We start from the raw sequence: 187400 nt of genomic DNA, 5'->3' as shown, positions 1-187400 counted from the left end.
AAATACCCCCCTTTTTCTATCATGATATAAAAAACTATACACAGCTTTATGCACAGGACAAAGTTAATGAAGGAACACGACTTATCCCCAGAACATAAAAACTGTGGATAACGTTATCCACAGGGGCTGATTTCTGTGTATAAAGTTATCCACAGGTTGTGTATAACTTGAAGAATCAATTTGTCTTACGTTCTTGTTATGCACAATTAGTGTATCAAATGAAATGAGGTCTGGCAATGCTTAGAACGATTTATCCACAAGTAAATCCACATATACACAGGCAGTTACCCACAGGCTGTGGACAGTGTGGATAAACTGTGGATAAGGTGTGTATAACTTTTCGAAAGAGGAAGCGTTCAGAAATAGTTATGCACAAAATGAAAAAAGTGGCGTTAAAAATTCTAAAAACAAACCTTGACGTTGATTTTAAAAAATACTATTGTAGACAAAGTGATGAGTTATCCACGGAAAGTGTGGATAGTGTGGATAAGTCTGTGGATAGTTTGAAAAAGGGATTGTTTGATTCGTTTTCCATTCCATCCGATCGACAAATCGTATCGTATGATATGAAACCGACTGGGGAATCCTATTTTCACGAATCCCGTCATTTTTTGCTGAAAATGCTTGTGATAATTCTTCTGAACTTTCATTGACAAGGTCACTTTTGCTTTATATAATGTACAAGACTGCCTTAAAGTAGAAAACGATGATTTTTATAGAGTAATTTTTAAAGGAGGTGCAGACTAATGAAACCAACTTTCAACCCAAACAACCGTAAGCGCAAAAAAGTTCACGGATTCCGTGCGCGCATGGCAACGAAGAGTGGCCGCCGGATCTTGGCTGCTCGCCGTCTTAAAGGCCGCAAAGCCTTGACTGTATAATCGAGCGATGATGAGATCACTTCTGGCGCTGCCTGAAGTGATCTTTTTTTTGTAGTTTTAAGGGATGTTCGTGCTTTTGTCACAAGACCCCTCTCGCAGAGCGGGTTTGTTCTATGATATGATGAAAGACGACGAATTTTCGTGATGACAGGATGGAGTGTGATCAAGGTGAAGAAGGAATACCGCGTCAAGAAAGACAAGGAGTTCCAAGCGGTGTTTACTCGGGGAGCCTCTGTCGCAAATCGGCAATTTGTCGTATATGCACTAAAGAAAGAGCAGCAAACTCACTTTCGGATTGGTTTATCGGTGAGTAAGAAAATCGGGAATGCCGTTGTCCGTAACCAGGTTAAACGGTATGTACGTGAAGCATGCCAGCTTCATGAAGCCTCGCTGGCCCCGAATTATGATTTTGTGATCATCGCACGCAATCCGGCTGCGAAGATGACTGCTCAAGAAGTTGCTGACAGTTTACGCCATGTCTTTAAACGATCCGGTGTATGGAAGCGACAGGTAAAATAAACGTGTAGTATATCCTGTTGATTTGTAGCGGCCACTCGCCTGCTTCTATATATAGATAGAACTTCGAGGACCGACCACGTGTAAACATTACTAGGAGGAATTATGAACAAGAGAACTAAGATTTGGCTGACTCTCGGATTGATGTCCGTACTCGCGGTCGTTCTATCCGGTTGTACACCTGGGACATACGGAACAGGTGAACCGATTACTGGTGACACAGAAGGCTTCTGGAAACATTACTTTGTTTGGCCGATGGCTTGGCTCATTCGTGAAATTTCGCATTTCTTTAATGGGGATTACGGAATCGGAATCATCGTCACGACGTTACTTGTTCGTCTCGTCATCTTGCCGTTGATGATCAAACAAACGAAAAGTATGGGTGGTATGCAAGTTATCCAGCCAGAAATGATGAAGCTTCGTGAGAAGTACAGTTCGAAAGATCAGGAAACACAGCAGAAACTGCAACAGGAAATGATGAAGCTGTACCAAGAGCACAATGTCAATCCGCTTGCCGGCTGTTTACCGATCTTGATTCAAATGCCGATTTTGATTGCTTTCTATAACGCAATCATCTATACACCGGCAATTTTCCAACACACGTTCCTCTGGTTCGATCTTGGAAAACCGGATCCGTATTTCATCTTACCGATTTTGTCTGCTATCTTTACGTACTTGCAGCAAAAACTCTCGATGGCTGGACAAGATGATAATCCACAGATGAAAATCATGTTGTATGTCTTCCCGATCATGATCTTCGTCATGGGTGTAACGTTACCATCAGCCTTGTCGCTGTACTGGGTCGTCGGTTACATCTTCTCGATCATCGTCACGATTGCAATCATGAAGCCGATGCGTGAGAAAATCAAAGCGCAGACGGAAGCAACGATTGCTTCAAAACGCGAACAAGAAGCGGCGAACGCTGCTCCTGCTCCGAAAAAACCGAAAAAGAAACGTTAACAATAAGTGAGAGCGATACTCCGTTTTACAGAGTGTCGCTCTTTTTCTTTTGCGCTATTTCGTGTATAGTTGTCACGTTATACCCATTTAAATAGTCCTGAACATTAAATATAGAAAAGATTGCAGAAAACGAGGTGTGAATAACTGATGATGGAATTTGATACGATAGCCGCCATTTCGACGCCGATGGGTGAAGGAGCGATTGCGATTGTCCGTTTGTCCGGTCCTAAAGCAGTCGAAACAGCCGATCGCGTCTACCGTGGTGCCAACCGGTTGAAGGAAGTCCCGACACATACGATTCATTATGGAAAACTGGTTGAACGGACGACAGAACAAGTCGTCGATGAAGTCATGGTCAGTGTCATGCGGGCACCGAAAACCTTTACGCGGGAAGATGTCGTCGAACTGAATTGTCACGGCGGAATCGTTGCCGTCAATCGGGTGCTCGAACTGATCCTCGAACAACCGGACGTTCGTCTCGCAGAACCGGGTGAATTCACGAAACGGGCTTTCCTGAACGGTCGGATTGACTTGTCCCAAGCAGAAGCCGTCATGGACTTGATCCGGGCGAAAACGGACCGGGCGATGACGGTCGCGGTTGGTCAAATCGAAGGACGCTTGTCAAAACTGGTCCAGGATTTACGGGAACAATTGTTGCAGACGATTGCTTCGATTGAAGTCAACATCGACTATCCGGAATATGATGCCGAAGAAATGACGCAGCAAATCGTCCAAAAAGATGCGGGTGAAGTTCGCCGTATTCTAACGGAACTGTTGTCGACGGCGCGACAGGGAAAAATCCTGCGCGAAGGCTTGTCGACCGCGATCATCGGACGTCCGAATGTCGGGAAATCGTCTTTGCTCAACACATTGGTGCAAGAAGCAAAAGCCATTGTCACGGATATTGCCGGGACGACACGGGATACGATTGAAGAATACGTCAATGTCCGCGGTGTCCCGCTGAAATTAATTGATACGGCCGGTATCCGGGAAACAGAAGATATCGTCGAGCGGATGGGTGTCGAAAAATCGCGGCAAGCATTAAACTCAGCCGACTTGATTTTACTCGTCTTAAACGGAAATGATGCATTGACGGAAGAGGACGTCTTATTATTCGAAGCAATTCGGGGGATGAACGCCATCATCATCGTCAATAAAAGTGATTTGACACAAGCGATCGATTTGACGCGTGTCAATGAACTGGCAGAGGGCCGTCCCGTCGTCACGACATCACTGCTCGAAGAAGCAGGTGTTACCGATCTTGAGGCAGCCATTGCCTCGCTCTTCTTTGAACAAGGGGTCGAGGGTCAGGACATGACGTACGTCTCGAATGCCCGTCACATTCAACTCATTAAACAGGCGAGTCAGATGATTGAAGATGCACTCGGTGCGGCAGAAGCGTCGATGCCGATTGACATGGTCCAGATCGACTTACGCCGGGCGTGGGATACACTCGGTGAAATTAATGGAGATACAGCGCAAGACAGTTTACTCGATAAATTGTTCTCGCAATTTTGTTTAGGGAAATAAACGTTGTCAGGTTGTTGATTTTTAAAAGGAGGAACCACAGTTATGGCTTATCAAGCAGGCGAATTCGATGTCATCGTCATCGGAGCCGGTCATGCAGGGATTGAAGCATCTCTTGCAGCCGCTCGTATGGGTTCAAAAACCGTCATGTTGACGATGAACCCCGACATGGTCGGATTCATGTATTGTAATCCGTCAATCGGCGGTCCGGCAAAAGGAATCGTCGTCCGGGAAATCGATGCCCTCGGCGGAGAAATGGCACGGGCGATCGACGCGACGTACATTCAAATGAAAATGCTTAACACCTCAAAAGGTCCTGCTGTTCGTGCACTTCGGGCACAGGCAGATAAATTCGAGTATCAAAACCGGATGAAAAAAGCGCTCGAAGACGAACCGAATCTGTTATTACGCCAAGCACTCGTCGAGCGGTTAATCATCGAAGACGATACGTGTGTCGGCGTCGTCACGAATACAGGAGCCGAGTACCGGGCAAAAGCGGTCATCATTACGACAGGCACATTCATGCGCGGGAAAATCATCATCGGTGAACTGTCTTATGAGAGTGGTCCGAACAACCAGATGCCGTCGGTCAACTTGTCGAAACATCTGGAAGAACTCGGCTTCGAGCTCGCCCGTTTCAAAACGGGTACACCACCCCGAATCGACGGGAAAACGATCGATTATTCGAAAACGGAAATCCAACCTGGAGATGAAGTGGCGTTGCCGTTCAGTCATGAAACGACACAAATGATCACGGAACAGATTCCATGCTGGTTGACGTATACAACGGAATATACCCATCAGTTGATCGATGCGAATCTTCACCGTTCCCCGATGTTTTCCGGGATGATCAAAGGAACGGGTCCGCGTTACTGCCCGTCGATTGAAGATAAAGTCGTCCGGTTCAGTGATAAACCGCGTCACCAGATCTTCCTTGAGCCGGAAGGGCGTGACACGGAAGAAGTTTACGTCCAAGGACTTTCAACGAGTCTGCCGGAAGACGTTCAACATGATATTTTACGGTCGATTCCGGGTCTTGAAAAATCAGAAATGATGCGTCCCGGTTATGCGATCGAATATGATGCGGTCGTTCCGACACAACTTTGGCCGACGCTTGAAACAAAACGGATTGCCGGACTATTCACGGCCGGACAAATCAACGGGACAAGCGGCTACGAAGAAGCAGCCGGACAAGGCATCATGGCCGGCATCAACGCGGCACTGAAAGTTCAGGAAAGAGATCCGCTCATTCTGTCGCGTTCACAAGGATACATCGGTGTCATGATCGATGATCTCGTCACAAAAGGAACGAACGAACCGTACCGTCTCTTGACGTCACGTGCCGAATACCGGTTATTGTTGCGTCATGACAATGCGGATTTACGTTTATCCGATATCGGACATGAGCTCGGACTGATCAACGAAACAAGACACGCGAAACTGGCCGAGAAAAAAGAAGAAATCAAGCGGGAAATGAAACGACTCAAAAAAGTCGTCATCAAAGCAACGAGTGAGGTCAATGAACGGTTGACGGAAATCGGTGTTTCTCCGTTAAAAGAGGCATTACATGCCATCACGTTACTGAAACGTCCGGAAATCACGTATGCGATGATTGCAGAAATGACACCGGCGCCGGTCGCTCTTTCTCCGGAAGCAGCGGAACAGGTCGAAATCCAGGTCAAATATGCGGGATACATCGACAAACAGCTCGATCAAGTCGAACGGATGATGCGGATGGAGAAAAAACGGATTCCGGAACGTCTCGATTACGATGTCATCAGTGGTCTTGCGATTGAAGCAAAACAAAAACTAAACCAAGTGCGTCCGCTCTCGATCGGACAGGCATCACGGATTTCAGGTGTCAATCCATCTGATATTTCGATTTTGCTTGTCTATATCGAACAAGGCCAATACGCATTGACTGCGGAGTGAAGAGAATGAATCAACAGCAATTCGTAACCGCATTAGCGGAGCAAGGACTCGAAGTCTCAGATCATCAATTGCAACAGTTCCGTAAGTATTATGAACTGCTTGTCGAATGGAATGAGAAAATGAATTTGACGGCCATCACGGATGAAGAAGGTGTTTATTTAAAACACTTTTATGATTCGATCACAGCCGCATTCTACTTTGACTTCACGGAAGTCGAAACCGTCTGTGACGTCGGTGCCGGTGCCGGTTTCCCGAGTCTGCCGATCAAAATCATGTTCCCGCATCTGAAAGTCACAATCATTGACTCACTCAATAAACGAATCGGGTTCTTGAACATGCTCGCAACAGAACTTGGACTTGAAGGCGTTGCCTTCCACCACGGACGTGCCGAAGAATTCGGGAAAAATAAACAGTTCCGGGAACATTTTGATGTCGTGACAGCGCGTGCCGTTGCCCGGATGTCGGTTCTTGCGGAATACTGTTTACCGCTTGCTAAAGTTGGCGGTCAATTCGTCGCTTTAAAAGCCGCGAAACTGGGTGAAGAACTGGAAGAAGGCGCGACAGCCTTGAAGGTATTGGGTGGAAATTTGCGGGAAAGTTTCCAATTCCAATTGCCAGGAGAAGAAAGTGAGCGTAATATCGTAATTGTCGATAAAAAACGATTAACACCCGGGAAATATCCGCGTAAAGCAGGTACACCGGCAAAAGATCCACTGGGTTAAACACCGTTTCACGTGAAACGATGACTGATGAAGGCGAGGTACACCAACGTGAAGAATGCAATTGCCAAACTGCTCGGTAAGGGAGGACAAACCGTTTCCCTAGAGCTGGATCCACAAGATACCGTCCGTGAGTTAAAGTTAACGGAATTGGTCGCCAACCAGTTCCAACCGCGGACTGTCTTTGACGGGGAACGGATTACCGAACTAGCGACCACGATTGAAGAACATGGTTTACTGCAACCGATTGTCGTCCGAAAACAAGGCGAAGGATATGAAATCATCGCCGGCGAACGCCGTTTTCGGGCTGTTCAATCGCTCGGATGGGAGACGATTCCCGCTATCATTAAACAGATGACAGACGAGACGACGGCTGCCCTCGCACTCATCGAAAATCTACAACGTGAAGAATTGACACCGATCGAAGAAGCCGAAGCATACGCGCGGTTGCTTGCCATGCAAGAAATCACACAGGAAGTGTTGGCGCGCAGACTCGGACGGAGCCAGTCGACGATTGCGAATAAGCTTCGTTTGCTTCGGTTACCGGAAACGGTTCGTGAAGCTCTGAAACAACGGAAAATCACGGAACGTCATGCGCGGGCCCTCCTGCCGTTAAAAGCAGCTGACTTACAGCTTCAGGTTTTGATTGAAATCATTGAACGGGAATGGAACGTCAAAGAGACGGAACAACGGGTTGAACGGTTGTTGACACCAAAAGTTCCTAAAAAACGTCATAAAAGTTTTGCCCGGGATACACGAATTGCATTGAACACGATTCGTGATTCCGTCGATATGATTGAACGGACCGGTTTGACGGTCGAAAAAGAAGAAGTGGATTGTGAAGAATATGTCGAGGTGCGGATCCGCATCGTGAAGGCACGTCCGTAAACTAGCGGTCGTGCCTTCCGCTACGTTTAGGAGAGATTAGCATGAATGAAATACCGATTGGAGCAATCCGGCCGAATCCGGGACAACCGCGGAAACAGTTCCACGAGAAAGCGTTGGCAGAACTCGCCAACTCCTTGACACGCCATGGAATGATTCAACCGATCGTCGTTCGTCCACGTGAGGGGTTTTACGAAATCATCGCCGGCGAACGACGTTATCAAGCTGCAAAACAAGCCGGATTTAATCGTGTCCCGGTCTTGATTATTGAAGCGAATGAAACCCGTGTCATGGAACTGGCATTGATCGAAAATATCCAACGTGCCGATTTGAGTGCGATTGAAGAAGCGATGGCGTACGCCGAGATGCTCGAAGAGTTTAACATCACACAGGCAGAGCTTGCGAACCGGGTCGGAAAAAGCCGTTCCCACATCACGAACAGTCTCCGTTTACTGCAGTTACCGGTCGAGGTCCAGCAAGCCGTCATGGAAGAACGGTTATCGATGGGACATGCACGGGCTTTATTGTCCTTAAAGCATCCACTGAAGATCGAACGGATGGCGGAACGTGTCATGCGTGAAAATTGGAATGTCCGGCGCCTCGAACAGGAGTTGCGTGAAAAAAAACAGGTGCGTCCGGCAGCCAAACAGTCAACGGAACTGGATTTCATCGAAGAAACGTTACGGGAACGGATTGGGGCGACTGTCCGCATTAAGATGACGAAACAAGCTGGAAAACTCGAAATTGATTTTACGGACGAGGACGATTTAAATCGAATTCTCGAACTGCTTTTACCTGAAGAAGATTAACAGCAAAGGATCCATTCCAGTATGGTACTTGGAATGGATCCTTTTTTTGAAACTTACAGGATAAAGGAAAGGAGAAACACTGCCCTTAAATTGAACGTGGTGTGAAGGAGATGGTCGTACGTGTTGTCTCAGCTGCTAATTTCGTATCGAGCAAGGCAAAACTATCAGCGACGAGTTCAGCCAACGCATAAACAAGATGGAGGCGTGTATTTTGAAGGATCATCATTTCCATAAAGCCACTGACATTGACGACAGCTTTAATATTAAAATCACCGACAGCCGGTAATTCTTTTTGGACACCGGCACCAGGAGCAAGCGGACCTTCCGAGAAGAAGACATGACCGACACTTGAAAGGCGGCCGAGACAGGCATCGATGGCGATGACGAGCGGACGGTAATGTGTCGTTTGAATCGAATGAATGGTTTCGGCCAGATTCAATGCATGGACCGGTTTGGCTAATGTCCCATAGACATGCATGTTCGCCGGTCGATTTTTTTCCAAAAAGGTTCCGACGAGCGGTCCGAGTGAGTCGCCGGTTGACCGGTCGGAACCGATACAGACAAGGACGACGGGACGGTTTTCCTTCATGGCATTGACCTGTTCATGTAATTGTTCCGCCAGTCGTTCCTTAGCGAATGGTTCCGTATATTCTAGAAAGAAAGAATAGGGCTTTTTTTCGTGAGAATGAAAACGGAAATTCATCTGGATCATCCTTTCTTCTCCTGATGTCAGCATCCTGGTGTCGTGGTGAGAGTGAAGGCGTTCTGTAATGATTTTCCTTTCCCGGTTTTTGTGAAAATCTAACGTCAAAATCGGTTCTTTGGTTGAAAGTCATTTAAAATCACGTATACTGTCGTAATAGAGAGAAGATAGAGAGAAGTCGAAAGGATGGAGAGAATGGCTACCAATAAAGACGTACAGGATTCAGTCGCCCAGGTTGACCGGATTCTAGACCAAGTCATGGACGCAGACATGTGGATCCGCTTTGGATTGAAGTTATTGATCGCCCTGATTATCATCGCCGGTTTTTATGTACTGATGCGTATTTTAACAGGTGCGGTTTCGCGATTATTTACGATTCGAAAAATCAATGAGCATGATTCATTGGCGCAACGCCAAAATGAAACGTTGTTGAAACTGCTCCAAAATGCTATCCGTTATGTTCTTGGAATCGTCATGCTCTTGACGGTCCTCAGTCAGTTCGGAATCAACATTACAGGTCTTGTCGCCAGTGCCGGTATCGCCGGTCTTGCCATTTCGTTTGGGGCAAAGAACCTGGTTCAGGATATCATTACCGGGGCCTTCATCATCTTTGAACGACAGTTTAAAGTCGGTGACTTCGTCCGTGTCGGTTTGATTGAAGGGGTCGTCACAGAACTCGGAATCCGGACGACGAAGTTAAAAGGATTGAATGGAGAAATCCACATCATTCCGAACGGACAAATCTTACAGGTGACGAACTTTTCCGTCGACAACAGTTTTGCTTTAGTCGATGTGCAAGTATCGTATGAAGAAGATTTGGAACGGGTCGAACAGGTCTTGCATCAAATTGCTAACACGACGACGGAAAAATATACCGACATGTTTATCGAGCCGATCCAAATGCTTGGCGTCCAGACACTTGGACCGTCAGAAGTCGTCTACCGCCTGATGGCAGAAGTGCCACCGATGCAACATTTCCAGGCCGGTCGTTTGATCCGGAAAGAACTCAAGCAGGGACTCGAACTGGAAGGAATTAAGATTCCGTATCCACGGATGGTCATGATGAATACAGAACAAGGGAATGGTGGTCAAGCCGATGATGCCAAAAACGTACAATCTTCATGATTATGTCGAAATGAAAAAACAACATCCTTGCGGAACGAACCGTTGGCAAATCATTCGTGTCGGGATGGACATCCGCATTAAATGTCAAGGATGCGGAGCGAGTATCCTGATGCCGCGCCGCGACTTCGATAAGCGTTTGAAAAAAGTCTTACCTGAATGAATACGAGCAAACCCCTGGCGACCGGAAAAGGTCTTCAGGGGTTTGTTGCTGTTCCTTTAATCAAATACAAGACTGCTTTAAACTACAGCAAAACGTACATGAAACAATCTTGTCTTAAAAAAAGAAGACACATCTCCTTGCTTAAAAAAATTGAACTATCTATAATTGTGAAAGATGTGCTGACGTGGTGTAATCATTCTACCCACTGCGGCCGCTAGCACGGATTTCCTAGGAAATACCGAAAAGGAGGAATTCCAAGTGGGATTAACAGCCGGAATCGTTGGCTTACCAAACGTAGGAAAATCAACACTTTTTAACGCAATTACACAAGCAGGCGTCGAGGCGGCGAACTATCCGTTCGCAACCATCGATCCAAACGTCGGTGTCGTCGAGGTGCCTGATGCACGTCTTCGTAAATTGACAGAACTCGTCAATCCGAAGAAAACAATCCCGACCGCATTCGAATTCACGGATATCGCCGGAATCGTCAAGGGAGCTTCAAAAGGAGAAGGGCTGGGAAACAAATTCTTAGCCAACATTCGTGAAGTCGACGCCATCTGTCAGGTAGTCCGCTGTTTCATCGACGAGAACATTACACACGTTTCAGGAAAAGTCTCACCAATCGATGATATCGAAACAATCAATCTTGAATTGATTCTTGCCGATCTCGAATTGGTCGAAAAACGAATCCAACGTGTCCAAAAACAAGTGAAGTCACGCGATAAAAATGCAGCGGGCGAACTGGAAGCACTTGAAATCGTCTTGGCGTTACTGGAAGACGAAAAACCGGCACGTCTTGCTGAGTTAAATGAAGATCAGGCAGCGATCGTCAAGCATTTCCAATTGTTGACGATGAAACCGATGCTTTATGTTGCAAACGTCGGTGAAGACGAAGTCGCGGACGCAGACAGCAATGAAAATGTGCGGTTAGTTCGTGAATTTGCAGCGAAAGAAGGCGCAGAAGTCATCATCATCTGTGCCCGGATCGAAGAAGAGATTGCTGAGCTTGAACCGGAAGAACGCCAAGAGTTCCTCGTTGACCTCGGAATCGAAGAATCCGGTCTGGATCAGTTGATTCACGCAGCGTACAACACGCTTGGTCTTGCGACGTACTTCACAGCCGGTGAAAAAGAAGTTCGTGCCTGGACGTTCAAAAAAGGCATGAAAGCACCACAATGTGCGGGTGTCATCCACTCGGACTTCGAACGCGGTTTCATTCGTGCGGAAGTTGTTGCTTACGAAGATTTAGCAGCTGCTGGAAACATGGCGACCGTGAAAGAACAAGGCCGTTACCGTTCTGAAGGGAAAGAATATGTCTTCCAAGACGGCGATGTCGTCACATTCCGCTTCAACGTTTAAGAGAAGCGAACGAATCGTTATTGCATAAACCAAAATACTTTGATAGTATTAACAAATGTGAGTAATGAATTATTGCTCCTTGCTCGATGAATCGAGCCGCCAGTCCAAGAGGAGGTGACAGATATGCGTAAATACGAAGTACTTTACATCATCCGTCCGGAAGTTGATGAGGAAGCACGAAAAGCTCTAGTTGAGCGTTTCAACAAAGTCCTCACTGACAACGGTGGTACAGTTGAAAAAACAACTGAAATGGGTAAACGTCGTTTTGCTTACGAAATCAATGATATGCGTGAAGGTTTCTACGTTCTTCTTAACGTGACTGCTGAACCAGCAGCTACAAAAGAACTTGACCGTCTCATGAAGATCAGTGACGATATCGTTCGCTTAATGATCACAAAAGACGAGAAATAAGCTGAAACAGGAGAGTGATTCTGATGATTAACCGCGTCGTTTTAGTCGGTCGGTTAACTCGTGACCCTGAAATGCGTTATACGCAGAGCGGGATTGCGGTAACGCGATTCACACTCGCTTGTGACCGTCCGTTTACAGGACAAGATGGGAAGCGAGAAGCTGACTTCATCGATTGCGTCGTTTGGCGCAAGCAGGCAGAGAACGTTGCTCAGTATTTGAAAAAAGGGAGCCTCGCAGGAGTTGAGGGTCGCCTTCAGATTAGTAGCTATGACGATAAAGATGGTCAACGTCGTTATCGTGCAGAAGTCGTCGCGGATAGTGTTCGATTCCTAGAATCACGCAATGCAAGCCGTTCTTCCGATAGTGATAGCTACTCTTCAAATTCAAATACAGGTGGAAACGGAAATGCTGCAGGATGGGGTTCACAGCAACAGCAGAACAACTCTTCCTCGCCAGCACCCGCTTCATCTTCATCGAATTCGGGCTTCGGCGCTGATCCGTTCAGCGGCGGCAGTTCGATCGATCTTTCAGACGACGACCTTCCATTCTAATGGGAACGTCGGACTGAAAAATTTACTCTAAAAAGGAGGTTAATCACATGGCACGTCGTCCAGGTGGAAAACGTCGTCGTAAAGTATGTTACTTCACGTCGAACCACATCACTCATATCGATTATAAAGACGTAGAACTTCTCAAACGTTTCATTTCGGAACGCGGTAAGATTCTTCCACGTCGTGTGACTGGTACTTCAGCGAAATACCAACGTCCACTTACAATCGCAATCAAACGTTCACGTCAAATGGCTTTAATTCCATACGTAGCTGACTGATTACGGTCCAGCGCTTTTCCTTTTCGAAGGAAAGGCGCTTTTTTTCGCTTCGCTTTCAACCGGTCCGCCTTTTCGGTTATAATATACAAGTTACCGAATTTTTCATACGAGTATATTTAGTATACAAGGAGGACGCGATGGGGTTAGGTCAGCAAGTATCACCTGAACGAGAACAGCGCTTTTTTCGCTTCGTTCCGTATCTATTAATCGTGGCTCTACTTTTTGTCATTGCCGTCGATCACCCAATCATCGCAGCGGTTGGAGCCGTCTTGACGACGGCACTGTTTGTCCTTCATCTTTTGGAGGAACGACGTGGTCGGAAGTCATGGGAAAGCTACGTCGCCGGTATATCGATCCAGGTCGAAGACACCGGTCAAGATGCTTTGACGAACATGCCAATTGGAATTTTACTTTATGATGAAGAAGCACGTGTTACCTGGTTCAATGATCCGATGCGTGAGATTTTTGAGGACCTTGCCATGGGACACGTTCTGACGGATCTTGATCCCTTATTCGTTGAAATGATTGGCGTCGATGAGGATCAGGCGACGCTTGAAATCGGCGAATCAGTTTATCGTGTCTTTTCAAACAGCGAAAACCGGACTTTCTATTTGTTCGATATGACAGAAGAAGCCCAGGTCGAACAGCAACTGGTCGATAATCAGACGGTCATCGGTGTCATTTATCTTGATAACTATGATGAGATGACACAAGGGATTGAAGATCAGCTTCGCAGTGAATTGAACAGCCGGGTCACCCAGTTGTTAAATCACTGGGCCGCGGATCACGGCACTTACATTAAACGGACCGCTTCCGACCGTTATTTCATTGTGACGACGGAAGAGAATTTACGGATTTTGGAACGATCGAAATTTACGATTCTTGATACCGTCCGGGAAGAAACAAGTCAACGTGGTGTTCAGCTGACATTGTCGATTGGTATCGGATGTGGCAGTGATCCGATTCCGGCGCTTGGATTGATGGCTCAATCGAGTCTCGATCTGGCATTAGGCCGCGGCGGTGATCAGGTCGTCATCAAGCGGGACGGGAAAGTTCGTTTTTATGGCGGGAAAACCAATCCGACAGAAAAACGGACACGTGTCCGGGCCCGCGTCATTGCCAACTCGTTGCGTGATTTAATGCAGGAGTCGAGCCGTGTCCTCATCATGGGGCACCGGAATCCGGATATGGATTCCCTGGGCGCCTCAATCGGGATTTTAAAACTCGCCGAGATGAACGATAAAGAAGCCCATATCGTTCTTCCGGAAGCTGAAATCGGACAAGGAATCCGGCGGATGATGAATGAAATCAGCCAGGAACCGAAACTCGAGACCCGTTTCGTGAATGCGTTCCAAGCAGATCAATTGATTGATGATCAGGCGCTCTTGATTATCGTCGATACCCACAAACCTTCCCTGGTTGTCGTACCGGCCTTGCTGGAGCGTTTTGAACGGATGGTCGTCATCGACCACCATCGACGGGGAGAAGACTTTATTGAAGAACCGGTTCTCGTTTATCTCGAACCGTATGCGTCATCGACATCAGAACTGGTCACAGAGCTGATCGAGTATCAGCCGACGAATCAGAAACTGGCAATGCTTGAAGCGACAGCCTTGCTTGCCGGAATCATCGTCGATACGAAAGGCTTTACGCTACGGACCGGTTCCCGGACGTTTGACGCCGCTTCCTATCTGCGTTCGCAAGGAGCGGATACGGTTTTGGTTCAGGAGTTCCTCAGTCAGGACCTTGAGACATACGTCGAACAATCGCATATCCTCGAGCGGACGGAAGTTTACGCCGCCGGGATGGCGATTGCGACGGCTGAGCCCGGCGTCATCCATGATCAGGTCCTGATCGCCCAAACGGCGGATCAGCTGCTATCGCTCCAAGGAATCCGCGCGGCGTTCGTCATCGCGGAATTGCAGGACGGCAGAACTGCCATCAGTGCCCGTTCACTCGGTGAAGTGAACGTCCAGCTGATTATGGAGACGCTTGGCGGCGGCGGTCATTTAACGAATGCTGCGACACAGATGACCGAGTCGGTCTTGACTGTCGCAACAGAATTACGAAAAGCGATTGACCATTATTTAGAAGATGAAACAAAAGGAGAGGAAACAGAATGAAAGTTATTTTCTTACAAGATGTAAAAGGCCAGGGTAAAACAGGAGACGTCAAAGACGTCGCTGACGCATATGCAAACAACGTGTTGTTCAAAAAGAAATTGGCACGTCCGGCAACAACCGGAAACCTTAAGCAGCATGAGGCACATGAGCGTAAAGCGGCAGAAGAAGCGAAACAAGTGTTACAGGACGCTCAAGCGTTAAAAGATAAGATTGAAAAAGAAACGATCATCGTCTCAACGAAAACAGGTGAAGGCGGTCGTGTCTTCGGATCCGTTACGAGCAAACAAATCGCGGATGAGTTGAAACAGATGGGTTACAAGATTGATAAACGTAAAATCGAACTCGAGCATCCGATCAAAACACTCGGTGTGACGAAAGTACCATTAAAATTGCACAATGAAGTCACAGCAACGTTAAATGTCCAGGTTAAAGAAGCGTGAGTAGAAAAGGGGACCGGTGATGAGTGATGTAATGCAAAATACGCCCCCCCAGAGCATTGAGGCGGAACAAGCCGTCCTTGGGGCGATCATGATCGATGCGGATCGACTGATCAGTGCGTCCGAACGATTATTGCCACAAGATTTTTATCGTGCGGCCCACCAACGCATTTTTGAAACGATGCTTGTGTTGTCGGATCGGGGAGAAGCAATCGACCTCGTGACCGTTACGGCGGAACTCAGTACGCTTGGTATCCTCGAGGAAGTCGGCGGATTGCCGTACCTCGGTGAACTGGCGGAAGGTGTTCCGACCGCCGCAAACATCAACTATTACGTCAATGTCGTTGATCAAAAGTCGACCTTGCGCCGGTTGATCCGGACCGCCAATGAAATCGTCACGGACGGTTACGAACGGCAAAACGAGGTCGACGTCCTGCTGAATGAAGCAGAACGGAAGATTCTCGAAGTCTCACAAGGAAAAGGCAGTGCCAGCTTCATTCCGATTTCGGACGTTTTGACGAGTGCGTATGCGACGATTGATAAGTTGCATAAACAAAGCGGCGAGACGACCGGGATTCCGACCGGCTTCCGTGATCTCGATAAAGTGACGGCCGGATTCCAGCGCAACGATTTAATCATCGTTGCCGCCCGTCCGTCTGTCGGGAAGACGGCCTTCGCCTTGAACATCTCACAAAACGTCGCGACCCGTGCCGATGAGAATGTCGCCATCTTCAGTCTTGAGATGGGAGCGGAGCAGCTTGTCATGCGGATGCTGTGTGCGGAAGGCAATGTCGACGCGCAGCGCCTCCGGACCGGACAGCTCGAAGATGAGGACTGGGGCAAGTTATCCCTCGCGATGAGCAGCTTATCCCAAGCCGGGATCTATATCGACGATACACCGGGTATTCGTGTCAACGATATCCGGGCGAAATGCCGCCGTCTGAAGCAGGAGCACGGTCTTGGAATGATCATGATTGATTATCTTCAACTGATTCAAGGAAACGGGCGTTCCAGCGATAACCGGCAACAGGAGGTCTCCGAGATCTCCCGGTCCTTGAAGTCGCTCGCCCGTGAACTCGAAGTCCCCGTCATTGCGTTATCGCAGCTGTCACGGGGCGTGGAAAGTCGGCAGGATAAACGGCCGATGATGTCCGATATCCGGGAATCGGGAGCAATCGAGCAGGATGCGGATATCGTTGCCTTCTTATACCGCGACGATTACTACAATAAAGAAACGGAAGATGCGAACACGATCGAAATCATTATCGCGAAACAGCGGAATGGTCCGACCGGTACCGTCAAACTCGCTTTCCGGAAAGAATTTAATAAGTTCGTGGATCTCGAACCGAATAATTCCTATGCACCACCCGCCTAAATGGCTTAAAAACGCTTCCGTCTTCTGAGACAGAAGCGTTTTTTTAATCGTTATGTTTGAATATCTTGAAGAGAAAGGAAAAAAACGAATTAAAACCGTCTTTTAAACGAACGAAAAAGAATTGTAACATTTAATTGTTCGGTATTTGGTTGACTTCTGTTTTTTTCCGCGTTACACTTAGTCGTGGTTTTGAATCGTACGTGGAGGTGGATGAGAATATGTCATCAGTAGTAGTAGTCGGAACACAATGGGGCGACGAAGGAAAAGGAAAGATTACCGATTTTCTTTCGAAAAAAGCCGATGTCGTTGCTCGTTATCAAGGTGGAGACAATGCCGGACATACAATCGTATTTAATAATGAGACGTATAAGTTACACTTGATTCCATCAGGAATTTTTTACTCAGACAAGAAATGTGTCATCGGGAACGGCCTTGTCGTCAATCCGAAATCGCTCGTCAAGGAATTGAAGTATCTGCACGATCGTGGTGTTTCAACGGATAACTTACTGATTTCGAATCGGGCGCATGTCATCTTGCCGTATCATCAGTTGCAAGATCAACTCGAAGAAGAAGCAAAAGGCGACGCGAAAGTCGGAACGACACTTAAAGGAATCGGACCGTGCTACATGGATAAAGCAGCACGAATCGGAATCCGGATGGCTGATTTACTCGACAAAGAAACATTCGCCGAAAAACTAAAAATCGTTCTTGATCAGAAAAACCGGATGTTCACGAAGATGTATGATGCGGAAGCGATTGCTTTCGATGATATCTTCGAAGAATACTACGCATACGGTCAAGAGTTTGCGAAATATGTCTGCGATACATCAGTCGTCGTCAACGACAGCCTCGATAAGGGCGAAAAAGTCCTCTTCGAAGGGGCACAAGGTGTCTTACTCGACCTTGACCACGGGACGTATCCATTCGTTACATCATCTAACGCATCAGCCGGCGGTGTCGCTTCAGGTGTTGGTGTCGGTCCAGCCCGGATCGATCACGTCGTTGGTGTCTGTAAAGCATACACGTCACGTGTTGGTGATGGTCCGTTCCCGACAGAGCTGTTTGACGAAATCGGTCATCACATCCGGGAAGTCGGTCGTGAATACGGAACAACGACAGGCCGTCCACGCCGTGTCGGCTGGTTCGATTCAGTCGTCGTCCGTCACTCACGCCGGACAAGCGGTTTGACAGATCTTTCATTGAACTCAATCGATGTCCTGACAGGTATCGAGACGCTTAAAATCTGTACGTCGTATGAGTTTAACGGCAAACAGATCGATGAGTATCCGGCAAGTTTCCGCGATCTCGAAGCATGTGTCCCGGTTTATGAAGAGCTACCGGGCTGGAAAGAAGACATTACGCACATCCGCAAGTTTGAGGATTTGCCGATCAATGCGCAGAACTACGTTAAACGGATTGCAGATTTGACGAACATCTCCCTCGTGACATTCTCAGTTGGACCGGGTCGTGAACAAACGGTCGTTCTCCGTGATTTGTACGAAGAAGCTTAATGGTTGAAAAGCGGCAGTTCCGGATTTGAAATCTGGAGTTGCTTTTTTTTATCTCTAATCAAGCGAAATCATTCACAAAATAAAGTGAACGAGCGTATACTAAAGGTAATGTTTCACGTGGAACGCACGATGTAAACGTATGATGAAGTCAACAGAGTGGCGTCGGGAGTTTCCGTCGCCACCTTTCTATATGCCTGAAAAACAGGTAAAATAGATTGAATAGAAATTATTAAGGGGGAACACCCAGTGACGGAACGTAAAATCCTCGTCGTCGATGACGAGCAACCGATTGCCGATATATTAAAATTTAAATTAGAAAAAGAAGGTTATAGTGTCGCCGTAGCAAATGATGGAGTGGAAGCACTCGAGAAAGTCGAAGAGTTTAAGCCCGATTTGATTTTGCTCGATATCATGTTGCCCTTGATGGATGGAATGGAAGTTTGCCGGGAAGTCCGGAAAACATCAAAAGTCCCGATCATCATGTTGACGGCAAAGGATTCTGAAATTGATACGGTCCTTGGCCTGGAGCTTGGTGCAAATGATTACGTGACGAAACCATTCAGCTCGCGCGAATTATTGGCAAGGGTGAAGGCACACTTACGAAACGTCAATACGGTCGAAGCGACACCGGCAAATGCAGGACCGGGTCCATTGAAAGTAGGAGAACTGTATATCGATACGAATTCTCATACCGTCACACGACAGGATCAAAAAATCGAACTGACACAACGTGAGTTTGAACTGTTGCATTACTTGGCGAAAAACATCGGTCAAGTCATGACGCGTGAACACCTGCTCCAAACCGTGTGGGGATATGATTACTTCGGTGACGTCCGGACCGTTGACGTCACTGTGCGCCGTCTGCGAGAAAAAGTCGAAGATAACCCGAGTACACCAATCTATATCATGACCCGCCGTGGTGTCGGCTATTATCTCCAAGACGGGGAGAATGAATAACGATGTTAAAAGGAACGAACTTCTTCAAATCGATCCAGTGGAAACTTGTCGTCATTTATGCGTTGTTGATCTTAGTCGCGATGCAAGTCATTGGGGTTTACTTCGTTCGTTCTCTTGAAAAACAGTACATTACGAACTTCTCAAAATCTGTTGAAGACCGGGCCGGACTTGTTGCGTACAATGTCGGGAAGGAATTCGATAAGACAGGCGATGATGAGGCCTCCAAACGGCAGTTGTCTGAATCTCTTGGACAACTGCTGTCTGAGTTTAGTAGTGGCTCGACGTCAAGGAACGATATTCTCGAAGTACAAATCATTGATCAGGACTCGATCATTCAAGCGACGTCCGACGAGGACAATCAGTCAGCGGTCGGACAACGGGCGACGAATTCACTGATTAAAAAAGCACAAGCTACGAGTTCCTCCCGTGTCGATACCGTCCTCGATCCGACGACGGAAGACAAGATTCGGATCTTTGCAGTCCCCGTTACCTCGGAACGGACAGGTGCAACGACCGGGATGATTTACGTCCGGGCTTCGATGGAGTCGATTTATTCTCAGATGCAGCAAGTCACACGCATCTTAGCAACGGGGACAGTGATTGCACTTGTCATCACCTCGATTCTCGGTGTCCTGTTATCAAGGACGATCACCCGTCCGATTTCGGATATGCGGCGCCAGGCAATCGAGATGCGGCGCGGGAACTTCTCACGGAAGGTTAAAGTCTATTCCGATGACGAAATTGGTCAGTTGGCACGTTCCTTTAATGAACTGACGGATGAATTACTCGAAGCGAACGCGACGACGGAAGCCGAAAGGCGGAAATTGACGAGTGTCCTTGAAAATATGACGGATGGTGTGATTGCGACGGACCGGACGCTACGTGTCATCCTGATGAACGACCAGGCGAAGGATATCGTCGGTGTCGATGAATCCGGTATCGTCGGGACGAATTTAAAGGATCTACTCGCGCTCGGAGACGACTTTATGATTCCGGAAGACGGCACGATGCCGCCCCGTTTGCTTGATTTTAGCAGCGAGGACGAACTGTTCCTTGTCCGGGCCTTCTTCTCACCGGTCAAAAAACACAGTGGACCGATTACCGGTATGATTATCGTCCTGCATGACGTCACGGAGCAGGAACAAGTCGAGCAGGACCGCCGTGAGTTCGTCGCGAACGTCAGTCATGAACTCCGGACACCGCTGACGACGATGCGGAGTTATCTCGAAGCCTTAGCGGAAGGTGCGTACCAGGATGAAGAACTGGCGCCACGGTTCCTGGAGACGACACAAAACGAAACGGAGCGGATGATCCGCCTCGTGACCGATCTGTTGCAACTGTCGAAAATGGACAGCAAGGAATACAAGATGAACAAAGTCCGGTTTGATTATATTCAATTCTTAAATGATATTCTCGATCGCCACGATATGACGAAACCGGAACGGATTCAGTTCCGCCGCAAGATCATGAAACGGAAAGTCTACATCCGCGGGGACCAGGATAAGTTGATTCAGGTCGCGGATAATATCTTAACGAACGCGATCAAGTATTCACCGGAAGGCGGTACGATCACCGTCCGGACGATGTTACGGGCGAAACGGATCGTCATCAGCATCAAAGACGAAGGAGTCGGGATTCCAAAAGCGAACCTGCAGAAAATCTTTGAACGCTTCTACCGGGTCGATAAAGCACGGGCACGGAAGATTGGCGGGACCGGACTCGGTCTTTCGATTGCCAAAGACGTCGTTTCGGCACACGGTGGTGACATTTGGGCAGAAAGCGAATGGGGACGCGGGACAACGATTTACTTTACGCTTCCATACGAGGTGATCGAAGAGGTGGATATCGGATGACGAAACAGCGACTGAAATCCATCGCTTTGATTCTTCTGGTCAGTGCCTCAATCGTGCAAACCGCCATGTTATGGACGTATCATCCGAGCAGCGAGTCGATTGAACAGGAACAGGTATCGTTTAATGAAATCGATACCTCAAAGACGGTCGAAGGAAATCAGCTGATTAATCCGGAGTTGGTCATCTATTCGAACGGTGAAAGTGCCTATCAGACCCAAATCATCGGTCGGACGATTCTGAACCGGATCGGTGCCTCGTTTGATGTCGGTGTCCTGGTTTTGACCGATAAGGCGTCAGATATTCCGGTCAGCAAACGGAGTGTCGAGATGATTTTCCCGACGCCGATCAGTTCAAAGATGCTCGAGGAGTTGCTCGGGGAAAAACAAATTGCGATGTCAGAGCCGATCAAACGGCTCTATCTGCTCGATTATGAAGGACCGATCCTTCGGCTGGAGTCGACGACGGGACGATTTAAGGATTTTAAATTAATCGGGGATGAGACGGTCTTAAAACGTCTATTCGCCTATGATAAGAAAAAACCGATGACGAAAGTCGAGCTCAAGGGCGGTGACTACACGTATGTCCCAAGCGGCGCGACGAAACTGGAAGAAGTATTCGTCTACGATGATGTTTCACAGGATCCGAAGCCGCTCAGCCGGATCGAGAGCGCGTTCTTTACGGAAAACTCGAACGTCCAACAAATCAAGAGCCGGGATGACCTGGACGTTTTGACGGACGGTGTCAGTGTTTCGACCTACGACCGGGATTATAATGCGTTCCGTTTTAATACATTGTCTCCGAACACCCAAACCTCGTCCGTCGATTACAGTACAATCGTCAGTTACATCAACATCCATGGCGGATGGCTCGATCCTGTGACACAACGCAGCGGTTTCCGCTATTACTTTGATCAGATGTCGAAAGCAGAAGAGGAACAGGCGGCGACGTTCCGATTGTATTTGAACCGATACCCGATTTTTGGTGAAACAGGACCGTTACTTGAACAACCGGACTTTGATCTCGCGACCATCAAAGTAACGTTCGAAGAAAATCAAATCCGTTCGCTCAGCCGCAGTATGATTCGGGCGGATCGGAAGCTGTTGCTCCGGGAAACGACATTGCCATCCATCGATCAGATCGAAAAGCAGCTTCAATCCGCTGATCTGCTGGATGAGATGTCCGCTATCCGGATGGGATATGAGATGACTTATGAAATTGAAACAAGTCGCTATGCCTTGTTTAAGCCAAATTGGTTCATCAAACGAAACGGGAAATGGACGACGGTCGATCAAGCTATCGGAAAAGAGGGGTAAGGATTCATGGATTGGAGTAAAGCAAAAACGTTACTGATTTTGACGTTCCTGATCCTGAACGCCTATCTTGCCGTTCAGTTGATGGACCGAATGATTGATCCCCGAATCGTCACGACGAATGCGGACGGGAAAACTGTTTTGAAAGAACGAAAAATTGATGAAAAGAAACTGCAGACGGTCTCGAAAGAAATTGGTTATTTGACGGCGGAAGTCGATACGAGTTCATTGGCTCCTAAACCAGGCTCTTCGATCCAAGATGCCGTCACATCCGTCAAAAATCAAATCGAGTGGTCGGTTCGTTTGACGAAGCCGTTCCCGCTCGAAGCGAAAGCAATGCGGGATTCGGCAACATCGTTTGTCCAATCGTCGGCTGCATACGGGACCGACTACACGTTTTGGAAGTATGACAGCAAACACAATGAGATGACATTTGTTCAGACGTATAAGGAACAGCCGTTATACTCGACGCCGCAACAGTCGCGAGAGGATGACGCGATGATAGGTCCGTCACTTCTCGTGCTTCAGTTGAACGAGCAAAAGGAAGTCGTCAGCTACAAACAACGTCACTTAAACAAAGTCGTCCGTCAGGCACAGGATGTCACGTTATTATCGGCGAGTGAGTCCGTCATTCAACTGTCGGAGCAGGGATTATTTCCCGCTTCGAAACGAATGACGAGCCAGAAACTCGGTTACTTCTGTCTCGTGACAGAAGGAACGAAATCGGTGCAGATTTTACCGCCGACGTGGCAGATCGAACTGAACGGAGAAGAACTGTATTTCGTCAACGCAATCGACGGCGGAGTCCAGACCATCGAACGGCTTGATACCGTTTCAGAGAAATGAGGAATGCACGATGAGCCTACACTACAGCGTCCTTGCCAGTGGCTCGACGGGGAATGCCCTCTATATCGAAAGTGAACAGACCCGCCTGCTCGTCGACGCCGGCCTGACCGGAAAAGCGATGCTCGCCCTGTTCGACCAGATTCACCGGTCGCCGGATCAGATTGACGGTTTGTTCGTCACCCATGAACATTCGGATCATATTAAAGGCGTCGGCATCATGGCGCGGAAGTACAACATCCCGCTTTATGCGAACGAAAAGACGTGGGCGGCGATGGAAGCAAAGATCGGCAAAATCGATCCGGCGCTGAAGTTCCTCTGGGAAGTCGGTGAGGTCAAACAGTTTGGCGACATCGAAGTCGAATCGTTTAACGTCAGCCATGACGCGGCCGACCCGATGTTCTTCCAGTTCGCCCATGAAGGAAAACGACTCGCCCACATCACCGATACGGGTTACGTCTCGGACCGGATGAAAGGCGTCATCCGCGGAGCAGATGCCTATATCTTTGAAGCGAACCATGATATCGGGATGCTTCAGATGGGGCATTACCCGTGGAGCGTTAAACGGCGGATCCTCGGTGATTACGGACACGTCTCGAACGAAGACGCGGCGATTGCGATGAGCGAAGTGCTCGACGACCGGACGAAACGGATCCACATGGCCCACCTGAGTAAGGACAACAACATGAAGGAACTCGCCCGGATGAGTGTCTCACAGACGCTCGCAAGCCGCGATGTCGACCTCAGCAAAATCCAGTTGCTCGACACGGATCCGGTCATTCCGACACCGCTTTTGAAGCTTTGATTATGGGAAATTACTGAATATGCTCAAAAGACCCCCACATTTGGCTAACTCGCCACGTGATGGGGGTATACTTGTGTAAAGAGAGTCTAGAAGGAGGCGTGTGTCGATGGATCGACCAGAAGAACCACGGAATGAATCAGATCAGCCTTACGCATCGACCGATGAGACGAGCGGCTTTCCGCCGCGGCGACCAAGTGAAGACGAGCCGGTCAGTCCTTATCGTGAACCATATGAAGAAGAACCGCAGGAACCAAAACGCCGCGGCGGCGGGAAGGCCTTTTTTGTTGGCCTGATCGGCGGGATCATCGGTGCTCTATTGATTGCCCTGATTGCCTGGCCGTTCGTACGTGACGAAATGACAAGTCCGACGCCGATCTCAAACGCGACGCCGGAACAAGCAGCGACGAAGGCGACGGAATCGGAAAACGATATCGTTAGTGCCGTCGGTCAGACGAAGGAAGCGGTCGTCAGTGTGACGAATCTGCAAAGTTCGTTCCAGGGTACCGATCAGGAGACCGGTGCCGGATCGGGTGTCATCTATAAAAAAGACGGCAACAAAGCGTACGTCGTCACGAACTATCACGTCGTCGAAGGTGCCAGCCGTCTGTCAGTCACATTGTCCGACGGAACAGCACTCGAAGCGAAAGTGCTCGGGGAAGATCCGACGTACGATTTAGCAGTTCTCTCGATTGATGCTTCAAAAGTGACACAAGTCGTCAAACTCGGAGATTCGGATACGTTACGTGCCGGGGAGACGGTTCTTGCGATCGGGAATCCGCTCGGAATCTTTGCGAACTCGGTCACACGTGGTGTCATCAGTGCCCAGGAGCGGACGGTGCCGGTTGATACGAACAAGGACGGGCAGCAGGACTTCAACACAGAAGTCATTCAGACCGATGCCGCAATCAATCCGGGTAACTCAGGCGGCGCGCTCATCAATACGTCCGGTCAATTGATCGGAATCAACTCGATGAAGATTGCCGAAGCAAGCGTTGAAGGGGTCGGTTTTGCGATTCCGATCAACGAAGCGTTGCCGATCATGCGTGACCTGGAACAAAACGGTGAAGTGATTCGCCCGCAACTCGGGATTCAGATCCGCGACGTTCAGGAGTTCCCGAGCGGTTTCCGGGAAGATCGTCTGAAGCTGCCGAGTGACGTCAACCGCGGGATTGTTGTCGTCGGTTTGACGAAAAACAGCGGAGCAGCAAAAGCAGGCATGAAAGAAAATGATGTCATCGTTGAGATCAACGGAAAAGACATCCGATCGTTTGCTGATTTAAAAAGTGTCCTTTATCGTGACGCCAAAGTCGGAGACAACGTCAAAGTGACGTTCTACCGGGGCGGCGAGAAGCAGACACTCGATGTCAAACTGTCGGCGCAAGCGGCGACGGTGCAATAACAGATTCAAATCAACTACTCGTATACGTGCGGGTAGTTTTTTTGTACATAGAAAAGGTGGTGGCTCCGGTGTTCATCGTGATTCGCTGTCACGCGCTTTCCTCAGGCGAGGAACAAGCCGCGGGCTTCTTGCCTGTCGGCGTCGATGCCCGGGTCTCGTTTTCCTCTGACAGCGCGGGCGAGCCGCGCTTTTTCCTGTAGGAGTCGCGTGCAGCGGATACGATGAAGGGATTAGTAGTGAGGGGCAAGACGATCAAGGAAGTAACTCCAAAGAGGAGGTGTGGATAACTTTTTTCAGTGAGGGAAGTCAATTTTTGTTATACTGGTAGCGGATAAATGTGGATAACTTAAAAGGAGGAAAAGGCCTGTGGATAAATATGTCTGTTTAGAACATGTCGAGTTAGCGCTCGACGAAGTAGTTGATGAAACGGAAGAATACCCGATTTTGGAAGAGGTGCCGGCAAAGAAAAACGTCACATGTGAGTACTGTGATCAGCCCGCGACATATCTTGTGTCAAGCAAAAAATAATTATCAACATGTGGACATGTGGATAACTCTGTGGATAACTCCTGAATTTTCTGTTAGAAAGCGAGAAAAATGATGCAAATTACCATTATTACGGTCGGAAAGCTGAAAGAGAAGTACTTGAAGCAAGGAATTGCCGAATATACAAAACGGCTCGGCGCGTATTGTTCGATTCAGGAAATCGAGGTGCCGGACGAAAAAGCACCGGAACAATTGAGTGACGCCGAGATGCAGCAAGTGAAGAAAAAAGAGGGCGAACGGATTTTAGCGAAGATCGGACCGGATGTTCATGTCTATGCACTTGCTATCGAAGGAAAGCAACGAACGAGCGAACAGTTTGCGACAGAACTCGACCGACTCGCGACGTACGGCAAAAGTAAAATCGCGTTTGTCATCGGTGGATCGCTCGGTCTCGCACCGGAAGTCGTGCAGCGGGCGAACGATACGATTTCCTTCTCGAAGATGACATTTCCCCATCAATTGATGAAGATGATTCTGTGTGAGCAGATTTACCGGGCATATCGGATTAATCGGAATGAGCCGTATCATAAGTAAAAATCAGGTCGCAAATCTTTAATATGGTTTGTGGCCTTATTTTTAAGTACGGAAATGTTTACATAGCCATCAATATAAATCGCAAGAAAAACATGGCTTATGATGCAACAGTAAATTAACTATTAAAGGAGTGATTGAAATGAAAGAAAAACGCAATAATACTAATGAAAGTTCAAAATTGCAGGAGGATAATGACCAAGAGGTTCTTACAGGAATGGAAATGTTTCTTCAAAGAGCCAAACTACCGAAAGCAAAAATAGCTGAGTTTGATGAAGTATTTAGAATGAAGTTAATGGCTACTCCAGAACTCGGAAAAGACATATTGAATTTTATCGTCAATCTCTCTGATCAGAATCAGAAAGTACATGATAAGGTGATTTCTGTTCATCAAACTACGATAGATCATTTGTTTAAAAGATTAGATAAAGAGCATATAACTGAAGAAGAAATCGGAATGATTTATGGGGAGCTACGATTTTTAACAGAACAGGTCGATAAAGCGAGAAAAGAGTGGAAAGATACTGTAGAAAAAATTGCTGCTGGCACTTTAATGTTAGTTACTAGTGCTTTTGGAACCTATATTGTTAATAAATTAAGTAATAAAGGTAAGAATTAAAGTACTGAACTTCAAAGACTTAAATGTCGAATTATCGTTAGATCAGAATTGAAAGGATTATATATTTGGATAAATTTGTATTGATAATAATGTAGTAATTCTGAATACTATATCTAAAAATGAGGAGTTTGCAAGATGCAAAAATTGGTTCTAAAAATGTTTACAGTTTTATTGATGATTGGTGTATTAGTCGTATGTGGCATTCTGTTCTTTAAACCGTCTATAATCTCTACCAGTAAAAGTTCTGATACCGCATTGGTAAAAGAACAATTAGTTGAGTTATCTGAATGGACTACTTTGAAATATGAGTACAGCAAGGTAATAATCAGTCGAAGCAGTAAAAATGTACCTTTGATTGATCTTAAATTAGCTGAAGCAATCAAGTTAATTGAATACGATGGTTATTTGAAAGCAGGTACAGACTTATCTAAGCTACAGCTGTCTTATAACGAGACAACAAAGCAATTATTAGTTAAGGTACCGAATTCAAAGATACTTGATAACGTAGCAGATACAGACACAGCAAAGGTAACGGATGTTAAAGGTGATCTATTTTCAGATTATCAATCGCAACAAATTTTTGATGATATCAACAAAGAAAAAAATAAAATTGAAAAGAAAAAAATCGAGCAAGGATTTTTAGAAGAGGCAGATGTAAGAATTCAAAAATTATTAACGTCTTTCCTCAAGAAAAATGGATATAGTAAAGTAACAATTGAATTTTATTAAATGAATTACACAAGACGATCATGTGTTAGATGATCGTCTTTTTTAAACGATGAATAGAAATAACGCAACAAGAGGAATCTCTTATTCATAATCAATAAGGTTAGTAGAAAATTTCTCATCCTTGGAGAAAATCCTTCGATGGTACAATCAGTCCTCCAGTATATTTTTGCTTTCAAAGAAGCATCTAGTACCATTCCCTGAGCGAGAAAAATTGCGCAACTTCAATATAATCTGTCTGCTTCAAAAGGAGAGTTGCCAATGAATGCCTCGAATGGACTCCACAAACTCTGGAGAGAAGAAATAGATAATTCGAAACTACCGGAGGTAATAAAAGGAGTAGTTTTCTCAGCAAAAAACTATTAAAAACAAAACAAACACTGTACTGGAGGTCGCTCATGAACTGGATTGAACTAAAAGAGGAATCAGAAATCAGGGAATTACTTGAGGACTTTGGTTATTTTCATGATGGCTGTTTGAAGGAGATGCATATGTGGACCGAAACGTATGTTGATGAGGGTCTGACGATGGCTGTTCCAAGCGAATTAGATACAAACGTCAAACTGTTATTTCAGCGCCAGTTTAAAAGCCCGTCCGCGATTGAATTATGGTTTGAAGGTGTAACAGGAATTCATATCCTTCCGACACCAGAAAATTTCGCCTCGATACTTTTTGAGGCTATCATTTTAAAACAGAACGATACTTATTACTGGTCAGATGATATTGATTTCGATCCGAGCACTATCGAACAGAACGTAAGCTGGATATCAGCTAAAAAACTTAGATGGAGAGAAAGAAATGATTGGATGGGAAAACAGCATCGATATGGGAGTAAGGAATAAAAATGAAGCACCTTTTGTTTTAGGATTTCATCAATTACATTTAGGTCATATTCAAAATCAATACTAAATAAAAAGTGCGCTTGAAAAAATAACCGGTGAGGTGAGAAGGCATCATGTCATGGAAACACCAGATGTATTTACATATTTATGCTCAGCATACCAATCATCAAGAATCCTTTATTGTTGGCAATAAACAAGCATTATTGAAATTAAGAGATCTGATCGATGAAGCGCTGGTTGAAACTACGGCTGCTGAAGGCGGCTTTTTCTCATCAGATGATGAAGGGTACGAAGTTTACATTGGTCTGGTCAAAAATCAGGAAGTGTTTCAGTCATTGGAAATGCCCTATACGGAGCAGTTTGGGGATCGGAATGATCAAAGACATTTTATCAATTTGAAAAATGATCCTAATGCACCTTATGATCCGATCATTCTTTTCAAAGAAACGAAGCCATCAGAAGAATGACGTGTATTCTTCTGCTTTTTTATATTCTTATTTCTTAACTAAAATGGACTTAATAGGTACAAATCATCAAATGATTGCCGTCGAGATCTTTAAGATTGAACCAGTGACCGTGTTCAATTTCTGTCGTCAATTCGATGCCTTTATTCTTCATATATGTATAAGATTGTTCGATATTGTTTGTATTAAAATGAAAAAGTGGCGTATTGAGAATGTTGTCTGGTGAAAAAATTTTGCTGTCTAACATGATGTCTACACCATTCATCGGAATGACGTACAGGTGACCAAACAAAATCTCACTGTCGGATGTAAGCCGAGCAGATCACAGTACCAATCTCGGGATTTTTCGATGTTACTGACGGGAATGAAGATGGTCCCGACCTGAGTTAAAATCGGATTCATAGGCAACCTCCTTATTTTGAAAGCACTATACCATCTAAGTAGTCCCGCTCATTTGAAAAATATTTGTTTGCGATCAAATCATTCGAAACTAGATATGTTCCGTGTAATTCGCCCCGCTTGATGCCGAAGTAACACGTATTTGGAGCTAGCAGACTGGTTTGTTTCTTGATGTTTTCCGGTGAGAGTTCAATCCAGTTCAATTCGTTTTCTGCAAGAGGAATGCGCGCCGCAAAAATGGAATGATCTTTGTGAATGGAGACAATCAAATCTTTGGTCTTTAGTTGCGCTGGATTGACATGGGCTAAAATCGGGTCAGCACACGTTGCAATAAATCCACCAATCGTAGTAGATTCAGATGCTTGAATGAATTCATAAATCATGACGTTGCCTCCTTATACATAATGGTCAATCTACCTTCTTTTTTTTTGTTAACATTGCTATAACTACACCAAAAGTGACCGTAATCAAACCGATAAAACCCTGTGGGATGTTCCCATACAACAACATGAAAATACCGGCACTGCTTATCGCTACACCTGATCCAATCAAAACTTCTCTCATACAGAACTCCCTTAAATAAATTATTTGATAAATAATTCTCATCATGAATCAAATATATTCGATAAATAGGAGCAACATCAATCGACGTATTTTTAATATTTAGTAACGAGTAAGTGAAAAACGTATAACGACCTGTAGATTATTTAGGATAGCGTATGTATTTTCGCTGCCCTTCAATTATTGGTTTATTTTCTTCTATCATTTTATTGTAATTCAAGGTGATCATGGTTTCAAAATCGTCATCTATGATAAGGTTCAGATTATCCATACTCTTACGCATTTTCCTAGGGTTACCACTAATTCCTTTAACGAATTTTTTAGATTGTCGATCAAGTTCCCTCCATTGTTTCGTTGTCTTTAAAAAAGAAGAAAAAGCATGTACTTCATCATTGTTATCGAGTAAGATTTTTAAATTTAAATATTGATAAAGTGTCAATAAATTTGCTGCTTCCTGTGTTTTAATAATGTCTTTCATAAAGATTTCCCGACGTATTAATACATCAGTCTCATAATATTGCTTATATTCAGTTACTAATGAAAATATTTTTTGTTGATTTTTCCAAAGCTCTGAAAATGCTTCTTTTCCAGTCAATACAGATAAATTAGAGTCATCAACAGGTATACTGAGCGGTTGTGTAAAATAGTTTGCATTAATTTTTAAAAAATCTTTGCCGATATCAAGTACATTATGATTTAAGTCGGCAAAAATCGACAAGTGTCTTTGAGCCTCTAGTGCCTCGTCGAGCTTTTCATCACCAATTGTCAAATATGCTGTTGCCACAGGAGCATTATTCTTAGTAAATCCAGCCATATAATAAGGCGTTCCATTTACCATCCAATAAACCGGATTAACAAACGCTCCCTCTGTCCATTTCTTATACTTTTTTACTTTTTTCATGAGCAGTTTAGTAACTGAATCATCCATTTCTATATCGCCTCCTTTGAATATTATTACCAAATAATAGCACTATCTAAACTATGGGTATGTGAATTCCGTGTTTAAGAAATGAGATAGTATTTTTAAAATATGTTGTAATAAAAAATCCCTTTATAAAGATAAGCAGATTCATTTAACTGCTCGTTTTATAAAGGGAGATATCAAAAGAATTATATTATTTTATACTTTTTATGTCCGTTCCAGCACTGTCGCGAGCATCCGGTGAACGACTTCGTGATCGCGGATATCATGCAGCTGATAATCCTTGCCGGGTAACGTGTAAACGTCGGTTGAGCCGACATATGAGATGGCGAGTTCGAGTTTGCCATCTTCCTGGCAGGTCGTCCGCAGTTCCAGTTCGCCGCTGATGACGCCGACTTCATTCGTCATCACACCATGCGTGGCGGTAAAAGTAGAGGTTTTCGTTTCCATCGAATCGACTCCTTCTTAGTATGTACAGGTGTTCAGCATCGTTTGCAGTGCTGTTTTTTCAGAGGATTGGAGACTTAAGCCCCAACGACTTTTCGTATTGATCCACATCTTCGAGTACGCACAGCTTGCGCCGGCACGGGTTGGTTTCCATGTCGATGGATCCTGGTCACCTTTTGAACGGTTCGAGCTTGCAGAGACGGCAATCAATTGCGGACCGTTGAGGTCGTTTGCGAATGCCTGACGTGTCGTTGTCGTCCAGCTGCTTGCACCCGAACGCCATGCTTCCGCGAGCGGCACGACATGATCGATGTCGAGATCGGACGGGTTCGTGAATGTCAGTCCATCATAATAACTGTACCATGAGCCGGACGTAACCGGACAGCTTCCGACGTAAGAATCCGCATCGCGTTTCAAGACGACTTGACGCGTATCACAACCGCTTCCTTGGCTGCTCCAATGTGGGAAGAGATCACGGGAGTAACCGGTCATCGTACTTTCGGTTTTGACTGTCAGTGCGTTGAGCTCAGATTGAGCCGTCGCTTTTGACGGGATGCCGGACGGGAGTGCGGAAACGGGTGAGAGATCGAACTGAAACGCAGTGAGAAACAAAACAAACGATACGGCGAGTAGCTTGATTTTCTGGAACATGAATTGCCTCCTCTTATGTAAGTATGATGAGAGAATCCTCTCAACTCACTCAGTATGCCACCGAATATTTTGGATAGGGTTAAAATAATGTAAACATTACAAAAGTTGAATACTTTTGATTAAAAATATTTTTTTAAAAATAAGACTAAAGTAATATAAAAAAGAAGTTACTTGGAAAAATTAAAATTGCGGAGACTTTCAACATAAAAAAATTCAACTCTTGTATAGTAAAGGGGTACCTCTGTTCGATTTGGACAGGAGGCACTCCTTTTTTAGGAGCCACGAGGAATTCAAACGCCAAGGAGCTGAAACGTTATCATGAACAAACAAGACATCAGTGATATCCGTCGCCATTTTAAGGTCGATTCGGAACTACTTAAAATCAACGAAATTTACAATGTATATATCCGCAAGGAAACGAGTGAAATCTTCTATGAAGAAAGCCGTCCGTTCGCCTTTCTCGAACTCGAACAACAGGAGCTGTTCCTAGCGAACTTCAAGAAAGTCCTGACCGGGAAACTCGACATCAAGTTGTTTGAAGTTAAGTTCCAGCAGCCGGAAGAAGGCGCGACCGGACATACGCAACAACTGTTGTACGAAGGACTCTACACGGAAGAGACGGAAGACTGGACGGAACAGATGCAACAAATTGCGCTGAAGATAGTCCAGGACGTGCAGTACGACAATGATATTGTCGTCACGTTCATCCGCGGACAGTACTACAAGACGACAAAACGGCAGGAAGACGAGACGGAGGTCAACAAAAACGATGAAGTTTATACGACTCCGTTCATTCTCAGCAGTCTCAATCAGACGGAACTGCCGAAACAATCGCTTGTCTTCGACTACGTCGATCTCGAGTTCAAGTCGAATCTGCTGATCAACCCGGTCATCAAACTTGCGTCACCAATCGGTGGCTTTTTATTCCCCTGCTTCACGGATAATGCGGCGGACGTCAACCGTGTCCTTTATACGGCAAGCAAGCCGAATAAACCGGACGTTTTGTTCATCGAAAACGTCCTGAACGGCGAACAAATCGTGACGGCAGAAGAAGACAAAGCGGTATTTGAAGAAATCGTCAAACTGGTCATCGGCGAATCAGTCGATTCAAAAACGCTTGCGGGTGTCTATGAGGAAGTCAATCATCTGCTCGTCGTTGAGGACGAAAAGGAAGACGAGCCGGAAGACATCCCGATGCTGGACGTCAAAGAAGTCGAACGGGTCTTAAAGGCGAGCGGAATCGAAGACGTCAGTACGGAACAGGTCGAACGGGCCTTCAAAACAGTCATCGATGATACGACATACGAAATGAAGGCGAGTAACATCGTCCCGAACTATGAAGCGAAATCAATTAAGATCAATACGAAAGTCGCGAACATCTCGGTCAGTGCGCAGGATTTGAAGTACATCAAGCAGGTCAATTACAACGGCAAACAATGTCTGCTGATCGAAGTCGAGGAAGATACCGTCATTGACGGCTTTACACTCGTTTCGGAAGAAAATATTTTAAGTTAAGTCAAAAAAGCCACTCGTTTCACGTCATTCCGACAAGGAAAACACGTGAAAGACAAGTGGCTTTTTTTGAATCATCCAGAATGATTGATTAATCGGATAAAGATGCGTATGATTGGTTTTGTAAGCGGTATCTTTTGAAGGAATGAGATATCCAGTATTTTTTTAATGATTTGCGAAAGCGGTTTCGATACTTATTTTTACAAATCAATGATTTCTTATAAGCAAGTGAATGATTCGGTTAAAGGAGGAAGAAGCATGGGACAGGATTATCAGCAATTGGTCGACCGGTTAGCGGAAAAAACAGCTTTTGAACTGCAGGGTGGCATCGAAGTCGTCATCAAGCCGGTACCGGACCGGACGGAAAGCGGAGTACTTGATCCGCGCGTCTTGGAAGTCATGTTGCAACAACAAGACAGTTCACCGGCCGGCCCTTTTTCACTCGAAGCAGCACGGGCCGGGATGGGGTGGGTCAATACCGATCTGACGACGACAGAAATCACGACGGAAGAAATCATGATTCCAAGTGTAGAACAACCGATTGCGGCGCGGATCTATCGTCCCCGGTCGACGGAATTGTTACCGGCAGTGGTCTACTTCCACGGCGGCGGCTTTTTCGGGGGGACGCTTGAACCGGTTGAACATCCGTGTCAGCTTTTAGCGGAACGGGCGAATGTCGTCGTCATTTCGATCGATTACCGGTTGGCACCGGAACATCCGTTTCCAGCCGGACTGAACGATTGTTTCACGGCCGTCAAATGGGTTTACGAACAGGCGGAAGAGCTCGGGATCAACCGTACACAACTGGCTGTTGCCGGCGACAGTGCCGGCGGGAACTTAGCGACGGTCTGTGCCCTGCTTGACCGCGAACAGCAGACCGAGATGATCCAGTACCAAGTCCTGCTCTATCCGGTCGTCAATCTCGCGGCTCTGCCGACGGATGATTTCAACTGGCGTCTTGACGCATACGAGATGAACGAGAATCGCGAGTTACTTGAAGGAATCGTCACAGCTCTGGAAGACTCGGATGGATTGTTGAACCGGTTGTACCTGCAAGGAACGACGGACGTACAGGATCCGCATGTGTCGCCGCTCTTCAGCGACAAGCTGGCCGGACTGCCGGACGCATTAATTATCACGGCGGAATATGATTATCTCCGTCTTGAAGGAGAAGCGTACGGACGAAAACTCGCGCGGGCCGGTGTCAAGACGAAGCGCATTCAATACAACGGGATGGACCATGCCTTTATCGAAAAGCTCGGGCAGTATCCGCAAGCGGAAGACTGCATCACGGAAATCGCGAACGGTCTGAAGAAACGGTTTGCTACTACACAATCAACAGGAGGATGAATCGATGACGACATATACATTAGATTGGAACGCCTATACGGCACTGGCCAGGCAAACGGTCGCAGAAGGAGCGGTCCTGCTGAAGAATGACAAGCAGACATTGCCGTTGCCTGCAGGAACGACAGTCTCGGTGTTCGGACGCAATCAGTTCAATTACTATAAAAGCGGAACGGGATCCGGCGGGATGGTTAACGTGTCGCACGTGACAAGTCCACTTGAAGCCCTGCAGCAACATCCGGATGTGACGGTCAATGCCTCGTTGACGGAAGTCTATGAAGCCTGGCTGAAAGATCATCCATTTGATAAAGGCGAAGGCTGGGCCGCTGAACCGTGGTCGCAGGAAGAAATGCCGGTCACGGATGAAGTCGTCGCAGACGCAGCGGCGCAATCGGACGTCGCGATCATCATGATTGGTCGGACAGCCGGTGAAGACCGCGATAACACAGCGGATCCGGGCAGTTATCTGCTGACGGACGTCGAGTTGACACTGATTGAGAAAGTCTCCGGAGCATTTTCGAAGACGGTTGTCCTGTTAAACGTCGGCAATGTCATCGACATGCAGTGGGCGCTTGATTTTAACCCGAGTGCAATCCTGTACGGATGGCAAGGCGGAATGGAAGGCGGCAACGCCTTGATCGATCTTTTGACGGGAGCAGTCACACCATCCGGAAAACTGCCGGATACGATTGTCCGTTCGCTCGATGACTATCCGTCGACGCCATACTTCGGTCATGAAGACCGGGCGATTTACAAAGAAGACATCTATGTCGGATACCGTTACTTCGAGACGTTTGCGAAAGACGACGTCCTCTATCCGTTCGGGTTTGGTTTATCCTATACGACGTTTGATGTCGTAACGGATACGGTCGACATGACGGAGCAACAAGTCACGTTAACGGTCACCGTCACGAACACAGGGACGTGTAGCGGGAAAGAAGTCGTCCAGGTGTATCTTGAAAAACCACAGGGACAACTGGGTAACCCGGCACGGGGACTCGTAGCCTTTACGAAGACGCAACAGCTCGAACCGGGGCAACAGGAGACGGCAACGTTGACGGTGCCTCTGACGGAATATGCAAGTTACGATGATGCCGGCGTGACCGGACATAAATCGTCTTACGTCATCGAAGCGGGTGTTTATCATCTGTACGCCGGAACGGACGTCCGGACAGCGGCGCATGTGGCAACACAAACGATTGAGACGTTACGTGTCGTTGAGACGTTAAGTGAAAACATGGCACCGGTCACGGCATTCGACCGGTTAAAGCCGCAACAGACAGAGACCGGATATGACGTGACGTATGAAGCGACACCACTTCGGACGATTGATCCGGAAGCCCGCCGTTTAGCCGAACGACCGGCAGCACGCACGTATTCGGACAACCAGGGACTGACCCTGAAGGATGTCTACGAAGAGAAGACGTCGCTCGACGTGTTCCTCGATCAGTTGATGGATGAGGATCTTGCGGCGATCGTCCGCGGTGAGGGAATGAATTCACCGCGTGTCACGCCGGGTACCGCGGCAGCATTCGGTGGTGTCACCGACCGGCTGACAGCGTTCGGGATTCCGGCAGCCTGCTGTGCTGACGGTCCGTCCGGCATCCGGATGGATATCGGAACGAAAGCCTTCTCACTGCCGAACGGAACGCTCGTCGCCTCGACGTTCAACGTAGATTTAGTCGCGGATTTATTTGAGATGACAGGGCTTGAACTCCGGAAAAACGGCATCGATACGTTGCTTGGACCAGGCATGAACATTCACCGCCATCCGCTCAACGGCCGCAACTTCGAATACTTCTCGGAAGATCCGCATTTGACGGGGATGATGGCTGTCGCCCAGCTCGACGGGATGCACCGGGTCGGCGTGACCGGAACGCTTAAGCATTTAAGTGCCAACAATCAGGAATTCCATCGTCATGATCTCGATTCGATCATCTCGGAACGGGCGTTACGGGAGATTTATCTGAAAGGATTTGAGCATGCCATCAAACAGGGACAAGCGTATGCGATCATGACGACATACGGTGCCGTCAACGGTCTGTGGACCGCCGGCTTGTATGATCAGAACACCCGGATTCTCCGAGACGAGTGGGGCTTTGACGGTGTCGTCATGACGGACTGGTGGGCGAAGATCAATACGGAAGAAACAGAAGCCAACCGGCAACAGACGGCGACGATGGTCCGTTCGCAAAACGATCTCTACATGGTCGTCGGAGAACCAGGGACGAATCCGTTTGAGGATGATACGCTGTCATCGCTTGCAGACGGGACGTTGACACGGGCGGAATTGTTACGGAGTGCGGCGAATATTTGTCAGTTCATCCTGCGGTCACCGGTCATGGAGCGGACGCTCGGTCAGGAATCGACGGTTGATGTCACCGGATTACCGGAAGAGGCAGATGAACTTAACGAACAAGCCGTAACGCATCAGCAACTCCAGAGCGGCGTTCCGATCGTGTTTGATGAACTCGACACGTCGACCGGAAGCAGCCACGTCTTTGCCGTGACGGCGGAAGAAACGGGGATGTACCACGTCACGTTTGAAGCCCGGTCGTATGCCGGGGAACTGGCACAGATGCCGGTGACGTTGTTTGCGAACAACATGCCGGTCGCAACGTTTACGTTTAACGGCACGAACGGCGAATGGGTGACGCAGACGAAAGATGTCTTCGTCTTTAATCCGCACAACTACTTCAAATTGTACTTTGCGCTTGGCGGGCTTGAGCTCAAAAACATCACCTTTACGTTAACGGAATCGTTCCATATGAAAAACGGGTAAACTAAACACCAGGCAGTCAGTTGCTGTCTGGTGTTTAACGCGTTTAAAAGGAGGACCCGATGCAATTCTCAAAAATGAAAAAGCAGATATTATCGTTCGTCGCACCACAGCTTCAGCAGCGTATAAATCTCTATGCGACAGTCGACCGTCGTTTTCACGATGGTGAAGCTCGAGTTTGGATGACGCTGGACGGAAAAACTTTTTTTAAGGCGGAGGATTTACGGTTTACATTAGAGTCAGATCGTCGTTATGAGTTGGCGAAGGCACGATTACCTGAAAAACCCGTCTGTTTTACACTGGATATCTTTCAATCGGATTGGTACAAGGCATCGAGTGAATTAAATGAGCAGATTGAACGTGAGTTGGAGGAAGAGGGATGGCATGCTAGTTACGACGTACAACAGGATTTGTTGCTGTATCCGACGCTCTCGATTGAAGAGGCGTTGACGCATCCCCATGCCTTCATCCGCGGCTTTGCGTTGCTCGATCGGCGCGTCGGGAAACGGCGCTTGGAACGAGTGACATGCGATACACCGTTTGAATTCACCTGTTTAAAGATTCGACTTGAAGCGGAATCCAACTAACGACAAAGAAGAGAGCAAGGCGCGATGCCTTGCTCTTTTGCATGTTCAATTCAAATCTTTAAATCGAAAACGAATTAACAGCGTGAATGCCTTCTTGTTCGACGAATTCGTCAAGCAAAGCACGGACATCGTCCGTTGAATTCGTATCCATCAGACGGGCGCGTAATTCGCTCGCCCCGCGGAAACCGCGAACATAAATCTTGAAGAAACGGCGGAGCGGTTTGAAAAGACGCGGTTCGAATTCAGATGAATACTGATCATGTAAGTCGAGTTGCAGACGCAACAGATTCAGTAATTCTTCGCTCGAATGGTCTTTCTTTTCAACTTCGAACGCGAACGGGTTATGGAAAATCCCGCGTCCGATCATGACACCGTCGACACCGTACTGCTCGACGAGTTCAAGACCGTGTTGACGGTCGTTGATGTCTCCGTTGATCGTCAAGAGTGTCTGTGGTGCCACTTCATCGCGGAGCTTCTTGATTTCCGGAATCAGTTCGAAATGGGCCGGGACCGCACTCATTTCTTTACGCGTCCGCAGGTGAATCGACAGGTTGGCGATGTCCTGTTCAAGAATGTGGCGTAACCAGTCATGCCATTCTTCGACTTTGGAATAACCGAGGCGTGTCTTGACGCTGACCGGCAGACCGCCGGCTTTCGCTGCTTGAATCAGTTCAGCGGCGACGTCGGGGCGGTTGATCAGTCCCGATCCCTTTCCGTTGACGGCGACGTTCTGAACCGGGCAACCCATGTTGATGTCGATTCCCTTAAAGCCCATTTCCGCCATCCCGATACTCATTTCACGGAAATATTCCGGTTTGTCGCCCCAAATATGGGCGACCATCGGCTGTTCATCTTCCGTGAACTCAAGGCGTCCGCGGACACTCTGTTTGCCTTTTGGATGACAGTAACTTTCCGTATTCGTAAATTCAGTGAAGAAGACATCCGGACGTGCCGCTTTCGCGACGACGTGACGGAAGACGACGTCCGTGACATCTTCCATTGGAGCAAGTACAAAAAATGGTCGTGGCAGGTCCTGCCAAAAGTTGTTTTTCATCGTATATAAAACCCTTTCCTTAAGGTAATTCGTTTTGCACAATTAAAATTTCATCAACTATACACTTTAAGCGTAATGAGGAAAAAGTGCAAGCAGATGGTTTAGGAAAGGGGCGGCACCGGATAATGAATCAAGGCGGTGGCCGGTGTGACTTGTCCGTTCGATTGTTTGTAGATGATATGCTTTGCCGACAACTCGGTCGGTGACTTCAGACCGGCAGCAGCGGTCAGATTATATAACCCTTCCCGGAGCGAGATGATGTAGTTCGTCACCCGGAAACTTTTTTCATCGACGATCAGCGCTTGTTGGAGTTTCGGATCGGTCGTCGCGACTCCGACCGGACAATGGTTCGTGTGACAGACTTGCGCCTGGATGCAACCGACGTTAAACATCAGACCGCGGGCGATGTTGACGAAATCGGCACCAAGCCCTAAAGCGACCGCAATCTTATCGGCACTGATCAGTTTGCCGGAAGCAAACAGTTTGATCCGGTCGCGGATGCCGTGAGCGACCAGCAACTGATGCAGATACGGCAGGGCCGATTTGAGCGGTAAACCGGCCGCATCCGCAAGTTCCTGGAACGACGCACCGGTTCCGCCTTCTCCGCCATCAATCGTAATGAAATCCGGATGTTTTCCGGACGTTTCCATGTAAGAGACGAGTTCATGCAGATCGTTTAGATTACCGACGACCAGTTTGATGCCGACCGGCTTTCCGCCGGTCTCCCGCAACAGTTCGACAAACGTCAGCATCTCTTCCGGTGTCTGGAATTCATTGAACCGGTTGGGACTGTCGATACTGACGCCGGCTTTGACGTTCCGGACGGACGCGATTTCAGCCGTGACTTTCTCGCCTTCGAGATGACCGCCCCGTGTTTTTGCACCCTGCGCCAGTTTTAGTTCGAAGGCTTTGATTTGCATCAGTTCACTTTTCTGTTTGAATTGTTCGAGCGAAAAAGAGCCGTCTTCCGTCCGGACACCAAATAGTCCCGGACCAATCTGGAAGATGATATCCACGTCACCTTTTAAGTGATAGTCGGACAGTCCGCCTTCACCGGTATTCATCCAGGTTCCCTGCGCCCGGCCGAGACCGATTGATAGTGCCGTAATCGCCCGGTCACCGAGCGCACCAAAACTCATCGCCGACTGACCGATTAGTCCGAAGACTTGAAACGGATGACGGCAGGTATGCTCCCCAATGATCGGAGCGTCAGCGGCAGGAAGTAAAAACGGTGCAATCTGTTTTTCGACCAAATGTTCTTTCCGGGTCAGGAGATTATCCTGATCGAGCTGATAGAGGTGAGTCGTAATTTTATGTTGGTTATCGATCCGCAGTTCCTGCCGGTTCGTCGGAAAAAGAGCATTTTGCAGATAAAAGCCGGCTGCTTCAAAATCACGTTCGGAACCAAATCCCATCGTTCGCGTATTATATTTACCGGCCAGCACAGCTGTTTTGTAATCGTTCCGGGAAAACGGTTTGTCTTCATTGTTATTTAAGAACAAATACTGGCGAAGTTCAGGACCCACTTTTTCAAGGATGTAACGGATTTTTCCGAGAACGGGAAAGTTTCGTAAGATGGAATGCTCCTGTTGTCTGTGATCGATATTCCACAGATAGAGTCCAAGCACCAATGGAACGAAGATGATGAGTGAAATCAATATCAGGATGATCGTTAAAATGATGGTATCAGTCGACATGGGAGTGCCTCCTTCAGGAGTATGAGCGGCGGGACGATGAAGAGGGAAAAACAAACACGTTAGTCGAATAAGGTAAAACAAGACTGTTCTATCCCGATACCACTTGCCAAAAGAATACAAACCTAACGGATCAGATGAATGAAAGGATGATTTCTTATGCATACACTGTACATGAAACAGAAAGTATTCAGTTTACGGGGACGGTTTTCGATTCAAGATCAGCAGGAACAGGACGTTTATCTTGTCGAAGGCAGCTTTATGAAGCTGCCGAAGACTTTTTCAATCTCGACGGTTGAGGGAGAGGAAGTCGCCGTCATCACCAAAAAAATGCTCAGCCTGTTACCGAAGTTTTTTATCGAAGTCGATGGTGAGACACTGACGATCGAAAAATCATTTACGTTCTTTAAAGACCGCTATACGATTGATGCGGCGGATCTTGAAATTGACGGAGACTGGTGGGATATGGACTTTGAAATCAAACGTCACGGCGAAGTTGTCGGAAGCGTCGAGAAAAAATGGTTTACGTTCGGAGACAGTTATGAAATTCGAGTCTTTGATCCGGATATTGAAAAGATTTTGATTGCGCTTGTCGTTGCCATTGACTGTGTCAAAGAAGATGAAGAATCCAGTTCGTCGTAAGAAAGCATTCAGGAGAGGAAACGGATATGAAACAGCTTTTGATGAAACAGTCGTTTGAATGGAACCGGCGATTTACGGTTGCGGATGAAACCGGACAGATCGCATATGAAGTAAGAGGACAGTTGTTCCAGATGCAGAAAAATTGGCAACTAGTGCACGAAGGATCCGAAGTCGGTCGGGTGACGAAACAGACGTTCAGTATGTTGCCCCACGTTCTGATTGAACTGGACGGGCACGTCGTTGCAACGATTCAAAAAACCGGATTTGTGATGTTTTCGAATTACCGGATTGACAGCCGGGAGTTGCATGTCGACATCAACTGGGCGACGATGACGTTCAGCGTCATGTATCAGGGAAATAAAATCGGGCAAGGCAAAAGACGGTGGGTCCGCTTCGGCAAACAATACGAATTGACACTGCTCGACGACACGGCAGAACAACTGTTTTTGAGTGTCGTCCTCGGCCTTGACCGGGTGAAAGCCGATAAGACGGTTTCGACGCTATTTTCAGATGACTGGACGAGGGGGAAGAAATAAATGGAACGATGGGATATTTATACGGCAGATCGCGTAAAAACAGGCCGGACCTGGCCGCGGGGGACGGAGTTAAAAGACGGCGATTACCATCTTGTTGTGCACGTCTGTCTGTTTAACGAACAAGGACAAATGTTGATTCAGCAACGCCAGCCGTTCAAAGAGGGCTGGTCGAACATGTGGGACCTCAGTGTCGGCGGAAGTGCGACGACTGGTGACACGAGTCAAATGGCTGCCGAGCGCGAATTGTTCGAGGAACTCGGACTATCGCTGTCATTCGAAGGACGGCGTCCACAGTTGACGGTGCCGTTTGAAGTCGGATTTGACGACTATTACTTAATTGAAACGGAAGTCGATTTGACGACCTTGACGTTACAGGAAGAAGAAGTCCAAACTGTCAAATGGGCGACGGAAGAGGAAATCATTACCGGGATTCGGAAAGGAGTCTTTATTTCCTATCATGAACCGTTGATTCGGTTGCTGTTCATCTTACGGCATCAATACGGTGCGCATCAGAAATAAAACATCCCCAGGTCGCAGGCGACACTGGGGATTGTTTGCAATCAGGCTGTTTTTTTCGAAGCCGGAACCGATTGTTTCGGTTTGGTTTCCGGTAAAAAGAGACTAAAGATCAGGTACGTCGAACAGCTGAGGAAAAAGACGACCATCGACGCCGTATAAGCCATCTGACCGAGCGTGTAACTCCAAATAATCGTAAAGATGGTTTGGGTTGCCTACGCAATCGCCCAGAACAGGCCGAACAAGACGGTGATCTTTTGTGGTGTCATACCCTTCATTTCGTGGGCCAGATTCATGAAAATCGGATACTGAATGTACATCGCGAACCCAGAGACGAAAGCAAAGATATACGAGACGAGCGGTGATATGTTGCCAAACGCAACCGTGACGATGAAGCTGCCGATCATCACGAAGCCGCTGATCAGAAGAATCGGTTTTCGCGGTATCCCGCGGCTGCCGATTTTCAGACCGACGAAGGTTCCGATAATACCGGCACCGGAGACCAGCAGATTAACGAGCGATCCGTTTAACTCAGTATACGTGTCAAACACCGGTTTGAGTCCGACGAGCGACAGGATGTAAAGTGTCAGGAAGCCGCCGAACGCGATCGCATACTTCCATAAGAAGCTGTCTTTAATCGCATCCCGGTAGCCGTAAGCCGTGACGACTTCGTTTTGATCGCTTGCCGTATTTAAGTCGAATTCTTCACTAAAAATCAACCAGGCGAGGAACAGAATCGCTGTCAAAGCAGCAAAAATCGTTAACGGCAGCTGCCAGTTGTTCGTGAATTGTGTCGCAAAAAACGTAAACAGTAACGAGACGACAAACGCACCGACATTATACGAGACGGTATTGAGCGCATTGATCCGCAGTTTTTCCGTCGGATCGCTGATGTAACGGGTGACGACCGGATTCATGTAGACAATGACCATCGAGCCGCCGTATAGGCCCAGTAGTTCGGCAGATAAATGGCGACGATGGACATCATCAGAAACAACAGGGCGAGCATCGGTGCTTTTTTAGGTCCCAGTTTCATCAAAATCAGTGCCGCCAAAATGTTCGCGAAGACGCGGGCCGTCGTGATTGAATAATTGACGAGTTGTGAAATCAACGGGTCAACGGTCCGGTCTCCGAAGAAATGAGCCGTGATTTGCGGGGTTAATGAGGAACCGGCGACCCAGTTCATGGCGAACGTCGCATAGGCGAACCAGAGGACGATCATCATGAAATAGCCTTTTTTTGTGGTAGACATAAAAATCCCTTCTTTTCTGAAGTTCCGCTTCATATATGAATCGAAAACTACTTAACTTTGTTATCAATTCATTCAATATAAAGCCGTTTCAAAGGGAAGTGAAATAGATAGTTCTTATGGTGAGTATAAGAAAATAGAATAAAAGAGCATCAATGAAAACTAATAAATTACATAATTAGTTAATAGTTTTGAATAATTTACCGATAAAGATATGCACAAATAATTTTGTTAGATAGGGGAAGTAAAGATGAGATTAGCTAAAGCGATTATAACGGGAGTGTTACTTGCAATTTTAGTTTTTGTTGTAAATGAAAATTTAGTAACAGCAAGTACTAAAAATTTAAAAGCAAGCGATGGGAAAAAATGTACGATCATCGGTACAAAAGGTAACGATACCTTAAAAGGTACTAACAAATCCGATGTAATCTGTGGTCTAGGCGGAAATGATAAAATTCACGGTCTCGGTGGAAATGACACAATTGATGGTGGAAGTGGTGATGATTCAATTATTGCAGGTTCCGGGAACGATACGCTATATGGCGGAACGGGAAATGATACGCTTGAAGGACATAGTGGATCAGACTATTTCAAAGGGAATGAAGGAAACGATACCGTTTCATACAGCGATAAGAAAAAAGATTTGAATATTAGCTTAAATAATAAAAAAGATGATGGAGAAAAAAATGAAAAGGATTTAATTAGTAGTGATATTGAAAACTTAACTGGAGGAAAAGGAAACGATAAAATCCAAGGGAACGATCGTAAAAATACGCTCGTTGGACTTGCTGGAAACGATAAAATCGAAGGTAACAAAGGGAATGACGAAATCATTGGAAAAGAAGGTAGCGATATTTTAAAAGGCAATCAAGGCGACGATCACATTGATGGAGGACAAGGTAGTAATACATGTTACTTGGATCAAGAAGATAGTGAGAGTTCAAGTTGCCAGTTGCTAAAAGATTTAGGTGATTTAGTGGTTCACGTAAAAGGAACTATTCATAACAGTGACTTGAAAGGTTGCTATTTTTTCATGAATAGTCCGATTGGTGAAGAGCCTGCTGCTTCCGGTCTAATTGATAAAAACGGTCATTTTGAATTCGATGCCTTTACAGGCAAATATCTTAACTGGCAGGTCGGCAAACTATTTGATAGTGGGTTTACAGAATACCCTGGAAAAAACCCAGATTGTGCGTCAAACGTCACTTTAGGTGGAAATATGTATAATCTTGAAATCGTAAAAAACATGCCTGAGTTTTCGATCACATTACCTGATGTTATTGAAGCAACAATTAGTGTGAAAAATGCTGCTGGAAAAAGAATAGCAGGATTGAATTCGAGTTATGTTAATGGTGGTCAACGTCAAATTCCTTCATCATGGGATAAGGATAGTTATTATAATTTATCAATTCCACCGTTCACAACACAGGCGAATCAAGACCAAAAAGTAAAAGTATTAGAAGGCGACGACTACGATATTCGATTAATCGGGAAGATTTACGGAATGAAAATCTCTAGAGAATTTGAAGGGAAATGGTCTGAAAAAGTTAATCTAGTCATCAAATGATTATAAAAAACAAGTAAGCGGATACAATGTATTTTGAAATTAATTCTTTAAAATTAATATCAAAATTAATTTGACAAACGCTGTCGAGATTACTAGAATTAGAAACAATTCATCGATGCAGCGACGCATCTGATAATCAAATAGAGAGAAAGCTATGATTGTCATGGGTCACACTATGGCAGGAGCAGCTTCTGGAGAGACCGTGTCGACACGGCGCCGAAGGGTTCACAATCTCAGGCAAACGGACAGAAGAGTAATCACATGCAGCGACGGGCATTCATAGAATGTCGCAGTGGCGTGTATGGATTATTCCTTTGATTTTGTTGAGATTGGACATTCGTCCAGTCTCTTTTTTCTTTTTCAGGACCGACAGAACGGTCTGAAGCGTAGAGAAACCATCACAAGGAGGAGTTCAGGTTTGGAACAGCAAGGATTAAAGCGGGATTTATCGAATCGTCATGTCCAATTGATTGCGATTGGTGGAACGATCGGAACAGGGTTGTTTTTAGGATCGGGGAAAGCGATTCAGCTGGCCGGTCCATCGATTGTATTTGCTTATCTGCTTGTCGGGATTGCGATTTTCTTCGTCATGCGGGCACTCGGAGAGTTACTGTTGTCAAAAGCCGGTTATCAGTCCCTGACGGATATCGCGGAAGATTATCTCGGACCGCGCGCCGCGTTCGTAACCGGCTGGACGTATTGGTTCTGCTGGATCATGACGGCGATGGCCGACGTGATCGCCGTTGGTGTTTACGTCAAATACTGGTTTGATATCCCACAATGGATTCCGGCCGTTATCGCCCTGTTGATCTTACTCGGCTTTAATCTCCTGACGGTCAAACTGTTCGGAGAACTCGAGTTTTGGTTCGCCTTGATCAAAGTCGTCACGATTTTAGCCTTGATCGGCGTCGGAATCGTCTTGCTCGTGATAGGCTTTAATACGGATGCAGGACCGGTCACGGTCAAGAACTTGTGGCAGCACGGCGGGATGTTCCCGAACGGTGTCACCGGATTCCTGTTGTCGTTCCAAATGGTCGTCTTCGCTTATGTCGGAGTGGAACTGGTCGGAGTCTCGGCCGCCGAAACGGCTGATCCGAAAAAGAACATTCCGTCCGCAATCAATAAAATTCCGTTACGGATTTTGTTCTTCTACGTCGGTGCCTTGCTTGTCCTCTTGATGATCAATCCATGGACCGGACTGAACGCAACGGAAAGTCCGTTCGTCAAGACGTTTAGTCTGATTGGGATTCCGGTCGCGGCCGGAATCATCAACTTCGTCGTTCTGACATCAGCCGCATCTGCTTGTAACAGCGGAATGTTCTCGACGAGCCGGATTCTCTATAATCTCGGGAATCAAAAACAGGCACCCCAATCATTTTCGAAGCTCAATAAAAATCATGTGCCGGCGAATGCGTTGTTCGTCTCGACGCTGGTCGTCTCGGGTGGGGCTCTGTTGAGTAAATTACTTCCGGGACAAGCGTTCAGCATCGTGACGACGATCAGTGCGATCTGTTTCATCTGGGTTTGGGGCGTTATTCTCGTCTGTCACTTGAAATACAAGAAGACACAGCCTGAATTGCATGCTGCGTCGACGTTCAAAGCGCCGTTGACACCATTCGTCAATTACCTTGTGCTCGGTCTGTTCACACTGATTTTAATCGTCATGCTCGTTGCGGACGAAACGCGTCCTGCGCTTCTCCTGACACCGGTCTGGTTCATTGGATTGTTTGTCCTGTATCAGCTGCGGACGAAAAAACATCAAAAAGCAGAACGTCACAGTGCGTAATGCATCAAAGAAATAAACAAAGACCCGATTCCCTGCCGAACAAGACAGGGAGCCGGGTCTTATTTTTTGATACGAGACTCAGCGGTGAAATGCGCCATCCGCCAACTGTTTTTTCAAGGCTGTTGCCTTTTTACGAATCGCCTGCTGATCGCTTTTATCCCGTTTTGCCCACTGCCGGTACATCATCGACATCCGTTGGTTACCGGCGAAACGTTCCTCGTGCCGGGCGATGAAGTCCCAGTATAAGGCGTTGAAGGGACAAGCATTGTCGCCAAGCGCATCCTTCTGGTTAAAGGGACAGTTCCCGCAGTAATCGCTCATCTTATGGATATAGTTCGCCGAGGCAATATACGGTTTCGTCGACAGGAGACCACCGTCGGCATGCAAGGCCATGCCAAGGACATTCGGCAGGACGACCCAATCATAGGCATCGATATACATTTCGTTGAACCAGTCTGCTGTCTGTTGCGGGGAAATCTCAAACAGATTAGCAAAGTTCCCGAGCACCATCAGCCGCTGGATGTGATGATTGTGCGCCGTTTCGATGACAGGTCGCAGCGACTCCGCGACACACGTCATCTTTGTTTCGCCATCCCAAAAGAAGTCCGGCAAGTCACGGTTGTGTTTGAGGACATTGACCTGTTCGTACCCCGGCATTTCACTTAAATAAACCGCCCGCATGTATTCGCGCCAACCGAGAATCTGCCGGATGAATCCTTCAACAGCGTTGAGCGGTGCGTCCTGCTCTTCCAGTGCGGCGGCCGCGGCTTTAATGACTTCGTCCGGTGACAGTAAGCCGATATTGATCGACGAGGAGAGCAGGGAGTGCGATAACGTATCTTCTCCCGTCAGCATCGCATCCTGATAAGTGCCGAACGTCTCAAGCCGTTCGTCGATAAACCGGGCGAGCGCGCGCTGTGCTTCCGCTCGGGTGACCGGCCAGTGGAACGTTTTAAGCTGACCCGGATGATCGGCAAACGACGTGTCGACTTTTTTCATGACGTCACGGGTAATCTGATCCGGTCGGAATCGGATCGGTGCTTTAAAATCAACGCCATCCTTCGCCGGTTTCCGATTCTCCGAATCAAACGACCACTTTCCGCCGAGCGGCTTATTCCCGTTCATCAATAAACGGCGGTCTTTGCGAAGTTGCCGGTAAAACCGATCCATCTTCCACGGTTTATCCCCAAGTAGTGCCACGGCTTCGTCCTGCGTCAATAAAAAGAGCGGGACGTCGGAACAGACGTCGACAGTGATTGATTTCGGGAGAGCATCCTGAAATTTTTGCATGACACGGCGCATCGGTTCGTCTGTGGTGGCTGTATAGAGGAGGTACGTCGGTTTGTACTGTTTCTGGTGCTGCTTCCAAGCATCGTCAAACGAGTCCGCTTCCCGGTAATCGACTTTAAATCCTTTGTCCCGGAGTTCTTCTGCGAAATGACGCATCGCCGAAAAGATCAGCACCAATTTTTGTTTATGATATGCCTTCCAGGTCGAGCGGGACGTTGCTTCGACATCAGGATGATATCTTCTTCTGGATCCGCTTCTGTCAGAAGCGGTAAGCTGTGACTGAGTTGATTGCCGAAAATCCAGCGCGTTGCCATGCACGTTCCTCCTTTTTCTTCTATAGGAGTATATAGCCCGTTTGCTGGAAAGTATGTCTTCGGATGTGTCCTATTACACTCGGAAGCCGATTTATTTTTAAGTGGAGACACCCAATATTTTAATTTATGAATGACCTGTGATAGGGTTATACTGGAAAGGTAAGTTGTCGTCATACGAGCGCTCTCAACTGGTATGACAGGTCCATAATATCAAACGGGGATAGGAAGGATATCATGAGCAGTATGCCTAAACAAACAGATGTTATTTTGATTGGTGCCGGAGTCATGAGCGCAACGTTAGGGGTCTTATTAAAAGAGCTTGCGCCGGACATGAAGATTAAAGTATTCGAGAAGTTAGCGAGTGCTGGGGAAGAAAGCTCAAATGAATGGAATAACGCGGGGACGGGTCACGCTGCACTTTGTGAACTGAACTATACGACGGAAAACGCCGACGGAACGATCGACATCAGCAAGGCCGTTAAGGTCAACGAACAGTTCCAACTGTCGCGCCAGTTCTGGTCGCACCTCGTCAAAGAACAAGTCTTGCCGAATCCAAAAGAATTCATAATGCCGATTCCACATATGAGTATGGTCGAAGGCGCGGAAAACGTCACGTTCCTGAAAAAACGATTGGAAGCGCTCTCAGCTAATCCGTTGTTTAAAGGGATGGAGTTTTCGGAAGATCCGGAACAGCTGAAGCAGTGGATTCCGTTAATCATGGAAGGCCGGACGTCACCGGAGCCGATTGCAGCAACTAAAATCGATTCGGGAACGGACGTCAATTTCGGAGCACTGACACGGATTATGTTTGATCATTTAAAACAACTTGATGTCGAGATCAACTACGGTCACGGTGTCGAAGACTTGAAACGGGTCGACGGCGGCTGGGAAGTCAAAGTCAAAAACGAACGCGACAACCGGATTGAACATCATACCGCGAAGTTCGTCTTTATCGGCGGCGGCGGCGGAAGCTTGCCGTTGCTTCAAAAAACAGGGATTCCGGAGTCGAAACAGATTGGCGGATTCCCGGTCAGCGGCTTGTTCCTCGTCTGTAAAAATCCAGAAATCGCCGAGCGTCATCATGCGAAAGTCTACGGGAAAGCGAAAGTCGGTGCACCGCCGATGTCTGTCCCGCACTTGGATACACGTTACATCGACGGTCAAAAGTCACTCTTGTTCGGACCGTTCGCCGGCTTCTCGCCGAAGTTCCTCAAAACCGGATCGAATCTCGATTTGATCACATCCGTCAAACCAAACAATGTGTTGACGATGCTGGCGGCAGGAGCAAAAGAGATGGGACTGACGAAGTACTTGATCGAGCAGGTCTTACTGTCGACGGAGCAGCGGATGAACGAACTGCGTGAGTTCATTCCGAACGCCAAAACGGAAGACTGGGATGTCGTCGTTGCCGGTCAACGGGTGCAGGTCATCAAAGATACACCACAAGGCAAGGGGACTCTCCAGTTCGGAACGGAAGTCGTCAGTGCGGCAGACGGTTCGGTCGCAGCGTTGCTCGGCGCGTCACCGGGTGCCTCAACAGCGGTGCCGGTCATGCTGGAAGTGCTAGCCAAGTGTTTCCCGGATCAACTGCCTGGTTGGGAAGCAAAAATCAAAGAAATGATTCCGTCGTACGGCACGTCACTCGTCGCGAATCCGGAACTCTTTGATCAAATCCACGCCGAAACAACCAAAACACTTGAATTAACGGAAGCACAACCGATTCGTTAAACACATCATAAGAAGCAAAAAAAGCCCCGTTCTCTTGAAGAGAGCGGGGTTGTTTGTGTGAAATCAGCCGCGTTGACGGAAGAAACGTGTTTTCTTTAGGGCAATCCCGACTGGAATCGCGACGAGAATTCCGACGACGTTTTGGATGAGGTTACCCGGAATTGAACCAACTGGAGCTGTCCAACTGCTGAAGGCAATTCCTTCATGGACAAAGTACACAGCGAGCATTACCGGAACCGATAAAATCATCCCGATTAGATTAAATTTGACGTTATTTCCGTTTCGTCCGCCCGACCATGCGATCCAACCGACGATTAAACCTTGAAGACCGCGTGCGATAAATGTTCCAGGGAACCAAATCATGAAGCCGGTCAGGATATCATAGAGTCCCATTCCAACTGCACCGGCAATCATTGCCGTCCGGGGTCCGAAGAGAATCGCAATCAAGAATAACATTGCTGTTCCAAGATGGACAAATCCGCCGTTTGGAGCAATCGGTAACTGGATTTTAACGAGCAGAGTTGTGATCAGAACAAGTGCAATCGACATTGAAGTGATGACGAGTTGCCGGGTACGAGTGCTTGAATACGGTGCTGCTTTTTGCATGTGTCAGACCTTCTTTATGATAGATTTTGAATACTCTCAATCTATCAGATTTCTGGACTAGCTAAAAGTATCAATTTCGACCAATTTATAGGGGTCAGTTTAAATCTGAATCTTTACTAATGAAAGTACAAACTTAAAAGGGGATTTTCCGTGACTTCTACGGGAAAAAGCGCGTTTACGCGCTGGTAGAGGCAGGTGAGACCCGGCTTTAAGACCTGTTGGTCGCCAAAGCCGCGGCTTGCGCCTCGCCCGAGAAAAGCACGGGAAAAATTCTCTTTTGTTGATGGAGATTCTGTTCATACTAGATTTTACAATCAAAAAACGCCTTGCCGAAGCAAGACGTTTTCATAATCAGTTACGAATCATATAATCGAAAGCACCGAGTGCTGCTGTAGCACCTGATCCCATCGAGATGATGATCTGTTTGTAAGCACTGTCCGTACAGTCGCCGGCTGCAAAGACACCCGGGATGTTCGTTGCGCCATGACGATCAACGAGGATTTCACCGAACTTGTTGCGTTCGATCGTTTCGCCGAGCCAGTCTGTGTTTGGCACAAGACCGATCTGGACGAAAACGCCTTCGAGCTCGACATGGTGCTCAGCACCTGTTTCGCGTTCGACATACGTGATGCCGTTCACTTTATCCGTACCCGTGATTTCCTTCGTCTGGGCGTTGGCAACGACCGTGACGTTCGGAAGACTCGCGAGACGGTCTTGTAAGACCGCGTCCGCTTTCAGTTCCGGTGCAAATTCAAGCACCGTCACATGTTTGACGAGACCGGCCAAATCAATCGCCGCTTCGACACCAGAATTCCCGCCGCCGATAACCGCAACGCGTTTTCCTTCGAAGAGTGGACCGTCACAGTGAGGACAGTACGCAACCCCTTTGTTCTTGAATTCAAGTTCGCCAGGCACACCGATGTTACGCCAGCGTGCTCCTGTTGAGAGGATCAGACTTTTCGTTTTCAAGACCGCACCGTTTTCAAGCTCCAGTTCCACGAGGTCTTTCTTCTCAAGACGTGTCGCCCGTTGAAGGTTCATGACATCGATCCCGTACTCTTTGACGTGTTCTTCAAGACTCGCCACGAGTTTCGGACCTTCCGTATACTTCATGCTGATGAAGTTCTCGATACTCATCGTATCCATGACCTGACCACCGAAGCGTTCCGCGACGATTCCCGTCCGGATTCCTTTACGTGCCGCGTAAATCGCAGCACTGGCACCGGCAGGACCGCCACCGACGACAAGAACGTCGTACGGGTCTTTGTCCGCAAAATCAGAAGCGTCGACACCTGTACCGAGTTTCGCGAGAATCTCTTCGAGGGACATCCGACCGTTTCCGAAGGCTTCGCCGTTGACGAAGACAGTCGGGACAGCCATGATTTCTTTTGCTTCGACTTCTTGTTTAAAGGCACCGCCGTCAATCATCGTGTGGCTGATATTCGGGTTCAGGACACTCATGACGTTTAGGGCTTGAACGACATCCGGACAGTTGTGGCAGCTGAGACTGATGTACGATTCGAAATGATACGTTTCTTTGATGCCTTTGATCTGTTCGATCAGTGCGGCGTCGACTTTCGGCGCGCGACCGCTGACTTGGAGTAACGCCAAGACGAGGGACGTGAACTCGTGACCGAGTGGAATCCCGGCAAACGTAATGCCGCTCTCTTCCCCGACACGGTTGACGCTGAAGCTTGGTGTCCGCGGCAAGGCCGCCTGTTCGATGCTGATTCGTGGTGACATGCTCGCGATTTCTTCGACGAGCTCGCTCATCTCAAGAGAAACGGAGTCTGTCCCGGCGCTTACCGCGAGGACAAGATCTCCTTCCAATAAATCGAGGTATTGAGCGAGTTGTGCTTTAATATCTGCTGCTAAAGCCATCTCAAATCCGCTCCTTAAATTTTTCCGACGAGATCAAGGCTCGGTGTAAGTGTTGCAGAACCTTCTTCCCATTTCGCTGGGCAAACTTCGCCTGGGTTGTTGCGTACATATTGTGCTGCTTTGATTTTGTTGACGAGTGTGCTTGCATCACGGCCGATTCCGCCTGCGTTGATTTCAACCGTTTGGATGACGCCGTCCGGATCGATGATGAACGTTCCGCGGTCAGCCAGTCCGTCTTGCTCGTTTAAGACTTCGAAGTTACGTGAGATGACGTGTGACGGGTCACCAATCATGACGTACTCGATTTTACCGATTGTTTCTGAAGTTTCGTGCCATGCTTTATGTGTAAAGTGCGTGTCTGTTGAAACCGAGTAAACTTCAACGTCAAGCGCTTTGAGTGTTGCATATTGGTTTTGAAGATCTTCGAGCTCAGTCGGGCAAACGAATGTAAAGTCTGCTGGGTAGAAACAAACGACACTCCATTTTCCACGAAGGTTGGCATCTGTAAGATCGACGAACTCTCCGTTGTGGAATGCTGATGCACTAAATGGTTTTACTTCACTTCCGATTAAAGACATGATAAAAATCCTCCTGTTGGGTTCTATTTAAGAATCTGTTCTAGTAGAAAGTAACAACTGTATCTATCACACTAGAATAATTCTAATCTAATACTAATTTCATATAGACGCTCAGTTTTGTCAAGACATAACCTGCAATTTCCTATTCTGATAAACAAAGTGTGAACAAAAAAAGAACTTCCATTTCCTTAAATGAAACAGGAAATGGAAGCTGTATAAGTTACTGCCAGTCCGTATGGAACGTTCCTTCGCGATCGGTCCGGGCATACGTATGGGCTCCGAAATAATCACGCTGGGCTTGCAGGATGTTCGCATTGGAGTTCGCCGTCCGGTAGCTGTCGTAATACGTCAGCGATGTGCTGAGACACGGAGCAGCGAGTCCGGATAATGAACTTTCAGCGACCACCTGACGCAGTGACGTTTGATAGTCCTGAACTTTGTCCGCGAAGTACGGTGCAAGCATTAAGTTCGCAAGCGACTCGTCTTTCGCAAACGCCTCACTGATGACATTGAGGAACTCGGCACGGATGATACAGCCGCCGCGGAAAATCAAAGCGATTTCCTCGAGGCGCAAGTTCCAGTCATACAGTTCGGATGATGTTCGGTACTGTGTGAAGCCTTGGGCGTAAGCCGCGATTTTCCCCATGTAGAGGGCTTGGCGGATCCGTTCGATCCAGACTTCTTTGTCGAGCGTCTCACGGGTTTCCGGTCCACCGAGGACGGTAGCAGCGGCGACACGTTCTTCTTTGACAGCCGAGAGATAGCGGGCGAAGAGGGCTTCCGTGATGATGGACGAAGCAATCCCGTTATCAATCGATTGCATGCTCGTCCATTTGCCTGTCCCTTTTTGACCGGCTTGGTCCAAGATGACATCGATCAACGGAAAACCGGTCTTATCATCTTTTTTGCGGAGAATATCGGCCGTAATCTCGATCAGATAACTTTTCAGCTCGCCTTCATTCCAAGATGCGAAGACATCCGCGATTTCTTCAACGTCAAGGCCGAGACGGACCCGGAGGAAACTGTACGCTTCCGCGATCAGCTGCATGTCGGCGTATTCGATCCCGTTATGGACCATCTTGACGAAATGACCGGCCCCTTTTGGTCCGATGTAGACGCAGCACGGCTCACCGTTCACTTTGGCGGCAATCTTCGTTAAAATCGGTGCGACTTGCTCGTACGCTTCTTTTGTTCCGCCCGGCATGATGGCAGGACCGGTCCGGGCACCGACTTCACCGCCGGAGACACCGACACCGATGTATTCGATTCCGTGTTGTTGCAACTGATCGAAGCGGCGTTCCGTATCATGGAAATGCGAATTCCCGCCATCCATGATGATGTCGCCTGTTTCGAGGTGCGGAATCAGCGACTCGATGACCGAATCAATGGCGCTTCCGGCCGTGACCATGACGAAAATTTTTCGTGGACGGGCAAGGGATTGGACAAAATCTGCCACCTCGTAATAAGGATGTAGCGACAATCCTTCGTTATGTGCCATTAAGTCGTCCGTTAAATCACGTGTGTAGTTATAGACAGCGACATCTTCCTGATGACTTGCCATGTTGAGGGCGATGTTGCGCCCCATGACGCCGAGTCCGATGACTCCGATTGAATGTAGCATAGTATACCGACTCCTTTTTTAGACGACGAGACTGAGCAGGAGAACGAATCCAAGTCCGAAGACGGAAATGATTGTCTCAAGCAAGGTCCATGTCGCGAAAGTTTCTTTCATCGTTAATCCGAAATATTCTTTAAACATCCAGAATCCGGCATCGTTGACGTGTGAAGCGATCAAACTGCCGGCTCCTGTCGCAAGGACGACAAGTGCGAGATTGACATCCGATTGACCGAGCAACGGAATGACGAGCCCGGCTGTCGTCAGTGAAGCGACGGTTGCCGAACCGAGTGAAATCCGTAAGATGGCGGCGATGATCCAGGCGAGTAAAATCGGTGATAATGTCGTATCTTCAAACATCTGAGCGACGAACTTACCAACACCGCCGTCAATCAGGACCTGCTTGAAGGCACCACCGCCGCCGATGATCAGTAGCATCATCCCGATTTGTGTGATGGCCGTCGTACAAGAATCCATGACGGTTTTGATCGGAATCTGACGTGCCAGTCCCATCGTGTAGATGGCGACGAGTAAGGAAATCAACATCGCTGTTGACGCGTTTCCGATGAATTGAACGGCAGATAAAACAGAGTTACTTTCCCAACCAAGCGTTTTTTGCAATAACGTTAAAATCGTTGCGATCGACATCAGGAGGACAGGCAGCATCGCTGTGAAAACACTGATCCCGAATCCTGGTGTCTCGTCTAAATTAAATTCTTTTTGTTCCCCGAGTGACGCAATGTTGCCGGTTTTTTTGAATGATTCCGGTACGATCCGTTTCGCGATTTTTGTAAAGATCGGACCGGCGATGATGACGGTCGGCACGGCCACGATAAAGCCGTATAAGAGAACTTGTCCCAGATCGGCCCCGTACTCCCCGGCGATGACGGTCGGCCCCGGGTGTGGCGGCAGGAAACCGTGAGTGACCGATAACGCAGCGACCATTGGAATTCCGAGATACAGGATCGAGACGCGCAACTGACGTGAGATGGCAAAGACGATTGGAATCAATAACACCAGTCCAACTTCAAAGAATAACGCGATCCCGATGATGAATGATGCGACGACGACAGCCCATTGGATATTCTTTTCCCCAAACTTCGCGACAAGCGTCATCGCGATTCGTTGCGCACCCCCTGCGTCGGCAATCAATTTTCCGAGCATGGCACCGAGCCCGAAGATCAAGGCGAGGTGACCAAGCGTTCCGCCGAGACCGGCTTCAATCGTCGTGACGATTTGATCAAGCGGCATTCCGAGCAGTAAAGCGACGACAAACGAGACGATGATTAACGAAACGAACGTATTTAATTTTAACCCCATAATTAAAACGAGTAACAGAACAATCCCGATGGCAACAATGACTAATGGCATGTGACTTCCCCCAAAAACGTTAAATTAAATTTCTTTTTGAATCAAACCCCGTTGATACGTAGCGATGCGTCGGTAATCGGTTTCGAGAACGCGCGCCAAACTGATGAAGATCGGTAACAACTGACGGTATTCGTGCATTGCTTCCTCATTCGGCACATGGCGATGTGTATCGCCGATCATATCTGCTGCCACCTCGAACGAATCGACTTCCCCTGTCGCATACAATCCGAGAATACAGGCCCCGAGACATGAACTTTCAAAACTTTCCGGAATGACGACTTCTGACTCGAAAATATCCGCCATCATTTGACGCCACACTTCAGAACGGGCGAACCCCCCGGTTGCCTGAATCCGTGTGACCGGACCATCCATACATTCGATTAACGCCAGGAAGACAGTGTACAAGTTATAAATGACACCTTCCAGGGCGGCCCGAATCATATGTTCCTTTTTGTGCGATAACGTCAAGCCGAAGAACGAACCGCTGACATCCGGGTTCCAAAGCGGAGCCCGTTCGCCCGACAGATACGGATGGAACAGTAAACCGTCTGATCCCGGACGGACGCGTTCGGCGATTTTCGTCAGGACGGCATATGGATCAATGCCAAGACGTTTCGCGGTCTCGACTTCCGCCGAGGCCAGTTCGTCACGAATCCAGCGTAAGACCATGCCACCGTTATTGACCGGTCCACCGATGACCCAATGGTTTTCGGTTAAGGCGTAACAGAAGATCCGGCCTTTTTCATCCGTTTGCGGACGGTCGATGATCGTCCGGATGGCGCCGCTCGTTCCAATCGTAATGGCGATTTCGCCTTTCCGGATCGCATTGACGCCGAGATTCGACAGGACGCCGTCGCTTGCCCCGATCAGAAACGGTGTTGCCGGATTCAAGCCGGTTTGTTTGGCGTAATCCGCTGACATGTCGGTAAAGGACGTCGTCGTCGAAACCGGTCGCGACAATTTGGTTGCATCAATGCCTGCGACCTGCAACGCTTCCGCATCCCAGTCAAGATCATGGATGTTGAATAAACCGGTCGCTGAAGCGAGTGAATGGTCGATGACGTATTGTCCAAACAGACGCTGGAAGACAAATTCCTTGATGCCGATGTATTTTTTCGTTCGCGCGGCAATGTCCGGATGTTCTTCGACGAGCCAGCAAATCTTACTGAGCGGCGACATCGGATGGACCGGAGTTCCGGTGCGGTGATAAATCGAGTAACCGTACTGTTCCTTGATTCGGTTCGACCAGACTTCGCTCCGGCTGTCAGCCCACGTGATGCAGGCGGTCAGCGGTTGATCGTGTTCATCCATCGCAATCAAGCTGTGCATCGCACTGCTGAAGGCGACGAACTTCGGTTGCTCCATCGGATGTTGTTTCGTCATCAACCGGATGCTTTCGAGCACGGCATGGAAAATTTCTTCCGGATCCTGTTCCGCCGTCGAACGATTCGGGGTATGCAGCGGATAACCGACATTCGTTTGTCCGACGACTTCCCCTTTTGTCGTAAAGAGTACGGCTTTGGTGCTCGTCGTCCCGATATCAATCCCTAACATGTGTTCAGTCATGTGGTTCGACTCCTTTCGTCATCAGTTGTTGCGATTTCCATAAATCCTCAACTTCTTGCACATCATCGAAGTTCTGATGGAGCGAAGCAATCATTCGTTTGCGGTCGCCGGTTTCGATTGCTTCGATGTAGAGTGCATGGTTCTCGAGAATTCGGTCAAAATCTTCGATGTCGTCTTCGATTCGTTGACGCATCGACAGCAGGATGAAGCTTTCCATGACAGGTTTGAGATTCTGCCACATCATGCTGACGTATCCGTGGTCAATCGACCGGATGATTGTTTCATGGAACAGAACATCCTGATATGAAAATTCATCTGCGTCTTTGTATTTGACGGCAATCTTCATCATTTCAAGCACCTTGCTTAGCTCCCGAACCAAATCCTGACGATTCATCTTAACAATCCGCTCGAAGACGAACGTCTCGATTAAAAGACGGACATCGTAAATTTCCTGGATGTCTTGTTTGGACAGTCCGACGACAACGGCGCCCATCCGTTCCAGCCGGATGATGCGTTCTGACGCCAACACCTTCAGGGCATCCCGGACAGGAGATCGGCTGACGGAAAAATCAGCGGCTAATTTGTTTTCAGATAAGACGGTACCGCTCTCAATCTTGCCGGAAATGATCCGCATGCGCAGTTCATGGGCGACACGATCACCGGCGGAGGCTTTTGATAACCATTTAATCGGGTATAAAAGATCGGACATAAAAAACACCCTCTTTGTCGAATAAGTATACTTGTATACAAGTAGTATAAACGAGGAAAACTAAAATGCAAGCGCTTTAATTAAATTGTCATCTTTATCAAAATTACGACTTTTCGATGTGATAGGCTAGAGAACGAAAGCGTAGAACAGATCGTAAGACATCAGTCAGATGGAGGGATAAAATGAAAATTTTAGTAGTTGGTGCCGGTGCCGTCGGTGGTTATTTCGGGGCACGATTGGCGGAAAAAGGGGAAGACGTCACATTTTTAGTTCGGGAGCAGCGATTACAGGAGTTAAAAACATCAGGACTCGAAATTAACAGTCTGCATGGTGATATCCATCTTACGCCACGTTTAATTGAAGCAGGGGCAGACGAGACCTTTGATGTGATTCTCTTGTCGACAAAAGCCTATCATTTGGAACAAGTGTTGCACGATATCGCACCTTTTGTTTCGGAACATACATATATCCTACCGCTCTTAAACGGCATGGCACATTTGAAACAGTTAGTGGACCGGTTTGGAGAACAGCATGTGTTGGGTGGACTCTGCTTTATTGAATCGACGCTTGATGCACAAGGACGTATCCTTCAGACGAGTCCGTCCCACCATCTGTTATTTGGTCCATTGCCGGGAACCCGGCCAGACCGTTTGGAAGAACTGAAGCAGCACCTAGAGGGGACACTAGCGCCGATTAAATACTCGGACTCGATTACCAGCGATATGTGGAATAAGTATCTGTTCATCACGACGTTTTCCGGTGTGACGTCGCTTTTCCGTTCAGCAATCGGTCCGATTCGTTCGCAGGAAGAAGGAATGATGATGATCCGCCGCCTGGCAACGGAAGCCAAAGAAGCGATGGAACGCCAAGGTGCTGTGTTCAGTGATGGGATTGAACAGATCCAACAGCAACAGATCGCACAAATGGATGAAACGATGAAGTCGTCCTTACAACGTGACATGGAGAAAGGTAATGAAGTCGAGTCAGCTCATTTGTTCGGCACACTTCTTTCGAAAGATGAAGCGACGCAAGTGATGTTGCCGGCGATTTATGCAAATCTCGAAATTTATCGTATGTCGAGAAAAGATGTTTAACTAATTGTTATATAGGGAAAGTTTGTTAGGTTATATTGAGCCTATATTTTTCATAATCCACAATAATGTGTAATTTTCAGCTATTCGTTGACTTGCTGAATTGCATTCAACTATCCTTGAAAAGACAAGATGGTTAAAAAAGCAAAATATATTTTATATTTTTTAAATGAAAACAGAAGTGAGAGGGGAATTATTTTACATGAAACGTATTATTATCCGTGCGGGTATGACACCGTTTGAACAGTTCGACGCAGAATATTTGATGAAGCATAACTCAATCGGAGGGAACGTCGGAAACCTGATTTATCAATACAGTATTTTCCGCACCTTGATGACAGAGGGCACGACGATCACACCGGATTACTACTACTATGAAGAAGAGCGTGCAGATGAAATCAATGCGAACTTCGATTTATATGTCATTCCACTCGCTGATGCATTCCGTAAAGAATTCGTCCCGACACTTCGTAAATATACAAAATTGATTAAAAAACTAAAGATTCCGGTCGTCGTCATCGGTGTCGGTTTACGCGCACCGTTTGAAGCGAATTTAAACGACGGTTTCTCATTTGATGAAGACGTTAAAGCGTTTGTCAGCGCAGTTCTTGAGCGCTCAAGCATGCTTGGACTTCGCGGCGAAATCACATCAAAATATTTGACGCGTCTTGGTTTCCGCGAAGGAATCGATCACAAAGTCATCGGTTGCCCATCGATGTATGCGTTTGGTCGTGATTTGAAAATTCGTGAAACGAATATCACAAAAGATTCAATGATCGGTGTCAACTCGTCACGTCTTGCACCGCAAAACGTCCTTAACTTCATCACACGCGGAATGGAAGAGTACCCGAACCACTACTTCATCCCGCAATGGATGAAAGAGTTGCGTTTGACGTACACAGGAACACATCCGATTGCTGACTTATCCGTCACGAACTATCCGGTCAAGATGTCGGATCCGACTTACATGAACGACCGTGTCCGCTTCTTCTTAAACGCGCAGACATGGATCGACTTCTTGAAAGAAGCTGACTTCAGCTTCGGAGCACGTCTTCACGGTAACATCACGGCAACACTTGCCGGAACGCCAAGTATTCTGATTCCGAAAGATGCACGGATGCGCGAATTAACGGATTATCACCAATTGACACACATTTGGGCAAATGACATCACAGACAGCACACGCTTGTCGGATGTGATTGAGTCGGCTGACTTCCAGAGTCCGACACGTGTTCAAGCACGTAACTTTGATAACTTCGTGGAATTCCTGAATACAAATGATCTAGAACACATCTACAAAGAAACGAACTATCCGGAGAACGTTCCGTTTGATCGTGAAATGGCCAAAGCAGAGTTGCTTCCGGTCGTTAAACCGATCACAGGAATCAGTATCGAAGAAGCTGTTTCACGTTTTGAATCATACTTCCCAGCAGAAGAACAAAAAATCGTGGCAGCTCAAAAACGCGATAAAGCGAAAATGGCTGAAAAAGATAAGAAAATCAAATCACTTCAAGGCAAGTTGAACAGTCAAACAAAAGAAATGAAGCATCAACAAGGCACATTGAACCGGAAAGCGGTTCGCATGGCATTGAAGACAGCTGATTTGTTTGCGAAGAAATAAGCGACAGACGTCTTATACCGTTTTGGTGTAAGGCGTTTTTTTTTACATGATAAATTCTGAATTGTGTTGACAATTCAAAACAGGGTTGGTACTGTTATGAAAAATTACATTCTTATCCAGAGAGGTGGAGGGACTGGCCCTTTGAAGCCTCAGCAACAGGTCGAAAGATACTGTGCTAATTCCTGCGGGTGTTGTACCCGATCGATAAGCTTCCTTTGATTGTCGACCGACGCACCCATGCATGTGGGTGCGTTTTTTTTTAGTTTAACGAGAAAAAGAGGAGTGTGGAGGAGCAATGAAAGAAGGAACGTTTCGGCGGAAAATGGAATCCCGGCATATCGTCATGTTGTCACTCGGAGGTGTCATCGGGACCGGATTATTTTTAAGTACAGGCTATACGCTCGAGCAGGCCGGTCGGGTCGGCACGATTTTATCTTACCTGGTCGGAGCGCTGGCGGTTTATCTGGTAATGCTTTGTCTAGGGGAGCTGGCGGTACATATGCCGGAGACGGGTGCCTTTCACAGCTACGCGACGAAATATATTGGATCCGGAACAGGCTATACCGTCGCCTGGCTTTACTGGCTGACTTGGACGGTCGCGCTCGGTTCGGAATTTACGGCAGCCGGTTTATTGATGCAACGCTGGTTTCCGGATGTTCCGGTCTGGCTGTTCAGTGCTTTATTCGTCGTCATGATTTTAGGCATCAATGTCTTGACGGTCCGCTTGTTCGCGGAAGTTGAATTTTGGTTTTCTGCCGTCAAGGTGCTGACGATTTTAGTGTTCATCGTCTTAGGAACAGCAGCAATCGTCGGATTCTTGCCCCTCGCGGACGGCTCACAAGCACCGCTTCTCGCTCCGTTGACGGAGGGGGGCCTGTTTCCGAACGGAGCGTTCGCGATCTTGATGACGATGCTTGCCGTTAACTTTGCCTATTCCGGAACAGAGTTAATCGGGATTGCAGCAGGTGAGGCGGTCGATCCGAAACGGACGGTTCCTCTCGCCATTCGAACAACAGTCTTCCGGCTCGTCTTATTTTTTGTCGGGACGATCATTGTTCTTGCGATTCTGTTACCAAATGATTCAAAAGGAGTGCTTGAAAGTCCATTCGTTGCTGTGTTTGAACGGATCGGTCTTCCGTTTGCAGCAGACATCATGAACTTCGTCATCCTGACCGCGATTTTGTCAGCAGCGAACTCGGGTCTGTACGCCGCATCACGGATGCTCTGGTCTTTATCCGATCAACGGATGATTACGCCGTACTTTTCTAAATTAAATGCGAGCGGAGTGCCGATACGTGCCGTTCTCTTCAGTATGCTCGGTGGTCTGCTTGCCCTGTTCTCCAGCGTCTATGCACCGGGTTCCGTCTACATTGCGCTTGTCTCGATCTCGGGACTGGCAGTCGTCGTTGTCTGGATGAGTATCAGCGCCTCACAGTTCATGTTCCGCAAGCGCTATCTGCAAGAGGGGCATGATCTAAACGATTTGGTTTACCGGACGCCCTGGTATCCGTTTGTACCGATTCTGTCGTTTTTAATGTGTTTGGCTTCATTGATCGGAATCGCCTTTGATCCGACGCAACGGGTCGCCCTCTATTTCGGGGTTCCGTTTATCGCGGTCTGTTACATCGTTCATCATCTGACAAAAACATCATGGAAACGGAGTGTGGAAGATGTCAAAGAACAACAATCCAGTTGAACGACTGTTAAAAGAAAAACCCTATATTTTATTGGACGGAGCACTGGCGACGGAACTTGAACGCCATGGGAGAAATCTCGATGATCCGCTTTGGTCGGCCCGTGTACTGCTTGAAGAACCGGAACAGATTCACCGCGTCCATGCGGATTATTTTAAAATCGGGGCGGATTGTGCCATCACGTCCAGCTACCAAGCGAGTGTCGCCGGCTTCAGCAGCCGGGGGATTAAAGAAGAGGAAGCGATTGAACTGATGAAACAAACGGTCTATCTGGCACAGCAGGCGCGTGCGGAAACCGGACCGGCAGCGGATCACGCTTTGATTGCGGGATCGATTGGTCCTTACGGTGCCTATCTTTCGGACGGATCCGAATACATCGGTCATTACGGAGTCGACGATGCGCAACTTGAAGCTTTCCACCGTCCTCGTCTGGAAGCGTTAATCGCGGCAGGTGCGGACGTGTTGGCATTTGAGACGATTCCCTCCTTGCAGGAAGCCGAAGTGCTGTTCCGGCTGCTCGAAGAATTTCCGGATCAGTCGGCCTGGCTTGCCTTTTCCCTGCGTGACGCAACACACATCAGTGAAGGAACATCGTTGAGTGAGTGTATCAAGGCATTAGGGGAGCACCCGCAACTGGCGGCAATCGGCGCGAACTGTTTTCCGGCATCGATTGCGACAGAGTTCATCACGACATTAAAACAACTGACCGATGTACCGATTATCGTCTATCCGAATTCCGGTGAGCAGTATGATCCGGTCAGTAAGACCTGGTCCGGTGAAGCAGTGTGTACGGCTTTCGAAGACATTGCTCCGGAATGGTATGCCGCAGGTGCCCGGTTGATCGGCGGATGTTGCCGTACGACACCCGAGCAGATTGAGCGGATTCAACAGAAGGTGACAATCGGTTAACCGGAAGTCATGTCTAATAAGGACAAAAAAAGAGAGCGGAATTTTGCATCCGTCCTCTTTTTAGACTGATATTTCGTATTTTCAGAAACTCACCGTTCCCGTAACGCTTGGTTGAACTGTTTCAGCAACCGACCGAACGATTCGGCATCTTCATCCGGCCAGTCATGTAATAACCGTTCGATGCTCGTTAAACGGGCTGTCCGGTAAATTTCGAGCTCTTGTTGACCGTAATCTGTGATGTTGTAAAAGAAGGCCCGGCCGTCTGTTGGGTCTTTTATTTTTTCGACTAATTTTTTCTGATCGAGCGCAGCCGCTTGTCGGCTGACGGTCGAGACGTCGAGTTGCAACTCACGGGCAAGGGTTTTGACACCGACTTGACCGGAGTCGGATAACTGGCGCAAGAGTAAATAGGAAGCACGGTCCAGGTTCCGATTATCGGCCGTTGCCGTCGTTAAACGACGAATAAGAATCGCCAGTTCCAGTTCAATTGTTTCCAGGGATTGATTCGACATATTGTCACCTCTCATTAGCATTCATTGCCCTCATCATTACGCACGGGCTGTCCTCTGTCAATCAAAGGCAGGCTTCTTGACAGGATTATAGTTGTATTATACAATCATAAATGTTATTTAATTGTATCTTGAAACTTGTTGTTATGAACTTATTTTAATTACAGCGTCTGATGAAGGAGAATTCTGATGAAAGCTTATCAATCGATGAAAGAAACCGTCATTACGGTCAATGAACAGGATACGATCCGGACGGTAGTAGAACGTTTTATCACATCCGGTATCAGTGGGGTTCCGGTCGTCAACGGAGAGCAGGAAGTCGTCGGCTACATCAGCGACGGCGATATCATGCGGGCCATCGGCAAACATAAAGACATCATTGTCGATACGTTTTTATATGTCGATGTCATCAAAGGCGATGATGAAAACTATGAAGAGCGCGTCCGTCACATCCTGACGCGTCCTGTCATGGACATGGCACGCCGGAAAGTCGTGACAGCGACGACAGAAACCGAGATGGAAGAAATTGCAGCGACACTCGGTTCAAAACGAATTAAAAAATTACCGATTCTAAAAGACGGCAAGCTCGTCGGAATCATCAGTCGCGGTGACGTCATCCGTCATTCGTTTAAACAGTTTATTTAAGAAAGAAGGATTTATATGGCTCTTGCGGAAAAAACAACGACACTTGCGCCTGAAACAGTTCTATCGGAAAGCAAACACGGTTTACTGCATCAACCGATTGCTGTTTGGGCGGTATTCTTTGCCAGTATCACGGCATTCATGGGAATGGGGCTCGTCAATCCGGTCCTACCGACGATTGCCGAAAACCTCGAAGCATCAAAAAGTGAAGTTACGCTACTATTTACAAGTTATAACGCCGTCATGGCATTTGCGATGCTGATTACCGGCGCGATTTCTTCACGGATTGGTCAAAAGGGGACATTGATGCTCGGGATTGCGGTTATCGCAACTGTTGCCGGTTTTGCGTCACAGGCCGACAGTATTTGGACACTTGTCGCGTTACGCGGCGGTTGGGGACTCGGAAATGCACTGTTCGTCGCGACAGCACTCGCAGCGATTGTTTCCCTTTCATCCGGTGGAACAGCGAAAGCGATCATCTTATATGAAGCGGCAGTCGGTCTCGGGATTTCAATCGGTCCACTGCTCGGTGGAACACTCGGTTCGATCACATGGCGCGCGCCTTTCATGGGTGTTGCGACGATCATGGTCATCGCGTTCCTCGTGTTGTTATTCCTGATGCCGAAACCGGTCGCAACAGCGACACCAGCGAAAAAGATTTCATTGATTGCACCGTTCCAGGCCATGAAACACCGGTCTTTACTGACACTTGGAATCGTTGCAGCCTTGTATAACGTCGGCTTCTTTACGATCATGGCCTATGCACCGTTCGTCATGAAATTACCGGCAAAAGGGCTCGGCTTCGTCTTTCTCGGTTGGGGGATGTTGCTTGCTCTGACATCCGTGTTAACAGCACCAAAATTAAAACAATGGCTCGGAACAATCAAAGCAATGGTACTGATGCTGCTCTTGTTCGCCGTCTTGTTGTTATTAATGGGGATCTTTACCGAAACACCAGCTGTCGTCATCGTCTGTGTTATTCTTGCCGGGGCAGTGCTCGGGAATAACAATACTTTGATTACGACGGCAGTGATGGATGCAGCACCGGTCGAACGTTCGACGGCATCCGCTGCATACAGTTTCTTACGTTTTCTCGGGGCAGCCATCGCGCCATTCATGGCCGGTAAATTGGCTGAAATCTATAACGCCAACTTGCCGTTTTATGTCGGTAGCGCGTTCGTCTTACTGTCTGTCGTCATCATCGGGGTCAATCTCAAACATATTCGTCATATCGACACAGCAGATAGTGGACATTGATTTAAACAGCAAACGTCCCTTCTTTCGCCAAATCAGCGGAAGAAGGGACGTTTTTTTAGTAGTCTCAGGGTTTTGGATACGTCGTTTCCAAAAAAGCGACGGAATGGATAATCAGTTCCCTTAAGACAAGCAGGTCGACATCTGCTAGTTTATTGATATAGACACAGCTTTTTCCGCTCTTATGTTTGCCGAGACGCACCAGGAACTGCTCGCGCTCCGGACCTGTTGCGAAATAGAGGCTGATGTTCGCTTTGCGGGGCGAGAATCCGACAAGAAATGAATCGCCTTCATGTCCGGAAGAATATCGATAATGATAGTGACTAAATCCGATCATCGTGTCCCCCCACATAACGGCAGGATACCCGGTCATCTCTTCAAAAATCTGTCGTAATTGTTCACAGTCTGTCCGTTTTGACAATGGCGTGATCGTATTCAAAAAGCCATCGACGCTTTGATCCGTCGGTAACGTCTTTTGCTGATTAGTCATAAGAAAACCCCTTTCGCGAGTGGGCGACAGTCATTTCGATTCGATACAAAACCATTCCCTGTCTGACAGGTATTCATTCAAAAAGAGGTGATTCTATTGAAACATATAATCTCGTTTGCAGGATATGATGAGACGATTGACTGGCACATCGTCGAAGTGAATCAAGCTTTGACTACATTGCAACTGGAAATATGGCATCAAGAAATCAAGCTGCATCAAATGACGTTATCCTTTTCGGAGTATGACCGATTTGCCCGCGAATTTCGGATCGTTCATGAACAGTTACCGGGAATCGTTTTTTTTGAAAAAGGTGATTTTACATTTGAGCTGATTTACGACCGGCTCGGTCATGTCCGGATCGAATGGTGTCTTGCCGGTGAACCGAAACATGTCCTGCCGTCTGATCAGAGTTATATTGGGCAAGCGCTCGCTTTGATTGGTGTCTATACTTAAAAAGGGGCTGACTCAAAAGTCATTCCCTACAAAGAAAAGGATGGCAGATTCTAATTCTGCCGCCCTTTTTTCATTTAAACAGGAATCACTCGTTTCACGCAACTCCTACAGGAAAAAGTGCATTTTTGCGCTGTCAGAGACAAACAAGACCCGCTTTCCTGTCTGAATCAGGCAGGGAAACTGGCTTGTGTCTCGCCTGAGGAAAGGGCGTGAAAAGATGAGAGATTCCTTTTTGAGTCGGCCTCTTTTCAGACATATGTTTTCAGGGCAAGACGCGTACACAACTCGATCGTTTCCGCATATTCCGACAGCGGAATCGACTCATCGATTTGATGCGCCAGCCGGAAATCGTGGAACGAAGCGACCGCAATCGGGAAGCTCCGGGCCGCCTGGCTGAACATCGCACCGTCCGTCCCGCCAGGAATTGCGACGCGCTGTGTCGGCTGCTGCCGGATTGATTCCATCGTGTCCGCGACAATCTGTAAGAACGGATCGTTCCGGTCCGTCTCACAGGAGGGGATGTCCTTGATGACCGTGACTTCCATCGAGAAGCTGTCGTCCTGTTGATGCAGCCGTTGATTGACTTCTTCGAGCGCTTGCAAGACCTGCTCCCGTCCAAAGCCCGGTATCGTCCGGATATCCATATAAAACGCAGCCCGGCTCGGAATGACGTTTGGTCCTTCACCGCCTGTGATTGACGTGATGGAAGCGACCACCGGACCAAGGTCCGGGTGACTGTGATCGGTGATTGTAAATCGGTCGGATTTCACTTCGCGGATGACCCGATATAAATCATCGATGGCATTTTTACCGAGTTGGGGCGAAGAGCTGTGAGCACTTTTTCCCGTACACGATACTTCAACACCGACGACACCTTTTTGGGCATAGCCGAGATAACCGCTCGTTGGTTCCGTGATCAAGAGGGCGTCTAAATCATCGGCGTCACCACGTTCCGTTAAATAGCGAGCTCCGGTCATGCCGTTTTCTTCATCCGATGTAATCAGCAACTTCAGACGATTCGGCAAGTCATCACGTTGATTTAATTCGATCATCATACTGACCATCGCCATCACACCGGACTTCATGTCAGAAGCACCGCGTCCGTAGATGCGTCCGTCTTCGATGGCACCGCCGAACGGATCTTTTGTCCATTCACTGATTTTAACCGGTACCGTATCGAGATGACCGGAGAAGCCAATTGTTTTCGGATGAACGGCAGCAGCACCGGCCTCGACCGTGGCGACAAGACAAATCCGTTTCGGAGAGACTTCAATCCAGTCTGTCTGGACACCATGAGAAGTCAGTAATTCATAGACATAGGTTGCGACGTTCTCTTCCCCGTCGTGTGGATTAGTGCTTGGAATTTGTAAACAGCGTTGCAAATAAGTAATCGGTTCTGTAAGCATAATTTCTCCTCCTTTACTGTCCTGTTCCCGTTTTCAGGTAGTTGCGTGAGGTGAACGAATGGCCAAAACATTTAAGCGCACCGAATTTCTTAGGCTCAAACCGTTTGAAAATGAACAAAAAAACACGATTCCTGAATCAGGAATCGTGCTGAACAGAAAACCCGTCACTTATTCCGCGTCTGTTTTCCATTTGTCGTCGATTAACATTTCACCCGGCCACGTATAGGCCATGATGCCGCCGTCAGCCGTGATGTCTTCACCCGTGACGTAAGAACTGTCATCTGACGCCAGGAACAGGGCAACCGTCGCCATCTCACGCGGTTTACCGAGACGCCCGAGTGGTGTGATCCACGCGTTAGCGTCGCGGAACTGTTTTCCTTGTTCTTCTTCTTTTCCGCCAACAAGCGTATCGATGAGCGGTGTTTCGATCGTTCCCGGTGAAAGCGAGTTGACGCGGATGCCATCGCGGGCATAATCAATTGCCATCGCCCGTGTGAAGTTGGCAATGCCGCCTTTTGCAGCATTGTAGCCGGAACGGTTCAAGTCGGCTGCACGTCCCGACATCGATGATGTATTGATGATCGATCCGCCGTTCTTCAGCATCAATGGAATGACGAATTTACTCGTTAAGAACGTTCCGCGTAAATCGACAGCGATGATTTGATCAAACAGTTCGATCGGGTATTCATGCACCTTTCCTCCCTGTTGATCAATCCCGGCATTGTTGAACAGGACATCAACCGTTCCGTATGTAGACTCTAGATGGTCGGCGAGTTGTTTGACGCTGTCGACTTGTGAGACATCGACATGAACGGCTTCGGCGTTTCCGCCGGCTTCCTTGATTTTCTCTACCGTCGCTTGTGCTTTTTCAAGCTCGACGTCCGCGCAGACGACTGTCGCACCCTGTTCGGCAAAGACGAGTGCCGTTGCCTGCCCGATTCCTGTGGCTGAGCCGGTAATGACGGCTACTTTGTTTTCAAGTCGTTTCATAAAAAATCTCCTCCTAAAAAAATAATGTCCGTTGTTGTGCTTCACCTTATGAAACATTCCCTGCGTCAATCGGACTAAACCCATCAAACTGTCTAACGTTTTGGAGGAACGGGAACAACTCAAACAGGAAAGCGCAACAGGAAGGGAATGAGAACGCTGACATCCGGACAGTTAAAACGGGCAAAAAAACTCTTAACCGAAGCCGTTCAGCATCAGATCGAGTTGAAGAATGGACGGATGAAAGAGGAACTGATTGAGGGAACGACGCCGGTCTTATGGTTTGGGAATGCGGCGAAAAAAAGCTGGCTGACGGTCGCGACGAATCCGTCCGCCGGACAGTTTTTAACCAAAGACGGTACTTTGCGTTTTGATTCGACGGGACCGTTCTTTTTACTTGAGCCGGACATGTCTTTGGAGACGTATCTGACCGACGACAACCTGGAACAAAGCATCCGTAAGTTTAATGACTACTTTAAACAAAAAGATGTCTACAAAACCTGGTTCGGAAAGGAGCAGGGTGGAAAACTGGAAGGATTCTTAAACGGACTGGGGGCGTCGCTGTACGATTCCTCTCTCCAGTCTGTCATCCATACCGATTTTTTCCCGCTTCCGACGAAACGGTACATGGGGACGATTTCGATGCGGCAGGAACTGGAGCAATCCGTTTTTGGACAAACCTTTTTCATGAAATTACTGCCGCTGTTTTCTTTGCACGGTATCATTTTACTCGGCCGGGAGCATACGGACCGGTTTCGGAAACTGGATTCAAGTACCGTCTGGGAAAATCCCTTCTCATTACCCGATTATCCGGATGCTATCGTTGAATTCGGGTATTCGGCTGGACTTGATTTGCCTGTCATCGGACTTCATTTTAAACCGGGCGAACAGTTCCTCGGTCTCGGCAGCCGTGTCGATGAAAATGGACGAAGTCATGGGACGTATGGCTCGACGAACGGGCTGCGGGAGATCGGAGAGCATGTCCGGAAAAAACTCGCTGAATTCTACCCGGTAGAGGATTGACAGTCGTTTTCATATCCGTAATAATGGAAATGAATTAGCACTCTATTGTATAGAGTGCTAAAAGTAAAAGGGGGTATCGAAAATGGAAACGAAACAATTTAAAGCCGAATCGAAACGATTGCTCCAAATGATGATTCATTCCATCTATACACACAAGGAAATCTTTTTACGTGAGTTGATTTCGAACGCCAGTGACGCCATCGATAAAATTTATTATAAAGCGTTGACGGACGAGACAATCACGTTCGACAAGGAAGCCTACAAAATTACGATTGAACCGAATAAAGAAACACGTCAACTGATTTTGCGCGATACGGGAATCGGGATGACAAAAGAAGAACTTGAAGAAAACCTCGGAACGATCGCGAAAAGCGGATCGCTCGCCTTTAAAGCGGAGAATGAATTAAAGGACGGCCATGACATCATCGGACAGTTCGGTGTTGGTTTCTATTCCGCCTTTATGGTCGCCGATACCGTTACGGTCGTGACGAAACCCTTTGGCAGTGATGTCGCCTACAAGTGGGAGTCACGCGGAGTCGACGGGTATACGATTGAAGAGGTCGAAAAAGAGACGGTCGGAACAGACATCACACTTCATATTAAAGCCAACGAAGAAGAAGAGAACTACGATGAATATTTAGAACCGTACCGCCTCCGGACCATCATCAAGAAATACTCCGACTTCATCCGCTATCCGATTGAGATGGCGGAGACGGAACAGCGTCCGGTCGACGGATCAGACGAAACTGAGTCCGTTACGGTCATGAAGACGGTCAACAGCATGGTGCCGATTTGGCGAAAAAACAAACGGGAGCTGACGGATGACGATTACCGCAACTTCTATCAGGAAAAACGATACGGATTTGACGCGCCGATCAAACACATTCATATCAGTGCTGACGGAGCCGTCCGTTATCAGTCCATTTTGTTCATTCCCGAGCAACCGTCGTTTGATTATTATTCAAAAGAGTTCGAAAAAGGACTCGAACTGTATGCGAACGGTGTCTTAATCATGGAAAAATGCAGCGATCTCTTACCGGATCACTTCAGCTTCGTCAAAGGAATGGTCGATTCGGAAGACTTATCGCTCAACATTTCGCGTGAAATGTTGCAACACGACCGTCAGTTGAAGTTGATTGCGAAGAATATTCAAAGCAAGATCAAGACGCAGCTCGAAGCCTTGTTGCGTGACGACCGCGAAAAATATGAGACGTTTTACCAAGCATTCGGCCGTCAATTAAAGTTCGGTATTTATAACGATTACGGGATGCAAAAGGACACGGTGAAAGACCTTGTTCTGTTCCATTCGGCTAAAGAGAAAAAATTAGTGACGCTTGCAGAGTATGTCGCCGCGATGCCGGAAGATCAAAAGTATATCTATTACGCGTCAGGCGAAAGCACGGACCGGTTGGATAAGTTGCCGCAATCAGAGCTCGTGAAAGATAAAGGCTTCGATATTCTGTACTTTACGGAAGAAATCGATGAGTTTGCCATTCAAATGCTTCTTAACTATGAAGGAAAAGAGTTTAAGTCTGTCACGAGCAGCGACCTCGGAATTGAACAGACGGAACAGGCGGAAACGACCGAGACACAAGCCGAGATGTTTAAAGCGATGCAGGAGGTACTGGCAGGACAAGTCAAAGAAGTCAAAGCCTCGACCCGCTTAAAATCACATCCGGTCTGCTTTGCAACGGATGGTGCAGTATCGATCGAGATGGAGAAAATCCTCAAAGCGATGCCGAACAACCAGGACGTCGCCGCCGTCAAAATCCTGGAATTAAATACATCACATGATGTGTTCCGGGCGATTGAATCAGCGTACGTTGAAGACCGTCCGAAATTTGAGCGGTACACGAAGTTGATGTATCAACAAGCATTATTGATGGAGGGACTACCAATCGAAGATCCGGTCGCGTTTGCGAACGAAGTCTGCGCATTAATGGTCTGAAATTAAAAAAAATCGTATAAAGAAAGCCGGACCCGATGAATTCATCAGGTCCGGCTTTTTGGATGGTGTGTTTACTGCATCTTACTCCGAACGTAGCTGCGACGGGACTTCGCCGCGTCGTGACAGGACGTTCAGCATGACGAGGAAAATCACGAAGGCGATCAGGGCACCGATGAAGCCGAATAGGGACGAACCGGTGACACCGAGTACGAGATATCCGACAGCCGACGTCACTGCACCAATCAAGGCATATGGCAACTGGGTCGTGACGTGATCAATATGATGCGAACCGGCACCGGTCGAACTGAGAATCGTCGTATCGGAAATCGGTGAACAATGGTCCCCGAAGACAGATCCGGCAAGAACAGCGGCAAGTGTTGGTAACAACAGACTTGGATCAACCGCCATGATCAAATCGGCTCCGATCGGTAACATGATTCCGAACGTCCCCCAACTCGTTCCGGTCGAGAATGCCATGATACTGGCAATCAAGAATAGAAGGAACGGCAGATAAGAAGCGGGAATCGATTTGCTGATGAAACTTGCGAGATAATCCCCGGTCTTCATGTCACCGATGACCGCGATGATCGTCCAGGCAAACAACAGAATAACGACAGCGGGCCACATCGATTTCATGCCCGCCCAGATACTGATGCGGTAATCACGTGCCGGAATTTTCCGACCGATCATCATCAGGAACGCAACGACTAAACTGATGATGACACCAGAAACAAGTGAGCGCGTCACGTCTGTTGCTTCAAAGGCGCCGATTAACGAAAAAGGCCGATCGTCAGCCGCAAGTGCCTGGGCACCTGTCCAAAGAAGGGCTGTGATGGTCGCAATGACTAACACGACGATTGGAACAACCAAGTCACGGACTTTACCGCCATCGTGTTCCTTGACTTCTTCTGCCATCCCCATTGGTGTCCCTTTGTTGGCGTCAAACAATTCACCTTGTAAGGCCCGCAACTCGTGCGTCCGCATCGGTCCAACGGCAATTCCCGTATAGGCGATGTAGAGTGTCAGTAACAAAGCGAAGATGGCGTAGAAGTTTAACGGCACAATCATCAGGAACGCACTGAACGCCGAGTAATCAGTGATTGAATGGGTCGTCAAGATTCCTGCGATAATCGAGATGATGAATGCACCCCAACTCGATAATGGACTGATGACACAGACCGGTGCAGCGGTGGAATCGATGATATACGCCAGTTTGGCGCGCGAGACACCGCGACGATCCGTTAACGGACGACTGACATTTCCGACGGCCAGACTGTTAAAGTAATCATCGATGAAAATCAAAATACCTAATCCGAAAGCGGCAAGCCTTGCACCACGTGCCGTCTTGACATGTGTCGTCGCCCATTCGCCGAAAGCACGGGCACCGCCGGATGTTTGTATCAGTGTAGACAAGACACCGAGTAACAGTAAGAAAACGAGTAATAAGACATTCCATTCATTTAACGCACCGTCTGCCCAAAACAGACTGAAGATGTTTTTTCCGAGATAAACAACGGTATCCACCGGATTGAAGCTGTGAAGCAGTAAGGCACCAATCAAAATGCCGACACCAAGTGAAATGACGACTTTTCGTGTGACAATTGCTAAAACGATGGCAACGATTGCCGGGACAAGCGCAACGATAGAATCTGAATAGTTGACCATTGTTGTGGTTCCTCCTCCTTTTTTAGAAGATGAGACCCGTTGCACAGAAAAAAGCAAGGGCACCGGCAACAAAGCCGACACCCTTGCTGGATGCGTCTTTCTTAGCCGAATTGGAGCGCTCCATACAACATGCGTATGGCAATCGAACGGGTCTTTCCCGATTCGACCAGCATGGTCACGTCTGACACGTGACGATACTTCGGCGGCATCACCTTTCTTTGATCGTCTTCGTTGTCATCCTCAGACCAAATACTCATCAACACCGCGCCTCTACCTCATCGATAGAATAGTCATATTCTTTTTATAGGAAAATCTTATCCTATTTCTTTTAAAAAATTAAGGCTGTTTGTTAAGTATCGAAGTAGGAAGTTAACTGCTTCATCAAATAGTCTTTATTTTCTTCAAACTGTCGCTTCCGGTGTCCATTTGCACCAGAAGGATGCGGGAAACCAAATAATACAGTATGTTTTTTAATTCGTCCCTGATGAAGCAATGTCCGGACAGTTGACTCGACGACACGTCCGAACGGGACCAAAATGACAGGGTGGGGTAACTGATTCAATTCCGCTGCGAAGTGCTCATACGCGTAATGTTGCAGCAACGGTGTTCGGTCAATCTTTGGTTGATGTCCCGTATAATTTTTGTCCCGGTAAAAAACAGGATGTCTCAGAATCGAAGTCGTGTGCAACAGATTCTGATTTGCATGAAATAAGGTGGCTGTTGAAGGAATATTCAGCAGACGATTTAATTCGAGTTCATCTAACATTATTGTCAAATTACGCCGCATGGGACCGGCGAAACTGGCACTGTATTTGACGATTTTCGATGCTTCTTCGATTGTTGCACCATGGTGGAAGGCATCAGCCGCTTCTTCATAAGCAATGCGCATTTGTTCAAATCCTGGTGTGATGCCAATGAAGACTATTTTGGCAGAGCGATTGATATATTCTCCGATTGGTGAGTAGTAAACGGATAATTCCTGTTCCTGTTGTAATAGGAAACCGTCTGTGAACAAGTCCTGGCGCGTCAAGGACCGATCAATCGGTAAGGCGCGGATGGCCTGTTCAAAAATCGATAATGAATTCAGCATGATAAGTCCTCTCTCTTTCTGTATTGGACCTATGATAACAAATAATGGTATTACATACAATTTAAACCCATATCAATATAGTGAGGGGTCTCTTAAGAATAAAAAAACCTTGCGACCAAATTGGAGGCAAGGCGGTTCTGACATGAATTATAAAGAAGTTCGTTCTTTGACAGAAGCCACTTCATACGTGATGATTTCACTTCCAAGCATTGGAGATTCTTCTTGTTTGCCGTCTGACGGTGCCGGACGCTTATGTGACTCTTTAAAATCATCACTGTTCCGCCATACTTCAAAATCCTTCATGTCTTCCCAGTACATGTTGACGTTCATTTCATCGTGTTCTTCGAGACCTTGTGTCAGTAAAACTTCGACACGAACAAATCCCTTCATCGAGTCAAGACCACTCGGACGGGTAAAGCGTGGTGCGAGTGCTGCTGCCATTCCTTTTTTGACTTTAATCCGATTCGTAACAACGATCATTGGATAGTCCCCCTTATAGAATGAAATGCTTACATCCATAGTATAGTACGATGAAACCAACAATGCTTGAAAGAAGGAATCAAATATGAATGAAAAAGAGTACGAAGAACGGCTACGCATCGAGACGATTGATATTCAGCATCTTTATAATGCATTCAGCCATTATAACCGGTACGAACCGACGCCTTATGCAGCGCTGGAGGAATTATGTGCCGTCTATCCCTTCGATTATACGGATACGGTCATTGATTTCGGCTGCGGAAAAGGACGGTTGAACTTTTATCTGCATGATCGGTTTGATTGTTCCGTCATCGGTGTTGAGATGAATGGACAATTTTATGAAGATGCCCTTATGAATCAAGCAACTTACATGAAAAAGATGAAGCGACGTCAAGGCAGCATCCGTTTTGAACATACGTATGCGGAAGCTTATCCGATTCCGGATGATGTCACGAAATGTTACTTTTTTAATCCGTTTTCCGTCCAAATTTTCATGAAGGTTGTCGATCAAATCTTAGCATCCGTTGAACGGCGTCCGCGTCCGCTCGATTTGATTTTGTATTACCCGGCAGACGAATACCGGTATTATTTAGAGCATCAGACGATTTTCGAACAGGTGGAAGAAGTCCGTCTGAAAGAACTTTTCCAAAAAAATCACGACGAACGATTCGTGATTTATCGGGTGGATTTGTCCCAAGAAGTACCAAAACGGGTATAAGGTACTAACGGCAATCACCAGAAAAGTGAGGCGATTCGGATGATTCATTTGCAACACGTGACGAAAGAATTTGCGCCGAAACGAGGTTTATTTGATGTCAGTTTTACGGTCGAACCGGGTATGGTGTTCGGCTTTATCGGACCGAACGGAGCCGGGAAATCAACGTCAATCCGGCAATTGATGGGCCTGATTCAAGCAGACTCCGGTCATGCGACCATCGGTGGATATGACTGTTGGAACCAATCACAGGAGGTAAAACGAATTGTCGGTTATTTACCGGGTGAGATTAATTTACCGGGTGATTTTACGGGTGAACAGGTCCTGCATTTGATGCAGCAACTCCATCAAAGCAAACCGGAACGTCAATCGGCGTTGCTGGAACAGTTTCCCTTCGAAACGAAAACGAAAATCCGGAAGATGTCGAAAGGGATGAAACAAAAGTTGGCATTAGTCGGCTGCTTCATGAAGGATGCCCCGGTCTATCTGCTTGACGAACCGACCAGTGGACTTGATCCCTTGATGCAGGAACGTTTTTTAAGCTTGATTGACAACGAACGGCAACGCGGGAAAGCCATTTTGATGAGTTCACATCATTTTCCGGAGATGGAAAAATCGTGTGACCGGGCCGCATTGATTAAAGAAGGACGAATCATCATCGAGTCGGATATCCATGAGCTGGTCCGTTCGAGCCGAAAACAGTACACGATTGAATTTGGTCTCGAAGCACATGCTGAACGGTTTGCACTTCAAATTGGAAGTCAACGCGTTCAAAATCATGTTTCCTTTTTCACAAGCAACGAACGGACGTTGAATCAAATCATCCGTTTTTTAACCGAATATGATGTCCGGGCGATTCAAACTTCGGCAGATGACTTAGAGCATGTCTTCTTACATTATTATAGTGAGCAGGAATCACCATGATGACGATCATTTGGTCTTTACTCAAGCATAACGGGAAGCCGATCACGGCCTATGCAGTCGGGACGAGTCTGTATTTATTGATGCTTGCCGCACTCTATCCGTCGATGATGAAGACGGGGTTGCTGGAAGCGAAGCTCCAGGCACTGCCACCGGAAGTTTTAAAAGCTTTCCAATACGATAAAGTGACCGGTTTTGATAACATTCTCGACTTACTCGGCGGAAATTATTACGGACTGATTTTTCAAATCATCGCGTCTTTATTTTTATTGTCACTTGCTGCGCGCTTACTGGCACGGCCAATTGATAACGGTGAACTGATTTTATACTTGGCTGCTCCGATTACACGTCACCAATATACGGCGTCGGCGATGATTGTGATGCTTCTCGCCAGTACATGCCTTGTGTTATGCAATACGTTCGTTTTATTGCTCGCTGACTGGTTTGTTTCAGGGGTTTCGATTGACGATATGACACTCGTCCGCTTTCAAGTGAATGCACTCTTCCTACTGTATGCCATCGGTGGGTTCACGTTGTGTATCGCCACCTTATTTGATGATGAACGACGCGCCTTTTCGATTGCCGGCAGTGTACTTGTGCTGTCGATTGTCCTGACGATCGGAGCCGGTCTCAGTGAAAAAACGGAGTGGATGCGTTACGGCTCGATTTTCAGCTTGTTCAACACACAACAATTATTAGAAGGAACCGAGCACTTCTTTTTACATCTCCTGCTGCTGGCGAGTATCAGCTTGTTATTCCATCTCGGTGCCTTTGTTAGTTTCCGGAAGCGCAGTTTGTCGATTTGACACAACTGGACCGGAATATAAGCCAAAGCGGACGTGGAAATTTACAGAAAGTGAACATTTAGGATTTGAACGTTGCGTAAGCGGCTGATTTTTACTAAGATAAAGGAATGTTATAGTTCTGGAAAAAGAAATGAGGTCTCTCTAATGAATAAACCGTCCATTTATGGATTAACACTTGAGCAGATGACTGAATGGTTGTCGCATCAAGGTCACAAACCGTTCCGAGCAAAACAAGTTTGGGATTGGTTGTATCGTAAACGTGTCACTACTTTCGCAGAAATGACGAATGTCAACAAGGATTGCCTTGAGTTGTTAGATCAGAGTTTTGCGATTAATTCGATGACAGAAGCCGTGAAACAGGAATCGGCAGATGGAACAATCAAGTTCCTCTTCAAATTATATGACGGCAGCTTGATCGAAACGGTCTTGATGCGTCATAAGTACGGTCTGTCTGTCTGTGTCACGACACAAGTCGGCTGTAACATCGGCTGTAGCTTCTGCGCAAGTGGCTTGATTAAGAAGAGCCGTGATCTCTCTGCTGGAGAAATCGTCGAGCAAATCATGAACGTTCAGCATCACCTCGATGCTGTCGGTAAAGAAGAGCGTGTCAGCCACGTCGTCGTCATGGGTATCGGTGAGCCGTTTGATAACTTCGACAACATGGTCGATTTCTTGAACGTCATCAAGGATCACAACGGTCTTGCGATCGGTGCGCGTCACATTACGGTTTCGACAAGTGGACTCGCAGATAAAATCTACAAATTCGCAGATTTAAAACTTCAAGTCAACCTGGCGATTTCATTACATGCGCCAAACAACGAACTCCGGACACAAATCATGAAAATCAACCGTGCGATTCCGCTCGAGAAATTGATGCCTGCCATCGATTACTACGTCAAGACGACGAACCGGAAAATCACGATTGAGTACATCCTTTTACGTGGTGTCAACGACCAGAAAGCCCAAGCAATCGAGCTTGCGAAATTGTTCGAAGACAAACGTCATTTGACGTATGTCAACTTGATTCCGTATAACCCGGTTGATGAGCACGGTCAATATCAACGCAGTACGTCAGAAGATATTTCAACGTTCTACGACACGTTGAAAAAGAACGGTCTCAACTGTGGTGTCCGTCTTGAACACGGTACGGATATCGATGCCGCATGTGGTCAGCTCCGCAGTAAACAAATCAAAAAAGATACAGTCGCAGCAAAATAAGCAAGTGGAGCTTCCTGTCACTCTGACGGGAAGCTCTTTTGACGTTCTGTTGAAAGTAGCGCATAATGAGAGGTCACGTCTGATTCATTCATCGAACCAACACATAAACTATAAAAATAAATGAGGTATTCTTATGTCTAAAAAACCATTCACTGATTTTCAGCTCAGTACACCGATTCTAGAAGCGATCGAACAGCTCGGCTACCATACACCGACCGATGTCCAACAAGCAGTTATTCCGGTCGCTTTGTCGGAAAAAGATATCATCGTCAAATCACGGACCGGCAGCGGGAAGACGGCATCGTTCGGGATTCCGCTCTGTGAGCTCGTCGAGTGGGAAGAAAACAAACCACAGGCGTTGATCTTGACACCGACGCGCGAACTGGCCCTGCAAGTCACGGAAGATGTCATGAACATCGGTCGTTATAAACGGATCAAAGCAACAGCCGTTTTCGGCAAACAGCCATTCCGGGGTCAAGTTGCAGAACTCAAGCAAAAAACACACATCGTCGTCGGAACGCCGGGACGTGTGCTCGATCACTTGGAGCGGGGCACGTTGTCGCTTGAAAAAGTGAAATATCTGGTGCTTGACGAGGCAGACGAGATGCTGAACATGGGCTTCCTCGATCAGGTCGATACGATTTTAAAACAATTGCCGAAACAGCGGACGACGATGCTGTTTTCGGCGACGTTCCCACAGGACATCCATCAGTTGAGTGACCGGTACATGCAGTCACCGAAGGAAGTCGAAATCCTGACGAAGGCAACGGAAATCGCAGAAATCGAACACAGTTATATTACGGTAACTGATAAGACAAAGTTTGCGGTCCTCAAAGATGTTACGGTCGTCGAAAATCCGGACCGGTGCATGATTTTCTGCCGGACGAAAGAACACGTCGATTTCGTCGCCCAAGGGTTGGCATCGATGGATTATCCGGTTGAAAAAATTCATGGCGGAATGGAACAGGATGAGCGTCTCGCCGTCATGAAAGCATTCCGGGCAGGTGAGTTCCGTTACCTCGTCGCGACAGACGTCGCAGCACGCGGGATCGATATTGAAAACATCACACACGTCATCCAGTACGACATGCCGGTCGAAAAAGAAAGTTATGTGCACCGGACAGGGCGGACGGGACGGGCAGGAGCACTCGGAAAAGCAATCAGTTTAGTGACCGAGTCCGATATGCGTCGTCTGCGTGAAGTCGAACAGTACCGCGGTGAGGCCATTGAAAGACGCCAAGCACCGACTGAAAAGGAACTGATTCGGACAGCGGATGCGTTTGAAGAGAAAATAACGACAGCTGACGTCCGGGCTTCGAAAACGGAACAGCTCAATGCCGACATCATGAAATTGTATTTTAACGGCGGGAAGAAAAAGAAACTGCGTGCCGTTGATTTCGTCGGAACGATTGCGAAAATCGAAGGCATGACCGCGCAAGATATCGGAATCATCACGATTCAGGATACCGTCACGTACGTGGAAATCCTGAACGGAAAAGGTCCGCTTGTCTTACGGGCGATGAAGACAACAAAAGTCAAAGGCAAACAGTTGAAAGTATACGAAGCGTTCAAAAAATAAATGGCAGCAGCCGTCTAAAGAGATATCACTCTCTTAAGACGGCTGTTTTTGTGTCAGGTGCTGTCCGAGATGAAGCCCGCTCGCAGCGGCTTGCGACAGCGAGTGTGTCACACCGGAGCAATCGCCGATTGCATACAATCCTCGGATATCCGTTTCAAAGACCGGAGACGTCGACAGTACCGGGGCATAAAATTTTCCGTCCATACCGTACAGTAACGTATCCGGAGAGAGTGGCGTCTCGAGGAGATGTTCAAGTCGGTCCAGAAATTCCAACAAGACCGTGATGTCGGTATCAGGCACTTCCTCGATCAGGTTTCCGGGTGTCGCTTCCAGGGTTGGTCTGACTTCACTTTCAGCGAGAGCATGTGGCTGTGTAGAGTGACCGGCACGCAAATCATCAAGCCGTTGCACGACAATCCGGTCCGTCCCTTGGTTGATGCGTCCGATGACGGAAGCGGCATAGTGATTCGCTTCTCCGAGTGTCGCAAAATAACGCGGTAAAAACAGCGTGAAGTTCAAGTTGGTCGTTCCGGACTCCTGTTCGCGAAAATTCTGACCGTCCGGCATGACGAGACCCTCCTGATGTTTGCGGATGATTCGTCCTTTCGGATTCATGCAGTACGTGACCGCCGTTCCGGCTGCTGACGCATAGGCCAGCTTCGTTTCGAATGTACCCTGTAACAGTGTGCGGAATGCCGTTTCCTCCATCTCAATCCGAATCCCCAGGTCGAGGCGTGTTTTGTTTTGAACGAGTCCAAGCGTCTGCAGTTGTTCCTGCATCCACTCCGTACCGGAACGTCCGGTCGCGAAGACAACACGTTGACTCGAAAATGTCTCGCGTTTAGTCGTAAGCAGAAACCCGTTATGTTGTTTCTCGATCGTTTCGACAAACGTCTCAAAACGAAAGGTAATCTGTTTCTGAAGAACGGCTTCGAGCCGTCTTAAAATACGTTCCGATAATCCGGTCCCGAGATGGCGGACCGTCGTTTCGATTGTTTCAAGACCGGCTGCTTTTGCCCGGGTTGCTAGCACAAAATTTGCCGTCGAATACGATTCGACTTCATCCGCGCCGTAACGACACAAGAGGGCATCGACCTGTTGCATCAGGTGGAGCGTTTTCTCCGTTCCTAGCTTCCCGGCGAGTTCGCCGCCGAATCCGGCAGAATAGTTGTATTTTCCTTCCGATTTTCCGAGTCCGCCAAAACCAAGATAGGTTTCTTGCAGTGTACGTTGGCCAAGCGGTTTTCCGGCATCAATCACTAAGACGGTCTGACCGTGTTCCATCAGTTCATGGGCCAAAAAGATGCCGGCGACGCCGGCACCGATAATCGTCACATCATACATCGTTTGACCAGCTCCTTTTTGTTAGTATACAAAAAAACCGGATTCCTGTTGAGGAATCCGGAACTCGAAAACGATTATTTCCAGTCTGTGATGTCGTTGATTGGTAGACGGACCGATGGGTAACCGGCGTCAACTGCTTTTCCGATTGAAAGGAGCATGACAGGGAGGTAACGGTCTTTATCCATACCGAATGCTTCCGCGATTTGGTCTTTTTCGTAGCCACCAATCGGGTTCGTGTCATAACCGTGTGCACGTGCCACAAGCATCAATTGCATTGAGACGAGACCTGAATCAATCAAGATGCTGTCACGAAGTGTATCTGTATCTTCCGGGCTGTAGAAGCCTTTGATGGCAGGGACTTGGCGGTCACGGACTTCTAGCGGCATCAAGCCTTTTTCAACAGCCATATCATAGATTGTATCGATGCTGTCGACTGCATTCATATCACCAAAGACCGCGATGACAGCAGATGATGTCTCGACTTGGACTTGATTGAATTTAGCGAGTGGAGCAAGCGTCGCTTTTCCTTCTGCACTGTCGATGACAAGGAAACGCCATGGTTGCATGTTGACAGAAGACGGAGCAAGTGTTGCTTCTTCAAGGATTTGTGTCATTTCTTCTTTTGAAATCTTGACGTTTGTGTCGTAGTTGCGGATTGAGCGGCGTCCTTTAACGATTTCCATAAAGTCTGTAGTTGTTTGAGTTGTCATAGTAATAATCTCCCTTTTTGTTTGTTCTCTATTTTTGGTTAATACGGGTACTACTTATTTCCAGTCTGCGATGTCGTTGATCGGCAGGCGAACCGACGGGTATCCTGTGTCGACTGCTTTTCCGATTGATAACAGCATAACTGGTACGTAACGGTCTTTTTCCATGCCAAACGCTTCAGCGATTTGATCTTTTTCGTAACCGCCGATTGGGTTCGTGTCGTAACCATGCGCCCGGGCAACGAGCATTAATTGCATCGAGACGAGACCTGAGTCGATCAAGATGCTGTCTTTGAGTGCGCTGGCCGGTACGCTTTCGTACATACCTTGAATCGCCGGTACTTGACGATCGCGGACTTCTTGCGGCATGAGTCCTTGTGCGACTGCTGTATCGTAGATATTTTCAAGTTGATCAATCGCCTTCATGTCACCGAAAACTGCGATGACAGCAGATGATGATTCAACTTGAACCTGGTTGAACTTAGCGAGTGGAGCAAGCGTCGCTTTCCCTTCTGCACTGTCGATGACGAGGAAACGCCATGGCTGCATGTTGACAGAAGACGGAGCGAGTGTCGCTTCTTCAAGGATCTGTGTCATTTCTTCTTTTGAAATCTTGACGTTTGTGTCGTAGTTACGGATCGAGCGGCGTCCTTTAACGATTTCCATGAAATCAGTCGTAGTTTGTGTAGTCATTTGAAAGTCTCCTTTTTAGTTAACGGTTGTTTTAGGTAAGGTGAGGGCATTTGTTTCAATACGTTGGATCATCTGTGCCAGCTGGTGTTGTTCGTCTGCCGTGAATCCTTCAAGCAGCTGTTCGAGGAATTCATCTTTTTGCTGACGTAACCGGGTAATCCGGGTCGCACCTTCTGGCGTCAGTGAAACGAGAATGACGCGGTTATCTGTTGCAGAACGGACCCGTTCAATCATCCCGTTCGTTTCGAGATGTTTTAAGTGTCGTGTTACCGCTGCATTATCAACGTTAACCCGTTGTTGCAACTCTTTTTGACTAATGGTCGCATCGACCTCGAGTTGGGCTAATAGGTCCATGCGGGTTTGGCTGAAGCCGTCCGTACAGAGGTCAAATTTTTGAGCAATCGTCTTATTGACAGAGACGAGTGCATAAATCAGTCGTCCTTTTTCAGTACAGGAAATACTCAAGTTCATCACATCCTTCCCTTCGTTCGAAAAATCCTTGACGTATCAAAGATTGATATGTAAACGAATATAACGTGTCTACTTTCATGACGCAACTAATATGCTTCATCCACAAAAAAAGATACCATTTCCTGTGAAATGGTATCGAGTCAGACGACTTAACTGATTTTTTGTTGTTTCCGGGGAATCGTTCCGGCATCAATCGCAGCAATCATCCGGCGGAAATGCCCCAACCAAAATTGAAGGAACGGGCCGATCAGGAAAATCGATAAGATCGTTCCGAAGAACACGGGTCCTCCAAGCAGCCAACCGATGCCGCAAGCGGTGATTTCCATGAATGTCCGCATCATCCGGATGGACGTACCGAACCGTTCAGCGAGCGTCAGTGTCAGTCCGTCCCGCGGCCCGGCACCGTACCCGACAGCAACATACAGCCCCGCTCCCATCCCGATGATGAAGATGCCGGCAATCAGCCAAAGCGTGTTCTGCCACAGGGAAGAAAATGAGGGCAGGAGACCTGAACCAAGAACAAGATTCATGAACACCCCGACGAAAATCGCGTTGACGAGTGTGCCGACCTGGGGTGTGATCCGGTCGAGCAAGTATTTGACGAACACCAATAACAATCCGACAAGAAGGATGATTGTCCCAACGGAAAACGGTGTTTTATTTTGAAGACCAAGGTGAAGAACGTCCCAGGTCGAGACGCCGAGTTGTGCCGTGATCATCATCGATGAACCGACAGCGAGTAAAAAAAGGCCAAATAAAAATAATGCCCATTTCAGGACAGAACGTAACAGCCAAGACGTGTGAATGGTCTGCTTCATGAATGGAAGACACCTCGTTTCAAAATCAAATTGATTCATTAACTGTACCATGTTTGATGGAGGAAACTAAAGGAAATCCGATATTTTCCATCCTGAGATGGAGGGAATCCGTCCTGCTTATCCGTATACTGATAAAAAAGGAGGTCAGTCGATGCGAAAAATCCGCCATTTGATCCGTTTTACATATCTTGAAGCCATCTGTTGTGTGTTCCCGGTCGCGATTTTCTTGGCGCTTGCGACATCCCGCTATCTACCGGCGGAACCGATTGCCCGTTATGATTTGCTCTTGATCTGGTGTCTCCTCGTTCAAATCGTTTTACTTATCACGCGTTATGAATCAAAGGAAGAGTTTAAATTGATTTTAATTTTCCATGCGATTGGACTTGGACTTGAGCTGTTTAAAGTCCAGGTCGGATCCTGGAGTTATCCGGAAGATGCCTTCAGCAAAGTATTTGGTGTTCCGCTTTATGCCGGCTTCATGTATGCGAGTGTCGCCAGTTACATCTGCCAGGCATTTCGCCGTTTTGATCTCCGCATTACACAGTTTCCCCGGCCGCTGTTTGCTTTAGCGACTGGTCTGCTCGTGTACGCTAACTTTTTTACCCATCATTGGTTGTTTGATTTTCGTTGGATTTTGATGGGGATTGTCGCTCTCATCTTTTATAAGTCCTGGGTCTATTTTCGTCTGGATGAGACTGTCTACCGGATGCCGCTCGTTCTTTCGTTTGGTCTGATTGCCTGGTTTATCTGGCTGGCGGAAAATATCGTGACCTTTTTTAAGGGTTGGGTGTATCCGAATCAGCAGGATGGATGGGAGCTGGTCGACTTCGGGAAATTATCGTCCTGGTTTTTACTTGTCATCATCACGATTTTGATTGTTTCCGTCGAAAAATACCGGCTCGGTGATCCGTCAATCGAAATCAAATCATAACCTTATCAAAAAAATAACCCGGTCTTTTTTTGACCAACCTACACGAAAGTCCCTTGCTATAGTTGAAAAAAAGCAAAGGGGTTGTTGAAGATGATGCAACAGATCGTGGAACGGGCGAAGACGTTAGTCGCCGGTAAAATGAAAGTAGTCGAAACGGTGGAAGAATGGGACCTCCTGCTCGAGGAAATCCGGGGAATCGATGAATGGGTGCAGATGTCGCGTTACTATACACCTTCTGAAAATTTGGACTTCACGTGGAGCAATCCAGAAGAAGACATATCAATCAAGCAACCTGTCGTTCCTCCTGTACAAATCACTCCTGTCATCGAACAACGTTACGCCTATACGTTCGTCCGTGAATTAAAAGGTGGTTCTTTACGGGAATGGCCGAACAGTCACATCTCGGAAACAGAGATCCGGCAATGGAATCTCGAACATGGAATGGAAATCCGGGTCCAAGTCGTACATCAGGACGTACGCCGGACGACACTTGAAGTGATGGATGTTGTCGCGACTGACCGGATGAAGCCACTGTCGGAACGAATCGTTTTTGAAAAATGTATCGTTAAAAACCACGGTATCATTGAATCGACGGTCGAAGGACCATTAAAGGATGAGACGGGTAAGTCTTTTTATTACGCCACACCGGTTGAAGACATGCGCTTTTTCCATCTGAAAGAAGGACAGCTCGTCGATCTCGTCATGTGGAAAGGTCGTCCGGAAACACTGACGATTGCCTGGAAATATGCGTTCCAATATCAAGAGCCGACGGTACAACTGTTGGAGACGTCAAACAATTCAACAGCACCAGTGCCACCATCAGTTGAAACAGCCAACGCCAGATCCATCGTCAAAAAGTCGGGACGCTATCTGAAGCAAATGAAACGAAAGCCGAAATTGAAACAAGAACGGAAAACGCGCCGGATTCGTGAAAAGAAATCCCAACCGTTGACACCACTCGTCACGACGTCCGTACCGGGGCAGCCCATCGACTTCGTGGATAAAAAACCACTTGATTTTGCACCGTTTGAAGGCATGCGGCTGGTCATCGTCGGCAATGAACAGCAAGCACCGGTCTACCGGACGTTTTTCGAAAAAACAGGAATCGAGCTGATTCATCTGTCGGGTGATGCCCAATCTGCGAAAAAGATTGCCAGTCTCGCGAAAAAGACCGATGCCATCGTCGTCGTCACAAGCCGGGTGTCCCATGCCGCTTCTGCACACGTCATCGCGCAGGCGAAGAAACATGATATTCCGTTTGCGATGGAACGGCTCGACGGACGACGTTCTTTGTATACGGCATGCCAGCGCCAACTTGAAAAAGCACGCTTAAATCAGTTAAAAACAGGAAAATCCTGAAAAAAGATGAAACTCCTCTCTTCATGAGCCGTAAATAAGGATAGAACTTATTTTGAGGAGGATCTCCATGATTAAAGAATTAAAATTATCCGCCCGTGAAGCGCTCAGTGGTCGCTGGGTCTTCATGGCACTTATGTTTTTACTGTTTCTCATCATTCAAAGTATTCCAACGATGTTTTCTTCTGATGCGAATGAAGATATTCAAGCGATTGATTTCATCGGTTTTTTACTGAACATTCTCTTGCTTCCACTTGCGATCGGTTGGACATGGCTTGCGATGTCTGTCGCTCGAAAAGAACAGGCAAAAATCGTTGATTTATTTGAGCCATACAAAATTTTCTTAAAGGCGGTCGGTCTTTCGATTGTCCAAAGTATTTTCCTTGGTTTATGGTTCTTACTATTTATCATCCCGGGTATCATCAAGTCATTTTCGTATCTAATGACGTTTTATATTTTACGAGATGAACCTTCAATCGGCATTTTGGATGCGATTACACGTTCGCGCCAAATGATGGACGGACATAAGATGGAAGCGTTCATGCTCGTCCTCTCATTCATTGGTTGGTTCCTGCTCGGATTGATTACCATCGGAATCGCTTTCCTATGGGTTGGCCCATACTTCAGCGTCACGCTTGCAAAATTCTATGACCGGATCCGCGGCGAAGAAGCACCCATCGAACAATCGACATTTGTTGCCCCATATTAAGACAATGAGGATGAGAGCCCGGCTCTCGTCCTTTTTTAATACTGTTATTAATTCCGATTGGAAAACAAGGTTTAATGGTTGCTTTACTCTGCTAAAAAGTGTACGATAATTCCAATAATTCTTATCAAGAGAAGTCGAGGGACTGGCCCGAAGACACTTCAGCAACCCCGCTAGCAGCGGAAGGTGCTACTTCCTAAAGGAATCTTTTCCTTTACAGATAAGAGCAGACATGATTAATCCGTCGCTCTTTTCGATTTTCGAGAAGAGCGACTTTTTTTTACAAGGGGGATATGACGGATGGAGTATGGATTTTGGTTACCGATTTTTGGCGGATGGTTACGGAATGTCGAAGACGAACAGATGCCGGCGACATTCGATTATGCGAAACAGGTCGCACAAACGGCTGAACAAATCGGGTTTTCAACGACCTTGATTGCGGAATTGAACTTAAATGACATCAAAGGACTTGAAGCACCAAGTCTTGAAGCCTGGACGACGGCAGCGGCGATTGCCGCGACGACGGAACGACTGGAAATCATGACAGCGGTCCGTCCGGGGTTCCATAATCCGGCGACGACCGCGAAGATGGCAGCAAACATCGATCAACTTAGCAACGGGCGCTTTACGTTAAACGTCGTCTCTGCCTGGTGGGAAGAAGAAGCGCGGCAATACAACGGGATCTTCACAGCTCACGACGAACGCTACGCGCGGACGGAAGAGTTTGTCACGATCATGAAAGGATTATGGGCAGATGCTTCGCCGTACAGCTTCGACGGGAACTACTATACGCTCGAGAAGACGCAACTGCATCCGAAGCCGGTTCAACGACCGGGCATCAAGTTGTACGCAGGCGGGGAAAGTGAAGCCGGCAAACAAACCATCGTCAATCATTGTGACGCTTATGTCATGCACGGCGGAACAGTGGAAGAAGTGTCCGTTAAGATTGAGGATATGAAGGCGCGCCGACAAGCGACAGGGCAACCGCCGCTTGAAAGTTTTGGATTGGCTGCTTATATCATCTGCCGCGATACGGAAGAAGAGGCTATTCAAGAATGGCAACGAATTACGGACGTCAAGGAAGACAGTGCCGGATACGCCGGGTACGACGACTTCGTCAGCAAATCACAACTCGAACAGCAGGTAAAACGGAACGATTATTCGGTCTCGAACCGCGGACTCCGTCCTGATTTGATTGGAACACCGGAACAGATTGCGGAACGGATTCTTGCGTTTGAGCAGGTGGGTGTCTCCTTATTATTACTTCAATTTTCACCACAACTGGAAGAAATGGAACGCTTCGCGCGCGACGTCATGCCGCTTGTCGAAGAAAAACGAAAGGTAGGTCAAATCAAATGACAAAAATTCATATCTTACACGAAAACCAGGAATGGACGGACCATTTAATTAAACGACTCGAGGAACTGGAGTTGCCGTATGAACAGTGGCATCTCGATGAAGGACAGGTCCCGCTTGATGAAGTCCCGCCAGAAGGCGTCTTCTACAGCCGGATGAGTGCATCGTCGCATACGCGCGGGCACCGCTACGCCCCGGAACTGACGGAAGGGGTACTCGCGTGGCTAGAGGAACACGACCGGACTGTCTTTAACGGAACCCGTGCCTTACGTCTTGAAGTGAGTAAAATCAATCAGTATACGGCCCTTCGAAAAGCCGGTATCCGGGTTCCGAAAACGACAGCTGCCGTCGGGCGTGATCAAATCGTCGAAGCGGCGAAAAACATCGGCGTGTCCTCGTTTATCACGAAACACAACCGTGCCGGAAAAGGACTCGGCGTTCAGTTGTTCCATTCGATCGAAGCACTTGAGACATATCTTGATGGACCAACGTTTGATGAACCGGTCGACGGGATCACACTGATTCAAGAATATATCCAGGCACCGGAACCGTACATCACGCGCTGTGAGTTCGTCGGCGGGAAGTTTGTTTATGCTGTCCAGGTCGACACGTCAGAAGGATTTGAACTGTGCCCGGCAGATGCCTGTGTCATTGACGACTTGTTCTGCCCGGTCGGTGAAGAGGCCCCACAAACACCGATGAAGTTTAAAGTCGTCGACGGATTTAATGATCCGATCATTCAAAAGTATGAAGCCTTCCTGCAAGCGAACCAGATCGCGGTCGCCGGCATCGAGTTCATCAAGGATGCGGATGGAACAATCTATACGTATGACGTCAATACGAATACGAATTACAATTCAGACGCGGAAGCAGCTGCCGGTAAGTTCGGCATGCTCGAACTGGCGAAGTTCCTCGGTGCGGCCCTTGAACGTCAGACTGTAAAATAATCATCACGGACCGATTAAAATAAGCCAAATACCCTGCATGTGTGTAGTCTGAAGTTAGAACTGCACACATCAGGGTATTTTTCAGTAAAAGGAGGTGTTGGGATGGTAACGTGGCATGAAGAAAAGAGACTGGATGTTCCAATCGAGGAAGCCTGGCATATCTTTGATCACGATCGGTTACAACGCCTGATTCCAGGTGTCGTCCAGCACGATGTGATCGAACGGAAACCGGGTGTCATCGGTTCGACATACCGGCAAACGTATATGCAGGGGAATCGCCTCGAGACATATATCGTGACGGATCTTGCCTATACAAATCAACCGGATTTCAAACAAAATACGATTGGATTTACGCTTGCCAAAATCTTTAAACTCGAGATGACCTTTACGTTGAAGCGGCTCGACGAAAAAAGTTGTCAGCTGATTTATACCGGGAAAAACGAAGGGGCGAATTTCGTCGGACGAAGCCTGCTGTCGCTTGGCGGCGAACGGGAAACGGAAAAAATCGTGCAAGGGTTACTCCGTCGTGTGGAAGAAGAGGCAAGTCAAATGCGTACATGATCAATAAAGGCATCTACTCGACTGGAGCAGATGCCTTTCGTTTGGTTTTACAAAAAAGAGTATGTCTTATCCTAAAGCTGTTAAAATTTTTGCGACTTGTCGATCGGCGGTCATCTCCGAAAGTAGCATCCATCTCACTCCGGTCAGAACTTGGTCTCCCTCCGGGCGCTCTGGATCATATCCCAAAATCGGTTCGCGTGAATCGATCTGTCTGACTAAAAAGCAGATCTCTTGTCCGTTTGCGTGAGTTTCTGAGTAAAGAGGTTTGATGATGCGGATGGCGAGATTCACTTCCTCTTGCACCTCCCGAATGACCGCTTGTTCGAAGGTTTCATGTTCCTCGAGACCCCCTCCGGGTAATGTCCAGAAACTTCAATCGTTTGTCTCAAGACGAAGCATCAAAATCCGACCGTTCTCAATTAAGGCTGCACAGGAACGATGGCGCAACGTTTTTCCTCCTCTGATGGGCATGATATCTGCAGTCTACAAAAAAGAGACCTCATCCGCTAGGACAGGTCTCTCGTTTCATTACTTAGTTCGTTGCATACAACGTTGATAATTGTTGTTGGACAGAGTCATTGTTGAGGTATTCATCATACGTCGTTTCTTTGTCGACGATACCGTTTGGTGTCAATTCGATGATCCGGTTTGCGATTGTTTCAACAAACTGATGGTCATGTGAGCTGAAGAGCATTGCGCCTTTATAAGCGATCAAGCCATCGTTGAGTGCTGTGATCGATTCGAGATCCAAGTGATTCGTCGGATCGTCGAGAACAAGAACGTTTGAGCCGCTGAGCATCGCTTTGGATAACATACAACGGACTTTCTCTCCCCCGGATAAAACAGACGCTTTTTTCATGACTTCTTCGCCTGAGAAGAGCATCCGGCCGAGGAAACCACGGAGGAACGTGTCGCTCTCATCGGCTGGTGAATACTGGCGTAACCAGTCGAGGATTGTTTTGTCCGATCCTTCGAAGAAAGCAGAGTTATCTTTTGGCAAGTACGATTGTGACGTCGTAACGCCCCACTTGAATGTGCCGCTGTCTGCTTCGATTTCACCCATGAGGATTTTAAAGAGTGTCGTGATGGCAATGTCATTTTGGCTGATAAAGACCACTTTATCCGTTTTGTTTAATGAGAAACGAACATTATCCAGTACTTTGACGCCATCGATTGTCTTCGAAATGCCATCAACAATCAACAAATCATTTCCGATTTCACGTTCCGGTGTGAAGCCGACGAACGGATAACGGCGTGAAGACGGACGGATGTCGTCGAGTGTGATTTTATCAAGTAACTTTTTCCGGGACGTCGCTTGTTTCGCTTTTGAGGCGTTCGAGCTGAAACGGGCGATGAAGGCTTGAAGTTCTTTGATTTTCTCTTCTTTTTTCTTGTTTTGGTCGCCTGCCATACGTGAAGCGAGCTGACTTGACTCATACCAGAAATCATAGTTTCCGATATAAAGTTGGATTTTTCCGTAGTCGAGATCGGCCATGTGCGTACAAACGTTGTTGAGGAAGTGACGGTCGTGGGAAATGACGATGACCGTATTTTCAAATCCGATCAAGAACTCTTCGAGCCATTTAACGGCTTTCAAGTCAAGACCGTTGGTAGGCTCATCGAGCAACAGAATGTCTGGTTTGCCGAATAAGGCTTGAGCAAGCAAGACTTTGACTTTCTCTCCGCCCGTCAGTTCAGCCATTGTTTTCGTATGAAGATTTTCTTTAATCCCAAGACCTTGTAAGAGCATTGCCGCTTCCGACTCTGCTTCCCATCCGTTCATTTCTGCGAACTCACCTTCGAGCTCGGCAGCACGCATGCCGTCTTCGTCCGAGAAGTTTTCTTTCATATAGATAGCATCTTTTTCTTTCATGACTTCATAAAGGCGCTTATGACCCATCATGACCGTTTCGATGACTTGGAACTCTTCATATTCATAGTGGTTTTGGCGAAGGACACCAAGGCGTTCGCCAGGCGTGATGATGACGTCTCCTTGTTGTGCTTCGATATCACCTGCAAGAATTTTAAGGAATGTTGATTTACCGGCACCGTTTGCACCGATGAGACCGTAGCAGTTGCCCGGTGTGAACTTGATGTTGACGTCTTCGAATAATTTACGGTCCGCAAAGCGGAGACCGACGTTTTGTACTGTAATCATATAGAGATGAACCCTCGTTTCTAGTGTGTGATGTGCTGTTACGAGTGTACCACAAAATGATACGCTTCGTTTCAAGGACAAAGTTCTTTACATCTTAGACCGGATTGCGCAATTTAGCAACCATGCTTTTAAACAAAATGAAACATTTTCCAATCTGAAGCGTAAGAGTAGTTAGAACATTCATGAAGGAGGAGGACGGCGTGGCAACACTTTTCACGTTATTATTTTTTGCACTGTTCGTCTTGCTGGCCATTGAACTGTATAAGTATATTCAGGATAAAATTGATAAAGGAGACTCAAAATGAGAGAAATCAAACCAAAAAAACGTATCAGGCCGTCGATGATCATCGCAGGTGTGATTGTCGTCGCACTTCTTGCGATGACACCATTTATCGTCGAACAAATCGAACCGGGACAGGTCGGTGTCGTCTATAAACCGTCAAGCGGTGTCCAGGACGAGACACTCTCTCAAGGTTGGCATATTGTTTCGCCAATCACACGCGTCACCGAGTATCCGATCCGGACACAGACGAAATCACTCGACAATATGACACTGGCGACAAAAGACGGGAAAAATATCGTCGTCGACTTTACGTACAGTTTTTCGGTTTCACCTGACCAGGTGACGGAAGTCTTTAATAAATTTGGTCCGATTGAAATTGATGAGATTGCAGCCGGTTACTTAAAACAACGTCTTTATGATGCGTCACGCGAACAGATTTCGAAAGTTACCGTTCTCGAGTTATTCGGGGAACAGTCCGGAAACGTCTCGACGAGTATTCAGACACAGTTTGCCGAAGACGTCAAAAAGATTGGATTTATCATCGAGGACGTCGCACTCGGAGCACCTAAACCGGATGCGAAAACACAGGAAGCGATTGATGCGCGGGTGAAAGCCTCACAAGAACTCGATAAAAAGAAGACGGATCTTGCGATTGCGAAAGCAGAAGCAGAACGTCTGCGGGTAGAAGCGAAAGGGGCAGCGGATGCCCGACTCATTGAAGCGCAGGGTCTTGCGAAAGCGCAAAAAGAATTACAAAAAACATTGACGGAAGAAATGATTCAGTATGAAGCCGTCAAGAAGTGGGACGGGAAATCACCACTCGTCAGCGGATCGGGCAGTATGGTCCAATTGCCGATTCCAGATCAGCAAACAACAACAGAAGAAAAGTAAATCCATTTGGTTTGATAACGCGTATCTATCGTCTGGAGAAACCATATAGACCATGAAAAAAGCAGATTCTCACATCGAGAATCTGCTTTCGTTATACCGTCTTATTTACTTGACTGTGCAAATCGTTCAGCAATTGCCACAACGACTTCCGTTGCCTTCACCATATTGTCGACAGAGATGAACTCAAACTTTCCGTGGTAATTTTCGCCACCTGTAAAGATGTTTGGTGTCGGAAGTCCCATGTACGACAGTTGCGAACCGTCCGTCCCGCCACGGATTGGTTTGATAATAGGTGTGATACCACGTGACTCCATCGCCGCATGAGCGATATCAACGATTTCCATATGCGGTTCGATTTTTTCACGCATGTTGTAATATTGATCATTTAGTTTGATTTCAACGCTTCCTGCGCCGTATTTCTTGTTCCATTCTTCGACCAAAGCCGTCAGGAAGTGTTTCCGGGCTTCGAACTTAGTCCGGTCAAAATCACGGATGATGTACTGGGCCGTTGTTTTTTCGACCGAACCTTCAAACGAAATCAAATGGTAGAATCCTTCGAAACCGTCTGTAAATTCAGGTGCTTCATCACCCGGTAACCGGTTCTGAAAAGCCATCGCATGTTTTTGCGAGTTGACCATCTTGTCTTTCGCCGTCCCTGGGTGGACGTTTGTTCCGTGGAAGACGATTTCGGCAGCAGCTGCGTTGAAACTTTCATATTCAAGTTCACCGAGCGGACCACCGTCAACCGTATAAGCGAATTTCGCATCAAAAGCAGCGACGTCAAAATGATGCGGACCACGTCCGATTTCTTCATCCGGTGTGAAGGCGACACGAATCCGGCCATGTTTGATTTCAGGGTGCGTGAGGAGATGATGCATCGCGGTCATGATTTCGGCGATTCCGGCCTTATTGTCTGCGCCGAGCAATGTCGTGCCATCTGTTGTCATCAACGTATGCCCAATGTAGTTTTTAAGTGCAGGAAAATCCTTTGGTGACAGGATGACAGGAATGGTTGGGTTAAGCACCAGGTCTTCTCCATCATATCCTTCGACGATTTGCGGATTGACGTTTGTACCCGTGAAATCAGTCGCCGTATCCAAGTGGGCTAAAAATCCGATTGTCGGAATGTCCGCATCGGTATTGGCAGGAAGGGTCGCCATGACATATCCGTTTTCATCGACGGTCACATCACTCATGCCAATTTCCTTCAGTTCGTCAACAAGCAGACGAGCGAGCGTCCATTGCCCGTCTGTTGTCGGAACGGTCGTACTTGCGTAGTCAGACTGTGTATCGATTTTCGCATATGTAGTCAAACGACGAATCAAATCATGTTTCAAAGAAAAAACGTCCTTTCTGAGTTAAGGTAGCTTCATCATAGCACGAAGTAGGAATGTTAGAGTATTCTGAAACAGGATAAGCTGATTTGGAAAAAAGGGGGATTTTTTATGAAAGCCTATGTGGTAGAACAGTATGGAAAAGACGCTGCACTAACAGAAAAAGACGTCACACTCGAACAAATGGGGAACTATGATTTGAAAATTAACGTGGAAGGAACGAGCTTGAATCCACTGGATACCAAAATGTTTTTTGGTAATGTGGCGGCAGCTCCTGTAACTGGAATTCTCCAGGGAGATGTTACGGGGACGATCATTGAAATCGGAGAGAGTGTGACGTCTTTTTCTATCGGCGATCACGTCATCGCATTTGGCGGCGGACTCGGTAACCGGTCCGGAGCACTGGCAGATCAAATGTTGGTTCCGGAACAGATGGCTGTACTCAGACCGGAGAATTTGGACATTGCTACAGCAGGTTGTCTGCCGGTCATCAGTTTGACCGCGATGGAAGTACTGAAAGAACGGGCAGCCGTTCATCCGGGGATGCGCTTATATGTAGCAGGTGGAACGGGTGGAGTCGGACACCTTGTCGGACAACTGGCTAAACATTATGGATGTGACGTGACAGCGAGTGCTTCAAATGATGAGAAAGCAACGTGGTTAGAACAACACGGTATTCGTCCGCACCGGTACCGGGATGAATCAGCCGAACAATTATTAGCGCGTCTCGGTCATGATGGATTCGATGTCATCGTTGATACCGTCGGCGGAGATCATTTGCAGGAGTCGTTCATCCTTGCGAAGGAACGCGGGAAAATTATTTCAATCGCCACCCGGACGACACAGGATTTGACACCGATGCACAGTAAAGCACTGACGCTCGAAGCCGTCTTTGTTGCTCTTCCATTACTGAAAGGGAAAAAGGAAGAAATGGTACGTCAACAGCAGCATCTGGCGGAAGTCGCACAACTCGTCGCGGATGGAGTCATCGATCTTGTCATCGAAGAGCAGGTGCCGCGTCAGCTTGATGCATTGAATGCGGCCTATCAAACCTTTGATCAGCGGTCACATTTCGGAAAGATAAGTGTCCTTTAAAGGGAAGCTCATTTTCCTAAGAATAATGATTCGATATTCATTTTACTTTTCCTTTTAATCCCAAAAAAAAATCTGCTGATGAAAAAATCATCAGCAGAATCATGAATCATATGCTTATTTACGACGGACCAACACAGATTTTGAAGCTGTTTCTTTTAAAGAAGCATGTTCCGGGAAGTCTTCTAAAGGAGTACTTTCCCAAATGATTTCGTATGTTTGACGTAATTTTTTAAATGCTTGATCGACCATCTTCATGAAGCGGGCTTGGTCAAATAAAGGACAGTCTGTCGTGATCAGCAATAAACCGCCACGATGGGTCATGTGGATCGTTTGTTGAATCAAAGCGGGTAAGTCGACCTCAGCCCGGAAATGACGAGCCTGTGTTTTGACAAGAATCGGCGGATGAACGATGACGAAATCAAAGCGTGTTTTTTTGTCGGCTTGATCGATATAGTCAAAAGCATCTTGCACAAGAATGGTCTGTGTTGCGGGATCGAGTTGATGCAATTCCAATTGTTCGATGGTCTTGTTACGGCTTCGTGTTGAAAAATCAACGCTTGTCGTCTCGGTTGCACCACCGAGCAGGGCAGCCGCTGTTAACGTACCAGTGTCAGAAAACAGATTCAGGACACGCCGGTCTGCAGCATGTTCTTTGACGACGGAACGGAGTTCACGCTGCTGAATATCAAGACCGGTGCGCATGCCGGCATCGAGATGATACAGCAGAGGGATTCCGTTTTCCTGCAAGACTTCCGGGAAATCACCGCGTTCACCGGCTAAGAAATCGTCACCTTTGACCGGTTGTCCATCAATCTGGAAAGCCCGTTTTTCATAAATGCTCTTAAAATGGATAAGTGATTCGAGCGCCGATACGATATCGGCTTTAAACGAGTAGATACCTTCGTTTTCAAACGTAATCAGATAATGGTGATCAAAACAATCGATCGTCAGACCGCCGATTCCGTCTCCTGAACCGTTGAACACACGGAACGTATCAATTAAATCATTCTCAAAAAAATCATTTCGACGATCGAGGGCAGCCTCGATTTTTTCTTTGAAGAAGGTTTCGTCGATGTCTTGCAGTTCATCAGTCGTCAGTAACCAACCGATCCCTTTTTCCTGCTTGCCAAAATAACCGGTTGCAAGGTATTCTTTATCTTCTGTTGTCAACCGGAGCAAGGCACCGGCTTCTTTAAGATGGTTGGTTTTTTGGAACAGTTCTTTATACAGAAGCGGTTGTCCGTCTTTAATTTGTTCAAGGGCTGTCGTTTTAACGACAACCGGATAAATTTCACGTGGCACACGATTTCCTCATTTCTAATTGTGGATAAGTAGTGAAAGTATAGCATATGGAAAGTTATCCACATGTGGATAATTTGAATAAAAAATGATTGAGGCAAATAGCTGTTGGTGTGGATAACTTTTGTAAAAAAAGAGTCACCTCTTTTCCATGCGCTTTCCTCAGGCGAGACATAAGCCAGAATGCTCAATTCCATGGAATCGAGCATCGGGTCTTATTTGTCTCTGACAGCGTAGATTCCTGCGCTTTTTCCTGTAGGAGTCGCATGAAAGAAGTGATCCTTTTTCATGAGTCGTAGTTTAGGATAAACATAAATGATTGACTAAAGAGAGGATGAATAGCATGTCAAAAAAGACAATTTCCGTTGTAGGTGCAGTAGTTACTAATTCAAAAAACGAAATTCTGTGTGCTCTTCGCAGTCCTGTCATGTCATTACCAAACTTATGGGAGTTTCCGGGCGGGAAAATCGAACTGGGTGAACGTCCGGAAGAGTCTCTCCGCCGCGAAATTCAGGAAGAGTTAAATTGTACGATTCAAGTAGGTAATCACATCGAAACGACACGACATGAATACGACAAAGTAATTGTTGAGTTATCGACTTTTCAATCAACGATTGTATCAGGTGAACCTCAAGCACTGGAACATGCCGAATTACGATGGGTACCCGTCAAACAGTTAGATTCTTTAGACTGGGCTCCGGCAGACATTCCAGCTGTTCAAAAAATCATGAAAGCTTTTTCCACGAAATAAATTCTTCGCTTGTTAGAGGTTCTTTTAAAATCCACTCCACATTAATCGGTTTTGATCCGTGACTGCTTTTGTGAATCAGTTCACCGAAGTACGTAAAGGGCAGAGAACGACCTTGTTCCTTTTCAGCTTTTCGAATAAAGAGATGAATTTTGATTCCGCGTGCTTCGTGGTGGCGGTAGAGTTCACCAGATTTTCCGGTTGCTGTAGCGATACTTTGCGATTGCCAGTGGAAATGGTCTTTATCAATAAAGTAGTCTTGATAATTCAACTGATCTTCAATCGATTCATTTTTGTGTAAATTCACGAATAATACATAATCGTCTCCGGCTTGTGCGACTCCTTCACGCCATGAACCTTCCTGGCTTGGAGATTGTAATAATCGTTGGATGACAGAACGACTGTATGTCATTCTCGAAATCAGCGATTGAGAGCTAGTCAACCAGTTTTCGCCTCCGGAAAGTTGCTCAAATGAGTGGAGGCCTGCCTGGATCAACTCCTGCAAATAGTCGACTAACTCTGGTGACGATGCTAAAACCCGGGTCATCTCTTCCGAGAAGGCATATTCACTAGTGGCAGATTCAACGAGCAAAATAATCCGATCGTGTTTTAAAGAAGTAGACCAGCGATTAAACAAATGCTGAATCAAAGGCAAACGATGTGTTAAGGCTTCCGCTGAAACGGCAAAACGGATTGCTGTCGATTGAATGACATCATCAGCTGAAATGGTTTGTTGGTTGAATAGTAATTGAATCATCAACAAGCTGAACGGTTCGCGGATCGGGAACCAACTTTCGATATGTTGAAGAACACGTCGTGTATCCGGATTAAGCAATAAAGCCACTTCTTCATCGGTCGCTACTTTTTCCAGTTGTTTTAATCGCAGGACACTTTTCCACTGCTGAATAATGGTTTCGATTGCCGGTGCGTCCGGATGCGTGACCAAATCGTTTAATGATGGTGTGTCGCCGATCATTGTCATAAGCCGCTGATAACTTTCGCGTAACTGTTTACTGGCTGAGAACTCGATTTTTTTCATTTGTTCAATGATGAAGGTCTCTGTCACACGATCCAAAATCGCCAAGGAACCTTCAGGCAAAATCGGGAAATGGTTTTGAACCGCATTGGCGACATGATAACGGTCGATGGAATGGAAAGATTGCTGATCGGATAAGACAAGTGGTGCGACAAAAGCGCGTTGGCTGTTGCCGATGAAGTCTAAAATCGTAACGTATTCTTTAGATTCATGTTTACGCAAACCGCGACCGAGTTGCTGGATAAAAATCGTCGGCGATTCCGTAGGACGTAAAAACAGCATGACGTTGATTTTAGGGATATCGACACCTTCATTGAAAAGATCAACGGTAAAGATAAACGATAGCGGATTCCGGTCATCTTCCAGCCGTTGAATGGCGTGTTCCCGTTCTGCTTCCGTTTGTTTACTTGTGATAGCCAGTGACTCGATTTGGTGCTTGTTAAACTCAGCAGCCATGTATTCGGCATGATCAATATTGACACAAAAGCCGAGACCGACTTGATTTGCGCCGCTGTGACCAAACTTAGTCATCATCTCAAGAATATACTCTGTTCGAGATGAACGTTCGAGTGCTTCCACTAAATCTTTTTCAATGTATAAACCGTTTTTTTGTGGAATGGCTTCATAATCAATCGCTTCATCATCTTGAATACCAAAGTAATGGAACGGTGTTAATAAGTCTTGGGCCAATGCATCGTACAATCGAATTTCGTATGCAATATTGTGGTCCACTAACTTAAAGATATTTAATCCGTCCATTCGTTCCGGTGTTGCTGTAATGCCGAGTAAAAATTGCGGTGTAAAGTAGTTGAGGATTTTTTGGTAAGACTCGGAAGCAGCATGGTGAAACTCATCGATGATGATGTAATCAAAAGTGTTTGGATCGAATTGTTCCAAATGAATTTCTTTTGAAAACGTTTGAATGGTCGCAAAGATAAATTGTTTATCAAGATCTTTTTGATTTGCTTGATAACGACCAAAAGTAGCATCGCCATCTGTGAAAATCTTTTTGAATGTTTCTTCAGCTTGAGATAACAGTTTTCCACGATGGGCAACGAATAGAACACGTTTGGCATCAAACTGTTTCACATCAAAGGCAGCCAAATAAGTTTTTCCTGTTCCCGTTGCTGCAATGACCATGGCTTTTGTTTGTTGCTTTAACCGTAAACGGTGTAATTGTTCCAAAGCCGGAAGCTGCATCTCATTTGGCTGAATTACTTCGTATTCAACAGGAGGCTCTGCAACGCGGTCATTGACGATAAACTGTTTGATTTTCGGAGCGTCTAAATGGTGTTGTTCATATTGATCTAAAATTGCTGAGGTGCAGGGAATGGCTTCGTTACTGTTCCAGAGATTATTAAACAGAGTTTGCGCTTGAGAAACTAAAGACGTGAGAGGAGAATGGGGAATTCGAACATTCCACTCCAGTCCGTTGGTTAAAGCAGACTTTGATAAATTGGATGAACCGATAATCGCACTATGTAAATTAGTTTCCCGCGTAAATAAATAAGCTTTTGGATGGAAAGCCTGATTTTTTTTGATCGGTTCGTAAATTTTAATCTCGATATTTTTAAACTGCATCAGGGTACGTAATGCTTTGGCTTCCGTAATGTTCATATAAAATGAAGTTAAGATACGAATCGGTTTATTGATCCGTTCCGCTTCTTGAAATGAAGGGACGAGTGTTTGAATTCCGGAATGGCGTGTAAAGCTGACCATCCAGTCGGCAGATTGGGCTGTTGATAATTCATCAATCAAGTGATGTAACAGTTTTTCCTGATTTTCCTGTCCCGGTGCAATTAAATCCCAAGCTCTTAATGATTTTTCATAATGTACAGGTGTCGCAGTAGAAGATATTAATTCACGATGCAAGGGCGTAGCCAAAAGCGGTTCATCTAATGCAGAGAGCCAACGGTTTGTGGTTTCAATCATTTCCCCGGTCAGTTGATTGTGTTGAAGTTCAACAATCGATTTATAGAAGAGTTCATTTAAGTGTGTTAGTAATTCGGCGGTATAATCTGCCGGTTGAATCGGAGAGCTTTTTTCAAAAGGATGAGATTCAGTATTTTGACTGCGTAATTTTTCTTGAAACGATGACATCTGATGACCTCCAATAAATTCCAAACTAAGTTCAGTATACGAAGGAACTGAAAATTGTGCAGCAAGAATCTAATCAAAAATAAAAGACCTCATTTCAATAAAGAAATGAAGTCGTACTGTATCAGCATACATCGAAAAGAATCCTCAGCCTTCCAACTCCACGACCGCCTCTAACGAAACCTTCACATTACCGGCCAGTGCGCGCGTAATCATACACGATCCTTCTGCTTTTTCAGCCAGACGGCGTGCTTTTATCAAGTTCGCTTCGGTGGTCTCTGCCGGCAGAATCAGTGTCGGGCGGTGAATGATCGCATCATACGTGAAGACACCATTCGTGACGTCAACGATTCCTTCCGATTCCATCGTCAGTGACACTTTCGGAATGTTGTTCCGTTCCAGCATGGCAGCAAGTGTAATGATGTAACAGGTTGCTGCTGCGCCAAGTAACATCTCGTCCGGATTGGTACCGACACCGGGACCGTCCATTGCGTCCGGAATTGAAATCTTGGTTTTTAATTCGCCGGTTTCGATTTGTCCGACGTCGTTGCGGTTGCCAGGCCAGTCTGCTGTCAGGTGAAAATGATGTTTCATATGAATCGCCTCCTGTTTCTTTATCATACGGACCTTGCCGAAGATTTTCGCTTAATCTGCTCAAAGCAACACCACGCCAAGTCCTCCTGGCGTGGTGTTTTGGTCTCAGCTGAAGATGTGATCGATTTGACGAATTTCGTCTTCCGTTAATTCGACATCGAGTGTCCGGATGGTATCCGTAACCTGTTCGGCCCGTTTCGCCCCCGGAATGATGGCATCGATGCCGTCCTGTGCCAAATACCAGGCGAGGACGATATGCGCGACTTCGGCATCTTTTGCTTCTGCAATCGGACGCAACAAGTCGACTTTTGCCAGATTATCTTTAAAGACATCCTCCTGGAACAGTGGATCGTTTTTCCGAAGATCATCAAATTTCGTTTCGGCATCGTATTTTCCGGCAAGCAGACCGGCAGCAAGCGGGAAGTACGGTACGAATGAAATGCCGTGTTCGCGGATGTACGGTAAAATCTCTTTTTCGGCATCGCGTTTAAAGAGATTGTATTCTCCTTGATAAACGTCGACGTGACCGTCTTTATTCGCTTCCTTTAATTGTTCGAGTGAGAAGTTCGAGACACCGATTGCCCGGATTTTACCTTCTGCTTTCAGCTCAGCAAGCGCTGCGACGGCTTCGTCTTTTGGTGTCGTCTCGTCTGGAAAATGAATGTAATACAGATCGATATAATCTGTCCGCAAACGTTTCAGACTGTCTTCGACCGCTTGTTTTAAAAAATCGGGTGAGTTGTTCATGACGACTTTTCCGTCAACCAGTTGGTGGGCTCCTTTTGTCGCGAGAATGACTTCTTCACGTTCCACGGTTTCACTCCACACTTCACCAACCAATTCTTCCGAACGTTCCGGACCATAAATATAGGCTGTATCGAGGAAATTAATGCCATTCATCAAAGCGACGCGGACAAGATCACGACCGGCCTGCTCATCGAGGTTCGGATAGAGGTTGTGTCCACCGACGGCATTCGTTCCAAGACCGATAGGGTTGACTGTTAAATTGGATTTTCCGAGTTTGACTGATTTGTTCATGAGTGACTCCTCCTTAGACGATATCGAGTGGTTCTTTTTTAGTTGGTGCCGGGAAAGCTTCATCCAGTGCCGTATACTCTTCATCGGTCAACTCGACAAGCACTGCTTTTCCGTTTTCTTCGACATGCTGGGCCTGTCCGGCTTTCGGGATCGCGATGACATCACCGCTGCGAATCGCCCAGGCGAGTAAAATCTGTGCCGGTTTGACGCCGTGTTCTTCTGCAAGACGTTCGACAGTCGGATGATCCAGCAGTTGTTCCCGTAAATCGCCGCCTTCCGCGAGTGGACAGTAGGCCATGACCGGAATACCATACTGTTTTAACAGCGGCATCAATTCGTATTCAATGCCGCGCGAACCGAGATGATACAGCACCTGGTTGACGGCACACTGATCGCCGTTACGAAGTGATAACAGTTCCTTCATATCGGAGACGTCGAAGTTTGAGACTCCCCAACGACGGATTTTACCTTCTGCTTTTAACTGCTCGAGCCCGTCGACCGTCTCCTGAAGCGGAATGCTGCCGCGCCAGTGCAAGAGGTAGAGATCAAGATAATCCGTTCCGAGATTTTTGAGAGACTGTTCGCATGCAGCACGCAGTTTTTCGCCGCCGGCATTATGCGGGTAAACTTTTGAGACGAGGAACACTTCATCACGTCGTTCTTTCAGTACCTCGCGAATCAGCTTTTCAGAAGCGCCTTCTCCGTACATTTCCGCTGTATCGATCAATTCCATCCCACTGTCGAGTCCGACATGCAACGCTTCGATTTCAGCCTGACGCTTACTTTGGTCTTCTCCCATCCGCCATGTTCCTTGACCAAGTGCCCGGACATGCATCTGATCCGGAAGCGTAACGGTCTTTTGTTTCAGTGCTGCAAGTATGACGGTCCGTTCTGTCTCATTCATCCCTATTCCTCCTTTAGAAAACACAATAGTAGGGTTTACCACGGATACAGCAGAAAAAAACGTCTGCTTTCCGATTCAACGGAAAGCAGACGAGATTACCAGTGTTCGAGTAACGGTCCTTGTCGTCCGTAAACGGGATCCGTCTCGGGACGTTCAACCTGAGCAATCCGCTTCAAGTTATCCGGTCGTTCACACGGATCACCGGTTAAGGTATCGTAGTCTTGGCCCTTTGGATAGGCACCGACGACTTGAAACTTCTGGCTTGTGTGTAAAGCCCTGTGGCCCGTACCGGCAGGCAGGACGACGACATCGCCGGTGGTTAACGTAAATGTTTTTCCGAGCGGTCCGCCTAATTGAATGCTCGCATGTCCTTCAAGAATGCCGATGACCTCGTGGGCGACGCTATGATAATGATGGAAATCAAAAATCCCATCGACCCAACTGTTCTGCCAGTTGTGCATATTAAAGGTCTCTTCGATGGAAGAGGGATCGTCAAAGACATGACGATAAATAAGTACAGGCAAATCAGGATTGTTGGGAATCTCACCATCATCATCGAAATAAAAAGTCTCGACGTTCATGAAATAAACTCCTTTCCAATGTCAAAATGATACATTTTTTTACCCTAAATATAACTGCTTTAATCTCTTAAGCATCTTAATGGAGAATGGTGCAGGAAGGTGCTACGATACTTGAGTTAATGAAATTTTAGAGGAGGCTTTCCAATGATCGCCATTGAAGCAAAATTAGAAGTACAACCAGCAAAACGTCAAGAGTTTTTAGAAGCTACTAAAACGTTGATTGAAGGATCACGCTTGGAAGCGGGCAATATCAGCTATGACCTGTTCCAAAGCACGGAAGATGAAAATGTCTTCATGATGATTGAAAAATGGGAAGATCAGGCAGCAATCGAATCCCATAACACGAGCGCGCATTTCGGGCAGTTCGTGGCATTTGCACAAACAGCGCTTGCGAAACCGCTTGATGTTCAATCATTTAACGCGTAAAATCACATCCGAAAAACCTGACTGCGGTCGGGTTTTTTTGTTTTTCTCATTGATTTAATATATTACAAAAAAATTAAATGACGAAATAGACTGTTATTTTTTCCATAAATAGGGCATTATCTTTGAAGAGACTTAAAAAAATTAAAGGTATGTCAGGAGGCAAATGGATGAATGAACGAAAACCACAGGCAGATGCTTCGGAGCGCTCCTTCTTCAAGATGCCTCACACGTACGCTATTATCATGGGAATTTTACTGATTGCAGTCATCTTGACATATACATTACCGGCCGGTCAGTTTGACCGCGAAAAGCAGGACGGACAAACGGTCGTCATTGATGGGACGTATCGTGCAGTTGAATCTGCACCCGTCAATTTCTTCGGTTTGTTTGAAGCCATTCCAAAAGGGATGGAGGCAGGTGCCGCCATTATCTTTTACATCTTTTTGGTCGGTGGTGTGTTTGGAATCATCCGGCAAACGGGCGCGATTGAATCCGGCATCAATCAATTGATTAATCGGTTCGGTCAAAAAGGGCATATCATGATCCCGATGACGATGTTCGTCTTTTCCGTTGCCGGTGCGACAATCGGAATGGCGGAAGAAACCATTATCTTCGTCCCAATCGGCATCATGTTGGCACGTGCCCTTGGTTATGACGCGATGACGGGAGCGGCGATCGTCAGTCTCGGTGCCGCCGTCGGATTTGCCGGAGGTATGCTGAATCCGTTTACGGTTGGAGTCGCGCAGTCGATTGCGGAAGTTCCGTTGTTCAGCGGACTCGGTTACCGGACGGCGGTCTATCTTGTCTTTTTAGTCGTGACGATTCTTTACGTCATGAACTATGCGCAGAAAGTCAAAAAAAATCCGGAACAGAGTCTCGTGCATGACCTTGAGAAACATCGGAAACAAGAAACAACAGCAACTTTTTCTCAATTCTCGAAAAAACATCTGTTTGTTTTAGTTGTGCTGATTGGCGGAATCACGCTGAACGTCATCGGCATCTTTGAGTGGGGCTGGTATTTGACGGAACTGACGGCTTCGTTCCTGATTATCGGCTTGCTCGCAGGAATCGTGACGATGGGTGTCAACCGGACATTCGAAAGTTTAATCGACGGAGCCAAGGCCGTTACGTTTGGTGCCTTGATCGTTGGTTTTGCCCGGGCAATCGTCGTCATTTTAGAAGATGGTCGGGTCATCGATACCGTGATTTACGGTTTGTCGAATGCCGTCGGTCAGTTACCGACGTCCCTTGCCGTCATCGGGATGTACGTCGTCCAATTGATTACGAACTTCTTTATCCCGTCCGGAAGCGGTCAGGCGGCAACGACGATGCCAATCATGGCGCCGCTTGCCGACTTGCTCGGAATTGAGCGGCAAGTCGCAGTCCTCGCCTTTCAGTACGGCGACGGTTTGACGAATATGATTTTCCCGACGAGTGCGCACTTGATGGCATTCTTGGCGATTGCGGGTATTCCGTACGAAAAATGGTTACGATTCGTCTGGAAACTGTTTGCGATTTGGATTGTCCTGGCATGTGGTGCATTACTGCTTGCAGTCGTCCTTGGAATTCAATAAGTACATTCAAAACCTTTCGTTCGAAATGAACGGAAGGTTTTTTACATGCAGGAAACGGGAATTCCTACGACGAACGGATACGTATGACAATCGAGGGGGATTTTAGACAGATGACATATTCAATCGTTGGGTATTGTGAAAAAGAACAGGCTTGGGGTGTAGCGGTTCAATCCAAATTTTTAGCAGTCGGCAGTGCCGTACCGTTTGCAAAAGCCGGTGTCGGAGCGATTGCGACTCAGTCGTTTGCCAATACGACATATGGTCCGGAGGGGTTGCGGATGATTGAAGAAGGTAAGTCGGCGGACGAAGTCTTAAAACGGTTAACGGAAGCGGACGAAGGACGGGCGGATCGTCAAGTTGGCATCGTGGATGCATCGGGGAAAAGTGCGACATTCACGGGAGAAGGCTGTAATGATTGGGCCGGCGGCATCGCCGGAAAACATTTTGCGGCACAAGGGAATATTCTCGTCGACGGCAATACGGTCAAGGAAATGGCGCGTGTGTTTGAGACGACAGAAGGACCACTGGCAGAACGGTTGCTTCGGGCACTTGCGGCCGGTCAGGCAGCAGGTGGAGATTCACGGGGCATGCAGTCTGCAGCATTGTTAGTCGTCAAAGAAGGCGGCGGTTACGGTGGTTTTAATGACCGGTACATTGATTTGCGCGTCGATGATCATGCGAGCCCGATTCAGGAACTGGAGCGGATTTATCAGTTGCATACACTCTATTTACAACCAAGCAAGCCGGAAGAAATCAAACCGATTGATGATGCGCTCGAATCGGAGTTGATGGATAAGCTGCTTGAACTCGGATACCGTGGTTCGTTTGCGGAAGCGTTCCGGACATATCTGCATACAGAAAACTTCGAGATGCGGGAACAGACGGATCGATCGATCGATACACGCGTTCTGGCTTATCTCCGGGCACAATAAAAAGAAGCGGCTTTGACTGTTGTCGAAGCCGCTTCTTTTCGTTCATCAGCCAGATGTGGCATGCGTCCGGACCGGTACTTTGTAGCCGGTCGCAATAAACCGTTCGAGTTCTGGCTCAGACTTGGCGTTCAGACCGACTGTTCCGTCCCCTTTGATGGCGACATTCGCCAGACGGATCCGCTCGATGTTCGGACCGATCGTGATGCCGTGTTTGGCCGAATCTTCAATCCGGACATCGATTAATCGGACATCTTCGGCCCGGTTATCGCCCCCGAATATCTGAATATCCGTTTTGGCTTGTCGGAATCCGCTCATCTTGACCTGGCTCAGCGTGACATTCCGTGCTTTATATTGAATCCCGATCATCGGCTGTTCCTGATAATCATAATACGGATCACCGAGCACCGTGAAATCATGAATGACAACATTTCGATAGGCAGAGACGATAAGAGCCCGTGGCTTCGAGTTTTGATACAGCGGCGTATATTGTGGTGTCTGGGCAATCAGTCGGGTCGCAATGATATTGTATGCCGTTTGTGATGTCGGATCCGTCGCTTGATGATGACCGATATGACGGAAGTTAAATGACCGGTGATCATCGACAGACAGATGCCCGACGATTTTAACGGTCGATGCGGCGGATGATGTCGCGTGCGCCTTGATTTCAAGACCACCGAAGCAGCGGGTCGTCGCATTGTTAAATAACCAGACATCCCGGGAACCGTCATCGATCTCAATCCCGTTTGAGTTCGAGAAGCCGGCCGCATGGGCACGACCGCTCGGGTCATGCATGAAACAGTTCGAGATGAACAGATGGTCACTGTGATGGGTCGTAATCCCGTCGTCACCAAATCCGGATCCGGTCAGACCGTCGAACCAGATGAACGAACTGCTGAGATTGGCCCGTGCCCCGTCACCGTTATAGTTGTAGTACGGAGTTGAAATATCAAAGCAGTGTAATCCCGGATTGACCGCATCGACGTCAAAGACCCACCCGTACGTCACGTGCGCATAGGTCAAGCAACTCGAATGATTGCCCCACGTGCTACTTTTTTTGGCGTCACCGATCCGCTCGATGTTCCAATCCAGCGTCATCCGTTCGACGAGCAGATGATGATTGCCGAGTAAGTAGTTTTGATTCGTAATCAACCGGCGTCCTTTCGGTGCCGCGTCATGCAGTTTTAAAATCGTCTGTCCTTTTCCGTCCCCGGTCAAAATCGTATAACTCGGCAGGCGGATGCCGCGGACAAGATACGTGCCGGCCGGAACGTGGACTTGCCGGTGTCCGTCCGCGAGTGCTTCCTTAAAAGCGAGCGTATCGTCGGTCACGCCGTCACCAATCGCCCCATAGTCTTTGACATCGACTTTTTCGACGTTGCTGATCAATTGCTCGAATTCATACGTCAGCCGTCCGAACCAGCTGGGCCGGATTTCATCCTGTTCACTGACGAACGCTTTCGTCAACGGAAGGATGTGTTTATCCCGATCCGTCAAAAAGAGTGGTGAAATCAAGGACCGGAGATACCGGCTCGGATGAGGTGTGCGGCGCGGCGCGACGAATGAGCTGTCTTTCATCAATTGCTCCGCCCGGAAGACGGCCTCGCCGTTTGATTTTGTTTCGGTATATTCCGCGATCAGTTGCCCATTCTGATACGGATCATGTGTTTCATCTAATCTCAACATGTGGAAACCCCTCTCTAAAAATCACTCTTTTCCTTTTCCCATCCCTTTTAGGATTCAAGCTCTTTTCTTTAAAAAACAAAAAATTCCGATAATTAGGGTCGGACTCATATATAATGGATAAAAATGACATTAACGAGGTGAGGATATGCGCTTTCGAAGTCGATTGCTTATTTTGATAGGTGTGGTCATTTTAGGACTTGGCATCATAAAACCGTTGGCTGAGGCAGGGTACAGTGCTGTGCAAAAGGTCGAAGTGTTTCCGGGTGGCGGTCAGCCGAGTTGTGTAAGCAACTGTGAATCTGAACCGTTGACGTTTTGGTGGTCATACTTATTTAAGAAAAAAGAATTGCCGCCAGGACAAGTTAAATATGGATATGAGACGGATGAAAAAGGTGATGGTGGGGGTGAACCACGAAAAGAAAAATTCATTTCACTTGGATTTCATTCGTTTTCAAAAGGCGAAGGCAAAGAAGGCGAAAGTGGCTTTCCCTATCTATTGATCGCGATTAGTCTCGCCGGTTTGACCGGACTATTTCTGATTGTTCGGCGTTTCCGAAAACGAAAGAAATGGGACAATACTGAAAACGAGTTAGTACCACGTTCGGTTCGAATAAAAAAACGCCTGGAAAAAACGGAACCAAAAGACGAACTGCCACCATTACCGGTTGAACAGGTCCGGCAACAGGTCGTCCTGTTCAACCGTCATCTCCCGCAAAAACTGAAACGCCGGGAAACGGAGTCGTTCCGGGAATGGTTTGCCCGGATCGGTTTTCAGCCGTCGCCTGAATTGCAACAGCTGTACGAGACGGTCCGCTATGATCCAAATCAATCGTCTGATGTGACGAAGACGGTGCTGACAGACATCGAACAGGACTTTTCCGATTATCTCGGACGATTCAAATGAAACCTTTTCGGACGGACAGGCGTACAGGTTAAAAGAACGTTATCAGGAAACGGGGGACTGAAGCGATGTACTTAGCAGATGCTGTGAAGCTAAAAAGTATCTTACGGAAACAGCTCGAGCAGCTGGTCGAGGAAGTGGACCGGATTGCGTTCGTTGATCTTGAAAAAGGCGAGGCTTTACCGACCGCTCATGATCGGACGCTACTCGATGTCGAGTCAGCGATGGATGAAGTCCGGCGGGATATGCGGACACTCGACCGGTTAGTCTATGCGGCAAATTTATCGACGATGATCGAGACGACGGAAGGTGAAATGCCGCTCGTCGAAGCGATTGAACTGGCAACGCAACTCCGGGCAAAGGCAACACAATTCCAAGAACTTGCTGCTCGTCCGAAACGCGAATTCCAATACGGATTTGAAGGAACGACCGTCATTCGGCATTCCCTGTACGATCCGGATGCGTACCGGATTAAAGCGCAGGAAATCGAGCGGTCGGCGCACCGGATCTCGAATGCGATCAATGCTGCCAATTACCGGACGGAGATTGATTTTGACGGTACACGTTATATGTAAGCCTTGATCAGGTGAGACTCCTGATCAAGGACGGCGCTTCTGACACAAACCTCTTCCAATCGGGAATCTCGACGGCCACGGCACACCAATGACCCATGACCGATGACATGTTTACCTGTCACCCGTGACTACCTGCGGAAAACCAGTTTCTTTTCGTCAGACGCCAAAAACCGCGAATGCTTCGGCATCGCGGTTTTTTCATGGGAATCGGACAAGAACAGGTATGCCGGGGACAGTGTTCGGGTATAGCTTACTGGAAGTCATTCATGGAAGGGGACTTGGATATGAAAGATACATTTAAAGCATTTGTTATTCGGGAACAGGATGGGGAATTTACAGGAACACTGGAAACGAAGCACATTGCCGACTTGCCCGAAGGAGATGTCTTGATCCGCGTCGACTATTCCTGCATCAATTATAAGGATGCACTGTCGGTTACGGGCAACCGGGGAGTGACGAAAGAATATCCGCATATACCGGGAGTGGATGCAGCAGGACATGTCGTCACGTCAACTGATCCGCGGTTTCAAGAAGGGGAAGCGGTTGTCGTCAACGGTTTTGATTTCGGGATGAATACGTCCGGTGGTTTTCAAGAATACATACGTGTTCCGGGGGACTGGATCACACCATTGCCGGACGGATTCACGACCTTTGAAGCAATGGCTTACGGTACAGCAGGATTAACGGCCGCTCAATCCATCGACGAACTTTTGCAACGGGTCAAGCCGGAGGACGGACCGGTTCTCGTGACCGGTGCAACAGGTGGTGTCGGTAGTATTGCGGTCGCACTCCTTCTGAATTTGGGGTTCGTCGTCCATGCAGTCACCGGCAAAGCGGCGGAAGCTGATCGTTTGAAACGAGAAGGCGTGGCAGAAGTCTTATCCCGGCAATCGTTTTTGGATGAGACGACCCGTCCGTTGAAAAAAGGTACGTATGCCGGCATCATCGATACGGTCGGAGGACCGTTGCTTGCCTCCGTCATTCGGTATGTTCAATACGGTGGACTGGTTACGACATGCGGGAATGTCGGAGGAGCTGAGATGACGTTGACGGTGTATCCGTTTATCTTGCGAGGGGTTCGGTTGATCGGGATTGATGCTGTTCAACTTCCGATTGCTGAACGGGTGCGTCTGTGGCATCAACTGGCGAATGACTGGAAACTGCCGATTCGGGAGTGGGTCGATACAAAAAGCCTGAGTGAGATTTCAAACGTCGTCGCGTCACTTCTTGACGGAACCCATCAAGGCAGAACTGTCATCGAAATTTAACCACTGCCGGCACAGCATTCGGTGGTATAGTGATTAAAAAAGTGTCTAGGTCAATTCAGGAGGAACAATAGATGAGTCAAAATGAACAACAGAAAGAACAAGAACGGTTATCCCGGAAAGAACGCCGGAAGCAAAAGCGGAATCGCCGGAGCGTTGCGTTGGGCGGTATTTTGGCGACTGTCCTGATTGTCGGCGGATGGGGTTATATGGTGTCGACGAATGATGCCAGCCAAGCGACGTCGACCGTCGAGTCACCGAAAACGACCGGAGGCGAACAAGAGAAAGAAGCGAAAGATACGAAAAAATCAGCGTCGGCCGAGCAAAAGAAAAAAGAGAAGAAAGCCAAGAAAAAGACAGATAAACCAGAAATCAGCCAAGCTGCATGGGTCACACGTCCTTTTGCGGATGTCTATCAGGATGCCAATCGGAGTAGCGTTATCTATAAAGCTGATTTAGGGGATGTCTATGAAATTTTAGATGCGGAGAACGGGATGGTTCACTTGAAATTGAGTGATGCTGTCGAAGGTTATATTCCGGAAACAGATGTCCGGATGGATGTTCCGTCGTCCGTCAAAGACAAGACATTGCTTGAGACATTATCACAAGTCGTTGCCAATCAACCGATCGAGAAGCCGGAACAATACCTCGGGCAGCCGCTCGAAAAATTCGAAGCGAAGTACGGTAAGCTCGGGAATACGCAAAAAGATGCCGTCAACACGTATCACTTCTCAAATGCGGGTTATCTGCTTGTCGTATCCGACGGAATCGTCGAAGCGATCGACTGGACGAATGCATCAGCCTCCGGTCTGTCGGCTTTAGGGGAACCTGTCGTTGAAACGAGTTACGGTACATGGTACCAGGGTGAGAAATTACAATTGAAAGCTTTCCCGGACAATGGATCAACGCGACTTCGTCTCGCGCGTGACCCAGGGAAATAAACCGGAACGGTCTGTCTTTGACAGATCGTTTTTTTTCGTAAAAAAAACCTCCCGAGTCATGGACTCAGGAGGTCGAAAATCCTTGGGAGGAAGTTTTCTTAGTAGACGCCGACAGCATCAAATGATTTCGCTGCTGCTGTTGCTTCTGCACTTGTTGAACCGTAAAGGTCTTTCGCTGATTGAACGACTGCTGCGCGGAGCGAGCTGAAGTTCGAGTTCGGAGTCAAGTAAACGCTGAGGGCACGGTAGTAGATTGCGCCGAGTTTCGGTACGCCGACACCAGTGACTGTGACACCAGTGTGTGTTCCACCGTTACCGAGAAGGTAAGCGGCTTTGTTGACGATACCTGAGTTCGTGTGGACACCACCGTTATCCTGTGTACCTGTGTAGCGTTTTGAGTAGTGGTCCGGATCGCCGTAAGCAGCCGGGTTAGACATCGAACGGAGTGCGTCGCCGCTGACACCAGGTGTATAGATGTCTTCTCCTACGAGCCAATCAAAGTTCGATCCGACTGAGTACTCAGCAACTGTTCCCATGATATCGGAAACGGCTTCGTTGATGGCACCCGATTCATTTTGGTAGACGAGTCCAGCTGTGTATTCTGTGACGGCATGCGTCAATTCGTGGGCAACGACGTCAAGTGCACCAGAGAGGTATGTGAATGTTGAACCGTCTCCATCACCATAGACCATCTTCGTTCCATCCCAGAACGCATTGTTGTAGCTCGTTGAGTAGTGGACAGAAGAGTTCAATGCAGCACCTGCGTTGTCATAACTGTTGCGGCCGTATGTGTTTTTGTAGAAATCATACGTTTTCACTGCGTTAACTTGTGCGCTTACAGCGGCACGGTCGTAGGTTGTATTGAATTGGTTATCGAGATCCGCCCAAAGCGAACCTGGAAGTGTGTTACGGTTTTTCGCATCGTACGTGTAGATTCCTTTACCGCGTGTTGAATCCTGCAGGTAATAGTAAGAACCGCTCTTCACCGTGTTGAAGGTTGCAGTTGTTCCGAGAACTGTCGTACCTGTACCGACTGAAGTCGTTCCGGTTACTGTGTTGACTGGTTTTGCGTGAGCGAGTTGATCGTATTTATTAAGAACTTTACCTGAATTCGCATCGATGAAGTAAGTCCAGCGTGATGGCTCTTTGCCGGCGAGGACAGTTGATGTGACCTTGTAAGCATAGACCGCATCGTCTTTGACTGGATAGATGACGAGTTCTGCTTTAGGAGCCACTTCGAATTCTGTTGCTTTGATGGCTTTTTGATAAAGTTTAAGTGCTTTTTTCTCAGAAAGTGATGCTTTTTTAGCGAGACCAGGTTTGCCTTTAACGTTGATAGCATCATTTACGACTGCTTTCAAAGTACCGTCTTTCGCAACATTTCCGACGACGACACTACCAAAGACAGGGACGCCATCCACTTCTTGTTGGAGACGTACGATCTGTGAAGATCCGTCTTTTTCGACATTCTGGACAGAGAAGTCACCTTTTTTGTTGACGTACTCTTTAACGATTGATGCAGCTGGTTCTGATGAAGCTTTCGTCAGTTTACCAGTTTGAAGACCTTCTGCTCCGACGACTGTAGGAACGACAAGTACACTTGCGACAAGCGATGTAGCGAGAAACTTTTTCAAAATAAATCGCCTCCTTGTTTGGGTTGAGTCTAACTATGCCAAAGAAAAGGAAAAGCGAGAATAAGGCGTTCGTATTAATTAGAATTTTCTGAATATAGTACTTAATACCCTGACTGAATAGTTAAGTGACATAAAAAAAGATAAGAGAACATAAAAAAACCGCTTAAGATAGCGGTTTTAAAGGATACGTTGATAGAGATGATGCGTATTGTCACGTGTCTCGTCAATTTTAAAATTCAGCGGATCCAGTGTAATACCATGCTTCTGCGCAAAGCGCTGCATCTTCTCAAACGATTTCCAAATCTCAATGTCAGACCCTTCATGTTTCCAAAAAATATAACGGGCCGGAGGAATGTGATGTCCTTTCATCCCTTTAGGAATATGCTCAAGCGATTCTACCGGAAGACCGATACACTGCATATGTTTTGTCCCGCGTTGTCCAAGTGACAAATCAAGTGGATAACTTCCCGGTTCAGCGGGAATTTCATGCGAGCGTCGTGAAAATTCACGCCACAGTTCCGGCATAAGTGCATGTAATTCATTTTCTTCGCATGTCAAACCAAGTCCGACAACATATAATTCGTGACGATCGACAATTTTAGGGTGCATAAGAAACTCCTTTCATGAAAATCAAGAGGCGCTGATAACAGGAGGTCTCTTCAAATCAAGAAACAGTTGTGTAAAGGAAGCATCCCATTGTGTCCCGCTGCCTTCTTCCAAAATGGCGAGTGCTTTTGCAACGGGCATTCCTTTCCGGTAAGGGCGATCGGATGTCATCGCGTCATAGGCATCAGCAATCGCCATGATCCGTCCGAAGACAGGAATCGATTCTCCCGCCAAACCTTCTGGATAACCTTTCCCATCGTAACGCTCGTGATGGTACTTTACCCCGGGAAGAATCGGTTGTAACTTCTCCGGGAGATGAACTTGCGATAAAATATGCACGCCGATGACGGGGTGTTGTTTGATTTTGTCGAACTCGTCATCGGTCAAGCGTCCTTCCTTCAATAACACATCATCCCGGATTCCGATTTTTCCAATGTCATGTAAAAGGGCGGATTTACGCAACAGCTCGACTGAATCATCGGTCAAGCCGGCAGCGCGGGCAATCTCAACCGAATATTCCGCGACGCGTAATGAGTGTCCGGCGGTATACGGATCCCGGGCATCAAGTGTCGCAGCAAACAAGGTAAACAAACTGTCGAGCAACTGTTCGTTTTCCTGATCGCGGCCTTGGATACCTTCGACCATCAAGTTGAAGCCGCCGACTAATTGAGAGAATTCATCGGAAAAAGGATTGTTGATCGTGTTCAACTGACCCGATTCAATCTGGGCAACTCCTTCTTGCAAAGCCAGGATCGGTTTTTGAATATTTTCATATAGAAGCAAACTGCAAAATGTCGCAAGACAAAGGATGACGATTAAGATTAAGGTCGACCAACTCCAGTAGGAGCGCAGGCTCTCGTTCTCTGTCAACTGGACGGCAGAAGCGAGAACGAACAATAAAATCGGGAAGACACCAATGATCAGTGTACTGATTAACATTTTTTGCCGGAGGCTGATGAAGTCCTTTTTGGTCAAGATAAGCTCACCATGACCATATTGTTGCGATTGAACCGTTAATTCTGCCAACATGGATTCCGTGACACGATACGTTAAGAAAAATTCGATTAAAGCATGCAAGATGGCAACGAGAATGGCACCAAAGCAAGCAAGACCGATCAGATAATACGGCATTTCGAGCCAGTTGAAATGAATGGCGAGTGCCGTTAAGGAAGAAGACGGAATCGATAATCCAAGGAAATGAGGTCCGAGAATACGTTTAATGGTCAGTAACGGAAAACGGTGAGTCGTCCGAAAAGCAGCAGTAAGTTGTGCTTGGCTCGGAGTCGATGTCTGAAAGAATTGATAGAGCGGACGCATATGTTTTCGATAGATCGTATATTCGAAGCTAAACATTAAAACAACAGAGAGAAACATGATTGTCAGCAAAATTACACGTTCTCGTGCATCGAATGTCAACGTTTCGAAAATAAATAGACAGCCGACACCGAACACAGCGACAAAGGATCCAATCAAGTAATTCTTCAAAAGTTGTCGTTCGAATTTTTGGAGAGGTGTCATGAGTTGCCTCCTTTTGAATTAAGTCATGTATGTAGCGTATCGCGATACGTAACCGACAATCTGTTCTCTTTTAAAAAATGAGGGGAACGATTGATGAACGGTTTATTATTAATATCGGTCAATTTCCGTAAAAATGAACTAAATTCCAAAAATAGGTATAGTTACAAAGTACTAATTGTTCTAAAAGTAATTGATTAAGCAACTAAAACAATATATGATTTGAATATTCAGAAAAGTTATCTCGGTCATGCTTTTCACTACTACATAGGGGGTCAGTTCACGTGGGAAAAAAGAAACAGCTTAGCTTAGCCGTCTTATCCGGAATCACGGCAGCCGCATTTGCCGTTGGTCCAGTTTTACCTGGTGGGAAGGTAAAATCTGTTGAAGCTGCTGAAAAAGCAGTAGCCGGTGCACCGATGGATTTAAACACGGTTGATCAGGAACGTCTATTGAAAGTGCTTGAAAAACGTGGGGTCGTCTCAAAAGCTGCATCTGCAGCAGAAAAACAAAAAGCCGTTCAAAAGTATCTTGATAAAAAGGCGAACGGGAAACCGGAAGCCGATCATGATCATGAGACGGAAAAAGAAGCGAAATTTGATCAAAAAACAAAGGATTTCTTGACGAAACAAAAAGATCAACTGGCGAAACAACTCGCTAAAAATCACAATAACTACAAAAAAGGTAAAAAAGATGGGTTTGTCAAAGTCGATAAAGCCAAACAAGCAGCTTACAACGGTGCTACCCGGACAGACAAAGTACTCGTCTTACTTGTCGAATACAGCGACTTTAAGCATAACAATGTCGTCCAAGAACCGGGATACATGTATTCGAAGGACTTTAACCAAAAACATTATCAAGACTTGATGTTCGGAGATAAAGAATTCGAGCTGTTCAACGGCGATAAGGTCAAGACGTTCAAACAATATTATGAAGAACAATCCGGTGGCAGCTACTCAGTCGATGGGAAAGTATCGAACTGGTTAACAGTACCGGGTACGGCAAAAGATTATGGTTCAGACAATCCGAAAGGCGGCAATGATAACCTTCCGGGCGCAAAAGGACCACGCGGTCTTGTTAAAGATTCATTGAATGCAGCGGTAAAATCCGGCATTAACCTTGCAGAGTATGATCAATTTGATCAGTACGATTTAGATGGTGACGGCAACCAGAATGAGCCGGACGGTCTCGTCGATCACCTGATGATTCTTCATGCCGGAACAGGACAAGAAGCAGGCGGCGGAACGCTCGGCGACGACGCAATCTGGTCGCACCGTTGGACACTCGATGGAGTTTATCCTGTTGCGAATACAACTTCAAATTCTACAAACTGGGGCGGCAAGATGGCAGCCTTCGATTATACGGTTCAACCGGAAGACGGTGCAGTCGGCGTCTTCGCTCACGAATTCGGACACGATCTTGGACTTCCGGATGAGTATGATACACAGTATACAGGTCAAGGTGAGCCGGTTGCTTCATGGTCGATCATGAGTGGCGGTAGCTGGAACGGTAAAATTGCCGGATCAGAACCGACAAGCTTCTCACCACAAAATAAAGAGTTCTTCCAAACTGTCATGGGCGGAAACTGGGCGAACATCCAAAACGTTGATTTCGATTCACTTTCAAAAGCAGGAACGGCTTCGTACCTCGATCAAAGTGTCACGAAATCAAAAAATCCTGGAATCATTAAAGTCAACTTACCGAAAAAGCCGGTTAAAGGAATCGCTCCAGCTTTCGGTAAAAAATACTACTACAGCACAAAAGGAAATGATCTCCACACGTCAATGACGTCACCAGAGTTTGATTTGACGGCTGCGACATCTGCGAAGTTTGACTACAAAGCATACTTCGATGTCGAATACAATTATGACTTCTTGAAAGTCACAGCAACAGCTGACGGTGTCTCGAAAGAGATTGATGTCATCGGTAACGATGATACGGACGGTGATCAACGTGCCGAATCTTCAAAAGGTGCATGGGTCGACAAATCATATGACCTCAGCGAATTTGCCGGTAAAAAGGTTACATTGACGTTCGACTACACAGGGGATGCCGGTCTTGCCCTCGATGGTTTTGCGCTTGATAACGCAAAACTGACAGTCGACGGAAAAGTCGTCTTTGAAGACGATGCAGAAGGTACTCCGAAATTTAAATTGGACGGTTTCGTGGCTTCGGATGGTTTCAGCTACGCGGACAACGCATACTACCTCGAATGGCGGAACTATGCAGGCTCAGATAAAGCACTTGAGCATGCACGTGGCGTGAAATACAACACGGGTCTCGTCGTTTGGTATGCCGATAGCAGCTTCACAGACAACTGGGTTGGCGTTCACCCGGGCGAAGGATTCCTCGGTGTCGTCGATTCGCATCCAAAAGCAATCGTTGGAACACTCAAAGGACAACCAGTTGTCACAGGAAGCACACGTTACCAAATCGCGGATGCGGCTTTCAGCTTCGACAAAGCACCAGCATGGCTCATCGACTCGCCATCACGTGGTCTTTACGATTACAAAGGACTTTCTGGCGTAACGAAGTTTGATGATTCTAAATCGTATATCGATCAATTGATTCCGGATGCAGGAAAACTGCTCCCGAACAACGGTCTTAAAGTACAAGTCATCGGTGAAGCGAAAGATAACTCTGCTGGAGCAGTCTGGATCCACCGTTAAGAAAAAGGAGCAGGTTCGGAGCAATCCGAATCTGCTTTTTTTTAGTTCGAAAAGTGGAATCAATTGGTAAATTATTGGTCAGACAACTTGACTTTTAAAGCGCAATCATTTTATACTGACGTTAGCTTAATATTGTTATTGTCACTACTGATTCACATTGCGTCACGAACAATCTTTTCGTCGCTCCATGTATTTCGGGACAATAATGAATTTCTTTCATATGCGTGGCATATGTATTAAGTAATTTATTTTTGGAGGTTGTTCCCATGAACACAGGTAAAGTAAAATGGTTTAACGCAGAAAAAGGTTTCGGTTTCATCGAAGTTGAAGGCGGAGAAGACGTATTCGTACATTTCTCAGCAATCACTGGTGAAGGTTTCAAATCACTTGACGAAGGTCAAGAAGTTGAATTCGAAATCACTGAAGGCGCACGTGGAGCACAAGCTGCTAACGTCGTAAAACTTTAATCTTAACTTTTCAATCGTCCTTTTTCGAAAGGGCGATTTTTTTAATGAGTTAATATCTTGAATTCAAGATATATATGCGCTATACTGACGGTACAAACTATTCATTCAGAAAAGGACGTGGCAAACATGGAATTACTTGGTATTCATCACGTATCGATTTTAACGGGAATGGCGGAACGGAACTATCAATTCTATACACAGGTTCTTGGGATGCGTCTGATCAAAAAGACGGTCAATCAGGACGATACGACATCGTATCATCTGTTTTATGGAGATGCAGAAGGGAATCCGGGAACGGATCTGACTTTTTTTGATATTCCCCATTTAGGGACCGGTGTACCCGGTGCGTCAAGCATCTCGTCGACATCACTCCGGGTCAAAACAACAGCATCCCTTCAGTTTTGGGCAGAGCGCTTTACGCAACAAGGCGTCGATCATGATTCGATTGTCGAACGGGCGGGGCGTCAGACGCTGGCGTTTCGTGATCAAGAAGGAACCCGGTTGATTCTTGTCGCAGAAGACGGGGAACAAGGTGTTGCAGGAGGCGTGCCGTGGAAACACGATGAAATTCCGGCTGAACATGCAATCGTCGGCTTAGGTGCCGTGACGCTGACCGTCAATGATCCGGAACCGACCGCTCTTGTCTTAACCGAAGTTCTTGGCTTTAAGAAAATCGGCAGTTATCCATCGCTGGCCGGTGATTTTGCGGAGATTGACGTCTACTCGACGGGACAAGGTGGAATCGGGGCAGAAGTTCATCTCGAAGCTCGCCCGGATCTCGACCGGGAACGGCTCGGCCGTGGCGGCGTCCACCATGTAGCGTTCCGTGTACCGAACAGTGAAGAGTATGACTTATGGGTGAAACGATTGAAAGAATACCGTCTGCCAAACTCAGGGAAAGTCGACCGTCACTATTTCCAGGCGCTCTATTTCCGCGAACCGAATCATATTTTGTTTGAATTATCGACGGATACACCGGGATTTGCAACGGATGAATCAGTCGAAACCCTCGGTGAGACATTAGCTCTGCCGCCATTTCTCGAACCGCAACGGGAGCAAATCGAAGCCCGTCTCCGCCCACTCGAAATCTGACAATCCTGTGACACAGGTCACAGACTGACGGGCGTCCCGTATACTAAAGACAGGAACCAGGAAAAAGGAGTGACGGGATGTTAGGAACTACGTTAGGTCAATTTCGATTGATTGCGATTTTAGAAGGTATTTCATTTTTAGTCTTACTGTTGATTGCCATGCCCTTAAAGTATATGGCAGATATTCCGGAAGCCGTTTCAGTCGTCGGAGCCATGCACGGTGTGTTATTCGTCATGTATGCACTATGGCTTGCTGTCGTTAAATTCAAATACCGTTGGTCGTTTGTAAAAGCAGGGATCGCCTTTATCGCTTCGTTCATTCCATTCGGGACATTTGTACTCGATCGAAAGTTAAAACAGGAAGCAACAAACGCGTAAATTGTGTATACTAGAAAAAGCACGGCTGTGGATAACTGTTTTTGTCGATTCGAAGCAGGTTATCCACAGCTTTTTTCTGTGGATAATTTTTAGGAGGATACTATGTCAACATTTGAAGCACTACACATTCAAGAACAATGGGTAAAGAAATTACAAAAACAAGGCATCAAACAACCAACGCCGATTCAAGAGCAGGCGATTCCGCATTTGCTCGCCGGTCGTGATTTAATAGGAAAAGCACAAACCGGAACAGGGAAGACGCTGGCGTTTCTTCTGCCGATTCTCGAACAAATCGATTTAGACAGCAAAACGGTCCAAGCGTTGATCGTCGCACCGACACGTGAACTCGCACGTCAGATTGCAGATGAAACACACAAGTTAATCCGGAACATGGAAGATATCCGTGCGCTGGCTGTATACGGTGGACAGGATGTCTTCAAACAAATCCAACGTCTCGGTCGCATGCCACAAATCATCATCGGGACGCCGGGGCGGATTTTGGATCACGTCGGTCGCGGAACACTTGATTTGAGTGAATTGAAGACGCTTGTTTTAGATGAAGCGGATCAGATGCTGCAAATCGGATTCTTACCGGAAATCGAAGATATCATTGCAGCAGCACCAGTTGATCGTCAGTTCGTCATGTTATCAGCGACGATGCCGGAAAAAGTCGAGCAACTCGCGAAAACGTATTTGCGTGATCCGATTGAAGTCCAAGTCGAGGCAGAAAAAGTAACGGTCGATGCAATCGAACAGTTCGTCGTCGAGACGACGGACCGTCGGAAACAGGCGACACTCCGGACGATGCTTGACGAGATGCGTCCTTATGCCGCCATCATCTTCTGCCGGACACAACGCCGTGTCAGCAAGCTGAATGAAGAATTACAGATGCAAGGGTATCCGACGGATGAATTGCACGGTGGTTTGACGCAAGGGAAACGTGAAAAGGCGATGGCGAAGTTCTATCAAGGAAAAACACCATTCCTGATTGCGACAGACGTTGCATCACGTGGTCTTGACGTGACTGGTGTCACGCACGTCTTCAACTACGATTTACCGGACGATGCGGAAAGTTATGTTCACCGGATCGGTCGGACAGGTCGTGCCGGAAACGACGGCGTAGCGATTTCAATCGTCACACCACGTGACGGTCGCAGTTTCCGTGATATGGAACGCGAACTGGGTGTCGAAGTGACACCGATTGTCGTCGAACTTTCGGATGAAATGATTCGTGCACAGCACGATCAAAGTAAAGGAACGAAAAAACCGGCGGAAGGTCGCGGTAACACACGCCGCTCGAGCAACCGTCGTCCAGGCCGTGATCACCATAAATAAGTAAGTAAAAATTCCCTTTTCTCCATGGATCTTTTGGAGGAAAGGGGATTTTTTATTTGGCGTACACCATCTGTCCGCCGAGATGACCGGTATAAGCGAGTAAACCGCTTCCGACAACAGCAACAATCAGGCTCAGCATAAGCATTGTTTTTTTGTTGGAACGGTAGCCGAGCAACAGGAGAACAAAGGCAATTCCAAAGGCAACGAGACTGAACAAGGCGAAATTTTCATGATTCGAGATGGCAGCGTGTGTTGCACTGCTCAGGTTGGTTTCTGCATATTCTTCTGCTCCGTCACCGGATAAATACGCTGCGACGCCGGACAACAGGCCGGCAAATAAAGTGATGAGGACAAATAATTTTAACTGGACCCATTTCAAACTGAATAGTAATAAGAGTGTTGCGAACAGTAAAAGAGCGATCGGTGCATGAACGAGCAGGGGATGAAGTGGTACGCCACCTAACATAAGATAACCTCCTTGATAAGTAATAAGAACATACTGTTACTTTAACCGGGTTATCTGACAGTTAGCTGACGGTCATTAAGAAAGTGGAAAAAGAATCGTGAAGCGTGTTCCGGTTTCGGGTGTGGATTCAACCAAGATAGCGGCTTGATGTGTATCGGCAATCGATTTGGCGATGGCGAGCCCGAGCCCGGTTCCGGTACCATGGCGAGAGTGGTCACCGCGGAAGAACCGTTCAAATATCTTATCGTGATTTTCCGATGGAATGCCGATTCCGTGATCAGCGATAGTTAATCGAACACCGGTTGACGTCTGTTGCAGTTGAACTTCAATATCAGCATCGCTGTAAGCAACGGCATTTTCTAAAAAAATCGTCAACAAACGGATTAATTGATTGGCATCTCCCTTGATCAACAGATGAGGTGTGACGGTCAAAGCCAATGTCCGATCGACCAACGTATGTTTAAACCGTTCAGAAGTCTGCGTGACGAGTGTGCTTAAATCGACCGGGCTCATGGATCCGGGTTGACCGGACATTTCTTTTTGACACTATCGGTGTTAGCCGGTCTACTCGGTTCATTCCCGGCATTGAGAAAACAAAAGACACGTCTGCATAATATTCACCTGTACAGTGGCTGGGCCGGATTATTGGCGATTGTGCTTCATGCGACGCTGATCGTCGTCGATACGTATGCTCCTCTGAGTTTACTTGAAATTCTGATTCCGGGAACGGCATCCTATGAGCCGCTTTGGAATGCCTTTGGAACGATCAGTCTGTACCTGTTTGGTTTTGTCTTGGTTACTTCTGATTTCTTGAAAGAGGCGCTCGGAAAAACATTATGGAAATTAACGCACTGGCTTGTCCTGCCGGCCTGGCTCTTGATGACGCTTCACGGGATATTCATCGGGACGGATACAGGAACACTTTTCACGACCATTTGGTATGCCTGTTCGACACTGACATTGTTTACACTGATTTTGTACCGGATGCAGGTCCGTCCGAAAACAGCAACACCTAAAAAGCAAGCGTCCTCACTAGTGAAATGAGGACGCTCGTTTTTTAGCGTTGTCTTAACCACGTGGTCCAAGCCTGAAAGGCATCTTCCCGATTGTCGATATAGTTGTGATCACTATCGACAATGATTTGTTCAAAGGCGCTGGCATCCTGAAGCAAGTCATGATGAAGTGATTTGATGGACGTCTCATCACGTTCCGACGTCACAAGTAAGGCGGAACGTGTTCCGAGTTGTTCTTTCAGTGACAGCAGGTTCCACGTCGCATGATGTCGTTTTAGTTCGTCGAGCAGTATGTCGCCGTCGGTATGCGACAGGAACTGGGCTCCGCGGCTCAAGACGCCTTGTAACGCCTCTTCATGTTCCGGATAATCGAGTACCAGTTGACCGATCAAACCGAAGTTGAATGGAGAGATACCGATGTAATGCGCAATGTCCGGAACATCGACGAACGCATGAAGTCCGGCAAAGCCGCCCATACTGTGGCCGACGATTGAAATCTGATCTACTGAGATATCGTGTGCTTGCGTAAAGGCGGGAGAAATGACATGTTGCATGATGGCAGTCGCATCTTCAAGGACATGTTGGAAACGGAATGCTCCCGGACTGCCAATCGTTCCGCGGTAAGACGTCACAAGGACGTGAAAGCCAAGGTTTTGTAATTGAACCGCCCAGTCCATGTTCAATTGTTTCCCGGGGAATCCATGAAACAGGACGATGAGTGGGGCAGGAGCAGCGAGCGCAGGAGAGTAGAGACGGCAAAATAACGACTCGTCCCCGCCGCTCGGAAGTTCGAGTAATGATAAGTTGGCTTTTTTAGTGATGGTTTCCATGACATCCACTCCTTCAGAAAAAGTTGCATCTGCCATTTAGTTTGATACAAATCGCTGAACAAGGCAATGATTAAGTCTATGAATTAAATGGAAGCACAAAAAAAGACGGAACGCAGGACTCGATCTAAAATCGAGTCCCGGCCTTCCGTCAGATGGTGTTTACCTTTAGAACACTTTTGTCGTCCACGATTCACAATTCCATAAATCCGTTGCGACGGCTTCGTAAAATTCAGGTTCGTGTGAAATCAACAGAACCGTTCCTTTATACTCCTGAAGAGCCCGTTTGAGTTCTTCTTTTGCTTCGACATCCAAGTGGTTGGTGGGCTCATCGAGAACAAGAATGTTGGATTCTGTGTTCATCAATTTACAAAGGCGGACCTTCGCTTTTTCCCCACCACTGAGGACTTCGATTTTCGATTCGATGTGTTTCGTCATCAGACCGCATTTCGCGAGCATAGCCCGGACCTGCTGCTGTGTCAGAGACGGGAATGTGCCCCAAATCTCTTCGATACACGTATTCGAATTTTTTTCCTTGATCTCCTGTTCGAAGTAGCCGATGTGAAGATTTTCTCCACGTTCGACTGTACCGGAAACCGAAGGAATCTCACCAAGCAGACTTTTGAGTAACGTCGACTTCCCGATACCATTTGCCCCGTGTAACGCGATTTTTTGACCGCGCTCAATCATCAAGTCAAGCGGACGGGAAAGCGGCTCATCGTATCCGATGACAAGTCCTTTCGCTTCGAACATCAACTTACTTGGTGTCCGGGCTGTCTGGAAATGAAACTCAGGTTTCGGACGTTCCTGCGCGAGTTCGATGACATCCATCTTATCGAGTTTCTTCTGACGGGACATCGCCATGTTCCGTGTCGAGACACGGGCCTTATTTCGGGCGACGAAGTCTTTCAGCTCGGAAATTTCCTGCTGTTGACGTTTAAAGGCTGACTCATGTTGCTTCTTCTTCGCCTCATGGACAGTCAGGAAGTTGTCGTAATCACCGACGTAACGATTGAGTCCTTGGTTTTCCATATGGTAAATCAAGTTGATGACACTGTTCAAGAATGGAATATCGTGTGAAATCAAGATGAACGCATTTTCGTAATCATTGAGGTAACGTTTCAACCATTCGATATGTTGCACATCCAAGTAGTTGGTCGGCTCATCGAGTAACAGGATGTCTGGTTTTTCAAGCAACAGCTTCGCGAGCAGGATTTTTGTCCGCTGTCCGCCGCTTAGTTCCTGGACATCACGATCGAGACCGATCTCATCAAGACCTAGACCGCGTGCGATTTCTTCGACTTTCGCATCAATCGTATAAAAATCATTGTTCGTCAAGATGTCTTGTAAGACACCGACTTCTTCTAACATTTTTTCGAGTTCGTCTGGTTCGACTTCACCCATTTTTGTATACAGATCATTGATTTCCTGCTCGATGTCGAACAAGTATTGGAATGCTCCTTTTAAGGCATCACGAATCGTGAGTCCTTTGGAAAGAACAGCATGCTGATCCAGATAGCCGACACGAACGTGTTTCGCCCATTCGACTTTTCCTTCGTCTGGTTCGAGCTGTGAAGTAATGATGTTCATGAACGTCGATTTACCCTCACCGTTTGCTCCGACAAGACCGATGTGTTCCCCTTTTAACAGACGAAACGAGACATCTTCGAAAATCGCACGATCGCCAAAACCATGGCTTAAGTTTGATACCGTTAAAATACTCATAGTTACTCCCTTATTTCACGAATTCAATTAGACGCCTGTCCGTTTTTTCTGGTTGTTCGTTTTTTTCGTTTTTTGGCTTGTCATTTGTTTTGTTTCTGTTCCGCGCAAACCGGTCGGACGTTTTGTCTGTGATTGTTTTTTTGCTTTTAATTGTTCAATCATTGCTTCTTGAAGAGACAATTTTTTTGGTTGTTCGCTCATGTGTGTTCACCTCGATTAATTCGTTCTTATCCTCTAGTATGCCAAAAAAAACCTGTCTTGAAAACGAACTATACTTAATTCTTTCATTAAATGATTTCTTCGCCTAAATAAATCACGTAACAATTTCGGTCTAAATCGACTTCACAGCTGTCTCGTTCAAAGACGCCGTGATCGGGTACGCTCAATTTATCTTTAACTAAAAAGCGCATGGCCTGGATATGATTCGGGACGGTCACTGTCTTGATGACCGGATGTGAAGCACTTTCCTGGAAGCGTCGGAATTCGAGATGAATCTGGTGCGGCGGATAGACACGGTCCGCCGGATCACGGGGAGACGCTTCCACATGATCGACGATTAACTGATCGTATTCGCCGTCCATTTCATTGGAACGCAACTCATATAAGTGACCTTCGATGATATGAAATTCGCAAAGTTGATGCGCAATGATTTCCTCCGGTTCAATGGCAAAGCGGCTGTATTGATAAATTGATTTGAACTCATTTTGATCTTCGACATAATAGGCAAGTGACATTTGATTTCCTCCTCAAGTCTTCTTCGTTATTCTACTGGCATTAACAAAAAAAGTTCCGGAACGACTTAGAAACTTTTTTGGTGGAAAAAGCGTATACTTAGAATAACAAATTGTGATGAGAGGGGTATGCGATGTGAGTTGGATGAAGCAGGCAACACTTGCAGCTACGTTATTAATCGGAACGACGCTCAGTGGATGTGGATCGGACAATGCAAAAGCGGAACGTCCGGATGATCCGGATTGTGATGATTATGAATATGATAACGATGAAGGTGTTTGGTATTGTGATGATTCAAGCTCGACACACTCGGGGTTCTTTTACTGGGGAGGAAGTTACTTTGCTTCACGCGCCTTGATGCATAGTGCGATGCGAACGAAAGGGTACACACCCCGATCAAAGGACGTCAAAAGTTATAATGCCAAGACAAAAGGATTTGGGACGGGGTCATCGTCCGGCTTCTTCGGCGGATGAGGACACGACAGGAATTGTACGGGGATATCGACGCTTTTTGGGATGTGCTGGATGGGGAAATTTACGCTTTGGCGGAAGTGATGCCCGTTTCGAACGAGACGATTCAGGCATTGCGGACAGCGGCACGAGAAGCGTATACCATCTTTGAAAAAGTGATTCCGATTCTTTGGACGATGGATGACGACGGATTAATTGAACTTGGTTTTCCAAAGGATGCTTTACCGTTTTTACGGTTACAGACGATGCGTCCTTTATCAGTCATCAGCCGCTTCGATTTCATTGTCACAAATCATCGGATTTCGATCATGGAATGGAATGCGGATACGCCGACATTCATTAAGGAGTCCTTTGAAGTCAATGATCGGATTGCGCGAAAAGTGGGTTTTCGATCAATTAATGACGGACAAGCGAAACAGTTGGCGGACAGCGTTGATCGTGCGGTGAAGGCGGCAAGCCACAGGATTCGTCACGAACAGCCGCACGTCGTCTTCACGTCACACGGAGACAACATCGAAGACCGGTGGACGACAGAGTATCTGCAACAATTTGTTGCCGGTGCTACATACTGTCCTCTTGACGAACTTGAGATACGGGCAGAAGATGGGTTGTATGACCAACAGGGACGGCGAATCGATATTCTGTACCGGCAGACGTTTCCGATTGAGATGGCTTTACTCGACCGTGATGAAGACGGAACAGAGCTGGGACATTTGTTGCTGCAGCTCGTCGAGATGGGATTGCTTGAAATCATCAATCCACCGTCGGCTTTTCTGATGCAGGCAAAATCGGTCTTGGCCTTGATTTGGCTCTTGCATGAAACAGACCATCCTTATTTGACCGGGCGTGATCATGAGATTATTGCTCAGTATTTCTTACCGACCTATTTGAGTCCGGAGCCGTTTTTACGTCAAAATCAGGCATTTGTCGAAAAACCAATCTTTGGACGGGAAGGGGATACGGTTACTGTCCGTCAAGGGGACGGGAATGTCCTGTTCAGCAACGAACAACGTTCATTCAGCGATCAGTCTGCCGTGTATCAACGTTATCAGGAATTACCGATATGGTCATTAGAAGATGAAACAGAAGTCGCATATATGTTTGGTGTATTTGTGCTTGGCGGGCGACCGAGTGCTGTCGGGGTGCGGGCAGGTGAACGGATTACGGGGAATCGATCTTATTTCTTACCGATCGGACAACGTGAAAATCAAGAGGAGGATGGATGATGAAAGCAGCTATTTTAGGAGCGACTGGTTTAGTGGGGCAAGAACTGGTCGATCAACTATTGGCGCATGATGAATATCAGGAAGTACATGTTCTTGTACGTCGTCCGATGAATCGATTTCATCAAAAACTCGAAGAATGGGTGATTGATTTTGATCATGTGACGGAAATCGAATTACCGGAAGTCGACCACGTTTACTGTGCGCTGGGGACAACGATCAAACAGGCTGGGTCGCAAGAAGCGTTTCGTCTCGTGGATTATACATATCCAATTGAAGTGGGACGGGAATTGCTTGATCTAGGGGCTACTCGATTTGCTCTGATTTCGGCACTCGGCGCCCATCCGAATGCGAAAACATTTTATAACCGTGTCAAAGGGGACGCGGAAAATGGATTACGCGTACTCGGTTACGATGCCTTACTTATTTTCCGCCCTTCGTTATTGTTAGGCGAGCGGGATGAATTCCGTTTTGGCGAACAGGCGGCGGCCCGGGTATCCACTGTGTTACGTCCATTGTTGCGGCGCAGCCCGTACGCACCGATTGAAGCGGCGAAGGTCGCGCAGGCGATGATTCATCATACGCTGCATGAACCACCAGGAGTAACGATTGTTGAATCAAAAGAGATGCAGACTTGAGTGAGCGGATTTTTCGTATCACTCTTTTTTGTGTACCGAAATTAATATTTGACTCCTCAAATGATTTACGGTTGAATGATATAGTGCTGTCTCACAAACAAAAAAAGAAGTGAGACAATTCAGGCAAAACAGTGTATTTGCGTTCAATTCGTTCGTTCATGCTTATCGTTTGGGGAAAGCGGGAAAAAGATTGGACAATGTGCACATATCGAAGGTAGACGAAAGGAGCCGTTCATATGGCAGAGTTTGATCGCGATCAGGTCTACAAGACTGTTCCGCAAAAAGGATTCTTCGGAAATCCAAAAGGACTGTTCACGTTATTCTTTACTGAGTTTTGGGAGCGCTTCTCCTACTACGGGATGCGTGCCATCCTTATCTATTATATGTACTACTCTGTAAAAGATGGTGGTCTTGGAATCGACGAAAAAATGGCGTCTTCCATCATGGCGATCTACGGATCATTAGTTTATATGTCCGGTGTCATCGGCGGATGGATAGCCGACCGTTTATTAGGAACATCACGGACTGTATTTTACGGCGGTGTATTGATTATGACTGGACATATCGTTCTGTCCTTACCGGCAGGCGCTACAGCACTGTTCTTCTCAATGGGTTTGATTGTAATTGGGACAGGGTTATTGAAACCAAACGTTTCAAATATTGTAGGTGATCTGTACAGCAAAACGGATAGCCGACGTGATGCTGGTTTTAGTATTTTTTATACAGGAATCAATGCAGGTGCATTCTTATCTCCGATTATCGTAGATGGAGTGCGTTTGCAGGCAGGTTTCCATGCCGGTTTTGCTGTTGCGGCAGTAGGTATGTTTTTAGGACTGATTGTCTTTGTATTGACAAAGAAAAAAAATCTCGGACAAGCTGGTCAATACGTATTAAATCCGATGTCAAAAGAAGAAAGAGTACACTTTTATAAAGTAGTTTCTTTCGCTTTGATTGGTATTGTGGTTCTTGGCTGGATTGCTTCAACAATCGGTTGGTTGACGATTAATACGTTTTCGTTTGTTGTGACGATTCTTGGAGTCATCATTCCAGTCTTTTACTTCTATTTTATGTTGCGTAGTCCTAAAATTAATTCTGATGAAAAATCAAGATTGTATGCATACATTCCATTATTTTTGGCAGCTGTTATTTTTTGGGCCATTCAAGAACAGGGAACATATGTATTATCTAAATTTGCCGATCAACGTACGGAGTTAAGTTTCCTCGGATATGAATTTAGCCCGGCACTTTTCCAATCCGTCAATCCGCTGTTTATTATTGCACTAGCACCAGTCTTTGCAAGTATCTGGATTAAGCTTGGGGATCGCCAGCCGACAACACTTCAAAAGTTTTCGTTTGGTTTAGTATTTGCCGGCTTATCCTTCATCGTCATGATGATTCCAGGTCTATTGTTCGGAACAGAAGGGTTGGTCAGTCCGCTTTGGTTAGTATTTAGTTTTCTGCTAGTTGTGATCGGTGAACTTCTTCTTTCTCCAGTCGGTTTATCGGCGACGACAAAACTGGCTCCATCTGCATTTTCGGCACAGACGATGAGTCTATGGTTTATGACAAATGCTACAGGACAAGCCGTTAATGCTCAAATCGTTAAGTTTTATGATCGTGATACGGAAGTCATGTATTTTGGTATCACAGGCTTAGTTGCAGTGTTCTTCGGATTGCTACTGCTTGTTTTTTCGAAAAAACTCCAAGTTCTCATGAAAGGAATCCGTTGATTTTATACTGATGAGGTATGGAAAATGGTCTGTTTCAATGCTTCTGGTATTGTGAGACTCAATCGAATAAAAAAAGGTACTGTACAACGTCTACTATGACAGACAGTTAAAACAATCAAACTGTCTGCTATAGTAATGATTTTTATTTTTCGTGATGAATATTTTACTTCGAAAATAGATCAAAAAAACTCCATATTCGTACGAGGGTACTGAAAAACTTTAAAAGAAAAAAAGGCGATTGACCCGACTAACTCGGAAATCAATCGTCTTTTCTCTTGATCACGCTCAAAGAGCACGAGGTTTTTCAGTGCTCTCTATTCGTACTGGAGTTGTTTTATAGGATTTCTGTGTAAGCTGTTATTTAGTAATACTGATCTTACCTTCTACATTATATTTTTTTTTGATTTTAATTGTTTTTGTTTTTCCCGTCTTACTACGATGACCATCTGTAGTAAACCATTGATTGTATTTTTGTGTATAGTTCTTGTACACAATACGAGTCTTAAAAGTGCCTTTTTTCCCTTTTGGAATGTATTTTTCAGAATTCACCGTTATAGTTTTATCTTTACCGAAGAATCCTTCTAAAGATCCCTTAATAGAACCCCTTGAAATTTCACCTGCCCCAGTAACACTCCAATTGGTTTTTACTTTCTCGGATACAATCATTTTCTGTGGACCGTGCATTGTCTTAGATTCGACTTCCCATGCACCGTAACTTTTTGATTTGTAAACAGGGGATGCCGCAGGAGCATAATAGAAATATGTACCTTCATTTCCACTTAATGCCTGAGTATATTTAGGTCCTACAAGTACAAGAGAAGTCGATAAAAGTATGGTAGCGCTTAAAATCTTTGTGATTTTTTTCATCTTAAACCTCCAAATGCTTATTTTTAACTGTTTTAATATAACATTTAAGGTTTTTTTTGCAATTCAATCATTTGTGCGAATATGACGTAAAGATTCTGCGAGCAGGGCGACGAGTGTTCCGAGTACGAGACCATTCGACATCAATGTCGTGACGAGTGGAGGTAAATCCGAAGTGGCGCCTTTCGGAAGAAGCAGGGCACCGATTCCGACTAGAACCGGTAAGCCGACCGTAATCATGGCGGTCTGGCGATTCAATTCCCGCGAAGCTTCCGTGACCCCGATAATCGCCATTCCGGCAACGATTGGAGCAACCATTGCGTATCCGACAGCGACCGGAATCTTTGCAATCAGTCCGACGAACGGAGTGACGACGCTGAGGAACAGACAAATGGCATTGGCAATCGCAAAGGCCTTCCGATCCGTATTATCGGTTGAAGCGATGAAACCGGCTGTCCCGGAAATCGCAACGGGACCGACCGTTCCGAACATTCCCGCGAAAATTTGCCCGATTCCGGCTGTGACGCCGGCTGTCGCGACTTGTCCCTTCACTTGCTCACCACGTTTTGCACTGATGATTCGTTCAATGACTTTGATGTTCGCCAAGACGTTTGTCATCAGCAACAATGAGATGATCAGTGCTGTCGGGAGTAAGCTCCAGTCGAGTTGAATACCACCGAACGGCATCAAATCAGGGAACGTAAAGAACGGACCGTCGAACGTCGGCATTTCGGCACGACCAATCAAAGCAAACATGCTCCAACCAACGAGCAGGGTGATCAATAACGCATACTGACGCAACCGATCGCTACGTTCTAAATAAAGTGAGATGATGACGGTTAAGACAGAAATGACGGCAGGAAGCACCTGAATCTTTCCGTCTTCGATATTGAGCAATCCTTTCATGACCGAACCGGATAATTGAGCCGATAACAGTAACATATAAACACCGATGACTTGTGGTGTGAACAGAGGAACGAGTCGACGAAGCACACCGGTCAGGGTGAGAATGATACAGATGATCCCGCTTAAGATGAGAAGAAAACCTAACGACTGTAACGTGTTGGAGTAACTGCCGTACAAGGTGATTCCGATGGAAGAATAAAGCGCGAATACTCCCCACCAAATACCGGCAGGGCCTTCCATGATCGGCAGACGGTGGCCGAATAACACTTGAATGAGACTTAAAATCGCAAAAACGAATAAACAACGTGAGAGGAAAGCGAGGGTATCTGCACTTGATAGTTCAAATGAGGCAGCAATCGCGAGTGGCGGGGCAATGTTAGTACAAATAATAAACAAAAACCACTGAATCGTGGAGACAACAGTACGTGGCAAAACAAATGATTCCCCTTTCGAATAACGGATGCTTTTTTAATCTTAAACCAAATATTGAAAAAGAGATAGATACGCTTACATTAACTGAAAATTCAAAACACTGCTTTCATATGTGATTTTGCACATTATATTGGGTATCATAAAAGAGGAGGGATGAATATGAAAAGATGGTTAAAACGAATCAGCATCAGTCTACTGATTCTGGTAGGGATCTTAGTTGCAGCATTCATGATTTGGGCTCAATTTGATTACAATCCAACAAAAGAAGCAAAACAGTATTTCGGTGAACCGGTCGGACAAGGTTATCAGTTCGGAGACGACACGAGTGAAACGGGCTTCATTTTTTATCAAGGGGCCAAAGTGGATCCCGCTGCATACAGCTATTTCGGTCACCGATTGGCACAAGAAGGATATTATGTCGCCCTGCCGAAACTGCCGTTTAATATTGCGCTGCTGGACTCTAAAAAGGGATTATCGATCATCGAAGAGCATCCAAAAATCAAGCAGTGGTATTTGATTGGTCATTCGTTAGGCGGAAGCGCCGCTTCAACGATTTTGGAAGACAGTCCGAAAATCAAAGGCATGATTTTTTTAGCTTCTTATCCGATTGATGTAATCGATACTCCGTCGCTAACCGTCTACGGTGGAAGGGACGGGGTTTTACCGGTCGAGGATATTGAGGACAGTAAACAGGATGTCCGTTCTGATGCAGTGTTTCATCTGATCCAGGATGGAAACCATGCCAACTTCGGGATGTACGGCAAACAAAAAGGGGACAATGACAGTCCGTTGACGCCAAAAGAACAACAGGATGAAACGTTGAAGGTGATCCGGGAATTCTTATCTGCACAGTAAAAAAGACCCGCTCTTCTGTCTGATTGGACAGGGGAGCGGGTTTGATGTCTTCTCATATATGTTACGTCAACCGTCGTGAAACCTCGTCAAGCGTTGGCAAAGCAACCATCGCGCCTTTGACCGAAGCGGCTAAACCTCCGGAAATCGCAGCAAAGCGGCCGATATCCTGTAATTCGTTTTCATCCCAGTCAAACGAAAACGAGCGGATGGCACATTGATGGAGGAGACCGGACATGAACGCGTCACCTGCTCCCGTCGTATCAATCGCATCGACAGAAATCGCTTGAATCTCTGCCATCGAGCGGTCGGTATAAATCAGAGAACCTTCCGCGCCACGCGTTACAGCCAGTAACCGAATCGGATATTCTGCGAGTAGTTCGGCAGCCCCTTCATCCAAATTCGTCTGGCCGGTTAAAAAGGTCAGTTCTTCCTCCGCCAGTTTCACGATTTGAGCATCCGGTAAGACGGACCGAATCGTGGAACGGGCAGCATCTAAATCAGACCATAACGATTCACGTAAATTCGGGTCGTAAGAGATCGTGACATTATTGGCTTTCGCCACTTCAATCGCCCGCCGTGTCGCTTCGACCGCATCTCCGGAAATCAAGGAGATTGATCCGATATGCAAGAGGTCCGCCTCGGCGAGTGAATCCGGAATGTCTTTTTCATGAAAACTCATGTCCGCACGATAACTGTTGATGAACTCGAATGACCGGTCACCGTCGGCTGCATTCGTAACGAGGACAAGGCCGGTCTTATGTGTCGGATCAAAAACAAGATGATCTGTCTTAACACCGTAATGATGAAGTGTATCCTTTAAAAAGTGTCCCATCGAATCGTCACCGACGGAACCAAGGAAATAACTGTCGGCGCCGAGCCGTGCTAATCCAACGGCGACATTGGCCGGTGCACCACCCGGATTTTTTTGGAATGTTACATTATCGGCATCGAGCGGTATTAAATCGATCAATGCTTCACCAAGACTATAAATTTTCATAGGAGGTACCCCTTTCAAAATCTGGCCGAATCCGTTCCACGTGAAGAGCCATATAGCCGACTTCGGATTGCGGCACAGTCGTCTGTAATTCTTGTTCCAACCAGGACGCTATGTTTTCCGCACAACGGAAAGCGTCCGTATAACGGGTTTGAACAGCGGATAAGATGACGTCATCCATGTCATGTAACGTTTGCCCTTGTTCGATCCGGGCTAAGACGAGTTTCATATGGGTGAAGAACCGGTAATAGGTCATCGAGGTCGTTTCAATCGTTTGACCGAAAAAGGCTTCGATTTGTTCACGCAACTCATTTAATAACGTAGCCGTCTGGAGGGCGGTTGCCATATTAGGATGTCGTTGTCGTGCATTATACAAGTGAAGGGCGATGTTCGCAGCTTCTTCTTTCGGTAATGAAACGGCTAACTGTTGTTCAATATGGGCGACTGCCCATTCTCCAATCTGATATTCCGCTGTATACAGTAACCGGATTTCTTCCGCCAAGCGATTATGGACGACCAGTTGTTCACGGGCAAGCCGGACGGCGTGGGCGAGGTGATCGGTCAGACTGACATGAATGTAGTCATGAAAAGGTGTTTTCAGTTCGCCTTCTGCATAAGAAATGATCTGTTCCGACAAATCGATGATATCCAGTGGAGTCGTCGTCAGGATTTCCTTGAACTGTTCGGCATTTTCAAAAGACGGGATGAACATTTTTTCGATTTTCGTCGGATCAACAGGATCCTTCTTTTTTTTACCAAAAGCAATGCCGGGTCCCATGATGATCCGTTCCTGATCTTGTTCTTTTGTGACGATGGCGTTATTGTTGAGTACTTTATGAATGATCAGTCTGACTACCTCCTTTCTACTTCCATTATACGGGTTATCGGCAATCTAGGAAAACTGACAAATGCGACCCGAAGAGGATTCTCAAGGGGTCGCATCGTTTAATTAAGCAGCCAAATCCGTCTGTTTTTGTTTTCGTGCATCGAGACGCATCAAGATGACGGTAGCGACGAAGGCCGTTGCGACAGCAATTGCGAAACCAACCAAATAGTTGATCAAGTTGGAGGCGCCGAGCGGAGCGACGATGGCAATCATCGGAATACCGGTTAATCCGTAAGCGTTCGCTGCGACTTGTGTCAAGACGACATATCCGCCGCCGATCGCGCCACCAATCGCACCACCGATAAACGGTTTACCGAGTCGAAGGTTGACCCCGTAGATGACAGGTTCCGTAATCCCGAGAAATGCGGAAAAAGCAGACGGGAGAGCGAGTGCTTTGAGTTTGACGTTTTTCGTCATGAAGTAAACGGCAAGTCCTGCTCCGCCTTGGGCGACGTTTGCCATAGACCAGATAGGAAGTAAGAAGTTTTTACCGATACTCTTATCGGCAAGTAATCCCGCTTCAATCGCATGGAAACTGTGGTGCATTCCTGTGATGACGATTGTCGAGTACAGACCACCGAATAAGAGACCGGCGACGACCGAGAACTGCTCATAGAAGAAGACAAGAACAAACGAGATTCCCTTACCGAGCAACGTGCCGATTGGACCGATGACGATGAGTGCGAGGAAGCCTGTCACGAGAATCGTCACGAACGGTGTGACGAGGAGATCAAGTGTTTCTGGTGTCCGTTTACGGACTTCTTGTTCAATCTTAGCCATGACCCAAACTGTCAGAAGAACCGGGAAAACCGTTCCCTGATAGCCGATCAATTCAATGTTCATGCCGAGGAAATGCATCACTTCCGGTTCACTGTTTCCGAGTGTCCACGGATTTAATAACGATGGATGGGTCATGATTCCACCGATGACGGCACCGAGGTACGGATTCGCACCGAATTCACGGGCAGCCGAGAAACCGATCAGAATCGGTAAGATGATGAAAGCGGAAGACGAGAACATATCGAGCAACTGGACGATTGGCGAATCACCGCTGACCCAGCCGAATGCCTTGATCATTCCGAGCAGTCCCATTAACAGACCGGCAGCGACGATAGCTGGAATCAGCGGTACGAAGACGTTTGATAATGAGCGGGCAAGACGGGCAAACGGATTCAATTTTTGCGAAGCTGCTTTTTTGACATCAAGCTGTTCTTCTCCGTCCGGCCTTACACCAGCGAGTGGGGCGAATTCAGCGAAGACCTTGTTGACAGTACCTGTTCCGAAGATGATTTGATACTGACCTGAACTTGAGAATGCACCACTGACACCGTCCAAGTCTTCGAGAGCAGGCTGATTCACTTTGGATTCGTCATGCAGGACGAGGCGGAGCCGTGTTGCACAATGGGCGGCCGTAATGATGTTTTCCCGGCCTCCGACGAGTTCGAGGACATGTGCTGCAGTTTGTTTGTAATCCATCTTGAGTTCCTCCTTTAGGAAAGGCGTGCAGTTGCAACAAGCCACAAAAAAAGGCAAGACCGAACAGCATCTCCACGAACGAGATGCTGAATCGGTCTTGCCAGCCGTACTGTCACAATCCGCACTATTTGCTTGTTGCCCTCATCATAAGGAGAAAAGAAAGCGTTGTCAACCGTTAAATGGGTTCTTTTTGAATCGAGATATCGACTTCGACACCAAAGTGGTCAGAAACAACCGGTGCGAACACCCCGTCAAAGACGACTCCGACGCGATCGACGTCGATTTTTCGGTTCGATAAGACCAGGTCGAGACGTAATCCTTGTTGATTTTCTTCCCACCCGTCAATTTTGCCTTCGACCGTTTCAATACCAACAGTCTCTTGAGCCAACAAAAAGACGTCGTGGAGGCCGCGTTGTATCATATGGTCATAGCCGGCCTCACGTTCCAATGCATCATTGTTGAAGTCGCCTAAGAACATCGTCCATTCAAGAGGGTCCATTCGGGCAATCAAATGATCGAACTGTTCACTGAACGGCTCATCCGCATCTTCCCACCAACCGAGGTGACAGGAATTAAACGTGATTTGTGTCCCGTCGATATCGATGGTTGCCCGGACGATTTTGCGGGACTTCCAGTCCATCGTGTCCTGACTTCTGCTGACGTAATAACTGTCTGATTTTAAGATGGGGTGTTTCGTCAAAAGAGCGAGACCTTCCTCATACGCATCATATCCGATATGCGAGAAGTCCCAGACGAACGAATAGTCGAAACCTTGTTTCGCCAAGGCTTGTTGAATCAAGTAAACAAAATTATCTTCACGGATGTTGTCATAAAGGATCGGAGTATCCATCAATTGACTCACTTCCTGTAAAGCAATGACATCATAATCCTGTTGGATGATTTGTGTAACGATTTGATCGAGTTTATCGAGTTGATTGGTTTCCTGCCAAGAATGGCAATTGAGCGTAAGTAATCGCATCTGTTGATCCTCCTGTTTTTCAATAAAGAAAGGTGAAACTCAAGGAGAGCTTCACCTTTTCTTATTTACCCTAAATCATCTGGTTTATGCGCCGATTCGATCTTGGATATCTGATTTCAAGACATCCGCTTTAGGACCGTAAATAGCTTGCACGCCATTATTTTTTAGGATTAATCCAAGTGCACCATTGGATTTCCAATCAGATTCCGGTGCGACAAGACTTGGATCTTTGACCGTGACGCGCAGGCGTGTCATACAGGCATCGACTTCCTCGATGTTTGCTTGACCCCCTAATAATCCGATGATGCGTGAGGCTTGTGATTGATCGTTTGTTGCAGCCGCTTCGTTCGTAGCTTGAGTGTTATCTGAAACGACGACATCATCCAAGTAGTTTCCGTTACGGCCAGGTGTTGCATAGTTGAACTTTTTAATAACGAAACGGAATGTAAAGAAGTTCAAGAAGAAGAAGAACACACAGACACCGATGAAGCGGATCAAGTCACCGATCAGTCCCGCTTTTGCAATCAGCGGAATCCGTGTCAACAATTCAATCGCTCCGAACGCATGGATCCGGAGATGCATGACGTCAGCCAAAGCAAATGCAACACCTGTTAAGACAGCATAGACAACGTAAAGGACAGGTGCGATGAACATGAACATGAATTCGATCGGCTCCGTGACACCTGTTAAGAAAACGGCAAGACCGGCAGATAGGAAGACCGGTTTATAAGCTTTCTTTTTGTCTTCATCAACCGACATGTACATGGCAACAGCAACACCGATTAAAGAAGCCAGGGAAGTAACGACTTGTCCTTCTTTAAAACGTGCCGGGACGACACTGTTGATCAAATCGTTGTATCCTTGTGTGTTACCTGCTTGTTTTAAGTTAACGAGATCGGTAATCCAGGCGAGCCATAACGGATCTTGACCTGCGACCGTCGAACCTTGCGCTGCCCCCGTTAAAATTTTATACGTTCCACCGAGTTCCGTGTAGTTCATCGGAACCGTCAGCATGTGGTGAAGACCAAACGGTAAGAGCAGACGTTCCAGTGTTCCGTAAACGAATGGAGCAAGGATCGGTGCCGTATCGCGTGACGTCGCGATCCAGCGTCCGAAGTCATTCAATAATCCTTGGACGAATGGCCAAACGAGTGATAAAACAAACGCTGCAACGACGGATCCACCGATGACGACGAATGGAACGAATCGTTTACCGTTAAAGAATGCAAGTGCATCAGGCAACTTGCTGAAGTTATAAAATTTATTGAAGAGTACAGCTCCAAGGAAACCGGAAATGATTCCGACGAATACGCCCATGTTAAGCGCCGGAGCACCAAGGACAGAAGTGAAATAATCTTTTACAATTAAATCAGAACCAAGTAAAGACGTGACGGTTGCTTTTGGATCGGCAAGCATCGTCGAGTTGACACCGAAGATAGCACCGGTAACACGGTTGACTAAGATAAAGGCAAGTAAGGCAGCAAATGCTCCGCCGGCCCGTTCTTTTGCCCACGATCCACCGATCGCAACGGCGAACAAGACATGCAGGTTAGTAATGATGGCCCAACCTAAATCTTCAACAATTCTTGCAACCGTTTGCATAAACACGATGTCGCCACCGTACATTCCGATCAACTTCCCGATCGAGATCATGATTCCGGCAGCTGGCATGACTGCGATGACTACCATTAAAGCTTTTCCTAGCTTTTGCCAGAAATCAAATGAAATCTTGTTTTTCATGTGGTTTCACTCCTCTATGTATCTGTTATCTGTGTAATTAGTGCAAGAAATGTAAGCGATTAATGCAACCGCTTGCACCTAGAATTGTAAGCGATAACTTTTTAAAAAGCTAGTTCTTTTTTATGATTTTTTTGAAATTATATTTTAGAAAATGAATATTATGAATAGGAGAAGTGTTGAAAAATGAAAATCGGGAATAAGTTAACAGGAAAGAAAGCGGAGCGTCATGTGCTTAGAAAAAGGAGACGAAATCATGAGTGAATCGATCATTCCTCTCACGAACTATGGAGAACGAATTCGAATGTTACGGAACCGACAGGGCATGGAGCTCGAACAACTTGCGGAACTGACGGAAACGACACCTGAAATGATGAATCGGATTGAAAAAAGCCTGGCATATCCATCCTTTTCGATGATCGAACGGTTGGCAAAGGTGTTAGGTGTTCCGTACGAACATTTACTTCGGGATATCTGGTCGGCGCAAATGATTTTTCAACAAGAGGAAGATCAAAAAATCATTGATTTGCCTTCGAGTTAACGATAGAAAAAAAGGGCTGACTCAAAAGTCAGTCCTTACAAAGAAAAGGATGGCAGATTCTAATTCTGCCGCCCTTTTCTCGTTTAAACAGGAATCACTCGTTTCACGCAACTCCTACAGGAAAAAGCGCATTTTTGTGCTGTCAGAGACAAACAAGACCCGCTTTCCTGCCTGAATGAGGCAGGAAAACTGGCTTGTGTCTCGCCTGAGGAAAGGGCGTGAAAAGACGAGAGATTCCTTTTTGAGTCAGCCTCTTTTACTGTATTATCGATTATCGATGGTTTCGGGATATAAATCATGATTAAACAGACGGTGCTCTGCCATCTGTTCATATTTCGTACCCGGTTTACCGTAGTTGTAGTATGGATCAATTGAAATCCCGCCGCGTGGTGTGAATTTTCCCCATACTTCGAGGTAACGGGGTTCCATCAGTTTGACAAGATCCTTCCCGATAACGTTGATGCAGTTTTCATGGAAGTCACCATGATTACGGAAGCTGAACAGATAAAGTTTTAGTGATTTTGATTCGACCAGCTTCTCGTCCGGGATGTAAGAGATGTAGATGGTCGCAAAATCCGGTTGATTCGTAATCGGACAAAGGCTCGTAAATTCAGGTGCATTGAATTTTACGAAGTAATCATTTTCCGGGTGACGGTTCGGGAAGGCTTCAAGCACTTCCGGTTGATATTCAAAAATATACGGGACAGACTTTTGACCAAGTAAGGACAAATCGTTTAAATCTTCTGGACGCATAATTAATCTCCTTAAACGCCGCGATCGTTTGCGAAAACGAGGGCATGTAGTTGTGGAAGAACCCGTGCATGATTAAATCGTTCGTCAGTTGCGACGCGTTCCCATAAAGTTTTTAAGCCGGATAACATCCGCGGTGCAATCGTACCTTCTTCCGCAGGATCAGGATTACCGAGTGACAGATATAAGGTTTTTAAGGCGTAGCGTTCTGAAATGGCAGCAGCAAAGTCAAGATCCGCCTCATCAAAGATGACGATTTTAACGGCGCGTTGCTGTTCAGGCAATCGTTTGAAAAAGACATCAAGGCGGTCATAATCAACGGTCATGCCACTCGACGGCGGTTTCGGACTGATCGTGACGTCTTCGATATCGAGCACCCAGTTTTGCCAGTAAGAACCTTGTGTTTCGACCGACATCGTGATGCCACGGCTCTTCAGTGCGTCGACGAGTGTCCCGATCGATGCGTGTAACAAAGGGTTACCGCCGGAAATCGTGACATGACCATACGAACCGAGGGCATCGAGTTGCGTCAGGATTTCTTCTGCTGTCAGCAAATCCGGTTTTTCCGATCCGTCCCAAGTGAAGGCCGAGTCACACCAGGCACAGGAATAATCACAGCCACCCGTCCGGACGAACATCGTTTTTTGACCGATCGAACGTCCTTCACCTTGAAAGGTTGGACCAAAGATTTCAAGAACAGGAATCTTCGGTATTTTCTTCAGTTGACTCATGACTCGAGCATCCATTCCCGGCGGACTTCTGCAAAAGCAGTCGGTGTTTCATACAGTTTAACGAACTCGACACGCAGACCGCGTTCATCCGGCAGATGTTTACCGAGTGTTTCAAAAATCCAGGCCGACATGTTTTCAGCCGTTGTATTCATGTAAGGAAGCGACTCATTCAAGTAACGGTGATCGAGTAACGGTTCGAGATGCTCTTTGAAAATTTTCTTCAAATCACCAAAGTCTAGTGTCATACCGCGGTGATCAAGGAATCCGCTGATGCCGAGATCCACGTGATACGTATGGCCGTGCAGGGCGCGGCACTTGCCATCATAGTCATACAGGTGATGGGCTGCGTCAAACGTCAATTTTTTGACGATCATGACACGTGATTTTGTATAAATAAGCGAGTCGCCTGTCGGGCGCTCGACTGTTTCGGGTGCTTCATAGTTGAATTTCATGCGTGTTGGACCTCCTCGATGTAGGCATCTAAGCCTTTTTTCCGTAATTCACAAGCAGGGCAATCGCCACAGCCGTCTCCAATGATTCCGTTGTAACACGTTAATGTCCGTTCGCGGACAAATTCAAACGCGCCGAGCGAATCAGCTAATGCCCATGTCTCTTTTTTGTCGAGCCACATGAGCGGAGTATGAATCACGAATGGATAGTCCATCGCGAGGTTAAGCGTCACATTCAGTGACTTGATGAAGGAATCACGGCAATCGGGATAACCGGAAAAGTCTGTTTCGCATACACCGGTAATGATATGGCGGATGCCACGTCCTTTAGCGAGGACGGCTGCGAAGGACAGAAACAGGTGATTTCGGCCATCTACAAAGGTAGAAGGAAGCCCGTCTTCGTTTGTCGTGATCGATTGTGAGTGGTCAGTCAGAGAATTGCTTGTCAATTGACTGAGGAGTGAGAGATCGAGCTCGTGATGTTTCACACCGAGTTCAGATGCGATTTCGCGAGCGACATCGAGTTCTGCGGCATGACGTTGCCCGTAGTTGAAGGTAACGACTTCAACTTCTGAATAGTCGGCAAGTGCCTGAAACAGGCAGGTCGTCGAATCTTGACCGCCACTGAAGACGACAAGAGCACGTTCATTTTTCATTGGATACACTTCCATTCCTAGTTTTTGTGACGGAGGAGGTTACGAACTCCGGAGACACAGTCTCAACTATTCACACTAGCAGAAGGTGACTCAAAAGTCGACTGACAATCGAGGATTTTGTAAGACAAAAAAAACACCCTTGAACGAAAGGACGTCCAGGGGTGCGGAAATTATAACGGATAGTGGTAATAGCGTTCTTTGACGAGCAAATCACGGATGTTCGAGTCTTCTGAGATGACTTTCATCAAGCCGCCTGTTTGTGATGCATGCGCTTGAAGGGCAGCGATTTTTTGATCGGTATAGGCACTGACATCATGGATGAACGTTCCTTCACCGAGTTCGTCACGTGTATTGTTAGCGAAGGCAACCGCTAAAAATTCAGGACGCTGACTTTCGTCAATCGCACGAAGTGCCCGGACGACGGCACGTGCTGTCGCTTCGTGATCCGGATGGACAGCATATCCCGGATAAAACGAAATGACCCGTGTCGGTTGCGTTTTCGTAATCAATTGTCCGATTCGTTCAGCAAGCATCACTTCGTCTTCGAATTCGACCGTTTTGTCGCGGAGTCCCCACATTTGTAAATCGGAAATCTTCATTTTTTCAGATGCGGCAATCAGTTCGTGTTTGCGGATCGTCGCGAGCTGTTCGCGGTTCGTAAAGACAGGACGCCCCATGTTGCGTCCCATTTCACCGAGTGTCAGGCAGGCATATGTGACGGGTCCACGGTTCTCTGCATGTTCGATAATCGTTCCAGCCGAGCTGAACGCTTCATCATCCGGGTGAGGGAAGATGACGAGGAGATGATCTTGTTCATTGTAAGCCATTATTCTACCTCCTCTGCGCCTTGCGCGAATGGAGTCGGACTGAGTTCGAAGGCAATCGCAAGGCGTCCTTCCATGTCGTGTCCGGCAATCAACAGTTGATCGCCTGCAAATTCATAATCCGTTAAGCCTTCACCGTACAACCAGCCGTGGGAGAGTTTCAGTCCGATCCGGTACGGACCGTTTCCGGTGATCAGACCACGTTCGTACGTAATCTCGGCGTTGCGGAAAAACATGCCGGCACTGTGGAACGTCGGATCCTGGTGGGTCGCGTACGCCCCGTTCGTCGTTTCGACGTGGACATAAAGTGGTGTATTGGCATGCTTGTCGATATAGTCTTGTACAGCGGTTAAATCAAGTGCTTGCATGATGAATCCCCTTTCCTATACAGAAAGAAGTCCGCGATCAGTGCGCGGACTTCTTGAGCGATTAAGACGTTACTGTTCGGTGAGCAGCATGGTCAGTCGGGCCGACATATTCATTCAGGCGGAATGAATGACGAATCGCAGAAGTGATAAACGATTTCGCTGTACGGACCGCTTGCTCCACAGAAGCTCCTTTTGCGAGTTCAGCTGTAATTGCAGCAGAGTAGGTGCATCCTGCTCCGTGCGTATACGGTGTCTCAATACGCTCGTCCTCAATTAGGATAAACTCTTTTCCGTCATAAAGCACGTCAACTGCTCGTGGGTGGTCAATCTTACTGCCACCTTTGACAAGAACGTATTGCGCGCCTTTTTCATGGATCCGTGCAGCTGCGAGCTTCATTTCATCGATGGTCGAAGGTGTTTTTCCAAGACCGGACAATTGACCTGCTTCAAAAACATTAGGGGTCACGACCGTTGCGAGCGGTGTCAAGACATCGCGTAAAGCATTCGCGGTATCGGGATTCAGAACTTCATCTTCACCTTTACACACCATGACCGGATCGATGACGACGTTTTTGACACCAGATGACTTGATTTTTTCAGCAACGACTTCAATGATTTCGACAGTCGGGAGCATACCCGTCTTCATCGCATCTACACCAATTCCTCCAAGGACCGTATGGATTTGTGTCCGGACGAGTTCGGCATCGATTGGGTAAACCGCATGGTGCCAAGAATGATCGGGATCTTGAGCGACGATGACCGTCAGTGCGTTCATCCCGTAGACTTCAAGTTCCTGGAACGTCTTCAAATCAGCTTGAATACCAGCACCGCCACTCGTGTCAGAGCCGGCAATCGTTAACGCTTTACGTTTTGTCATGTGGAATTCCTCCTAAATAAAATAAGCATATCTTCTTGCCATCAATCATAGCGAATTCTAGTCCAAGCGACAACTGCAGGGGCTCAATTGAGACAGAAAATCCCCACCTAGCTGACTAGATGGGGAATAAGATCATTTAATGAATAGGAAATCTAAGATGTAGTAGATGAGCGCCGCCACGGCCATTGAAATCGGCAATGTGATGACCCATGTAATCAACATCCGTTGTGCTGTTCCCCATTTAACACCTTTTTTCCGGTGTGATGTACCTACACCGAGAATGGCAGAAGAAATAACGTGTGTCGTTGAAACCGGTAAGTGAATGGCTGTCGCACCAAAGATGATGGCAGCAGACGTCAAGTCAGCCGCAACCCCGTTGACCGGACGGATTTTCATGATCTGTCCACCAACGGTCTTGATGATCCGCCATCCACCGACGGATGTACCTAGACCCATTGCGACCGCACACGATAGTTTAACCCAAAGTGCGACTTCGTGATCGGTTTGGAAACCGGAAGAGATGAGGGCAAGCGTGATGATACCCATCGCTTTTTGTGCATCATTCGTTCCGTGTGTATACGATTGAAGTGCGGCTGTTGCAATTTGCATATGACGGAAACGACGATTCGTCTTCGCCAAGTTTCCTTTTTTGAAAACTACTTTAAAGATTCCATAGACGATAAATCCAAGCGTGAAGGCAAGAATCGGTGAAATGATCAGTGCCTGAACGATTTTTAGAATCCCTTTAGCTTCAATTCCGCCAAAGCCGACAGATGCGATAGCAGCACCGGCGATTGAACCGATCAGCGTGTGCGAAGAACTCGACGGAATACCGAAGTACCACGTTAAGAGGTTCCAAGCGATAGCAGAGAGTAAAGCAGCGATGACGACATAACTTCCGTGCTCAAGCGTCGACGGATCGACGATATCGCTGGAAATTGTTTTAGCAACGCCAGTAAACGTGATTGCACCTAAAAAATTCATCGTCGCGGCAAGAATGATGGCGTGACGTGGTTTCAAAGCACGAGTCGACACCGAAGTCGCAATCGAGTTCGCTGTATCGTGGAAACCATTAATGAAGTCGAAGCTAAGTGCGAGAATGACGATTATGGCGGTGATGATAAAAAGACTATCCATCTCGTTAGCTCCTCACTTATGCGTTTTTCATGATGATCGTTTCAATGACGTTTGCTGCATCTTGGCAGTAATCGGCAATTGATTCGAGCGATTCATAAATTTCTTTGTATTGAATGATTTTGATTGGATCTGTTTCTGTTGCGAACAATGCTTTGATTGATTTACGACGCAAGTTATCGCAGATGGTTTCCTGCTCTTTCACTTTGATGACGTGTTCACGCATCGGTTGGAGTTTACGTGCTACTAACAAATCCATTGATAAAGCGAGCTCATTGACGGCAATGTGGATTTCATCCACGAAACGAATCATATGCTCGTCTGCTTGTACGATATTGTAAATTTCGAAGATAGCTGAACACTCTTCAAAACCATCGAGGACATCGTCAAGTGAATTAGCAAGTGCTAATAAATCTTCACGGTCGATTGGTGTGATGAACGCGTTGTTTAAATCGATGATCAATTGATGCATCAAATCATCACCAGCTGTTTCAAAATCTTTTACTTTATGGGCGAATTCTTTGACATCGGCAATACCATTGATTTTAAAGTCGACGAAAAATTGTGACGTTTGTTGCAGGTGTCCTGCAATCTCAGATAATTTAACCGCGAATGGATCTTGTTTTTTACTGAACATTTCTTCTGCCTCCATATTAAGAACAAGAATAGAATAGTGAAGTGACTTCACGAGTTCGATTGTATCAGACGCTATTGTAAAAGAATACAACTATGTCCCGTCTTTACGAAATCTTAATAAATCTTAATACTAATGGGATTGTTGATTTAATAAAGAATTAAAAATTGCAAAAATAAGATGGAATTGCTTCTTAATCTTGAGGGAATTTGTGTTTTCTCTTGGCTCCTGTAAGGGAATAGAAGAAAAGCAGGAGAAGGAAGAGCGGAAGCGAATAAGAAATTAAGTTAGAGCGTCATGTAAATCAGGTATAATCATGTTAAAGGAAAGAGGAGGACGTTTTGTATGCTCGTTCAAAGTTTGTGTATTCCGAAACACCAGTGTGTCAAGATTTTAGAAACCGCTACGATTCGAGAAGCGTTGCAGACGCTAGAAGAAACAGGATATCGTTGTGTCCCGGTTCTTGATCAGACCGGTCAATTGTTCAAAGGGAACATTTATAAGATGCATATTTACCGTCACGGGATGAATGGTGGTAGTTTAGATGATAACGTCATGACGTTAATCAAAAACACGACGAAGTTCATTTACACAGGCAGTAACTTCTTTGAAGTCTTTTTCTCAATCAAAGAATTGCCTTACATCGCAGTCTTGAATGATGATGGACAGTTCTTCGGCATCTTACCACACGGAAAGATGCTTGGTATGCTCGAAGAAGCATGGAATCGTGATTCAGGCAGCTATATCTTAACGGTTGCACTCAGTGAACAAAAAGGTGCCCTTGAAAAGATCGCTAAAATCGTTAATAAGTACTCAACAGTGGCGAGTTTGATGACACTTGATGCGAAAAGCAGTGTCATGCGCCGGGTCTTGATCACATTACCGACTGACTGTGATGAGAAAACGAAAAAGAAAATCGTCAAGAAATTAAATGAAAAAGGACTCCGTGTCGTTGCTGTGGAAGACTTGGCAGTTCGTGTATAATGACTAGGAAATCTGAAGGGACCAGTAAGTGGTCCTTTTTTTGTTGGGAGGAATAACAATGAAAATTTTAATGGTAGGGGCAGGTTCGATGAGCGAGTCCTTAGTCAAAGGATGGCTTGATTCGGGTATCTCCCCTCAAACGATCACGATGACCAATCGAACAGACCGGACACGTCTGTTTGCTTTGGCGGAGCAGTACGGTGTTCGGACGACGGCCGAGGAACAGGTCGAACAATTTGATGTCGTTGTTTTAGCCATGCAGCCGGACGGAGTTCTCGACTACATCAAACAAAAGACTTGGACGGACCAATTGGTAGTGTCCGTCGCCGCGCATATTACACCGGCAGACATCGAGGCACACGTTTCATGTGGTGCTGTCTGTGCGATGCCGAATACACCTGTCGCATTTCGGACAGGAATGACGGGACTTTGGTTTGGTGACCTTATCTCGGATCAGAAAAGACAACAAGCGACGGCATTGTTTGAACGAGTGGGTCAGACGGTTGAAACGAATGCGACAACGATGCCTTATTTGATGGCTGCAGCAGGATGCAGTCCGGCTTTCTTCTATGAAATCGTCGGCGCGATGACACCTGTTTTAACGAAAGCGGGTTTTGATGCTTCTTCTGCCCGGCGGATCATTGCGCAGGCTATGAAAGGATCGGCGGAACTGCTGTTACACGAAGAACGTCCGACAGAGGAACTGATTGATGATGTAGCGGCTCCGGGTGGTCCGACGGATCGAGGAGTCCGTGTTCTGCGTGAACATCACTTAGCACAAGCGATATATGCTGCTTTGATGGAAAGTGCGCGGGAAGATCACTAAAGATTACTTGAAACGTCTACCGGTTCTCGATTCGAAGAGTACGGGTAGACGTTTTTTTTCATGTTCGGCTCATATAATACGAAGCGTTTCACGTGAAACATTGATTTAATCTTGCAAAGCGGGACAGAACTTCGTATATTTAAAAAAGAAACCGTCCAGACGGTACAGTAAAATGGAAAGGAGAAAGATGATGGTCAGTATAAAAGCGTTAGAAACGCGACGTCGAATCACGGATGCAACTGTTCAAGTCATGCTGACTCAAGGGTTTCCACAACTGACACTTGAAGAAGTGGCGAAACAGGCGAATGTCTCCAAAGGCGGATTGTTGTATCATTTTTCTTCCAAAGAAGAATTATTGATGGGTGTGATTGAAGAACAGGAACGGCGTCAGTTTCAGCAATATCAGACGTACCGGGAAGAGGGATTTGGTCCAATGGAAGCATTCGTCCTGCTGCAAGCAAGACGGGATGAAGAATTTTGCCTCGACATCGATACGGTATTGTTCTTATTGTCCTTATTAAAGGAAAATGCCGCTTTTGTGGAAGAACGAAAAAAACAGGTTCATCAGTTTTTTGATCAATTGATGGAACAGGCAGATCCTGTAGACGCGATGATGATTCGTTTTACATTGGACGGCTTGAAAATGTCGGAACATTTTCAGTTCGGTCAACCTGCACCTGACGTACGGCAGGCCTTGATTGAACGGTTATTGAAACAAGCACGCAAGATTGATCAAGCATCAAAATAACAAGATGGAATCGAAAAAGAAGAGAGAGAAGGCGGATTTTTACCATGAAGCGTATCATTCAATTTTCAGTCAATAATAAGTTTGCCCTTTGGTTACTGACGATTATCATCACAGTCGCCGGAATTTATGCCGGAACGACGATGAAACTCGAGACGTTGCCGGATATCACGACACCAACCGTGTCCGTGACGACGATTTATCCAGGAGCAACACCGGAACAAGTACTCGATGAGGTCAGCCGTGAACTTGAAAGTAAGGTCGAGAACCTTGGCGGAGTCGAAACCGTCCGCTCGTCCTCTTTCCAAAATGCCTCAAATTTACAAATCGACTACAGCTTCAGTACAGACATGGACGAAGCGGAAGAAAAAGTCAAAGAAGCACTGGCCAATGTTGAATTGCCGGAAGGAGCACAGGAACCTCAGGTTTCCCGAATCTCCTTTGATGCCTTCCCGGTCATCGGATTTGCCGTATCGGACGAAAAACGTTCATTATCCGACTTGACGAAACTGGTCGAAAACGAACTTCAACCAAAACTCGAAGGAATCGAAGGCGCACAGACGGTTCAAATTGCCGGTCAGGAAATCCGTCGAATCGAGATTCAATTTGATGAAAAGAAATTACAACAGTACGGATTGACGGAAGAGAACGTCAAACAACTGATTCAAGCGAATGATTCCCGCTTGGCACTTGGGTTATATGAACTAGGTGATAAAGAACAGGCCGTTGTTCTCGATGGAAAGGCAACGACAGTCACTGAACTGAAGAATCTCCGTTTGCCGTACACACCACAAGCAGCAACAGAGTCACCTGAAGCCAGTGCCGGACAAGGACAGACGCAAGCACCTGCACAATCGGCGCCGACAGATGCGGCTCCGGCACAAGCAGCGAGTCCGGCTGCGGCGGCACCAACGCAAGTCCCGACCGTTAAATTATCGCAATTAGCGACGATTGAAGACAAAGGAATCGAAGAATCGATTTCCCGGTCAAACGGGGAACGTTCGATTGGCGTCCAGGTGACGAAGTCACAAGATGCAAATACGGTCGAAGTCGTCAATGCGGTCAAAGAGACGATTAAAGACTTTGAGAAAGACAATGCCAGCGTAAAAGCGTCGGTCACGCTCGACCAAGGGAAGCCGATTGAAGAATCGGTCTCAACGATGATCAGCAAAGCATTGATTGGTGCCTTGTTCGCTGTCGTCATCATTCTCTTGTTCCTGCGTAATGTCAAATCAACGATCATTGCCGTTATTTCGATTCCATTATCTCTGTTGATGGCGATTTTGGTCTTGAAACAGTTGGACATCTCCCTCAACATCATGACGCTTGGGGCGATGACAGTTGCGATTGGTCGCGTCGTGGATGATTCGATTGTCGTCATTGAAAACATTTACCGTCGCTTGACGGATCCCGCTGAACCGTTAAAAGGGAAAACGCTCATCATTGATGCGACGCGTGAAGTATTCATTCCGGTCGCTTCATCGACCATCGTCACGATTGCCGTCTTCCTGCCGCTCGGATTTGTCACAGGATTTGTCGGTGAACTGTTCCTTCCGTTCGCGTTAACGGTCGTGTTTGCACTCTTTGCCTCATTGATCGTGGCGGTAACGGTTGTTCCAATGTTTGCTGATTCACTCTTTAAACGAGGGAAGGCACCAAAACCGGAAAAAGAAGATGGCGGAAAACTCGCCAATTGGTACCGTGGTGTACTGAATTGGTCGTTAAACCATAAACTCGTCGTGTTCGGACTTGCCGTCCTGTTGCTGATCGGCAGTTTCGCGCTTGTTCCGACCATCGGCGTCAACTTCTTGAATCAAGAGAGTGAAAAAACGTTTTACGTGACCTACAATCCGAAACCGGGTCAAACGTTAGAAGATTCATTGAAGGCTGCCGACTTGGCAGAAGGATATTTCGAAAAGCAACGTGATGTGGATAATCTTCAATTTACAGTCGGTGGAGAAAATCCATTGAATCCCGGAAATACAAAGCAAGCTGTCTTCATCGCCCAGTATGATCCGGATACAGCTGATTTTGCCGATGTAAAACAACAGGCAATCAAACAACTGAATAAAGAGATTCCGACCGGCGAATGGAAAGAACAGGACTTCAGTGGAGGAGCTGCTTCTTCCGGTGTTTCGTACTCGGTTTATGCGAATTCAATCGAAGATCTACAAACGATGACACCAAAATTCGTCAAAGCGATTGAAGGCGAATCGAAATACGTGCGTAAAGTAACAACCGACTTAAAAGAGTCGTATACGCAATACACGTTCGAAGTTAATCAACAAAAAGCCGCTGAATTCGGTATCTCGACAGCACAATTGGCACAAGGAATTGCCAATGTGCAAGGCGAAGAAAAACCACTTTCTACTATAAAAGTAGACGGCAAGGAACTTGATGTCATCGTACCGAACGAACAGACGACATATGATTCCATCAATGATTTACAAACAACAGATGTCACGACGCCGCTTGGTGTCCGGAAACTGTCGGATTTCGTCTCCGTTAAAAAAGGAACGACACCGGATTCACTCAGTGAACGGGACGGCAAATTGGTCGCGACGGTCACTGCAGAATTAAAAACAGACAAAGCAACAGAAGCTTCACAAGCCATCGATAAAACAGTCAAAAAAATTAATCTTCCGACAGGTGTTTCGTATAAAGCAGGTGGTGTGACGGAGCAAATTCAAGAGTCGTTCACGCAACTCGGACTTGCGATGGCAGCAGCAGTCGCCATCGTCTACCTTGTTCTTGTCGTCACCTTTGGAGGCGCATTGACACCACTTGTCATCCTGTTCTCGCTTCCGTTTGCCATCATCGGCGGATTACTCGCGCTGTTGATTACAGGCGAAACGATTTCAGTATCTTCATTAATCGGTGCATTGATGTTGATCGGAATCGTCGTGACGAACGCCATCGTTCTGATTGATCGCGTCATTCACAAGGAAAAAGAGGGCCTCGAGACACGTGAAGCCTTATTGGACGCGGCAGGAACACGACTTCGTCCGATCTTGATGACAGCGCTCGCGACGATTGGTGCCTTGTCACCATTGGCACTAGGTCTTGAAGGCGGTGCTTTGATTTCGAAAGGTCTCGGGGTGACGGTCATTGGCGGATTAACAAGTTCAACGTTATTAACCTTGTTGATTGTCCCGATCGTCTACGAATTCTTTGCACGGTTTCGGAAAAAGAAGTCAATAGATTAAGCAGTTTTAGTTTCTAATGATTAAAGCAGGTACCCTGGAATGGCTCTAGCATGCTATTTTAGGACCTGTTTTTTTATTTGTTGCAAAAATGTTACGGTAAACTATCCCTGTTAATAAACTGTAACACGATGAAAGAAATCGACATGATAGGATAAAAACAGCAATTATCTGATAATTTAGTTTTTTACATAAACTCACTTACAAGGGAGATAGACGGATGAAAAGTTCATTTTTAATTCGTGTCATCGTGTTTGCAACGTTGCTCATCAGTAGCTTTGCCGCTGTTCCTCACCAAACAAAAGCCGGTACGGCAAAAAAAGTTGTCGTGGCGGTCGACGTGTTGAATGTTCGGTCAAAAGCAACGACGACAGGTCAAAAATTAGGCCAACTGAAATTAGGCCAAACGGTAACGGTCCTCGGCAAAACGGCAAACAACTGGTATCAACTCCGGTATGCGGGGAAAAATGCTTACATAGCGGCTACATACACAAAAGCGTTTAATGCAAAAGCGACAACGGGATTAACTAAAAATGGAGCAGCCGTCGTATCCGTGGCGGAAGGCTTAAAAGGACGTCCTTACGTATTTGGCGCAACGGGTCCTGTCAGCTTCGACTGTTCCGGCTTTACGCGTTATGTCTACAATGCATTGGGTAAATCATTACCACGAACAGCGGCTGCCCAATACGGCGCAACGAAACGAACAGCTCCAGTTGCTGGAGATCTGGTCTTCTTCACACACGGAAGCGGAATTCAACACGTTGGGATTGCGGTGGATGGATCGACGATGATCAATGCCAACTCGTATTACGGACAAGTCGTCAAAGAATCATTCCGAAGCGGCTACTGGGGATCACGTTACGTTGCTGCCGGATCTTTATAAGAAAGAAAATCAACCAAAAACCCGCTCTTGACGCATTTGCGAGACAAGAGCGGGTTTTAGTCATTGGATTCAAGAGCGGTCAATCCGCTCAGAAGGGTGGTCGGAATTTCCACTTGAGGATGATCCCGCCAATTGTCACTAATGGCGATCGAGAAAGCTTGGCGTCCGATGGTCTCGTAAGGGACGGCAACCGTCGTTAAATTGAGGACGACTGCTAACTCACTTCCGTCGAATCCGATCACGGCTAAATCTTCCGGAATCCGGTAGCCTTGTTTACGAAGCTCCAGGATGACGCCGGCTGCGACATGATCACTTGCGGTCAATAAAGCGGTCGGACGATTGGTTTGCTTCGCCCACTGCTGTGCGATCCGGGCCCCGTCTTCAATCGTCAACGCCTGTTGGTAGATCCAGGCAACGTCGGCAAGCGATACGGTATCCTGATAAGCCCGTTTTCGGGCACGGCTGTTTGTACTGTCGGGACGACCGAGACAGATCCCGATCTGGGTATGACCAAAAGACTGAAGTGCCTTCAAGCCGCTTTGAAACGCGGTATAATGATTGATGTAGACCGAAGAGACATCTTCATGGTGTTCACAAAAAATAATCGGACCATATTGTTCGTATTGCAAAATGTCTTCGACCGGCAGACTGTGTGAGACGACAATCAGTCCATCGACTTCGCGTTGGGCAAGGGCTTGAAGAACGGTTTGTTCGTGTGATGCGATGTAGTTCGTCTGCCACGTCAAAAAACGGTAGTCCGCTTCAAAAGCAGACTGGGCAATCCCGTGCAGAATTGCGGCATGATACGGATGATCGACGTAAGGCAACATGACGCCGATTGTTTTCGTTTGACCGGTCGATAAATGGACGGCAGTTTGATTTCGGATGTAACCAAGTTTTGTGATGGCGTCCCGGACGGCCCGCCGTTTATCTTCCGCGACGTACGGATGATCATTGAGGACACGCGAGACTGTCGTCACTGAAACCTCTGCTTCACGTGCTAAGTCACGAATGTTGGTCATCAAAAGTTCCTCCTAGCTGTTGGATAATTGTTGATGGATCTGAATCCAGTCCTGTCTCGTGATCGGGCCTTCAAGCCAAGCCGAACGATCGAGTTGTTCCGAAATTCTTTGAAGCAGCTCGACTTGATGAGCTGGCGGCAAGTCCGGAAACTGATCGACCAACGTATGCTTACACAAATAGTAACCGGTCGATGTGTACAGCTGTTCGATCGCTAATTCGTAAGCAACATTTTTCTGAAAGAGACGAGACAGGAATTTTTGAAATGACATGAGAAGACCTCCCTTGTAGTGTATATCAAGACCGTAATGTATGGAACGCGTTTCACGGCAAGCAAAAACTGAGAGGTCCGTCATAAAAGTGGAAAATCCGGACTGGAATTGACCAATGGAAAAAAGAGGTCTATGATTGGTTCGAATCAAGATAAAGAGGGGCGAACGTAAAATGGAATCGACAGACTCGAAGCTGGCATTAAAAATGCTCGTTGTTCTATCTCGCACAATGCATGCAGTAGCGGAACAAGTGAAAGTAGACATCAAGACCCATCAGCTGAATTTATCGGAATTTGGTGTACTGGAATTGTTGTACCACAAAGGCGATACACCACTTCAACAAATCGGCGATAAAATCTTATTAACGAGTGGCAGTGTCACGTACGTCGTGGATAAATTAGAGAACCGGGGTCTTCTTGCCCGACGATCATGCCCGACGGATCGTCGCGTGACATTCGGAACACTGACAGAGGCGGGAAGAGAATTAATGGAAGAAACGTTCCCGAAACATGAAGCGTTTTTAACAGACTTATTCAGCGACTTGTCCATTTCAGAAAAAGAGCAATTGATTGATCAGCTAAAACGTATTGGCCACCGGGCCGATCACTATACACATTCGGAAAAAGCCTAATCATCCTGATTAAGCTTTTTTTGTTGCTTTCTTTGAAATCAAACTAATTGACAAAAGAAAATGGTGTTGGTATATTTACTTACAGAAATTACTTTAGATAAAAGGGAGAAATAAAAATGACTAAATTACTTTATGTAACTGTAAACCCGAAATCAACAGAACATTCATTCAGCCTTCAAGCTGGTGAAGCTTTCCTCGAAAGCTACAAAGCAGCTAACCCGAACGCTGAAGTCCAAGTTCTTGATCTATATAAAGAAGATGTCCAAGAAATCGATACAGACGTACTCAGCGCATGGGGCAAATTCGCGACAGGCGAAGAGCTTTCAGAAGTTGAAATCGCTAAAGTCGGTACAATGACGAAACACCTGGAGCAGTATATGGAAGCGGACGAATATGTATTCGTAACGCCAATGTGGAACTTCTCATTCCCGGCCCGTCTTAAAATGTACATCGACAGCGTTCTTCTTGCAGGTAAAACGTTTGCTTACACTGCAGAAGGTCCTAAAGGATTGATGGAAGGCAAAAAAGCACTCCACATTCAGGCAACAGGCGGCGTATACGCCGGTTCTGGCCTCAACTTCGGAGATGACTACCTCCGTCAAGCACTCGCTTTCACTGGTGTAACAGACTACAACTCATTGTTCATCGAAGGTATGGCAATGAACCCAGAAAAAGCAGAAGAAATCAAAGAAGCAGCAATCGCAGAAGCAAAAGAACTTGGTCGTTCATTCTCAACGGTCAACGCATAAGAAACGAAAATACCCGCTGTCCGGTAAACCGGACAGCGGGTATTTTGTGTTCACAGATGAGTTTTTTTTCGTAAAACAAGGGATGCGAAAAGGAGCAGGTCCTTTAACTTCTCCAGTCCGCGCGGGTGACTGGAAATCCGGTACAACCATTCGAGCTTCAACTTTCGGAAGACCTTCGGTGCCCGTTTGCTGTGACCTGACCAGACATCAAACGCTCCGCCGACACCGATGAAAAGGCCGTGATCCACTTTGTTATAAACGGATGCAATCCATTCTTCCTGTTTCGGTGCCCCGAGGGCCACCAAAATCAAATCGGCGTCGGCTGTTTGAATGACTTTGGCAGCTTGTTCTTCTTTGCCGAATCCATGAAAGGTCCCAACGAACTGGATATCAGGAAAACGGATTGATAATTGTTGAATCAGCGACTTCATGACTTCCGGACGTCCACCAAGCAGGAAGACCCGTTTCTTTAAAGCGTCGGCTGTTCGAAGCAACTCCCGTGCCGTCTCGATGCCAGGCAATGTCGCAGTGAGCGGTTGACCCATCCGTTTTCCGGCTGCCGTCACACCGATTCCGTCAGGCGTGATGAACGTTGCTTGTTGTAAAATATGGCTATAAGCGGGATCACGCAAAGAACGTAAGACCAGTTCGGGATTAGCTGTAACAATAAAGGCTTTTTCATTGTTGTGTAAAATCGTTTTAATATGGGTATACCAATTCGACGGTGTTGCGTCGACAAAAGGCAAACCAAATAACTGTGTTGTTTGAATCATCTTTATTCCACCTCATGTACCATCATAGCAGAATCAAGCCGGACGAACAGGGGCTTGAGACTGAAAAAAAGGAGCGAACGGGATGCATGCAGCCTGGCAGGAGATTTTAAAAGAAGAGAAAGAAAAAGACTACTTTATCCAATTATGGGATTTCGTCAAGACCGCTTACCGGGAAACGACGGTCTATCCGCCGAAGGATCGGATTTTCCATGCCTTTGACGCGGTGGCGCCGCAGGATGTCCGCTGCGTCATCCTGGGTCAGGATCCGTATCATGGACCAAACCAGGCAAACGGGTTAAGTTTTTCCGTCAATGACGGGATTGCGATTCCGCCGTCTTTACGTAATATGTACAAGGAACTAGGATCCGATCTCGGATGTCCGGTGCCGACGACGGGTAATCTGGAAGCCTGGTCGAAGCAGGGCGTGTTTTTGTTGAATACATCACTGACGGTTGAAGCAGGGAAAGCCGGTTCCCATGCGAAAAAGGGCTGGGAATCGTTTACGGATCGTGTCATCGAAGTACTTGGACAGCAGGAGCAACCGATTGTATTCATTCTTTGGGGAAATCATGCGAAAAGTAAAAAAAGCTTGATTGATACCTCTCGTCACCTCGTCCTCGAGTCCGTTCATCCAAGCCCACTTTCGGCGAGCCGCGGTTTTTTTGGCAGCCGGCCGTATTCGCAGACCAATGACTGGTTACAGCAACAAAACCGAACACCAATCGATTGGTGTATTTCGTAAAACATGAAAAAACCAATTTACTCCACAAAGACGGAGTAAATTGGTTTTTTTGAATGGTTTAATCCATCATGAATTTTTCGATGACGAGGGCAATACCGTCCTCATCATTAGAAGCTGTCATGTACTGGGCTTTTTCTTTGACAGTATCGGCAGCATTCGCCATCGCGACACCAAGACCGGCCCATTCGATCATAGTCAAATCATTGTTGCCGTCTCCGCAGGCGATGACATCTGCCTGCTTGATTCCGAGACGTTCAGCGAGCAGGGCAAGACTTGTTCCCTTCGTCACACCGGCTTCCGTAAACTCGAGGAAAAATGGCTTCGAGCGGGCGACAGCAAGCTCACCGGCTAACTCAAGTTGAAGTTTTTGTTCGACTTCCGCCAAACGGTTTTCTTCCGCAAGCATCAAACATTTGACGACCGGTTCTGTGATGGCTGCTTTGAAATCCGGGACGATGATGACATCCATTCCTGTCAGTTCCCCTTCAATTGTCGTGAAGCCGTTAGCGCGTTCTGTCAAAATTTCGTGTCCGACATACGTGTGAATGTCGATGTTTTCCCGTTTACTTAAATCGTAAAGACGATGTACGGTTTCCGGAAGAAGGGTACTGGAGAAGAGGGACTCATTTGTTTTACAGTCGATGATGGAAGCCCCGTTGAAACTCAGGATATAACTGCCATAGCGGGCAAGTTCCAACTCGTTTGCTAAATCAATCATCGCGTAAGTCGGACGACCACTCGCAAGCACGACTTTTTTGCCACGACGTTGTGCGTCGAGTAACGATTGTTTCGTTTTTGGAGAAATCGTATGGTCGCTCGTCAATAATGTATCGTCAAGATCAAGTACAATCATTTCGTAAGCCATGAATATAAACCCCTTTCGAATATCTGTTACATCTTAACAAGTTGACACTTCTTCCACAATATACTCTCACTTGAAAGAGTGTGATAAAGTTTGAGAAGAGCATGTATGGAAAGGATTTAAGTATGATGAAATATTTTGTAATTTTCTTATCGACCCTATATTTGGCGGGATGCGGTCTTACATTGCCTCATCCGGCTTCCTTACTTGAACATCCGGCGTTACCGGAATGGGAAAAATCATTAAAAACAAAAATTGAGACCGATTTGCCGACAGAAGCGGAAATCGTGGCCCCTCGGAATCAATCCATTTCAAGGCTGTATGAATTGATTGATTTGAACCGGGATGGACGTGATGAAGCCATCACCTTTTACCGGATCGAACAACTAGGGACATTTCAAATCAAAGTGTTGGTACATGAACGCCTGAAGAACAAGTGGGTTTTACGTGTGAGCCAGCCGATTGCGACAGGACGATCGATTGATCAACTGCATGTCATCCTCGATAAATCCAAAAAAGTGAATCAACTGATGATTGGTGTGACGAGTCTTGAAGAGAACACGGTCTATCTCCTGAAAGATTTGATGAAGCCGTCGATTAACACTACTAAAATCGATACATATGATCGATTGACGATTGCCGATTTGAATCAGGACCGACGTCAGGATATGGTATTGCTTAAAAAAGGACGGACGACGGAACTTGTGTATTATGAGGAAGCCTTGAACCCGACCAACCGGCAAAATGTCACATTGCCAGTCAAAGAAGGTGATTTATTTGCGGATCATGATCTGTTTGAAATTGATACCGTGAATCCGGCGAAGAAAAAGGGGATATTCGTTTCCTTTACCCGTGAGGCAAAAATGCATCTACGCGTCTTTCAACTTGAACAAGACCGGCTGACCTCGGTCCGCTGGGGAGAGACATCCGAAATCGTCGAGCCGATGTATACGTTCCCGAAAGATGTCGACCAGGACGGTGTCATCGAATTTGCGCATCAATACACGCCTGACGGAAGCATCGGACGTGTGGCCGAAGAAAAACCGAGAATCACGGCCTATTACGCATGGAACGGCTCCGACGTGGAACCGTTTCTTGAAAGCGGCTTTGAGCTTCGGGAAGAGCAGTATATTGATCTCGAATACAATTTCGTCATGCGTTTTCCCGCAAACTGGGCGACACGTGAAACGATTGAGAAAAAGGACAATCGGGTCCGGTTCATCAACCGAGAGACCGGAACGATTGATTTTGAACTGGAGATCATTCCAAAGACTCAATACATCGCCAGTCATCGCAAGAAGAAAATTAAAGAAGGCATTGATTACGTGTATGTCATCTCTACCAATCAATCCTATGAAGAGTACGCTGCCAACGTAGCGCTCGTGGAATAAAGTAAAAGCAGGAGGAAAATAAGATGACTAAAATATTAGTGGCCGAGGATGAGCATGCGATCCGCAGTTTCATCGTCATTAATTTAAAACGTGCAGGATATGAAGTGATTGAAGCGGAGAACGGACGGGAAGCATTGAACTACTTTGAACAGCAAACGTTCGATATCCTGCTGCTCGACATCATGATGCCGGAAGTCGACGGATTCGCGGTATGTGAACAAGCGCGCTCGAAAGATGAGGTCGTCGGCATCATCATGCTGACGGCACGGACGCGTGAAGAAGATAAAGTCATGGGACTCAGTGTCGGTGCGGACGATTATATCGCGAAGCCGTTCAGCCCGGCTGAACTGTTGGCGCGCATCCAGTCCCTGCTCCGTCGGGTCGAAACGCTCCGTCGCCGGAAACAACCGCGTGAACTCGTCTCAGGTCCTTTTCGCATTGATCTCGGAGCAAAACGGGTGCAAAAAGCAGGGATTGATGTCGAAGTCACACCGACAGAATACGATTTATTATGCCATTTCATTAAAAATGAAGATCAGGTCATGTCGCGGGACGAGTTGCTCGATGCAGTGTGGGGCGAAAACTACTTCGGAGACCGGAAGACGGTCGACGTCAACATTCGCCGTTTACGTCAGAAAATCGAAGAAAATCCAGCAGAACCCCAGTTCATCGAGACGTTATGGGGACACGGCTATAAATGGCGTAACGAAAAATGAAACGACAGATTTTGATGCGGTTCATGACGATTATTACGGTGACAGTGCTGCTCGTCATCGGAATCCTATCTTTCGTGACGTATAACTATTATTATGTGACGGCGACAGATGTCTTGAAACGGCATGCGAACGCAAGTGCCGTCTTATTTGCGAACAGTGGTCTGGCATATGATTTTCAAGATTCAGAAGCGACGATTCATGATGTACTTGATTCGTATGCCTACACGGATGCGGAAATCGAAGTGCTGGATGCGAAGGGGGTCCCCCGTTATTCATCCACGGGTTTCGTCTCAAAGCGGAATATGACGAAACAGGAAGTGACACGTCTGCTGAGCGGGGGAACGATCACGAAACGTTACGATGATCCGGCAACGAATGAACATCTGCTTGAGGTGACAGAACCGATCGTATCGTTCGGACAGACGACAGGAGCACTGCGTTATACGACGTCGCTCGCTAAAATCGATCAACGGGTCATTGAAATTTGTCTGGCGATTCTCTTGTTGGGTGTCGTGATCTGGGGACTGGCCTACATTTATTCCTCCCGTCTCGTCTCGTCGATCGTTCGACCGATTCAGGAAGTCATCGGTGCATCCGATCAAATCGCCAAACAGCATTATGATGTTAAGGTCAATGAAGAGTACACGTTCGAACTGGGTGAGCTTGCCCGAACAATCAACTATATGGGACAACAGATCAAACAACAGGAAACATTAAAAGACGAGTTTATTTCCGGGATTTCGCACGAGTTACGAACACCGCTCACTTCCATCAAAGGGTGGAGTGAAACGTTGCTGGCAGAGCCGGAACGATTGCCGGAAGAAGCATCGCTCGGGATGGGCATCATCCATTCTGAAACCGAACGGTTGATTTCTCTTGTTGAACAGTTGCTTGATTTTTCAAAACTCGAAACGAGTCGTTTAGTCTTATACCGGCAAGAAGTGAATTTGACGGAAGTCATCGAAACGGTGACGGCGCAGCTCCGGCAAAAACTGGAGGAAAAAAATATTCGGATTATCCGTAAGTTACCGGCACAGGTAATCGGGTTGTACGACGAAAACCGATTGAAACAAGTTTTTTTGAATTTACTCGACAACGCCATCCGTTTTTCACCGGTTGACGGCGAAATTACGATTCGCCTTGTCCGTTCCGAACGTGTCCTCTTTTTATCCTTCAGCGATGAAGGTCCCGGAATTCCGAAAAATCATCTTCGTCACGTCACGGAGAAATTTTATCAAGTTCAAAAAGGAAAAGGGGGAACAGGATTAGGACTGGCGATTTGCCGGGAACTGGTTGAAGCGCATGAAGGAAAACTGTTCATCGATAATCAACCGGAAGGCGGAGCCATTGCGACGATCCTCCTGCCGGTCACAAAAGCATAACGGCAAAGTCAAATGAGAAGCGCTTTCGAAACTGAACTGGTAAAGTAAAATGAGAATCATGCTTCACAGCAAGACGAAACGAATGGAGGAATCAGTCATGGCACTTGGCGTATCGAACGGCAGATTAAGTCCGCTTACAGGGAAACCGAACGCGGTATCGACACAGACGGATAAAGAAGCGTTGAAGATGACACCTTTACCGTTCAACGGAAATCTAGCAGAATCAAAATTTCAAATCATGCGGGTTCTTCAAAGTCTTGACCGGGTGACAGTAGTCAAAGAAGATCCAACGTACATTCATGCTGTCTTCTCGAGTAAAGTCCTTCGTTTTAAAGATGATGTTGAATTTTATTTCGACGAAGCTTCCCAAAAAGTTCATTTCCGCTCAGCTTCCCGTGTCGGTTATTCCGACTGGGGCGTCAACCGAAAACGAATGGAAGACATTTCGGCACGGTATAAGGAGGCTTCCCGATGAAAAGTTATCAGTTGGTCGTAATTGGTGGTGGAGCAGCCGGAATGACAATTGCGGCAGGAGCAGCCAGTCTCGGTGCGCACGTCGCATTGATTGAACGGCATACACATTTAGGTGGAGATTGTTTGCATTACGGTTGTGTCCCGTCAAAAGCGTTGATTGAAGCAGCGCATGACGTTCATGTCATGAAGCAGACGGCAGCCAAGTACAATGTGACCCTGAACGGGGACGCAGTGTACAGCAAAACAAAAGCAAGCGTCGACCGTGCCCGGAATATCATTCAGTCGCATGACGGAACGAAACGGTTCGAGGATTTGGGTGTCGATGTCTATATCGGCGAAGCCAGTTTCTTGAGTGCCAATGAAGTCGAAGTAGCGGGACAACTGGTTGTCGGAGAAAAATTCGCGATTTCGACGGGATCACAGCCGATCATTCCGCCGATTGAGGGGCTTGATACGATTCCGTACTTAACGAATGAGACGATTTTTGAACAAACGGAACGCCCTGAACGATTGCTTGTCATTGGTGGCGGAGCGATTGGTCTCGAATTATCGCAAGCCTATGCGCATCTCGGAACGGAAGTGACTGTGATTGAGGGTGCTAAATCCTTGATGCCAAAAGAAGACCGCAGCATGGTCACGGTACTACAACGACAAATCGAACAGGAATTGACACTCCATTTGGATACGACCGTCACAAGTGTCCGGAAAGCTGCGAACGGAATCGAAGTCACAGTCAAAACAGGCGAAGAATCCCGTGTCATTGAAACGGATGCCGTACTCGTGGCTGTTGGCCGGAAGCCGCGGATTGATGCGTTACGCCTTGATCGCGCAGGTGTTCATGTGGAAAAAGGTTATGTTCAAGTCGATGCTTCCCTTCGGACGAACCAACGTCATATCTTTGCTGTCGGTGATACGATTCAATCGTTGCCGTTCACACATGTGGCCGGTCTCGAAGGAAAAACGGTCGTCACGAACGCCTTGTTCGGCTTACGGACAAAACCAGATTACCGTGCCGTTCCATGGGTGACGTTTACGACACCTGAACTGTTCCATCTGGGACTGACAGAAGAAGAAGCACGTCAAAAACACAGTGACATCAAAGTCTATGAAACCGGACTTGATGAAGTCGATCGGTTTGTCATCAACGGCCGGACGGAAGGTCGCGTCAAACTGATTGCTGATAAACGCGGAAAACTGATTGGTGCCCATGCAATCGGCGAGCAGGCCGGCGAATGGATGCAGGAAGTCGTTTATGCGATGGCGCGCAAAGATAAGGTCGGTCAGTTATCCCGTGTCGTTCATCCGTACCCGATTCGTGGGGCGGCGGTCCAACGTGCGGCTGATTTATACTGGCGTGAACGTCTCTTTGACGGTCCATTGCCAAAATGGTTAAAACGATACTTTGATTGGAAACAAGGAGAATAATACATGCAACAATCTGCTAAAAAACGTAATTTCGTTCCGGTCGTCATTCTTTTGACGCTCGTCATCAATCTGTTGGTCGCTCTGTTGTTTTTTGCGCCGCCTTTACAAGTCGGTGACGGGTTTGACTGGACGCTGCTTCCTTTTTTAAATGCCATCTTTAACAGCTTTACCTTTATGTTGTTACTCGGTGCCTGGATTTCGATTCGCCGGGGAAACCGGATCAATCACCGCCGTTTCATCGGTGGTGCCATGACGACGACGACATTATTCTTGATTTCGTACGTGACGTATCATGCGGTCAGTGAATCGACGAAATTCGGCGGAGAAGGATTCGTTCGTCCCGTCTATTTCTTTATTCTCATTTCGCACATCATTTTAGCGGCGGTCATCGTACCGCTCGTCTTGATGTCGCTCGCCCATGCGTTGAATCAAAATTTCGAGAAACACAAGAAGTGGACGCGTTTTACAATGCCACTTTGGTTATATGTCAGTCTGACGGGCGTTATCGTTTACGTGATGATTCGTCCGTACTATTAAACAAAATCGTGCATCAAAAAAACAGGTCCATTCCGATTGTTCTCGGAGTGGACCTGTTTTGATTGCCGAATCGTCATACAGCAAAGGATGTTACGGTTTTACCTTCGTTTCATCCAAGACGTTTTGTGCTTTGATATCAATCAGTGGACGGATCAGGACTTCGACACGCCGGTTTTGACTGCGACCGTTTTCCGTATCATTCGAAGCAATCGGTTGATACTCTCCATAGCCGCTGACCGTAAATCGTTTAGGTGCAAGTTTCGGATTCCGCTGAAGAGCACGCATGAAACTGATGGCCCGTTCTGCACTGAGTTCCCAGTTCGACGGATACTGAACGGTATTGATCGGAATGTTATCAGTATGACCCGAAACCTGGATTTGACGTTGTCCTGCTTTGACAAGCAGGGTACTCATACCTTGAGCGATTTGAATTGCATCACCTTTTACATCTGCTTGGGCAGGAGAAAAGAGGGCCCGGTCACGGATCGTGAAGACAAGTCCTTCATTCGTGACCTCGACTTTGATATCTTTCTCAAGCTTCTGTTGTTTAATGTAATCATTGGCTTCTTCTTTGATCTTTTCGAGCTCAGCGACTTCGTAGCTTTGTGCTTTTGTTCGGGCATCCGTTTTTTTCGAATCCTCTTCTTCTTGTGAGGTCGATAAGGAACTGTTCGTAATCATGCCGGATCCACCATTGAAGACGGAACTGAACGATTGGGACATGGCTTTCAGTTTGACGGCATCGACGTTACTCGAAGCGAACAGTACGATGAATAAAGCGAGTAATAATGTCAGGAGGTCGGCGTAAGGAATCAGCCAGCCTTCAGAGATGTGTTCATCATGCGGCTTCTTTTTCCGTTTCATACGTCGCACGCTCCTTCGGTGTCAGATAGACAAGTAACTTATCCTCCAGGTTTTTAGGAGATTCTCCGTTCTGAATCGATAAGATTCCTTCAATCATCATTTCATAGAGTTGGATTTCAGTAGCTGACTTTTGCTTTAACTTGGTCGCAAACGGGAACCACAAGACGTATCCTGTAAAGATCCCGAACAACGTCGCGATAAAGGCACCGGAAATCGCGTGACCTAATTTTTCGATGTCTGAGAGATCAGACAAGGCCGCAACGAGACCGACGACGGCCCCGAGAACACCAAGGGTCGGTGCATATGTACCGGCTTGTGTGAAGATGTTGGCATTCGCATGGTGCCGTTCAGTCATGTTTTCAAGGTCACGCGTCATGACGTCTTCAACATATTCTGACGGTTGACCGTCAATGACCATCATGACGCCGCGGCGCATGAACGCATTATCGACTTCTTCGATTGCCGTTTCAAGTGACAATAAACCTTCCTTTCGAGCCTGTGTCGAAAGGGTTAAAAATTGTTGGAGCAACGTTTGTTTTGTCATCAATTGCTGTTCAAAGAAGATGACTTTAAACAAAGCAGGGATGATTTTAAGACGTTCCTTTGGAAATGAAATCATGATTGCTGCCGCTGTACCGACAAAAATGATGACTAGTGCTGCCGGGTTCAGTAATGCAACGGGTGGAGCCCCTTTGAGAATCATTCCTCCGACTAAGGTGATGAGCCCTAGTATAATACCAATAATCGACACGATATCCATTTCATTTGTGCCACCTTTCCCCATGTTGTCTGATCGTGAACGAAAAACAAAAAGAGCAGAAGAGGCGTCTTCTGCTCGGAAATCCAAAAACCGAGAATCACGCGCCGTTTTCATCGATAAGCAACTGAATGCTTTCGTTTCGTTCGTCACGTTCTATATCGGTTAATACATCGTATTTTTTTAATGCAATATACAATTCGTTTAGAATTGATTGATCCACATGTAGCGATAGTAACTCCTCGAATTGATAATATAGCTGTGCGGGCATCCATTGCGATTGGCGTTCAAGCCTTCGCGAGACATCTTCAATCGAATGGTCAGCCGTCCTAGGGTCCACTGTTTCCCTCAACCTCCTTTTATGATTAAACGTCGACTTTTATCTATTTTACCAAAAAAAAACGAAAACGTTTAGTAGATTGCAGATTTAATTGAACTACCTCCACCTACGCTTCACTAAGAGATGGAGGATTCCTGAGTTATCCGACCTAGCGGTCGAAACCTGATCAGGCTAACCCCGTCGTCTACGCCGACGGATGAACCGGTCTTCGGCAGTTCGTGGATTTCCTGCTCGACAAGGAGGGAGACGAAGTACTTGCCTGAAGCGTTACGCCGGATCGTGGCGTTCAAGATGCGTCCTGCGACCTGCCTTGAGTTGGCGAAACGCACCCACTTCAGCTTAGGAAGTTTGAGCTTGCTGCCGACGATCGAGACCTCGGAAAGCTGGTTCTTCTTCTCGATATTGGTCTTGTAGGATTGGACGGGATGGCGCTTCGATTTGAATCGAGGCCGTTCGTTCTGCTTCTTGAAGAAGCGGTCATACGCATCGGTCAGGTGTTTGACACTCGATTGAAGCGAATGACTATCGACTTCTTTCAGCCAGTCGAACTCTTGCTTCAGCATCGGGATTTTTTTCGAACAAGAACCGTAAGACAGTCCTTTGCCCGTCACTTTATACGTCTCATCCCACTTCGATAAGAAGTAATTGAAGATGAAGCGCGAACAACCAATGGTCTTCGCGATCAGGATTTCCTGCTCTTTTGTCGGGGATATTCTAAATTTGTAGGCCTTATGCTTCAACATGATTTTCACCTCCGGTTTATACACGAAAGGGAGGGGGGCGATTCACTTCCCACTCTCACTTCGTTTAGAAGTGGGAGTACTTTCGCCTAATTTATATAGAACAAATGTTTTTGAGGGAGTATGATAGATGCAATTGGGTCATTTCATCTTAGGAGGAGTATGAATATGTTTTCACATAAAAGACGTTCACGTCTTGCGAAGTTCGGACGGTTCGGAGAACTGATTTATCATCAGTTATTCGATAAACCGGCCCGATTCATTGCGACCGGTTTTACCTTGACCATCTTACTGGGTGGTTTTTTACTGTGGTTACCTATGTCCCAACAGGCAGGTCAGGATGTATCGTTCATCGACTGTTTGTTCGTTGCGACTTCGGCCGGAACAGTGACAGGTCTTTCGACGATCAATATTGCCGAGTCCTTCAATCTGTTAGGACAAATCATCATGATGTTGCTGATTCAGGTCGGGGGACTCGGGTTCATGACAATTGCGCTTGTCTTGTTAAGCGTGACAGGACGAAAGATCGGTATCCGACAACGGATCATCATTCAAGAGATGTTTAATCTCGACAGTCCAGGCGGAACAATCCGTCTTACCCGGAACATCATCTTGACGACCGTCGTCGTTGAATTGATCGGAATGCTGTTGATTGCCCTCGACTTATTCATCCAATATAAGTATACGTTCGGCAAATCACTGTATTATGGACTGTTCCATGCCGTATCGGCCTTCAACAATGCAGGCTTTGCATTATGGGGCGATAACCTGGTCGGGTTTCAACAGGATACGACTTTCATCCTGACGATTGCCGCGTTATTGATGATTGGCGGACTCGGTTTTACCGTCATTGCGGATATCTCTGCGAAACGGAGTTTTAAGAAGATTTCCTTACATTCGAAACTGATGGTGTTGTCGCTTGTTGTCATCAATGGACTTGGGGTCCTTGCGATGATGATTTATGAATGGGTGTCGAACCTCGGAACGCTTCATGACAAATCCTTTTTTGAAGCGTTACACATTGTCTTCTTCCAAGTCGTCACGACGCGGACTGCAGGCTTTCAGACGATTGATTTAACGACGATGGTTCCGTTATCGATCGGATTGATGATGGTCTTGATGTATATCGGGGCAGGTTCTGCTTCGACGGGATCCGGAATCAAGGTCACGACGGCAGCTGTCATCTTGAAAAACGTCTGGACTTATCTGCGCGGACAACGTGAGACCGTCTTGATGCGACGGACGGTTCGGCCGCAGGCGATTCAAAAAGCTTATGCGATTGCCGTGTTTAGTCTCCTGTTCATTGCTTTGATCACGACGTTGCTTGCTTTGTCACAACCGAACATTTCTTTTGTCGGCTTGTTCTTCGAGACGGTGTCCGCATTCGGGACAGTCGGGTTGTCATTGAATGTCACAGCGGAATTAAACGACTTCGGGAAAGCCTTGATTATGTTTATGATGTTGCTCGGCCGGGTCGGATCGTTGACGATTCTGTTTACGTTTGCCGCTCAACACGATCGTTTGATTCGTTATCCGAAAGAAAGTATGTTGATTGGTTGATGTTCCGGGAACAACCTGAAAAAGTGTCGTCTGACCCATGTTTGATAGGGCGGACGACACTTTTTTATTGGAAAAAGGAGAGACGCTTTGAAATCGGTCGGATAACAACCCGTGAATCGGTCATCCGATCATCGCGCGTCATACGGTTATCTTCGGTAATCTGCCACTTCGACCCATGCAGGATGTTCAAAGCTGTCACGATGTCAAAAAATGAATGACTTGAATTCCCGTTTGCCAGATAAAGACCGGGTGTATACGTCGTGATAATCGTGTAAAGCGTCTGTGCCGTATCCTCTAAAAAAGCACAGGAAGGATACCACTCTGTGCTGGCGGGAATCGGACCTGCAATAGCGTGGCGTTCCAAATAATCAATCATATTATTGGAGCCGGCTGCTTGCCCGATCTGCCAACCGATCCGGACGATGTAAGCATCGGGATTGACCGCTTGGATCAGACGTTCGCACGTTCGTTTGTATACACCGTATTCATCCGTTGCTGCCGGCACGACCGCAGGATCATGAGGTCCTTTTTGATTGTCGGAATAGACGGAAGCCGTACTTGTAAAAAGAAACGGAATGTTTCGTTCAAACGACAGACGCGCAAGCGTTTCGGCAAATTCGGATGAACCCATCCCGATATGGAGCAACAAATCGGGTTGGACACGATCGATGAACGCTTCCATGACGGCAGGATCAGTCGTTGAGACGACAGACCGATCCCATGCGGTGATCTCGTAGTGATGGGAACGGAAGACGTCCGCGAGGACAGGAGCGACCGTTCCGTTCATGCCCGTTATTAAAACATTCATATTAGTTCTCCCGTCTGTGGATGTTTTGTTTTGTAATAGGCGACAAGGCGGGGAATCAGTTCCGCTAAATCCGGGCAGATGATACCGGTCCCGTCCAAATCACGCAATGTGTTACTCATATCATACCGGGCCGGATGCACGAAGTAATCAAGCGTCTGTCGCTGCATCTGTAAGCGTTTAGCGACGCGTGGTGTCAGCAGTGATGTGACGAGACGAAACGGGACGACCCCGCGTGGATAGGACCCGTAATAGACGACATGTAACATCTCGTAAATGGCGCGGGCACCATGCGGGAACGGATCGGTCAAGTGATAGGTCGTCCGGATGCCGGCCGGTGCATGACTGAGATATGTCGTCGCATTGACGACATAATCATACGGAACGAGGTTGATGAGTGCGTTCGCTCGTCCGGCATAAGGCAACGGGGCAAAAGGGCTCAAAAACCGTAGCGCATTTAGAACGAAATAGACACCATCCCACTTAGGTGTTTCACCAGTCTTGGAATGTCCGACCACGATTCCGGGCCGGATGATCGTATAGGGTAACGCTCCAACTTCTTCGCGGAACCGTACTTCTGCCATGTATTTCGTTTCTTCATAGGCATTTTTAAAGTCTGCCTGATGCAATAACTCATTTTCAGAGATCGTTCCGGTTCGAAGACCGGAAACGTATGCGGTACTGAAGTAAACATAACGCTCCAAGTGAACGAAGGTATGGGCAAGACGTGTCACATGAGAAGTGCCCGTGACGTTAATCCGAAAAGCAGCATCGTAAGAAGTCGCTAAGTCATACAGAGCAGCGAGGTGGAAGAGATGGGTGACGCGACCGGCCACCTCCTGCCAGATTGACCCAGGCAAACCCAGCCCTTCTTTTGTAATGTCGCCTTCAATCAAAATTAACTGTTCTTCCTTGAGCGGAGTCGTCCGCAAAAGCTGTTCTTTTTGCGAAACGGCACTCGCGTGTTCATGTTTAAGATGCAACAGATAAAAGCAGTCAATTTGCTCAGGAACAAGAGCCAAACGTTCGATCAGCTTCGTTGCCAAAAAGCCCGGAAATCCTGTCATCAGATAGGTTCGGTTCATTTTTTTTCAAAATCCTTTCGTGGATCAATTTCTAATACAATCGTGAACGTTGATCCTTGATTTAATTCTGATTCGACGGAGATAGCGCCTCCATGGGATTCTATGATTTCCTTACAGATGGCGAGCCCTAAACCGGTTCCACCGATTTTTCGGACAGCGGAATTGTCAACACGATAAAATTTTGTAAACAGTTTATCAAAAGCGGTGGATGGAATACCAAGCCCGTAATCGGTCACGCTCAAGATGGCTTGATCTGCTGCTTTTTCCAAGCGAACATCAATATGATCAGCGGCAGGTGAATATTTGATTGCATTGGATAACAGATTGATGATGACCTGTTTAACTTTGTCTTCATCAGCAAAAATGACAATCGGATCATCATCCATCGTGGCATGAATCGTATGTGTCTCTGCTGTTTCACCACAGGTTTCAATCGTTTCTGCTAACAATTGGCGTAACGAAAATGGTTTGAAGACATAGTCTTGTTTGCCACCTTCCATTCGCTGGATATCTAAAAAATCATTAAGAAGATTGGTTAGCCGTTTTGCTTCCTCATGAACGATTTCAACATACCGGGTCGTTTTTTCAGGTGTAGGTTGCCGGTAACGCAACAGTTCCATGAAACCAAGGATGGATGAGAGCGGCGTCCGCAATTCATGGGAGACGGTGCTGATCAATTCATCTTTGACGTGATTCATTTTTTGTTCTTCCGTCCGGTCACGGAATACGAATAAAAAGCCGTGACGAGAAAAACGACTGCGTTCTTTTTTGATCGAGGTCGCATAAAATTCAAAGTAGTGATGACTGGATTCATCGGGTTGCTGCAGCGTGAAGCGGAAGGAGATTTCGGAATGTTTCCCTGCCAGTAATTCCTCGACTTGCTGCAACATGGCGTAACGTGTTGCTAAATCGAGATTCGGAATCATACTGATCCGTTCCTGGATTTTACTTGGTGCGATACCAGGAACATCCAGCAGTTTACGTGCTTTAACGTTCATGTAGGTGAAACTGCCATCTTCCCCGGTCAGTAAAAAGCCTTCATTGGAAGCTTGAAGAATCGATTGCGTAATATCACGTTGACGCATGATGGCATTTTTTTCACGCTCCAACATCTTTTCGATTTTCTTTTGTTCGGTGATGTCGCGCACGACAGCGACGCGCATCCGGTTTTTTTCATATGTGATTTCGCGGGGAAACACTTCAATTTCGACAGAAGTGCCGTCTGCCCGCCGTCCGATGACTTCATAAGGTTCTTCATAATGATTCGTGATTCGGCGAATGACGGATTCCTGAAACTCAGGTTGGACAAAATCAAGAATCTGTTGTCCTTTTATCAGTTCGAGTCGGGTCCGGAAAATGATTTCCGCTGCCCGGTTAGCATCGAGAATGACGCCATCATTATGAAAGATGACGGCTTCAAGAACCGATTCGGCAATCAGACGGAATCGCCGTTCACTTTTTGCGAGATGCAGCTCGACTTGTTTTTGAGAACTGATGTCTGTAATGAATAAGAAGAAACCGCCATTTTTGAGACTTGTCATGTATAAGCGACCATAAAACCGGGAACCGTCTGTTCGATGATACGTCCAGTCGTTTTCTGTACCCCGTCCGTGCAATAGAAGGATATCTTCATCGGACAGGTTTTTTAGATTCAACTGTTCCAGATGTTGTTTCCGGAGCTGGAATTCTTCCGGATCGTGGATCGAGATTGGTGTCATCTCCTGAGGCAGTGCGGCCGGATCGACACCGAACATCGTCCCGGCTGTTTCGTTAATGGCTGTGATACGGAAATTTGGATCCGTCACGAGAACAGCGGCATCGATGGTGGAATCCAATAATTGATGGAGATCAAGAGACTGGATTGTCACTAAAAAGAAATCCGTTTGTTCGACTGGGGAAATCGTCAACGTGTAAGGAAGAGAAACGATCTGAACCCGAGTTGAAATCGGAAAAGGTGTGTCTTCTAATAAAAAGAATGAAGAAAGCGATGTATCAGCTGATGACAGCCGGAACTGTTGATGAAATGCAGGATTCGCAAAGTCGATGATACCGAATCGATCCACTAGTACAACAGGCTCTTCGAGAGCGCGCAACGTTGCATGAATGACTCTGCTGAAAGAAGGAGATGAATGTTCTGCCATGAGCTACCTCCTTAAAAGGAATGAACGATAAACGGATGTGTGTAAAAAAGTCAGCAGGGTGACGTATTCTCTATATATTCTCCGTCTGATGACGTCGTTCCTATCACCTGCGCAAGAGAAGCTTGAATTTAGTATGATGAATTCAGAGAACAATCATGATTAAAGAGGGTATCACATAGAATCAGAAGGGTGGAAACAGCACGATGCAAAAACAAACAAAACGAAGAATGATTGCCTTCTTATTCGCAGTGAGCGGAGGAGCCGCTGCTTATTTTTTTTCGAGTTCTTGGGAACCTTTAATCTTGATTGTCAGTATAGTAGGGTGTACACTCTTTTTGATCCTTTCCTTCCTGACTCCATCATTAGCAAATCGACTGGACCGGATGGAAGGACGAGAGTTTGAGGAATGGTTGGTCGAGCTTTTTGAAAGAGCCGGGTATCGTGTCGAGTTGACACCGGCCTCACGTGATTTCGGAGCAGATTTATTGATTGAAGACGCACAAGGGTATAGGATTGCGATTCAAGCGAAACGGTATGGTTCAGTCGTAGGACTCGAAGCCGTTCAACAAGTGGCAGCTGCCGTCCCGTTTTACGGCATGGATGAAGGATGGGTCGTGACGAACTCGACCTACACGGAAGCCGCTTATCGTCTGGCAGAACCGAATCGGGTTCGGTTGATTGATCGGAACGAATTACTGGAATTTGCTCATGAAATTGGCTTTCGCTAATGTTGTCGAATGATTGTCGACAAAAGGGGGTTGTCAATTTGTTCAAACGGTGCAATAATCATTTTCGTTAACGAAATATCAGTCAGATAAAGAAAATCAAAATTATACGGAATGTCTAAATATACTGGGGACGAAATACCAGCACTTTTTAGCAGTGAGAGGAGAATTTCTGTTGCGCAAAGTTGTCTATGTGCAGGGTTGCGTTTTTTCGCAAGGTCATGCCGCGATTTATGATGAATCGCACCAAATGATTGGTGCAGTTCAACACGACGAAACCGGTCGTGTCCAAGTAATGAATGGTGAAGGTAGAGGGGTAGCGTTTGGTAAGTTCATCCCGACATGCAAGAAATGGGTCGTGATGAACCATGATGGTCAAGAAGTAGGTCAAATGCGTGAGAAATTTTCACTCTTCTCGAAGAAATGTGAGTACAATGTTTACGAACGTGGTACGTACACAATTTCCTTCGACCTGACAAAAGGAAAATTCTCAGTACGGAGTTCAGCGGGAGAAGTCGTCGCAGAATTGCTGCAAGACGGCGATGAATACCGTCTTGTCAAAGATGCGGATAAACTTTCGATGTACGAGTTACTCTCGGTTCTAAAAAGCCTGACGAATAACGTCAACTATAAATCACTTACAGCAGTTTAAACAAAAAAGATGTCCGGCCATCGCTTTGATGGTGGGACATCTTTTTTTGTTAAGTTTGTAAGACATGTTGAAGACGTTGCTTTGCTTCGTGCGTCAGGTGCGATATACGGCGTGCGTAGAGGCAGAGCTGGAGGACATGGACCGTTTCAGGTCGATAAGCATTGATGCGCTCTAAGGACCGTCTCAAGCGTTTTTCCGTCAATTCGATTGGACCGCTTGTTTCCGCATGCTGGGTATACACAAGATAGAAATCGAGCGGACTGATCAAGTCATCTTCATCGATGTTTGGATTCTTAAAGACGATCGTCAATAATTCACGTGTTTCTTCCAGCGAAAACAGATGTTTTAAATCATCAAGTAAGTAAATGATAGCAGCCTGGTTAATGGAATACTTTTTACCACGATGCGGAACACCGATGATGTCACGGACTTCACGTTTCGTCCAATTTTGAATCGTCGTTGCCGACATATGCTCCCCGATCAATGCATTGGCAAGGTGGACGATTTCATTAATGGATAAGCCATTTTTGGAAGGGTCGAACTGTTTGAGGCGGGTCATTACTTTTGGCAGATCGGCTTCCTCTTCAGATGCGAGTGTTCCGATTCCTTTGCCTTCTTTCAAACGAAGCAGGCAACTGGATAACGTTTGTACAGCTTGAGCATCATACATGCAGAATACTTCCTCTCTAGAACGTCATTTGACCTTATGTTAACAAATGGAGGTTCGAAAGAGCAAACGCCAATCGAACAAAGTACAATGAAACTATCAGAAAAAGGGGGATTCGTATGGAGTGGATTGCGGCAATCGGAACAATCGTCGTCGTTGGAATCGTCTTAGCCCTTCTCGAATGGTTGGGAAAGAAACGACAGGCGCAACCCGAGACGATTCGAAAGTGGATTCATATCGCGGTCGGGCACTGGGTGTTTCTCGCGCTTGCCTGGATGGAGCATTGGTATGTAGCAATTACACCATTGCTGTTCTTTACACTGGTTAATCTGGTCACCTTAAAACGAGGGACCGGACAGATGAATCAGGTAGAACGGATTTCATATGGAACGGTGTATTATCCAATTTCCTTAGCCTTATTAGTTCTGTTTTTCTTTGAACAGGAGCCGATGGCACTTATTGCAGGAAGCATGGTCCTTGCCTGGGGAGACGGAGTAGCTGCACTCGTCGGAAAACGGTTCGGGAAAACATTTTACACCCGTGGAAAAATCCGTCGCTCGTTTGAAGGAAGCATTGCGATGTTTTTAGCTTCGTTCCTTGTCTTGACGGTGACGTTCTTATGTTATGAAGTACCGACCTGGCTCGCTGTCAGTTACGGCTTTTTACTGGCGAATATCGCAGCTTTGATTGAAGCAGTGTCTTACCGGGATACCGATAACCTGTTGATTCCGCTGACGATTGGAGCTCTTGTCGCCTTTGCCTTGTAAATTACGGACGGTGCAACAGACGACGGACGAAATAACGGCTCCGGATCGACAGGTAGAGCGGAATGGACCGGATTCCAGCATGGCGATACGTCAAATCGCGGCAGATGGTCTTGAAAACAGTCTGATACATCCGTTCCTCTGATTGATCATAAACGGCTGCCCACATGCTGTGTTCAATCATCAAGGAAAGCATGGAATCGAGCTGGAAGACGGTGTCTTCATCCGGTTCGCCGTCCAGTGTCTTACAGAACAGGTCATAACGCATTTCCGCATTGTTGGCAGCGATTGCATGGAACATCATATCGTGACGGTGATCCGGAATCTCGAGCAGCATCGCATACAAGGATTCGAGCACATAGTCGTCATGACCCGGCATGGTTTGCATCATATCGATGGTCATCAAGGTACCTTCTCCGCCAGGACCAATCTTTTTTAAGTACTGAAGAGCATGGGAAGCGGCCTCACCATAAAATTCCCGGTCATAATAATGGACGGCCAGATGCCGGTGGACACTCGGTTCATCCGGAAAAAGCGACAAAGCGGCCAAAAAATGCTGTTCCGCTTCGTGTTGAAATTGTTCGACTTCACTCATCAAGCCGAGCAGCAAGTGAGCCCGGACATGATCGCCGGTTTTAGCACGTGTCTGCTCCAGTTGCCGACGGGCGGCTGAAAAATTTTGCTCATGAAACAACGCATAGGCTTCTGCAATTCCTGGGAGGGGATGGTTCGGTGCTAGCTGCCGAAGTCGCTCAATTTTTTGCTGAAACAGCGTTGGTTCGAATTCAACTGTTAAATGATGTAACAAATCGACTTCCGCAAATGGAATCGTGATCTCGTTTGATTGTGCGTGTAGCGTATGTACCATGTTAAAACCACCTTATATCGTGTTATGTGTTCATCATAAGGGAAATGGAAGACAAGAAACAGTCCGTTGCACGGAGCAACGGACTGTTTCCGGTCATATAGAATGGACTTAAGCGTGTAAGTGAAGAACGTCTTCAACCGATTTGTACGTATATCCGAGATCGCGGGCGACAGCTTCGTACGTGACAAATCCTTGCGCGACATTCAGACCTTTTTCAAGCGAGACGTTTTCGGCGAGTGCACGGTGTGTTCCTTTGTTTGCGAGTTCCAATACATAAGGAAGCGTTGCATTCGTCAAAGCGAGTGTTGATGTGCGTGGAACCGCACCCGGCATGTTAGCGACAGCGTAGTGAACAACACCGAACTTTTCATACGTCGGATCATCGTGTGTCGAAATCCGGTCAACTGTTTCGAAGATTCCGCCTTGGTCAATCGCAACGTCAACGATGACAGAACCCGGTTTCATGCGTTCGACCATTTCAGCTGTGACGAGTTTCGGCGCCTTTGCTCCAGGAATCAAGACGGCACCGACAACAAGATCGCTTTCGGCGACAGCTTCTGCAATCGTATACGGATTTGAAATCAGCGTGTTGATTGAATTACCGAAAATGTCATCGAGTTGACGGAGACGTTCCGGACTGACATCGATGATGGTGACATCTGCACCGAGACCAACGGCAAGTTTTGCTGCGTTTGTTCCAACGACTCCACCGCCGATGACCGTTACTTTACCGCGACGGACACCAGGAACACCTGCAAGCAGGATGCCCATACCACCGTGCGGTTTTTCAAGAAACTGAGCACCGATTTGTGACGCCATCCGACCGGCCACTTCGCTCATCGGTGTTAAGAGTGGTAACGTCCGGTTTTTTTCGACCGTTTCGTATGCGATTGCTGTAATTTTTGAATCGACGAGTGCACGTGTCAACTCAGGTTCTGCAGCAAGATGAAGGTATGTGAACAATGTGAGTTCCGGACGGAAGTATTGATATTCCGAAGCAACCGGTTCCTTAACTTTCAATGCTAATTCGGCAGTAGCCCAAACTTCAGCCGCTGTCTCGATGATTTGTGCCCCTGCTTGCGTGTATTCTTCGTTTGTAAAGCCGCTCCCCATACCAGCAGTTGTTTCGACGATGACCGTATGTCCTTGACCCGTTAAAGCCGCTACCCCAGCAGGCGTTAACGCGACACGATTTTCATTGTTTTTAATTTCCTTTAATACTCCGATGATCATAAATGCGATCCCCTTTCGCGAATAAACAAACAGTGTGTCACTTCTCCTTCAGTATACGAGAAATGAAAGCGTTCTACTTTATCGGCGATTTCAAAAATACAAGCAATCCTTTGTGAAAAATCACAAAGGATAACGGTCTGCTTTTAAATACAGGTAAAGAAGGGCACGTTCCGGAAGCGACTCCATCCGGATACCGGCTTCTTCCTCGATTCTTCGCATCCGATACAAAATCGTATTCGGGTGGACATGCAGGTGGGAAGCGACCTGTTTGACGTTTCCATCATAATGAAGGAACCACTCCAACGTCTCACATAACGAAGCGGCATGTTTCCCGTCATAGGCGCGTAATCGCTCAATCTCTTCTAAACGAACGGTCCTTCTGCGCAGACGTTCGGAAAAAATCGGTAACAGCTGGAATAAACCAAGACGCTCATATCGTGTGACGGTATTTAACTCAAACGGAAATGCATCTTTTAACCGGAGAACGATCCCCGTTTCTTCGTAACGTTCCGGAATCGACTGAACGCCGGTAAATACTTCACTGCTGGCAGAGATGAATTTCGTGTAATTAAATCGTTCGGCAAGCATTTGTCGGAAAGATTGAATGAAGGCATCAAATTGTAATCGTTCGTGGTGGGCATCTTTATCATTTGTGCTGATCCACAAAATAAAATCGGTTTCATCGTACGCGTACAAAAGCGGTCGGACGGTTTGTTGGATAGTCAGCAAATAACGTAACCGATCAGCAAGTCGCGGTGTGATGGCTTCTGAAAACCGGATCACCATCAGGCGACTGATTCCGGGTGGAGCAATGTGTAGTTTAGAGAAGGTCTTTAAAATTTCCGACTCGGACATGTCTTCGTGAAGTAATTCAAAAAAGAATTGTTCGGATTTTTCTTCTTGGCGTTTCTTTTGCATATCGATGGCGAGTAACTGCCGTTGAGCCAGCAAAGCTCCTTTTTTTAAGTCGGATAACTCGGTTTCTGAAAAGGGGATGCTGCGGGCGATTGACCAAATGTACCCTAAAATTTCTGTATCTTGCTTGATCGCAATCGCGACACGGTCATTCAAACCGACACCTGTACGGGCTGAAATGATCAACGGTTCATTTTGTGCCGCAAGATTCTGAATGACTTCGTCTTTCCACAGTTGATCAATGACCGATTCAGGGACGCGTCGCCCGATAATCGTTGCAATCCGGGCCGGGTCCGTATCGGCAGTGTGTGTACTATAAGCAAGCAATCGGTGATTACGATCCTCGATGGTAATTGGAGCACTCAGTGCGACACCAATCGCTTCCGCTAAGTCCTCAAGGGAATGATACGTCGCTTCCAACATAAAAATCAGACCTTCTTTCTCTATATAAAATACTGTTGAAGTAATTATATCTTTGGTTGTGCATAAGAACAAAGAGTTTTCCGATAAGTTGTAAGTTTTAACAAAATATAAAGAACGGATGAATATGAAAACCAGGCACAAAAAAGACCTCCCGACCGTTATCCGGATCTGCCGGGGAACGGTCGGGAGGCGAAATTATAGGGAGAATCAGCGTCGGACAGAGCGTTTACGACTGTAGACGACGAGTGTCAGTAAGAAAACAAGACTGAGGGCAATCAAGACAATCAGTGAAGCCGTATTGAAATGAAGGACTTCAAGAAGGACGCTTGTTGCAACTGTCAGATAAAAAATACCGAGATATTTTTTGACGAAAGGACTGTCGAAATGAGCCAACTGTTTCGCGCCGATTGGAGCACCAAGTAATGCTCCGATGATTAGCATGACCCCGACGAGGAGATCGACATCTGTACTTGCGACCGTATAGTTGACGAGGCCGGACAAGACGATCAGTAGGGCCGAAGCAATACTCGTTCCGACTGCCCGTTTCAATTCATATCCGGCGATACCGACGAGTAGTGGTGTAATGATGAAACCACCGCTGACACCAAGCAAGGACGAGATGAATCCTGCGAACAGCCCAATGAAACCAAGTGCCAGATACCGGTTTTTCCAACCGGTTTGTGCACCTGACGAGGACTTTGGACGTAAAAACTTATTGGCAAAGTATAATAATAAACCGATATACACAACCGAGATGACGAGATGGGCACCGTTCACTGCCTCTAATCGGAGAACGATCGGAGTCGCGATGGTAGAACCGATGATACCGACTAAACCGACGACCAGGCTGTCACGCCAGACCACATTTTTCAGGCGGAGGTGTGATAGGGTACCGGATACGGTTGAACCGAGCGTCAACATTAAACTCGTCGCGATAGCGACGCTTGGGGAGAAGCCGAGAATCAGTAAAAGCGGTGTTAAGATGATGCCGCCGCCGATTCCAAAGAAACCAGAGATGATACCAATGAAAAAGCCGAGTGGTAAAAAATAATAAAATTCCATGTAAGACATTCCTTTCACATTACATCATACGGTTAGTATGGCAATCCGTTCGTAAAATGTAAAAGGGAACGGCTCCTTCAAGGGGGTTGAAGGAGCCGTTAAGGGGATTATTCTTTTGATGCAGCAACTTCAGTTGCTGCATCAATACCGGTATTGGCTTTGACAAGAATACGTTCGAAGTTACCGGCCACTTCGTCCGATTTCGTAACAAGTGTTCCGATAATCGCACCTAGAAAACCAAGTGGAATCGAAACAATTCCCGGATTCGACAGTGGGAATAATGCTTCCCCGACGAATAAGGCTGAACCGTCAACTGCCCAGATATTAGGACTGAGCGCGACGAGAAGCAGTGAAGAGAAAAGACCGACGACCATACCTGTGACAGCTCCGCCAGTATTGAAACGGCGCCAGAAAATCGTCAGCAAAATGACGGGCAAATTGGCACTGGCTGCCACTGCAAAGGCCAGTGAAACAAGGAAAGCGACGTTCATTGATTGTGCAAATAACGCCAGTACCATCGAAACGAGTGCGACGGCAATGGAAGCGAGGCGCGCAGCCGTCATTTGTTCTTTTTCCGTTGCTTGTCCTTTACGCAGAATATGACTGTAAAAATCATGGGCAAAGGCGGAAGCAGCCGATAAAACCAGTCCGGCCACAACGGCAAGGATGGTCGCAAAAGCAACAGCCGCAACGAAGGCGAACAGTAAGTCTCCACCAAGCGCCTGCGCAAGGAGAGGTGCCGCCATATTACCGGCTGCATTCGCAGCGATGATGTCATCTGCTCCAACGAAGGCAGCGGCTCCAAAGCCGAGGAAAATCGTTAAGATATAAAACGCACCGATGATCCAGGTCGCATAAACAACGGATTTCCGCGCAGTCGGTGCATCTTTAACTGTAAAGAAGCGGATTAAGATATGCGGCAAGCCGGCTGTTCCGAGAACAAGTGCCAAGTTTAAGGAAATCGTATCGAGCGGTAACTTAAACTTATTACCGGGATTCAAGAAGGAGTCACCGAGCGGTGTGGCTTGTTTCACTTCCGAGAACATCTTCATGATCGAGAAGTCGAATTTAGCAAATACCATGAAGGAAATGACGGCTGTACCGGCCATCAACAAAATCGCTTTGATGATTTGCACCCATGAGGTGGCCGTCATCCCGCCAAACACAACGTACACAGTCATCAGAATACCGACGATGATGACACTTGTCGTATATGGAATTCCGAGTAACAACTCAATCAAAGCACCGGCTCCGACCAATTGCGCAATCATGTAGAAAATGGAAATAACAATCGAGTTCATCGCTGCGACACCCCGAACTTTCGAGGCATTAAAACGGGCAGCAATCATATCAGCCATCGTGTATTTTCCTAAGTTGCGCAACGGTTCGGCAACGAGATAGAGAACAACAAGATAGGCAACGAGAAAACCGATCGAATAAAAAAATCCGTCGAATCCGGCCAGGGCGATCATTCCGGCAATTCCGAGGAAGGAAGCCGCAGACATATAGTCACCGGCAATGGCGATACCGTTTTGAGCACCGGTCAAGCCACCGTCCGCAGTATAAAAATCATTCGCCGTCTTTGTTTTACGGGCAGCGAAATATGTAATGACGAGTGTTAACCCGACAATCGCAGCGAATAGGGTGACAGCGGTATAGTTCATCGTGATTCCTCCTTGATCTGTTCGACCAATCGATCAAACGAACGTGCTTTTTTGTTATAAAGCGTACAAAACGTCCACGTCATGATGAACTGCAGGAAAGCAAATAACCAAGCCCCTGTGATATCACCAAGTAATGGCCGATTCAAGAAGGTAAAATAGCTGGTCATGATGGGAAGCGTAAAATAAAAAATGAGACAAAATACAATGGCCGGTAAGATGAATGCATTTTTTTCGCGCATCAATTGTTTAAACGATGCACTTTCGACGATTGTCTGGGCAGAGCGTGTCGTTTCCGTCTTCGCTGTTTCAGATACCTGGTGCATGAGACGCCTCCTTTGAAAATGAATTTAAATTCATTATAGAGACAGTTCCTTTGGAAAATCTATCCTAATTTAGAAGGGGGAATTCGAGATATTATATTAATATTGGTCTTACCATTTTATTGTAAGCGTTTTCAATGTTGGACAAAATGTGAACGTTATTTTAAAAACATATTAATATGAAAAAATGATTCAAAAGTCCTGCCTGGAAAAATAAAGGGAAATGAATAAAAAACGTTGAAATCCGCATAATTAAAAGACACACCCTGATGGAGGATGTGCCGACAGTTGGTTATATCATTTGTTATTGTCCCCGATTTCCTGTTCAAGATCACGTAGTGACTTCGAACGTCGTGCTAGGGCGCGCCGTTTGATGATTTCTTCGACGCCACGACTGACTCCCCAGATGGCGAGTAAAATCAGAAACAGAAAAACAAGACGGATCGGTCGTTCCAAAAATGTTGACCATTCTTTACCGATTAACGAGAAGATGATGACGACGATCAGTCGACCCGCTCCAGCGGCAATCAAATACGTCCGAAGTGACAGTTGAATCATTGCAGAAATCGCTGTAATGATAAAGGCCGGCATGAACGGAAGTGAAAAGAAAAAACCAAGCGAAATCGGACTCATATGGCGAACCCGTTCAATCCACTGCTGGGCGGCTTTATGTTGTTCAAGCCACCTCGTGACAGGGCGGCGAAATAAATAACGGATACAGGCAAAGACGACAAGAGAACCGAGCATACTACCGACCCAAGAGACGAGTACACCCATCCAAAAGCCATAAGTCGCTGCATTGGCGGAAATGATAAGAACAAGCGGGAGGAACGGAAAAAGTGATTCCAGAAAAGGAGCAATCAATCCGGTCGATGCACCACCCGGAAGATCCTGGAGAAACGTAATCATTTGTTCAATCCACTGACGGACGGTTTGGAGCATTCGGAATCCTCCTTACAAAATAAACTGCTAACTTCTATTTTAACTCTTTCCCCGTCAGAAAGGAAAAACTTTATCGTGCTGTCCGCTGAACTGCCAATTGTACAATTCAAATGAAGTTGGTATTATACTTAAATGGGTGCGTTTTGCAGGCGTTCCCAGCTAGCTAATAGCTATGACGCTTCGTTCGCCAACGTTCGTTTTACTGCAAAAAACTGACATGGGGGCCAATGAGGATTATGAAACCTTATCGCGTACTATTATTTTATAAGTATGTTCCGATCGACAATGCGGAACAATTAACAAAAGAGCATCTTGCCTATTGCAAAGAGCTTGGCATCAAAGGAAGAATCCTGATTGCACCAGAAGGAATCAATGGCACACTGTCTGGAGCAGTCGAACAAACCGATCAATACATGCAGGACCTGCTTGCCGATCCACGGTTTAGTGACATCGAGTTCAAAATCGATGAGGTCGACGAACATGCCTTCAAGAAAATTTTCGTTCGTTATAAAAGCGAACTGGTCACATGGCGCTTTGAAGATGAATTCAACGTGCCGAAAGAACATGCGGCGTATCTTGAACCGGCGGAGTGGAAAAATATGATGCAAAATGAAGATGTCGTCATTCTGGATGTCCGGAACAACTACGAATACGATCTCGGTCATTTTAAAAATGCCGTCAAGGTCGATGTCGATGCCTCACGTGAATTTCCGCAATGGCTCGATGAAAATGAACACTTGTTTGAAGGGAAAAAAGTTCTGACGTATTGTACGGGCGGTGTCCGTTGTGAAAAATTCACGGCATATTTCCGTAAACGTCAAAACAGCGACGACATCTTCCACTTAAAAGGCGGCGTCGTCATGTATGGGAAAGATGAAGCGACACGTGGAGAAGACTGGGAAGGGGAATTGTATGTGTTCGATGAACGCATTCAAGTACCTGTTAACGAAGTCAATCCAACGGTTGTCTCGACTTGTTATTACTGTGGAAAAGACGAAACACGATACGTGAACTGTGCAAATCCGGAATGTAATCGTCAACACTTCTGCTGTGAAGAATGTGAACCGAAAGTGATGCGTTCTTGTTCAGACGAATGCCGGGAACACCCACGCAACCGTTATGTAAAAGAACAAATGGAAGAACTGGTAAAGTAATCATGGATGAATAAAAGCAGGCTGACAAAATCCGAATCCGGGATTTCGTCGGCCTGCTTTTTTAGGATGGAAATAAGAAACGAAGGATTTCTGGCATCCGTTTTGCCCATTCGGTCTCGTGATGGATCGCACCGGGAATGATTTCGTAAGTCGCTTGTTGGACTTTTTTTTGAACGGCTTTCGCAAGAACCTCGTTTGTATGAAGATAGTCATTTTCCGTCATCGGTCCGCTCGTTTCTTTCGTACCAACATCCATATAACAACGCTGGTGCTCGGATAAACGTGGACTGCGCTCAATGAATTCCAGTAAAGAAGAAAAATTCGCCCAACCGGCCGTTGATAAAGCAGCGACACGTGTGAAGATTTCCGGATAAGCGAACAAGCCATACAATGAAATGACACCCCCCATCGAACTGCCGATCATCGTCGTATCCGTTGGAATCGTCGCATACTGCGAGTCAATATACGGTTTTAGTTCATGAACGATCCAGTGCATGTATTGCTTTCCGTTGCCGCCAATCGTCTTGCGATGAGACGGATAGGCCGTGCGCATTAAAAGGGCTTCGTCCGTCCAAGGGGCATACTCATCGTAGCGGTCCATTCCATCATCCGGACTGTCGATGGCGACGATCATCGCATGCAACTGAACAGTATGGAGTGCATGATGGACTTCCCAGCCTTTTCCGAACGAAGCGGTCTCACCACTGAAGACATTTTGACCGTCATGCATATAAATGACTGGGAGCGCTTCGTCGACAGGTAGTTCGGTCGGACGATAAATCCGGATTGTTCGAGGCGAGGCTAGAGTCGAAATCGTTCGTTCAATTTCAGTAATTGACAAGATAGTCACGACCTTTCAAAGGTTAGCGTAATGGGCAGTACAATTCCGACCGTTATGTTTGCCACCGACATAGAGAGCATGATCCGCTTGCCGGAGCGATTCTTCGAACGATCGTTCCGATGGAAATTCGACGGTATCGACGCCAAGACTGATGGTGATGGATAAGCGATGTCTATCGACGACGAACGGCCGGTCGAGGACGGCATGCCGGATTTCTTCGGCGAAATCGATTGCTTGTTTCTGTGGAGATTGACTGAGTAACAGGACAAATTCTTCTCCGCCGTATCGAGCCGCGAAGACGTTCTGCTTTTTCTGTTGCACGGCCCGGATCCTGCGACCGAGTTCACGCAGAACAAGGTCACCGACCTTATGTCCATACGTATCGTTAACATGTTTGAAGTGATCGATATCAAATAAGATGATCGACAAGGGATAACGGTCAGAGGCAAATTGCTGTGCCCCTTCCTCGTAAAAGGCACGACTGTTGGCGAGCTCCGTCAAAGCATCAGTCCGGCTCTCGGCGTACAGTTGGTATGTTTCCCGTGAACGGTGCAACACCCGACAAAAAATACGTAACAAACGCGAAATCTCGTCCGCACTTGTCGCATCATAGGCATCCGCGGTTTGATGAAATAGGATGATCGATACATCGACATCTTCGTTTGTGATGGATGGAATCGCAATCATCGAATGACGGTCAACGGGTAAGTCAATTTTAATGTCCGTCCCCCAATCGCACCGAAGACCATGGATGATTGGTGTTTGCAGCTGCTCGGCCTTCAGGGAATGGAATAAAGGCAGGACATCGATGATTGTTTTCGTCCGGATATTGTAAATGGT

The 187400-nt window shown here is 46.9% G+C and carries 187 protein-coding genes, 3 pseudogenes and 4 riboswitches (1 of these 194 only partly in view); of the genes and pseudogenes, 102 read left to right on the top strand and 88 right to left on the bottom strand.

Going from position 1 to position 187400, the window contains the following annotated elements; genetic code table 11:
- The first annotated feature begins 746 nt into the window (after nt 1–746).
- From rpmH to AC3IRK_RS15695, 8 genes are all read left to right on the top strand, one after another.
- Nucleotides 747–881: a 50S ribosomal protein L34 gene (gene rpmH / locus AC3IRK_RS15730; protein WP_012371910.1), complete on the top strand. Its 135-nt coding sequence runs from the start codon at nt 747–749 to the stop codon at nt 879–881.
- A gap of 168 nt (nt 882–1049) precedes the next feature.
- Nucleotides 1050–1400: a ribonuclease P protein component gene (gene rnpA / locus AC3IRK_RS15725; RefSeq protein ID WP_012371909.1), complete on the top strand. Its 351-nt coding sequence runs from the start codon at nt 1050–1052 to the stop codon at nt 1398–1400.
- Between the two features lie 102 nt (nt 1401–1502).
- Nucleotides 1503–2357 (top strand): membrane protein insertase YidC, encoded by an 855-nt coding sequence (gene yidC / locus AC3IRK_RS15720; protein WP_114596777.1) that lies wholly within the window; start codon nt 1503–1505, stop codon nt 2355–2357.
- Between the two features lie 147 nt (nt 2358–2504).
- Nucleotides 2505–3887 carry a tRNA uridine-5-carboxymethylaminomethyl(34) synthesis GTPase MnmE gene (mnmE, locus tag AC3IRK_RS15715; RefSeq protein ID WP_304999546.1) on the top strand — a complete coding sequence of 461 codons (1383 nt, stop codon included), beginning with the start codon at nt 2505–2507 and terminating at the stop codon, nt 3885–3887.
- 42 nt (nt 3888–3929) lie between these two features.
- Nucleotides 3930–5816 (top strand): tRNA uridine-5-carboxymethylaminomethyl(34) synthesis enzyme MnmG, encoded by a 1887-nt coding sequence (mnmG, locus tag AC3IRK_RS15710; RefSeq protein WP_489170231.1) that lies wholly within the window; start codon nt 3930–3932, stop codon nt 5814–5816.
- 5 nt (nt 5817–5821) lie between these two features.
- Nucleotides 5822–6538 carry a 16S rRNA (guanine(527)-N(7))-methyltransferase RsmG gene (rsmG, locus tag AC3IRK_RS15705; RefSeq protein WP_489170230.1) on the top strand — a complete coding sequence of 239 codons (717 nt, stop codon included), beginning with the start codon at nt 5822–5824 and terminating at the stop codon, nt 6536–6538.
- Between the two features lie 48 nt (nt 6539–6586).
- Nucleotides 6587–7423, top strand: coding sequence for a nucleoid occlusion protein (noc, locus tag AC3IRK_RS15700; protein WP_131973583.1), 837 nt, complete (start codon nt 6587–6589; stop codon nt 7421–7423).
- Between the two features lie 41 nt (nt 7424–7464).
- Nucleotides 7465–8229 carry a ParB/RepB/Spo0J family partition protein gene (locus AC3IRK_RS15695; RefSeq protein WP_131973582.1) on the top strand — a complete coding sequence of 255 codons (765 nt, stop codon included), beginning with the start codon at nt 7465–7467 and terminating at the stop codon, nt 8227–8229.
- An 85-nt stretch (nt 8230–8314) separates the two neighbouring features.
- Here AC3IRK_RS15695 and yyaC read toward each other — a convergent pair whose 3' ends face one another.
- A complete protein-coding gene (gene yyaC / locus AC3IRK_RS15690) occupies nt 8315–8941 on the bottom strand; it encodes a spore protease YyaC (RefSeq protein WP_370528970.1) in 627 nt (208 codons plus the stop codon).
- 186 nt (nt 8942–9127) lie between these two features.
- On the opposite strand from yyaC, the gene AC3IRK_RS15685 reads away from it, so the two are divergent.
- The 23 genes from AC3IRK_RS15685 (at nt 9128) to AC3IRK_RS15575 (ending at nt 29160) form a co-directional block, all read left to right on the top strand.
- Nucleotides 9128–10057: a mechanosensitive ion channel family protein gene (locus tag AC3IRK_RS15685; protein ID WP_131503622.1), complete on the top strand. Its 930-nt coding sequence runs from the start codon at nt 9128–9130 to the stop codon at nt 10055–10057.
- Entirely contained in the window at nt 10029–10217 is a 189-nt protein-coding gene (locus tag AC3IRK_RS15680; RefSeq protein WP_012371900.1) for a DUF951 domain-containing protein, read from the top strand. The genes AC3IRK_RS15685 and AC3IRK_RS15680 overlap by 29 nt, the downstream gene beginning before the upstream one ends.
- Before the next feature lie 258 nt (nt 10218–10475).
- Entirely contained in the window at nt 10476–11576 is a 1101-nt protein-coding gene (gene ychF / locus AC3IRK_RS15675) for a redox-regulated ATPase YchF (protein WP_026827041.1), read from the top strand.
- 123 nt (nt 11577–11699) lie between these two features.
- On the top strand, nt 11700–11987 hold the full coding sequence (gene rpsF / locus AC3IRK_RS15670; protein ID WP_012371898.1) for a 30S ribosomal protein S6: 288 nt from the start codon (nt 11700–11702) through the stop codon (nt 11985–11987).
- Between the two features lie 23 nt (nt 11988–12010).
- A complete protein-coding gene (locus AC3IRK_RS15665; RefSeq protein ID WP_012371897.1) occupies nt 12011–12538 on the top strand; it encodes a single-stranded DNA-binding protein in 528 nt (175 codons plus the stop codon).
- Nucleotides 12539–12585: 47 nt separating this feature from the next.
- Entirely contained in the window at nt 12586–12816 is a 231-nt protein-coding gene (gene rpsR, locus AC3IRK_RS15660; RefSeq protein WP_012371896.1) for a 30S ribosomal protein S18, read from the top strand.
- 137 nt (nt 12817–12953) lie between these two features.
- On the top strand, nt 12954–14939 hold the full coding sequence (locus tag AC3IRK_RS15655; protein ID WP_131973580.1) for a DHH family phosphoesterase: 1986 nt from the start codon (nt 12954–12956) through the stop codon (nt 14937–14939).
- Nucleotides 14936–15379 carry a 50S ribosomal protein L9 gene (gene rplI, locus AC3IRK_RS15650; RefSeq protein ID WP_131503620.1) on the top strand — a complete coding sequence of 148 codons (444 nt, stop codon included), beginning with the start codon at nt 14936–14938 and terminating at the stop codon, nt 15377–15379. Before AC3IRK_RS15655 ends, rplI begins: the two co-directional genes overlap by 4 nt.
- A gap of 19 nt (nt 15380–15398) precedes the next feature.
- Nucleotides 15399–16751 (top strand): replicative DNA helicase, encoded by a 1353-nt coding sequence (dnaB, locus tag AC3IRK_RS15645; protein WP_012371893.1) that lies wholly within the window; start codon nt 15399–15401, stop codon nt 16749–16751.
- Nucleotides 16752–16969: 218 nt separating this feature from the next.
- Nucleotides 16970–18262, top strand: coding sequence for an adenylosuccinate synthase (locus tag AC3IRK_RS15640; RefSeq protein WP_131503619.1), 1293 nt, complete (start codon nt 16970–16972; stop codon nt 18260–18262).
- Nucleotides 18263–18508: 246 nt separating this feature from the next.
- Nucleotides 18509–19219: a response regulator YycF gene (gene yycF / locus AC3IRK_RS15635; RefSeq protein ID WP_026827044.1), complete on the top strand. Its 711-nt coding sequence runs from the start codon at nt 18509–18511 to the stop codon at nt 19217–19219.
- Nucleotides 19220–19221: 2 nt separating this feature from the next.
- Nucleotides 19222–21072: a cell wall metabolism sensor histidine kinase WalK gene (gene walK / locus AC3IRK_RS15630; RefSeq protein ID WP_114596768.1), complete on the top strand. Its 1851-nt coding sequence runs from the start codon at nt 19222–19224 to the stop codon at nt 21070–21072.
- Nucleotides 21069–22385 (top strand): YycH family regulatory protein, encoded by a 1317-nt coding sequence (locus AC3IRK_RS15625; RefSeq protein ID WP_489170229.1) that lies wholly within the window; start codon nt 21069–21071, stop codon nt 22383–22385. Before walK ends, AC3IRK_RS15625 begins: the two co-directional genes overlap by 4 nt.
- Before the next feature lie 6 nt (nt 22386–22391).
- Complete coding sequence (locus AC3IRK_RS15620; RefSeq protein ID WP_114596766.1) at nt 22392–23228, top strand: two-component system regulatory protein YycI; 837 nt, start codon at nt 22392–22394, stop codon at nt 23226–23228.
- Between the two features lie 10 nt (nt 23229–23238).
- Nucleotides 23239–24030, top strand: a complete 792-nt coding sequence (locus AC3IRK_RS15615; protein WP_026831603.1) for an MBL fold metallo-hydrolase — start codon at nt 23239–23241, stop codon at nt 24028–24030.
- Between the two features lie 106 nt (nt 24031–24136).
- Nucleotides 24137–25429: a S1C family serine protease gene (locus AC3IRK_RS15610; protein WP_489170228.1), complete on the top strand. Its 1293-nt coding sequence runs from the start codon at nt 24137–24139 to the stop codon at nt 25427–25429.
- Nucleotides 25430–25497: 68 nt separating this feature from the next.
- On the top strand, nt 25498–25629 hold the full coding sequence (locus AC3IRK_RS15605; RefSeq protein ID WP_489170227.1) for a hypothetical protein: 132 nt from the start codon (nt 25498–25500) through the stop codon (nt 25627–25629).
- Nucleotides 25630–25795: 166 nt separating this feature from the next.
- Nucleotides 25796–25957, top strand: a complete 162-nt coding sequence (locus AC3IRK_RS15600; RefSeq protein WP_426354364.1) for a CxxH/CxxC protein — start codon at nt 25796–25798, stop codon at nt 25955–25957.
- 72 nt (nt 25958–26029) lie between these two features.
- On the top strand, nt 26030–26509 hold the full coding sequence (gene rlmH / locus AC3IRK_RS15595) for a 23S rRNA (pseudouridine(1915)-N(3))-methyltransferase RlmH (RefSeq protein ID WP_426355424.1): 480 nt from the start codon (nt 26030–26032) through the stop codon (nt 26507–26509).
- A 139-nt stretch (nt 26510–26648) separates the two neighbouring features.
- Entirely contained in the window at nt 26649–27125 is a 477-nt protein-coding gene (locus AC3IRK_RS15590) for a hypothetical protein (RefSeq protein WP_188004960.1), read from the top strand.
- Nucleotides 27126–27260: 135 nt separating this feature from the next.
- On the top strand, nt 27261–27854 hold the full coding sequence (locus AC3IRK_RS15585) for a DUF4230 domain-containing protein (RefSeq protein ID WP_489170226.1): 594 nt from the start codon (nt 27261–27263) through the stop codon (nt 27852–27854).
- A gap of 395 nt (nt 27855–28249) precedes the next feature.
- Nucleotides 28250–28693 carry a hypothetical protein gene (locus tag AC3IRK_RS15580; RefSeq protein ID WP_426354362.1) on the top strand — a complete coding sequence of 148 codons (444 nt, stop codon included), beginning with the start codon at nt 28250–28252 and terminating at the stop codon, nt 28691–28693.
- Between the two features lie 113 nt (nt 28694–28806).
- Nucleotides 28807–29160 (top strand): hypothetical protein, encoded by a 354-nt coding sequence (locus AC3IRK_RS15575; protein WP_188004957.1) that lies wholly within the window; start codon nt 28807–28809, stop codon nt 29158–29160.
- Between the two features lie 49 nt (nt 29161–29209).
- Here the strand turns inward: AC3IRK_RS15575 and AC3IRK_RS15570 are convergent.
- The 5 genes and pseudogenes from AC3IRK_RS15570 to AC3IRK_RS15550 form a co-directional block, all read right to left on the bottom strand.
- Nucleotides 29210–29559, bottom strand: a pseudogene (locus AC3IRK_RS15570) (VOC family protein).
- Between the two features lie 11 nt (nt 29560–29570).
- Nucleotides 29571–29939: a hypothetical protein gene (locus tag AC3IRK_RS15565; protein WP_188004956.1), complete on the bottom strand. Its 369-nt coding sequence runs from the start codon at nt 29937–29939 to the stop codon at nt 29571–29573.
- A gap of 320 nt (nt 29940–30259) precedes the next feature.
- Entirely contained in the window at nt 30260–31045 is a 786-nt protein-coding gene (locus tag AC3IRK_RS15560) for a hypothetical protein (RefSeq protein ID WP_489170225.1), read from the bottom strand.
- 201 nt (nt 31046–31246) lie between these two features.
- The gene (locus AC3IRK_RS15555) at nt 31247–31489 is read right to left on the bottom strand and encodes a hypothetical protein (RefSeq protein WP_188004954.1); all 243 of its coding nucleotides are present in this window, start codon (nt 31487–31489) and stop codon (nt 31247–31249) included.
- A gap of 15 nt (nt 31490–31504) precedes the next feature.
- Nucleotides 31505–32137, bottom strand: a complete 633-nt coding sequence (locus AC3IRK_RS15550) for an HNH endonuclease family protein (protein WP_026831610.1) — start codon at nt 32135–32137, stop codon at nt 31505–31507.
- A gap of 318 nt (nt 32138–32455) precedes the next feature.
- On the opposite strand from AC3IRK_RS15550, the gene AC3IRK_RS15545 reads away from it, so the two are divergent.
- The 4 genes from AC3IRK_RS15545 to AC3IRK_RS15530 all read left to right on the top strand — a co-directional run bounded on the left by AC3IRK_RS15545 (nt 32456) and on the right by AC3IRK_RS15530 (nt 38362).
- On the top strand, nt 32456–33652 hold the full coding sequence (locus tag AC3IRK_RS15545) for a DUF4317 domain-containing protein (protein ID WP_489170224.1): 1197 nt from the start codon (nt 32456–32458) through the stop codon (nt 33650–33652).
- A gap of 255 nt (nt 33653–33907) precedes the next feature.
- A complete protein-coding gene (locus tag AC3IRK_RS15540) occupies nt 33908–34999 on the top strand; it encodes an alpha/beta hydrolase (RefSeq protein WP_489170223.1) in 1092 nt (363 codons plus the stop codon).
- Between the two features lie 4 nt (nt 35000–35003).
- The gene (locus AC3IRK_RS15535) at nt 35004–37778 is read left to right on the top strand and encodes a glycoside hydrolase family 3 protein (protein ID WP_489170222.1); all 2775 of its coding nucleotides are present in this window, start codon (nt 35004–35006) and stop codon (nt 37776–37778) included.
- Nucleotides 37779–37837: 59 nt separating this feature from the next.
- On the top strand, nt 37838–38362 hold the full coding sequence (locus AC3IRK_RS15530; RefSeq protein WP_489170221.1) for an SF0329 family protein: 525 nt from the start codon (nt 37838–37840) through the stop codon (nt 38360–38362).
- A 58-nt stretch (nt 38363–38420) separates the two neighbouring features.
- Here AC3IRK_RS15530 and AC3IRK_RS15525 read toward each other — a convergent pair whose 3' ends face one another.
- The gene (locus AC3IRK_RS15525; protein WP_489170220.1) at nt 38421–39416 is read right to left on the bottom strand and encodes a tRNA dihydrouridine synthase; all 996 of its coding nucleotides are present in this window, start codon (nt 39414–39416) and stop codon (nt 38421–38423) included.
- Between the two features lie 101 nt (nt 39417–39517).
- Nucleotides 39518–41113 (bottom strand): FMN-binding glutamate synthase family protein, encoded by a 1596-nt coding sequence (locus AC3IRK_RS15520; RefSeq protein WP_489170219.1) that lies wholly within the window; start codon nt 41111–41113, stop codon nt 39518–39520.
- A 156-nt stretch (nt 41114–41269) separates the two neighbouring features.
- Here AC3IRK_RS15520 and AC3IRK_RS15515 point away from each other — a divergent pair, with 156 nt between their 5' ends.
- Genes AC3IRK_RS15515 through AC3IRK_RS15505 form a run of 3 tightly spaced genes read left to right on the top strand, consistent with a single transcriptional unit; the run spans nt 41270 to nt 42807 of the window.
- Complete coding sequence (locus tag AC3IRK_RS15515; RefSeq protein WP_489170218.1) at nt 41270–41752, top strand: LURP-one-related/scramblase family protein; 483 nt, start codon at nt 41270–41272, stop codon at nt 41750–41752.
- A 26-nt stretch (nt 41753–41778) separates the two neighbouring features.
- Entirely contained in the window at nt 41779–42288 is a 510-nt protein-coding gene (locus AC3IRK_RS15510; RefSeq protein WP_489170217.1) for an LURP-one-related/scramblase family protein, read from the top strand.
- On the top strand, nt 42289–42807 hold the full coding sequence (locus tag AC3IRK_RS15505) for an NUDIX hydrolase (RefSeq protein WP_489170216.1): 519 nt from the start codon (nt 42289–42291) through the stop codon (nt 42805–42807). It begins immediately after the preceding gene.
- Between the two features lie 41 nt (nt 42808–42848).
- Here the strand turns inward: AC3IRK_RS15505 and AC3IRK_RS15500 are convergent, their stop codons facing one another.
- The 3 genes from AC3IRK_RS15500 to AC3IRK_RS15490 are packed head-to-tail and all read right to left on the bottom strand — an operon-like array spanning nt 42849 to nt 44056.
- Nucleotides 42849–42971 (bottom strand): hypothetical protein, encoded by a 123-nt coding sequence (locus AC3IRK_RS15500; protein ID WP_489170215.1) that lies wholly within the window; start codon nt 42969–42971, stop codon nt 42849–42851.
- A 48-nt stretch (nt 42972–43019) separates the two neighbouring features.
- On the bottom strand, nt 43020–43736 hold the full coding sequence (locus AC3IRK_RS15495) for an MFS transporter (protein WP_489170214.1): 717 nt from the start codon (nt 43734–43736) through the stop codon (nt 43020–43022).
- A complete protein-coding gene (locus AC3IRK_RS15490) occupies nt 43718–44056 on the bottom strand; it encodes a hypothetical protein (protein WP_489170213.1) in 339 nt (112 codons plus the stop codon). Before AC3IRK_RS15490 ends, AC3IRK_RS15495 begins: the two co-directional genes overlap by 19 nt.
- Before the next feature lie 247 nt (nt 44057–44303).
- On the opposite strand from AC3IRK_RS15490, the gene AC3IRK_RS15485 reads away from it, so the two are divergent.
- Nucleotides 44304–45620: a calcium-binding protein gene (locus AC3IRK_RS15485; protein WP_489170212.1), complete on the top strand. Its 1317-nt coding sequence runs from the start codon at nt 44304–44306 to the stop codon at nt 45618–45620.
- 181 nt (nt 45621–45801) lie between these two features.
- Nucleotides 45802–45879, top strand: a riboswitch (glycine riboswitch).
- Nucleotides 45880–46038: 159 nt separating this feature from the next.
- Nucleotides 46039–47406 carry an amino acid permease gene (locus AC3IRK_RS15480; protein WP_131503599.1) on the top strand — a complete coding sequence of 456 codons (1368 nt, stop codon included), beginning with the start codon at nt 46039–46041 and terminating at the stop codon, nt 47404–47406.
- A gap of 78 nt (nt 47407–47484) precedes the next feature.
- Here AC3IRK_RS15480 and AC3IRK_RS15475 read toward each other — a convergent pair whose 3' ends face one another.
- Complete coding sequence (locus AC3IRK_RS15475) at nt 47485–48870, bottom strand: cryptochrome/photolyase family protein (RefSeq protein ID WP_489170211.1); 1386 nt, start codon at nt 48868–48870, stop codon at nt 47485–47487.
- On the bottom strand, nt 48864–49010 hold the full coding sequence (locus AC3IRK_RS15470; protein ID WP_489170210.1) for a hypothetical protein: 147 nt from the start codon (nt 49008–49010) through the stop codon (nt 48864–48866). The genes AC3IRK_RS15475 and AC3IRK_RS15470 overlap by 7 nt, the downstream gene beginning before the upstream one ends.
- A gap of 234 nt (nt 49011–49244) precedes the next feature.
- Here AC3IRK_RS15470 and AC3IRK_RS15465 point away from each other — a divergent pair, with 234 nt between their 5' ends.
- Nucleotides 49245–50738 carry a malate:quinone oxidoreductase gene (locus AC3IRK_RS15465; protein ID WP_489170209.1) on the top strand — a complete coding sequence of 498 codons (1494 nt, stop codon included), beginning with the start codon at nt 49245–49247 and terminating at the stop codon, nt 50736–50738.
- Nucleotides 50739–50801: 63 nt separating this feature from the next.
- Here the strand turns inward: AC3IRK_RS15465 and AC3IRK_RS15460 are convergent, their stop codons facing one another.
- The 7 genes from AC3IRK_RS15460 to AC3IRK_RS15430 all read right to left on the bottom strand — a co-directional run bounded on the left by AC3IRK_RS15460 (nt 50802) and on the right by AC3IRK_RS15430 (nt 59064).
- Entirely contained in the window at nt 50802–51344 is a 543-nt protein-coding gene (locus AC3IRK_RS15460) for an ECF transporter S component (protein WP_489170208.1), read from the bottom strand.
- A gap of 351 nt (nt 51345–51695) precedes the next feature.
- A complete protein-coding gene (gene ahpF, locus AC3IRK_RS15455) occupies nt 51696–53225 on the bottom strand; it encodes an alkyl hydroperoxide reductase subunit F (RefSeq protein WP_026827068.1) in 1530 nt (509 codons plus the stop codon).
- 14 nt (nt 53226–53239) lie between these two features.
- On the bottom strand, nt 53240–53803 hold the full coding sequence (gene ahpC / locus AC3IRK_RS15450; RefSeq protein ID WP_012371860.1) for an alkyl hydroperoxide reductase subunit C: 564 nt from the start codon (nt 53801–53803) through the stop codon (nt 53240–53242).
- Nucleotides 53804–54023: 220 nt separating this feature from the next.
- Nucleotides 54024–55424: a decarboxylating NADP(+)-dependent phosphogluconate dehydrogenase gene (gene gnd, locus AC3IRK_RS15445; RefSeq protein WP_489170207.1), complete on the bottom strand. Its 1401-nt coding sequence runs from the start codon at nt 55422–55424 to the stop codon at nt 54024–54026.
- Nucleotides 55425–55442: 18 nt separating this feature from the next.
- Nucleotides 55443–56789 carry a GntP family permease gene (locus AC3IRK_RS15440; RefSeq protein WP_026827070.1) on the bottom strand — a complete coding sequence of 449 codons (1347 nt, stop codon included), beginning with the start codon at nt 56787–56789 and terminating at the stop codon, nt 55443–55445.
- 24 nt (nt 56790–56813) lie between these two features.
- Nucleotides 56814–58355, bottom strand: coding sequence for a gluconokinase (gene gntK, locus AC3IRK_RS15435; protein WP_131503592.1), 1542 nt, complete (start codon nt 58353–58355; stop codon nt 56814–56816).
- On the bottom strand, nt 58348–59064 hold the full coding sequence (locus AC3IRK_RS15430) for a GntR family transcriptional regulator (protein WP_131503591.1): 717 nt from the start codon (nt 59062–59064) through the stop codon (nt 58348–58350). Before AC3IRK_RS15430 ends, gntK begins: the two co-directional genes overlap by 8 nt.
- A gap of 182 nt (nt 59065–59246) precedes the next feature.
- On the opposite strand from AC3IRK_RS15430, the gene AC3IRK_RS15425 reads away from it, so the two are divergent.
- From AC3IRK_RS15425 to mmuM, 4 genes are all read left to right on the top strand, one after another.
- Nucleotides 59247–60158 carry a ketopantoate reductase family protein gene (locus AC3IRK_RS15425; RefSeq protein WP_489170206.1) on the top strand — a complete coding sequence of 304 codons (912 nt, stop codon included), beginning with the start codon at nt 59247–59249 and terminating at the stop codon, nt 60156–60158.
- A gap of 199 nt (nt 60159–60357) precedes the next feature.
- Nucleotides 60358–61776, top strand: a complete 1419-nt coding sequence (locus AC3IRK_RS15420) for a polysaccharide pyruvyl transferase family protein (protein WP_188004944.1) — start codon at nt 60358–60360, stop codon at nt 61774–61776.
- A 109-nt stretch (nt 61777–61885) separates the two neighbouring features.
- A riboswitch (SAM riboswitch) is annotated at nt 61886–61987 on the top strand.
- Nucleotides 61988–62071: 84 nt separating this feature from the next.
- Nucleotides 62072–63472 (top strand): amino acid permease, encoded by a 1401-nt coding sequence (locus AC3IRK_RS15415; protein ID WP_188004943.1) that lies wholly within the window; start codon nt 62072–62074, stop codon nt 63470–63472.
- Nucleotides 63447–64379, top strand: a complete 933-nt coding sequence (gene mmuM, locus AC3IRK_RS15410) for a homocysteine S-methyltransferase (RefSeq protein ID WP_489170205.1) — start codon at nt 63447–63449, stop codon at nt 64377–64379. Before AC3IRK_RS15415 ends, mmuM begins: the two co-directional genes overlap by 26 nt.
- An 89-nt stretch (nt 64380–64468) precedes the next feature.
- Here mmuM and AC3IRK_RS15405 read toward each other — a convergent pair whose 3' ends face one another.
- Nucleotides 64469–64891 (bottom strand): MarR family winged helix-turn-helix transcriptional regulator, encoded by a 423-nt coding sequence (locus AC3IRK_RS15405; RefSeq protein ID WP_114596736.1) that lies wholly within the window; start codon nt 64889–64891, stop codon nt 64469–64471.
- A gap of 186 nt (nt 64892–65077) precedes the next feature.
- Between AC3IRK_RS15405 and AC3IRK_RS15400 the strand changes: the two genes are divergently transcribed.
- Together AC3IRK_RS15400 and AC3IRK_RS15395 are read left to right on the top strand one after the other, a co-directional pair.
- A complete protein-coding gene (locus tag AC3IRK_RS15400; RefSeq protein ID WP_131503587.1) occupies nt 65078–65533 on the top strand; it encodes a CBS domain-containing protein in 456 nt (151 codons plus the stop codon).
- 15 nt (nt 65534–65548) lie between these two features.
- A complete protein-coding gene (locus AC3IRK_RS15395; RefSeq protein WP_026827079.1) occupies nt 65549–66787 on the top strand; it encodes an MFS transporter in 1239 nt (412 codons plus the stop codon).
- Nucleotides 66788–66851: 64 nt separating this feature from the next.
- On the opposite strand, the gene AC3IRK_RS15390 is transcribed toward AC3IRK_RS15395, so the two are convergent.
- On the bottom strand, nt 66852–67274 hold the full coding sequence (locus AC3IRK_RS15390; RefSeq protein ID WP_489170204.1) for a DUF1801 domain-containing protein: 423 nt from the start codon (nt 67272–67274) through the stop codon (nt 66852–66854).
- A 96-nt stretch (nt 67275–67370) separates the two neighbouring features.
- On the opposite strand from AC3IRK_RS15390, the gene AC3IRK_RS15385 reads away from it, so the two are divergent.
- On the top strand, nt 67371–67727 hold the full coding sequence (locus AC3IRK_RS15385) for a hypothetical protein (RefSeq protein WP_489170203.1): 357 nt from the start codon (nt 67371–67373) through the stop codon (nt 67725–67727).
- Between the two features lie 248 nt (nt 67728–67975).
- Here AC3IRK_RS15385 and AC3IRK_RS15380 read toward each other — a convergent pair whose 3' ends face one another.
- Both AC3IRK_RS15380 and AC3IRK_RS15375 read right to left on the bottom strand, forming a co-directional pair.
- The gene (locus AC3IRK_RS15380; RefSeq protein WP_489170202.1) at nt 67976–69133 is read right to left on the bottom strand and encodes an ArgE/DapE family deacylase; all 1158 of its coding nucleotides are present in this window, start codon (nt 69131–69133) and stop codon (nt 67976–67978) included.
- A 168-nt stretch (nt 69134–69301) separates the two neighbouring features.
- Nucleotides 69302–70123 (bottom strand): SDR family oxidoreductase, encoded by an 822-nt coding sequence (locus AC3IRK_RS15375; protein WP_290828006.1) that lies wholly within the window; start codon nt 70121–70123, stop codon nt 69302–69304.
- A gap of 147 nt (nt 70124–70270) precedes the next feature.
- On the opposite strand from AC3IRK_RS15375, the gene AC3IRK_RS15370 reads away from it, so the two are divergent.
- Nucleotides 70271–71143, top strand: coding sequence for a hypothetical protein (locus tag AC3IRK_RS15370; RefSeq protein ID WP_489170201.1), 873 nt, complete (start codon nt 70271–70273; stop codon nt 71141–71143).
- A gap of 82 nt (nt 71144–71225) precedes the next feature.
- Nucleotides 71226–73091 carry a molecular chaperone HtpG gene (gene htpG, locus AC3IRK_RS15365; protein ID WP_489170200.1) on the top strand — a complete coding sequence of 622 codons (1866 nt, stop codon included), beginning with the start codon at nt 71226–71228 and terminating at the stop codon, nt 73089–73091.
- Nucleotides 73092–73172: 81 nt separating this feature from the next.
- Here the strand turns inward: htpG and AC3IRK_RS15360 are convergent, their stop codons facing one another.
- The 3 genes from AC3IRK_RS15360 to AC3IRK_RS15350 form a co-directional block, all read right to left on the bottom strand.
- A complete protein-coding gene (locus tag AC3IRK_RS15360; RefSeq protein ID WP_188004924.1) occupies nt 73173–74756 on the bottom strand; it encodes a Na+/H+ antiporter NhaC family protein in 1584 nt (527 codons plus the stop codon).
- Between the two features lie 105 nt (nt 74757–74861).
- Nucleotides 74862–75037, bottom strand: a riboswitch (Lysine riboswitch).
- 68 nt (nt 75038–75105) lie between these two features.
- The gene (locus tag AC3IRK_RS15355; protein WP_214855216.1) at nt 75106–75846 is read right to left on the bottom strand and encodes a uracil-DNA glycosylase family protein; all 741 of its coding nucleotides are present in this window, start codon (nt 75844–75846) and stop codon (nt 75106–75108) included.
- Nucleotides 75847–75993: 147 nt separating this feature from the next.
- Complete coding sequence (locus AC3IRK_RS15350) at nt 75994–76326, bottom strand: heme oxygenase (RefSeq protein WP_188004920.1); 333 nt, start codon at nt 76324–76326, stop codon at nt 75994–75996.
- Between the two features lie 85 nt (nt 76327–76411).
- On the opposite strand from AC3IRK_RS15350, the gene AC3IRK_RS15345 reads away from it, so the two are divergent.
- The 5 genes from AC3IRK_RS15345 (at nt 76412) to AC3IRK_RS15325 (ending at nt 81565) form a co-directional block, all read left to right on the top strand.
- Nucleotides 76412–77044 (top strand): methyltransferase, encoded by a 633-nt coding sequence (locus AC3IRK_RS15345; protein ID WP_188004919.1) that lies wholly within the window; start codon nt 76412–76414, stop codon nt 77042–77044.
- A gap of 39 nt (nt 77045–77083) precedes the next feature.
- Nucleotides 77084–77965: an ABC transporter ATP-binding protein gene (locus tag AC3IRK_RS15340; RefSeq protein ID WP_426354325.1), complete on the top strand. Its 882-nt coding sequence runs from the start codon at nt 77084–77086 to the stop codon at nt 77963–77965.
- Nucleotides 77962–78768 carry an ABC transporter permease subunit gene (locus tag AC3IRK_RS15335; RefSeq protein WP_489170199.1) on the top strand — a complete coding sequence of 269 codons (807 nt, stop codon included), beginning with the start codon at nt 77962–77964 and terminating at the stop codon, nt 78766–78768. Before AC3IRK_RS15340 ends, AC3IRK_RS15335 begins: the two co-directional genes overlap by 4 nt.
- A 144-nt stretch (nt 78769–78912) precedes the next feature.
- Complete coding sequence (gene rlmN, locus AC3IRK_RS15330; RefSeq protein WP_131503575.1) at nt 78913–79986, top strand: dual-specificity RNA methyltransferase RlmN; 1074 nt, start codon at nt 78913–78915, stop codon at nt 79984–79986.
- 133 nt (nt 79987–80119) lie between these two features.
- Complete coding sequence (locus AC3IRK_RS15325; protein ID WP_114596721.1) at nt 80120–81565, top strand: DEAD/DEAH box helicase; 1446 nt, start codon at nt 80120–80122, stop codon at nt 81563–81565.
- Between the two features lie 33 nt (nt 81566–81598).
- Here the strand turns inward: AC3IRK_RS15325 and AC3IRK_RS15320 are convergent, their stop codons facing one another.
- The 5 genes from AC3IRK_RS15320 to AC3IRK_RS15300 form a co-directional block, all read right to left on the bottom strand.
- A complete protein-coding gene (locus tag AC3IRK_RS15320; protein ID WP_489170198.1) occupies nt 81599–82909 on the bottom strand; it encodes an NAD(P)/FAD-dependent oxidoreductase in 1311 nt (436 codons plus the stop codon).
- A gap of 74 nt (nt 82910–82983) precedes the next feature.
- Nucleotides 82984–83619: a nitroreductase family protein gene (locus AC3IRK_RS15315; RefSeq protein ID WP_131503572.1), complete on the bottom strand. Its 636-nt coding sequence runs from the start codon at nt 83617–83619 to the stop codon at nt 82984–82986.
- A 54-nt stretch (nt 83620–83673) separates the two neighbouring features.
- Nucleotides 83674–84309: a nitroreductase family protein gene (locus AC3IRK_RS15310; RefSeq protein WP_131503571.1), complete on the bottom strand. Its 636-nt coding sequence runs from the start codon at nt 84307–84309 to the stop codon at nt 83674–83676.
- A gap of 15 nt (nt 84310–84324) precedes the next feature.
- Complete coding sequence (locus tag AC3IRK_RS15305; protein WP_131503570.1) at nt 84325–84780, bottom strand: MarR family winged helix-turn-helix transcriptional regulator; 456 nt, start codon at nt 84778–84780, stop codon at nt 84325–84327.
- A 149-nt stretch (nt 84781–84929) separates the two neighbouring features.
- Nucleotides 84930–85598: a YczE/YyaS/YitT family protein gene (locus tag AC3IRK_RS15300; RefSeq protein WP_131503569.1), complete on the bottom strand. Its 669-nt coding sequence runs from the start codon at nt 85596–85598 to the stop codon at nt 84930–84932.
- A gap of 151 nt (nt 85599–85749) precedes the next feature.
- Between AC3IRK_RS15300 and AC3IRK_RS15295 the strand changes: the two genes are divergently transcribed.
- From AC3IRK_RS15295 to AC3IRK_RS15270, 6 genes are all read left to right on the top strand, one after another.
- Nucleotides 85750–86529 carry a DUF817 domain-containing protein gene (locus AC3IRK_RS15295; protein WP_131973536.1) on the top strand — a complete coding sequence of 260 codons (780 nt, stop codon included), beginning with the start codon at nt 85750–85752 and terminating at the stop codon, nt 86527–86529.
- A 90-nt stretch (nt 86530–86619) separates the two neighbouring features.
- Entirely contained in the window at nt 86620–87888 is a 1269-nt protein-coding gene (locus tag AC3IRK_RS15290; protein ID WP_489170197.1) for a DUF2325 domain-containing protein, read from the top strand.
- Nucleotides 87889–87955: 67 nt separating this feature from the next.
- The gene (locus AC3IRK_RS15285; protein WP_489170196.1) at nt 87956–88594 is read left to right on the top strand and encodes a DUF975 family protein; all 639 of its coding nucleotides are present in this window, start codon (nt 87956–87958) and stop codon (nt 88592–88594) included.
- A gap of 118 nt (nt 88595–88712) precedes the next feature.
- Nucleotides 88713–88818: riboswitch (SAM riboswitch) on the top strand.
- Nucleotides 88819–88891: 73 nt separating this feature from the next.
- Nucleotides 88892–89950, top strand: a complete 1059-nt coding sequence (locus AC3IRK_RS15280) for an LLM class flavin-dependent oxidoreductase (protein WP_489170195.1) — start codon at nt 88892–88894, stop codon at nt 89948–89950.
- Nucleotides 89947–90894, top strand: coding sequence for an ATP-grasp domain-containing protein (locus tag AC3IRK_RS15275; protein WP_318091602.1), 948 nt, complete (start codon nt 89947–89949; stop codon nt 90892–90894). Before AC3IRK_RS15280 ends, AC3IRK_RS15275 begins: the two co-directional genes overlap by 4 nt.
- 102 nt (nt 90895–90996) lie before the next feature.
- Complete coding sequence (locus AC3IRK_RS15270) at nt 90997–91455, top strand: hypothetical protein (RefSeq protein WP_489170194.1); 459 nt, start codon at nt 90997–90999, stop codon at nt 91453–91455.
- Between the two features lie 66 nt (nt 91456–91521).
- On the opposite strand, the pseudogene AC3IRK_RS15265 reads toward AC3IRK_RS15270, so the two are convergent.
- Nucleotides 91522–91809, bottom strand: a pseudogene (locus AC3IRK_RS15265) (NUDIX hydrolase); the annotation flags it as partial.
- 178 nt (nt 91810–91987) lie between these two features.
- The gene (locus tag AC3IRK_RS15260; protein WP_026831669.1) at nt 91988–93613 is read right to left on the bottom strand and encodes an ABC-F family ATP-binding cassette domain-containing protein; all 1626 of its coding nucleotides are present in this window, start codon (nt 93611–93613) and stop codon (nt 91988–91990) included.
- A 301-nt stretch (nt 93614–93914) separates the two neighbouring features.
- Here AC3IRK_RS15260 and AC3IRK_RS15255 point away from each other — a divergent pair, with 301 nt between their 5' ends.
- On the top strand, nt 93915–94787 hold the full coding sequence (locus AC3IRK_RS15255; RefSeq protein WP_012371819.1) for a prohibitin family protein: 873 nt from the start codon (nt 93915–93917) through the stop codon (nt 94785–94787).
- 101 nt (nt 94788–94888) lie between these two features.
- On the opposite strand, the gene pepT is transcribed toward AC3IRK_RS15255, so the two are convergent.
- Nucleotides 94889–96124: a peptidase T gene (pepT, locus tag AC3IRK_RS15250; RefSeq protein WP_426354313.1), complete on the bottom strand. Its 1236-nt coding sequence runs from the start codon at nt 96122–96124 to the stop codon at nt 94889–94891.
- 108 nt (nt 96125–96232) lie between these two features.
- On the opposite strand from pepT, the gene AC3IRK_RS15245 reads away from it, so the two are divergent.
- Nucleotides 96233–97216 carry a zinc-binding dehydrogenase gene (locus AC3IRK_RS15245; RefSeq protein WP_489170193.1) on the top strand — a complete coding sequence of 328 codons (984 nt, stop codon included), beginning with the start codon at nt 96233–96235 and terminating at the stop codon, nt 97214–97216.
- Nucleotides 97217–97330: 114 nt separating this feature from the next.
- Here AC3IRK_RS15245 and AC3IRK_RS15240 read toward each other — a convergent pair whose 3' ends face one another.
- Nucleotides 97331–98518 carry a class I SAM-dependent rRNA methyltransferase gene (locus AC3IRK_RS15240; RefSeq protein ID WP_426354311.1) on the bottom strand — a complete coding sequence of 396 codons (1188 nt, stop codon included), beginning with the start codon at nt 98516–98518 and terminating at the stop codon, nt 97331–97333.
- A gap of 340 nt (nt 98519–98858) precedes the next feature.
- Between AC3IRK_RS15240 and AC3IRK_RS15235 the strand changes: the two genes are divergently transcribed.
- A complete protein-coding gene (locus AC3IRK_RS15235) occupies nt 98859–99266 on the top strand; it encodes a (deoxy)nucleoside triphosphate pyrophosphohydrolase (RefSeq protein WP_131503557.1) in 408 nt (135 codons plus the stop codon).
- Here AC3IRK_RS15235 and AC3IRK_RS15230 read toward each other — a convergent pair.
- From AC3IRK_RS15230 to AC3IRK_RS15210, 5 genes are all read right to left on the bottom strand, one after another.
- Nucleotides 99241–102399 carry a DUF3427 domain-containing protein gene (locus tag AC3IRK_RS15230; protein WP_489170192.1) on the bottom strand — a complete coding sequence of 1053 codons (3159 nt, stop codon included), beginning with the start codon at nt 102397–102399 and terminating at the stop codon, nt 99241–99243. The genes AC3IRK_RS15235 and AC3IRK_RS15230 overlap by 26 nt on opposite strands.
- A gap of 144 nt (nt 102400–102543) precedes the next feature.
- Entirely contained in the window at nt 102544–102990 is a 447-nt protein-coding gene (locus AC3IRK_RS15225; RefSeq protein ID WP_131973525.1) for an OsmC family protein, read from the bottom strand.
- Nucleotides 102991–103095: 105 nt separating this feature from the next.
- On the bottom strand, nt 103096–104028 hold the full coding sequence (locus AC3IRK_RS15220; RefSeq protein WP_489170191.1) for an aldo/keto reductase: 933 nt from the start codon (nt 104026–104028) through the stop codon (nt 103096–103098).
- Nucleotides 104029–104041: 13 nt separating this feature from the next.
- Complete coding sequence (locus AC3IRK_RS15215) at nt 104042–104932, bottom strand: aldo/keto reductase (RefSeq protein WP_489170190.1); 891 nt, start codon at nt 104930–104932, stop codon at nt 104042–104044.
- Nucleotides 104933–105027: 95 nt separating this feature from the next.
- Complete coding sequence (locus AC3IRK_RS15210) at nt 105028–105513, bottom strand: cupin domain-containing protein (protein ID WP_489170189.1); 486 nt, start codon at nt 105511–105513, stop codon at nt 105028–105030.
- A 144-nt stretch (nt 105514–105657) separates the two neighbouring features.
- Between AC3IRK_RS15210 and AC3IRK_RS15205 the strand changes: the two genes are divergently transcribed.
- The 3 genes from AC3IRK_RS15205 to AC3IRK_RS15195 all read left to right on the top strand — a co-directional run bounded on the left by AC3IRK_RS15205 (nt 105658) and on the right by AC3IRK_RS15195 (nt 108445).
- Nucleotides 105658–105939 (top strand): putative quinol monooxygenase, encoded by a 282-nt coding sequence (locus tag AC3IRK_RS15205; RefSeq protein ID WP_131503551.1) that lies wholly within the window; start codon nt 105658–105660, stop codon nt 105937–105939.
- Nucleotides 105940–106106: 167 nt separating this feature from the next.
- Nucleotides 106107–107513 carry a YfcC family protein gene (locus AC3IRK_RS15200; protein ID WP_131973523.1) on the top strand — a complete coding sequence of 469 codons (1407 nt, stop codon included), beginning with the start codon at nt 106107–106109 and terminating at the stop codon, nt 107511–107513.
- A 110-nt stretch (nt 107514–107623) separates the two neighbouring features.
- Entirely contained in the window at nt 107624–108445 is an 822-nt protein-coding gene (locus tag AC3IRK_RS15195) for a DUF1028 domain-containing protein (protein WP_131503549.1), read from the top strand.
- 45 nt (nt 108446–108490) lie between these two features.
- Here AC3IRK_RS15195 and AC3IRK_RS15190 read toward each other — a convergent pair whose 3' ends face one another.
- On the bottom strand, nt 108491–110128 hold the full coding sequence (locus tag AC3IRK_RS15190; protein WP_489170188.1) for a glycosyl hydrolase family 28-related protein: 1638 nt from the start codon (nt 110126–110128) through the stop codon (nt 108491–108493).
- A gap of 145 nt (nt 110129–110273) precedes the next feature.
- Between AC3IRK_RS15190 and AC3IRK_RS15185 the strand changes: the two genes are divergently transcribed.
- From AC3IRK_RS15185 to AC3IRK_RS15170, 4 genes are all read left to right on the top strand, one after another.
- Nucleotides 110274–111032, top strand: coding sequence for a hypothetical protein (locus AC3IRK_RS15185; protein ID WP_489170187.1), 759 nt, complete (start codon nt 110274–110276; stop codon nt 111030–111032).
- A gap of 65 nt (nt 111033–111097) precedes the next feature.
- Nucleotides 111098–111604, top strand: coding sequence for a hypothetical protein (locus AC3IRK_RS15180; protein ID WP_489170186.1), 507 nt, complete (start codon nt 111098–111100; stop codon nt 111602–111604).
- 284 nt (nt 111605–111888) lie between these two features.
- The gene (locus AC3IRK_RS15175; RefSeq protein WP_131973520.1) at nt 111889–112872 is read left to right on the top strand and encodes a YhdH/YhfP family quinone oxidoreductase; all 984 of its coding nucleotides are present in this window, start codon (nt 111889–111891) and stop codon (nt 112870–112872) included.
- A 71-nt stretch (nt 112873–112943) separates the two neighbouring features.
- Nucleotides 112944–113810, top strand: coding sequence for a hypothetical protein (locus AC3IRK_RS15170; protein WP_131973519.1), 867 nt, complete (start codon nt 112944–112946; stop codon nt 113808–113810).
- 98 nt (nt 113811–113908) lie between these two features.
- Here AC3IRK_RS15170 and AC3IRK_RS15165 read toward each other — a convergent pair whose 3' ends face one another.
- The 3 genes from AC3IRK_RS15165 to AC3IRK_RS15155 form a co-directional block, all read right to left on the bottom strand.
- Entirely contained in the window at nt 113909–115444 is a 1536-nt protein-coding gene (locus AC3IRK_RS15165; RefSeq protein ID WP_131503543.1) for a M4 family metallopeptidase, read from the bottom strand.
- Nucleotides 115445–115621: 177 nt separating this feature from the next.
- A complete protein-coding gene (locus AC3IRK_RS15160) occupies nt 115622–116053 on the bottom strand; it encodes a GyrI-like domain-containing protein (protein ID WP_131503542.1) in 432 nt (143 codons plus the stop codon).
- Nucleotides 116054–116074: 21 nt separating this feature from the next.
- On the bottom strand, nt 116075–117568 hold the full coding sequence (locus tag AC3IRK_RS15155) for an HD domain-containing phosphohydrolase (RefSeq protein ID WP_131503541.1): 1494 nt from the start codon (nt 117566–117568) through the stop codon (nt 116075–116077).
- 281 nt (nt 117569–117849) lie between these two features.
- Between AC3IRK_RS15155 and AC3IRK_RS15150 the strand changes: the two genes are divergently transcribed.
- The 5 genes from AC3IRK_RS15150 to AC3IRK_RS15130 all read left to right on the top strand — a co-directional run bounded on the left by AC3IRK_RS15150 (nt 117850) and on the right by AC3IRK_RS15130 (nt 123505).
- Nucleotides 117850–120234 (top strand): immune inhibitor A domain-containing protein, encoded by a 2385-nt coding sequence (locus tag AC3IRK_RS15150; RefSeq protein ID WP_489170185.1) that lies wholly within the window; start codon nt 117850–117852, stop codon nt 120232–120234.
- A 266-nt stretch (nt 120235–120500) separates the two neighbouring features.
- Complete coding sequence (locus AC3IRK_RS15145) at nt 120501–120701, top strand: cold-shock protein (RefSeq protein ID WP_012371797.1); 201 nt, start codon at nt 120501–120503, stop codon at nt 120699–120701.
- Nucleotides 120702–120827: 126 nt separating this feature from the next.
- Complete coding sequence (locus tag AC3IRK_RS15140; RefSeq protein ID WP_489170184.1) at nt 120828–121793, top strand: ring-cleaving dioxygenase; 966 nt, start codon at nt 120828–120830, stop codon at nt 121791–121793.
- A gap of 77 nt (nt 121794–121870) precedes the next feature.
- Entirely contained in the window at nt 121871–122170 is a 300-nt protein-coding gene (locus AC3IRK_RS15135; protein WP_131503538.1) for a DUF3817 domain-containing protein, read from the top strand.
- Between the two features lie 102 nt (nt 122171–122272).
- Complete coding sequence (locus AC3IRK_RS15130; RefSeq protein ID WP_131503537.1) at nt 122273–123505, top strand: DEAD/DEAH box helicase; 1233 nt, start codon at nt 122273–122275, stop codon at nt 123503–123505.
- Nucleotides 123506–123557: 52 nt separating this feature from the next.
- On the opposite strand, the gene AC3IRK_RS15125 is transcribed toward AC3IRK_RS15130, so the two are convergent.
- Both AC3IRK_RS15125 and AC3IRK_RS15120 read right to left on the bottom strand, forming a co-directional pair.
- A complete protein-coding gene (locus AC3IRK_RS15125) occupies nt 123558–123971 on the bottom strand; it encodes a DUF2231 domain-containing protein (RefSeq protein WP_131503536.1) in 414 nt (137 codons plus the stop codon).
- A 75-nt stretch (nt 123972–124046) separates the two neighbouring features.
- The gene (locus AC3IRK_RS15120) at nt 124047–124505 is read right to left on the bottom strand and encodes a sensor histidine kinase (RefSeq protein ID WP_489170183.1); all 459 of its coding nucleotides are present in this window, start codon (nt 124503–124505) and stop codon (nt 124047–124049) included.
- Between the two features lie 6 nt (nt 124506–124511).
- On the opposite strand from AC3IRK_RS15120, the gene AC3IRK_RS15115 reads away from it, so the two are divergent.
- On the top strand, nt 124512–125015 hold the full coding sequence (locus AC3IRK_RS15115; protein WP_426354306.1) for a hypothetical protein: 504 nt from the start codon (nt 124512–124514) through the stop codon (nt 125013–125015).
- 13 nt (nt 125016–125028) lie between these two features.
- On the opposite strand, the gene AC3IRK_RS15110 is transcribed toward AC3IRK_RS15115, so the two are convergent.
- The 4 genes from AC3IRK_RS15110 to AC3IRK_RS15095 all read right to left on the bottom strand — a co-directional run bounded on the left by AC3IRK_RS15110 (nt 125029) and on the right by AC3IRK_RS15095 (nt 128270).
- Nucleotides 125029–125814: an alpha/beta hydrolase family protein gene (locus AC3IRK_RS15110; RefSeq protein ID WP_131503530.1), complete on the bottom strand. Its 786-nt coding sequence runs from the start codon at nt 125812–125814 to the stop codon at nt 125029–125031.
- Between the two features lie 165 nt (nt 125815–125979).
- Nucleotides 125980–127536, bottom strand: coding sequence for an ABC-F family ATP-binding cassette domain-containing protein (locus tag AC3IRK_RS15105; RefSeq protein ID WP_012371786.1), 1557 nt, complete (start codon nt 127534–127536; stop codon nt 125980–125982).
- A gap of 27 nt (nt 127537–127563) precedes the next feature.
- On the bottom strand, nt 127564–127737 hold the full coding sequence (locus tag AC3IRK_RS15100) for a hypothetical protein (protein ID WP_012371785.1): 174 nt from the start codon (nt 127735–127737) through the stop codon (nt 127564–127566).
- An 86-nt stretch (nt 127738–127823) separates the two neighbouring features.
- Nucleotides 127824–128270, bottom strand: a complete 447-nt coding sequence (locus AC3IRK_RS15095; RefSeq protein WP_114596682.1) for a hypothetical protein — start codon at nt 128268–128270, stop codon at nt 127824–127826.
- A gap of 142 nt (nt 128271–128412) precedes the next feature.
- Here AC3IRK_RS15095 and AC3IRK_RS15090 point away from each other — a divergent pair, with 142 nt between their 5' ends.
- The 4 genes from AC3IRK_RS15090 to AC3IRK_RS15075 all read left to right on the top strand — a co-directional run bounded on the left by AC3IRK_RS15090 (nt 128413) and on the right by AC3IRK_RS15075 (nt 132330).
- A complete protein-coding gene (locus AC3IRK_RS15090) occupies nt 128413–128742 on the top strand; it encodes a hypothetical protein (RefSeq protein ID WP_114596785.1) in 330 nt (109 codons plus the stop codon).
- Nucleotides 128739–129965: a glutathionylspermidine synthase family protein gene (locus AC3IRK_RS15085; RefSeq protein WP_131973513.1), complete on the top strand. Its 1227-nt coding sequence runs from the start codon at nt 128739–128741 to the stop codon at nt 129963–129965. Before AC3IRK_RS15090 ends, AC3IRK_RS15085 begins: the two co-directional genes overlap by 4 nt.
- Nucleotides 129962–130600, top strand: a complete 639-nt coding sequence (locus AC3IRK_RS15080; RefSeq protein WP_026827139.1) for an NAD(P)H-binding protein — start codon at nt 129962–129964, stop codon at nt 130598–130600. The genes AC3IRK_RS15085 and AC3IRK_RS15080 overlap by 4 nt, the downstream gene beginning before the upstream one ends.
- 236 nt (nt 130601–130836) lie before the next feature.
- On the top strand, nt 130837–132330 hold the full coding sequence (locus AC3IRK_RS15075; RefSeq protein WP_188004896.1) for a peptide MFS transporter: 1494 nt from the start codon (nt 130837–130839) through the stop codon (nt 132328–132330).
- 357 nt (nt 132331–132687) lie between these two features.
- On the opposite strand, the gene AC3IRK_RS15070 is transcribed toward AC3IRK_RS15075, so the two are convergent.
- Both AC3IRK_RS15070 and AC3IRK_RS15065 read right to left on the bottom strand, forming a co-directional pair.
- On the bottom strand, nt 132688–133197 hold the full coding sequence (locus AC3IRK_RS15070) for a hypothetical protein (protein ID WP_489170182.1): 510 nt from the start codon (nt 133195–133197) through the stop codon (nt 132688–132690).
- A 63-nt stretch (nt 133198–133260) separates the two neighbouring features.
- Nucleotides 133261–134532 carry a purine/pyrimidine permease gene (locus AC3IRK_RS15065; protein WP_131503527.1) on the bottom strand — a complete coding sequence of 424 codons (1272 nt, stop codon included), beginning with the start codon at nt 134530–134532 and terminating at the stop codon, nt 133261–133263.
- A 159-nt stretch (nt 134533–134691) separates the two neighbouring features.
- Between AC3IRK_RS15065 and AC3IRK_RS15060 the strand changes: the two genes are divergently transcribed.
- Nucleotides 134692–135387: an alpha/beta hydrolase gene (locus AC3IRK_RS15060; protein ID WP_489170181.1), complete on the top strand. Its 696-nt coding sequence runs from the start codon at nt 134692–134694 to the stop codon at nt 135385–135387.
- Between the two features lie 61 nt (nt 135388–135448).
- On the opposite strand, the gene AC3IRK_RS15055 is transcribed toward AC3IRK_RS15060, so the two are convergent.
- From AC3IRK_RS15055 to AC3IRK_RS15035, 5 genes are all read right to left on the bottom strand, one after another.
- The gene (locus AC3IRK_RS15055) at nt 135449–136384 is read right to left on the bottom strand and encodes a carbohydrate kinase family protein (protein ID WP_489170180.1); all 936 of its coding nucleotides are present in this window, start codon (nt 136382–136384) and stop codon (nt 135449–135451) included.
- Complete coding sequence (locus AC3IRK_RS15050) at nt 136371–137222, bottom strand: PRD domain-containing protein (protein WP_489170735.1); 852 nt, start codon at nt 137220–137222, stop codon at nt 136371–136373. The genes AC3IRK_RS15055 and AC3IRK_RS15050 overlap by 14 nt, the downstream gene beginning before the upstream one ends.
- Before the next feature lie 108 nt (nt 137223–137330).
- On the bottom strand, nt 137331–138743 hold the full coding sequence (locus tag AC3IRK_RS15045) for a sucrose-specific PTS transporter subunit IIBC (RefSeq protein WP_131973510.1): 1413 nt from the start codon (nt 138741–138743) through the stop codon (nt 137331–137333).
- A gap of 175 nt (nt 138744–138918) precedes the next feature.
- Complete coding sequence (locus AC3IRK_RS15040) at nt 138919–139722, bottom strand: endonuclease/exonuclease/phosphatase family protein (RefSeq protein WP_131503522.1); 804 nt, start codon at nt 139720–139722, stop codon at nt 138919–138921.
- An 84-nt stretch (nt 139723–139806) separates the two neighbouring features.
- Nucleotides 139807–141462 carry a PTS transporter subunit IIBC gene (locus AC3IRK_RS15035; RefSeq protein ID WP_131503521.1) on the bottom strand — a complete coding sequence of 552 codons (1656 nt, stop codon included), beginning with the start codon at nt 141460–141462 and terminating at the stop codon, nt 139807–139809.
- Between the two features lie 253 nt (nt 141463–141715).
- Here AC3IRK_RS15035 and AC3IRK_RS15030 point away from each other — a divergent pair, with 253 nt between their 5' ends.
- Nucleotides 141716–142000, top strand: a complete 285-nt coding sequence (locus AC3IRK_RS15030; protein ID WP_131503520.1) for a helix-turn-helix domain-containing protein — start codon at nt 141716–141718, stop codon at nt 141998–142000.
- 264 nt (nt 142001–142264) lie between these two features.
- Here AC3IRK_RS15030 and queF read toward each other — a convergent pair whose 3' ends face one another.
- The 9 genes from queF to AC3IRK_RS14985 form a co-directional block, all read right to left on the bottom strand.
- On the bottom strand, nt 142265–142753 hold the full coding sequence (queF, locus tag AC3IRK_RS15025) for a preQ(1) synthase (RefSeq protein WP_012371770.1): 489 nt from the start codon (nt 142751–142753) through the stop codon (nt 142265–142267).
- Between the two features lie 11 nt (nt 142754–142764).
- On the bottom strand, nt 142765–143481 hold the full coding sequence (gene queE, locus AC3IRK_RS15020; RefSeq protein WP_114596672.1) for a 7-carboxy-7-deazaguanine synthase QueE: 717 nt from the start codon (nt 143479–143481) through the stop codon (nt 142765–142767).
- On the bottom strand, nt 143478–143933 hold the full coding sequence (queD, locus tag AC3IRK_RS15015; protein WP_012371768.1) for a 6-carboxytetrahydropterin synthase QueD: 456 nt from the start codon (nt 143931–143933) through the stop codon (nt 143478–143480). Before queD ends, queE begins: the two co-directional genes overlap by 4 nt.
- Nucleotides 143930–144586, bottom strand: coding sequence for a 7-cyano-7-deazaguanine synthase QueC (gene queC / locus AC3IRK_RS15010; RefSeq protein ID WP_489170179.1), 657 nt, complete (start codon nt 144584–144586; stop codon nt 143930–143932). The genes queD and queC overlap by 4 nt, the downstream gene beginning before the upstream one ends.
- Nucleotides 144587–144756: 170 nt before the next feature.
- Nucleotides 144757–145413 (bottom strand): bacillithiol biosynthesis deacetylase BshB2, encoded by a 657-nt coding sequence (bshB2, locus tag AC3IRK_RS15005; protein WP_131503517.1) that lies wholly within the window; start codon nt 145411–145413, stop codon nt 144757–144759.
- Nucleotides 145413–145778: a YojF family protein gene (locus AC3IRK_RS15000; protein ID WP_131503516.1), complete on the bottom strand. Its 366-nt coding sequence runs from the start codon at nt 145776–145778 to the stop codon at nt 145413–145415. The genes bshB2 and AC3IRK_RS15000 overlap by 1 nt, the downstream gene beginning before the upstream one ends.
- 61 nt (nt 145779–145839) lie before the next feature.
- Complete coding sequence (locus AC3IRK_RS14995; protein WP_026827153.1) at nt 145840–146655, bottom strand: bifunctional hydroxymethylpyrimidine kinase/phosphomethylpyrimidine kinase; 816 nt, start codon at nt 146653–146655, stop codon at nt 145840–145842.
- Between the two features lie 132 nt (nt 146656–146787).
- Nucleotides 146788–147792 carry an inorganic phosphate transporter gene (locus AC3IRK_RS14990; RefSeq protein ID WP_026827154.1) on the bottom strand — a complete coding sequence of 335 codons (1005 nt, stop codon included), beginning with the start codon at nt 147790–147792 and terminating at the stop codon, nt 146788–146790.
- Between the two features lie 16 nt (nt 147793–147808).
- Nucleotides 147809–148426: a DUF47 domain-containing protein gene (locus tag AC3IRK_RS14985; protein WP_114596668.1), complete on the bottom strand. Its 618-nt coding sequence runs from the start codon at nt 148424–148426 to the stop codon at nt 147809–147811.
- Nucleotides 148427–148768: 342 nt separating this feature from the next.
- Here AC3IRK_RS14985 and cbpA point away from each other — a divergent pair, with 342 nt between their 5' ends.
- The 5 genes from cbpA to AC3IRK_RS14960 all read left to right on the top strand — a co-directional run bounded on the left by cbpA (nt 148769) and on the right by AC3IRK_RS14960 (nt 155064).
- Nucleotides 148769–149407, top strand: coding sequence for a cyclic di-AMP binding protein CbpA (cbpA, locus tag AC3IRK_RS14980; RefSeq protein WP_026827156.1), 639 nt, complete (start codon nt 148769–148771; stop codon nt 149405–149407).
- A 58-nt stretch (nt 149408–149465) separates the two neighbouring features.
- Entirely contained in the window at nt 149466–150233 is a 768-nt protein-coding gene (locus AC3IRK_RS14975) for a pyrroline-5-carboxylate reductase family protein (protein WP_131973509.1), read from the top strand.
- Nucleotides 150234–150423: 190 nt separating this feature from the next.
- Complete coding sequence (locus AC3IRK_RS14970; protein WP_131503512.1) at nt 150424–150981, top strand: TetR/AcrR family transcriptional regulator; 558 nt, start codon at nt 150424–150426, stop codon at nt 150979–150981.
- 44 nt (nt 150982–151025) lie between these two features.
- On the top strand, nt 151026–154184 hold the full coding sequence (locus AC3IRK_RS14965) for an efflux RND transporter permease subunit (RefSeq protein WP_489170178.1): 3159 nt from the start codon (nt 151026–151028) through the stop codon (nt 154182–154184).
- A 217-nt stretch (nt 154185–154401) separates the two neighbouring features.
- Entirely contained in the window at nt 154402–155064 is a 663-nt protein-coding gene (locus tag AC3IRK_RS14960) for a C40 family peptidase (RefSeq protein ID WP_131503510.1), read from the top strand.
- Nucleotides 155065–155120: 56 nt separating this feature from the next.
- Here the strand turns inward: AC3IRK_RS14960 and AC3IRK_RS14955 are convergent, their stop codons facing one another.
- Together AC3IRK_RS14955 and AC3IRK_RS14950 are read right to left on the bottom strand one after the other, a co-directional pair.
- A complete protein-coding gene (locus AC3IRK_RS14955; protein ID WP_214855312.1) occupies nt 155121–156086 on the bottom strand; it encodes a LacI family DNA-binding transcriptional regulator in 966 nt (321 codons plus the stop codon).
- Between the two features lie 12 nt (nt 156087–156098).
- Entirely contained in the window at nt 156099–156356 is a 258-nt protein-coding gene (locus AC3IRK_RS14950) for a hypothetical protein (RefSeq protein WP_114596661.1), read from the bottom strand.
- A gap of 172 nt (nt 156357–156528) precedes the next feature.
- Between AC3IRK_RS14950 and AC3IRK_RS14945 the strand changes: the two genes are divergently transcribed.
- Nucleotides 156529–156987, top strand: a complete 459-nt coding sequence (locus AC3IRK_RS14945; protein ID WP_114596660.1) for a MarR family winged helix-turn-helix transcriptional regulator — start codon at nt 156529–156531, stop codon at nt 156985–156987.
- A gap of 116 nt (nt 156988–157103) precedes the next feature.
- On the top strand, nt 157104–157736 hold the full coding sequence (locus tag AC3IRK_RS14940; protein WP_114596659.1) for an NAD(P)H-dependent oxidoreductase: 633 nt from the start codon (nt 157104–157106) through the stop codon (nt 157734–157736).
- A 50-nt stretch (nt 157737–157786) separates the two neighbouring features.
- Here the strand turns inward: AC3IRK_RS14940 and AC3IRK_RS14935 are convergent, their stop codons facing one another.
- Nucleotides 157787–158509: a WecB/TagA/CpsF family glycosyltransferase gene (locus AC3IRK_RS14935; RefSeq protein ID WP_131503505.1), complete on the bottom strand. Its 723-nt coding sequence runs from the start codon at nt 158507–158509 to the stop codon at nt 157787–157789.
- Nucleotides 158510–158591: 82 nt separating this feature from the next.
- Between AC3IRK_RS14935 and AC3IRK_RS14930 the strand changes: the two genes are divergently transcribed.
- Entirely contained in the window at nt 158592–159251 is a 660-nt protein-coding gene (locus tag AC3IRK_RS14930) for a uracil-DNA glycosylase (protein WP_131503504.1), read from the top strand.
- Between the two features lie 58 nt (nt 159252–159309).
- Here the strand turns inward: AC3IRK_RS14930 and AC3IRK_RS14925 are convergent, their stop codons facing one another.
- On the bottom strand, nt 159310–160116 hold the full coding sequence (locus tag AC3IRK_RS14925; protein ID WP_131503503.1) for a Cof-type HAD-IIB family hydrolase: 807 nt from the start codon (nt 160114–160116) through the stop codon (nt 159310–159312).
- Between the two features lie 125 nt (nt 160117–160241).
- Here AC3IRK_RS14925 and AC3IRK_RS14920 point away from each other — a divergent pair, with 125 nt between their 5' ends.
- The 6 genes from AC3IRK_RS14920 to AC3IRK_RS14895 all read left to right on the top strand — a co-directional run bounded on the left by AC3IRK_RS14920 (nt 160242) and on the right by AC3IRK_RS14895 (nt 166038).
- Nucleotides 160242–161504, top strand: coding sequence for a hypothetical protein (locus AC3IRK_RS14920; RefSeq protein WP_255508399.1), 1263 nt, complete (start codon nt 160242–160244; stop codon nt 161502–161504).
- Nucleotides 161505–161527: 23 nt separating this feature from the next.
- Nucleotides 161528–162220, top strand: coding sequence for a response regulator transcription factor (locus tag AC3IRK_RS14915; protein ID WP_131503501.1), 693 nt, complete (start codon nt 161528–161530; stop codon nt 162218–162220).
- Nucleotides 162217–163602, top strand: a complete 1386-nt coding sequence (locus AC3IRK_RS14910; protein ID WP_131503500.1) for a sensor histidine kinase — start codon at nt 162217–162219, stop codon at nt 163600–163602. Before AC3IRK_RS14915 ends, AC3IRK_RS14910 begins: the two co-directional genes overlap by 4 nt.
- Nucleotides 163603–163699: 97 nt before the next feature.
- A complete protein-coding gene (locus AC3IRK_RS14905; RefSeq protein ID WP_131503499.1) occupies nt 163700–164077 on the top strand; it encodes a DUF1499 domain-containing protein in 378 nt (125 codons plus the stop codon).
- The gene (locus tag AC3IRK_RS14900; RefSeq protein WP_131503498.1) at nt 164074–165501 is read left to right on the top strand and encodes a dihydrolipoyl dehydrogenase family protein; all 1428 of its coding nucleotides are present in this window, start codon (nt 164074–164076) and stop codon (nt 165499–165501) included. The genes AC3IRK_RS14905 and AC3IRK_RS14900 overlap by 4 nt, the downstream gene beginning before the upstream one ends.
- A 3-nt stretch (nt 165502–165504) precedes the next feature.
- Entirely contained in the window at nt 165505–166038 is a 534-nt protein-coding gene (locus AC3IRK_RS14895; RefSeq protein ID WP_114596650.1) for a DUF420 domain-containing protein, read from the top strand.
- Nucleotides 166039–166128: 90 nt separating this feature from the next.
- Here AC3IRK_RS14895 and AC3IRK_RS14890 read toward each other — a convergent pair whose 3' ends face one another.
- The 4 genes and pseudogenes from AC3IRK_RS14890 to AC3IRK_RS14875 form a co-directional block, all read right to left on the bottom strand.
- Complete coding sequence (locus tag AC3IRK_RS14890) at nt 166129–166902, bottom strand: flagellar motor protein MotB (RefSeq protein ID WP_131503496.1); 774 nt, start codon at nt 166900–166902, stop codon at nt 166129–166131.
- Complete coding sequence (motA, locus tag AC3IRK_RS14885) at nt 166877–167662, bottom strand: flagellar motor stator protein MotA (RefSeq protein ID WP_131973501.1); 786 nt, start codon at nt 167660–167662, stop codon at nt 166877–166879. Before motA ends, AC3IRK_RS14890 begins: the two co-directional genes overlap by 26 nt.
- Before the next feature lie 97 nt (nt 167663–167759).
- Complete coding sequence (locus AC3IRK_RS14880) at nt 167760–167999, bottom strand: hypothetical protein (RefSeq protein WP_012371741.1); 240 nt, start codon at nt 167997–167999, stop codon at nt 167760–167762.
- A 173-nt stretch (nt 168000–168172) separates the two neighbouring features.
- Nucleotides 168173–168742 (bottom strand): annotated as a pseudogene (locus tag AC3IRK_RS14875) (RNA-guided endonuclease TnpB family protein); the annotation flags it as partial.
- A gap of 165 nt (nt 168743–168907) precedes the next feature.
- Here AC3IRK_RS14875 and AC3IRK_RS14870 point away from each other — a divergent pair.
- Nucleotides 168908–170299, top strand: a complete 1392-nt coding sequence (locus AC3IRK_RS14870; protein WP_489170177.1) for a TrkH family potassium uptake protein — start codon at nt 168908–168910, stop codon at nt 170297–170299.
- Nucleotides 170300–170363: 64 nt separating this feature from the next.
- Here the strand turns inward: AC3IRK_RS14870 and AC3IRK_RS14865 are convergent, their stop codons facing one another.
- Genes AC3IRK_RS14865 through AC3IRK_RS14855 form a run of 3 tightly spaced genes read right to left on the bottom strand, consistent with a single transcriptional unit; the run spans nt 170364 to nt 174330 of the window.
- On the bottom strand, nt 170364–171107 hold the full coding sequence (locus AC3IRK_RS14865) for a sugar nucleotide-binding protein (protein WP_131503493.1): 744 nt from the start codon (nt 171105–171107) through the stop codon (nt 170364–170366).
- Nucleotides 171104–172189, bottom strand: coding sequence for an SDR family oxidoreductase (locus AC3IRK_RS14860; RefSeq protein ID WP_489170176.1), 1086 nt, complete (start codon nt 172187–172189; stop codon nt 171104–171106). Before AC3IRK_RS14860 ends, AC3IRK_RS14865 begins: the two co-directional genes overlap by 4 nt.
- Nucleotides 172186–174330: a PAS domain-containing sensor histidine kinase gene (locus AC3IRK_RS14855; protein WP_489170175.1), complete on the bottom strand. Its 2145-nt coding sequence runs from the start codon at nt 174328–174330 to the stop codon at nt 172186–172188. The genes AC3IRK_RS14860 and AC3IRK_RS14855 overlap by 4 nt, the downstream gene beginning before the upstream one ends.
- 203 nt (nt 174331–174533) lie before the next feature.
- On the opposite strand from AC3IRK_RS14855, the gene AC3IRK_RS14850 reads away from it, so the two are divergent.
- Together AC3IRK_RS14850 and AC3IRK_RS14845 are read left to right on the top strand one after the other, a co-directional pair.
- Nucleotides 174534–175058 (top strand): restriction endonuclease, encoded by a 525-nt coding sequence (locus tag AC3IRK_RS14850; protein WP_131503490.1) that lies wholly within the window; start codon nt 174534–174536, stop codon nt 175056–175058.
- Between the two features lie 172 nt (nt 175059–175230).
- The gene (locus AC3IRK_RS14845; RefSeq protein WP_026827182.1) at nt 175231–175707 is read left to right on the top strand and encodes an LURP-one-related family protein; all 477 of its coding nucleotides are present in this window, start codon (nt 175231–175233) and stop codon (nt 175705–175707) included.
- Between the two features lie 49 nt (nt 175708–175756).
- On the opposite strand, the gene AC3IRK_RS14840 is transcribed toward AC3IRK_RS14845, so the two are convergent.
- On the bottom strand, nt 175757–176377 hold the full coding sequence (locus AC3IRK_RS14840; protein ID WP_131973497.1) for a DUF1836 domain-containing protein: 621 nt from the start codon (nt 176375–176377) through the stop codon (nt 175757–175759).
- Nucleotides 176378–176493: 116 nt separating this feature from the next.
- Here AC3IRK_RS14840 and AC3IRK_RS14835 point away from each other — a divergent pair, with 116 nt between their 5' ends.
- A complete protein-coding gene (locus tag AC3IRK_RS14835) occupies nt 176494–177141 on the top strand; it encodes a cytidylyltransferase family protein (RefSeq protein ID WP_131973496.1) in 648 nt (215 codons plus the stop codon).
- A gap of 1 nt (nt 177142) precedes the next feature.
- Here the strand turns inward: AC3IRK_RS14835 and AC3IRK_RS14830 are convergent, their stop codons facing one another.
- The 7 genes from AC3IRK_RS14830 to AC3IRK_RS14800 all read right to left on the bottom strand — a co-directional run bounded on the left by AC3IRK_RS14830 (nt 177143) and on the right by AC3IRK_RS14800 (nt 184565).
- On the bottom strand, nt 177143–178006 hold the full coding sequence (locus AC3IRK_RS14830; RefSeq protein ID WP_214855321.1) for a tetratricopeptide repeat protein: 864 nt from the start codon (nt 178004–178006) through the stop codon (nt 177143–177145).
- Between the two features lie 108 nt (nt 178007–178114).
- The gene (gene ald, locus AC3IRK_RS14825) at nt 178115–179239 is read right to left on the bottom strand and encodes an alanine dehydrogenase (RefSeq protein WP_131973494.1); all 1125 of its coding nucleotides are present in this window, start codon (nt 179237–179239) and stop codon (nt 178115–178117) included.
- A gap of 120 nt (nt 179240–179359) precedes the next feature.
- Nucleotides 179360–180577 (bottom strand): PucR family transcriptional regulator, encoded by a 1218-nt coding sequence (locus AC3IRK_RS14820; protein WP_131973493.1) that lies wholly within the window; start codon nt 180575–180577, stop codon nt 179360–179362.
- Nucleotides 180578–180784: 207 nt separating this feature from the next.
- On the bottom strand, nt 180785–181639 hold the full coding sequence (locus tag AC3IRK_RS14815; RefSeq protein WP_188004881.1) for a sulfite exporter TauE/SafE family protein: 855 nt from the start codon (nt 181637–181639) through the stop codon (nt 180785–180787).
- A gap of 107 nt (nt 181640–181746) precedes the next feature.
- A complete protein-coding gene (locus AC3IRK_RS14810) occupies nt 181747–183303 on the bottom strand; it encodes a solute symporter family protein (protein WP_489170174.1) in 1557 nt (518 codons plus the stop codon).
- Nucleotides 183300–183626 (bottom strand): DUF485 domain-containing protein, encoded by a 327-nt coding sequence (locus tag AC3IRK_RS14805; protein ID WP_114596635.1) that lies wholly within the window; start codon nt 183624–183626, stop codon nt 183300–183302. The genes AC3IRK_RS14810 and AC3IRK_RS14805 overlap by 4 nt, the downstream gene beginning before the upstream one ends.
- A 294-nt stretch (nt 183627–183920) precedes the next feature.
- Entirely contained in the window at nt 183921–184565 is a 645-nt protein-coding gene (locus tag AC3IRK_RS14800) for a TVP38/TMEM64 family protein (RefSeq protein WP_114596634.1), read from the bottom strand.
- 236 nt (nt 184566–184801) lie between these two features.
- Here AC3IRK_RS14800 and trhO point away from each other — a divergent pair, with 236 nt between their 5' ends.
- Nucleotides 184802–185719: an oxygen-dependent tRNA uridine(34) hydroxylase TrhO gene (gene trhO / locus AC3IRK_RS14795; protein ID WP_489170173.1), complete on the top strand. Its 918-nt coding sequence runs from the start codon at nt 184802–184804 to the stop codon at nt 185717–185719.
- A gap of 61 nt (nt 185720–185780) precedes the next feature.
- Here the strand turns inward: trhO and AC3IRK_RS14790 are convergent, their stop codons facing one another.
- Both AC3IRK_RS14790 and AC3IRK_RS14785 read right to left on the bottom strand, forming a co-directional pair.
- Nucleotides 185781–186569 carry an alpha/beta hydrolase gene (locus AC3IRK_RS14790; RefSeq protein WP_426354287.1) on the bottom strand — a complete coding sequence of 263 codons (789 nt, stop codon included), beginning with the start codon at nt 186567–186569 and terminating at the stop codon, nt 185781–185783.
- Nucleotides 186570–186575: 6 nt separating this feature from the next.
- Nucleotides 186576–187400, bottom strand: partial view of a GGDEF domain-containing protein gene (locus tag AC3IRK_RS14785; protein ID WP_131973489.1) — the 3' portion only. 852 nt of this gene lie beyond the right edge of the window; 825 of the gene's 1677 nt are visible here — the last part of the coding sequence; its start codon lies off the right edge, out of view — the gene reads right to left on this strand; the stop codon is at nt 186576–186578.

It is taken from the genome of Exiguobacterium sp. GL_137, from assembly GCF_057834585.1.
The sequence above is the reverse complement of the archived record's forward strand: the minus strand, read 5'-3'. Positions and strand labels throughout refer to the sequence as shown.

Coding starts and splice junctions, on each gene's coding strand:
- AC3IRK_RS14850 (WP_131503490.1), top strand. CDS start 174,534: ATGCAAAAACAAACAAAACGAAGAATGATTGCCTTCTTATTCGCAGTG.
- AC3IRK_RS15490 (WP_489170213.1), bottom strand. CDS start 44,056: ATGTCTACCACAAAAAAAGGCTATTTCATGATGATCGTCCTCTGGTTC.
- AC3IRK_RS14805 (WP_114596635.1), bottom strand. CDS start 183,626: ATGCACCAGGTATCTGAAACAGCGAAGACGGAAACGACACGCTCTGCC.
- queE (WP_114596672.1), bottom strand. CDS start 143,481: ATGAGTCAACTGAAGAAAATACCGAAGATTCCTGTTCTTGAAATCTTT.
- AC3IRK_RS15180 (WP_489170186.1), top strand. CDS start 111,098: ATGTACTTAGCAGATGCTGTGAAGCTAAAAAGTATCTTACGGAAACAG.
- AC3IRK_RS15280 (WP_489170195.1), top strand. CDS start 88,892: ATGGAGTATGGATTTTGGTTACCGATTTTTGGCGGATGGTTACGGAAT.
- AC3IRK_RS15380 (WP_489170202.1), bottom strand. CDS start 69,133: ATGCTTACAGAACCGATTACTTATTTGCAACGCTGTTTACAAATTCCA.
- AC3IRK_RS14915 (WP_131503501.1), top strand. CDS start 161,528: ATGACTAAAATATTAGTGGCCGAGGATGAGCATGCGATCCGCAGTTTC.
- AC3IRK_RS15565 (WP_188004956.1), bottom strand. CDS start 29,939: ATGATTTATGAATTCATTCAAGCATCTGAATCTACTACGATTGGTGGA.
- AC3IRK_RS15375 (WP_290828006.1), bottom strand. CDS start 70,123: ATGAAACGACTTGAAAACAAAGTAGCCGTCATTACCGGCTCAGCCACA.
- AC3IRK_RS15470 (WP_489170210.1), bottom strand. CDS start 49,010: ATGGCAACGCGCTGGATTTTCGGCAATCAACTCAGTCACAGCTTACCG.
- AC3IRK_RS14865 (WP_131503493.1), bottom strand. CDS start 171,107: ATGAATGTTTTAATAACGGGCATGAACGGAACGGTCGCTCCTGTCCTC.
- AC3IRK_RS14810 (WP_489170174.1), bottom strand. CDS start 183,303: ATGAACTATACCGCTGTCACCCTATTCGCTGCGATTGTCGGGTTAACA.
- AC3IRK_RS15395 (WP_026827079.1), top strand. CDS start 65,549: ATGGCTCTTGCGGAAAAAACAACGACACTTGCGCCTGAAACAGTTCTA.
- AC3IRK_RS14950 (WP_114596661.1), bottom strand. CDS start 156,356: ATGTCATTTCAAAAATTCCTGTCTCGTCTCTTTCAGAAAAATGTTGCT.
- AC3IRK_RS15425 (WP_489170206.1), top strand. CDS start 59,247: ATGAAAATTTTAGTAGTTGGTGCCGGTGCCGTCGGTGGTTATTTCGGG.
- AC3IRK_RS15465 (WP_489170209.1), top strand. CDS start 49,245: ATGAGCAGTATGCCTAAACAAACAGATGTTATTTTGATTGGTGCCGGA.
- AC3IRK_RS14895 (WP_114596650.1), top strand. CDS start 165,505: ATGCAACAATCTGCTAAAAAACGTAATTTCGTTCCGGTCGTCATTCTT.
- AC3IRK_RS15255 (WP_012371819.1), top strand. CDS start 93,915: ATGAGAGAAATCAAACCAAAAAAACGTATCAGGCCGTCGATGATCATC.
- AC3IRK_RS15200 (WP_131973523.1), top strand. CDS start 106,107: ATGAATGAACGAAAACCACAGGCAGATGCTTCGGAGCGCTCCTTCTTC.
- ald (WP_131973494.1), bottom strand. CDS start 179,239: ATGATCATCGGAGTATTAAAGGAAATTAAAAACAATGAAAATCGTGTC.
- AC3IRK_RS14965 (WP_489170178.1), top strand. CDS start 151,026: ATGAAGCGTATCATTCAATTTTCAGTCAATAATAAGTTTGCCCTTTGG.
- AC3IRK_RS15170 (WP_131973519.1), top strand. CDS start 112,944: ATGAGTCAAAATGAACAACAGAAAGAACAAGAACGGTTATCCCGGAAA.
- AC3IRK_RS15620 (WP_114596766.1), top strand. CDS start 22,392: ATGGATTGGAGTAAAGCAAAAACGTTACTGATTTTGACGTTCCTGATC.
- mnmE (WP_304999546.1), top strand. CDS start 2,505: ATGATGGAATTTGATACGATAGCCGCCATTTCGACGCCGATGGGTGAA.
- AC3IRK_RS15105 (WP_012371786.1), bottom strand. CDS start 127,536: ATGAGTATTTTAACGGTATCAAACTTAAGCCATGGTTTTGGCGATCGT.
- AC3IRK_RS14970 (WP_131503512.1), top strand. CDS start 150,424: ATGGTCAGTATAAAAGCGTTAGAAACGCGACGTCGAATCACGGATGCA.
- AC3IRK_RS14860 (WP_489170176.1), bottom strand. CDS start 172,189: ATGAACCGAACCTATCTGATGACAGGATTTCCGGGCTTTTTGGCAACG.
- AC3IRK_RS15220 (WP_489170191.1), bottom strand. CDS start 104,028: ATGAACAAATCAGTCAAACTCGGAAAATCCAATTTAACAGTCAACCCT.
- AC3IRK_RS15030 (WP_131503520.1), top strand. CDS start 141,716: ATGAGTGAATCGATCATTCCTCTCACGAACTATGGAGAACGAATTCGA.
- rplI (WP_131503620.1), top strand. CDS start 14,936: ATGAAAGTTATTTTCTTACAAGATGTAAAAGGCCAGGGTAAAACAGGA.
- AC3IRK_RS15515 (WP_489170218.1), top strand. CDS start 41,270: ATGCATACACTGTACATGAAACAGAAAGTATTCAGTTTACGGGGACGG.
- AC3IRK_RS14955 (WP_214855312.1), bottom strand. CDS start 156,086: ATGACCAACATTCGTGACTTAGCACGTGAAGCAGAGGTTTCAGTGACG.
- AC3IRK_RS15430 (WP_131503591.1), bottom strand. CDS start 59,064: ATGTCCGATCTTTTATACCCGATTAAATGGTTATCAAAAGCCTCCGCC.
- AC3IRK_RS14855 (WP_489170175.1), bottom strand. CDS start 174,330: ATGGCAGAACATTCATCTCCTTCTTTCAGCAGAGTCATTCATGCAACG.
- AC3IRK_RS15215 (WP_489170190.1), bottom strand. CDS start 104,932: ATGAATGAGACAGAACGGACCGTCATACTTGCAGCACTGAAACAAAAG.
- AC3IRK_RS15100 (WP_012371785.1), bottom strand. CDS start 127,737: ATGAGCGAACAACCAAAAAAATTGTCTCTTCAAGAAGCAATGATTGAA.
- AC3IRK_RS15190 (WP_489170188.1), bottom strand. CDS start 110,128: ATGTTGAGATTAGATGAAACACATGATCCGTATCAGAATGGGCAACTG.
- AC3IRK_RS14990 (WP_026827154.1), bottom strand. CDS start 147,792: ATGGATAGTCTTTTTATCATCACCGCCATAATCGTCATTCTCGCACTT.
- AC3IRK_RS15060 (WP_489170181.1), top strand. CDS start 134,692: ATGAAAAGATGGTTAAAACGAATCAGCATCAGTCTACTGATTCTGGTA.
- rlmH (WP_426355424.1), top strand. CDS start 26,030: ATGCAAATTACCATTATTACGGTCGGAAAGCTGAAAGAGAAGTACTTG.
- AC3IRK_RS15145 (WP_012371797.1), top strand. CDS start 120,501: ATGAACACAGGTAAAGTAAAATGGTTTAACGCAGAAAAAGGTTTCGGT.
- AC3IRK_RS15625 (WP_489170229.1), top strand. CDS start 21,069: ATGACGAAACAGCGACTGAAATCCATCGCTTTGATTCTTCTGGTCAGT.
- AC3IRK_RS15590 (WP_188004960.1), top strand. CDS start 26,649: ATGAAAGAAAAACGCAATAATACTAATGAAAGTTCAAAATTGCAGGAG.
- AC3IRK_RS15325 (WP_114596721.1), top strand. CDS start 80,120: ATGTCTAAAAAACCATTCACTGATTTTCAGCTCAGTACACCGATTCTA.
- yidC (WP_114596777.1), top strand. CDS start 1,503: ATGAACAAGAGAACTAAGATTTGGCTGACTCTCGGATTGATGTCCGTA.
- AC3IRK_RS15035 (WP_131503521.1), bottom strand. CDS start 141,462: ATGAAAAACAAGATTTCATTTGATTTCTGGCAAAAGCTAGGAAAAGCT.
- AC3IRK_RS15070 (WP_489170182.1), bottom strand. CDS start 133,197: ATGAAAAAAATCACAAAGATTTTAAGCGCTACCATACTTTTATCGACT.
- queC (WP_489170179.1), bottom strand. CDS start 144,586: ATGAAAAATGAACGTGCTCTTGTCGTCTTCAGTGGCGGTCAAGATTCG.
- AC3IRK_RS15505 (WP_489170216.1), top strand. CDS start 42,289: ATGGAACGATGGGATATTTATACGGCAGATCGCGTAAAAACAGGCCGG.
- AC3IRK_RS15235 (WP_131503557.1), top strand. CDS start 98,859: ATGTCAAAAAAGACAATTTCCGTTGTAGGTGCAGTAGTTACTAATTCA.
- AC3IRK_RS15520 (WP_489170219.1), bottom strand. CDS start 41,113: ATGTCGACTGATACCATCATTTTAACGATCATCCTGATATTGATTTCA.
- ahpC (WP_012371860.1), bottom strand. CDS start 53,803: ATGTCTTTAATCGGAAGTGAAGTAAAACCATTTAGTGCATCAGCATTC.
- AC3IRK_RS15120 (WP_489170183.1), bottom strand. CDS start 124,505: ATGTCCGGTCAACCCGGATCCATGAGCCCGGTCGATTTAAGCACACTC.
- AC3IRK_RS14940 (WP_114596659.1), top strand. CDS start 157,104: ATGACTAAATTACTTTATGTAACTGTAAACCCGAAATCAACAGAACAT.
- AC3IRK_RS15560 (WP_489170225.1), bottom strand. CDS start 31,045: ATGGATGATTCAGTTACTAAACTGCTCATGAAAAAAGTAAAAAAGTAT.
- AC3IRK_RS15420 (WP_188004944.1), top strand. CDS start 60,358: ATGAAACGTATTATTATCCGTGCGGGTATGACACCGTTTGAACAGTTC.
- AC3IRK_RS14870 (WP_489170177.1), top strand. CDS start 168,908: ATGTTTTCACATAAAAGACGTTCACGTCTTGCGAAGTTCGGACGGTTC.
- AC3IRK_RS15085 (WP_131973513.1), top strand. CDS start 128,739: ATGAGGACACGACAGGAATTGTACGGGGATATCGACGCTTTTTGGGAT.
- AC3IRK_RS15575 (WP_188004957.1), top strand. CDS start 28,807: ATGTCATGGAAACACCAGATGTATTTACATATTTATGCTCAGCATACC.
- AC3IRK_RS15075 (WP_188004896.1), top strand. CDS start 130,837: ATGGCAGAGTTTGATCGCGATCAGGTCTACAAGACTGTTCCGCAAAAA.
- AC3IRK_RS15550 (WP_026831610.1), bottom strand. CDS start 32,137: ATGTTCCAGAAAATCAAGCTACTCGCCGTATCGTTTGTTTTGTTTCTC.
- AC3IRK_RS15175 (WP_131973520.1), top strand. CDS start 111,889: ATGAAAGATACATTTAAAGCATTTGTTATTCGGGAACAGGATGGGGAA.
- AC3IRK_RS14935 (WP_131503505.1), bottom strand. CDS start 158,509: ATGATTCAAACAACACAGTTATTTGGTTTGCCTTTTGTCGACGCAACA.
- AC3IRK_RS15665 (WP_012371897.1), top strand. CDS start 12,011: ATGATTAACCGCGTCGTTTTAGTCGGTCGGTTAACTCGTGACCCTGAA.
- AC3IRK_RS14800 (WP_114596634.1), bottom strand. CDS start 184,565: ATGCTCCAAACCGTCCGTCAGTGGATTGAACAAATGATTACGTTTCTC.
- bshB2 (WP_131503517.1), bottom strand. CDS start 145,413: ATGGCTTACAATGAACAAGATCATCTCCTCGTCATCTTCCCTCACCCG.
- AC3IRK_RS15210 (WP_489170189.1), bottom strand. CDS start 105,513: ATGAACGTCGAGACTTTTTATTTCGATGATGATGGTGAGATTCCCAAC.
- AC3IRK_RS15260 (WP_026831669.1), bottom strand. CDS start 93,613: ATGATTACAGTACAAAACGTCGGTCTCCGCTTTGCGGACCGTAAATTA.
- AC3IRK_RS15525 (WP_489170220.1), bottom strand. CDS start 39,416: ATGAAAAACAACTTTTGGCAGGACCTGCCACGACCATTTTTTGTACTT.
- AC3IRK_RS14835 (WP_131973496.1), top strand. CDS start 176,494: ATGGAGTGGATTGCGGCAATCGGAACAATCGTCGTCGTTGGAATCGTC.
- AC3IRK_RS14930 (WP_131503504.1), top strand. CDS start 158,592: ATGCATGCAGCCTGGCAGGAGATTTTAAAAGAAGAGAAAGAAAAAGAC.
- rlmN (WP_131503575.1), top strand. CDS start 78,913: ATGAATAAACCGTCCATTTATGGATTAACACTTGAGCAGATGACTGAA.
- motA (WP_131973501.1), bottom strand. CDS start 167,662: ATGGATATCGTGTCGATTATTGGTATTATACTAGGGCTCATCACCTTA.
- AC3IRK_RS15615 (WP_026831603.1), top strand. CDS start 23,239: ATGAGCCTACACTACAGCGTCCTTGCCAGTGGCTCGACGGGGAATGCC.
- AC3IRK_RS14905 (WP_131503499.1), top strand. CDS start 163,700: ATGGCACTTGGCGTATCGAACGGCAGATTAAGTCCGCTTACAGGGAAA.
- AC3IRK_RS15500 (WP_489170215.1), bottom strand. CDS start 42,971: ATGGCTTATACGGCGTCGATGGTCGTCTTTTTCCTCAGCTGTTCGACG.
- AC3IRK_RS15135 (WP_131503538.1), top strand. CDS start 121,871: ATGTTAGGAACTACGTTAGGTCAATTTCGATTGATTGCGATTTTAGAA.
- AC3IRK_RS14830 (WP_214855321.1), bottom strand. CDS start 178,006: ATGGTACATACGCTACACGCACAATCAAACGAGATCACGATTCCATTT.
- AC3IRK_RS15640 (WP_131503619.1), top strand. CDS start 16,970: ATGTCATCAGTAGTAGTAGTCGGAACACAATGGGGCGACGAAGGAAAA.
- AC3IRK_RS15350 (WP_188004920.1), bottom strand. CDS start 76,326: ATGATCGTTGTTACGAATCGGATTAAAGTCAAAAAAGGAATGGCAGCA.
- AC3IRK_RS15110 (WP_131503530.1), bottom strand. CDS start 125,814: ATGGAAACCATCACTAAAAAAGCCAACTTATCATTACTCGAACTTCCG.
- AC3IRK_RS15440 (WP_026827070.1), bottom strand. CDS start 56,789: ATGCCATTAGTCATTGTTGCCATCGGGATTGTTCTGTTACTCGTTTTA.
- AC3IRK_RS15400 (WP_131503587.1), top strand. CDS start 65,078: ATGAAAGCTTATCAATCGATGAAAGAAACCGTCATTACGGTCAATGAA.
- AC3IRK_RS15355 (WP_214855216.1), bottom strand. CDS start 75,846: ATGCTGAATTCATTATCGATTTTTGAACAGGCCATCCGCGCCTTACCG.
- AC3IRK_RS15155 (WP_131503541.1), bottom strand. CDS start 117,568: ATGACACCTCTCCAAAAATTCGAACGACAACTTTTGAAGAATTACTTG.
- AC3IRK_RS15295 (WP_131973536.1), top strand. CDS start 85,750: ATGCGAAAAATCCGCCATTTGATCCGTTTTACATATCTTGAAGCCATC.
- AC3IRK_RS15285 (WP_489170196.1), top strand. CDS start 87,956: ATGATTAAAGAATTAAAATTATCCGCCCGTGAAGCGCTCAGTGGTCGC.
- htpG (WP_489170200.1), top strand. CDS start 71,226: ATGGAAACGAAACAATTTAAAGCCGAATCGAAACGATTGCTCCAAATG.
- AC3IRK_RS15245 (WP_489170193.1), top strand. CDS start 96,233: ATGAAAGCCTATGTGGTAGAACAGTATGGAAAAGACGCTGCACTAACA.
- AC3IRK_RS15270 (WP_489170194.1), top strand. CDS start 90,997: ATGGTAACGTGGCATGAAGAAAAGAGACTGGATGTTCCAATCGAGGAA.
- dnaB (WP_012371893.1), top strand. CDS start 15,399: ATGAGTGATGTAATGCAAAATACGCCCCCCCAGAGCATTGAGGCGGAA.
- AC3IRK_RS15655 (WP_131973580.1), top strand. CDS start 12,954: ATGGGGTTAGGTCAGCAAGTATCACCTGAACGAGAACAGCGCTTTTTT.
- AC3IRK_RS14900 (WP_131503498.1), top strand. CDS start 164,074: ATGAAAAGTTATCAGTTGGTCGTAATTGGTGGTGGAGCAGCCGGAATG.
- AC3IRK_RS15195 (WP_131503549.1), top strand. CDS start 107,624: ATGACATATTCAATCGTTGGGTATTGTGAAAAAGAACAGGCTTGGGGT.
- AC3IRK_RS15340 (WP_426354325.1), top strand. CDS start 77,084: ATGATTCATTTGCAACACGTGACGAAAGAATTTGCGCCGAAACGAGGT.
- AC3IRK_RS15315 (WP_131503572.1), bottom strand. CDS start 83,619: ATGACAACTCAAACAACTACAGACTTTATGGAAATCGTTAAAGGACGC.
- AC3IRK_RS15140 (WP_489170184.1), top strand. CDS start 120,828: ATGGAATTACTTGGTATTCATCACGTATCGATTTTAACGGGAATGGCG.
- AC3IRK_RS15510 (WP_489170217.1), top strand. CDS start 41,779: ATGAAACAGCTTTTGATGAAACAGTCGTTTGAATGGAACCGGCGATTT.
- rsmG (WP_489170230.1), top strand. CDS start 5,822: ATGAATCAACAGCAATTCGTAACCGCATTAGCGGAGCAAGGACTCGAA.
- queD (WP_012371768.1), bottom strand. CDS start 143,933: ATGAAATTCAACTATGAAGCACCCGAAACAGTCGAGCGCCCGACAGGC.
- AC3IRK_RS14925 (WP_131503503.1), bottom strand. CDS start 160,116: ATGGCTTACGAAATGATTGTACTTGATCTTGACGATACATTATTGACG.
- rpsR (WP_012371896.1), top strand. CDS start 12,586: ATGGCACGTCGTCCAGGTGGAAAACGTCGTCGTAAAGTATGTTACTTC.
- AC3IRK_RS15310 (WP_131503571.1), bottom strand. CDS start 84,309: ATGACTACACAAACTACGACTGATTTCATGGAAATCGTTAAAGGACGC.
- AC3IRK_RS15205 (WP_131503551.1), top strand. CDS start 105,658: ATGATCGCCATTGAAGCAAAATTAGAAGTACAACCAGCAAAACGTCAA.
- AC3IRK_RS15415 (WP_188004943.1), top strand. CDS start 62,072: ATGAAAGAAGGAACGTTTCGGCGGAAAATGGAATCCCGGCATATCGTC.
- AC3IRK_RS15335 (WP_489170199.1), top strand. CDS start 77,962: ATGATGACGATCATTTGGTCTTTACTCAAGCATAACGGGAAGCCGATC.
- AC3IRK_RS15610 (WP_489170228.1), top strand. CDS start 24,137: ATGGATCGACCAGAAGAACCACGGAATGAATCAGATCAGCCTTACGCA.
- AC3IRK_RS15055 (WP_489170180.1), bottom strand. CDS start 136,384: ATGAAAATTTATAGTCTTGGTGAAGCATTGATCGATTTAATACCGCTC.
- AC3IRK_RS15300 (WP_131503569.1), bottom strand. CDS start 85,598: ATGAAGCAGACCATTCACACGTCTTGGCTGTTACGTTCTGTCCTGAAA.
- AC3IRK_RS15580 (WP_426354362.1), top strand. CDS start 28,250: ATGAACTGGATTGAACTAAAAGAGGAATCAGAAATCAGGGAATTACTT.
- mmuM (WP_489170205.1), top strand. CDS start 63,447: ATGTCAAAGAACAACAATCCAGTTGAACGACTGTTAAAAGAAAAACCC.
- rpsF (WP_012371898.1), top strand. CDS start 11,700: ATGCGTAAATACGAAGTACTTTACATCATCCGTCCGGAAGTTGATGAG.
- AC3IRK_RS14960 (WP_131503510.1), top strand. CDS start 154,402: ATGAAAAGTTCATTTTTAATTCGTGTCATCGTGTTTGCAACGTTGCTC.
- AC3IRK_RS15585 (WP_489170226.1), top strand. CDS start 27,261: ATGCAAAAATTGGTTCTAAAAATGTTTACAGTTTTATTGATGATTGGT.
- AC3IRK_RS15080 (WP_026827139.1), top strand. CDS start 129,962: ATGATGAAAGCAGCTATTTTAGGAGCGACTGGTTTAGTGGGGCAAGAA.
- AC3IRK_RS14910 (WP_131503500.1), top strand. CDS start 162,217: ATGAAACGACAGATTTTGATGCGGTTCATGACGATTATTACGGTGACA.
- AC3IRK_RS15230 (WP_489170192.1), bottom strand. CDS start 102,399: ATGTCATCGTTTCAAGAAAAATTACGCAGTCAAAATACTGAATCTCAT.
- AC3IRK_RS14890 (WP_131503496.1), bottom strand. CDS start 166,902: ATGAAACGGAAAAAGAAGCCGCATGATGAACACATCTCTGAAGGCTGG.
- AC3IRK_RS15555 (WP_188004954.1), bottom strand. CDS start 31,489: ATGGAAACGAAAACCTCTACTTTTACCGCCACGCATGGTGTGATGACG.
- cbpA (WP_026827156.1), top strand. CDS start 148,769: ATGCTCGTTCAAAGTTTGTGTATTCCGAAACACCAGTGTGTCAAGATT.
- AC3IRK_RS15485 (WP_489170212.1), top strand. CDS start 44,304: ATGAGATTAGCTAAAGCGATTATAACGGGAGTGTTACTTGCAATTTTA.
- AC3IRK_RS15000 (WP_131503516.1), bottom strand. CDS start 145,778: ATGCAAGCACTTGATTTAACCGCTGTACAAGACTATATCGACAAGCAT.
- AC3IRK_RS15095 (WP_114596682.1), bottom strand. CDS start 128,270: ATGTCACTTGCCTATTATGTCGAAGATCAAAATGAGTTCAAATCAATT.
- AC3IRK_RS15405 (WP_114596736.1), bottom strand. CDS start 64,891: ATGTCGAATCAATCCCTGGAAACAATTGAACTGGAACTGGCGATTCTT.
- AC3IRK_RS14995 (WP_026827153.1), bottom strand. CDS start 146,655: ATGACAAAACGTAAAGCGTTAACGATTGCCGGCTCTGACACGAGTGGC.
- gntK (WP_131503592.1), bottom strand. CDS start 58,355: ATGACTGAACACATGTTAGGGATTGATATCGGGACGACGAGCACCAAA.
- AC3IRK_RS15040 (WP_131503522.1), bottom strand. CDS start 139,722: ATGCGATTACTTACGCTCAATTGCCATTCTTGGCAGGAAACCAATCAA.
- yyaC (WP_370528970.1), bottom strand. CDS start 8,941: ATGATCCAGATGAATTTCCGTTTTCATTCTCACGAAAAAAAGCCCTAT.
- AC3IRK_RS15090 (WP_114596785.1), top strand. CDS start 128,413: ATGAAGCAGGCAACACTTGCAGCTACGTTATTAATCGGAACGACGCTC.
- AC3IRK_RS15185 (WP_489170187.1), top strand. CDS start 110,274: ATGCGCTTTCGAAGTCGATTGCTTATTTTGATAGGTGTGGTCATTTTA.
- AC3IRK_RS15290 (WP_489170197.1), top strand. CDS start 86,620: ATGATGCAACAGATCGTGGAACGGGCGAAGACGTTAGTCGCCGGTAAA.
- AC3IRK_RS15370 (WP_489170201.1), top strand. CDS start 70,271: ATGAGAACGCTGACATCCGGACAGTTAAAACGGGCAAAAAAACTCTTA.
- trhO (WP_489170173.1), top strand. CDS start 184,802: ATGAAACCTTATCGCGTACTATTATTTTATAAGTATGTTCCGATCGAC.
- AC3IRK_RS15530 (WP_489170221.1), top strand. CDS start 37,838: ATGCAATTCTCAAAAATGAAAAAGCAGATATTATCGTTCGTCGCACCA.
- AC3IRK_RS14815 (WP_188004881.1), bottom strand. CDS start 181,639: ATGGAATTTTATTATTTTTTACCACTCGGCTTTTTCATTGGTATCATC.
- AC3IRK_RS15160 (WP_131503542.1), bottom strand. CDS start 116,053: ATGCACCCTAAAATTGTCGATCGTCACGAATTATATGTTGTCGGACTT.
- mnmG (WP_489170231.1), top strand. CDS start 3,930: ATGGCTTATCAAGCAGGCGAATTCGATGTCATCGTCATCGGAGCCGGT.
- AC3IRK_RS15305 (WP_131503570.1), bottom strand. CDS start 84,780: ATGAACTTGAGTATTTCCTGTACTGAAAAAGGACGACTGATTTATGCA.
- gnd (WP_489170207.1), bottom strand. CDS start 55,424: ATGCTACATTCAATCGGAGTCATCGGACTCGGCGTCATGGGGCGCAAC.
- AC3IRK_RS15045 (WP_131973510.1), bottom strand. CDS start 138,743: ATGGATTACAAACAAACTGCAGCACATGTCCTCGAACTCGTCGGAGGC.
- AC3IRK_RS15545 (WP_489170224.1), top strand. CDS start 32,456: ATGAACAAACAAGACATCAGTGATATCCGTCGCCATTTTAAGGTCGAT.
- AC3IRK_RS15130 (WP_131503537.1), top strand. CDS start 122,273: ATGTCAACATTTGAAGCACTACACATTCAAGAACAATGGGTAAAGAAA.
- AC3IRK_RS15275 (WP_318091602.1), top strand. CDS start 89,947: ATGACAAAAATTCATATCTTACACGAAAACCAGGAATGGACGGACCAT.
- walK (WP_114596768.1), top strand. CDS start 19,222: ATGTTAAAAGGAACGAACTTCTTCAAATCGATCCAGTGGAAACTTGTC.
- AC3IRK_RS15125 (WP_131503536.1), bottom strand. CDS start 123,971: ATGTTAGGTGGCGTACCACTTCATCCCCTGCTCGTTCATGCACCGATC.
- AC3IRK_RS15225 (WP_131973525.1), bottom strand. CDS start 102,990: ATGAAACATCATTTTCACCTGACAGCAGACTGGCCTGGCAACCGCAAC.
- AC3IRK_RS15540 (WP_489170223.1), top strand. CDS start 33,908: ATGGGACAGGATTATCAGCAATTGGTCGACCGGTTAGCGGAAAAAACA.
- AC3IRK_RS14840 (WP_131973497.1), bottom strand. CDS start 176,377: ATGTATGATGCTCAAGCTGTACAAACGTTATCCAGTTGCCTGCTTCGT.
- rpmH (WP_012371910.1), top strand. CDS start 747: ATGAAACCAACTTTCAACCCAAACAACCGTAAGCGCAAAAAAGTTCAC.
- ahpF (WP_026827068.1), bottom strand. CDS start 53,225: ATGGCTTTAGCAGCAGATATTAAAGCACAACTCGCTCAATACCTCGAT.
- AC3IRK_RS14820 (WP_131973493.1), bottom strand. CDS start 180,577: ATGTTGGAAGCGACGTATCATTCCCTTGAGGACTTAGCGGAAGCGATT.
- AC3IRK_RS14945 (WP_114596660.1), top strand. CDS start 156,529: ATGGAATCGACAGACTCGAAGCTGGCATTAAAAATGCTCGTTGTTCTA.
- AC3IRK_RS14975 (WP_131973509.1), top strand. CDS start 149,466: ATGAAAATTTTAATGGTAGGGGCAGGTTCGATGAGCGAGTCCTTAGTC.
- AC3IRK_RS15320 (WP_489170198.1), bottom strand. CDS start 82,909: ATGTATGATGTGACGATTATCGGTGCCGGCGTCGCCGGCATCTTTTTG.
- AC3IRK_RS15680 (WP_012371900.1), top strand. CDS start 10,029: ATGATGCCAAAAACGTACAATCTTCATGATTATGTCGAAATGAAAAAA.
- AC3IRK_RS15685 (WP_131503622.1), top strand. CDS start 9,128: ATGGCTACCAATAAAGACGTACAGGATTCAGTCGCCCAGGTTGACCGG.
- AC3IRK_RS15390 (WP_489170204.1), bottom strand. CDS start 67,274: ATGACTAATCAGCAAAAGACGTTACCGACGGATCAAAGCGTCGATGGC.
- AC3IRK_RS15345 (WP_188004919.1), top strand. CDS start 76,412: ATGAATGAAAAAGAGTACGAAGAACGGCTACGCATCGAGACGATTGAT.
- queF (WP_012371770.1), bottom strand. CDS start 142,753: ATGCGTCCAGAAGATTTAAACGATTTGTCCTTACTTGGTCAAAAGTCT.
- AC3IRK_RS15535 (WP_489170222.1), top strand. CDS start 35,004: ATGACGACATATACATTAGATTGGAACGCCTATACGGCACTGGCCAGG.
- AC3IRK_RS15460 (WP_489170208.1), bottom strand. CDS start 51,344: ATGCAAAAAGCAGCACCGTATTCAAGCACTCGTACCCGGCAACTCGTC.
- AC3IRK_RS15495 (WP_489170214.1), bottom strand. CDS start 43,736: ATGGTCATTGTCTACATGAATCCGGTCGTCACCCGTTACATCAGCGAT.
- AC3IRK_RS14985 (WP_114596668.1), bottom strand. CDS start 148,426: ATGTTCAGTAAAAAACAAGATCCATTCGCGGTTAAATTATCTGAGATT.
- AC3IRK_RS14920 (WP_255508399.1), top strand. CDS start 160,242: ATGAAATATTTTGTAATTTTCTTATCGACCCTATATTTGGCGGGATGC.
- AC3IRK_RS15695 (WP_131973582.1), top strand. CDS start 7,465: ATGAATGAAATACCGATTGGAGCAATCCGGCCGAATCCGGGACAACCG.
- AC3IRK_RS15360 (WP_188004924.1), bottom strand. CDS start 74,756: ATGGTCAACTATTCAGATTCTATCGTTGCGCTTGTCCCGGCAATCGTT.